Source organism: Mesorhizobium sp. B2-5-13, from assembly GCF_006440535.1.
Taxonomy (GTDB): Bacteria; Pseudomonadota; Alphaproteobacteria; order Rhizobiales; family Rhizobiaceae; genus Mesorhizobium; species Mesorhizobium salmacidum.
In genome coordinates this window covers 54,355-275,565 of the sequence record NZ_VFUI01000007.1, presented here as the reverse complement: position 1 = coordinate 275,565, position 221,211 = coordinate 54,355, and the positions used below count along the sequence as shown (strand labels likewise).

Annotated in this window: 221 protein-coding genes, 2 tRNA genes, 1 pseudogene and 1 riboswitch (1 of these 225 only partly in view); of the genes and pseudogenes, 105 read left to right on the top strand and 119 right to left on the bottom strand. The window is 63.3% G+C overall.

Annotated features, from left to right (window positions below; genetic code table 11):
* Window positions 1-140: 140 nt before the first annotated feature.
* The 4 genes from prmC to FJ434_RS15100 form a co-directional block, all read right to left on the bottom strand.
* Complete coding sequence (gene prmC / locus FJ434_RS15115) at window positions 141-1,019, bottom strand: peptide chain release factor N(5)-glutamine methyltransferase (RefSeq protein WP_140747790.1); 879 nt, start codon at window positions 1,017-1,019, stop codon at window positions 141-143.
* Window positions 1,012-2,091, bottom strand: coding sequence for a peptide chain release factor 1 (gene prfA / locus FJ434_RS15110; protein ID WP_140747793.1), 1,080 nt, complete (start codon window positions 2,089-2,091; stop codon window positions 1,012-1,014). The genes prmC and prfA overlap by 8 nt, the downstream gene beginning before the upstream one ends.
* A 10-nt stretch (window positions 2,092-2,101) precedes the next feature.
* Window positions 2,102-4,372, bottom strand: coding sequence for a phosphoenolpyruvate--protein phosphotransferase (gene ptsP, locus FJ434_RS15105; RefSeq protein ID WP_140503185.1), 2,271 nt, complete (start codon window positions 4,370-4,372; stop codon window positions 2,102-2,104).
* An 81-nt stretch (window positions 4,373-4,453) separates the two neighbouring features.
* Entirely contained in the window at window positions 4,454-5,707 is a 1,254-nt protein-coding gene (locus FJ434_RS15100) for an aspartate kinase (RefSeq protein WP_015315600.1), read from the bottom strand.
* A 242-nt stretch (window positions 5,708-5,949) separates the two neighbouring features.
* Here FJ434_RS15100 and FJ434_RS15095 point away from each other — a divergent pair, with 242 nt between their 5' ends.
* Window positions 5,950-7,788, top strand: coding sequence for a CHASE3 domain-containing protein (locus tag FJ434_RS15095; protein ID WP_140748128.1), 1,839 nt, complete (start codon window positions 5,950-5,952; stop codon window positions 7,786-7,788).
* An 18-nt stretch (window positions 7,789-7,806) separates the two neighbouring features.
* Here the strand turns inward: FJ434_RS15095 and FJ434_RS15090 are convergent, their stop codons facing one another.
* On the bottom strand, window positions 7,807-8,376 hold the full coding sequence (locus FJ434_RS15090; protein WP_140747796.1) for a putative glycolipid-binding domain-containing protein: 570 nt from the start codon (window positions 8,374-8,376) through the stop codon (window positions 7,807-7,809).
* A gap of 181 nt (window positions 8,377-8,557) precedes the next feature.
* On the opposite strand from FJ434_RS15090, the gene ubiG reads away from it, so the two are divergent.
* Window positions 8,558-9,307, top strand: coding sequence for a bifunctional 2-polyprenyl-6-hydroxyphenol methylase/3-demethylubiquinol 3-O-methyltransferase UbiG (ubiG, locus tag FJ434_RS15085; protein WP_140747799.1), 750 nt, complete (start codon window positions 8,558-8,560; stop codon window positions 9,305-9,307).
* Between the two features lie 82 nt (window positions 9,308-9,389).
* Here the strand turns inward: ubiG and FJ434_RS15080 are convergent, their stop codons facing one another.
* Window positions 9,390-10,280 carry a DMT family transporter gene (locus FJ434_RS15080; protein WP_140747802.1) on the bottom strand — a complete coding sequence of 297 codons (891 nt, stop codon included), beginning with the start codon at window positions 10,278-10,280 and terminating at the stop codon, window positions 9,390-9,392.
* 97 nt (window positions 10,281-10,377) lie between these two features.
* On the opposite strand from FJ434_RS15080, the gene FJ434_RS15075 reads away from it, so the two are divergent.
* Window positions 10,378-10,863, top strand: a complete 486-nt coding sequence (locus FJ434_RS15075; protein WP_140503193.1) for a MarR family transcriptional regulator — start codon at window positions 10,378-10,380, stop codon at window positions 10,861-10,863.
* Between the two features lie 7 nt (window positions 10,864-10,870).
* On the opposite strand, the gene FJ434_RS15070 is transcribed toward FJ434_RS15075, so the two are convergent.
* The 4 genes from FJ434_RS15070 to FJ434_RS15055 are packed head-to-tail and all read right to left on the bottom strand — an operon-like array spanning window position 10,871 to window position 13,271.
* Entirely contained in the window at window positions 10,871-11,296 is a 426-nt protein-coding gene (locus tag FJ434_RS15070; RefSeq protein WP_140503195.1) for a DUF1178 family protein, read from the bottom strand.
* A complete protein-coding gene (locus tag FJ434_RS15065; protein WP_140747805.1) occupies window positions 11,293-12,153 on the bottom strand; it encodes a carbon-nitrogen hydrolase family protein in 861 nt (286 codons plus the stop codon). Before FJ434_RS15065 ends, FJ434_RS15070 begins: the two co-directional genes overlap by 4 nt.
* 10 nt (window positions 12,154-12,163) lie before the next feature.
* Window positions 12,164-12,433, bottom strand: coding sequence for a glutaredoxin 3 (gene grxC, locus FJ434_RS15060; protein WP_140747808.1), 270 nt, complete (start codon window positions 12,431-12,433; stop codon window positions 12,164-12,166).
* Window positions 12,434-12,458: 25 nt separating this feature from the next.
* Window positions 12,459-13,271, bottom strand: a complete 813-nt coding sequence (locus FJ434_RS15055; RefSeq protein ID WP_140747811.1) for a ComF family protein — start codon at window positions 13,269-13,271, stop codon at window positions 12,459-12,461.
* 65 nt (window positions 13,272-13,336) lie between these two features.
* Here FJ434_RS15055 and FJ434_RS15050 point away from each other — a divergent pair, with 65 nt between their 5' ends.
* The gene (locus FJ434_RS15050; RefSeq protein ID WP_140747814.1) at window positions 13,337-14,209 is read left to right on the top strand and encodes a methyltransferase domain-containing protein; all 873 of its coding nucleotides are present in this window, start codon (window positions 13,337-13,339) and stop codon (window positions 14,207-14,209) included.
* 143 nt (window positions 14,210-14,352) lie between these two features.
* Here FJ434_RS15050 and FJ434_RS15045 read toward each other — a convergent pair whose 3' ends face one another.
* From FJ434_RS15045 to argJ, 5 genes are all read right to left on the bottom strand, one after another.
* Window positions 14,353-14,532, bottom strand: a complete 180-nt coding sequence (locus tag FJ434_RS15045; RefSeq protein ID WP_140503203.1) for a Flp family type IVb pilin — start codon at window positions 14,530-14,532, stop codon at window positions 14,353-14,355.
* 109 nt (window positions 14,533-14,641) lie between these two features.
* A complete protein-coding gene (locus tag FJ434_RS15040) occupies window positions 14,642-14,956 on the bottom strand; it encodes a hypothetical protein (RefSeq protein ID WP_027143435.1) in 315 nt (104 codons plus the stop codon).
* A gap of 117 nt (window positions 14,957-15,073) precedes the next feature.
* Window positions 15,074-15,496, bottom strand: a complete 423-nt coding sequence (locus FJ434_RS15035) for a (deoxy)nucleoside triphosphate pyrophosphohydrolase (RefSeq protein WP_027143436.1) — start codon at window positions 15,494-15,496, stop codon at window positions 15,074-15,076.
* Window positions 15,489-16,241: a GNAT family N-acetyltransferase gene (locus tag FJ434_RS15030; protein WP_140748131.1), complete on the bottom strand. Its 753-nt coding sequence runs from the start codon at window positions 16,239-16,241 to the stop codon at window positions 15,489-15,491. The genes FJ434_RS15035 and FJ434_RS15030 overlap by 8 nt, the downstream gene beginning before the upstream one ends.
* Window positions 16,242-16,270: 29 nt before the next feature.
* On the bottom strand, window positions 16,271-17,512 hold the full coding sequence (gene argJ / locus FJ434_RS15025; RefSeq protein ID WP_140747817.1) for a bifunctional glutamate N-acetyltransferase/amino-acid acetyltransferase ArgJ: 1,242 nt from the start codon (window positions 17,510-17,512) through the stop codon (window positions 16,271-16,273).
* A gap of 112 nt (window positions 17,513-17,624) precedes the next feature.
* Between argJ and FJ434_RS15020 the strand changes: the two genes are divergently transcribed.
* Together FJ434_RS15020 and FJ434_RS15015 are read left to right on the top strand one after the other, a co-directional pair.
* On the top strand, window positions 17,625-17,978 hold the full coding sequence (locus FJ434_RS15020; RefSeq protein WP_246675952.1) for a caspase family protein: 354 nt from the start codon (window positions 17,625-17,627) through the stop codon (window positions 17,976-17,978).
* 105 nt (window positions 17,979-18,083) lie between these two features.
* Window positions 18,084-18,683: a TetR/AcrR family transcriptional regulator gene (locus FJ434_RS15015; RefSeq protein WP_140747820.1), complete on the top strand. Its 600-nt coding sequence runs from the start codon at window positions 18,084-18,086 to the stop codon at window positions 18,681-18,683.
* Window positions 18,684-18,764: 81 nt separating this feature from the next.
* On the opposite strand, the gene FJ434_RS15010 is transcribed toward FJ434_RS15015, so the two are convergent.
* The gene (locus FJ434_RS15010) at window positions 18,765-19,691 is read right to left on the bottom strand and encodes a peptidylprolyl isomerase (RefSeq protein ID WP_140747823.1); all 927 of its coding nucleotides are present in this window, start codon (window positions 19,689-19,691) and stop codon (window positions 18,765-18,767) included.
* Window positions 19,692-19,951: 260 nt separating this feature from the next.
* Between FJ434_RS15010 and secA the strand changes: the two genes are divergently transcribed.
* The 8 genes and pseudogenes from secA to FJ434_RS14970 all read left to right on the top strand — a co-directional run bounded on the left by secA (window position 19,952) and on the right by FJ434_RS14970 (window position 28,730).
* Window positions 19,952-22,684, top strand: coding sequence for a preprotein translocase subunit SecA (secA, locus tag FJ434_RS15005; RefSeq protein WP_140747826.1), 2,733 nt, complete (start codon window positions 19,952-19,954; stop codon window positions 22,682-22,684).
* A 435-nt stretch (window positions 22,685-23,119) separates the two neighbouring features.
* Window positions 23,120-23,380 (top strand): annotated as a pseudogene (locus tag FJ434_RS15000) (polysaccharide biosynthesis C-terminal domain-containing protein); the annotation flags it as partial.
* The gene (locus FJ434_RS14995) at window positions 23,380-24,660 is read left to right on the top strand and encodes a GNAT family N-acetyltransferase (protein ID WP_140747829.1); all 1,281 of its coding nucleotides are present in this window, start codon (window positions 23,380-23,382) and stop codon (window positions 24,658-24,660) included. The pseudogene FJ434_RS15000 and the gene FJ434_RS14995, both read left to right, overlap by 1 nt.
* Before the next feature lie 193 nt (window positions 24,661-24,853).
* On the top strand, window positions 24,854-25,960 hold the full coding sequence (locus FJ434_RS14990) for a DegT/DnrJ/EryC1/StrS family aminotransferase (RefSeq protein WP_181165919.1): 1,107 nt from the start codon (window positions 24,854-24,856) through the stop codon (window positions 25,958-25,960).
* Entirely contained in the window at window positions 25,957-26,895 is a 939-nt protein-coding gene (locus FJ434_RS14985) for a glycosyltransferase family 2 protein (protein WP_210242176.1), read from the top strand. Before FJ434_RS14990 ends, FJ434_RS14985 begins: the two co-directional genes overlap by 4 nt.
* The gene (locus FJ434_RS14980) at window positions 26,892-27,842 is read left to right on the top strand and encodes a WxcM-like domain-containing protein (RefSeq protein ID WP_140747837.1); all 951 of its coding nucleotides are present in this window, start codon (window positions 26,892-26,894) and stop codon (window positions 27,840-27,842) included. Before FJ434_RS14985 ends, FJ434_RS14980 begins: the two co-directional genes overlap by 4 nt.
* 4 nt (window positions 27,843-27,846) lie before the next feature.
* Window positions 27,847-28,215, top strand: coding sequence for a hypothetical protein (locus FJ434_RS14975; protein ID WP_140747840.1), 369 nt, complete (start codon window positions 27,847-27,849; stop codon window positions 28,213-28,215).
* A 311-nt stretch (window positions 28,216-28,526) separates the two neighbouring features.
* Complete coding sequence (locus FJ434_RS14970) at window positions 28,527-28,730, top strand: CsbD family protein (RefSeq protein ID WP_027143449.1); 204 nt, start codon at window positions 28,527-28,529, stop codon at window positions 28,728-28,730.
* A gap of 1,314 nt (window positions 28,731-30,044) precedes the next feature.
* Here FJ434_RS14970 and FJ434_RS14960 read toward each other — a convergent pair.
* Window positions 30,045-30,587, bottom strand: a complete 543-nt coding sequence (locus tag FJ434_RS14960) for a phosphatase PAP2 family protein (protein ID WP_140712226.1) — start codon at window positions 30,585-30,587, stop codon at window positions 30,045-30,047.
* 40 nt (window positions 30,588-30,627) lie between these two features.
* On the opposite strand from FJ434_RS14960, the gene FJ434_RS14955 reads away from it, so the two are divergent.
* Window positions 30,628-31,122, top strand: a complete 495-nt coding sequence (locus tag FJ434_RS14955; RefSeq protein WP_140503227.1) for a DUF2127 domain-containing protein — start codon at window positions 30,628-30,630, stop codon at window positions 31,120-31,122.
* Here the strand turns inward: FJ434_RS14955 and FJ434_RS14950 are convergent.
* On the bottom strand, window positions 31,119-31,826 hold the full coding sequence (locus tag FJ434_RS14950) for a phosphatase PAP2 family protein (protein ID WP_181165920.1): 708 nt from the start codon (window positions 31,824-31,826) through the stop codon (window positions 31,119-31,121). The two genes, FJ434_RS14955 and FJ434_RS14950, sit on opposite strands and share 4 nt — an antisense overlap.
* Before the next feature lie 191 nt (window positions 31,827-32,017).
* Window positions 32,018-32,102 (bottom strand) — tRNA-Leu (locus FJ434_RS14945).
* Window positions 32,103-32,380: 278 nt separating this feature from the next.
* On the opposite strand from FJ434_RS14945, the gene FJ434_RS14940 reads away from it, so the two are divergent.
* Both FJ434_RS14940 and FJ434_RS14935 read left to right on the top strand, forming a co-directional pair.
* The gene (locus FJ434_RS14940; protein WP_027143451.1) at window positions 32,381-32,974 is read left to right on the top strand and encodes a YqaA family protein; all 594 of its coding nucleotides are present in this window, start codon (window positions 32,381-32,383) and stop codon (window positions 32,972-32,974) included.
* 83 nt (window positions 32,975-33,057) lie between these two features.
* Window positions 33,058-33,576: a disulfide bond formation protein B gene (locus FJ434_RS14935; protein ID WP_027143452.1), complete on the top strand. Its 519-nt coding sequence runs from the start codon at window positions 33,058-33,060 to the stop codon at window positions 33,574-33,576.
* 327 nt (window positions 33,577-33,903) lie between these two features.
* Here the strand turns inward: FJ434_RS14935 and FJ434_RS14930 are convergent, their stop codons facing one another.
* Both FJ434_RS14930 and FJ434_RS14925 read right to left on the bottom strand, forming a co-directional pair.
* On the bottom strand, window positions 33,904-34,461 hold the full coding sequence (locus tag FJ434_RS14930) for an HNH endonuclease (protein WP_027143453.1): 558 nt from the start codon (window positions 34,459-34,461) through the stop codon (window positions 33,904-33,906).
* Window positions 34,462-34,649: 188 nt separating this feature from the next.
* On the bottom strand, window positions 34,650-35,291 hold the full coding sequence (locus FJ434_RS14925) for a DNA-3-methyladenine glycosylase (RefSeq protein ID WP_140747843.1): 642 nt from the start codon (window positions 35,289-35,291) through the stop codon (window positions 34,650-34,652).
* A gap of 75 nt (window positions 35,292-35,366) precedes the next feature.
* Between FJ434_RS14925 and gluQRS the strand changes: the two genes are divergently transcribed.
* Both gluQRS and FJ434_RS14915 read left to right on the top strand, forming a co-directional pair.
* Window positions 35,367-36,242: a tRNA glutamyl-Q(34) synthetase GluQRS gene (gluQRS, locus tag FJ434_RS14920; RefSeq protein WP_140747846.1), complete on the top strand. Its 876-nt coding sequence runs from the start codon at window positions 35,367-35,369 to the stop codon at window positions 36,240-36,242.
* 151 nt (window positions 36,243-36,393) lie between these two features.
* Window positions 36,394-37,296: an EamA family transporter gene (locus FJ434_RS14915; RefSeq protein ID WP_140747849.1), complete on the top strand. Its 903-nt coding sequence runs from the start codon at window positions 36,394-36,396 to the stop codon at window positions 37,294-37,296.
* Here FJ434_RS14915 and FJ434_RS14910 read toward each other — a convergent pair.
* The gene (locus FJ434_RS14910) at window positions 37,266-38,117 is read right to left on the bottom strand and encodes a YihY/virulence factor BrkB family protein (protein ID WP_027143458.1); all 852 of its coding nucleotides are present in this window, start codon (window positions 38,115-38,117) and stop codon (window positions 37,266-37,268) included. The genes FJ434_RS14915 and FJ434_RS14910 overlap by 31 nt on opposite strands.
* Window positions 38,118-38,175: 58 nt before the next feature.
* On the opposite strand from FJ434_RS14910, the gene FJ434_RS14905 reads away from it, so the two are divergent.
* The 7 genes from FJ434_RS14905 (at window position 38,176) to FJ434_RS14875 (ending at window position 43,716) form a co-directional block, all read left to right on the top strand.
* Entirely contained in the window at window positions 38,176-39,042 is an 867-nt protein-coding gene (locus FJ434_RS14905; protein WP_140747852.1) for an SDR family oxidoreductase, read from the top strand.
* 25 nt (window positions 39,043-39,067) lie between these two features.
* The gene (locus FJ434_RS14900; protein WP_015315567.1) at window positions 39,068-39,259 is read left to right on the top strand and encodes a twin transmembrane helix small protein; all 192 of its coding nucleotides are present in this window, start codon (window positions 39,068-39,070) and stop codon (window positions 39,257-39,259) included.
* 18 nt (window positions 39,260-39,277) lie between these two features.
* Window positions 39,278-39,859, top strand: coding sequence for a cob(I)yrinic acid a,c-diamide adenosyltransferase (locus tag FJ434_RS14895; protein ID WP_140503241.1), 582 nt, complete (start codon window positions 39,278-39,280; stop codon window positions 39,857-39,859).
* Between the two features lie 33 nt (window positions 39,860-39,892).
* Window positions 39,893-40,693 (top strand): rhomboid family intramembrane serine protease, encoded by an 801-nt coding sequence (locus FJ434_RS14890; RefSeq protein ID WP_140503243.1) that lies wholly within the window; start codon window positions 39,893-39,895, stop codon window positions 40,691-40,693.
* A gap of 235 nt (window positions 40,694-40,928) precedes the next feature.
* The gene (locus FJ434_RS14885; protein ID WP_027143462.1) at window positions 40,929-41,678 is read left to right on the top strand and encodes an electron transfer flavoprotein subunit beta/FixA family protein; all 750 of its coding nucleotides are present in this window, start codon (window positions 40,929-40,931) and stop codon (window positions 41,676-41,678) included.
* A gap of 20 nt (window positions 41,679-41,698) precedes the next feature.
* On the top strand, window positions 41,699-42,628 hold the full coding sequence (locus FJ434_RS14880) for an electron transfer flavoprotein subunit alpha/FixB family protein (RefSeq protein ID WP_140712238.1): 930 nt from the start codon (window positions 41,699-41,701) through the stop codon (window positions 42,626-42,628).
* A 209-nt stretch (window positions 42,629-42,837) separates the two neighbouring features.
* Window positions 42,838-43,716: a 3-hydroxybutyryl-CoA dehydrogenase gene (locus tag FJ434_RS14875; RefSeq protein ID WP_140503248.1), complete on the top strand. Its 879-nt coding sequence runs from the start codon at window positions 42,838-42,840 to the stop codon at window positions 43,714-43,716.
* Window positions 43,717-43,725: 9 nt separating this feature from the next.
* Here the strand turns inward: FJ434_RS14875 and FJ434_RS14870 are convergent, their stop codons facing one another.
* Genes FJ434_RS14870 through FJ434_RS14860 form a run of 3 tightly spaced genes read right to left on the bottom strand, consistent with a single transcriptional unit; the run spans window position 43,726 to window position 46,220 of the window.
* Window positions 43,726-44,970: a diguanylate cyclase gene (locus FJ434_RS14870; RefSeq protein ID WP_246678285.1), complete on the bottom strand. Its 1,245-nt coding sequence runs from the start codon at window positions 44,968-44,970 to the stop codon at window positions 43,726-43,728.
* Window positions 44,971-45,013: 43 nt separating this feature from the next.
* A complete protein-coding gene (locus tag FJ434_RS14865) occupies window positions 45,014-45,652 on the bottom strand; it encodes an NrsF family protein (RefSeq protein WP_140503252.1) in 639 nt (212 codons plus the stop codon).
* 1 nt (window position 45,653) lies between these two features.
* Complete coding sequence (locus tag FJ434_RS14860; protein WP_140747855.1) at window positions 45,654-46,220, bottom strand: sigma-70 family RNA polymerase sigma factor; 567 nt, start codon at window positions 46,218-46,220, stop codon at window positions 45,654-45,656.
* A gap of 229 nt (window positions 46,221-46,449) precedes the next feature.
* Between FJ434_RS14860 and FJ434_RS29785 the strand changes: the two genes are divergently transcribed.
* From FJ434_RS29785 to FJ434_RS14835, 6 genes are all read left to right on the top strand, one after another.
* A complete protein-coding gene (locus FJ434_RS29785; RefSeq protein ID WP_181165921.1) occupies window positions 46,450-46,587 on the top strand; it encodes a hypothetical protein in 138 nt (45 codons plus the stop codon).
* A 72-nt stretch (window positions 46,588-46,659) separates the two neighbouring features.
* Window positions 46,660-47,709 carry a hypothetical protein gene (locus FJ434_RS14855; RefSeq protein ID WP_140503256.1) on the top strand — a complete coding sequence of 350 codons (1,050 nt, stop codon included), beginning with the start codon at window positions 46,660-46,662 and terminating at the stop codon, window positions 47,707-47,709.
* A 9-nt stretch (window positions 47,710-47,718) separates the two neighbouring features.
* Window positions 47,719-49,071, top strand: a complete 1,353-nt coding sequence (locus tag FJ434_RS14850) for a hypothetical protein (protein WP_140747858.1) — start codon at window positions 47,719-47,721, stop codon at window positions 49,069-49,071.
* A gap of 120 nt (window positions 49,072-49,191) precedes the next feature.
* Window positions 49,192-50,199, top strand: coding sequence for an iron ABC transporter substrate-binding protein (locus FJ434_RS14845; RefSeq protein WP_140503260.1), 1,008 nt, complete (start codon window positions 49,192-49,194; stop codon window positions 50,197-50,199).
* Between the two features lie 171 nt (window positions 50,200-50,370).
* Window positions 50,371-51,951, top strand: coding sequence for an iron ABC transporter permease (locus tag FJ434_RS14840; RefSeq protein ID WP_181165930.1), 1,581 nt, complete (start codon window positions 50,371-50,373; stop codon window positions 51,949-51,951).
* Window positions 51,948-53,030, top strand: coding sequence for an ABC transporter ATP-binding protein (locus FJ434_RS14835; RefSeq protein ID WP_140747864.1), 1,083 nt, complete (start codon window positions 51,948-51,950; stop codon window positions 53,028-53,030). Before FJ434_RS14840 ends, FJ434_RS14835 begins: the two co-directional genes overlap by 4 nt.
* Window positions 53,031-53,066: 36 nt before the next feature.
* Here the strand turns inward: FJ434_RS14835 and FJ434_RS14830 are convergent, their stop codons facing one another.
* The 6 genes from FJ434_RS14830 to FJ434_RS14805 form a co-directional block, all read right to left on the bottom strand.
* Complete coding sequence (locus FJ434_RS14830; protein ID WP_140747867.1) at window positions 53,067-53,876, bottom strand: phosphodiesterase; 810 nt, start codon at window positions 53,874-53,876, stop codon at window positions 53,067-53,069.
* Between the two features lie 30 nt (window positions 53,877-53,906).
* Window positions 53,907-55,007, bottom strand: coding sequence for a sn-glycerol-3-phosphate import ATP-binding protein UgpC (locus FJ434_RS14825; protein WP_140747870.1), 1,101 nt, complete (start codon window positions 55,005-55,007; stop codon window positions 53,907-53,909).
* 13 nt (window positions 55,008-55,020) lie between these two features.
* Entirely contained in the window at window positions 55,021-55,935 is a 915-nt protein-coding gene (locus FJ434_RS14820; RefSeq protein WP_140747873.1) for an ABC transporter permease subunit, read from the bottom strand.
* Between the two features lie 6 nt (window positions 55,936-55,941).
* Complete coding sequence (locus tag FJ434_RS14815; protein ID WP_140503269.1) at window positions 55,942-56,826, bottom strand: ABC transporter permease subunit; 885 nt, start codon at window positions 56,824-56,826, stop codon at window positions 55,942-55,944.
* Between the two features lie 103 nt (window positions 56,827-56,929).
* Entirely contained in the window at window positions 56,930-58,282 is a 1,353-nt protein-coding gene (locus tag FJ434_RS14810; protein ID WP_140747876.1) for an extracellular solute-binding protein, read from the bottom strand.
* A gap of 357 nt (window positions 58,283-58,639) precedes the next feature.
* Entirely contained in the window at window positions 58,640-59,320 is a 681-nt protein-coding gene (locus FJ434_RS14805) for a TlpA disulfide reductase family protein (RefSeq protein WP_140712254.1), read from the bottom strand.
* A gap of 35 nt (window positions 59,321-59,355) precedes the next feature.
* Between FJ434_RS14805 and argH the strand changes: the two genes are divergently transcribed.
* From argH to lysA, 3 genes are all read left to right on the top strand, one after another.
* A complete protein-coding gene (gene argH / locus FJ434_RS14800; RefSeq protein ID WP_140747879.1) occupies window positions 59,356-60,756 on the top strand; it encodes an argininosuccinate lyase in 1,401 nt (466 codons plus the stop codon).
* A gap of 116 nt (window positions 60,757-60,872) precedes the next feature.
* Window positions 60,873-61,079 carry a lipoprotein gene (locus tag FJ434_RS14795; RefSeq protein ID WP_023770782.1) on the top strand — a complete coding sequence of 69 codons (207 nt, stop codon included), beginning with the start codon at window positions 60,873-60,875 and terminating at the stop codon, window positions 61,077-61,079.
* Window positions 61,080-61,148: 69 nt separating this feature from the next.
* The gene (gene lysA, locus FJ434_RS14790; RefSeq protein ID WP_140747882.1) at window positions 61,149-62,417 is read left to right on the top strand and encodes a diaminopimelate decarboxylase; all 1,269 of its coding nucleotides are present in this window, start codon (window positions 61,149-61,151) and stop codon (window positions 62,415-62,417) included.
* Window positions 62,418-62,436: 19 nt separating this feature from the next.
* Here lysA and FJ434_RS14785 read toward each other — a convergent pair whose 3' ends face one another.
* The gene (locus FJ434_RS14785) at window positions 62,437-62,739 is read right to left on the bottom strand and encodes a metalloregulator ArsR/SmtB family transcription factor (protein ID WP_140747885.1); all 303 of its coding nucleotides are present in this window, start codon (window positions 62,737-62,739) and stop codon (window positions 62,437-62,439) included.
* 50 nt (window positions 62,740-62,789) lie between these two features.
* Between FJ434_RS14785 and FJ434_RS14780 the strand changes: the two genes are divergently transcribed.
* The 3 genes from FJ434_RS14780 to FJ434_RS14770 all read left to right on the top strand — a co-directional run bounded on the left by FJ434_RS14780 (window position 62,790) and on the right by FJ434_RS14770 (window position 66,961).
* Window positions 62,790-63,731: a threonine/serine dehydratase gene (locus tag FJ434_RS14780; RefSeq protein WP_140747888.1), complete on the top strand. Its 942-nt coding sequence runs from the start codon at window positions 62,790-62,792 to the stop codon at window positions 63,729-63,731.
* Window positions 63,732-63,935: 204 nt separating this feature from the next.
* Entirely contained in the window at window positions 63,936-66,533 is a 2,598-nt protein-coding gene (locus FJ434_RS14775; RefSeq protein ID WP_140747891.1) for a TIGR02302 family protein, read from the top strand.
* A 56-nt stretch (window positions 66,534-66,589) separates the two neighbouring features.
* Window positions 66,590-66,961, top strand: coding sequence for a glyoxalase superfamily protein (locus FJ434_RS14770; protein ID WP_140747895.1), 372 nt, complete (start codon window positions 66,590-66,592; stop codon window positions 66,959-66,961).
* Here the strand turns inward: FJ434_RS14770 and FJ434_RS14765 are convergent.
* Complete coding sequence (locus tag FJ434_RS14765) at window positions 66,940-67,821, bottom strand: LysR substrate-binding domain-containing protein (RefSeq protein ID WP_140747899.1); 882 nt, start codon at window positions 67,819-67,821, stop codon at window positions 66,940-66,942. The two genes, FJ434_RS14770 and FJ434_RS14765, sit on opposite strands and share 22 nt — an antisense overlap.
* A 222-nt stretch (window positions 67,822-68,043) precedes the next feature.
* On the opposite strand from FJ434_RS14765, the gene FJ434_RS14760 reads away from it, so the two are divergent.
* The gene (locus tag FJ434_RS14760) at window positions 68,044-68,991 is read left to right on the top strand and encodes a DMT family transporter (RefSeq protein WP_140712264.1); all 948 of its coding nucleotides are present in this window, start codon (window positions 68,044-68,046) and stop codon (window positions 68,989-68,991) included.
* Here the strand turns inward: FJ434_RS14760 and FJ434_RS14755 are convergent, their stop codons facing one another.
* The 3 genes from FJ434_RS14755 to FJ434_RS14745 all read right to left on the bottom strand — a co-directional run bounded on the left by FJ434_RS14755 (window position 68,992) and on the right by FJ434_RS14745 (window position 70,650).
* Entirely contained in the window at window positions 68,992-69,363 is a 372-nt protein-coding gene (locus tag FJ434_RS14755; protein ID WP_181165922.1) for a response regulator, read from the bottom strand.
* Window positions 69,364-69,439: 76 nt separating this feature from the next.
* Window positions 69,440-69,982: a hypoxanthine phosphoribosyltransferase gene (hpt, locus tag FJ434_RS14750; protein WP_140747905.1), complete on the bottom strand. Its 543-nt coding sequence runs from the start codon at window positions 69,980-69,982 to the stop codon at window positions 69,440-69,442.
* Window positions 69,983-70,005: 23 nt separating this feature from the next.
* Entirely contained in the window at window positions 70,006-70,650 is a 645-nt protein-coding gene (locus FJ434_RS14745) for a hypothetical protein (RefSeq protein WP_140748137.1), read from the bottom strand.
* 187 nt (window positions 70,651-70,837) lie between these two features.
* On the opposite strand from FJ434_RS14745, the gene ftsE reads away from it, so the two are divergent.
* The 3 genes from ftsE (at window position 70,838) to FJ434_RS14730 (ending at window position 73,311) form a co-directional block, all read left to right on the top strand.
* Window positions 70,838-71,497 (top strand): cell division ATP-binding protein FtsE, encoded by a 660-nt coding sequence (ftsE, locus tag FJ434_RS14740; protein WP_010911739.1) that lies wholly within the window; start codon window positions 70,838-70,840, stop codon window positions 71,495-71,497.
* Window positions 71,490-72,476 carry an ABC transporter permease gene (locus FJ434_RS14735; RefSeq protein ID WP_140747908.1) on the top strand — a complete coding sequence of 329 codons (987 nt, stop codon included), beginning with the start codon at window positions 71,490-71,492 and terminating at the stop codon, window positions 72,474-72,476. The genes ftsE and FJ434_RS14735 overlap by 8 nt, the downstream gene beginning before the upstream one ends.
* Before the next feature lie 109 nt (window positions 72,477-72,585).
* Window positions 72,586-73,311: a YdcF family protein gene (locus FJ434_RS14730; protein WP_140747911.1), complete on the top strand. Its 726-nt coding sequence runs from the start codon at window positions 72,586-72,588 to the stop codon at window positions 73,309-73,311.
* Between the two features lie 7 nt (window positions 73,312-73,318).
* Here FJ434_RS14730 and FJ434_RS14725 read toward each other — a convergent pair whose 3' ends face one another.
* From FJ434_RS14725 to FJ434_RS14715, 3 genes are all read right to left on the bottom strand, one after another.
* The gene (locus FJ434_RS14725; protein ID WP_140747914.1) at window positions 73,319-73,951 is read right to left on the bottom strand and encodes a pyridoxamine 5'-phosphate oxidase family protein; all 633 of its coding nucleotides are present in this window, start codon (window positions 73,949-73,951) and stop codon (window positions 73,319-73,321) included.
* 24 nt (window positions 73,952-73,975) lie between these two features.
* Window positions 73,976-74,446 (bottom strand): DUF1348 family protein, encoded by a 471-nt coding sequence (locus FJ434_RS14720; RefSeq protein WP_140747917.1) that lies wholly within the window; start codon window positions 74,444-74,446, stop codon window positions 73,976-73,978.
* A gap of 62 nt (window positions 74,447-74,508) precedes the next feature.
* A complete protein-coding gene (locus FJ434_RS14715) occupies window positions 74,509-75,060 on the bottom strand; it encodes a peroxidase-related enzyme (protein WP_140747920.1) in 552 nt (183 codons plus the stop codon).
* A gap of 101 nt (window positions 75,061-75,161) precedes the next feature.
* Between FJ434_RS14715 and FJ434_RS14710 the strand changes: the two genes are divergently transcribed.
* Window positions 75,162-76,067, top strand: coding sequence for a LysR family transcriptional regulator (locus FJ434_RS14710; RefSeq protein ID WP_140712278.1), 906 nt, complete (start codon window positions 75,162-75,164; stop codon window positions 76,065-76,067).
* A 77-nt stretch (window positions 76,068-76,144) separates the two neighbouring features.
* A complete protein-coding gene (locus tag FJ434_RS14705) occupies window positions 76,145-76,933 on the top strand; it encodes a 1-acyl-sn-glycerol-3-phosphate acyltransferase (RefSeq protein WP_140503306.1) in 789 nt (262 codons plus the stop codon).
* Window positions 76,934-76,952: 19 nt separating this feature from the next.
* On the opposite strand, the gene FJ434_RS14700 is transcribed toward FJ434_RS14705, so the two are convergent.
* From FJ434_RS14700 to FJ434_RS14690, 3 genes are all read right to left on the bottom strand, one after another.
* Complete coding sequence (locus FJ434_RS14700; RefSeq protein ID WP_140747923.1) at window positions 76,953-77,579, bottom strand: LysE family translocator; 627 nt, start codon at window positions 77,577-77,579, stop codon at window positions 76,953-76,955.
* A 92-nt stretch (window positions 77,580-77,671) separates the two neighbouring features.
* Window positions 77,672-78,619: an aldo/keto reductase gene (locus FJ434_RS14695; protein ID WP_140747926.1), complete on the bottom strand. Its 948-nt coding sequence runs from the start codon at window positions 78,617-78,619 to the stop codon at window positions 77,672-77,674.
* A 122-nt stretch (window positions 78,620-78,741) separates the two neighbouring features.
* Window positions 78,742-79,263: a gamma-glutamylcyclotransferase gene (locus FJ434_RS14690; RefSeq protein ID WP_140747929.1), complete on the bottom strand. Its 522-nt coding sequence runs from the start codon at window positions 79,261-79,263 to the stop codon at window positions 78,742-78,744.
* Between the two features lie 153 nt (window positions 79,264-79,416).
* Here FJ434_RS14690 and FJ434_RS14685 point away from each other — a divergent pair, with 153 nt between their 5' ends.
* Window positions 79,417-80,415, top strand: coding sequence for a DUF2125 domain-containing protein (locus FJ434_RS14685; RefSeq protein WP_140747932.1), 999 nt, complete (start codon window positions 79,417-79,419; stop codon window positions 80,413-80,415).
* Between the two features lie 7 nt (window positions 80,416-80,422).
* Window positions 80,423-81,352 (top strand): sugar kinase, encoded by a 930-nt coding sequence (locus tag FJ434_RS14680; protein ID WP_140747935.1) that lies wholly within the window; start codon window positions 80,423-80,425, stop codon window positions 81,350-81,352.
* Here the strand turns inward: FJ434_RS14680 and FJ434_RS14675 are convergent.
* Window positions 81,349-82,284, bottom strand: coding sequence for a prephenate/arogenate dehydrogenase family protein (locus FJ434_RS14675; RefSeq protein WP_181165923.1), 936 nt, complete (start codon window positions 82,282-82,284; stop codon window positions 81,349-81,351). The genes FJ434_RS14680 and FJ434_RS14675 overlap by 4 nt on opposite strands.
* A 5-nt stretch (window positions 82,285-82,289) precedes the next feature.
* Window positions 82,290-83,399 carry a histidinol-phosphate transaminase gene (gene hisC, locus FJ434_RS14670; protein WP_140747941.1) on the bottom strand — a complete coding sequence of 370 codons (1,110 nt, stop codon included), beginning with the start codon at window positions 83,397-83,399 and terminating at the stop codon, window positions 82,290-82,292.
* A gap of 136 nt (window positions 83,400-83,535) precedes the next feature.
* Window positions 83,536-83,613: riboswitch (SAM riboswitch) on the top strand.
* A gap of 119 nt (window positions 83,614-83,732) precedes the next feature.
* Here hisC and FJ434_RS14665 point away from each other — a divergent pair.
* The 5 genes from FJ434_RS14665 to FJ434_RS14645 all read left to right on the top strand — a co-directional run bounded on the left by FJ434_RS14665 (window position 83,733) and on the right by FJ434_RS14645 (window position 88,757).
* Window positions 83,733-84,902, top strand: a complete 1,170-nt coding sequence (locus tag FJ434_RS14665; protein ID WP_140747944.1) for a homoserine O-acetyltransferase — start codon at window positions 83,733-83,735, stop codon at window positions 84,900-84,902.
* A gap of 121 nt (window positions 84,903-85,023) precedes the next feature.
* Window positions 85,024-85,638 (top strand): methionine biosynthesis protein MetW, encoded by a 615-nt coding sequence (gene metW, locus FJ434_RS14660; protein WP_140503320.1) that lies wholly within the window; start codon window positions 85,024-85,026, stop codon window positions 85,636-85,638.
* A complete protein-coding gene (locus FJ434_RS14655) occupies window positions 85,584-86,432 on the top strand; it encodes a Stf0 family sulfotransferase (protein WP_140712292.1) in 849 nt (282 codons plus the stop codon). The genes metW and FJ434_RS14655 overlap by 55 nt, the downstream gene beginning before the upstream one ends.
* A 77-nt stretch (window positions 86,433-86,509) precedes the next feature.
* Window positions 86,510-87,532, top strand: a complete 1,023-nt coding sequence (locus FJ434_RS14650; protein ID WP_246678286.1) for a glycosyltransferase — start codon at window positions 86,510-86,512, stop codon at window positions 87,530-87,532.
* 289 nt (window positions 87,533-87,821) lie between these two features.
* The gene (locus FJ434_RS14645; RefSeq protein ID WP_140747947.1) at window positions 87,822-88,757 is read left to right on the top strand and encodes a glycosyltransferase family A protein; all 936 of its coding nucleotides are present in this window, start codon (window positions 87,822-87,824) and stop codon (window positions 88,755-88,757) included.
* 13 nt (window positions 88,758-88,770) lie between these two features.
* On the opposite strand, the gene FJ434_RS14640 is transcribed toward FJ434_RS14645, so the two are convergent.
* The 3 genes from FJ434_RS14640 to FJ434_RS14630 all read right to left on the bottom strand — a co-directional run bounded on the left by FJ434_RS14640 (window position 88,771) and on the right by FJ434_RS14630 (window position 92,423).
* A complete protein-coding gene (locus FJ434_RS14640; protein ID WP_181165924.1) occupies window positions 88,771-89,574 on the bottom strand; it encodes a DUF1194 domain-containing protein in 804 nt (267 codons plus the stop codon).
* Between the two features lie 100 nt (window positions 89,575-89,674).
* Window positions 89,675-91,492, bottom strand: a complete 1,818-nt coding sequence (locus tag FJ434_RS14635) for an ABC transporter ATP-binding protein/permease (RefSeq protein WP_140503326.1) — start codon at window positions 91,490-91,492, stop codon at window positions 89,675-89,677.
* Window positions 91,493-91,634: 142 nt separating this feature from the next.
* Window positions 91,635-92,423: a methyltransferase domain-containing protein gene (locus FJ434_RS14630; RefSeq protein ID WP_140747950.1), complete on the bottom strand. Its 789-nt coding sequence runs from the start codon at window positions 92,421-92,423 to the stop codon at window positions 91,635-91,637.
* Window positions 92,424-92,596: 173 nt separating this feature from the next.
* Between FJ434_RS14630 and gloB the strand changes: the two genes are divergently transcribed.
* Both gloB and FJ434_RS14620 read left to right on the top strand, forming a co-directional pair.
* The gene (gene gloB / locus FJ434_RS14625; RefSeq protein WP_140747953.1) at window positions 92,597-93,364 is read left to right on the top strand and encodes a hydroxyacylglutathione hydrolase; all 768 of its coding nucleotides are present in this window, start codon (window positions 92,597-92,599) and stop codon (window positions 93,362-93,364) included.
* A gap of 22 nt (window positions 93,365-93,386) precedes the next feature.
* Window positions 93,387-93,806, top strand: a complete 420-nt coding sequence (locus FJ434_RS14620; RefSeq protein ID WP_140747956.1) for a cupin domain-containing protein — start codon at window positions 93,387-93,389, stop codon at window positions 93,804-93,806.
* Here FJ434_RS14620 and FJ434_RS14615 read toward each other — a convergent pair.
* The 3 genes from FJ434_RS14615 to FJ434_RS14605 are packed head-to-tail and all read right to left on the bottom strand — an operon-like array spanning window position 93,803 to window position 96,305.
* The gene (locus FJ434_RS14615) at window positions 93,803-94,477 is read right to left on the bottom strand and encodes a lysoplasmalogenase family protein (protein WP_140747959.1); all 675 of its coding nucleotides are present in this window, start codon (window positions 94,475-94,477) and stop codon (window positions 93,803-93,805) included. The two genes, FJ434_RS14620 and FJ434_RS14615, sit on opposite strands and share 4 nt — an antisense overlap.
* Window positions 94,474-95,472 (bottom strand): DMT family transporter, encoded by a 999-nt coding sequence (locus FJ434_RS14610; protein ID WP_140747962.1) that lies wholly within the window; start codon window positions 95,470-95,472, stop codon window positions 94,474-94,476. The genes FJ434_RS14615 and FJ434_RS14610 overlap by 4 nt, the downstream gene beginning before the upstream one ends.
* Window positions 95,473-95,516: 44 nt before the next feature.
* Window positions 95,517-96,305 carry a DUF3108 domain-containing protein gene (locus tag FJ434_RS14605; protein ID WP_140503335.1) on the bottom strand — a complete coding sequence of 263 codons (789 nt, stop codon included), beginning with the start codon at window positions 96,303-96,305 and terminating at the stop codon, window positions 95,517-95,519.
* Window positions 96,306-96,562: 257 nt separating this feature from the next.
* Between FJ434_RS14605 and rpmB the strand changes: the two genes are divergently transcribed.
* The 3 genes from rpmB (at window position 96,563) to FJ434_RS14590 (ending at window position 98,384) form a co-directional block, all read left to right on the top strand.
* Entirely contained in the window at window positions 96,563-96,859 is a 297-nt protein-coding gene (gene rpmB, locus FJ434_RS14600; RefSeq protein WP_027143515.1) for a 50S ribosomal protein L28, read from the top strand.
* A gap of 163 nt (window positions 96,860-97,022) precedes the next feature.
* Window positions 97,023-97,706, top strand: coding sequence for a queuosine precursor transporter (locus tag FJ434_RS14595; RefSeq protein WP_140747965.1), 684 nt, complete (start codon window positions 97,023-97,025; stop codon window positions 97,704-97,706).
* Between the two features lie 3 nt (window positions 97,707-97,709).
* The gene (locus tag FJ434_RS14590) at window positions 97,710-98,384 is read left to right on the top strand and encodes a hypothetical protein (RefSeq protein ID WP_140747968.1); all 675 of its coding nucleotides are present in this window, start codon (window positions 97,710-97,712) and stop codon (window positions 98,382-98,384) included.
* A gap of 155 nt (window positions 98,385-98,539) precedes the next feature.
* Here FJ434_RS14590 and FJ434_RS14585 read toward each other — a convergent pair whose 3' ends face one another.
* From FJ434_RS14585 to FJ434_RS14570, 4 genes are all read right to left on the bottom strand, one after another.
* Window positions 98,540-99,571: an esterase-like activity of phytase family protein gene (locus FJ434_RS14585; protein ID WP_140747970.1), complete on the bottom strand. Its 1,032-nt coding sequence runs from the start codon at window positions 99,569-99,571 to the stop codon at window positions 98,540-98,542.
* Window positions 99,568-101,466, bottom strand: a complete 1,899-nt coding sequence (gene cobT, locus FJ434_RS14580) for a cobaltochelatase subunit CobT (RefSeq protein ID WP_140503340.1) — start codon at window positions 101,464-101,466, stop codon at window positions 99,568-99,570. The genes FJ434_RS14585 and cobT overlap by 4 nt, the downstream gene beginning before the upstream one ends.
* Window positions 101,467-101,477: 11 nt before the next feature.
* Window positions 101,478-102,464: a cobaltochelatase subunit CobS gene (gene cobS, locus FJ434_RS14575; protein ID WP_127276014.1), complete on the bottom strand. Its 987-nt coding sequence runs from the start codon at window positions 102,462-102,464 to the stop codon at window positions 101,478-101,480.
* A 123-nt stretch (window positions 102,465-102,587) separates the two neighbouring features.
* Window positions 102,588-103,217, bottom strand: coding sequence for a J domain-containing protein (locus tag FJ434_RS14570; RefSeq protein WP_032922426.1), 630 nt, complete (start codon window positions 103,215-103,217; stop codon window positions 102,588-102,590).
* A gap of 179 nt (window positions 103,218-103,396) precedes the next feature.
* Between FJ434_RS14570 and FJ434_RS14565 the strand changes: the two genes are divergently transcribed.
* Entirely contained in the window at window positions 103,397-103,699 is a 303-nt protein-coding gene (locus FJ434_RS14565; RefSeq protein WP_140712310.1) for a BolA family protein, read from the top strand.
* A gap of 39 nt (window positions 103,700-103,738) precedes the next feature.
* Here FJ434_RS14565 and FJ434_RS14560 read toward each other — a convergent pair whose 3' ends face one another.
* Entirely contained in the window at window positions 103,739-105,292 is a 1,554-nt protein-coding gene (locus tag FJ434_RS14560; RefSeq protein ID WP_140747972.1) for an acetolactate synthase large subunit, read from the bottom strand.
* A gap of 318 nt (window positions 105,293-105,610) precedes the next feature.
* On the opposite strand from FJ434_RS14560, the gene FJ434_RS14555 reads away from it, so the two are divergent.
* Genes FJ434_RS14555 through FJ434_RS14545 form a run of 3 tightly spaced genes read left to right on the top strand, consistent with a single transcriptional unit; the run spans window position 105,611 to window position 110,447 of the window.
* On the top strand, window positions 105,611-107,560 hold the full coding sequence (locus FJ434_RS14555; RefSeq protein WP_140503346.1) for a PrkA family serine protein kinase: 1,950 nt from the start codon (window positions 105,611-105,613) through the stop codon (window positions 107,558-107,560).
* Window positions 107,561-107,579: 19 nt separating this feature from the next.
* Window positions 107,580-108,893 carry a YeaH/YhbH family protein gene (locus FJ434_RS14550; protein ID WP_140503348.1) on the top strand — a complete coding sequence of 438 codons (1,314 nt, stop codon included), beginning with the start codon at window positions 107,580-107,582 and terminating at the stop codon, window positions 108,891-108,893.
* A 9-nt stretch (window positions 108,894-108,902) separates the two neighbouring features.
* Window positions 108,903-110,447, top strand: coding sequence for a SpoVR family protein (locus tag FJ434_RS14545; protein WP_140747974.1), 1,545 nt, complete (start codon window positions 108,903-108,905; stop codon window positions 110,445-110,447).
* Between the two features lie 75 nt (window positions 110,448-110,522).
* Here the strand turns inward: FJ434_RS14545 and FJ434_RS14540 are convergent, their stop codons facing one another.
* The 4 genes from FJ434_RS14540 to FJ434_RS14525 form a co-directional block, all read right to left on the bottom strand.
* Complete coding sequence (locus FJ434_RS14540) at window positions 110,523-111,290, bottom strand: alpha/beta hydrolase (protein ID WP_140748143.1); 768 nt, start codon at window positions 111,288-111,290, stop codon at window positions 110,523-110,525.
* A gap of 164 nt (window positions 111,291-111,454) precedes the next feature.
* Window positions 111,455-112,345 carry an HlyC/CorC family transporter gene (locus tag FJ434_RS14535; protein WP_140503354.1) on the bottom strand — a complete coding sequence of 297 codons (891 nt, stop codon included), beginning with the start codon at window positions 112,343-112,345 and terminating at the stop codon, window positions 111,455-111,457.
* 1 nt (window position 112,346) lies between these two features.
* Window positions 112,347-113,483, bottom strand: a complete 1,137-nt coding sequence (gene aroB, locus FJ434_RS14530) for a 3-dehydroquinate synthase (RefSeq protein ID WP_140747976.1) — start codon at window positions 113,481-113,483, stop codon at window positions 112,347-112,349.
* The gene (locus tag FJ434_RS14525; RefSeq protein WP_027143532.1) at window positions 113,480-114,091 is read right to left on the bottom strand and encodes a shikimate kinase; all 612 of its coding nucleotides are present in this window, start codon (window positions 114,089-114,091) and stop codon (window positions 113,480-113,482) included. The genes aroB and FJ434_RS14525 overlap by 4 nt, the downstream gene beginning before the upstream one ends.
* A 210-nt stretch (window positions 114,092-114,301) precedes the next feature.
* On the opposite strand from FJ434_RS14525, the gene FJ434_RS14520 reads away from it, so the two are divergent.
* The 5 genes from FJ434_RS14520 (at window position 114,302) to FJ434_RS14500 (ending at window position 118,316) form a co-directional block, all read left to right on the top strand.
* A complete protein-coding gene (locus FJ434_RS14520) occupies window positions 114,302-114,454 on the top strand; it encodes a hypothetical protein (protein WP_027143533.1) in 153 nt (50 codons plus the stop codon).
* 35 nt (window positions 114,455-114,489) lie between these two features.
* Window positions 114,490-115,407, top strand: coding sequence for a site-specific tyrosine recombinase XerD (locus FJ434_RS14515; protein ID WP_140747978.1), 918 nt, complete (start codon window positions 114,490-114,492; stop codon window positions 115,405-115,407).
* A 97-nt stretch (window positions 115,408-115,504) separates the two neighbouring features.
* Window positions 115,505-116,455 carry an acetyl-CoA carboxylase carboxyltransferase subunit alpha gene (locus tag FJ434_RS14510; RefSeq protein ID WP_140503360.1) on the top strand — a complete coding sequence of 317 codons (951 nt, stop codon included), beginning with the start codon at window positions 115,505-115,507 and terminating at the stop codon, window positions 116,453-116,455.
* Window positions 116,456-116,696: 241 nt separating this feature from the next.
* The gene (locus FJ434_RS14505; protein WP_027143536.1) at window positions 116,697-118,016 is read left to right on the top strand and encodes a murein L,D-transpeptidase family protein; all 1,320 of its coding nucleotides are present in this window, start codon (window positions 116,697-116,699) and stop codon (window positions 118,014-118,016) included.
* A gap of 51 nt (window positions 118,017-118,067) precedes the next feature.
* A complete protein-coding gene (locus tag FJ434_RS14500; RefSeq protein WP_140747980.1) occupies window positions 118,068-118,316 on the top strand; it encodes a sulfurtransferase TusA family protein in 249 nt (82 codons plus the stop codon).
* Between the two features lie 3 nt (window positions 118,317-118,319).
* Here the strand turns inward: FJ434_RS14500 and FJ434_RS14495 are convergent, their stop codons facing one another.
* Together FJ434_RS14495 and FJ434_RS14490 are read right to left on the bottom strand one after the other, a co-directional pair.
* Window positions 118,320-119,417 (bottom strand): GTP-binding protein, encoded by a 1,098-nt coding sequence (locus tag FJ434_RS14495; protein ID WP_140747982.1) that lies wholly within the window; start codon window positions 119,415-119,417, stop codon window positions 118,320-118,322.
* A gap of 62 nt (window positions 119,418-119,479) precedes the next feature.
* Window positions 119,480-120,646, bottom strand: a complete 1,167-nt coding sequence (locus FJ434_RS14490) for a D-alanyl-D-alanine carboxypeptidase family protein (RefSeq protein WP_140747984.1) — start codon at window positions 120,644-120,646, stop codon at window positions 119,480-119,482.
* Window positions 120,647-120,940: 294 nt separating this feature from the next.
* Between FJ434_RS14490 and FJ434_RS14485 the strand changes: the two genes are divergently transcribed.
* Both FJ434_RS14485 and FJ434_RS14480 read left to right on the top strand, forming a co-directional pair.
* Window positions 120,941-122,104, top strand: coding sequence for a M20 aminoacylase family protein (locus FJ434_RS14485; RefSeq protein ID WP_140503370.1), 1,164 nt, complete (start codon window positions 120,941-120,943; stop codon window positions 122,102-122,104).
* Between the two features lie 86 nt (window positions 122,105-122,190).
* Window positions 122,191-122,267 (top strand) — tRNA-Arg (locus FJ434_RS14480).
* A 43-nt stretch (window positions 122,268-122,310) separates the two neighbouring features.
* Here FJ434_RS14480 and FJ434_RS14475 read toward each other — a convergent pair.
* The 9 genes from FJ434_RS14475 to FJ434_RS14435 all read right to left on the bottom strand — a co-directional run bounded on the left by FJ434_RS14475 (window position 122,311) and on the right by FJ434_RS14435 (window position 131,351).
* On the bottom strand, window positions 122,311-123,198 hold the full coding sequence (locus FJ434_RS14475; protein WP_140747986.1) for an MBL fold metallo-hydrolase: 888 nt from the start codon (window positions 123,196-123,198) through the stop codon (window positions 122,311-122,313).
* 236 nt (window positions 123,199-123,434) lie between these two features.
* Complete coding sequence (locus FJ434_RS14470; protein WP_140747988.1) at window positions 123,435-123,899, bottom strand: DUF2231 domain-containing protein; 465 nt, start codon at window positions 123,897-123,899, stop codon at window positions 123,435-123,437.
* A 282-nt stretch (window positions 123,900-124,181) separates the two neighbouring features.
* A complete protein-coding gene (locus FJ434_RS14465; protein ID WP_027143543.1) occupies window positions 124,182-124,535 on the bottom strand; it encodes a cupin domain-containing protein in 354 nt (117 codons plus the stop codon).
* A gap of 135 nt (window positions 124,536-124,670) precedes the next feature.
* Window positions 124,671-125,564 carry a sugar phosphate isomerase/epimerase gene (locus FJ434_RS14460; protein ID WP_140747990.1) on the bottom strand — a complete coding sequence of 298 codons (894 nt, stop codon included), beginning with the start codon at window positions 125,562-125,564 and terminating at the stop codon, window positions 124,671-124,673.
* 75 nt (window positions 125,565-125,639) lie between these two features.
* Window positions 125,640-126,578, bottom strand: a complete 939-nt coding sequence (locus FJ434_RS14455; RefSeq protein ID WP_140747992.1) for an ABC transporter substrate-binding protein — start codon at window positions 126,576-126,578, stop codon at window positions 125,640-125,642.
* A gap of 78 nt (window positions 126,579-126,656) precedes the next feature.
* A complete protein-coding gene (locus FJ434_RS14450) occupies window positions 126,657-127,655 on the bottom strand; it encodes a ribose ABC transporter permease (protein WP_140503380.1) in 999 nt (332 codons plus the stop codon).
* A complete protein-coding gene (locus FJ434_RS14445; RefSeq protein WP_140747994.1) occupies window positions 127,652-129,196 on the bottom strand; it encodes a sugar ABC transporter ATP-binding protein in 1,545 nt (514 codons plus the stop codon). The genes FJ434_RS14450 and FJ434_RS14445 overlap by 4 nt, the downstream gene beginning before the upstream one ends.
* Window positions 129,193-130,572, bottom strand: coding sequence for a carbohydrate kinase (locus tag FJ434_RS14440; RefSeq protein WP_140747996.1), 1,380 nt, complete (start codon window positions 130,570-130,572; stop codon window positions 129,193-129,195). Before FJ434_RS14440 ends, FJ434_RS14445 begins: the two co-directional genes overlap by 4 nt.
* Complete coding sequence (locus tag FJ434_RS14435; RefSeq protein WP_140747999.1) at window positions 130,569-131,351, bottom strand: DeoR/GlpR family DNA-binding transcription regulator; 783 nt, start codon at window positions 131,349-131,351, stop codon at window positions 130,569-130,571. The genes FJ434_RS14440 and FJ434_RS14435 overlap by 4 nt, the downstream gene beginning before the upstream one ends.
* A gap of 178 nt (window positions 131,352-131,529) precedes the next feature.
* Here FJ434_RS14435 and FJ434_RS14430 point away from each other — a divergent pair, with 178 nt between their 5' ends.
* The 3 genes from FJ434_RS14430 to FJ434_RS14420 are packed head-to-tail and all read left to right on the top strand — an operon-like array spanning window position 131,530 to window position 134,708.
* Entirely contained in the window at window positions 131,530-132,570 is a 1,041-nt protein-coding gene (locus tag FJ434_RS14430; RefSeq protein WP_140748001.1) for a class II aldolase/adducin family protein, read from the top strand.
* A 15-nt stretch (window positions 132,571-132,585) separates the two neighbouring features.
* Window positions 132,586-133,860, top strand: coding sequence for an FGGY-family carbohydrate kinase (locus FJ434_RS14425; RefSeq protein ID WP_140748003.1), 1,275 nt, complete (start codon window positions 132,586-132,588; stop codon window positions 133,858-133,860).
* On the top strand, window positions 133,857-134,708 hold the full coding sequence (locus FJ434_RS14420; RefSeq protein ID WP_140748005.1) for a TIGR01459 family HAD-type hydrolase: 852 nt from the start codon (window positions 133,857-133,859) through the stop codon (window positions 134,706-134,708). The genes FJ434_RS14425 and FJ434_RS14420 overlap by 4 nt, the downstream gene beginning before the upstream one ends.
* Here FJ434_RS14420 and FJ434_RS14415 read toward each other — a convergent pair.
* Window positions 134,695-135,600 carry a sugar-binding transcriptional regulator gene (locus tag FJ434_RS14415; protein ID WP_348640970.1) on the bottom strand — a complete coding sequence of 302 codons (906 nt, stop codon included), beginning with the start codon at window positions 135,598-135,600 and terminating at the stop codon, window positions 134,695-134,697. The two genes, FJ434_RS14420 and FJ434_RS14415, sit on opposite strands and share 14 nt — an antisense overlap.
* Window positions 135,601-135,862: 262 nt before the next feature.
* Here FJ434_RS14415 and FJ434_RS14410 point away from each other — a divergent pair, with 262 nt between their 5' ends.
* On the top strand, window positions 135,863-136,663 hold the full coding sequence (locus FJ434_RS14410) for a hypothetical protein (protein ID WP_140748009.1): 801 nt from the start codon (window positions 135,863-135,865) through the stop codon (window positions 136,661-136,663).
* Window positions 136,664-136,704: 41 nt separating this feature from the next.
* Here the strand turns inward: FJ434_RS14410 and ptsP (FJ434_RS14405) are convergent, their stop codons facing one another.
* The 5 genes from ptsP (FJ434_RS14405) to FJ434_RS14385 form a co-directional block, all read right to left on the bottom strand.
* Entirely contained in the window at window positions 136,705-138,681 is a 1,977-nt protein-coding gene (ptsP, locus tag FJ434_RS14405; protein ID WP_140748011.1) for a phosphoenolpyruvate--protein phosphotransferase, read from the bottom strand.
* 57 nt (window positions 138,682-138,738) lie between these two features.
* Window positions 138,739-139,119 (bottom strand): PTS glucitol/sorbitol transporter subunit IIA, encoded by a 381-nt coding sequence (locus FJ434_RS14400; RefSeq protein ID WP_140503398.1) that lies wholly within the window; start codon window positions 139,117-139,119, stop codon window positions 138,739-138,741.
* 26 nt (window positions 139,120-139,145) lie between these two features.
* Window positions 139,146-140,144 (bottom strand): PTS glucitol/sorbitol transporter subunit IIB, encoded by a 999-nt coding sequence (locus tag FJ434_RS14395; RefSeq protein ID WP_140503400.1) that lies wholly within the window; start codon window positions 140,142-140,144, stop codon window positions 139,146-139,148.
* A 16-nt stretch (window positions 140,145-140,160) separates the two neighbouring features.
* Complete coding sequence (locus FJ434_RS14390; RefSeq protein ID WP_027143558.1) at window positions 140,161-140,928, bottom strand: PTS glucitol/sorbitol transporter subunit IIC; 768 nt, start codon at window positions 140,926-140,928, stop codon at window positions 140,161-140,163.
* 117 nt (window positions 140,929-141,045) lie between these two features.
* A complete protein-coding gene (locus FJ434_RS14385; protein WP_015315467.1) occupies window positions 141,046-141,483 on the bottom strand; it encodes a transcriptional regulator GutM in 438 nt (145 codons plus the stop codon).
* Between the two features lie 192 nt (window positions 141,484-141,675).
* Here FJ434_RS14385 and FJ434_RS14380 point away from each other — a divergent pair, with 192 nt between their 5' ends.
* Window positions 141,676-142,317 carry a hypothetical protein gene (locus tag FJ434_RS14380; protein ID WP_140748013.1) on the top strand — a complete coding sequence of 214 codons (642 nt, stop codon included), beginning with the start codon at window positions 141,676-141,678 and terminating at the stop codon, window positions 142,315-142,317.
* A gap of 108 nt (window positions 142,318-142,425) precedes the next feature.
* Window positions 142,426-143,100, top strand: a complete 675-nt coding sequence (locus FJ434_RS14375; RefSeq protein WP_140748015.1) for an HAD family phosphatase — start codon at window positions 142,426-142,428, stop codon at window positions 143,098-143,100.
* Here FJ434_RS14375 and FJ434_RS14370 read toward each other — a convergent pair.
* From FJ434_RS14370 to FJ434_RS14325, 10 genes are all read right to left on the bottom strand, one after another.
* A complete protein-coding gene (locus FJ434_RS14370; RefSeq protein WP_140748146.1) occupies window positions 143,097-144,263 on the bottom strand; it encodes a DUF930 domain-containing protein in 1,167 nt (388 codons plus the stop codon). The genes FJ434_RS14375 and FJ434_RS14370 overlap by 4 nt on opposite strands.
* Window positions 144,264-144,477: 214 nt before the next feature.
* On the bottom strand, window positions 144,478-145,557 hold the full coding sequence (locus FJ434_RS14365; protein WP_140748017.1) for an ABC transporter ATP-binding protein: 1,080 nt from the start codon (window positions 145,555-145,557) through the stop codon (window positions 144,478-144,480).
* Window positions 145,545-147,248, bottom strand: coding sequence for an iron ABC transporter permease (locus FJ434_RS14360; protein ID WP_140748019.1), 1,704 nt, complete (start codon window positions 147,246-147,248; stop codon window positions 145,545-145,547). The genes FJ434_RS14365 and FJ434_RS14360 overlap by 13 nt, the downstream gene beginning before the upstream one ends.
* A 143-nt stretch (window positions 147,249-147,391) precedes the next feature.
* A complete protein-coding gene (locus FJ434_RS14355; RefSeq protein ID WP_140748021.1) occupies window positions 147,392-148,378 on the bottom strand; it encodes an ABC transporter substrate-binding protein in 987 nt (328 codons plus the stop codon).
* A gap of 241 nt (window positions 148,379-148,619) precedes the next feature.
* A complete protein-coding gene (locus FJ434_RS14350) occupies window positions 148,620-149,969 on the bottom strand; it encodes a pyruvate dehydrogenase complex dihydrolipoamide acetyltransferase (RefSeq protein ID WP_140748023.1) in 1,350 nt (449 codons plus the stop codon).
* 3 nt (window positions 149,970-149,972) lie between these two features.
* Window positions 149,973-150,971 (bottom strand): alpha-ketoacid dehydrogenase subunit beta, encoded by a 999-nt coding sequence (locus FJ434_RS14345; protein WP_140503416.1) that lies wholly within the window; start codon window positions 150,969-150,971, stop codon window positions 149,973-149,975.
* The gene (locus tag FJ434_RS14340) at window positions 150,971-151,999 is read right to left on the bottom strand and encodes a thiamine pyrophosphate-dependent dehydrogenase E1 component subunit alpha (protein ID WP_140712862.1); all 1,029 of its coding nucleotides are present in this window, start codon (window positions 151,997-151,999) and stop codon (window positions 150,971-150,973) included. The genes FJ434_RS14345 and FJ434_RS14340 overlap by 1 nt, the downstream gene beginning before the upstream one ends.
* 2 nt (window positions 152,000-152,001) lie before the next feature.
* Window positions 152,002-153,330 (bottom strand): NAD(P)H-dependent oxidoreductase, encoded by a 1,329-nt coding sequence (locus tag FJ434_RS14335; protein WP_140748024.1) that lies wholly within the window; start codon window positions 153,328-153,330, stop codon window positions 152,002-152,004.
* A 183-nt stretch (window positions 153,331-153,513) separates the two neighbouring features.
* On the bottom strand, window positions 153,514-154,311 hold the full coding sequence (locus tag FJ434_RS14330; protein ID WP_140748025.1) for a phosphodiesterase: 798 nt from the start codon (window positions 154,309-154,311) through the stop codon (window positions 153,514-153,516).
* A 67-nt stretch (window positions 154,312-154,378) separates the two neighbouring features.
* Complete coding sequence (locus FJ434_RS14325; protein ID WP_140748026.1) at window positions 154,379-155,167, bottom strand: 3-hydroxybutyrate dehydrogenase; 789 nt, start codon at window positions 155,165-155,167, stop codon at window positions 154,379-154,381.
* 221 nt (window positions 155,168-155,388) lie between these two features.
* Here FJ434_RS14325 and FJ434_RS14320 point away from each other — a divergent pair, with 221 nt between their 5' ends.
* Together FJ434_RS14320 and FJ434_RS14315 are read left to right on the top strand one after the other, a co-directional pair.
* Entirely contained in the window at window positions 155,389-156,177 is a 789-nt protein-coding gene (locus tag FJ434_RS14320) for an acetoacetate decarboxylase (RefSeq protein ID WP_140503424.1), read from the top strand.
* Window positions 156,170-157,330, top strand: a complete 1,161-nt coding sequence (locus FJ434_RS14315) for a patatin-like phospholipase family protein (protein WP_140503426.1) — start codon at window positions 156,170-156,172, stop codon at window positions 157,328-157,330. Before FJ434_RS14320 ends, FJ434_RS14315 begins: the two co-directional genes overlap by 8 nt.
* 43 nt (window positions 157,331-157,373) lie before the next feature.
* Here FJ434_RS14315 and FJ434_RS14310 read toward each other — a convergent pair whose 3' ends face one another.
* From FJ434_RS14310 to FJ434_RS14300, 3 genes are all read right to left on the bottom strand, one after another.
* Window positions 157,374-158,399: a transporter gene (locus FJ434_RS14310; protein WP_181165925.1), complete on the bottom strand. Its 1,026-nt coding sequence runs from the start codon at window positions 158,397-158,399 to the stop codon at window positions 157,374-157,376.
* Window positions 158,400-158,488: 89 nt separating this feature from the next.
* Window positions 158,489-160,099, bottom strand: coding sequence for an inorganic phosphate transporter (locus FJ434_RS14305; RefSeq protein WP_140748028.1), 1,611 nt, complete (start codon window positions 160,097-160,099; stop codon window positions 158,489-158,491).
* A 104-nt stretch (window positions 160,100-160,203) separates the two neighbouring features.
* Window positions 160,204-161,418, bottom strand: coding sequence for an ROK family transcriptional regulator (locus FJ434_RS14300; protein WP_140748029.1), 1,215 nt, complete (start codon window positions 161,416-161,418; stop codon window positions 160,204-160,206).
* A 219-nt stretch (window positions 161,419-161,637) separates the two neighbouring features.
* On the opposite strand from FJ434_RS14300, the gene FJ434_RS14295 reads away from it, so the two are divergent.
* From FJ434_RS14295 to ugpC, 6 genes are all read left to right on the top strand, one after another.
* Window positions 161,638-162,876, top strand: a complete 1,239-nt coding sequence (locus FJ434_RS14295; protein ID WP_140503433.1) for an extracellular solute-binding protein — start codon at window positions 161,638-161,640, stop codon at window positions 162,874-162,876.
* Between the two features lie 76 nt (window positions 162,877-162,952).
* Entirely contained in the window at window positions 162,953-163,837 is an 885-nt protein-coding gene (locus FJ434_RS14290; protein WP_140748030.1) for a sugar ABC transporter permease, read from the top strand.
* Window positions 163,837-164,682 carry a carbohydrate ABC transporter permease gene (locus FJ434_RS14285; RefSeq protein ID WP_140748031.1) on the top strand — a complete coding sequence of 282 codons (846 nt, stop codon included), beginning with the start codon at window positions 163,837-163,839 and terminating at the stop codon, window positions 164,680-164,682. Before FJ434_RS14290 ends, FJ434_RS14285 begins: the two co-directional genes overlap by 1 nt.
* Complete coding sequence (locus FJ434_RS14280) at window positions 164,679-165,701, top strand: SIS domain-containing protein (protein ID WP_140748032.1); 1,023 nt, start codon at window positions 164,679-164,681, stop codon at window positions 165,699-165,701. The genes FJ434_RS14285 and FJ434_RS14280 overlap by 4 nt, the downstream gene beginning before the upstream one ends.
* A complete protein-coding gene (locus FJ434_RS14275; protein WP_140503440.1) occupies window positions 165,701-166,639 on the top strand; it encodes a PfkB family carbohydrate kinase in 939 nt (312 codons plus the stop codon). Before FJ434_RS14280 ends, FJ434_RS14275 begins: the two co-directional genes overlap by 1 nt.
* Complete coding sequence (gene ugpC / locus FJ434_RS14270; protein ID WP_140748033.1) at window positions 166,626-167,711, top strand: sn-glycerol-3-phosphate ABC transporter ATP-binding protein UgpC; 1,086 nt, start codon at window positions 166,626-166,628, stop codon at window positions 167,709-167,711. The genes FJ434_RS14275 and ugpC overlap by 14 nt, the downstream gene beginning before the upstream one ends.
* Window positions 167,712-167,746: 35 nt before the next feature.
* Here ugpC and FJ434_RS14265 read toward each other — a convergent pair whose 3' ends face one another.
* On the bottom strand, window positions 167,747-168,280 hold the full coding sequence (locus tag FJ434_RS14265) for a TetR/AcrR family transcriptional regulator (protein WP_140509808.1): 534 nt from the start codon (window positions 168,278-168,280) through the stop codon (window positions 167,747-167,749).
* 146 nt (window positions 168,281-168,426) lie between these two features.
* Between FJ434_RS14265 and FJ434_RS14260 the strand changes: the two genes are divergently transcribed.
* The gene (locus FJ434_RS14260; protein WP_140748034.1) at window positions 168,427-169,770 is read left to right on the top strand and encodes an efflux RND transporter periplasmic adaptor subunit; all 1,344 of its coding nucleotides are present in this window, start codon (window positions 168,427-168,429) and stop codon (window positions 169,768-169,770) included.
* A complete protein-coding gene (locus FJ434_RS14255) occupies window positions 169,767-172,850 on the top strand; it encodes an efflux RND transporter permease subunit (protein WP_140748035.1) in 3,084 nt (1,027 codons plus the stop codon). Before FJ434_RS14260 ends, FJ434_RS14255 begins: the two co-directional genes overlap by 4 nt.
* A gap of 107 nt (window positions 172,851-172,957) precedes the next feature.
* Here the strand turns inward: FJ434_RS14255 and FJ434_RS14250 are convergent, their stop codons facing one another.
* Complete coding sequence (locus FJ434_RS14250) at window positions 172,958-173,413, bottom strand: L,D-transpeptidase (protein ID WP_140748036.1); 456 nt, start codon at window positions 173,411-173,413, stop codon at window positions 172,958-172,960.
* Window positions 173,414-173,753: 340 nt separating this feature from the next.
* On the opposite strand from FJ434_RS14250, the gene FJ434_RS14245 reads away from it, so the two are divergent.
* Both FJ434_RS14245 and FJ434_RS14240 read left to right on the top strand, forming a co-directional pair.
* The gene (locus FJ434_RS14245; RefSeq protein WP_140748037.1) at window positions 173,754-174,086 is read left to right on the top strand and encodes a hypothetical protein; all 333 of its coding nucleotides are present in this window, start codon (window positions 173,754-173,756) and stop codon (window positions 174,084-174,086) included.
* 40 nt (window positions 174,087-174,126) lie between these two features.
* Window positions 174,127-174,294 carry a hypothetical protein gene (locus tag FJ434_RS14240; protein ID WP_140509800.1) on the top strand — a complete coding sequence of 56 codons (168 nt, stop codon included), beginning with the start codon at window positions 174,127-174,129 and terminating at the stop codon, window positions 174,292-174,294.
* A gap of 71 nt (window positions 174,295-174,365) precedes the next feature.
* Here FJ434_RS14240 and FJ434_RS14235 read toward each other — a convergent pair whose 3' ends face one another.
* Window positions 174,366-175,067 (bottom strand): response regulator transcription factor, encoded by a 702-nt coding sequence (locus FJ434_RS14235; protein ID WP_140748038.1) that lies wholly within the window; start codon window positions 175,065-175,067, stop codon window positions 174,366-174,368.
* 45 nt (window positions 175,068-175,112) lie between these two features.
* Here FJ434_RS14235 and FJ434_RS14230 point away from each other — a divergent pair, with 45 nt between their 5' ends.
* Window positions 175,113-175,886, top strand: coding sequence for a response regulator transcription factor (locus FJ434_RS14230; protein WP_181165926.1), 774 nt, complete (start codon window positions 175,113-175,115; stop codon window positions 175,884-175,886).
* A gap of 79 nt (window positions 175,887-175,965) precedes the next feature.
* Window positions 175,966-178,053, top strand: a complete 2,088-nt coding sequence (locus FJ434_RS14225) for a PAS domain S-box protein (RefSeq protein ID WP_181165927.1) — start codon at window positions 175,966-175,968, stop codon at window positions 178,051-178,053.
* A 131-nt stretch (window positions 178,054-178,184) separates the two neighbouring features.
* Here FJ434_RS14225 and FJ434_RS14220 read toward each other — a convergent pair whose 3' ends face one another.
* Window positions 178,185-178,592 carry a hypothetical protein gene (locus FJ434_RS14220; RefSeq protein ID WP_140509795.1) on the bottom strand — a complete coding sequence of 136 codons (408 nt, stop codon included), beginning with the start codon at window positions 178,590-178,592 and terminating at the stop codon, window positions 178,185-178,187.
* 457 nt (window positions 178,593-179,049) lie between these two features.
* Between FJ434_RS14220 and FJ434_RS14215 the strand changes: the two genes are divergently transcribed.
* Window positions 179,050-180,252 (top strand): aromatic ring-hydroxylating dioxygenase subunit alpha, encoded by a 1,203-nt coding sequence (locus tag FJ434_RS14215; RefSeq protein WP_140748039.1) that lies wholly within the window; start codon window positions 179,050-179,052, stop codon window positions 180,250-180,252.
* Between the two features lie 45 nt (window positions 180,253-180,297).
* Here FJ434_RS14215 and FJ434_RS14210 read toward each other — a convergent pair whose 3' ends face one another.
* Window positions 180,298-181,716 (bottom strand): aminotransferase, encoded by a 1,419-nt coding sequence (locus FJ434_RS14210; RefSeq protein ID WP_140748040.1) that lies wholly within the window; start codon window positions 181,714-181,716, stop codon window positions 180,298-180,300.
* 266 nt (window positions 181,717-181,982) lie between these two features.
* On the opposite strand from FJ434_RS14210, the gene FJ434_RS14205 reads away from it, so the two are divergent.
* The 3 genes from FJ434_RS14205 to FJ434_RS14195 are packed head-to-tail and all read left to right on the top strand — an operon-like array spanning window position 181,983 to window position 184,844.
* Window positions 181,983-182,900, top strand: a complete 918-nt coding sequence (locus FJ434_RS14205) for an ABC transporter permease (protein WP_140748041.1) — start codon at window positions 181,983-181,985, stop codon at window positions 182,898-182,900.
* Window positions 182,897-183,718 carry an ABC transporter permease gene (locus FJ434_RS14200; protein WP_140748042.1) on the top strand — a complete coding sequence of 274 codons (822 nt, stop codon included), beginning with the start codon at window positions 182,897-182,899 and terminating at the stop codon, window positions 183,716-183,718. The genes FJ434_RS14205 and FJ434_RS14200 overlap by 4 nt, the downstream gene beginning before the upstream one ends.
* 52 nt (window positions 183,719-183,770) lie before the next feature.
* The gene (locus FJ434_RS14195; protein ID WP_140509786.1) at window positions 183,771-184,844 is read left to right on the top strand and encodes an ABC transporter ATP-binding protein; all 1,074 of its coding nucleotides are present in this window, start codon (window positions 183,771-183,773) and stop codon (window positions 184,842-184,844) included.
* Here the strand turns inward: FJ434_RS14195 and FJ434_RS14190 are convergent.
* The 4 genes from FJ434_RS14190 to betI form a co-directional block, all read right to left on the bottom strand.
* The gene (locus FJ434_RS14190) at window positions 184,808-186,118 is read right to left on the bottom strand and encodes a flavin monoamine oxidase family protein (protein WP_140796812.1); all 1,311 of its coding nucleotides are present in this window, start codon (window positions 186,116-186,118) and stop codon (window positions 184,808-184,810) included. The genes FJ434_RS14195 and FJ434_RS14190 overlap by 37 nt on opposite strands.
* On the bottom strand, window positions 186,115-187,191 hold the full coding sequence (locus FJ434_RS14185) for an extracellular solute-binding protein (RefSeq protein ID WP_140748043.1): 1,077 nt from the start codon (window positions 187,189-187,191) through the stop codon (window positions 186,115-186,117). Before FJ434_RS14185 ends, FJ434_RS14190 begins: the two co-directional genes overlap by 4 nt.
* Before the next feature lie 119 nt (window positions 187,192-187,310).
* Window positions 187,311-188,393: an ABC transporter substrate-binding protein gene (locus FJ434_RS14180; protein ID WP_140748044.1), complete on the bottom strand. Its 1,083-nt coding sequence runs from the start codon at window positions 188,391-188,393 to the stop codon at window positions 187,311-187,313.
* 25 nt (window positions 188,394-188,418) lie between these two features.
* Window positions 188,419-189,132 (bottom strand): transcriptional regulator BetI, encoded by a 714-nt coding sequence (gene betI, locus FJ434_RS14175; protein WP_140748045.1) that lies wholly within the window; start codon window positions 189,130-189,132, stop codon window positions 188,419-188,421.
* A 424-nt stretch (window positions 189,133-189,556) separates the two neighbouring features.
* On the opposite strand from betI, the gene FJ434_RS14165 reads away from it, so the two are divergent.
* From FJ434_RS14165 to FJ434_RS14150, 4 genes are read left to right on the top strand one after another with little or no spacing between them, the layout of a single operon-like run.
* Complete coding sequence (locus FJ434_RS14165; RefSeq protein ID WP_140748046.1) at window positions 189,557-191,176, top strand: NAD(P)/FAD-dependent oxidoreductase; 1,620 nt, start codon at window positions 189,557-189,559, stop codon at window positions 191,174-191,176.
* The gene (locus FJ434_RS14160; RefSeq protein WP_140748047.1) at window positions 191,163-192,743 is read left to right on the top strand and encodes an NAD(P)/FAD-dependent oxidoreductase; all 1,581 of its coding nucleotides are present in this window, start codon (window positions 191,163-191,165) and stop codon (window positions 192,741-192,743) included. The genes FJ434_RS14165 and FJ434_RS14160 overlap by 14 nt, the downstream gene beginning before the upstream one ends.
* A 51-nt stretch (window positions 192,744-192,794) precedes the next feature.
* Window positions 192,795-194,021 carry an aminomethyltransferase family protein gene (locus FJ434_RS14155; protein ID WP_140748048.1) on the top strand — a complete coding sequence of 409 codons (1,227 nt, stop codon included), beginning with the start codon at window positions 192,795-192,797 and terminating at the stop codon, window positions 194,019-194,021.
* Between the two features lie 2 nt (window positions 194,022-194,023).
* Window positions 194,024-194,284 (top strand): hypothetical protein, encoded by a 261-nt coding sequence (locus tag FJ434_RS14150; RefSeq protein WP_027141923.1) that lies wholly within the window; start codon window positions 194,024-194,026, stop codon window positions 194,282-194,284.
* A 6-nt stretch (window positions 194,285-194,290) separates the two neighbouring features.
* On the opposite strand, the gene FJ434_RS14145 is transcribed toward FJ434_RS14150, so the two are convergent.
* The 4 genes from FJ434_RS14145 to FJ434_RS14130 all read right to left on the bottom strand — a co-directional run bounded on the left by FJ434_RS14145 (window position 194,291) and on the right by FJ434_RS14130 (window position 197,305).
* Entirely contained in the window at window positions 194,291-195,349 is a 1,059-nt protein-coding gene (locus FJ434_RS14145; RefSeq protein ID WP_140509769.1) for a dipeptidase, read from the bottom strand.
* Window positions 195,350-195,445: 96 nt separating this feature from the next.
* Entirely contained in the window at window positions 195,446-195,745 is a 300-nt protein-coding gene (locus FJ434_RS14140; protein WP_140748049.1) for a GNAT family N-acetyltransferase, read from the bottom strand.
* A 2-nt stretch (window positions 195,746-195,747) separates the two neighbouring features.
* A complete protein-coding gene (locus FJ434_RS14135) occupies window positions 195,748-196,368 on the bottom strand; it encodes an alpha/beta hydrolase (protein WP_140748050.1) in 621 nt (206 codons plus the stop codon).
* Between the two features lie 4 nt (window positions 196,369-196,372).
* Window positions 196,373-197,305, bottom strand: a complete 933-nt coding sequence (locus FJ434_RS14130; RefSeq protein ID WP_140748051.1) for a VOC family protein — start codon at window positions 197,303-197,305, stop codon at window positions 196,373-196,375.
* 226 nt (window positions 197,306-197,531) lie between these two features.
* Between FJ434_RS14130 and FJ434_RS14125 the strand changes: the two genes are divergently transcribed.
* The gene (locus FJ434_RS14125) at window positions 197,532-199,076 is read left to right on the top strand and encodes an alkaline phosphatase family protein (RefSeq protein ID WP_140748052.1); all 1,545 of its coding nucleotides are present in this window, start codon (window positions 197,532-197,534) and stop codon (window positions 199,074-199,076) included.
* 44 nt (window positions 199,077-199,120) lie between these two features.
* Here FJ434_RS14125 and FJ434_RS14120 read toward each other — a convergent pair whose 3' ends face one another.
* Window positions 199,121-200,422 (bottom strand): PRC-barrel domain-containing protein, encoded by a 1,302-nt coding sequence (locus FJ434_RS14120; RefSeq protein WP_140748149.1) that lies wholly within the window; start codon window positions 200,420-200,422, stop codon window positions 199,121-199,123.
* 304 nt (window positions 200,423-200,726) lie between these two features.
* Here FJ434_RS14120 and FJ434_RS14115 point away from each other — a divergent pair, with 304 nt between their 5' ends.
* Window positions 200,727-201,647, top strand: coding sequence for a diacylglycerol kinase family protein (locus FJ434_RS14115; protein ID WP_140748053.1), 921 nt, complete (start codon window positions 200,727-200,729; stop codon window positions 201,645-201,647).
* Window positions 201,648-201,676: 29 nt separating this feature from the next.
* On the opposite strand, the gene FJ434_RS14110 is transcribed toward FJ434_RS14115, so the two are convergent.
* The 3 genes from FJ434_RS14110 to FJ434_RS14100 form a co-directional block, all read right to left on the bottom strand.
* Window positions 201,677-201,877, bottom strand: coding sequence for a hypothetical protein (locus tag FJ434_RS14110; protein WP_140748054.1), 201 nt, complete (start codon window positions 201,875-201,877; stop codon window positions 201,677-201,679).
* Between the two features lie 245 nt (window positions 201,878-202,122).
* Window positions 202,123-202,620 carry a hypothetical protein gene (locus tag FJ434_RS14105; RefSeq protein WP_140748055.1) on the bottom strand — a complete coding sequence of 166 codons (498 nt, stop codon included), beginning with the start codon at window positions 202,618-202,620 and terminating at the stop codon, window positions 202,123-202,125.
* A 10-nt stretch (window positions 202,621-202,630) separates the two neighbouring features.
* The gene (locus FJ434_RS14100; RefSeq protein WP_140509753.1) at window positions 202,631-202,957 is read right to left on the bottom strand and encodes a DUF883 family protein; all 327 of its coding nucleotides are present in this window, start codon (window positions 202,955-202,957) and stop codon (window positions 202,631-202,633) included.
* A 352-nt stretch (window positions 202,958-203,309) separates the two neighbouring features.
* Here FJ434_RS14100 and FJ434_RS14095 point away from each other — a divergent pair, with 352 nt between their 5' ends.
* Window positions 203,310-203,690 (top strand): response regulator, encoded by a 381-nt coding sequence (locus FJ434_RS14095; RefSeq protein ID WP_246678287.1) that lies wholly within the window; start codon window positions 203,310-203,312, stop codon window positions 203,688-203,690.
* A gap of 36 nt (window positions 203,691-203,726) precedes the next feature.
* On the opposite strand, the gene FJ434_RS14090 is transcribed toward FJ434_RS14095, so the two are convergent.
* Window positions 203,727-204,278: an RNA polymerase sigma factor gene (locus FJ434_RS14090; RefSeq protein WP_010911883.1), complete on the bottom strand. Its 552-nt coding sequence runs from the start codon at window positions 204,276-204,278 to the stop codon at window positions 203,727-203,729.
* 3 nt (window positions 204,279-204,281) lie between these two features.
* The gene (locus tag FJ434_RS14085; RefSeq protein ID WP_032934943.1) at window positions 204,282-204,485 is read right to left on the bottom strand and encodes a NepR family anti-sigma factor; all 204 of its coding nucleotides are present in this window, start codon (window positions 204,483-204,485) and stop codon (window positions 204,282-204,284) included.
* 215 nt (window positions 204,486-204,700) lie between these two features.
* Here FJ434_RS14085 and FJ434_RS14080 point away from each other — a divergent pair, with 215 nt between their 5' ends.
* The 6 genes from FJ434_RS14080 (at window position 204,701) to FJ434_RS14060 (ending at window position 208,120) form a co-directional block, all read left to right on the top strand.
* Window positions 204,701-205,495 carry a response regulator gene (locus FJ434_RS14080; protein WP_140748056.1) on the top strand — a complete coding sequence of 265 codons (795 nt, stop codon included), beginning with the start codon at window positions 204,701-204,703 and terminating at the stop codon, window positions 205,493-205,495.
* Between the two features lie 204 nt (window positions 205,496-205,699).
* The gene (locus FJ434_RS14075; RefSeq protein ID WP_006203859.1) at window positions 205,700-205,864 is read left to right on the top strand and encodes a DUF1328 domain-containing protein; all 165 of its coding nucleotides are present in this window, start codon (window positions 205,700-205,702) and stop codon (window positions 205,862-205,864) included.
* Between the two features lie 162 nt (window positions 205,865-206,026).
* Entirely contained in the window at window positions 206,027-207,061 is a 1,035-nt protein-coding gene (locus FJ434_RS14070; protein WP_140748058.1) for a sensor histidine kinase, read from the top strand.
* Between the two features lie 133 nt (window positions 207,062-207,194).
* Complete coding sequence (locus tag FJ434_RS29780; RefSeq protein ID WP_181165928.1) at window positions 207,195-207,371, top strand: hypothetical protein; 177 nt, start codon at window positions 207,195-207,197, stop codon at window positions 207,369-207,371.
* Between the two features lie 145 nt (window positions 207,372-207,516).
* The gene (locus tag FJ434_RS14065; protein ID WP_246678288.1) at window positions 207,517-207,792 is read left to right on the top strand and encodes a hypothetical protein; all 276 of its coding nucleotides are present in this window, start codon (window positions 207,517-207,519) and stop codon (window positions 207,790-207,792) included.
* 82 nt (window positions 207,793-207,874) lie between these two features.
* Entirely contained in the window at window positions 207,875-208,120 is a 246-nt protein-coding gene (locus tag FJ434_RS14060; RefSeq protein WP_027141909.1) for a YMGG-like glycine zipper-containing protein, read from the top strand.
* Window positions 208,121-208,249: 129 nt separating this feature from the next.
* Here FJ434_RS14060 and FJ434_RS14055 read toward each other — a convergent pair whose 3' ends face one another.
* From FJ434_RS14055 to xylF, 4 genes are all read right to left on the bottom strand, one after another.
* Window positions 208,250-209,890: a CHASE domain-containing protein gene (locus tag FJ434_RS14055; RefSeq protein WP_140748062.1), complete on the bottom strand. Its 1,641-nt coding sequence runs from the start codon at window positions 209,888-209,890 to the stop codon at window positions 208,250-208,252.
* Between the two features lie 137 nt (window positions 209,891-210,027).
* Window positions 210,028-210,786: an ATP-binding cassette domain-containing protein gene (locus FJ434_RS14050; protein WP_246678289.1), complete on the bottom strand. Its 759-nt coding sequence runs from the start codon at window positions 210,784-210,786 to the stop codon at window positions 210,028-210,030.
* A 54-nt stretch (window positions 210,787-210,840) separates the two neighbouring features.
* Window positions 210,841-212,193, bottom strand: a complete 1,353-nt coding sequence (locus FJ434_RS14045) for a sugar ABC transporter permease (protein ID WP_140748066.1) — start codon at window positions 212,191-212,193, stop codon at window positions 210,841-210,843.
* Window positions 212,194-212,335: 142 nt separating this feature from the next.
* Window positions 212,336-213,376: a D-xylose ABC transporter substrate-binding protein gene (gene xylF / locus FJ434_RS14040; RefSeq protein ID WP_027141905.1), complete on the bottom strand. Its 1,041-nt coding sequence runs from the start codon at window positions 213,374-213,376 to the stop codon at window positions 212,336-212,338.
* Between the two features lie 271 nt (window positions 213,377-213,647).
* Here xylF and FJ434_RS14035 point away from each other — a divergent pair, with 271 nt between their 5' ends.
* A complete protein-coding gene (locus tag FJ434_RS14035) occupies window positions 213,648-214,895 on the top strand; it encodes an ROK family protein (RefSeq protein ID WP_140748068.1) in 1,248 nt (415 codons plus the stop codon).
* Window positions 214,896-214,897: 2 nt separating this feature from the next.
* Here FJ434_RS14035 and phoB read toward each other — a convergent pair whose 3' ends face one another.
* The 7 genes from phoB to FJ434_RS14000 all read right to left on the bottom strand — a co-directional run.
* Complete coding sequence (gene phoB, locus FJ434_RS14030) at window positions 214,898-215,587, bottom strand: phosphate regulon transcriptional regulator PhoB (RefSeq protein ID WP_010911896.1); 690 nt, start codon at window positions 215,585-215,587, stop codon at window positions 214,898-214,900.
* Window positions 215,588-215,606: 19 nt separating this feature from the next.
* A complete protein-coding gene (phoU, locus tag FJ434_RS14025) occupies window positions 215,607-216,314 on the bottom strand; it encodes a phosphate signaling complex protein PhoU (RefSeq protein WP_140509735.1) in 708 nt (235 codons plus the stop codon).
* A gap of 25 nt (window positions 216,315-216,339) precedes the next feature.
* A complete protein-coding gene (pstB, locus tag FJ434_RS14020; protein ID WP_140509733.1) occupies window positions 216,340-217,143 on the bottom strand; it encodes a phosphate ABC transporter ATP-binding protein PstB in 804 nt (267 codons plus the stop codon).
* Window positions 217,140-217,991, bottom strand: coding sequence for a phosphate ABC transporter permease PstA (gene pstA / locus FJ434_RS14015; protein ID WP_015315385.1), 852 nt, complete (start codon window positions 217,989-217,991; stop codon window positions 217,140-217,142). Before pstA ends, pstB begins: the two co-directional genes overlap by 4 nt.
* A gap of 3 nt (window positions 217,992-217,994) precedes the next feature.
* Entirely contained in the window at window positions 217,995-218,978 is a 984-nt protein-coding gene (pstC, locus tag FJ434_RS14010) for a phosphate ABC transporter permease subunit PstC (protein ID WP_140748070.1), read from the bottom strand.
* A 66-nt stretch (window positions 218,979-219,044) separates the two neighbouring features.
* Window positions 219,045-220,100, bottom strand: coding sequence for a phosphate ABC transporter substrate-binding protein PstS (gene pstS, locus FJ434_RS14005; protein WP_140748072.1), 1,056 nt, complete (start codon window positions 220,098-220,100; stop codon window positions 219,045-219,047).
* Between the two features lie 533 nt (window positions 220,101-220,633).
* Window positions 220,634-221,211, bottom strand: the 3' end of a protein-coding gene (locus FJ434_RS14000) for a PAS domain-containing protein (protein ID WP_181165929.1). It continues 3,973 nt past the right edge of the window; 578 of the gene's 4,551 nt are visible here — the last part of the coding sequence; its start codon lies off the right edge, out of view — the gene reads right to left on this strand; it ends in the stop codon at window positions 220,634-220,636.

Below are 221,211 nucleotides of genomic sequence, written 5' to 3'. Positions count from 1 at the left end.
AAGCTTGGGCGTCGTTTGCGCAAGAAGGCAGCTATTTCCAAGGAAACCGAATCGCTAAGAGCACTGCCTGCTTCGTCTCATCCGGTAAGGCGACCCTAGCCGCATTCCCCGGTATTGCCAAGCGCTTTTTTTGCACTGCGTCAAGACGTTGCCCGTTGAAAAACAAGAACCCTGTCGTTTCCGCCGAGATCGCCAAACACCTCGCCGCCCGTGTAGCCGGCCGCGCGAAATATATCGTTGACGTCGTTGCTTTGTGTGTGGCCGATCTCGACCGCAATCCTGCCTTCGGCTTCCAGAAACCTTGCCGCCTCGGCGGCGATGATCCTGTAGGGGTTCAGCCCATCCACGCCGCCATCCAAGGCAATACGCGGGTCGAAATCGCGGACTTCGTCCTGCAGATTTCCAATCTCTTGAGTTGGTATATAGGGAGGGTTTGCGGCAATTACATGGTACCGGCCGGAAACTTTTTCGAACCAGTCCGATTGAACCGTCGTGAACCGGCCGCCGAGCCCGAATTGCCCGGCATTGCGGGCTGCCATTGCCAGCGCGCCGGCGGAAATGTCGACACCGGTGGCGGTCGCGGCCGGCACGACGCTCAGCAGCGCCAGGGCGATCGCGCCGGTCCCGGTGCCGAGATCGAGGATGCGGCATGCCCCCTTCCGCGCGACCATTGCCTTGACGAAAGGCAGCACCGCCTCGACCAGCGTTTCGGTGTCCGGCCGCGGCTCCAGCGTCTCCGACGACAGCGACAGGCGCAAACCGTAGAATTCGCGATAGCCGAGGATGCGATGCACCGGTTCGCCACCGGCTCGCCGTCTCAGGGCGCCGTCGATCGCGGCGATGGCGTCGCCGTCGATCTCGCGCCCGGGGTCGGCAATGGCCTGGGTGCGCGTCGTGCCGGAATAGTGCTCGACGATCAGCCGCGCATCGAGCGCGGGATCATCGATACCGGCTGCGGCAAGCCGGGTCCGCGCTTCCCGCAGCAGTGGCCCCAGCGCCTCGGGCAGATGGTCAGCCATCGAGGCCGATATCGGCCATCAGCTTCGACTGGTGATCGGCGATCAGCGCGTCGACGATCTCGTCGAGTTCACCCATCATCACCCGGTCGAGCTTGTAGAGCGTCAGGTTGATGCGATGGTCGGTGACGCGGCCTTGCGGAAAATTGTAGGTGCGGATGCGCTCCGAGCGGTCGCCCGAACCGACCTGCGACTTGCGCGATTCGGAACGCTCCTCGTCCGCCTTGCTGCGCTCCATGTCGTAGAGCCGGGCACGCAGGATCTGCATGGCCTTGGCCCGGTTCTGGTGCTGCGACTTCTCCGCCTGAACCACCATGATGCCGGTCGGCAAATGGGTGATGCGGACCGCGGAATCGGTGGTGTTGACGTGCTGGCCGCCGGAGCCGGAGGCGCGCATGGTGTCGATGCGGATGTCCTCGGCCCTGATGTCGATGTCGACCTCTTCCGCTTCCGGCAGCACGGCGACGGTGGCGGCGGACGTGTGGATGCGCCCGCTGGCCTCGGTTGCCGGCACACGCTGGACGCGATGCACCCCGGACTCGAATTTCAGATGGGCGAATACACCCTTGCCTGAAATCGTGGCGATGATTTCCTTGAAGCCGCCTGCATCGCCGTCGCTCGCCGATACCGTTTCGAACCGCCAGCCGCGTTCGGCGGCGTAGCGCTCATACATGCGAAACAGGTCGCCGGCGAAGAGTGCTGCCTCATCGCCACCGGTGCCGGCGCGAATTTCGAGGATGGCGTTCTTGTCGTCGGCGGCATCCCTGGGCAGGAGCAGAATCTGGATGTCCTTCTGCAGCGCCTCGATACGCTCCTCGACGCCGGGCAGATCGGCTTCGGCGAGCGCCCGCATCTCGACGTCGGTGCCCTTGTCGGCGAGCATCGCTTCGAGATCGGCCTGCTCATGCTCGGCCGAGCGCAATTCCCTGACCTTGGCCACCATCTCCTGCAACTCGGCATATTCGGATGCCATCTTCACATAGGCATCCGGCGCCGGTCCGGCCGACATCTGCGCTTCGAGCATCTCGAAACGCTTGACGACTTGATCCATACGATCGCGGGGCAAATTGACCATGATGAGGGTGCTACAACGGGATCGAGCGGTCGTCGGCGAAGGCCTGCAGCAGCGCCCGCATCGGCAGCCCTTGCGCCGGCGCCATCAGATTGTCGTCGAAGAAAGCCTCCAACTCCTCCAGCGGCAGCTCCGTCAGCATCGCCTTGACCGGACCGATCGAGGCTGGCGACATCGAGATCGAGCGGAAACCAAGCCCGATCAGCGCCATCGCCGAAATCGGCTTGCCGGCGAGTTCACCGCACAGGGTGACGGGCGTATGATTGCGAACGCCGGCGTCGGCAATCTGCTTGAGCACGCGCAGGAACGGCGCCGACAACGTATCGAAGCGGTTGGCCAGTTGCGTGTTGCCGCGGTCGACCGCCATGACGAACTGGAACAGATCGTTCGACCCGACCGAGACGAAGTCGACCGCCTTCATCAATTCGTCGAGCTGGAACAGAAGCGACGGCACTTCCAGCATGGCGCCCAGTTTGAGACTGGTCGGCAGATGATGGGCGAAGCGTGAGAGGTGCCGCACCTCGCGGTCGATGATTTCGCGCGCCTGGGCGATTTCGCCAAGCTCGGTCACCATCGGCAGCATCAGCTTGAGCTCGCGCCCGCCGCTGGCCTTGAGCAAGGCGCGGATCTGGGTGCGCAGCAAGCCCGGCCGGTCGAGCGTCAGGCGGATCGCCCGCCAGCCGAGCGCCGGATTCTCTTCCTGGATCGCGCCCTTGAAGTAGGGCAGCACCTTGTCGCCACCAATGTCGATGGTGCGGAAGGTGACCGGCTTGCCGCGTGCGGCCTCGAGCACGTCGCGATAGAGCTTTTCCTGGGCTTCGGCGCGTGGAAAGGTCGAGGCGACCATGAACTGCAGTTCCGTGCGAAACAGGCCAATGCCGGCAGCGCCCGCCTCCGCCAACTGCGGCAGGTCGACGGCTAGCCCGGCATTCATCAGCAGGTCGACCTGGACACCGTCCCTGGTCGTCGATGGCTTCTTGCGCAGCTCGCGGTAGACCTCCTGCCGGCGCGCCCGGAACCGCACTTTTTCGGCATAGGCGGCTTCGAGATCGGATTGCGGCCGCAGATGGATCGCGCCTTCCTCGCCGTCGACGATGATGGCATCGCCGTTTTCCGCCATGGAAACGGCGCCCTTCATCTGGCCGGCGACGGGAATGCCCATGGCGCGCGCGACGATGACGACATGACTGGTCGCCGCGCCATCCTCGAGCACCAGGCCACGCAGCTTGTCGCGGGGATAGTCCAGCAGTTCAGCGGCGCCCATCGAGCGGGCGACGATGATGGCGTCCTTCGGCAGCGAGGCCGCGACATCCTCGGGTCCGCGTCCCATCAGCTGGCGCAACAGCCGGTTGGCGAGATCGTCGAAATCGCTCATCCGCTCACGCAGGTAGGGATCGGTCATGTGCAGCATGCGGGCGCGCATGTCGCTCTGCACCTTTTCCACCGCCGCTTCCGCTGTCAGGCCGTTGCGGACCGCCTCTTCCAGCCGCCGGACCCAGCCGCGGTCGTTGGCGAACATGCGGTAGGCTTCCAGCACCTGGCGATGCTCGCCCTCGAAGGCGACATCGCGGCGCTCCAGCATGTCGTCGATCGAGAGCCTGAGCGAACCAAGCGAGGCTTCGAGCCGCCGCACCTCTTCCTCGCTGTCCTCGTTGAACAAATTGGTGACGACGATGCGCGGCTCGTGCAGCACGACATGGCCAAGCCCGACGCCGTCGTTGAACGACAGGCCGGTGAAGCTGACAGGCCGGCGCAGGTCGAGTTCGAGACCAGGCCGGGTCAGCCGCGCCAGATCGCCGGTGGCGATCATCTCGGCGATGACCATGGCCGTGGTTTCCAGCGCCTCGACCTCGTCGTCGCGGTAGTGGCGCATGGTCTTGTTCTGCACAACCAGGACGCCCAGCGTGCGCCCTGCCCTGAGCACCGGCACGCCGAGGAAGGAATTGTAGATCTCCTCCCCGGTCTCCGGCAGGTAGGCGAAGGCCGGGTGTTCCTGTGCGTTGGACAGGTTGAGCGGCCTGGCACTCGCCGCGATCGTGCCGACCAGGCCTTGCCCCAGCCGCAACTGCGCCAGGTGGACGGCGTTCGGGTTCAGACCTTCGGTGGCGTAGAGTTCGAGCACCGAATCGGCGCGCAGCACATAGAGCGAGCAGACTTCGGCGACCATGTTGGAGGCGATGTCGCGCACGATCCGGTCAAGCCGCTCCTGCGGCTCCAGCGGCTCCTGCATGAGCTCGCGGAGCCGTTTCAGCAAAACGCGCGGGCCGCTGGCCTGGTCACGCATCGCGGCTTCTTCTCCAATGAAACACTTGCCGGCGCAGTTTCCGCCGCGGCCGGCATGCACGCAACAACTGATTCAGTCTTGCTACTGCTTATCCAGACCGTAGACGGAATGCAAAGTGCGAACCGCAAGTTCCGTATACGGACCGTCGATCAGTATCGAAATCTTGATCTCGGAGGTGGTGATGGCGCGGATGTTGATTGCCTTGTCGGCCAGAGCCTTGAAGGCGGTGGCGGCAACACCCGCATGGCTCCTCATGCCGATGCCGATGACCGAAACCTTCGACATGCCGGCTTCCGACTGCACGACATCATAGCCGATCTCGGCTTTCAGCCGGTCGAGCACGGCCAGCGCCTTGTCGACATCGCCCGACGGCACGGTGAAGGTCATGTCGGTCAGCTTGCCGTCCTCGGAGATGTTCTGGACGATCATGTCGACATTGATGTTGGCTTCGGCCAGGGGACCGAAGATGCCGGCGGCGACGCCTGGCCGGTCGCCGACACGGCGCAGCGAAATCTGCGCTTCGTCCTTGGCGTAGGCAATTCCGGTGACGACCTGCTGTTCCACGATCTCTTCCTCGTCGCAAATGAGCGTTCCCGGAGGATTGAGCAAATCCCCCATTCCGGGCGCATCGGGATCGTCGAAGGACGATCGCACGAAGGTACGCACCCTGTGCACCATGGCAAGCTCGACCGAACGCACCTGCAGAACCTTGGCGCCGAGCGAGGCCATTTCAAGCATTTCCTCGAACGATATCTTGGCCAGCCGCCGCGCCTTGGGCTCGATGCGCGGATCGGTGGTGTAGACCCCGTCGACGTCGGTGTAGATGTCGCAGCGGTCAGCCTTGACGGCGGCGGCGATCGCCACGGCGCTGGTGTCGGAGCCGCCGCGGCCAAGCGTTGCGATGCGGTTGTCCGGCCCGATGCCCTGGAAACCGGCGATGACAGCCACCTGCCCCTCGCCGAAGCGCTTGACCAGGAAGGCACCGTCTATGTCGAGAATGCGCGCCGCGCCATGCGCGTTGTCGGTCTTGATTGGGATCTGCCAGCCTTGCCAGGAGCGCGCATGCACGCCCATGTTCTGCAAGGTGATGGCGAGCAGGCCAGCCGTGACCTGTTCGCCGGAAGCGACGACCGCGTCATATTCGCGTGCGTCGTGCATCGGCGAGGCTTCGCGCGTCCAACCGACCAGTTCATTGGTCTTGCCGGCCATCGCTGAAACCACCACCGCCACCTCGTGGCCGGCGTCGACTTCGCGTTTGACGTGACGCGCCACATTGCGGATGCGGGCGATGTCGGCGACGGAGGTTCCGCCGAATTTCATCACGATACGCGCCATGGAAGCGAAATGCCTTTGACTGGAGCCGGCCCGAGGCCGAAAACGGAAGAAAAGCGCCCGGCTGGCGCCGGCCGCTCAATGCGCGGCCTCCTTAACCAAATGAGCAAGGTTTCGCAAGGCTGACGGCGGATTGCGTAACAACACGACATATTGCCTTCCACGCCGGTGCCGCTTACCAAATGCTGCCCGCGGGAATTCCTCTTGGTTCGGCATAACAGATGATTGCTCGTCTTCGGCGCGCCATGCGACTGCAACCGCTCCCGATTATCGCCGGCTTCGCCGCGCTGGCGCTGATCGTCGGCGCCCGTGCCGTGCTCGTCGAGAGCCAGAGGGCCAATCGTGCCGCCGCGCGCGAGACAATCGAATACCAGGAGCAGCTTTCCGGGCTGCTTTCACTGGCGCAAGACGCCGAGAGTGGTCAGCGCGGCTACCTGCTGACAGGTGAAAAATCCTATCTGGAGCCTTATCGGAAGGCCATCGAGGCAATTCCTGGACAACTGGCGCGGATCGAGAGCGCGGCCGCTCCCGATGATCAGATCATCCAGCAGATCAGCCACATCAAGGCAGCGCTTTCGCAACAGCAGGCCGAACTGGCCGAGACCATAGCTCTCTACGATCGAGGCGACGCGGCAAAGGCCCTGCAACTGGTCCGCGGCGGCCAGGGCAAGTCAGCCATGGACGAAATCCGCGCCAGCATGGATACGATCCGGCGTATCGGCGCCGCTGCGGTGGCCGCGCGCGACGAGCATACCGATCGGGTCGAGGCCTGGTTGCGCATCGGCTCGCTGGCTGCGTTGTTGGGGATTTTCCTGCTTGGTGTCTACACTATCCGTCAATCCCGCCGCCGCTTCCGCGAGGTGCTCGTCGCCCAGGAAGAGCTGATGCGCAAGAACATCGAGCTCGGCAATGAGATCCAGACGCGTGAAAATGCCGAATCCCAGATACGCCAGATGCAGAAGATGGAAGCCGTCGGGCAGTTGACCGGTGGGATCGCCCACGACTTCAACAACATGCTGGCGGTCATCCTCAGCGCCATGAACCTTGCCCAGCGCAAGCTGAAGCGGGGCGAACATGACATTGAAAAGCTCGTCGAGGCCGCGACGGACGCGGCCAGCCGTGCGGCCAATCTGACCTCCCGCCTGCTTGCCTTCTCCCGTCTGCAGCCTCTGGCGCCGCAGGTTGTCGACACCAACCGGCTGTTGACCGGCATGTCCGATCTTCTGCGCCGTGCCCTGGGTGAAGGCATTCGCATCGAAACCGTGCTGGCGGGCGGCCTGTGGAAAATCCACGCCGATCCCAACCAGCTCGAGAACGCGATTCTCAATCTGGCCGTCAATGCCCGTGATGCCATGGACAATGACGGCAAGCTGACCATCGAGACCGTCAACAGCCACCTCGACGAGGCCTATGCATCGACGCACGCTGACGTCGCGCCTGGCCAATACGTGATGATCGCGGTTACCGACACCGGTGCGGGTATGTCGCCTGAGATCATCACCAGGGCCTTCGAGCCCTTCTTCACGACCAAGCCGGCCGATAAGGGCACGGGGCTTGGGCTGAGCCAGGTGTTCGGCTTCGTCAAACAGTCGGGCGGCCACGTCAAGATCTACTCCGAGCCCGGCGAAGGCACGACGATCAAGATCTATCTGCCCCGACTTTTCGGACCTGAGGAGCCGGCGGTTCCAGCCGGGCGCGACAAGGGCGCCGCCACGGTCACCGAGACGATCCTCGTCGTCGAGGACGACGCCCGCGTGCGGGCTTCCACGACGGACGTCATGCGCGAACTCGGCTACACCGTCATCCACGCGGCAGGCGGACAGGAGGCCCTTCAGAAGCTCGCCGCGACACCCGGCATCGCCCTGCTTTTCACCGACATCGTCATGCCGGTGATGAACGGCCGCAAGCTCGCCGAGGAAGCGCTCGCGCGCCAGCCCGGGCTGAAAGTCGTCTTCACCACCGGCTTCACAAGGAACGCCGTGGTCCACAACGGCGTGCTCGACCATGACGTGCACTTCCTGGCCAAGCCGTTCACCATCGATCAACTGGCAGCGAAGCTGCGTGACGTGCTGGACACGAAATAGGCGGCGCCGGAACTCGCATCATCCTGACGCAGTCACGCTTGTCCATAGGCCGGGGTAGTCGACAACAAAGCCGTGCGGCGAGACGCCGAGGATTTCGTCATAGCCGAATAAGGGCGCGGCGTAGGCGTAGCGCGTCTCATCAAGACGCCGATAGGTCTGTTCGAGACGCACCAGTTCCAGTCTGGGAAAGGTCAGGTAAGCAGCCGGAGCGGGCGTCGTTGCGCCGATGCCAAGATCGAACCGGCGGATCGCAAGCAGATTCGACGCGGGCGTGAAACCGAGGTCGACGTCGATAAGACCGGTCACATCATGCTGCGGTTCGCCGTTCAGCATCCACCGGCCGTCGGAATCCCGTTCGATCGCGTGGTGCAGCCTGTTTCCGCCCAGAAAGCCGTTGACGCGCGCCGACTGAGTACGCCAACCGGTATCGCAGTCTACCCGATAGGCAAGGCAGCATGGCTTGTCGTCCTGGATGAAGATGGCCTGCCCCTCGAGGCTGTGACGGCTATCGGTCCGCGAAAGCAGGCATCCGTCATGCCCTTCGAGGTCAAGCCTCCGCCAAAGGATCGAAACCGGCGTCGCTGTCATCGCTCACTCGTCTGGTTCAAAACGATGCTTCTCATTCGTCCGCGAGGCCGATCGTGTTTCATGGCGATGCTCGGCAGCTGACATGGCCTGACATGGAGCGCCGCGATGTCAGCAGGGGAAAATGTTGCCTTGACATTCGATGCCTCACGCCCGACTTCCTAGCGTCCGAGGAGACCAACCGATGCCTGAGCCCCGACGATCGACGATCGATGCCGGAGAAGTGGAACGCTTTTCCGCCCTTGCCGCCGAATGGTGGAACCCGAGCGGCAAGTTTCGTCCGCTGCACAAATTCAACCCAATCCGGCTTTCCTATATCCGCGACCAGATCGCGGCGCGCTTCGGCCGCGACCCGCGCGCGGCGCGGCCGTTCGAGGGCCTGCGTATCCTCGACATCGGCTGCGGCGGCGGTCTTTTGTGCGAGCCGATGGCGCGGCTCGGTGCCGAGGTGGTCGGAGCGGACGCCTCCGAAACAAACATAGAAGTGGCGAAACTGCATGCCGCCGAAGGCAATGTGAGCATCGACTATCGCGCCACGACGGCAGAAGATCTCGCCGAGGCCGGCGAGAAATTCGATGTCGTCCTCAACATGGAAGTGGTCGAACATGTCGCCGACATCGACCTGTTCGTCGCCAAATGCGGCGAGATGGTCAAGCCCGGCGGCATCATGTTCGTGGCCACCATCAACCGCACGCTGAAGGCGCTCGGCCTGGCCATCATCGGCGCCGAATATGTGTTGCGCTGGCTGCCGCGCGGTACCCATCAGTTCGGCAAGCTGGTGCGCCCGGAAGAGCTGGAAAAGGCGCTGGGCGGCGCCGGCCTGACCATCATCGACCGCACCGGCGTCACCTACAATCCGCTTGCCGACCGCTGGTCGCGTTCGAAGGACATGGACGTCAACTACATGGTGCTGGCGGAAAAGGGATTGGTCTGAACAGCCAATCCTCAGCCTCAGCCGCCGCCGATACCCACAGCCCGAGCCCGGCGGCGACGCCGGCGAAATAAGCCCGAACCCCTCAGGCTTTCTGGCTCTGCGCCTTTGTGGTGATGAACACGCCGGCGGTGATGATGACGGCGCCGATCCAGGTCAGCAGCTGATAGTGTTCGCCAAGGAAGATCGTACCGGCAAACAGCCCGACGGCCGCCGCGACATAGCCGATCTGGCTGAGATAGACCGGACCGCCCACCGCCTGCAGCCGGAAAAAGAAAGCAAACATCGCCGATGCCGAGGCCATCTGCGCCACCACGGTGAGCTGCACGGTGCCGAGCTGGATGAAGGTCTTGTCGCCAAGCAAGATCAGGATGCCGACGAGCAGCATCGTCGCGGACGCCAGATGGCTGCCGACCGCGAGTTCGATAGGACCGGTTCCTTCCGGCCAGTCGATAGTGCGGTAGATGTTGCCGGCAGCGAGACTGACAGGAATGAGCAGGCCCAGGACGACCCAGAAGATTTCGGCCGGCTGGCCGGCCTCGCCGCGCGTCACCGCCACCATGATCGCGCCGACGAAGCCCACGGCGATGCCGATGATGCCCAGCATGTTGGGGCGCCGCACACCGAGCAGGATTGAAAACACCAGCGTGACGACCGGCGACAGCGTGAACATGATGCCGGTGTAGCCGGCGCCCAGATGCGGAATGGCCGAAAACATCAGGAGATTGGGGACGGCATAAGACACCGCGGCGGTGACGAAGAAATAGCGCAGTTTGTGCCCGGTGAGCCGGATGCGCTGGCCGCGCAGCAGCAATACGACGAGAAGCACACCGCCGGCGCCAAGCGATATGACGAAGGCCCAGACCATGGCCGGCACGCCGGCCGCCGTGGCGACCTTGCCGAAAGGCAGCGTCAGGCCAAGCAGGCCGCCGGTGACGACCAGCAGGCCGAGCGCCGAATCCCAGAGAAGCTTCATCGTCGAGTCCTGTCGCGTGCGGCCCTTGGCCGGCATTACATCTTCGGGTAAGATATCGGAAAGATTCTTAGCGTCAAGATACATTACGGTGAGATAGATGGACCGTGCAGGGAAAGCCATCGAGCAATGGCAGCGGGAACGACCGGACCTAGACGTGTCGCCGATGGCGGTGATCGGGCGCTTGAATGAGGTCTCCGCGCTGATCGCGCGCGAGCGCCTTGCGCCGCTCTTTGCCCGCTTCGGACTGCAGGCGGGAGAGTTCGATGTGCTAGCAACGCTGCGCCGCTCCGGCTCACCTTACGCGCTGAACCCGACAGCGCTTTACGAGGCGACGATGGTGACCTCCGGGGCCATGACCAACAGGCTGGATCGGCTCGAAACATCCGGATTGATCCAGCGCGGGCCACACCCCAACGACCGGCGCGGCATCGTCGTGCGGTTGACCGAAAAGGGGCTCGCCTTGATCGACGAAGCTGTTGCCGCCCACGTGGCCAATGAGCACCAGATCCTGTCCGGCCTGACACAGACCGAACGAGAAACACTTTCGCGTCTGCTGGAAAAACTGATCGGCAGCGTAAGCTAATTGCTAGCTAGTTCCGGTCGTCCGGAAACACCGGGATCGGCATGAAATCGACGCCGTCCTCGGCTAGGCCCTTGGCCTCTTCCAGCGTCGCCTCGCCATAGATGCCGCGGGCATCGGTTTCGCCGAAATGGATCTTGCGCGCTTCCTCGGCGAACTTGTCGCCGACATAGTCCGCATTCTCGCGCACCTTCTCGGCCATCGCCTTCAGTTGTGCCATGGCCTGCTTCTGCGCCTCGCCCATGGCAAGTGCTATGGTTTCCTGCTTGCGGGCCGTGGAAACGGCGGGCGCCATCAGGGCCTTCTCGACCTTGTGCGAGCCACAGCTGGGGCAATCGACAAAGCCGCGCTTCTTCTGCGTGTCGAAATCGTCATTGCTGCGAAACCAGCCCTCGAACTCGTGCTCGTTTTCGCAGATGAGGGAAAAGCGGATCAAGAGGCGGCACCCCTGAGACGCGGCGCCTCGCCGGCGTTGATGGTGAAATCCCGCGCATTTTTCAAATTGGGGATCTTCTTGCGCGCGGCAATCGACTGCGCCGGGTCGATCTCGGCAACGATCACGCCAGGTTCGTCATGCGCGGCTTCCGCGATGATGCGGCCCCACGGATCGACGATCAGCGAATGCCCATAGGTCTCGCGGCCGTCCTCGTGCAGACCGCCTTGCGCGGCGGCTACGACAAAGGCGCCGTTCTCGATGGCGCGTGCTCTGAGTAGCACATGCCAGTGCGCCTCGCCGGTCTGGCGGGTGAAGGCGGCCGGCACGGAAAGCAGGTCGGCGCCGGCCATCGCCTCGGCGCGGAACAGTTGCGGAAAACGCAGATCGTAGCAGACGGCAAAGCCGAGCTTGGCACCCCCGATCCCGGTGACGACGGCCTCTGTGCCGGGCTCGTAGGCGGCCGATTCACGCCAGCTCTCGCCATTGTCGAGATCGACGTCGAACATGTGGACCTTGTCGTAGGTGGCGAGCGTCGCGCCATCGGGTCCGAACAGGAGCGCGCGGTTGGCAAGCTTGCCGTCGGCGCGCAGGATGGCGGTCGAGCCGATATGCAGGTACAGGCCGAGTTCGCGCGCCAGCCTGCGCGCCGTCGAGACGATGATGTCCTTGTCCTCGGAGGTGAAGGAGGCGGCACGCGCCTGCTTGTCGCGGATCAGCGCGCCGGTCATCTCCGGCGTCTGGATATAGGTCGCGCCCTGGACTGCCGCCTCGCGCACCATCCGCTCCATATCGGCCGCATTGCGCTCGGGGCTCTCGCCTGAACGCATCTGCACTGCCGCTGCCTTGAAGACACCCATTGTCACCCCCTCAAATCGACGCGCCGTTGGCGAGCAGTTTGTCCAGCCGGCCTTCCGCCTCCAGTTCATGGAGGTCGTCGCAGCCGCCGACATGCGTGTCGCCGATGAAAATCTGCGGAAAGGTCGTGCGCCCGTGAGCCCGCAACATCATCTCCTGGCGCAGTTCCGGTGAGAAGGACGCGTCGTGCTCGGTATAGGCGACGCCTTTGCGCTCCAGCAGCCGCTTGGCTGCCGTGCAGTAGCCGCACATCATGCGCGTATAGATCGTGACATCGACCATGACGAATTCCGCTTCCGTTGCCGACTTATATAGTCGCGGACTCGTCGGCCCGGAAGTCCCCCGGCAACACGCGGGCAAAGGTCAGCACGTCGACGGCGGCAGCGCCTCCCTTTTTCAGCGCCTTGGTGGCGGCACGCGCGGTTGCGCCCGTGGTGTAGACATCGTCGATCAGAAGCACCCTGCGGCCGGCAATCTCGATCTCGGCCTCGGCGGGCACGCGAAAGGCGGCGCGCACGTTCTCCTCGCGCTCGTGCCGCTCCAGCCCGACCTGCTGGCGGGTGAGTTTCACGCGATGCATGGCGGAAGGCGCGAAAGATAGCCCGCTCAGCTCGCAAACCGCGCGCGCCAGTTCCGCCGATTGGTTGAACCGCCGCCTGAAAAAACGGCGCCAATGCAGCGGCACAGGCACCACCACATCCGCGTCGGCGATGAGGTCGGCGCCCACGCGGACCATCCAGCGCGCCATCCAGGGAGCGAGATCGGTGCGATCCTGGTATTTCAGCCCTTGCACCATCTGGCGGGCGACGCCGGAATAGGCGACCGCTGCCCGCGCCCGCTCGAAGGGTGGCGGATCGGCGATCGCCTCCGCCGACAGGAAACCCTCGCCCATGTGATGGGTGAACGGCGTGCCCATTACCGGGCACCAGGGCCGCTCCAAGAGCCGCAGCTTCGGCCAGCAGGCGCCGCACAGCACGCCGGGCTGCGAGACCTGCCGGCGGCAACCGGCGCAGACCGGCGGAAACAGGATACGCGCCGGCCAGCCAAGAGCCGACCGGGCTGCCGACCCGGCCAGCTTCCTGATCTCGTCGGACTTGATCTTGGGCATCGGATCGGCCACGTGGTTGGTTTCTCGTCGCCACCATACGAACCATATCAGGGCGCGGATATACAAGGACCCATCCCTTGCAACCTATAATGGATACCTCCCTGTGGCTGGCGCACAAGCGGCGTGCGCTCATCCATCCGGTTGACGGTGCCGACTTCCTCATGCATCGCGCCGCCGAGGACCTTGCCGACCGGCTGGGCGCCGTCGAGCGCAGGTTCGCCAAGGCGGCGGTGCTGTTTTGCCAGACCTCGGCCGCGGCCGACGTCCTTGCGAGGAGCGGCAAGGTAGCCGGCATCGTCCGTGTCGAGGCGGATGCGGCTTTCCTGAATGGCGCCGCCGGCCTGATTGCGCCGCTGGAGACCGTGCCGTTCGAGCCGCAAGGTCTCGATCTGGTGGTGTCGCTTTTGTCGCTGCAGACGATGAACGACATTCCGGGCATGCTGATCCAGATCCGCCGCGCCCTGCGGCCGGACGGACTTTTCCTTGGCGCCTTCGCAGGCGCCGGCACGCTTGCGGAACTGCGCGAAAGCCTGCTTGCCGCGGAGACCGAACTCTACGGTGGCGCCAGCCCGCGCGTCATCCCGTTCACCGATGTGCGCGATGCCGGCGCACTGCTGCAGCGCGCCGGTTTCGCACTGCCGGTCGCCGACGTCGAGACGGTGACCGTGCGCTATACCGACCTGTTTGCGCTGATGGCCGATCTGCGTGCCATGGGCGAAACCACCGCGCTTACCGACCGCAGCCGGCGGCCGGGGTCACGAAGGCTGTTTGCCCGCGCCTCGGAAATCTACGCCGAACGCTTTTCCGACTCCGATGGTCGCATCAGGGCAAGCTTCTCCATTGTCTGGATGTCCGGCTGGGCGCCCGACGCGTCGCAGCAAAAGCCGCTGAAGCCCGGTTCCGCCAAGGTTTCGCTAAAGACGATATTAGAGAAGCCTGAAGGACACTGACCCGTTCGCGGGCATCAGCCCCAGAGCAATCCAGGGAAACTGCGTAGCGGTTTTCCCCGGGGAAACGCGTAGCGGTTTCCCTTGCGGAATTGCGTGAAACAGGAGTTAGAGCGGTTCAGCGGTTCTATCAAACAATGACCGCCCTACTGGGCGAAGGCGTTGGCAAGTCTACTGGAATTGTCGCTGAACAACCAAGTGATCGCGTTGAAGACCTGACTGATGCCGCCGACGATCGTCAGCGACAGCACGGCAATGATCAGACCATATTCGATGGCCGTGGCCCCGTTTTCGTCCTTCAGAAAGCGTAGCAGCACTGTTTTCATCACGTTCATCCCTCTTGCCGCAACCCTACCGCCGACCTGTTAAGAAAGGTTAACGGCACAGGCTTAACAGGCGATGAAATCGCCGCCTTTCGGAAATGTCTTAACCTTGTCAGCAGTCGCCACTGCTTTTGCCATCGGAGCGGATAATGCAGACCCCGCCGGGCTCGGCCTGTAGCACACTGCGGCGCACTGTATAGGTGCTGCGATGGCTGATCGAACCCGTAGCCGTCATGTCGAGGCCGGGGAAATCTTCGCGGGCCGATTGCGAGCGCGTCTGACTGTCGAGGAAGGGGGTCGCGATCAGCGCCAGCGCCACCGCGGCCGATCCGAACAGCAACGTGATCCGCAGGACGCCCATGCCGGCATCGGCGGCACGAAAACCGCGGTCGGGCCGGATCGTATCCCAATCCCTGTCCAGGCTCATTCTATCGCTCCCCAGCGCATGGCGGCGGCCGTACCAGAACGGCCATCCATCAATTTTTCATGATGAGATAAATCTTCCATTAATGCTGGCTGACATGGACCGTGGTCCAATCAGCTCTCAGAGGAGATCGATCAGGAACGGGATCAATGGCGCGTCGGCCGGCGGCATCGGATAGTCGCGCATCTGTTTCGGCCGCACCCATTTCAGCGCCTGGCCTTCCCTCGGCTGGGCGATGCCGCGGAAGCGGCGGCAGACAAACAGCGGCATCAGCAGATGGAAGTCGTCATAGGAGTGGCTGGCGAAGGTCAGCGGCGCCAGGCATGGGATCTCGGTTTCGATGCCGATCTCCTCATGCAGTTCACGGATGAGGCATTGTTCCGGCGTCTCTCCGGCTTCGACCTTGCCGCCGGGAAACTCCCAGAGGCCGGCAAGTTGCTTGCCTTGCGGCCGCTGCGCCAGCAGCACGCGACCGTCGGCATCGACCAGCGCGCAAGCGGCGACCAGGAGCAGGCGCTTGCCGCTGGATATCACATCATTCATGTCCGGGCGGCCGGCGGTAATGATAGCGATAGACTTCCTCGAAGCCGAGCGTGCGGTAGAGCGCCAGCGCCGGCGCGTTACCCGCCTCGACCTGCAGCCAGGCTTCCCGCGCGCCGCGCAGCCTCGCCCATTTCAGCGCCGACAGGATCAGGTTGCGGCCGTGGCCCTTGTTGCGCGCCGCCTTGTCGGTGGCGACCTCGAACAGGCCGGCTAGATCGCCGTCATGCACGCAGATCAGCGTCGCCAGCGGCTCCGCCCCATCCTCGAGCGCAAACAGCCCGGCCTCGGGCTGGATAGCGCCGATGATCTCCGACAGGCCCGGCCGCAGCGATACGTCAGAGCCGCTGACCTTGAGCAATGCGCCGATGAAGCGGCTAATGTCCTTGAGCGGTATCTGGTCCATGGCCGCGTCGAGATGCGCGTCGGCCAACGGCAGCCGCATGACGAGCGATTCGTCGAACCGGCTCCAGCCCTCCTTGTCGAGATGGCTGGCAAGATCGGGCCCGGAGAGTGGCGACATGCGGAACGTCAACGGCCGGCCATAGGCATCGAAACGGCGGCTCGCCCGACCGATGCGGTCGGCGATGTGCTGGATGTCGCCGGGATCGAGCGGATTGACCGAGTTCAGCCGCTTGGCCGGATGGCCGGCGGTCAGGCGCACCACCCATGTGCCGTCATAATGGACGGCGGCCGCGGGCCAGGCGCGAAAGCCGGCCGCCTCGTAGCGGCGCACTGTCGCGAGCATGCTTGCAGGATGACGCGAAGCCAAGGCGATCAGCTCCGGTAGTCGCCGTTGATGGCGACATATTCCTTGGTGAGATCGCAGGTCCAAACCGTCGCCTTGCCACGGCCGATGCCGATATCGGCGCGGATGCGGATGTCGTCGCGTTTCATGTAGGCCGAGGTCGCTTCTTCCGAATAGCCGGGGTCGCGCTCGCCCTCATGCGCCAGCCGGTTGTCGCCGAACCAGATCGACAACCGGTCGCGATCCGCGGGCTCGCCGGCCTTGCCGACGGCCATGACGACGCGGCCCCAATTGGCGTCCTCGCCGGCGACCGCCGTCTTCACCAGCGGCGAATTGGCGATCGACAGCGCGATGCGCTTGGCCGAGCGGGCCGATTTGGCCCCGGTGACGGTGACCTCGACCTGCTTGCGGGCGCCCTCGCCGTCGCGCACCACCTGCAGCGCCAGCGACTTCAGCACCTTGCCGAGCGCCCGGCGGAACTGGCCAAGGCGGGCATCTCTGGGATCGGTGATTTCAGGCGCGCCGCGCTTTGCCGCCTTGCCGGTGGCGAACAACAGCAGCGTGTCGCTGGTCGAGGTGTCGCTGTCGACGGTCACCGCGTTGAACGTCTTGGCCGTGCCGCGCGACAACAGGTCCTGCAGGACCGGTGCCGCGATCGGCGCGTCGGTGGCGATGAAGGACAGCATCGTCGCCATGTCGGGCGCGATCATACCGGCGCCCTTCGAAATGCCGTTGATGGTGACATCGGCGTCGCCGAGCTTGACCGTCTGCGTCGCCACCTTCGGATAGGTATCGGTGGTCATGATGGCCCTTGCCGCCTCGGTCCACAGGTCCGGCTTGCCGTCGCTGACCAGCCCGGCGAGCAGATGGCTGAACTTGGTTGTGTCGAGCGGCTCGCCGATGACACCGGTCGAGGCGAGGAAAACCTCAGCTGCCGTGCAGCCGGCCGCCTTGGCCGCAGCTTCGCCCGTCATCGCGGTCGATTCGCGGCCTTTCTTGCCGGTGAAGGCGTTGGCGTTGCCCGAATTGACGACCAGCACCCGGGCCTTGCCGGTGCCAAGGTTCTGCCGGCAGAAATCGACCGGCGCCGAGGGACATTTCGACTTGGTGAACACGCCGGCGACCGCGGTACCGGCGTCGAACACCATGGCCAGGAGATCCGTACGGTTCTTGTACTTTATTCCCGCTTCGGCGGTGGCGATGCGCACCCCTTCGATTTCCGGCATTTTGGGGTATTTCTTTGGCGCGAGCGGCGAAATCGTCGTGGGCATGGGACCTCGGGCGGGAAAATCGCAAGGGGAAGGCCGGTTTGCCCGATACGGCGCGCCGGTGCAAGCGCCGTTTTCGTCGCTCCCGCCAGGGCAAACACGTTCAGGATTAAGCTTGCGTTTCAAATCTGTTGGCGTCGCCAGGGTCCATGGCACTATGATCCTCCCTATGGGCAGGCTTGCGATCCTCGCTTGGGCATTTCTGGGACTTTTGCTGCTACGCGCCGACGCCGAGCCGGCACGGCGCGTGGCGCTCGTCGTCGGCAACGGCACCTATGCCGAGGCCGGCACGCTGGCCAATCCCGTCAACGACGCGCTAGACATCGCCGACAAGCTGCGTTCCATCGAGGTCATCGAAGGCAACGATCTCGGCAAGCGCGCGCTTGAACGCAGCATTGGCGAGTTCTCAGATGCGCTCGAAGGTGCCGGCGTCGGGCTTTTCTACTATGCCGGCCACGGCCTGATGTGAGACACCGCTTGATGACCGCGGCGCCCCTGCGTCACAAAACGGGTCGTTTCGTTTCATCGCCGGATCGCTTATCATTGCCAGAGAATTGAAACGAGGACGACAGGAATGGCCGAGGAGGCTGATACGGCGCGCAAATCGATCGGTGCGCGGCGCAATCTCGACAGTGCGGATGCCATACTGGAGGCCGCCGAGGCAGTCCTTGTCGAGGCCGGTTATGCCGGTTTCTCGATCGAAGCGGTGGCGCGGCGCGCACGCGCCGGCAAGCCGACCATCTACCGCTGGTGGCCAAGCAAGGCGGCACTGCTGCTCGAGGTCTATCAGCGCCAGAAGCGCGTCGACGTTCCCGATACCGGAGGACTGGAGGAGGATCTCGTCGGCTTTTTGATGAACCTGTTCTCGCACTGGCGCGAGACATCGTCGGGCAGCGTGTTCAGGTCCCTGATCGCCGAGGCGCAGTCGGATGAAACCGCCGCCGAAGCCCTTGCCGATTATGCTGGCGGACGCCGGGCCCACACCCGCCAGATCATCGAACGCGCCAACGCAAGGGGCGAGATCGCCAGCGACATCGATCCGGCCGTGGTCGCCGATCTCGTAGCTTCCTACGCCTGGCGGCATCTCCTGACCAACCGGCTCGGCGAACCCGAAGCGACGATCCGCAAGGTGGTTCGATATCTCCTGCAAGGCATAGCAGCGCCCGGCAGGTAGGCACCGCTGGCAAGTGCCAACGAAAAAGGGCGCAGGCGCGGCGCCTTTCGGCTGCCGCGCCCTTTTTCGGGCTGTTCGGGCTTACTTGGCGCTTTCCAGCGTATCGACGGCCTTCTTCAGCTTGGCGTCGGGGATCTCGACCTTGGCACCAGCGCGCAGCGACTTGACCAGCGCGAAATACTTGTCCCTGATGACAGCCTGCTTGGCCTGGTCCTTGACCTCGTCGAAGGCCGGCGGCTGCTTGGCGCGCTTGTCCTCGAGCTTGATGACGTGCCAGCCGAATTGGGACTGGACCGGCTGCTCGGTGTACTTGCCGACATCGAGCGCGAACGCCGCCTTGTCGAACTCCGGCACCATCTGGCCAGGTCCGAACCAGCCGAGGTCGCCGCCATTGGACTTGCCCGAGGGATCGCTGGTGTGTTCGTTGGCGAGCTTCTGGAAGTCGGCGCCGCCGTCGAGCTGCTTGATGATCGCCTCGGCCTCTTCCTTCGTCTTCACGAGGATGTGACGGGCATGCACCTCGTTGACCGGCGGCGTGTTGGCGATTTCCTGGTCGTAGCGGGCGTGAACCTCGGCGTCGGTGACCTTGTCGACGACGCCCTTCTCGACCATTTCGCCATGCAGCGCGCGCTGCTGCAGGAAGGCCATGCGGCGCTGGAAGTCGGGATCCTTGTCGAGGCCTGTGGTGACCGCCTGGGCGGCCATGACGCGGATTTCGATGGCCGCCGAAAGTGCCGCGGCGCGGCGCTGCTCGGGTGGCAACTGCGCGAACTGCTGCGACAGTTCGCCCTCGGCAAGCACCAGATCGGCTTCGGTCAAGGGCTGGCCATTGACGGTGGCGATCACGGTATTCGGGTCGACCGGCGCCGCGGCCGGTGTGGCCGCATCCGCCGGGGCAGCCGGTGCGGGAGCGGCCTCCTGCGCCATCGATGGCGACAGGCAAAGAGCCGACAGGCCGAGGGCAAGGCCAAGGCTGGCAAGCGACGCACGGCTGAACAACAAGGACATAAGGATGACTCCGGTGAAGATTGTAAGGAGGGCGGCTTCCAGATCAGCCAGATTGTGGCGGAATTTGGCGCGACCGGCAGGGCCAGCGCGGCGTTGACATCAGTTGAGCCCCCTCTTATCTGTCCATCGACTTGGCGTCCAGAACCGTTTTCCGGGCGCCTTTTGTGTTTGCCCGCATTCAGGCGGTGCGTTCACGTGGATGTGATGGGGCCGGCCGGCGCCTGTCTCAAGATTGAGAATTCTATCGAAAGGACCATTGGATGGTCAGTCTCGGCGGTCTCGCCCGTAAGGTTTTCGGTTCCTCCAACGACCGTCGGGTCAAATCGACCCGCCCCCGCGTCGAGGCGATCAACGCCATGGAAAACGAGATGCGGGCACTCTCCGACGCCGAGCTTGCCGGCCGCACGGAAAAGTTCCGCCAGGACATCGCCAACGGCGCCAGCCTTGACGACCTGTTGGTCCCTGCCTTCGCGACCGCCCGCGAGGCGGCGCGCCGCGTGCTCGGCATGCGCCCCTTCGACGTCCAGCTGGTTGGCGGCATGGTGCTGCACAATGGCGGCATCGCCGAGATGCGCACCGGCGAGGGCAAGACCCTGGTCGCGACGCTGCCGGTCTATCTCAACGCGCTTGCCGGCAATGGCGTCCATGTCGTCACTGTCAACGACTATCTCGCCACCCGCGACTCCGAATGGATGGGCCGCGTCTACAAATTCCTCGGCCTTTCGGTCGGCGTCATCGTCCACGGCCTGTCCGACGAGGAGCGCCGCGTCGCCTACGCCTCCGACGTCACTTACGCCACCAACAACGAGCTCGGCTTCGACTATCTGCGCGACAACATGAAGTATGAGCGCGCCCAGATGGTGCAGCGCGGTCACAACTACGCGATCGTCGACGAGGTCGATTCCATCCTAGTCGACGAAGCACGCACGCCGCTGATCATTTCAGGTCCGCTCGAGGACCGTTCGGAAATGTACAACACCATCGACACCTTCATCATCCAGCTGCAGCCGCAGGATTATGAAATCGACGAGAAGCAGAAGACCTCGATCTTCACCGAGGAAGGCACCGAGAAGCTGGAGAATATGCTGCGCGATGCCGACCTGCTCAAGGGCGAGTCGCTCTACGACGTCGAGAACGTCGCCATCGTCCATCACGTCAACAACGCGCTGAAGGCGCACCGGCTGTTCCAGCGCGACAAGGACTACATCGTGCGCAACGGCGAGATCGTCATCATCGACGAGTTCACCGGCCGCATGATGCCGGGCCGCCGCTATTCGGAAGGCCTGCACCAGGCGCTCGAAGCCAAGGAGCATGTGGCGATCCAGCCGGAGAACCAGACGCTCGCCTCCGTCACCTTCCAGAACTATTTCCGCCTCTACAAGAAGCTTTCCGGCATGACCGGCACAGCGCTGACCGAGGCCGAGGAATTCGGCAACATCTACGGTCTCGAAGTCACCGAGATCCCGACCAACCTGCCCGTTATCCGCAAGGACGAGGACGACGAGGTCTACCGGACGGTCGAAGAGAAGTACAAGGCGATCGTCAGGGAGATCCGCGAAGCCAGCGCCAAGGGCCAGCCGACGCTGGTGGGTACGACGTCGATCGAAAAGTCCGAGCAGTTGGCCGAGCGCCTGCGCAAGGAAGGCTTCACGGATTTCGAGGTGCTGAACGCCCGCCACCACGAGCGCGAGGCGGCGATCGTCGCCCAGGCCGGCAAGCCCGGCGCCATCACCATCGCCACCAACATGGCCGGCCGCGGTACCGATATCAAGCTTGGCGGCAATGCCGAGATGCGCATCGCCGACGAGCTGGGCGACATGCCGGAGGGTCCCGAGCGCGAGGCGCGTGAAAAGGAGATTTATGCCGACGTCGAGCGCCTGAAGGAAAAGGCGCTGGCCGCCGGCGGCCTTTACGTGCTCGCCACCGAGCGCCACGAGTCGCGCCGCATCGACAATCAGCTCAGAGGTCGTTCGGGCCGCCAGGGCGACCCCGGCCGCTCGAAATTCTTCCTGTCGCTGCAGGATGACCTGATGCGCATCTTCGGCTCCGAGCGCATGGACGGTATGCTGCAGAAGCTCGGCCTCAAGGAAGATGAGGCGATCATCCACCCGTGGATCAACAAGGCGCTGGAAAAGGCGCAGAAGAAGGTCGAGGCGCGCAACTTCGACATCCGCAAGAACCTGTTGAAATATGACGACGTCTCCAACGACCAGCGCAAGGTGGTGTTCGAACAGCGCATCGAGCTGATGGACGGCGAGGGCCTCTCGGAAACCATCCGCGAGATGCGCGAAGGCGTCATCGACGAGATCGTCGCCAAGGCGATACCCGAAAACGCTTACGCCGAGCAGTGGGACGTCGCGGGCCTGAAGGCCGAGGTCGCCGAATTCCTCAATCTCGACCTGCCGGTCGAGGACTGGGTGAAGGAAGAAGGCATCGCCGAGGACGACATCCGCGAGCGCATCTCTGCCGCCGCCGCCGACGCCGCCAAGGAGCGCGCCGACCGTTTCGGCCCCGAGGTGATGACCTATGTCGAGCGCTCGGTGGTGCTGCAGACGCTCGACCATCTGTGGCGCGAGCACATCGTCAATCTCGACCATCTGCGTTCGGTGGTCGGCTTCCGCGGTTACGCCCAGCGCGATCCGCTGCAGGAATACAAGAGCGAGGCGTTCGAGCTGTTCCAGGCGATGCTCGGCAATCTGCGCCAGGCCGTCACCGCGCAGCTGATGCGCGTCGAACTGGTCCGGCAGGCCGCCGAAGCCCCACCGCCGGAAGCGCCCGACATGTTCGGCACGCATATCGACGGCACCACCGGCGAGAACGATTTCGATGGTGGTGAGACCGCCGTCCTAGTGCGCCAGGAGCAGAGCGCCGTCGTCGCCCCCGAGGATCGCGATCCGAACAACCAGGCCACCTGGGGCAAGGTCGGCCGTAACGAAGCCTGCCCCTGCGGCTCCGGCAAGAAATACAAGCACTGCCACGGCGCGTTCGCCTAACGACGCAGCTCTTTCCTCCTCCCTGTCGCTACCGTCGCTACGGGGAGAAGGTAGCCCGAAGGGGCCGCGATGAGGGCGGCGCCGAGGCTTGCGATTTGGTCTGATGTCTCCACCTTGGAGATGACTTCGCAACCGCGGCTCGCCTGTAGGAGGATTCCTCCAACCTTCCCGACGTAAATCTCCAAATCCTGCGCCGCCCCTCATCCGCCTGCCGGCACCTTCTCCCCATATAGTGACGGGGAGAAAGAGGCTCCCCACCCACGCTTTCTTAAGGTGTCTTCGCTACACCAAAGCCTGAAAAGAGGCGGAAAACGGAGAGAAATCGGGGTGCGCTTTTCCGCGGCCACGACTGTCGGGCGGTTCTTGCCGCAGCGTTTGGCGCTGGGGCCGCTGCTTGACCGCATCGACGCCGTGCTGTTCACCGCCGACGAGCGCGTCGCGGCGCGCGCCGCCGTCGGTCCTTGCGAAAGCCTGCTCGCCATGAGCGGCAATCAGAATGTCCGCGCAGCCGTCCATGCCATGACACTGGCCTTCAACGTCGCGCTCAACGTGGTGCTGATCCCGTTTTTCGGCCTGCGGGGCGCCCTGGCCACCGCCTTCGCCACGATCTTCGAGGCCGGCGCGCTGTCCTTCACGGTCTGGCGCAGGCTCGGCATCGTCATGGCGATCTTCGTGCCACCCGAAGGAGCCGCCTGATGGCCGCCATCCCCTTGCTCGAGGAAACCAGCGGCGGTTCCGCCGGCGCCATGGTGTCCGGCCTTGCCGGACTGGCGCGCGACGCCGATCCGGCCCATATCGAGATCCTCGCCAACAACCGGCCCGAGCGCAAACTCGCCATCTACCCGGCATCGGCCGGCTTCGACCTGGTCGAGGAACTGGACTATCTCTGCGCCCGCACGATCGAGCCGAACGTCTTCTTCAACCCGCGCTTTCTGGCGCCGGCCATGCCCCGGCTGGAAGACCGCGAGGTACGCCTTGCAGTGATCCGCGACGGTGACGAATACCGCAACCGGCTGCGCCTGCTGGTGCCGATCTCGGTGGAGCGGCCGATGGTGCCGCTGGGCGTGCCGGTCATGCGCACATGGTCGAGCCCGTTCGGTCCGCTCGGCACGCCGCTGATCGACCGCGACGATCCGGTCGGCGTGGTCGAGGATTTCTTCTCGATGTTGTCGCGCCCGCATTTGAAGTTGCCGAAAGTCCTGGTCCTGCCCGACATCAGGCTGGACGGTCCGGTGGCGAGCCTGATCGGCACCGTGGCCGAGACGCGCGGGCTGATGCTGGTCACCACGGGTCAGACCTCACGCCCGGTGCTGGAGAGCGAACTCGACGGCGACGACTATCTGAAGGCTTCGCTGCGCGCGCACCATTATCGCGAGTTTCGCCGCCTGAAGCGGCGCCTGGGCGATCTCGGCAAGCTCGAACATGTCGTGGCACGCGGCCCCGAGGAAATCCGCCACGCAATCGAGCACTTCCTGACGCTGGAAGCGTCCGGCTGGAAAGGCCGCGAGCGCACCGCCATGGCGATCGACCGCTTCCGCGCCGCCTTCGCCCGCGAGGCTGTGCACCGGCTCGCCGAACAGGACATGTGCCGCATTCATTCGCTGACGCTCGACGGCCGCACCATCGCTTGCCTGATCGTCTTCGTCGAAGCTGGCGTCGCCTACACCTGGAAGACAGCGTACGACGAGACGCTGGCCGTCTATTCGCCCGGCACGCTGCTGATGATCGAGGTCACCAGGCAGCATCTCGAAGATCCCAACATCATGATGACCGATTCCTGCGCGGTGCCCGATCACCCGGTGATGAGCCGGTTATGGAGCGAGCGCAAGCCGGTCGGCACGCTGGTGATCGGGTTGACTCGCGACGCCGACCGCCTCGCCCGCCAGGCCGCCTCCCAGTTGCACCTGTACCGCGAGACCCGCAACATGGCGCGACTGCTGCGCAACCGGATGAAGAGTTTGCTGAAAAGGCGGTAAGGGGTCCGTCGAGACGAGCCTGGCCGCGGTCAATCAGCCTGTCGCGCAGCCGGCGTATCGCGTTCAATGGAGGTCGGGGTTTTTTGACGACAGCATTAATTCAGCTTGCCAAGAGTTGTGTCCAGCGACCACTCTCGAAGTGAAAACAGATTCCGCCATTGAGTCGCCGATGACGAAACAAGATTCCGTCCCGATGAACGACCTCAAGCGACTGTATCAACGATACCAGGTCGAAATTGAACGTGAAGTAACAAGCACACTGCGCTCTGGATGGTGGCTCAATGGCGCGATGGGCAAGAAATTTGCCGCCAACTTTGCAGAGTTCATCGGCGTCTCGGATTGCGTTCTTGTGGCCAACGGAACGGACGCTCTCGAACTGGCCTTAGCTGCGGTTGTCTCACGCAATGGCGCTCGGGGACGCGAAGTCATCATGGCTGCCAATGCCGGCGGCTACGCAAGTTGCGCCTGCTGGCACAACGACCTTGTCCCCCACTATGTCGACATCGAGGCAGCCAGCCAGTTGATCAGCGTTTCATCGGTGCTGGCCGCGGCCGGCATCGATACCGCTGCCATCGTGGTCACGCATCTTTATGGTGGCGTCGTCGATGTCGGTGCCATCAAGAGCGCGCTCGCCGAGACCGGGCTCTCACATATTCCTATCGTGGAGGATTGTGCGCAGGCGCATGGCGCACGTATCGGCGGGCGCGTGGCGGGTTCGCTCGCGGACGTGTCGACTTTCAGCTTCTACCCGACCAAGAATCTCGGCGCGGCGGGTGACGGAGGCGCCATTCTGACGTCGGAGCCGGCGATCGCCGAACATGTACGGCGGCTGCAGCAATATGGCTGGATTTCAAAATACCATGTCGGCGTACCCTATGGCCGGAATTCCCGCATGGATGAGGTCCAGGCGGCCGTTCTTGATGTCTTTCTGCGTGATCTGGGCGATAGAAACGAACAGCGCCGTGCTATTCTGGGCCGCTACAAGTCGGCCGCCGGGCGGCGGCTGCAGTTCGTGGAAGGCGGTGACGGCGCGATCGCGCACCTTGCCGTCGCCCTATGCGACGAGCGCGATGCGTTCAGGATTTTCATGAAGGAGCGTGGCGTCGATACCGATATCCACTACCCCGTCCTTGACTGCGATCAGGTTGGCTGGGCAGGACTGCCGATGAAAGGAACCGAAAATCTGGTGGTCTCAAGGGCCAGCGTCAACCGTCTCTGCACCGTGCCATGCTATCCCGACATGACGAATGACGAGGTCGGCCAAGTCTGTCTGGCGCTCGCCCAATGGGAGGCAATGTGACGACACGCTCGATCGTTTTTCCGATCTACCGCAATCAGGCGAATGTCCCCTCCCTGATGCAGGCGGTCGCCAATTTTCATGCCAGATATGGGGGCGATATCGAATTCGTCTTCGTCATCGACGGGTCGCCGGATGAATCGGGGCCCCTGCTTCTCAATGCGCTGAAGACCTCCGCCTTCGACTACAAGATCATCTTTCACAGCCGGAATTTCGGCTCTTTCACCGCCATTCGAACCGGTCTCGAGCATGCTTCTGGCGATCATGTCGCCGCCATGGCCGCCGACCTCCAGGAGCCGCCGGAACTGATCGTGGAGTTCTTCTCGATCCTGGATAAGGATGGCGCAGACGTCGTATTTGGACGCAGGACCGGCCGCAATGATCCGCCGATCACACGGTTTTTGTCGAAAGCGTTCTGGGCGGCCTACCGCAGGCTCGTCCTGCCCAGCATGCCAAGCGGCGGGGTCGATATTTTTGCCTGCAACCGCCAGGTGCTGGAAGCGATCCTGTCCATCGAGGAGCCCAACTCCTCGCTTGTCGTGCAATTGTTCTGGGTTGGCTTCAGGCGGGAATTCGTGCCCTATCGCCGGCGCGAACGAGAGCACGGAACGAGTGCCTGGAGCATGGCCCGTCGGTTCAGATACATGATGGACAGCATCTTTTCGTTCTCCGACTTCCCGATAATTCTGACCCTTTGGGTGGGCTTTGCGGGCTGCCTGCTCAGCCTGATGTTTGCGGCCGTTACCGTCGCGGCGCGGTTGCTCGGCAACATTGACGCGGCGGGCTACACAACGCTGGTGCTGCTGATCGTGGGCTTCGGATCGGCCAGTCTGATGGTCCAGGGCATTCTCGGCTGCTATCTCTGGCGGGCGGTTGAAAACACCAAGTCACGGCCCCTCCGGGTGATCAGCCGCGTCGTCGAGGGGACATCGAAATGACCGGCAAGGCATTTTTTGTTCATGAGCAGGGCATCTGCGAAAGTCCGCATATCGGCCAGGGAACACGCATCTGGGCGTTTGCCCACGTTCTGCCGGGCGCCGCTATCGGTGCTGGCTGCAACATTTGTGATCATGTTTTCATCGAGAACGACGTGGTGATCGGTGATGACGTGACTATAAAAAGTGGCGTTCAATTGTGGGACGGCCTCCGCCTTGGGAACCGCGTGTTCGTTGGTCCAAACGCGACATTCACCAACGATCGTTTCCCGCGCTCGAAAGAGTATCCCGAGGCATTTCTTCTGACGACGGTGGAGGACGGGGCATCAATAGGCGCTAATGCGACCATCCTGCCAGGCATAGTCATCGGACGTCAGGCGATGATCGGCGCCGGCGCGGTGGTGACCAAAAACGTTCCCCCCAATGCCGTGGTGGTCGGAAATCCAGCCATCATCATCGGCTACCAGACCGGTCCGCAAATCCAGCCGACAGTGACGCAGACATTCCCCGATACGCCCGGCGAAAGAATGCCGCTTGGCATCGGCGGCGGCGAACTCTGGCGGCTGCCGCATTTTGGCGACCTGCGCGGCGAGATCGCACCGCTGGAGTTCGGTTCGAACCTGCCCTTCAAACCGGCACGCTCCTTTCTGGTCTACGGCGTGCCTTCCGACAAGGTCCGGGGCGAGCACGCGCATCGCGAATGCCATCAATTCCTTATCGCCGCCCACGGCCGGCTTTCGGTTGTCCTCGACAACGGCCATGACAGAAAAGAGGTTTCACTGGCCGAACCGTCGATCGGGCTCTACATGCCGCCAGGCATCTGGGGAATCCAGTACAAATTCCAGCCAGACACGGTCCTGCTGGTCATGGCTTCGCATCACTATGACGCCAGTGACTACATCAGGGATTATACGGATTTCCTCAGCATAGTCAGACAGGACGGCCGCTGACCGAATGCGCGCAGACGCTGTCCGCTTCCTCGTCGCCGGTGGTCTCAACACAGCTTTGACCAGCCTCATCTATTTTGCCGGCCTCGTTGTCCTGCCTTCAGGTCTTTCCTATACCATTGCCTGGCTGGCCGGTCTGTTGTTCGTCATGATGTTCTATCCCGAGCGTGTCTTTCCCGGAGGACGCACCGGTTTTGCCGATCGCCTGGCGATGGGGGGCTCGATCATTGTCGTCTTCCTGATCGGATTGGCGAGTCTTCACTTTCTGCGAAGCATCCAGCAGAAGACCGCGATCGCGTTCTTCCTGACCCTTGCCGTCACGACGATCCTCAACTTCCTGATTTCCCGATGGATACTTCGCCGACCATGCAGATAGGCAAACGCGCGACCAAGCCGGCGATCAACCTGTTCGCCACCTTTATTGATATGTATTTTTCGGAACTGACTTCCTTTCGCTGACCGGATTGGCGGGGGCGCGGGATGCCGCAACGGACCTGCCAAGTGCGACCTGGACGGGTTGGTCAAAACGCCTGATCTTGCATCGCTGCCCACCTCCCGAAGCGCTCAATGCGACACCCGTAGCTGAATATAGGCGAGCTATTCCGGAACATTTTTGCAGAGCTGGATGTTGGATGTCATGACGGGGCGTGCTCGCCCTGCTTTCGACAGACCATCGAGGAGAGAACCATGGATTGGAACCGCATCGAAGGAAACTGGAAGCAATTCAAGGGCAAGGTGAAGGAACAGTGGGGCGATCTCACCGACGACGATCTTGACCAGATAGCCGGGAGGCGCGACCAGCTGGAGGGCAAGATTCAGGAACGCTACGGCATCGCGAAGGATCGCGTTCGCCAGGAGGTCGACGACTGGTATCGCCGCCAGAGTTGGTAGTTCGTTCAAACGTCCATTTCGTTGAGAGGCGCCGGCATGGGCCGGCGTCCTTTCTCCGTCCTGGGCAGATGGCTGCGGTGTCCTCAGCTTTGCCTTGCTGATCGAGAACTGGCTGACGTGGCAAAACTCCGGCACACGGAGGCCTCCCGCTTTGAAAGCCTTCCGCGCGCAACCCCCGTGAATGCTTCCTGAACTTCAAACGGCGTGTTGGTCGCGATGGTCAAAACAAACGGCCATGGTCCGACCAGTTGCTAATTTGACCACGGCCTCCACCAGGGCGTCATCGCTGCACGGCCAGTCCGGCGCCAGGCGTCGAACCTCCGCGATCACTTCCCGGGTGGAGACTATCGCAAATGCCTCCCACCCCGATAGCGTCATGGAAACAAGCTCTTCGCTTGTCAGGCGGGGTAATATCCGATGCCGCGTCATGTTCACCGCGTTTCCTCCCAACGATGAACGTTAAAGATAGAGCCTAGCGCGAAGCCCTGAGGTCAGCGAGCTAAAATGTGGTCTGACCAAAATGGCTCACGCCCACGGTCTTGGGGTTGGATTTGTTGACTTCAAAGCGATCAAATGGTGCCCCTAGCCGGGGTATTTCCACCAAATCGAACTCGGTGGAAAAACGCTGAAAAGTCTAATCGAGACAGCCTCTTAGGCTCTGCCGCCCTCACGAGATGATGAATAACTCATGTACCTCGACGACTACCCGATCTTGTACGATACCGGCATCGCTGAACCCCCTGTGCTGCAAGGGTTTGCGTCCAACGTCGCCGCAACCATTGTCTCCCCGAAATCACGAACTCAGCGTAGGCTGGGGATTTCCCCACTTAAAAGTCGTCGGCGGTAGTCGGCAACCGCTTCAGGATTTCCTTCTCGACGCCCGTAAGCTCCGACCGCATTGGCCACGTAGGTGTCATTCGGGTTTGCCTCCAGCCATGCCAGAGCGGCGACCCGGTAGGGGTTGACCTCTCGCGCCCCGTAGGACGGTTTGTAGGGGCTCCCGTGGCGGGCGTAGTGATCCGCATGGGAGCGGCAGAAGCGCGTGTCTAAGCCGTCTCCTGTGCCCGCACCGGCCGGCCTGCTACACCCGACCACTCGGCACCGGGTGAACATCGCGCTGGGCTCCTGAGCGCGTTCCTTGACCTCGTCCTTGCGGTGTCGTCTCGCAGTCCAATTCGTCGTCACGTCTTCTCCAACATCGCCACCCCGCTCTAACGCGAAGGCGGGCGTCTATCAGGAAGAGCGCGCAGGCTCAAACAACAAATGATGGCCATCACAGCTGGAGGAAGCATCAACAGGCTCGGACCCTGACTCTTACAGGATTTTGATCGCCAGATTGTTCAGCCGAGAGTTCTCACGGTAGGTCAAACGCACCACAACGGCTCCCACGATGCCAGTGATGGCACCGCCGAGCACGTCAGTGAGGTAGTGGGTGCCGATGAAAATTCTGGACCAGCAAACCAGACATGCCAAAACGCCAAGAGCAAGCGTTCGGCGCGGCAGGGCTTGCATCGCGAACGCCGCAACGATGGCCACGGTCGCGGTCGCGTGATCTGAGGGGAAGGACCAGTCCGCGCTAGGCGCGATCAACAAATGCGTCACGCCGGCATCATAGGGCCGTATCCGATGCACGAACAACAGGATGAACTGGTTGATCGCCAGACCGAGCAAGAACGCCAGACCCGCTGACAGGGCCGCGTGTCGAACGTGGTAGCGGTCGGCCTTGACCCACCATTGCAGGACCACGGCCATCACCATGAACGGAACGCCGATCTGGGAGACCCCGATCATTACCATGTCAAGCACGGGGTGAAGCCCGGCGGCCCCGTTGATCCAGTGAGTAAGAGTTGCATCCATTCGGTCTTGCTTCCGTTATTGAGGATCGCGAGATGAATTTATGAGAGCAGTCGACGAACGACGCATCCATCAGATTTTTGAAGTCAGCGTCTGGCTCAAGGGCGCTCACGCCGTGATCGAGTGTCTCGGTGGTGTCCTGCTCTATTTCGTCACCACAGGCGCAATTGCGTCGTGGGTCAATGCCTTCACCCAAGACGAGTTGATCGAAGACCCGCACGATTTCATAGCGGGCCATCTGTCGCAGATGGCGAGCCATTTCTCGGTCGCCAGCAAGGAGTTCTACGCCTTCTACCTGCTCAGCCACGGCCTAATCAAGCTGCTCTTGGTCATCGGCCTACTGCGAGGCAAGCTGTGGTCGTATCCCGCTTCGCTCGTGGCGCTTGGAGCGTTTATGGTTTATCAAGTCTATCGCTGGTCCTACACGCACTCTGCCGGCCTCTTGGTTTTGACCGTCTTCGATGCCGTGGTGATGGTGCTGATCTGGCACGAATGGCGCGTGATGCGGCGGCACAGCCCAGCACAGTCACCGAGCTAACGACTTCGCCTTTGCTCAATCCACCTGATGGCAGACCAGCACAGAATTGCCCAGGCGGAACCGACACACCAGCCCGCGAGAACATCGGTGGGGTAGTGTACGCCGAGATACACGCGGCTCAATCCGACCATGACCGTCAAGAACAAGGCGAGCGAGACAAAGTAGGCTTTGGCACGGTGATCGGGGCTGGCTTTGGCGAGCAGGGCTCCGAGCGTGAGGAACGTGACCGCCGAAAGCATAGCGTGTCCGCTTGGAAAGCTCGCAGTGAAGACCCTTGCAGAATGAATAACATCTGGCCTTGGCCGGTCGAACGCGATCTTGAGTAAGGTGCTGATTACCTCCCCGCCGACCACGGCTAGGGCTACCAACGCCGCGTACCATCGTTCCCGTGTGATCAGCAGATACCCCACTGCAGCTACCGACACGAAGGCCAGGAACGCGAAGCTGCCGAGGGAGGTGACATCACGTCCCATTTCTTCCAGCCAAGGAGGGCCAATCGGATTGCTCGGATCACCGGCGCTGCGGAACGCCAGAAGCACTGTCCGATCAAAACCCTTTGTGTCGCCCTCAATGACTTCCTCCGCGAGAAGGCCGAAGCCCAGGATGAGGCCGCCTGCCACAAACAAGGAGAGGATCAGCCACATGCCGTCGCTTTGGAAGCCCCGCAGAACACCGGTGGATGAGGAAGGAGCCTTGATGTCCATGCAACTCGGCCTGTTAGGAGGGCCACACTCGGCAGCCGACACACGTCAATTCTCGTTCATTCATCTGGTTCCATGGGGCATCCTCGTCGCCTGCGTGCTGGCTTCCATACCGTGTTCGCCCCTGACCGTTAGCGCCCGGAGAACGGCAAACCCTTGAACCTGTTTGATTTATTGACTTCCAAGCGCCCAAATGGTGCCCCTAGCCGGGATCGAACCAGCACTCCTTGCGGAACTCGATTTTGAGTCGAGCGCGTCTACCAATTCCGCCATAGGGGCTCAGGCCGGGCGGCCTGGATGGGCGCGGACTATACGGTCGGAGGCCTGTTCGTCAACTGGCCAATTCTCGGTATCGCATTGGATGCGACCAATCTTCGCCTTTCGATTTCGCGGCGGTGCTGCCATTGTGCAGCGCGGAAAATCTTTCTAGACAGGCGGCGCACCGAAGCGCGCCGTGTCTGGAGACATGCTGCGGCGCGCTTTGCGTCCTTGTTTTCATCCATGCCCTTGTCCCAGGGCGGCCGTGCGGTTTTGGGTCACTTGCGCTAGGAGAGCCGATGCTTCGCGGACTGTACGACTGGACCCTGTCGCTGGCGGCCCGCAAATCGGCCGAATGGTGGCTGGCCTTCATCGCTTTCGTCGAAAGCTCGGTATTCCTGGTGCCGGCCGACGTGCTCTATCTGCCGATGGCATTGTCGCGGCCGGATCGCGCCTATCGCTATGCCTTCATCGCCACCGTCGCCTCGGTGCTGGGCGGCATTGCCGGCTGGTTCATCGGCCACTACGCCTATGACGCGGTGGCGCGGCCCATCCTCGAATTCTACGGCAAGTATGACGAGTTCGAGCAGTTGCGCTCCTCTGCCGGCGTGAGCATCGAATTCATCGCCCTGATGCTGGTCACTTCGGGTGCCGCGCATCTGCCGCCCATCAAGGTCGTGACGATCCTGTCCGGCGCCCTTGGCGTCAATCTGGCGCTGTTCATCGTGCTGGCCATCATCGCGCGCGGCGGCCGCTTCGTGCTCCTGGCGTGGCTTTTGCGCCGCTATGGCGAGCCAATCCGCGAATTCATCGAAAAACGCCTGGGCCTGATCGCCGGCGCCGCCGCGGTTGCCCTGATTTTGCTCTATATCCTGATCAAATACGCTCTCTGACGTTTGTCGCTCAAACCGCGCAACGGTTTTGAGTGCGTGGCAAGCAGATCTGGCAGACGGCGAACACGATGGACGAGAGACCGATGACAGCGACCATGAATGCCGATACCGGACGCCAGCGGACACGCGCTGCCTTGTTTCTCGCGGTGGCGATGGCCGCGACCGTTGGTTCGGCGCTCGGTTTCCAGCACATCGGCGGCTACATACCCTGCCATCTCTGTCTGGAACAGCGCACCCCATATTACATCGGCGTGCCTTTGATGGTGCTGGCGGTGATCGCATCGATGCTGCGCGCACCGGCATGGCTGACGCGCGGCCTGCTGGCGATCGGCGGCCTCTTGATGCTCTACGGCCTTTATCTCGGCGTCTATCACTCCGGCGTCGAATGGGGCTGGTGGCAGGGTCCGGCCGATTGCACGGCGGGGGCCGGACCGGTCGACACCGGCGGCAAAGGCGTGCTCGACGCGCTCGACAAATTCGTGCCGCCCTCCTGCGACAAGGCCGCCTTGCGCATTCTCGGCCTGTCCCTGGCCGGCTGGAATGCCATCGCCAGCCTGATCCTCGCCGCTGTCGCCTTCCGCGGCGCTCTGTCTCGTGACTGACACAACAGCGCCGTCGCGAGATCATTCAAGAATTCGGCAGATTGAGTGACCCATTGTGGGTCGCAGGAGTGGGACTTGTGCGCCGGTCTGCTTGTGGGCGGGCAGCATCGTTATCCGGCCGACCGCTCAGGATTAAACGTCCATGACACGATGCGGCGCTCGGTCGATATGTCTTCGCACTACCGGAGTTTAGCGCACGAGGGAGCTCCGGCTGCTGCGCGACCCTCAAGCACCGATGGCGACGATGCGTGAAACCCTTTGTTGCCCCGTTGCCGCTCAGACCCAAAAAACGCTTCAGGCGCCCAGCCTGCCGAATTCTCGACGGACTCAAGGCTCCAGTTCGACATCCCAGTAGAGATAATCCATCCAGCTTTCATGCAGATGGTTGGGCGGAAACAGCCGGCCGTTATTGTGCAGATCGTGCACGGTTGGCTGATACGGCTTCTGCAGAGGCCACATCTTTGCCTGCGACGGCATCATCCCGCCCTTCCTCAAATTGCAGGGCGAACAGGCGGCGACGACGTTCTCCCATGTCGTGGCACCGCCGCGATGGCGAGGGATGACATGGTCGAAGGTCAGGTCGTCGGGCGTGCTGCAATACTGGCACTGGAAACGATCGCGCAAGAAGACGTTGAAGCGGGTGAAGGCCGGATGCCTGGACGGCTTCACATAGGCCTTCAGGCTGACCACGCTCGGCAACTTCATCGAGAAGGTCGGTGAGGATACCGCATGCTCGTATTCGGCGACGATGTTCACCCGGTCGAGGAACACCGCCTTGATGGCATCCTGCCAGGACCAGAGCGACAAGGGGTAATAGCTGAGCGGACGGTAATCCGCATTCAGCACCAGCGCTGGAAGCCCATCCGGAGATACGGCAACCGTCACCTTGTTGACCTCCTTGGTTCGCACATGATCCCGAAAATCGAATTCGACTTTCGGAAAGGATCATGCGCTGCTTCAAAAGCCCGACCGTTCGGCGCGGATACTGTAAGCCCGACATGACAGGGATGTGAAGCGGATTGTCGCTCGCGCGCCGTGCCAAAAACGTATGATTTTTATGCTTTTTTGCTTATTCAGGCCGGCGGTGCGGCGTCCCGGCCCCTGGTTTCGCGATAATAGGACCAGAAAAGCCGCGATGCGACACCTCGCCACGGGCTCCATGATTCGGCCAATGCGATGAGTGTTTTCTCCGCTGGACGCGGGTCGATGCCCAGCGCGTGGCCGACAGCGCTCTGCAGGGCGACATCGCGCGCCGGGAAAATATCGGGATGCCCGGCGGCAAACAACAGATACACTTCCGCCGTCCAGGGACCGATACCGGGCACAGCCGTCATCCTGGCGATTGCCTCCCTAGCGTCGAGCGAACAAAGGTGATGCAGGTCGAGCCCGTCGGCTACGGCCTGGGCGACCGCGACAAGGCCACGCTGCTTGGGCCGCGACAGGCCGGCCTCGCGAAACATGTCCTCGCCGGCGGCCAGGATCGCTTGCGGCGTCAGCGGATCGACCAGTTTCGTCAGCCGGCCGAAGATGGCATCGGCGCTGGCCCGCGACACCTGCTGCGAGACGATGATCGAGGCCAGGCTCCTGAAGCCGGGCTCCGAAAGCCTGAGCGGCACCTCGCCGGCCATGCCGCGCACTTTTTCCAGGCGCGGGTCGAGCGCGCAAAGTGCATCGAGCCCCCGCTCAACGTCGTCCACTGTCGCGATGCGCTGCATGATATCCTTGTCCGAAAATGTGCCGCAAAGTAGCAACGGCCAAAACCGCAGCACAACCCGATTGCCGCCTGAGACATGACGCTCCTGACATTCCGCTTCGCGCCCAGCCCCAACGGCGAACTGCATCTGGGCCACGCCTATTCGGCGCTGCTCAATCAGAAGCTGGCGATGCATATGGGCGGCCGCCTGCTGCTTCGTGTCGAAGACATCGACACCACGCGCTGCACGCCGGAGTTCGAGGCGGGCATGTTTGCCGACCTGAAATGGTTGGGCCTAGGCTGGGAAGAGCCGGTGCGCCGGCAATCCGAGCATTTCGCCGACTACGAAGCGGTGCTGGAACGGCTGATCCGCGAGGAACTGGTCTATCCCGCCTTCATGAGCCGTGGCGAGATCAGGGCTTTCATCGCCGGCAGCGAAAGGTGCGGACGCGAATGGCCGCGCGATCCCGACGGTGTGCCGCTCTATCCGCCGGCCGACAAGGCATTGCCGATGAAGGAACGCAAACGGCGCATCGCCGAGAATGCGCCTTTCGCCTGGCGGCTGGACGTCGGCGCCGCCATGGCGCGTGCCGGCAAGGACCTCACATGGGCCGAATTCACCGATGAGACGCTATCGGCGACGCGCCCGGTCGAAGCCCGTCCGCAGGACTGGGGCGACGTGATCGTGGCGCGCCGGGACATCCCGACCAGCTACCACCTCGCCGTCGTCATCGACGACGCGCTGCAAGGCGTCAGCCATGTCGTGCGCGGCCAGGACCTGTTTTCCGCGACCGGGGTGCAGCGTCTGCTCCAGGAGAGTCTGGGGTTACCACGGCCGGCCTATTTCCATCATCCGCTGATCCTCGGGCCGGACGGGCGAAAACTGTCGAAGAGCCTCAGGGATACCAGTCTGGCCGCCTTGCGCGAAGCCGGCGCTTCGCCGGACGATGTCAAAAGGATGGTCGGGCTTTGACCAGTACACCGTCAGGAGAAATGCTCTCCAGACGCGTGACCCGTTGAATTGCCGTGACGCATGGATCAATGGTTTCGTTTTGCGCGCCGGGTTGAACAGGACTAGAGCATCGTCACGGTTAATTCTCACCCAGCGCGGCGGTCCCCGGAAAATGTCCAGCCTCAAGCGGTTCATCCCCGCCACCTTCGTCCTCCTTTGGGCGACCGGCTTCATCGGCGCGCGTTACGCCATGCCTTGGGCGGAGCCATTCACCTTCCTCGCGGCGCGTTTCGTGCTGGCCGCCATCCTGCTGGCTGTCCTGATGCTGGTGCTTGGCTCGAAACCAGCCACCCGCACCGAGGCGCTGCATGCCACCGGCGCCGGCGTGCTGATGCATGGCGTCTACCTCGGCGCCGTCTTCTGGGCCATTCATAGGGGCATGCCGGCCGGTTTTTCGGCCCTGATCGTCGGCCTGCAGCCGCTGATCACCGCGATGCTCGCTGGCAAGTTCCTGGGCGAGGCCATCCTGCCGCGCCACTGGCTTGGCCTTGCTATCGGCCTTGTCGGCATCGTCGTCGTGCTGTGGCCAAAACTCGGCGCGCTCGGCGGCGGCGTGACGGCGGCCACGCTGATCGCCTCCCTGGTCTCCGTGCTCGGCATGAGTGCCGGCACCATCTGGCAGAAGCGTTTTGCTTCCGGCGGCGACCTCGTGGCGGCCACCATGTGGCAATATGTCGGCGGCGCTTCGCTGATGATCCTGGCTTCGCTTGCCTTCGAAACACAAACCGTCGTCATCAATGGCGAATTGATCTTCGCCATGGCCTGGCTGCTGCTGGTGCTGTCGCTCGGCGCCATCTTCCTTCTGATGGTGATGATCCGCGACGGCGAGATGTCGAAAGTGGCGTCGTTGTTCTACCTCGTGCCGGCGGTGACGGCCATCATCGCCTGGGCCCTGTTCAACGAACAGCTCAACGCACTTCAGATCGCCGGCATGGCGATCACCACGTTCGGCGTTGGGCTGGCGACCGCCCGATCGGGCAAACTTCAACCGACCCGGGCGCGCGCCTCCAGATAGCGGCTGATCGCGGCGTTGAGCTCGCCGCCGAGGATGAAGATCGCCGAGACGATGTAGAGGAAAACCACCGCGATCATGATCGAGGCGAGACCGGCATAGGTCGTCACATAGGACGAGAAATGATCGAGATAGGTGGCAAACATCGTCGAGCCGATAAGCCATGCGGCCAGTGTGAAGATGATGCCGGGTATCAGCGATACGAAACGGCGCTTGCCGGCCGGCAGCCAGTAGTGGACGGCAAAAAGTCCGCCGATGATGACCGTTGAGGCAATGACGTAACGCCACAGCGTGCTCGTGCCCGTATAGGGTTTGATCCACTCGAAATGGGCTTCCGCCAGCCGCGCCAGCAGGGGCGCGAACACCAGGAGCACGCTGATAGCCAGGAACCCGGCGGTCGCGATCAGCACGAAGAAGATGCTCTGCACCCGGCGATAGATGATGCCGCGCGTCTCGGTGACCCGATAGGCGCGGTTGAGCGACGTGCGCAGCGCCTCGATGCCGTTGGAGGCAAAATAGGCGGCAAGCAGCACGCCATAAGTCAACAGGTCGGTGCGCCTGACAGTCAGCACGTTCAGCACCTCGCGCGCGATCGGCTTGGCAATCTGCTCGGGCCATGTGTCGAAGACCAGATGCACGGCTGTGTCGGCAAAGGCCTGGGCGCCGAGGAAGCTGGCCAGCGTCGTGGCGAAGATCAGGAACGGAAACAGCGCCATCAGCGAGGTGATCGCCAGATGGCTGGCCATCGCCCAGCCGTCATCGGTGTTGAAATGGCCGAGCGCGTCGTAGAGCACGCGGCGCAGGGCGACAATATTCCGCAGCAAGAAAGCGCGCTCCCTTCGATTGTCTCGACGCCGCGAATATGGGAAGGGAATGCGACAAATGGCAACCCTTCGTCAAACCTCGAATTCTCCAGCGGCAGAGTTGCGCACCATCATCGTCACCGGTGCGTCTTCCGGCATAGGCGCCTATTGCGCCCGTGCGTTGAAGGCCGAGGGCTGGCGGGTGTTCGCGACGGCGCGCAAGCCGCAAGACATCGCCGCGCTCGAAGCGGACGGCATCGAGGCCTTCTATCTCGATTACACTGAACCGGCATCGATCGCCGCCCTGGTGGCGGCAGTGCTCGACCGCACCAGCGGCAGGCTCGACGCGCTGTTCAACAACGGCGCCTACGCGCAGGCAGGCGCCGTCGAGGATCTGCCCGTTGCGGCGCTCAAGGAGCAGTTCGAGGCCAATTTCTTCGGCTGGCACGACCTGACCCGCCGTCTGGTTCCGGTGATGCGCCGCCAGGGCCACGGCCGCCTCGTCCATTGCTCGTCGATCCTGGGTCTCGTGCCTGTGCGCTTCCGCGGCGCCTATTCGGCGTCCAAACATGCCTTGGAAGCCTTGATGCTCTGCCAGCGCCAGGAACTGGCCGGCAGCGGCATCCATGTCTCGCTGATCGAGCCGGGGCCGGTGAAATCCAAGATCGCCAGCAATGGCCTGCCCTGGTTCCTCAGGAATATCGATCACGAGAATTCCGTGCATCGCGCCGACTATGCCGCGCAGCTGGAACGCATGCGCGCCGGCGGCAGCCAATCGGCACTGAAGCCCGGGCCGGAAGTGGTCCACAAGGTGCTTTGCCATGCACTTCTGTCGCGACGCCCGCGCCCGCACTATGTGGTAACAATATCGGCCAAGATCGGGGCCATGCTCAAACGCATCCTGCCTGCCTCGATGCTCCACCGCCTGCTCGCCAAGCGCGCCTGAACAAGCAAAGAACTGGAAACACAAAATGGCTACTGCCTTCAACATCCTTGCCATTCTGGTCATGGCCGCCGTGGTGGTCGTGCTGATCAGGGGCCTCATCAACATGATGCGCGGCGGCTCCGGTGTGACCTCCAACAAGTTGATGCAGGCGCGCGTTCTGCTGCAGGCCGTGGCGCTGGCGCTGATCCTGCTGGCCGTGTATTTCACCCGCAAGTGAGGGCCTTCGGGAGGCGATGTGGTCAAGCTCAACAAGATCTACACCCGCACCGGCGATGACGGCACCACCGGGCTCGGCACTGGTGAGCGGCGGCTGAAATCCGATCTCAGGGTGGATGCGTATGGTACGGTCGACGAAGCCAATGCCTGCATCGGCATGGCTCGCGTGCATACCGCACAGAGCTATCAGGCGATCGACGCCATGCTTGCCCGCATTCAGAACGACCTTTTTGACCTCGGCGCCGATCTCGCCGTGCCTGATGACGGCAAGCCGCTTGGCTACGAGCCGCTGCGCATCGTTGCCGCCCAGACCAGCCGTGTCGAGCGCGACATTGACCTCCTCAACAAAGACCTTCGGCCGCTGAAATCCTTCGTGCTGAACGGCGGCACGCCGGCGGCGGCCGCCCTCCATCTTGCCCGCACCGTGGCCAGGCGAGCCGAGCGGCTGATGGTCGCCCTGGCTCAGGACCCGGCCGAACACGTCAACCGCGACGGGCTGAAATACATCAACCGCGTCTCGGATTTCCTGTTTGTCGCCGCCCGGGCGGTCAATGACAATGGAAATGCCGACGTGCTATGGGTTCCCGGCAGGAACCGCTGAACGGACTGAAAGGCGGGACGAGGCCAACGACAAATGTTCATCCCGCTTTACGACACCAACAGGCTGCGCCACATCAGGCTGCAATATGTGACGATCGGGCTGATCGTCGCCAATGCCGTGGTCTATTGCGCCACGGCGCTCGGCGGCGAGAACTTCACCAATGCCGCCGTGCTTGGCCTCGGCTTCATCCCCTCCGTCGTTCACGACACGGCCGAGCTTGACCCTCGCTTTATCATCATCCCCGAGAGCCTGAGCTACCTCACCTACTCCTTCCTGCATGCCGACATTTTCCACCTCGGCGGCAACATGCTGTTCCTTTGGGTGTTCGGCGACAATGTCGAGGACGCGCTCGGCCACATCCGCTACCTGATCTTCTATCTCCTCTGCGCCATCGCCGGAGCCGCTTTCCAGGGGCTCATCGCCTGGGATTCGCAAGTGCCGCTGATCGGCGCCTCGGGCGCCATTGCCGGCGTGGTCGTCGCCTACCTGATCCTCTATCCCAGGGTGAAGGTGTGGGTGCTTGCCTTTGCCCGCATCCCCTTGCGTATTCCAGCCTTCATTCCGCTCATCCTGTGGGTGCTGTTCCAGGTCGTCATGTTCGCGGCCGGTGGAGAGGATCAGATCTCCTGGGCCTGCCACATCGGCGGCATCATTGCCGGCGCGGTCCTTGTGCTGGTCCTGCGCAGTCGCGGCGTGCCGCTGTTTGCCCCCGCTGACGAGGACGCCGTGGTTCCGACCCCCGAACAGCCGCCGGCCGTTGGCGAACCAGCGACACCCCAAACGTCCGTCACTGCGGCGCGCTGGGGCCGCGGAAACCCTTCTGGCCCGAACTGAACCGATTTGAGCAGCTTCCAGCGTATTGACGACAAGGGTTGCCACAATTACGGAAACGTCTCCGTCGCAGCCCAAGGCGGTTAAGGAGCAGCCGCAAGGCGGGCAAAGACCAGAATTTCCATCCGGCCAGAATTCCGTCTGGCCGGAATTCAGTCCGGAATGTCGGCTTTCGACAACTCAGAAAGGGCGCAGGCTGCTATAGCGCGCCCAACTAGCGTGAAGAGGTGACAGGCAAATGAAGATCCTTGTGCCCGTGAAGCGGGTTGTGGACGCGAATGTGAAGGTTCGCGTGAAGGCCGACGGTTCGGCGGTGGAACTCGCTAACGTCAAGATGGCGATGAACCCGTTCGACGAGATCGCGGTCGAGGAAGCGATCCGGATCAAGGAAGCCGGCAAGGCCGAAGAGATCATCGTCGTGTCGATCGGCCCGCAGCAGGCGCAGGAAACACTGCGCACCGCGCTCGCCATGGGCGCCGACCGCGCCATCCTGGTCAAGACCGACGAACAGACCGAGCCGCTCGGCGTCGCCAAGGTGCTGAAGGGCGTGGTCGAGGCGGAGAAGCCAGGCCTTGTCATTCTCGGCAAGCAGGCGATCGACGATGATTCCAACCAGACCGGCCAGATGCTGGCCGCCCTGCTTGGCTGGGCGCAGGGCACCTTCGCATCCAAGGTCGTGCTCGAGGGCGACCATGCCAAGGTGACGCGCGAAGTCGACGGCGGCTTGCAGACGGTGGAGTTGAAGATGCCGGTGATCGTCACCGCCGACCTTCGCCTCAACCAGCCGCGCTATGCCTCGCTGCCCAACATCATGAAGGCCAAGAAGAAGCCGCTCGACGAGAAGTCGCCCGCCGACTACGGCGCCGACGTCACGCCGCGCCTCAAGGTCATCAAGACCGAGGAGCCGGGCGGCCGCAAGGCGGGCGTCAAGGTCAAGAGCGTCGCCGAACTGGTCGACAAGCTCAAGAACGAAGCCGGCGTGCTGTAAGGCTGGGAAGGGATAAAAAGATGGCAATTCTCCTCATCGCAGAACACGACAACGCAACGCTTTCCGACCAGACCGCCAAGGCACTTTCGGCTGCGCTGCAGATCGGCTCGGACGTTCATGTGCTGGTGGCCGGCAAAGGCGCCAAGGCTGCTGCCGACGCAGCCGCGAAACTGAAGGGCGTGAGCAAGGTGCTGCTCGCCGAAGCCGACGAGCTCGCCGAGCGCCTGGCTGAGCCGACGGCGGCACTGGTCGTCTCGCTGGCTGGCGCCTACGACACGATCATCGCGCCGGCGACGTCCGCGGGCAAGAACGTCGCGCCGCGCGTCGCGGCCCTGCTCGATGTCGCGCAGGTCTCCGAGATCATCGAAGTGGTCTCGCCGGATACCTTCAAGCGGCCGATCTATGCCGGCAACGCAATCCAGACGGTGCAGTCGAGCGACGCCAAGAAGGTGATCACCGTGCGCACCGCCTCCTTCCAGGCAGCACCCGAGGGTGGCTCGGCTTCGGTCGAGACGGTTCATGCGGCTGCCAACCCCAGCCTGTCCACCTTCGTCGAGAACAAGCTGTCGGAGACCGACCGTCCGGAGCTGACCTCGGCCAAGATCATCATCTCGGGCGGCCGTGCGCTCGGTTCCTCGGAAAAATTCCAGGAAGTCATCCTGCCGGTCGCCGACAAGCTCGGCGCCGCCGTCGGTGCTTCCCGCGCCGCCGTCGACGCCGGCTATGCGCCGAACGACTGGCAGGTCGGCCAGACCGGCAAGGTCGTCGCCCCCGATCTCTACATTGCGGTCGGCATCTCCGGCGCCATCCAGCACCTCGCCGGCATGAAGGACAGCAAGGTCATCGTCGCCATCAACAAGGACGAGGAAGCGCCGATCTTCCAGGTTGCCGACTACGGCCTCGTCGGCGACCTCTTCGTCATCCTGCCGGAGTTGCAGAAGGCACTTTGACGCTTCCGCGCAACCGTATTAAATTGCCAGGGGTGGGGTAGACGAAGTCGCCCCACCCTTTTAGTTTGCACCGCACAATAAGCAGGCCACAAAGGCTGAGAGCAATTCCAGCGGCAGTGCGCAGGTTTTTTGCGCCGGGAATTGCGGGAAAACAAAGAGATGGGGCGGTTCGCGATTCTGGCGAGAAACGCTCCGGACGGGATCGGGTAATGAGCAAGATCGAGACGATCGGCATCATTGGTGCGGGCCAGATGGGCGGCGGCATAGCGCACGTCTCCGCGCTTTCGGGTTACAAGGTTCTGATCTACGATATATCGCCCGACCGTATCGAGAAGGGCATCGCCACCATCAGCGGCAACATGGCCCGTCAGGTGGGGTCCGGCAAGCTCGACGAGAAGCTCCGTAATGAGGCCATGGCACGCATCGCGTCGGCGCCGACGATGGCCGATCTTGCCGGCGCCGACCTGGTGATCGAGGCGGCGACCGAGGACGAAACCGTCAAGCGCAAGATCTATGCGCAGCTCTGCCCGCAGCTTAATCCCGAAGCGATTCTGGCGACCAACACCTCGTCGATCTCGATCACGCGGCTAGCAGCGCAGACCGACCGGCCGGAGCGGTTCATCGGCATACACTTCATGAACCCTGTTCCGCTGATGAAGCTGGTCGAACTGGTGCGCGGCATCGCCACCGAGGACCAGACCTTCGAGGCGGCGAAGACCTATGTGAAGCAGCTCGACAAGACGATCACGGTCTCGGAGGATTTCCCGGCCTTCATCGTCAATCGCATCCTTCTGCCGATGATCAACGAGGCGATCTACACCCTCTATGAGGGCGTCGGCTCGGTCGATGCCATCGACACCGCCATGAGGCTCGGCGCCAACCATCCGATGGGACCGCTGCAGCTTGCCGATTTCATCGGCCTCGATACCTGCCTGTCGATCATGCAGGTGCTGCATGACGGCCTGTCGGATTCGAAGTACCGTCCCTGCCCGCTGCTGGTCAAATATGTCGAGGCCGGCTGGCTCGGCCGCAAGACCGGACGCGGCTTCTACGACTATCGCGGCGAGCACCCCGTTCCGACGCGCTGACGCGTCCGGTCACGAGGCCGCGGCGAGCGGCTTGGGTGGTTCTGACCTGTCGTCGGCGGTTTTGCCGTCGGGTGCCACGCAAACGCATCCGCGCCCGGCCGCCTTGGCCGCATAGCAGGCGGTATCGGCCCTCGCGATGATCTCGTCGACTTCGCCGCAATTGGCGCAGATCGCCGTCAGCCCGATGCTGGCGCCGATCGCGTGCGGCCGGCCTTCCCAGGTGAAGTTGAGGCCGGCTATCGCATCGATGATGGAACGCGCCGCGAGCCGCGCGTCAGCGGCAGAACCGGACTTCAGGATAACAGCGAATTCGTCGCCACCCAGACGCGCGACGATGTCTTCAGAACCAAGCACGCCGCGCACTGCCTCCGCGACCCGCTTCAGCAGGGCGTCTCCGGCAGCGTGACCGCCCGTGTCGTTGACCAGCTTGAAATGGTCAAGGTCGATGAACATGAACTGATGGCGGTCCCCGGCCATCGTGCCGTCCTTGCGCGCCTGATCGACCAATCCCTCCATGGCGCGGATGAAGCTCGAGCGGTTGGCGAGCCCGGTGAGCGCATCGTGCGCGGCGGCATGGGCAAGCTGGCGCTGCAGGGCGCGCGCATCGGTGAAGTCCTGGAAGACGATCACCAGCCCGCCGAATTCGTTGCGCTCGTTGATGATCGGCGACACGACCTGGCGGATGCTGCAGCGTGTGTCGTCGCGCCGGATGAGGACCGCGCGGCTGTTCTGGTCGGAGCGCGCCTCTTCGCCTGTCACGGGCCGCGTCATGCCGATCCTGTGGCCGGTCTCCTCGTCGACTGCCCAATAGACATGGCTCAGCGTCTTGCCGAGTGCCTCGTCGCCGGAAACGCCGGTCAGCTTTTCGGCCACCGGGTTCATGAAGGTGACGCGGTTCGCGGCATCGGTGCAGATGACCGCATCGCCGATCGATTGCAGCGTCACCCTCAGCCGCTCCTTCTCGTCGGCCAGCATCGCCGCCGAGACGATGAGCCGTTCTTCGGCCTGCTTGCGCCGGGTGATGTCGGTCAAGCTGCCGATCGCTCTGATCAGCTGTCCGTCCGCATCGCGCTCGATGGCCTGGCCGCGGTCGAGAATCCAAACCCAGCGGCCATCCTTGTGGCGCATCCTGAACTCGGCCTCGAAAAATTCCGTCTGGCCATCGAGATGGGCGCGATCAGCCTCCGCGACCGCGGCGCGGTCGTCGGGATGGATCATCGTCAGCCAGCGATCGGGGCAAACAATTGCCGGCATGATTAAGGACCGGTATTGACGGGGTGTGGGCGCGGGTATCCTGTTACCATCGCACGAAAAACCGCCCGCCGAGCGCGCCGAGCAAAGCGAGGGCCGCGATGGCGATCGTGTACCAGGTGGCAACGAAAAGCGGCGAATCGTCGAAGCAGTGCGCCGCATAGAAGGTCGCCGCCAGCCCGCCGGCAAGCAGCCCCGCGACGGTGCCGGCAAGCACCGGCCGGGTAGGCGCACCATAGCGCAGCATCCACAGGAAGATGGCCAGCGGGCCGATGCCGATCAGCGGGATGAAGCTCATGCAGATCATCATGTTCGATCCGATCATGCGCGTGCCCCATAGCGCCTGCGGCACCATGAAGAGTTCCAGCACCACGGCCACCGCGACCAGCAGCGGCGCGGCGATCATCGCCGCCATTGCCCGGCCTGTCGCCGCACCCGGCGTCGACAGGGCACGGATCAGGGCGAAGGCGCTGATGGCGAGCACGACGGTGAAAACAAACTTGGACAGGAAGCGGATCGTATGCGCGGCAACCATGAAGTCGGGGCGCGGCCCGATTGTCATCATGAAAACAGCGGCCGCGGCGACGACGGCCGCACCGGCCGCCAGCCACCAGGCCGAACGCAATGGCATCGCCTTGCTGCGAGCATCGGCGTCGAGCGCCTTGATGAGATCGTCGGTCTTCATGTCATTCCCGTCCGAACCGCCCCTGTCCGAATCGCTCCTGGCCGAATCGCTTGGCTATGGCGGTAAGTCCCCGGTGCAGCGACACACGCACCGCCGTCTCGCTGATGCCGAACTTCGCCGCTGTCTCACCGATGGAACGGCCCTCCACGGACACGGCCGAAACCACGGACCGCTGAGCCGGCGGCAGCCCGTCGAGCGCCCGGTTGATGTCGCGCTCGCTGACCGTCTCGGTTTCCGGCTCGGCGAAAGTCTCGGCGATGTCGTCGACATCGATTTCGATGCGCCGCCCGCGTCGCCGGAATGCATCGATCAGCTTGAAACGGGCAATCGCATAGACCCATGGCAGCACCGGCGCGTCCTGGCGCCAGGTGTGTCGTTTGACATGAATGGCCAGCAAGGTTTCCTGCACGACATCCTCGGGATCGACCCCGCCCTGCACGATCTTGCGCCTGACAAAGCCGCGGATCAGCGCGGCAATCCGGTGGAGAAAGTCGGCATAGGCCTTTTCATCTCCCGCGATCGCGGCCCGCATCAGCCGGGAAAGTTCGGCCTCGTCCTTGCCGCTCACAAGAGTTCACTCCCCGATCTTCGCGCCTCGGCACTGATTTGTTACGTGGCCGGCGAAATAATGTCCAAGCCAAACTACGGGCAAATCACGAAAGTTTGCGGGAGGGCCCCGCGAAATTCCCTGACGGTTTCCCTGGTTCCCGGCCCGTGCGTTGGGAACGGCGCGGACCAAGCCTTGATTGACGTAAGGTAAACCCTTCTGTAGCGTCAAGGATCGGAGGGAGGCCGAGATGGATTTCATTGAACGCATTTTTGGATTTTCTCCCGACAATGGCTCGGGAACTTTCGAGGGCAGCCTTGTCATTGCGGCCATAGTCTTTGTCGCTGCCATCTACTTCTACAGAAGACGGGGATCACTGAAGAAATAGCCGGGAGAACCGGCGGGGATACGTCGCCAGGAAAACACTACCGTTGCGTCCTCTCAGCGTGGGAAACACGACATGGCAGGATCTCTGGTCAACCACGTCAGAACCGCGGCACTGCTGTTGTTCGCCGCCGAATTCTGGAAGCGTCTTGCCGTCGGGCTGAAGGTGCTGTTTGCGACGATTCGCATGCTGCTGTGCCGGTTGGCCAAGCGCCAGCGGCTGCCGAGCCCTGCGCAGAACGATTGCTGTATCCAGCTGCCGCCCGACATCTACAAGCGCGCCGATCCTCTTCTCTATGCCCAGTACTATCTGATGGCGCAGGGTCTCGCGGTCACTTGGGACAATCCCGACATCGACATTTTCGACGGCGCCGCGCCAGTCACCGGTGCGCTGCAGCCCTCTCGCACCTATCGCGTTCGCGTGCGTGTCTGGAACGGGTCCTATGATGCGCCGGCCGTCGGCGTCGGGGTGGCGCTGTCCTACCTGTCCTTCGGCGCACAGACCGTTTCCCGACCGATCGCCAATGTCGCCGTCAATCTCGGGGCCAAGGGCACGATCGATTGCCCTGCCTATGCCGAATTCAGTTGGACCACGCCCGCCACCGGCGGCCATTACTGCCTGCAAGCACAGCTTTCCTGGGGCGATGACGCCAACCCCGGCAACAACCTCGGCCAGAAGAACGTCAACATTGCCGAGATGCGCTCACCGGCAAAGTTCTCCTTCAGCGTCCGCAACGAGGCCTCGGTCGTCCGGCGTTTCCAGATCGAGGCGGACTGCTACGGCCTGCCGAAGCTGCAACCATGTACCCCGCCACGCGGCCAAGGTCGAGACGAACGCACGGACACCCCGCAGCCGAGGCTCGCGGAGAGCAAGGCGCGCTGGGCCAAGGCGCTGGAGGAACAGGCCTATGGCCGGTTTCCCGTTCCCGATGACTGGTCGGTCAGGATCGTTCCAAGAACGCTTTCACTGCAGCCGCGCCAGATAACCGAGATCACCGTCGAGATCGAACCGAGGGACGCCGCCTTCCGTGGCTCAAAGGCCTTCAACGTCCATGTCTTCACGATCGGCGAAAGCGGATCACGCACCTTGACCGGCGGCGTGACGCTCATCGCCACGAAAGGCTGAGGCGCTCCGATGGCCTACAAGCACTATACGAGCTGCTTTCTCTATCCGGCCGGTGGCAAGCCCTACAATGAGGCCGACCGGCTGGCTTTCCTCGCCGGCCAGGCGCTGCAGATCATCGTCATCACCGGGCTGGCGGCCGCCTTCGGCTTGCTGCTGGGGCCGGTCGGCGCAGCACTTGCCGCGGCAATCGCGTTTCTGGCGTCCGCCACCGCGACGATCGACAAGGCCGCCGGGGAATGGCTCAACCATCGCCTGGTCTGTCTCGACAAGGACAATCCGAAATGCGCCGTCGGCATCGTCTCCTACAATCCGTTCCGCAGCGATCTCGGCGCCTTCGACAACGACCAGTATTTCGACATCATACTGATGCCGCATCCGACGACTGAAATTCTCAACGCCGAAACCAATGAGGCGGCTTTGGCCGCCGCTAATCGCTACAATGGCGACGGCACCGTCGTCGCGGAATTCGCCGCCAACATCACGGCCCATCCGGCGAACGACATTCTCAATGATGGCTTTCAGGGTCATGAACTGCTGTTGCCGCGCGATGACCTGAAGGCGGATCTGGGCTACGCACCCGCCGACGATCATGCCCGCTGGGCCCTGCACTGCGAGGCCGAGGGTGACTTCTGGATCAAGATGCGCCAGTGGGCGCCGGCCATCATCATCCTGCTGACGGCGGCTCTGGTCGTCACGGCGGCCGCGGCGGCCGCCGGCGCCAGTGTTGGGGCGGCTGTCGGCTGCGCCATAGGGTCGTTCTTCCTGGGTGCGCTGGGCTGCGCCATCGGCTCGTTCCTGGGAGGATTGCTCGGAGCGGCCATTGGCGGCGCCATCGGCGGAGCGGCGTCCTATTTCGGCGGGGTCAAGCCGGTCCTGCAGGGACTGTTCAACTGGAATCCCGGCAATGTCGAGGACGCCAATGTCGGCGACAAGGCGCTCGGCCCCATCAGGATGGGCGATCATGTCGCCGTCCTCGGCGAACATGTCTATGACGGCTATCACAAGGGCTGGCACGAATTTCATCCGCTGATGGCGGTGGTCAAATTCGATGCGGCGGCCGGTGTCGACGCAAGACACTATCTTCAGTGGAATCCGGATTTTCCCGACACGGGGGAGGTCCCGCCCAAACCGCCAGGCGAGGCCATCGACCTCACCGCGCAGGATATGCGTGACGGGCTTGGCAGCGCCGCGTTTAGGACACGCTGCGAGAATCTGCGCAGAACGTGGTGCGCCATGCTGAACGAAGCGTTCGATCCGGAGACCAAACGAGCACAGCAGGGCCTGGACCAGCGCTGGACCATTCATCCGATGGTCGATGGTTGCATTCTGCAGGAGCAGCCACCAGCACCGCATGTCGGATGATCCATCAGCGTCCGATACGCGAAACCGTGATGGCGCCGATTGCCTTTTAATCTTGACTAACCCATTCATGAATTGATACTCGGACGCACCCGCAGTGCGGACAACCCCGAGGAGTACCTTATGAAATCCCCCCTTCTTGCCCTGGCCAGCGTAGCGGCGCTTGCAATCAGCCTGGCCGCCGGTCCGGCGACGGCCGAAGATGCCGGCATCATCGTCTATAACGCCCAGCATGAAAGCCTGGCCAAGGATTGGGCCGAAGGGTTCACCAAGGAAACCGGCATCAAGGTTACCTTGCGCAATGGCGGCGACAGCGACTTCTCCAACCAGATCGTCGCCGAAGGCGCCTCCTCGCCCGCCGACGTGTTTCTGACGGAAAATTCGCCGGCCATGGTGCTGGTCGAGAATGCCGGCCTGTTCGCGCCGGTCGACGCCGACACGCTCGCACAGGTCCCGCAGGACTATCAGGCCGCCAGCGGCAAATGGGTGGGCGTGGCCGCGCGCAGCACCGTCTTTGCCTACAATACGACCAAGCTCAAGGCCGACCAGTTGCCCAAGTCGATGCTCGACCTCGCCGACCCGAGTTGGAAGGGCCGCTGGGCGGCCTCGCCTTCTGGCGCCGATTTCCAGGCTATTGTCAGCGCATTGCTGCAGCTCAAGGGCGAGGCCGCCACGGCCGATTGGCTGAAGGCGATGAAGGCGAACTTCACCGCCTACAAGGGTAACAGCACGGTGATGAAGGCGGTCAATGCCGGCGAGATCGAAGGCGGCGTGATCTACCACTATTACTATTTCGGCGATCAGGCCAAGACCGGCGAAAACTCCAAGAACGTCGCGCTGCACTATTTCAAGAACCAGGATCCGGGCGCTTTCGTATCGGTCTCCGGCGGCGGCGTGCTGGCCTCGAGCAAGCACCCCAAGGAAGCTCAGGCCTTCCTGAAATGGGTGACCGGCAAGGGTGGCCAGGACGTGCTGAAGAACGGAACCTCCTTCGAATACGCGGTCGGCAAGGGTGCGCAGTCCAATCCGAAGCTGGTGCCACTGGTCGACCTGCAGGCGCCGAAGGTCGACGCCGCGACGCTGAACTCCAAGAAGGTCACCGACCTGATGACCGCAGCCGGCTTGCTTTAGTCGTCGTTCTTCCTAATAAGGACGTCAAACCGTGCTCCTGCGGGAATTCACCTTCCGCGGGAGCGTTTTGTTCCGAGATGCATTCGTCCATGACGACACGCTTCGTTCCTGACCGCGACCGTGGTCCCCTGATTGCCGCCGCCGCGCCGCGATGGCATGGCGCCTGAGCTGATGCAGCCCGCGGTCGATCTCGCGCGCCCTGGCCTGCCGCCGAAGATGCGCCGAAGAACGCAGCGGCGTGTGGCGCCCTGGCTTGTCATCGCCGCCATATCAGTCTCCCTGCTGGCATTGGTGCCGCTTGCCTTCATCATATGGGTCGCGGTGCAGACCGGCTGGGACACTGTCGCGGCATTGGTCTTCCGGCCACGTGTCGGCGAACTGCTGGTCAACACCGGCCTGCTGGTGCTGCTGGCCGTACCGATCGCCATCACCTTGTCGGTGACGCTGGCCTGGCTGACCGAACGCAGCGACCTGCCTGGTGCCCGGCTCTGGTCCTGGCTCTGCGTGGCGCCGCTCGCCATCCCCGCTTTCGTACACTCCTATGCCTGGATCACCATGGTGCCGGGACTGCACGGCCTCTGGGCTGGCGTGCTGGTATCCGTCATCGCCTATTTTCCTTTCCTCTATCTGCCGGTGTCGGCGGCGCTGCGCCGCCTCGATCCTGCGCTGGAGGATGCCGCGGCGGCACTTGGTCTCGGACCCTGGCGTGCGTTCTGGCGTGTCGTGTTGCCGCAGCTCAGGCTCGCCATCTGCGGCGGCTCGCTGCTGGTCGGCCTGCATCTGCTGGCCGAATATGGCCTCTACGTCTTCATCCGCTTCGACACCTTCACCACCGCGATCGTCGACCAGTTCCAGTCGACCTTCAACGGTCCGGCCGCCAACATGCTGGCCGGCGTGCTGGTGACCTGCTGCTTCGTGCTGCTCGGCCTCGAAGTGCTGGTGCGCGGCGAGGAGCGTTATGCCCGTGTCGGCTCGGGTGCCGCGCGATATCAGCAGCGGATGAGCCTCGGTCGCGCCACCCTGCCCAGCTTGCTGCTGCTCGTCGTCACCACCCTGCTGGCGCTTGGCGTGCCGTTCATCACCATCGGCCGCTGGCTCATCGCCGGCGGCGCCGATGTCTGGCGTCTCGATGAGATTGGCCTGGCACTCGGCCAGACACTGTTCCTATCGCTCGCCGGCGCGTTGCTTGCCACTGTCGCTGCCATGCCGATGGCCTGGATCTCAATCCGCGCGCCCGGTCCGTTGCAGCGCCTGCTGGAGGGATGCAATTACATTGTCGGCTCGCTGCCGGGTGTCGTCATTGCGCTGGCGCTGGTCACCATCACCGTGCGCATCGCCCTGCCGCTTTACCAGACCCTGTTCACCATCCTGCTCGCCTACTCACTGATGTTCCTGCCGCGTGCCCTGGTCAGCCTGCGCGCGTCGATCGCCCAGGCCCCGGTCGAACTCGAGCGCGCCGCCTCCAGCCTCGGCCGGCGGCCGCTCAACGCGCTGTGGTCGACGACAATCCGCCTGTCGGCGCCGGGTGCCGCGGCCGGCATGGCGCTGGTGGCGCTCGGCATCATGAACGAATTGACCGCGACGCAGATGCTGGCGCCGAACGGCACCCGCACGCTGGCCATGGCGTTCTGGTCCTATAGCGGCGAGATCGACTACGCCTCGGCGGCCCCTTACGCCTTCATCATGGTGGCGATGTCGCTGCCCCTGACTTGGCTGCTCTATGTCCAGTCGAAGCGGATGGCCGGACGATGAGCTTTCTCGAACTCGGCAATCTGCACAAGCGTTACGGCCCGGTCGCGGCACTTGCCGGCGTCGACCTGAACGTCGCCAGCGGCAGTCGCACCGCGATCGTAGGACCTTCCGGCTGCGGCAAGACAACCTTGCTGCGGCTGATCGCCGGTTTCGAGGCGCCCGATCAGGGCCGCATCGTGCTCGACGGGCAGGTGCTGGCCAATGGCGGCGCCGCCGTTCCGGCGCATCGCCGCGGCATTGGCCTGGTGGCGCAGGACGGCGCCCTGTTCCCGCATCTGACCATCTCGGACAATATCGGCTTCGGCATGGCACGGGACGACGACAAGCGCGCCGAGCGCATCATCGAACTTGCCTATATCGTTGGACTGGACAAGGCGATCCTCAAACGCCGTCCGCACGAGCTCTCCGGCGGCCAGCAGCAACGCGTGGCGCTAGCACGCGCCATGGCGATGAAGCCGCGGCTGATGCTGCTCGACGAGCCGTTCTCGGCCCTCGACACCGGCCTGCGCGCCTCGATGCGCAAGGCGGTGGCCGAGCTTCTGGAAGGGGCCGGCATCACCACCATATTGGTGACGCACGACCAAGCCGAGGCGCTGTCCTTCGCCAGCCAGGTGGCGGTCATGCGCGACGGGAAATTTTCCCAGGTCGGCACGCCGCGCGAGCTTTATCTCAAGCCGAAGGACAGGATGGTCGCCGAGTTCCTCGGCGATGCCATCATCCTGCCCGCGAGCATTTCGGGCGGCTTCGCCAGTTCGCCGCTGGGCCGCATCGCGGTCGACACGCCGGACAGCCGCGATGTCGCCCGCATCATGTTGCGGCCGGAGCAGATTGGGCTCAAACGCACCTCGCGCGAGGGCATGTCGGGCACACCAGACATGCCCTTCGGCGAGGTGACGGAATCGGAATTCGCCGGCTCGACATGCACGATCGCGGTGCGGCTCCTGAACAATTCCGATCCGCCGGACGCCGCCGCGATCGGCGGCACCCCGCTGATCCTGCGCAAATCCGGCATGGACGCGCCGGCGGTCGGCGAGATCGTGCGGCTGACCGTATCGGGCAAGGCGCACGTCTTCGCTTGAGGCCTTAAGGCGCTGAACCCACGCGAAGTGGCCGGTTCACGCCGTGACGCGTTCGCCGGTTTCCGCTGAATAGATCGGCCATTGCTCGAGAAAATCGCAACCGTGCACCACCACGCACTCGTTGGCGCTGTCGATGAGGATGACGGCGTAGGACGGCGGCGCCTGTTCGACGACCTCGCTCGATCGGTCGAGGGCAAGCTCGAACCGCACATGCAGGCCGCGCTGCGCCGAGAACGGAATGCCGGCGACGGTTCCCGCGATGTCGCGGTGAACGTGGCCGAAGAAAATATGGCGAACGTTGCCATGATCCCGCAGCAGGCCGAGCAACCGCTCGGGCCGTTCGAGCGCCAGCGGATCGAGCTGCGGCAGGCCGAGCGCGACCGGCGGATGATGCAGGAAAACGTAGGCGGGCCTGCCGCCTGATTGTTCGAGCCGGGCTTCGAGCCAGGCAAGCCGGCTGTCGCACAGTTCGCCCTCGATGCATCCTTCCGCCAGGCAGTCGAGAAACAACAGCACTTCGTCGCCGGTATCATGGACCGACTGCACGAAGCCGTTTTTGTCGACCGGAACTTCGGGAAACGCAGCGATGAGATTGGCCCGCCGGTCATGGTTGCCCGGCAGCAGCCTGAAGGGCATCGATAGCGCGCTCAGGGCAACGCGCAGATCGGCATAGCTCTGCGGCGCACCGGTCTCCGTCAGGTCGCCGGTGAAGACGCAAAGTGCTGCGTCGGCGTGATGCCCATTGATGTGCGCGATGCACTGATCGAGCCGCTGATGCAGGTCCGCCCCATAGCGGCGCTCACCTCGCCGGCCGAGATGCACATCGGTGACCTGGATGATTTTCATGTGCGCCTCTTTGGCCGCGCGTTTCGGAAATCAAAGCGCCGGTTCGGGCACGGAAGCCTTGAAGACATCGAGACGGGTGCCTGTCTCCGACGAGAAGAAGTGCATGTCGTCCGGCGAGATCTTCAGGCCGACGGTGCTGCCGGGCTCGGGGTGAACGGCCTCCGGGGTCATCACCGAGAACGGCGCGCCGTCGAGGTCGACATAGATGACCCGCCCCGCGCCCAGTTCCTCGACCAGATCGACAGTGGCATCGAGCGCGCCGGCCGTGCCTGGTGCCACCAGCCGCACCGCTTCCGGGCGGATGCCCATCGCCACCTTCGTGCCGACCGGCAGGCCGGCGCGAGCCATGGCCAGGCGCCGGCTGCCGCCGGGCAGCGACAGCCCGTCGAGTTCGACCGTGCCTTCAAGGATGTTCATGGCCGGCGCGCCGACGAAAGTGGCGACGAAGCGGCTGGCCGGGCGGGTGTAGATTTCACCTGGCGTGCCGACCTGTTCGACCCGTCCGCCATTCATCACCACCAGCCGGTCGGCCAGCGTCATCGCCTCGACCTGATCGTGGGTGACGAAGACGGAGGTGGCATTCAGCCGGCGATGCAGCTTGCGGATCTCCGAGCGCATCTGGACGCGCAGCTTGGCGTCAAGATTGGACAGCGGCTCGTCGAACAGGAAGACTTTCGGCTCGCGGATCATGGCGCGGCCCATGGCGACGCGCTGCCTCTGGCCACCCGAAAGCGCCATCGGCTTGCGATCGAGCAGCTGCTCGAGCTCCAGCGTGCGCGCAACCGCCTGGATGCGCTGGTTGCGCTCGGCCGAGGGAACACCGGCGACCTTGAGCGAATAGCCGATGTTCTGGGCCACGCTCATATGTGGATAGAGCGCGTAGTTCTGGAACACCATGGCGCAGCCGCGTTCACGCGGCTCGAGCTTGTTGACCACCATGCCGTCGATGGCGATCGTACCGTCGGAAATCTCTTCCAGCCCGGCGATCATCCTAAGCAGCGTGGACTTGCCGCAGCCGGACGGCCCGAGAATGACCACGAATTCGCCAGAGGCGAAGTCGAGATCGACGCCATGCACGACCTGCGTCTTGGCATAGTTCTTCTTGACGCCGCGTATTGCGATGGAGGCCATTTTTGTCTCCTTGTTACTTCTCGGTGGCGATCAGGCCGCGCACGAACCAGCGTTGCATGAGCACCACGACGATCAGCGGCGGCAGCATGACGATAAGCGTTCCGGCCATGGCGATGTTCCATTCCGGAATGCCGCCGACATTGGGGATGAGCTGCTTGAGCTCGGTGACCGCCGTCGCGTGCGACTGGTCGGTGGTGATGAGCAGCGGCCATAGATACTGGTTCCAGGCCCACAGGAACATGATGGTGCCGAGTGCCGCCATGTTGTTGCGCGACAAGGGCAGCAGGATATCGATGAAGAAACGCAGCGCGCCGGCACCGTCCATACGCGCCGCCTCGGTCAGCTCGTCCGGCACGGTCAGGAAGAACTGCCGGTAGAGGAAGGTGCCGGTGGCGGTGGCGATCAACGGCAGGATCAGTCCGGTATAGGAATTGAGCAGCCCTAGGCTGAGCGAAACCTGCACGCCCGAGACCTTCTCGATCAGCCAGCTCAGCCCGGTGATGTCGAGGATGGTCTGGTAGGGCGACAGCACATTGGCGACGACCGCGTAGGTCGGCACGATGCGCACTTCCAGCGGCAGCATCAGCGTGACGAAGATCAGCCAGAAGATGAAGGTGCGGCCGGGATAGCGGAAATAGACGATCGAGAAGGCGGTCAGCGCCGAGATGATCACTTTGCCGGACGCGACGCCGGCAGCCATGATGAAACTGTTGAGCAGCTTGGGGCCAAGGTCGGCCGTCGTCCAGGCCGTCTTGATGTTTGTCCAAAAGTCGCTTCCCGGCAGCAGCGACATCGGCACGTCGTTGACATCCCGAAGATTATGCGACGCGGCCACGGCCACAACCACGAACGGCGCGATGCAAAGTACAAAGCCGACAAACAGGATCAGATGCGTGAAGAAGTTGAGGAACGGAGTGCGCTCGACCATTCAGTCTCACCTGTAGTGCACGCGCCGCTCGATGAAGCGGAACTGGAAAATGGTCAGCACCACGATGAGCAGCATCAAAATGATGCTCTGCGCGGCGGCGCCCGAATAGTCGAGGCCTTTGAAGCCATCGGAATAGATCTTGTAGACCATCAGATTGGTGGCGTTCGCCGGGCCGCCCGACGTCATGATGTCGACGATGCCGAACGAATCCTGGAAGCTCTCCGTGATGTTGATGACCAGCAGGAAGAAGATTGTCGGCGTGATCAGCGGGAACTGTATGTCCCAGAAACGCCTCATGACGCCGGAGCCGTCCATCGCGGCGGCTTCGATGAGGGAGCGCGGGATAGCCTGGAACGCGGCAAGAAAGAAGATGAAGTTGTAGCCGACATATTTCCACGAGAAGGCGATGATGATCGAGGCCATAGCATCAGCGCCGTCGAGCCCGGGATCCCAGAAGCCGGGCCAGACTTGGTTGACCACGGCCATGAAGCCGGCTTCCGGCGCCAGGATGAAACGGAACGCCATCGCCAGAGCCGGTGCGGCGATACCGTAAGGCCAGATCAGCACCACGCGATAGAGACGCGAGCCGGCAAGCTGGCGGTCGGTGAGCGCGGCGAGCACAAGCGCGACGAACATTGCAAGTCCGGTGCTGATGCCGGCAAAGACAAGGCTGGCGGTGATCGAGTTCCAGTAATCGGCGTTGGCCAGGATCGAGCGGAAATTGTCGAGCCCGACCCAGATGTTGCCGCCGCCCCAGGGCTGCTGCAGCGTCAGCGACCAGTATACGGCCTGGCCGGCAGGCCAGTAGAAGAACGTGAAGATCAGGAGGAGCTGCGGCACCGCGAAAAGGATGCCGATTGTCCAACTGCTGAAGGTAACGCGTTTTTCCATCGGTCCGCCGTGGCCGCGGAACGGCCAGCCCAAAGCAAGATAAGATTATATATGAAACGGCCGCCCGTCGAATCTCGGCGGGCGGCCTCGGCAATCTTCGAAATCAGGGCAGGGTCTTGCCCGGATAGGTCTGCTGGAAGCGGTCGAGGATGGCGTCGCCATTCTTGACCAGCGTGTCGAGGCCCTGCTGCACGCTGACCTTGTTGGCGAAGATCGCCTGCATCTGCGCGCCGAACTCGGCGCGGATCTGGGTGAAGTTGCCCAGGCGTATACCACGGGTGATTTCGGTCGGCTCCGACGCGGTCAGGCTGGCGATGGCGACTTCACGGCCCTTGTAGGGCGCCTTGTCGTAGAAGCCGGTGGACTTCATGTAGTCGAAGCCCGACTTGGTCACTGGGATGTAGCCGGTGTTGGTCGACCAGAACAAAGCGGTCTTGGGGTCGTGGATGAAGTTAAGGAACGCGGCCGCGCCCTTGTACTCAGCGTCCGACTTGCCGGAGAGCACCCACAGCGAAGCGCCGCCGACCAGCGAATTCTTGCGCTCGGTACCGGCATAGGCCGGCAGTTCGGCGACATCCCACTTCATGCCTTCCTTCTGCGTCTTGCCGACCGTGCCGTGATCGCCGACCGAGGTCATGATCACCTGGCAGGTGCCTGAGGCGAAGGCCTGGACCATATCCTGGCCGAGATCCTTGGACTTGATCTTGATCAGGCCGGCGTCATACCACTTCTTGAGATCGGTGACGTACTGGACGAACTTGGTCTTGTTGACTTCCAGACGCGCGTCGAGACCGTCATAGCCGTTGTTCTTGGTGGCGATCGGCTGGTTGTGGATGGCCGAGAACTGCTCCATCAGCTGCCAGCTTTCATTGGCCGAGATGTTGATCGCCATCGGGCATTCATAGCCGGCGTCCTTCATCGCCTGCAGGTCGGCGCCGACGTCTTCCCAGGTCTTGGGCGCCTCGGTCTTGCCGATCTTGGCGAAGGCGTCCTTGTTCCAGTACATCAGCGCGGTCGAGGAATTGAACGGGAAGGACAGCATCTCGCCCTTCGAGGTCGCGTAGTAGCGGGCGATGCCTGGGAAATAGTCGGCGTAGTCGATCTTGTAGCCGTTTTCTTCCATCAGCTTGTCGGCGGGCTTGTAGGCGCCCGACAGCATCATCGTGGCGGTGCCGACGTCGTAGACCTGCACGACGGCGGGCTGTTTGCCGGCGCGGAAGGCGGCGATGGTGTTCTGCAGCGTGGCGTCGTAATTGCCCTGGCTGGTGCAGACGACTTCATAATCCTTCTGCGAGGCGTTGAAGTTCTTGCACAGCGTGTCGACGACGCGGGCGAGGTCGCCCGACAGGCCGAACCAGAAGTCGAATTTTACCGGCTCCGCAAAGCCAGGAACCGCCAGCGCGGTGCTGAGCGCGCCTGCGGCAAGGGCAGCGAGGCCCCGCTTGATGATCGTCATGGTTTCTTCCCTCTTGAATGACTGTTGACAAGGGTCTTGCGCAAGTCCTTGCCCGCTCTCTTAGAGAAGGTATGTGACAGTTCTGTTGTGGCCTCCCGGGCCTGTGGACAGCTGGTCTTTCCTCCTCCTCGGCGGTGGCGCCGGCATGAAAACGTCACACCGGCGCTCTAGGTAGCTAGGGCGGCTCTCGAGGACGTAAAGGCCGTTATGGTTATCCGGCTAAAGGGATGATGAAATGCGGGTGGAGCAGCTGACGAGACCTGACCGCCGGTCACGGCAAGCGCACTGCGATGCGCACCGACCGCCAGGATGTCAGGCTCATATTGCTCAAGCCGAGCGTTCACTCGGCCTGATTGCTCACGACCCGAGCGCCGTCTCGACCAACCGCTTGGCGTCGGGCCCCGACCATTCGGCCGGACCGTTCATATGGGCGATCAGGCAGCCTTCGCCATCGATCAGCATGGTGACGGGCAAGCCGAGCGCCAGACCGCGCGCCTTGAGGTCGTTGAACAGCGTCATCGTCGAATCCCGGTAGTAGCCGAGCGTGTGCACACCGGTATCGGCGAGAAACTTCTTCGGCTTCACATCGTCGCCGGCATCGACGTTGACGGCGACGACCTGAAAGGCGTCGCTGCCTTTCTCCTTTTGCAGCGCGTCGAGCGCCGGCATTTCGGCACGGCATGGCGCGCACCATGTGGCCCACAGGTTGAGCAGCACCGTCTTGCCGGCATGGTCGGCGATCGTCATCGGCTTGCCGTCCGGGCCGTTGAAGGCGAGGCTCCTCATCGACTGCGGCGGATCGGCCGGCAAAAGTGCCGCGACCTCGCCGGTGGCCGCGGCCGCGATCTTCTTGGCGCGGTCGCTCTTGGCGGCGCAGGCGACGTCGTCCTTGCTGTCGCCCGCCGCCATTTGGGGCGCGGCGTTGTTGCCAGACCGGCTCTCGCTGACATATACCGCGACCGCGCCGGCCAGCGCTCCCGCCACCAGGGCGGCGAGGATCAGGCGCGGGGCCGGGAAAAATCTGTTTCCGTCTGCCATTTTCTCAAAACTGCTCCGAAACACGGGTTATAGCCATGAGCGACAAGAAGACCAGCAACCAGATGTGGGGCGGACGATTTGCCTCGGGTCCGGCCGCGATCATGGAAGCGATCAACGCGTCGATCTCGTTCGACCGCAAACTCTATGCGCAGGACATAAGAGGCTCGATCGCCCATAGCGAGATGCTGGCGCAAACGGGCATTATTTCGGCGGCCGATCAAGAAAAAATCGCTCACGGGCTGAACACGATCCTGAAAGAGATCGAAGCCGGCAGCTTTGAGTTTTCGACGCGGCTGGAAGATATCCACATGAACGTCGAGGCCCGCCTCGCGGACCTTATCGGGTCGGTGGCCGGCCGGCTGCACACTGCCCGCTCGCGCAACGACCAGGTGGCTGTCGATCTGCGGCTCTGGGTCAAGGACGAATGCTTTCGTGTCGCCGAGGCGTTGAGAGGCTTGATCATGGCCCTCCTGGCGCGAGCCGAGGAACATGCGGCGACCGTCATGCCGGGCTTCACCCATATGCAGGCGGCGCAGCCGGTAACCTTCGGCCATCACTGCATGGCCTATGTCGAGATGTTCGCGCGCGACCTGTCGCGCGTGCGCGACGCCATCGAACGCATGGACGAGAGCCCGCTCGGCGCCGCGGCCCTTGCCGGCACCAGCTTCCCGATCGACCGCCATCAGACCGCCAGGGCGCTCGGTTTCCGCGAGCCGATGCGCAATTCGCTGGACAGCGTCTCCGACCGCGATTTCGCGCTGGAGTTCCTCGCCATGGCCGCGATCTGCGCCACGCACCTGTCGCGGCTCGCGGAGGAGATCATCATCTGGTCGACGCCGCAATTCGGCTTCATCAGGCTGTCGGACAGCTTTTCCACCGGCTCCTCGATCATGCCGCAGAAAAAGAACCCCGACGCCGCCGAACTCGTGCGCGGCAAGACCGGCCGCGTCAACGGCCATCTGGTCGGCCTGCTGACGGTGATGAAGGGCATGCCTTTGACCTATGGCAAGGACATGCAGGAAGATAAGGAATCGGTGTTCGATGCCGCCGAGACGCTCGACCTGATGCTTGCCGCGATGACCGGCATGGTCTCGGACATGACGGTCAATGCCGCCGCGATGAAGAAGGCTGCCGGCTCCGGTTACGCCACCGCCACCGACCTCGCCGACTGGCTGGTGCGCACTTTGGGCTTGCCGTTCCGCGAGGCGCATCATGTCACCGGCCGCGCGGTGGCGCTGGCCGAAGACAAGAAGGTTAGCCTGGAGAAGCTTTCGCTGGAGGATCTGCAATCGATCAACCCAGGCATCACGGCGGACATATTCTCGGTGCTGGCGGTGCAGAACTCGGTCAAGAGCCGCACCAGCTTCGGCGGCACCGCGCCATCGGAAGTGCGGAAGCAGATACGCGCCTGGAAAAAGCGCATCGCCAAGGCGTGATGCCGGATATTGCGATCAGCAATATCCCGATATTGCGATGAGCAATATCCGGGGTGCAATACGCTGAGAACTCGGCTAAAAGCGGCGGCTGGCAAACGTTTCGGACGGATGGATCGATGACCGGAAGCAGGATTTTGGTAACGCTGACGCTGCTTGCGGCGCTTGCCTTCGTGACCGCCTGCGGCCGCAAGGCCGGTCTCGACACGCCCTACGAGGCGGCCGTCCAGGCACGCAAGGATGCCGAGAAGGCCCACCAGCCCGTGCCGCCGGAACCGGAAAAACCGGTCGTGGACAAGAAGTTCATCCTCGACCCGCTGATCTAGCTCCGATGAAGGCGGGATTGGTCTTTCCAAACCCGATCGCATCGTGCCCCAACTTCCGGAACCACTCTCGTGAACCATTTCGACTACCGCGACGGCGTGCTGCATGCCGAGGACGTGGCGATCCCTGATATCGCCGCGCAGGTCGGCACGCCGTTCTACTGTTATTCGACGGCGACCCTGACCAGGCACTACCGTGTCTTCGTCAAGGCCTTTGCCGGGCTCGACACGCTGGTCTGCTACGCCATGAAGGCCAATTCCAACCAGGCGGTGCTGCGGACCCTGGCCAAGCTCGGCGCCGGCGCCGACGTGGTCTCGGAAGGCGAATTGCGCCGGGCACTGGCCGCCGGCGTCCCGCCCAGCAAGATCCTGTTCTCCGGTGTCGGCAAGACGGCGCGTGAAATGGACTTTGCGCTCGAAGCCGGCATTCTCTGCTTCAACGTCGAATCCGAGCCGGAACTCGAACTCCTGTCGGCCCGCGCCTCGGCTCTCGGCAAGATGGCGCCGGTCTCGCTGCGCATCAATCCCGATGTCGACGCCAGGACCCACAAGAAGATCTCAACCGGCAAGGCCGAGAACAAGTTCGGCATTCCGTGGCAGCGGGCGCGCCAGGTCTATGCCCGCGCGGCAACGCTTCCCGGCATCAAGATCACCGGCATCGATACCCATATCGGCAGCCAGATCACAGAACTGCAGCCTTTCGACGACGCCTTCGCCCTGCTGGTCGACCTGGTCGGCGCGCTGCGAGGCGACGGCCACGCCATCGAGCATATCGACCTCGGCGGCGGCCTCGGGATTCCCTACCGCGTCGACAACAACCCGCCCCCCTTGCCCGACGCCTATGCCCAGATCGTCCGCAAGCATGTCACCAAGTTGGGTCTGAAGGTGATGTTCGAGCCAGGCCGATTGATCGTCGGCAATGCCGGCATCCTGGTCTCGGAAGTGATTTTCGTGAAGGAAGGCGACGCCAAGAACTTCCTCGTCGTCGACGCCGCCATGAACGACCTGATCCGGCCGACGCTCTACGACGCCTTCCACGAGATCAAGCCGGTCGTGCAGCCGCCCGCCGACACGCCGCGCATGACGGTCGACGTGGTCGGCCAGGTCTGCGAGACCGGTGACTATCTCGGGCTCGATCGCGACCTGCCCCGGCTGAAGGCGGGCGATCTGGTCGCCGTTTCCACCGCCGGCGCCTATGGCGCGGTCCAGGCCGGCACCTACAACACCCGCCTGCTGGTGCCGGAGGTGCTGGTCGACGGCGACCGTTTCCACGTCGTGCGTCCGCGACTGACCTATGAGGAGCTGATCGGGCTGGATTCGGTGCCAGACTGGCTTGCATAAAAGCCGCCTGGCCGCGACGCTATAGCCGGTTCTGGATGAGCGCCCTTGCGTTGGCGATCCTGTCCTCGTCGCGGCGGTAGAAGGTCCATTGTTTGATGCGCTTGGTTCTGAGCAGGCCGGCCTGGGTAAGCACGCGCATATGCTCGGAAAGCGTTGCCTGCGTGATGCCGAGCTTCTCGGCAATCAGCAGCGCGCAGACGCCGTCCTCGACCAGATCGCCATCCGCCTGTGCCCGGAAATGCGCATGCGGATCCTTGAGCCAGTCGAGAATCTGCAGCCTGCGTCCGTTGGCGATCGCCTTGAAGACATCAACCTCTTGCATTTGGGCATTTTGCCAAGTTACTAATTATTGTCAATCCCGAGGAGATCTTGATGTCGCAGGACAACACCATCACACGCGAACGCATCGCCGCGATGGAACCGCGCATCCGCCCCTATATCAGGCACACGCCGGTGCTGCGCGTCGACATGGCCGACTTCGACCGGCCGCCATTGGCGGTCGACCTCAAGCTCGAATGCCTGCAGCATTCCGGCTCGTTCAAGGCGCGCGGCGCCTTCACCAACCTTTTGGAGCGGCCGGTTCCCGAGGCCGGCGTCGTCGCCGCATCGGGCGGCAATCATGGCGCCGCTGTCGCCTACGCCGCTATGCGGCTTGGCCACAAGGCGACCATCTTCGTTCCCGAAGTGAGCCCGCAGGCCAAGCTCGACCGCATTCGCGGCTATGGCGCCGACCTCGTCGTGGGCGGCGCCCGTTATGCCGAGGCGCTGGCCGCCAGCGAACGTTTCGCCGAGGAAACCGGCGCCCTGCAGATCCATGCCTTCAACCAGGAAGAAACGCTGATCGGCCAGGGCACTCTCGGGCTCGAGATCGAAAACGATCTGCCTGAGGTCGACACGCTGCTGGTCGCCGTCGGCGGTGGCGGCCTGATCGGCGGTGTCGCCGCCTGGTATGCCGGCCGCATCCGCATCGTCGCCGTCGAGCCCGAGGGCGCGCCGACGCTTCATCGCGCTTTCGAGGCCGGCCATCCGGTCGACGCGCCGGCCGAAGGTATCGCCGCCGATTCGCTGGCGCCGAAGCGCGTCGGCGAAATGATGTTCCCGATCGCCGAAGCCTTCGTCGAACGCTCCATCCTGGTCAGCGACGACGACATCATCGCCGCCCAGAAGGCGCTCTGGAACAGCGTGCGCATCATCTCGGAACCAGGTGGTGCGGCCGCCTTCGCCGCGATCCTGTCCGGCCGCTACGCGCCGGCGCCGGGCGAACGGATCGCCGTGCTGGTCTGTGGCGCCAACGCGAATCCCGCCAATTTCTGATTGCAACCATTTCGGCCGGTTTCACGTTTTCTCAAACTGCCTCGCCTTTGCCGTGTTTGCTGGTATTCTTCGAGTCGTGAGGCTGGGCTATCCCGCCCCGCCTCGCTGCATGATCCCGAAGTCCGGTTTTCGGAACAGATCATGCTCAAAGAGATAGAGCCCCATTCCGGTCCTTTCAGGCGGAACAGGCTCTGGGAAGGGCCGATGACGCAACGACCCATCTTCAGCAACGATCGCGGCCTGGCCGGACGCCTTGCCTTGAGCCGGATGGCGACGCGCGTCGCGATGACCGTCGAGCGCGGCTGGCCGCTGCTGCTCCCGCTCATTGTTGTTGCCAGCCTGTTCCTCAGTGTCTCCTGGTTCGGTATTTTCCCCCGGCTGCCGGATGCGGCACGCATCGGCCTTATCGCCGTTTTCGGCCTGGCGGGGCTGGCCGCGCTTTATCCGCTGCGCTTTTTCCGCATGCCTGGTGCTGCCGAGGTCGATCGTCGCATCGAGGCCGCCAACAGATTGCTGCACAGCCCGGTACAGGTGCAGAGCGACCGGCCCAGCGGCCAGGAAAGCAGTTTCTCGCAGGCTCTCTGGCGCGAGCACCAGAAGCGCATGGCGGGAAAGCTCGACAGTCTCGGCGCCGACCTGCCGCGCACGCGCGTGCCGGAGCGCGACCCCTGGGGACTTCGCGCCGTGGCGGCGCTCCTGCTGGTCACCGCCTTCGCCTTCTCCTTCGGGCCGACCGGCGGCAGGATAGCAGACGGTTTCAGCGCACACGGCACACTCGACACCGTGCCGCCGCGCATCGACGCCTGGGTGACGCCGCCGGCCTATACCGGCAAGCCGCCGATCTTCTTGACCGCTGATGCCAACCAGGCGACGCCGACCTTCACCATTCCGGAAGGCAGCGATGTCTCGCTGCGTGTGACCGGTGGATCGGGCGAGGAAACGCTTGCCTATGCCGACAAGGATGGCAACGCGCGCGCTATCGACCCGCAAGCCGTCGCCAAGCCGGCGGCAAGCCCGGCGGTGCCGGCCCCCGCCTCATCCTCGACGATACGCCAGTTCATCGGCAAGCTGACTGGCGACGGCACGCTGACGCTGAAGTCGGGCGACGACCAGCTTGCCCGCTGGGCCTTTGCCGTGCTCCCGGACAAGCCGCCGCAGATCCGCTTCGTCGGCGAGCCCAAGCGCGCCGCCAACGGCGCCTTCGAGCTCAACTACCAGATCGACGACGACTACGGCGCCGCCACCGCCAAGGCGGTGTTCGCGCTGGCCGATCCGCAGGCGCCAGATGCGCATCCGCTCTATGGTCGGCCTGACATGCCGCTGACGCTGCCGCGCCGCGGCGGCAAGGCGAATGCCGCCCGCACCACGAAGGATCTGACCGAGCATGTCTGGGCCGGCGGCAGCATCAAGCTGACGCTGGTCGCCACCGACGATGCCGGACACACCGCGTCCAGCGAAACCAAGACGCTGGTGATGCCCGAGCGGCCGTTCGCCAACCCGCTGGCGCGCGCCGTGATCGAACAGCGCCGCCTGCTCGCACTCGATGCCAATGCCAAGCCGCACGTGCTCGACCTGATGGACGCCATCACACTGCGGCCCGAAGACACGTTCGACAACATGTCCCACTACCTCGCCATCATGAGCGCGATGAGCCGGCTGAAACTGGCCGGCAACGACGATCAGCTGCGCAGCGAGGTCGCTTATCTCTGGGAGATCGCCCTCGGCATCGAGGAGGGCAACCTCTCGGCCGCCGAAAAGCGGCTGCGCCAAGCGCAGCAGGCGCTGCAGGACGCCATCAAGAACGGCGCCAGCGACGCCGAGATCGAGAAGGCGATGAAGGAACTACGCGAGGCTATGAACCAGTTCCTGCAGGAATTCGCCGAACGCGCCAAGCAGAACCCGAACGCGCCGCAAATGCAGCAGAACGGCCAGGAACTGCGCCAGAGCGATATCGACCGTATGATGGACCAGATCGAGAACCTGGCCAAGTCGGGCGATCGCGACAAGGCGCAGCAATTGCTGTCGCAGCTGCAGGACATGATGAACAACCTCCAGGCCGGCCGCCAGCAGCAGGGCGGTGAGCAGGACAGCCAGATGCGCCAGCAGATGGACAAGCTCGGCGAGATCCTGCGGCGCCAGCAGGAGATGATGAACGACACGTTCCGCATGGACCAGATGCAGCGCGGCGAGCGCCAGCGTGGCGAGAACCGCGACGAGCAGCTTGGCCAGGGCGGTGGCGAGGACCAGGACAAGCCAGGCGTTGGGCAGGACCGCGATCCGCTTGCCAGGCCGAAGCCGATGACGCCGCAGGAATTCGCCGATGCGCTGAAGCAGTTGCAGGAAGGCCAAGGCCAGCTGAAGAGCGATCTCGAGCAGCTGAAGAAGGCCCTCGAAGGCATGGGCATGGAGCCCAATGAAGGATTTGGCGAGGCCGGCAAGTCCATGGGCAGCGCCGAGCAGGCGCTTGGCGAGGGCCAGGGCGACGAGGCGGTCGGCCACCAGGGCCGGGCACTCGAGGCGCTGCGCAAGGGCGCCAAGGACATGATGAAGCAGATGCAGGCCATGCAGGGCGACCAGGGCGGCAGCCAGCAAGGCGGTCGTCAGCAGGACGCCGACCGCGACCCGCTCGGCCGGCCGCGCGCCAGCCAGGGTCCTGATTTCGGCGATTCGGTGAAAGTGCCCGACGAGATCGACGTGCAGCGCGCCCGCCAGATTCTGGAAGCGATCCGCAAGCGGCTCGGCAACGCGCTCAGCCCGGACATCGAGCGCAGCTATCTGGAACGGCTGCTGGAGCTGAAATAGGGATTGCTGTCCGACCTCCACCCCACCCGAAAACCCTATCGAACGGCTGCAACACCATGCCAAAACTCGGTGCGACTACCCCCATCCTGCGCATCTTCGACATCGCCAAGGCGCATGAATTCTATCTCGGCTTTCTCGGTTTCGAAGTGCAGTTCGAACACCGCTTCGACGACAACGCGCCGCTCTACACAGGCGTTTCCCGCGACGGCTGCATCTTGCATCTGAGCGAACATCATGGCGACGGCGCGCCGGGCTCTCACATCCGGATCGAGACGGCGGATATCGCGGGGCTGCACCATGAGTTGACCGCCAGGAAGTACCGCTTTGCCAGGCCGGGGCTGGAGCAGACGCCTTGGAAGACGAAGGAGATCACGGTCGCCGACCCGTTCGGCAACCGCCTGACCTTCTATGAGGATGTGAGAGACTGACCTTGCCCGTTGGAGAACGCCTCGCGGATAGCCTCTTGCATGCCGTCGATCGCCTCGCCGGAGGCATTCGGGTTGCGGTGCATCACCACATTCGAGGAATCGATATCGCCAAAGCCGTCCGCGGATGTCAGTTCGCGACAGCCGGCCGGAATGTTGCTGCGTGAGATCGGCGCAATCGCCAGCCCCGAGGTGACGGCGAGCTTGAGGCCGCCGGTGGTGTCGCTGGTATAGGCGACACGATAGGCAAGACCGCGCTGCTCAAGTGATTTGACGGCAAAATCCTTGCACCAGCCGGCCCGGTTGTAGAGCGCGATCGGCACCGGCCGTTTCTCATACATGTGATGCAGGGCCGATGTCACCCACACCGTCGGATCGTGCATCAGCACCTCGCCGCCTGACGGGTCCTGCCATTCGAACACCACGCAGAGATCGAGTTCGCCGGCGGCGAGCGCTGCCATCTGGGCGCCTGAATGCGCATAACGCACGGTGACCTCGACCTGTGTGTGGCGTTTCGAAAAAGCGCCGAGCGCGCGCGACAGGATGGCGTGGCCATATTCCTCCGGAATACCGATGCGCACCGGCCCGCCCAGCGGCGCCGCCGCCATTGACGCCGCCGTCTCGTCGAGCAGCGCGACGATGCGGCGGGCATTGACGATAAGTTCGCCGCCACGCCGCGTCAGGGCGACGCCACGTGAACCGCGCTCGAACAGGCTGTCGCCGACCAGTTCTTCGAGCTTCTTCATCTGCATCGATACGGCCGACTGCGTGCGGCCGGCCTGCTCGGCGGCCCTCGTGAAATTGCCGGCCTCGGCGATGGCGACAAAGGTGCGCAGGAGATCGCTGTCGAGGGTTGGCCGCATCGCATCCGTCATAAGAAAAGTTGATTGCTGGTATCATTCCAATTCGTTTGCAACATGTCAAACACCGGGCGATAGTCGCCTCACCCATTGGATATGCGGCCGCGAAATCGGCAGCGGACCAATCAAAGAGTCCTCACTCGTGCCCGCTGCCCGAAAACGGTGGCGGGTTCTTTTTGATCTGGAGAGGGTCGCCGGATCGGATGCGCGGGAGCCTGAACGCGGATGCAGAATAGGATGGTGCGCGGCATCCTGAGCCTGTGCCTGGGCGTGCTGGTCTTCTCGCTGCAGGACCCGCTCGTCAAAGCCGTGTCGAGCGGCTACCCGGTGAGCGAGGTGATGGCGATCCGCTCGATCATCGCCCTGCCGATCCTGATCCTTCTCGTCCATGCCGATGTCGGGCTCCGTGCTATCCTGTCGCGGCGCTTCGGCATGCTGACCATGCGCGCCTTCATCCAGTTCACGTCCTACACCGTCTATTACCTGGCCATCGCCGCCCTACCGCTGGCCGACGCCGTGGCGCTCTATTTCATGGCGCCGCTCTGCATCATGGCGATGGCCGGCCCCTATCTTGGCGAGCGCGTTTCCTGGCAGACGCTGGCAACCGTGCTGATCGGCATGCTTGGCGTCCTGGTGATGCTGCGCCCCGGCGCCGGACTGTTCGACTGGGCGGCCTTGCTGTCGCTGGGCTCGGCTGTGCTCTACGGATTTTCGCAATTGATGGCCCGCAAGATCGGCGACACCGAATCCTCCACCGTGATGGCCTTCTACCAGAACGGCGCCTATCTGACCGGCGCGGCCGTGGTCGCCGGCACGTTCCACCTCGCCGGCATAAACCACGCCGTCCACCCGAGCCTCGAATTCCTGGTGCGGCCGTGGATCTGGCCGACACTGCCGGATTTCCTCAAGATGGCGGCGTGCGGTTTCGTCGCCTCGGCCGGCATGATCCTGCTCTCGCAGGGGTACCGGCTGGCGCCGGCCAACCGCGTCGCCACCTTCGAATATACCGGCATCCTGTGGTCGCCGCTGTGGGGTTTCCTGTTCTTCGCCGAGGTACCACGCTCGACGACCATGATCGGCGCGGCGCTCATCATCGGCGCCGGCCTGCTGGCGCTCAACACCGACCGGCGGACCAGCCCAGCGCCGGCGCTTGTCGCCAGGGATCCGGCCTGATCAGGCGAAGCAGATCAGCGCCCGTTCGACGCGCGAACGGATCTCGGCCAGCGTGAAGGGCTTTTGCACGACATCGAGGATAATGCCGTTCAATTCGTCGGCGCGCTCGCGCTGGTCGGCATAGCCGGTCATCAGCATGATCTTCATCGCCGGGAAAAGCGCTGCGGCCGCAACCGTCATCTCGATGCCATCCATCTCCGGCATACGGATGTCGGAGACGACGAGATCATAACCGCCATGCGCGGCCTTGATCAACGCCAGACCTTGCGCGCCGTCGGCGGCGATATCGATTGCGTGGCCGGCGCGTTCGAGCGCGCGGGCTGCGAGGGTGCGGACGGACTCATCGTCCTCGACGATCAGAAGCTTTGCCATGGCCGGCATATTTGCCGGGCAAAAGTTGACTTTTCCTGAAAGCGGAACCGGTCGGCAAGTCTTTTTTGGAAGCCGCTCAAACGTCGCCCTTGACGACGCCTACGAACGGCAGTTCGCGGAAAGCATGCGAGACATCCATGCCGTAGCCGACGACGAAATAATCGGGGCAGTCGAAGCCGACATAGTCGGCATTGAGCGCGGTCTGGCGGCGCATGCGCTTGTCGAGCAGCACGGCGATGGAACAGCTTTTCGCGCCACGCAACAGCATCAGGTCGCGGGTGAAGCTCAGCGTCTTGCCCGATTCCAGAATGTCGTCGATCAACAGCACGTCGCGGCCGGCAACCTCGTTGTCGATGTCGCGCAGCACCCTCACCTCGCCGCTGGTGGTGCCGGCGCCATAGCTGGAGATGAAGATAAACTCGACTTCCGGCGACAGGCCGACATCGTGCATGGCCCGGATCAGGTCGGCGGCGAAGATGAACGAGCCCTTCAGCACCGAAATCACCAGCAGATCGTGATAGTCGTGCCCGGCGATCTCCTTGGCGAGTTCGAGATTGCGCCGCGCGATCGCCGATGCCGAAAACAGGACTTCGATGTCCTTGCCGCGTACGATGGGCATAGATGGTCTTCCCCGGTGATCGCCTACTCGGCGAAAGTAACCAAAACGGTTCTTACGCCGTTCTTAGGCACGTCGAGCCGGCTGGCAAAGCCGAATCTTTCGCCGGATGCCAGCAAGCGGCCGGATGTCCCCAACGTATAACGGATTGTGCGCCCGTCTTTGCCCGTCACCCGGATCTCGAGCGGCGGCAGGGTCGCGGGGCCCGTCCCGTCGTTCGCGGCCTCCCCATCGACGAACAGCACCGGGTTCGTGCCGGAGGCGTCGACACGTGACGAGACGCCTGAAATGGTCAGCGCCGACGCTTGCGCGCCGGCGAGGAACGGCGCCTGGCGCACCAGTGCATGGCCGCCGGACACCCAGAAGGCGGCAAGAGCGGCACCGACGCCGGCGACCCAGAAGATCGGCCCTCCACGTGATGCCGGCGGCCGTTTCGCTGGCGCTTCCGGCTTGCGCAGCATGTCCATGCCCTCGATGGGCGGGGTGACGATCGCACGCGGCGGTGGTGAATCGCTTTCCACCGCAGGAGCAAGGGGCGGCATCACTTCATAGTCGGCATCGATGATATCGGCCGCCGGACCGCGCACGATCCGGTCCGCCACGGCAATTGCCGGTGGATCGGTCATGATTTCGCCGGAAACCGGGCGCGCGGTTCGCTGGTCAGCCATCATGGCCCAGTATTGCACCTGTTCGCTTTCGTTTCTTTTGCGTAAACACAAATGGTTAACGCTTCCCCACCGGAGCTGTCGTGACAAGCCGAAAGAACCCAGGAATTAACCGCCGGTTAACCATGCCGGCCGATGGTCTTTTCGCAGAACAGGCCGGCTCGCCGCCGGCAGGAATTTCAGGTCGCCGAAATTGATTCGCTTCGAAAATGTCGGCCTCCGCTATGGCATGGGTCCGGAAATCCTCCGCGACATCTCCCTGCACATACCGGAGCGCTCGTTCCAGTTCCTGAGCGGGCCTTCGGGCGCCGGTAAGACGACGTTGCTGCGCCTTTTGTTCATGTCGCTGAAGCCGACACGTGGACTGATCACCATCTTCGGCAAGGACCGCTCGCGCATCTCACGCACCGAACTGCCGCACCTGCGGCGGCGCATCGGCGTGGTGTTCCAGGATTTTCGCCTGCTCGACCACATGACCACCTATGAGAATGTTGCTTTGCCATTGCGCGTGCGCGGGCGCGAGGAAGCGAGCTACCGCACCGATGTCACCGAACTGTTGAAATGGGTGGGGCTCGGCGAACGCATGCATGTGCTGCCGCCGGTTCTGTCAGGCGGCGAGAAGCAGCGCGCCGCGATCGCGCGCGCCCTGATCGAGCAGCCGGAGATCTTGCTGGCCGACGAGCCGACCGGCAATGTCGATCCGCCGCTGGCGCGGCGGCTGCTGCGGCTGTTCATCGAACTCAATCGCCTCGGCACCGCCGTGGTGATCGCGACCCACGATCTTGGCCTTATGGAACAGGTCGACGCGCGCCGCATGATCCTGGCCGGCGGAAGGCTTGATATCTATGACTGAGCTACCGGCTGACCATTTCGAGGAGCAGGATGCCGAGGCGGTCGAGGCACGACCGCGCGCCCAGCGCAAGATGGCGCCGATCGTGCCCGCGCAGAACATTGCCGGCCGCGCCCTGGTGCTGGTCATCGCTATCATGACCTTCCTGTCCTGCCTGACCTTCGGCGCTGTGACGCTGGTGCGCGACACGGCCTCGGTTTGGGAAAACCAGATCTCGCGCGAGGCGACCATCCAGATCAAGCCGGCGGACGGCCTTGACATGGAGGCAGCGCTTAGCCAGGCCTCACAGATCGCCGGCGAATTCCCCGGCGTGAAGTCGACCCGGATCATCGACCGCGAAGCGACCGCCAGGCTCTTGGAGCCCTGGCTGGGATCGGGCCTCAACATCGACGAACTGCCGGTGCCGCGGCTGATCATCGTCACCATCGACGAGAACAGTCCGCCGGACTTCGCCGCCATGCGCGCCGCGATCACGCCGAAGCTGCCGAGTGCATCGCTTGACGACCACCGCACCTGGGTCGACCGGCTGGTGGCCATGGCCCGCACCACGGTGACCATCGGCGTCGCCGTTCTGGCCCTGATGCTGTCGGCAACGGTGCTGACCGTGGTGTTCGCGACCCGTGGCGCCATGGACGGCAACGGCCACATCATCGAGGTGCTGCATTTCGTCGGCGCCGAAGCGCGCTTCATCGCGCGCGAATTCCGCCGGCATTTTCTGGTCACCGGCATGAAGGGCGCGGCCGCCGGCGGAGCGGCGGCGGTGCTCGTCTTCATCGCATTTTCCTGGTGGTCGTCGCGCAATATGGCAACGCCGCAGGCCGATCAGGCGACCGCTTTGTTCGGCAACTTCGCCATCGGCTCCGCGGGCTACCTAGGTGTCGTCCTGATGGTGCTGGTGATTGGCGCGCTGACGGCGGCAACTTCGCACGCCACCGTCGTCGCCTATCTCAGCGACATCGACGTTCGCCAACCCGACGCATGAAAGGAATTCGTCTTGGCGTGGATGGAAAGAGCGCGATCACGGATGGAGAATTCGCGTAACGCAAAGTGTGTCTTTTACCTATCAAAGGCCGCATTTCGGGATTAACCATATGGCTATGGACGTGCGGGACTCGACCGGGACGGCTGGACAGTTGCCAGTGGTGGTTGCCCGTTGGCGCGGCCATAGCAAGGTTAGCCATTTAAGGACCGCCCTGCGCCTTTCCGCTGTCTCCCTGTTTGTGCTCGCAACAGTGTTCGCTGGCGGCTTCGGCTGGTTTGCCAGCAAGGTCAGCCATTTGACCACGCCCGCCAACCCGGCCAAGGCCGACGCCATCATTGTGCTGACCGGCGGCCAGTCGCGCCTCGACGCGGCGATGGAGCTGCTGGCTTCCGGCAAAGGGGAGCGGCTTTTGATCAGCGGCGTGCATCCCTCCGCCAGCCGTCGCCAACTCCAGGCGGCGACCGGCGGCGACAAGAAGCTGTTTTCCTGCTGCGTCGACATCGACCGCGCCGCGCTCGACACGATCGGCAATGCCGAGGAAAGCGCCAAATGGGTGGAAAACCACGCCTATGGCACTGTGATCCTGGTCACCAACAATTATCACATGCCGCGCAGCCTGCTGGAGATGGGCCGGCTGCTGCATGGCGCCAAGCTCGAACCCTACCCGGTGGTCAATTCCAACCTGGATAATGGCAATTGGCTGACCAAGCCGCGGGCGGTGCGCGTGCTGTTCACCGAATACACCAAATACCTGCTGGCGCTGGCTCGCGGCATTATCCCGGTGAAGCCGACGCCCGACGGCATCGCGCTGGCCGAGACCGCCGCCGGCGGCTGAGCCCGTGTCATTGCTTGGCGGCAGCCCCTGAAACGCCCTTGAGGCGCGCGATCTCTTGCTCAAGGTCCTGGATGCGCCGGTCGCGCTCGCCAAGCGCCGCCGCCACATCAGCCGCCTCGAAGCGCTGCGGTATATGTTGCGGGCAATTGGCATCCCACGCCGAGACGGTGAACAGGATGACCTGTTCGGGACGCGCCTTGTAGTCCGGCGGCATCAGCCGCGCCGTCAACCCGGCGTCGTTTTCGACAACGCGTGCCGTGCCCCAGATCTTGATGCGCTGGCGCATCATGTAATCGATCAGGAACAGGAAGGCCCTCGAATTGTCGGCCAGATTGCCCTGCGTGATGAACTGCTTATTGCCGGAAAAATCCGCGAAGCCGATCGTCTTCTCGTCGAGCACCTTGAGAAAGCCGGCAGGGCCGCCGCGGTGCTGGATGTAGGGCTGACCGTCGCCATTGGCCGTCGACAGGAAGACGCTGGTCTGCATTTCGATGAAGGCGGCGAGGTCCGGTGTGATCGCCGACTGCCAGCCGCCGCGCTCCTCGACGCGGGCGTAGGACTGACGCGAGCCCTTACGCGCCTGGATCGCCTTGACCGTCGGCGTGAAGGCGACATCGCTCGTAAAAGCGTGTGCGTTCATCGAAACCTCCTTGCATGAAACGCTCTAAAGGCCGAGCTCCGACAACGTCGGATGGTCGTCCGGCCGCCGGCCGAGAGGCCAGCGATATTTGCGCTCGGCCTCGGCGATCGGCAGGTCGTTGATGCTGGCGATGCGCAGCCGCATCAGCCCGTGCTCGTCGAATTCCCAGTTCTCATTGCCGTAGCTGCGGAACCATGAGCCGCTGTCGTCGTGCCATTCATAGGCGAAGCGCACGGCGATGCGGTTGCCGTCGAAGGCCCAGACCTCCTTGATCAGCCGGTAGTCGAGTTCGCGTATCCATTTGCGCGTCAGGAACGCCTGGATCGCATCGCGGCCTTGCAGGAACTCGGCCCGGTTGCGCCAACGGCTGTCCGCCGTATAGGCGAGCGCCACCCGCGCAGGATCGCGCGAGTTCCAGGCATCCTCGGCCATGCGCGCTTTCTGTGCTGACGTCTCGGCGGTGAAGGGCGGAAGCGGCGGGCGGCTCTCAGACATAGGATTTCCTCTGCGGCATGACGGGTTGGGGCCGGCGGGCACCGTTCGCCCCTTTTCCGGATTCAGGCAGCATCGCGGGCGGAAACAACCGGAAAATCGATCTCCGTCTGGGCAACCTCGTTGATATAGTTGGTCCAGACGTTCAGGGCGACATGCTGGACGCTCTCGATGATCTCCCCGTCGTCATAGCCCGCGAGCCTGACAGCGGCGAGATCCTCCTGGCCGACATCCCCGCGGCTTTGCGCTACTCTGGCGGCAAAACGCACCGCCGCGGCTGCCTTGGGATCCGTGGAGCAGCCATGGCGGTTGGCGATCATCTCGGCGGCGTCGAGCCTTGCGAGTGTCTTGCCGAGATAGGTGTGGGCGGACAGACAGTAGTTGCAGCCATTGATCTCGGCGATCGCCAGTGCGATGCGCTCGCGCGTCTGCGCCGGCAGCCGGCCCTTGGCCAAGGCTCCCATCATGCCGAGATAGCTTTCCAGCGCGGCCGGACTGTTGGCGACCATCCGAAACAGGTTCGGGACGACACCAAGCTGTTTTTCCACCGCCTGCAGCATGGGCAACGCGGCGGCGGGAGCGTTTGCGATGGACGAAGGCGTGGTAATGCGGGGCATGGAGATTGCCTTGTTGAGGTACCCCGCCTATATGCAGCCTTCCATCTTGTGGATGTAGATGCCATATTTGCAATCAACCCTTCCATTTTCTGGAAGAAATGATGGATCGTCTCGAAGCCATGTCCCTTTTCGTCGCGGCAGCGGAAGGCGGCAGCCTTTCCGCCGCCGCTCGCAGTTCGGACGTTCCGCTGGCAACGGTCAGCCGCAAGGTCTCCGATCTGGAGCGCCTCCTGAAGACACGCCTGTTGAACCGCTCGACGCGGCGGCTGACACTGACCGATGCGGGCCATGCCTATCTCGCTGCCTGCCGCCGCATTCTCGACGAGGTCGGAGACGCCGAACGCACCGCCGGCGGCGAATACAGCGCCCCGACAGGGGAACTGATTATCACCGCGCCGATCGTCTTCGGCCGCCTTCACGTGTTGCCGGTTGTCACCGAGTTCCTCGCCGCCTATCCGCTGGTGGATATCCGCCTCACGCTCGGCGACAGGATAAGCCAGTTGGCCGAAGACCATATCGACCTCGCCGTCCGCATCGGCAGGCTGCCGGATTCGCGGATGGTCGCCATCAGGGTCGGCTTGATCGGTCATGTTGTCTGCGCAAGCCCGGCCTATCTGGCCGGACACGGCATTCCTGGGACGCCGGGAGAGCTCGATACGCACAGCTGCATCACCTTCGAGGGCCTTGGCTCACTTGCCACCTGGACTTTCACCGTGGACAAGGCTGATTTTGTCGTACCGGTCCGCTCAAGGCTTCGGGTCAACACCGCTGAGGCGGCGACTGATGCGGCGATCGCCGGGGTCGGGTTGACCCGGGTGCTTTCCTACCAGATCGTCGCCGCCGTACGATCAGGAACACTGCGTCCCGTGCTCAGGGATTTCGAACCCGAGCCTTGGCCGGTAAACCTGGTGCATGCGGGCCAGGGTCGGCTGCCGGTAAAATTGCGCGCCTTCCTCGACTTCGCCGCCCCACGCCTGAGGGAACGGCTGGCGCAGGCGACCTGGTAGCACGGGCAGTATCGCACCGTTTCCTTTTTCCCCGCGCTTGGTGTAACCAACGCACACTTCCTCACCGGACCTCCCCCATGCTTTATGTCAGATCGCTGGCGTTCAATTTCGTCTTCTACGTCAATCTGATCGTTCAGATGATCCTCTGGACCCCGTACTATTTCCTGTCGCCCCGCCACCGCGCCTGGTTCGTGCCGAAATTCTGGTCGCGCACCTCGATGTGGCTCTATGACAAGATCGCCGGAACGACAAACGACATCACCGGGCAGGAAAACCTGCCCGAGGGCTCCTTCATCCTGGCGCCCAAGCACCAATCGTTCTGGGACGCTATCGCCTTCTTTCCTTACCTCCAGGACCCGCTTTATATCCTGAAGCGCGAGCTGACCTGGATCCCGTTCTTCGGCTGGTATATCTTGAAGATGCGCATGATCCCGGTTGACCGCGGCAGCCGCTCCAAGGCGCTGAAGGCCGTGGTCGCAGCGACCAAGGAAGAGATGGCGCGCAACCCGCGCCAGTTGATCATCTATCCCGAGGGCACGCGCCGGGCGCCGGGCGACGAGCCGGCCTACAAATACGGCATCGTTGAAATCTACACCCAGCTTGGCGTTCCGGTGGTGCCGGTCGCCCATGTCGCCGGCCTCTATTGGCCGCGCCGCAAGTTCCTGCGCTATCCCGGGACCGTCAAGGCGCGTTTCCTGCCGCCCATACCGCCTGGTCTGGGCAAGGACGAGTTCATGGCGCGGCTGATCGGCGAGACCGAGGCTGCCTGTGACCAGCTTCTCGTCGAGGCATCGCGCGCCCCCAATCCGCCGGCCCTGCCGCCAACGGCGGTGAAGCGGCTTCGGGAGCTGGGCACGAAGGCCTGAAGGCTCTCCGGCCAGGCCGTCAACCGTGCGCCGCCAGCGCCGTGGTCAGCAGCAGCGTCGCGGCAAAAGCCAGATTGATGATCCGCGAGGCGACAGGCCGGCGCAGGAAGCGCGAGAACGCCGCACCGGCAAGAAGCCACACGGCGTGGATGACAACGATCATCACCGCGAGAACAGTCAGTTTCGTCCACAGCCGGAGCTCGGCATCGCCCGCGCTCGACGAAGCACCCGCGAACACGGCGGCGATCGCCACATACGCTTTCGGGTTGGCCACCGCGAGGAGAAAACCGGCCAGCCATGTCGGGCGCGACGCGTCGGCGGCGCGTACAGCCAATGGCGGGGCGGTGGCGATCTTGAAGGCGAGATAGAGGATGTAGGCCGCGGACGCGCCAACCAGCAACGGCGCCAGCTTCGGCATCGACCCAAGCACCGCCATGACACTGGTCGCCACGACCAGCAGCACGGCGATCGTGCCCAGGACGATGCCGCCGGTGTAGCGCAGCGAATCGCGCAGGCCGAAGGCGGCGCCAACGGCGGTGACGCTTATCGTCGCCGGCCCCGGGCTACCCATGACCACGGTGGCGGCCAGCAACAGCGCAAGCAATTGGCGCCAAAGCTCCGGCTGCGAAACAAGCGATCCGGCCATCTGATCCTCCGCCCTGCACCCCGTGCGAAGGACGGTATTGCAAGGCATGAGGATCGTCTTGGACGTTTGTGCGCCCCGCGCTGCCGGCCGCCTCAGGCGCTGGCTTTGTCGAGTTCGGCCATGTCGTCCGCGCTCAATTTCAACGACACCGCCTTGATCAGGCTGTCCATCTGGCTCGGCTTGGTGGCGCTGGCGATCGGCGCGGTGACGCCTGGCCGCGCGATGGCCCAGGCAAGCGCCACTTCCGCCTGCTTGGCCGAATGCCTGGCGGATACGGCGTCGAGCGCCGCCAGAATGCGCATGCCGCGTGGATTGAGATAGCGGCCGACATCCTCCCCGCGCTCGCTCTGGCCGAGATCGGCTTCCGTGCGGTACTTGCCGCTGAGAAAACCCTTGGCCAGACTGAAATAGGTGATGACGCCGATATCCTCGGCCACGCAGAGGTCGCGTAGCGGGCCATCGAAGGAGGAACGGTCGTAGAGATTGTATTCCGGCTGCAGCACCTCATAGCGTGGCAAGCCGCGCAGGCTTGCCACGTCAAGTGCCGCGCGCAACTGACCGGCATCGAGGTTAGAACAGCCGGCATAGCGGATCTTGCCCTTGGCGAGCAGTCTCTCATAGGCGCCGAGGGTTTCCTCATAGGGCGTGGTCGGATCCGGCCAGTGCGATAGATAAAGGTCGATGAATTCTGTCCGCAGCCGCTTCAGCGATGCGTCGACGGCCTTTTCGATATAGGCGGCCGACAGGTCCTTGTGGCCCTGCCCCATGTCCGAGCCGACCTTGGTGACCACCACGACCTTGTCGCGATTGCCACGATCCTTCATCCATTTGCCGATGATGGTTTCCGATTCGCCGCCCTTGTTGCCGGGAACCCAACGCGAATACGCGTCGGCCGTATCGATGGCATTGAGGCCCGCGCCGACGAAGCGGTCGAGCAGGTCGAAGGAGGTTTTCTCGTCAGCGGTCCAGCCGAAGACATTGCCGCCCAGAACCAGCGGCGCGATGGAAAGGTCGGTGCGACCGAGACGGCGTTTCTGCAAGACGGATCTCCGTGATGATTGGGACCGGGCGATGCCGCCCGCTGGCTGGGTTCGGAGCCTAACCTAGGTCCTGCCGCATCGAGGTCAAAGGCCTGGCCGCCTTTTTCCGCAGAGCCAGCGCTTCACGAAGTCGCTATCCGGCGCGCCACATTCTCCAGCCAGTGGTCGCGGATATCGAGCGCTTCCAGATGCTTCAGCGTGCTCAGCACATAATCCTCATTGTTGCCGGATCGGCCGACTGCGCCGCGCACCAGGGCCGCCGCATCCGCCGCATCCAGCGCCCCGGCATATTGCTCATGCCTGCGGTCGACGATGTAGGCCACGGCTTCAACCGCGGCGCCGCCGTCGAGGCGCACCTTGAGGGTGCGTTCGAGATAGACGCTTGTGACGAGCTCGCGCTCGCGTAGATACGCAATGACCTCGTCGCGCAATTCGCCAGGCACGCGGAAAGCAAGGCCGACGCAGGAGCCGCCATGGTCGAGGCCAAGCACCAGTCCGGGCCGCTGACGCGTGCCGCGGTGCACGAAGGAATAGACGCAGAGCGAGCGGCGATAGCCATGCAGGTGGGCGCGTCGTGTCTCGACATGCGCGAAACCCGGCCGCCAGATCAGCGAACCGTAGCCGAACACCCAAAAATCGCCCATAACAACGCGCCTGATTGCAAAAAGAATGGCAACACCGCACCGGAAACCGGTGTTTTTTCCGCCCGTGTCCGTTTACCTATTCGTCTCTGTCCGCTGGTGTTGTCGGAATCGAGAATCCGTCCACACCATCCATGCGTTAACGAGAGCCAAAGCATGACGTCAAGTGACGAACGCCAACCGCGTAGCCGTCGCCGCCTGTGGTGGCTTGCCGCGTTCATCCTGGTGCTGTTCGCCATTTACAGCGCCGGCTGGTTCTATATGGCCGACAGGGTGAGGTCCGAGGCCGACAAGGCTGTTGCCACGCTCAACAAAAGCGGCATCCAGGCCGGCTGCGCCAATCTCCAGGTCGGTGGCTATCCCCTGAGCTTTGCCGTCTCTTGCGACAACCTCGCTTACGAGGACGATGCCAAGAACATCGCCGCCTCGGCCGGCAGTTTCAATGCCACAGCCCAGATCGTCCAACCCTTGTCGCCGGTTGCCAGTCTGCGCGGTCCGCTCCGGACCTCCGTCCCGGGCATGATGCCGCTCTGGATCGACTGGGACAATCTGCAGGCCAAAGTCAAACTGTGGTACCCGCTGCCGCGGCGTATATCGCTGCAGGCCGAGGGCCTGTCGGGCCAAACCGACCCGGCGGACGACACAGATCCGGTCGAACTATTCAGTGCCGGCAAGGCATCAGGCCAGTTGCAGCCGAATGGCGGGAATCTCGACTATGTCGGCAGCTTTGGCGATCTCGAGATCGATCCCGACGCGATCGGCGGGCGCGTGCTGCCGGCGCTCGATGCCAGCGGCGACGTGACACTGAAGAACGGCGTCGCGGTGATCGGCACGCAGGTGAAAAGCCTGCGCGGCCAGAGGATCGAAATCCGCACCCTCGATCTGTCGTCGGGAACGGCGCGTGTCACCGTTTCCGGGCCGCTTTCGGTCGATGCCGAGGGCCTGGTCGATGCCGATCTGATGATCAGGATCAAGGATCCCAAGGCCGTGGCATCCATTCTTGCCGGGGCCATACCCGAGCAGAAGAATGCGATCGAGCAGGGTTTTGGCGCCCTGGCGCTGCTTGGTAGCGAACCGTCGATGCCGCTGAAAGTGGTCAAGGGCAAGGCCTCACTCGGCTTCATCCCGCTGGGCAAGATCAAGCCGGTGCAATAGTCCCGCCATGGCAAGACCCGTGAAGCTCCTGAGTGTCGGGGCGCTGACGCTGGATACGATCCTGCGTGTCGATACATTGCCCCATCATCAGGGAAAGTTCATCGCCTCCGACGGCATCCAGATCGCCTCGGGCATGGCCACGAGCGCGGCCTGCGCCGCGCATCGTCTCGGCGCTGAGGTATCGCTATGGGCGAGCGCCGGCGACGATCCGGTCGGCGATCAGCTGATTGCGGGAATAGAGGCCGAGGGCGTCGATTGCAGCCATGTGCGCCGCGTCAGTGGTGCGCGCTCGGCACTGGCCTCGATCCTGGTCGATGCGCATGGCGAGCGGATCATCGTGCCTTTCTACGACACACGCGCTCAGGCTGATCCCGACGCCTTGCCGTTCACCGACGTCACGGCATTCGATGCCGTTCTGGCCGACGTGCGCTGGCCGGGTGCCGCTGCCCTGGCCCTGAAGGCGGCGCGCGCCGCTGGCCGGCCGGCTATCCTCGATGCCGATACCGCGCCGCTTGCGGTGCTGGAACAATTATTGCCGCTGGCCTCGCACATCGTCGCCTCCGAACCGGCAGTCCGCATCATATGTGGCCACGCGCTGGATCTGGAGACCGCCTGCACCGACCTTGCCTCCCGCACCGATGCCTTCGTCGCGGTCACCGGCGGTGCGGCGGGAACCTGGTGGCTTGATCGAAGCGCTGGATCAGCCCGCCATGTCGAGGCACCGAGGATCAAGGCGGTCGACACGCTGGCCGCCGGCGATGTCTTTCATGGCGCCTTTGCCGTCGGGCTGGCGGAAGCCATGCCGGTCGAACAGGCCTTGCGTCTCGCAAGTGCGGCCGCCGCGCTCAAATGTCTGCGCTTCGGCGGCAGGCTGGGCGCGCCGGATCGGGCGGAGACGCTCGCCATGATGGAAGCGACATGGCCTGAAACAGCTTAGCTCTTTGCCGGGTGCTCGACCGCCTGGCGGCCGAAATCGGGCGCGTCGATATCCTGGCCGGCTTCGATGATCGAGCGGCGCACGGCGCGGGTACGGGTGAACAGGTCGAACAGCTTGTCGCCGTCCCCCCAGCGGATCGCGCGCTGCAGGAAGGCCAAATCCTCCGAGAACCGCGCCAGCATTTCCAGGATGGCATCCTTGTTGTGCAGGCACACGTCCCGCCACATGGTCGGATCGGAGGCGGCCAGACGCGTGAAATCGCGAAAACCGGAGGCGGAATATTTGATCACTTCCGTCTTGGTCACCGATTCCAGATCGTCGGCGGTGCCGACGATGTTGTAGGCGATGATGTGCGGCAGATGCGAGACGATGGCCAGCGTCATGTCGTGATGCTGCGGGTCCATCGTGTCGATGTTGGCGCCGCAGCGGCGCCAGAATTCCGAGAGCCTTTCCAACGCTTCCGGATCGGTGCCCGGTACCGGCGTGAAGATGCACCAGCGATTGTCGAACAGGTCGGCGAACCCGGCATCCGGGCCGGATTTTTCGGTGCCCGCCAGCGGGTGGCCGGGAATGAAATGGACGCCATCAGGCACATGCGGTTGCATCTGCGCGATGACCGACGCCTTGGTCGAGCCGACATCGGTGAGGACCGCCCCCTTTTTCAGCGCCGGCGCGATTTCCTGCGCCACCGCGCCGGACGAACCGACCGGCACCGATACGATGATCAGATCGGCATCGTGGACCGCTTCCCTGGCAGCCGTGGTGTAGGAATCGCCGAGGCCCAGTTCTTCGGCTCGCTTGAGCGTTGCCCCGCTGCGGGTCGAGATGGCGACTTGGCGAGCCAAACCCTCACGGCGAATGACGCGGGCGAGCGACGAACCGATCAGGCCAATGCCGACCAGTGCGATTTTTTCAAACATCGGAGATGCCATGGTTTCTAGCTTTTCAGGAATGTCGTGAGCGCGGCGACAACGCCGCGATTGGCCTCTTCAGTGCCGACCGTCATGCGTAGCGCGTTGGGAAAGCCGTAGCCTGAAACGCGCCGCAATATATAGCCGCGCGCGCTCAGATACTCATCAGCAGCCGCCGCCGAATGCTTCTGGTCGTCGGGAAAATGAATGAGCAGGAAATTGCCGACGCTCGGCGTCACCCGCAGTCCGAGCCCGGTCATCTCTTCGCTCAGCCAGGCGAGCCAGGTCTCGTTATGCGCCACGCTGCGCTCGACATGGGCGCGGTCGCGGATCGCGGCGATGCCGGCTTCGATCGCCGTCGCATTGACGTTGAAGGGCCCGCGCACGCGGTTGATGGCGTCGACAATGTGCATTGGACCATACATCCAGCCGATGCGCGCGCCGCCGAGGCCGATCTTGGAGAAGGTGCGCGTCATCACCACGTTCTCAGCGCTGCCGACAAGTTCTATGCCGGCTTCATAGTCGTTGCGGCGGACATATTCGGCATAGGCCGCGTCGAGCACCAGAAGCACGTTTTTCGGCAGTCCGGCATGCAGCTGGCGCACCTCCTGGAACGGCACATAGGTGCCGGTCGGGTTGTTGGGATTGGCCAGAAACACGATTTTCGTGCGCGGTGTGACAGCCGCCAGCATCCCATCGATGTCGGCGCGCTCGTCGGTCTCCTTGACCACCACCGGGGTGGCGCCCGCCGACTGGATATAGATCTTGTAGACCATGAAGGCGTGTTCGGTGAACATGGCCTCGTCGCCGGGCGCGAGATAGGTCTGCGCCAGCAGGCCGAGGATCTCGTCGGAACCATTCGAGCAGATGATGTTCTGCGCGTTGAGGCCATGCACCTCGGCGATCGCCTCGCGCAACCGCCTGGCGGTGCCATCGGGATAGATGTCGAGTTTGCCGGCGACCTCACGCGCGGCCTCGATCGCCTTCGGCGAGGGCCCAAGCGGATTCTCGTTCGACGACAGCTTGTGGACCTTGGCGACACCGGCCGGCGCCGTGCTCTTGCCGGGCACGTAGGCGTCTATGTCCATGATGCCCGCGCGCGGGGTCGGACGTGCCTGATCAGATGTCTGGTTCATTTTTGCAAAATCCGTCGAAAACGCCTCCATCCGGAAGCCGCTGCGGAAATACAAGCCATGGCAGGCAATGTCGAGGGGCGGCAGTGGTGCCGGCCGCCGGCATTGACGGCGAGGCGGGCGGGTTCTAGAAGGACAGGGACAGTTCCGTGGTGATTTGGCCGGTCGGCTTGCAGCCACGTTAAACAATTCGCTAAAGGGCCGTTTGCGTGACGTAACCGGCTTTGCGAAGGCAATGCCGGTTTTTTATTGTCCGCGACCGGCCGGACGAACGCATCCGCGGCGCGGAGATCGGCAGCGATTTCCGCAAAAGCACGGTGCAGCAAGAGAGACGTGATGGCTGTTCTGCGTGCAGGAAAGACCAACAACGAGGCCGACCAACCGTCGAGCCCGGTGTTGCGTTTCGGGCCCGACAAGCCGCTCAAGCTCGACGCCGGCACGCTGCTGTCGCCATTCCAGATCGCCTACCAGACCTATGGCACGCTGAACGACGCCCGTTCCAATGCCATCCTCGTCTGCCATGCGCTGACCGGCGACCAGCATGTCGCCAGCACCAATCCGGTGACCGGCAAGCCAGGCTGGTGGGAAGTGCTGATAGGCCCCGGCAAGATCATCGACACCAGCCGCTTCTTCGTCATCTGCTCCAACGTCATCGGCGGCTGTCTTGGTTCCACCGGGCCGGCCTCGACCAACCCCGCCACGGGAAAGCCATATGGGCTCGACCTTCCGGTCATCACCATCCGTGACATGGTGCGTGCGCAGCAGATGCTGGTCGACCATTTCGGCATCGAGAAGCTGTTCTGCGTGCTGGGCGGTTCGATGGGCGGCATGCAGGTGCTGCAATGGGCGTCGAGCTATCCCGAACGGGTTTTTTCGGCACTGCCGATCGCCACCGGCGCGCGCCATTCTTCACAGAACATCGCTTTCCACGAGGTCGGGCGGCAGGCCGTGATGGCCGATCCGGACTGGCATGGCGGCAAATATTTCGAGCACGGCAAGCGCCCGGAAAAGGGGCTGGCGGTGGCGCGCATGGCCGCCCACATAACCTATCTGTCGGAAGCCGCCCTGCACCGCAAATTCGGCCGTAACCTGCAGGACCGCGAAGCGCTGACCTTCGGCTTCGATGCCGATTTCCAGATCGAGAGCTATCTGCGCCACCAGGGCATGACCTTCGTCGACCGTTTCGACGCCAACTCCTACCTCTACATGACACGGTCGATGGATTATTTCGACCTCGCCGCCGACCATGGCGGCCGGCTGGCGGACGCCTTTGCCGGCACCAAAACCCGCTTCTGCCTGGTGTCCTTCACGTCGGATTGGCTGTTTCCGACCGAAGAGAGCCGCTCCATCGTTCATGCGCTCAACGCCGCCGGCGCCTCGGTATCCTTCGTCGAGATCGAGACCGATCGCGGCCACGACGCCTTCCTGCTCGACGAACCGGAACTGTTTGCCGCCATCAACGGCTTCATCGGCTCGGCCGCGCGCGCCAGGGGGCTCAGCGCATGACCCCGAAAAGTTGCAGACTTTTCGGATCAAGGTCATGCGCCAAACAGAAAGGTGAAGCCATGACCCCGAAGAGTTGCGGACTTTCCGGACCATGGTCGTGCGCCGCTCAGGAGGCGAAACCATGAGCGTCAACGGCAGCCAGCGTGTCGACCTCGAGGTCGTCGCCAACCTCATCCCGCCGCAATCGCGCGTGCTCGACGTCGGCTCCGGCGATGGCTCGCTGCTCGAATTGCTGCAGGAAAGCAAGCAGGTCGACGGCCGCGGGCTCGAGTTGTCGCAGCGCGGCGTCAACGAATGCGTGGCGCGCGGCCTCTCGGTCATCCAGGGCGATGCTGACAAGGATCTCGAATTCTATCCCGACAAGGGCTTTGACTTCGTCGTCCTGTCGCAGACCCTGCAGGCCACCCGCAATCCAAAACTGGTGCTCGACGAACTGCTCAGGATCGGCAATCGGGCGATCGTCTCCTTCCCCAATTTCGGCCATTGGCGGGTGCGCCTGTCGCTGTTCGTCAAGGGCCGAATGCCGGTGACCAAGGATCTGCCCTATTCCTGGTACGACACGCCCAACATCCACTTCTGCACCATCCGTGACTTCGTCAATCTGTGCGAAGAGCTTGGTGCGACGGTGGAAAAGGCGACCGCGCTCGACGCAAACGGCCAGAAGATCGGTCTGTCGATGCCATGGTGGTTCTGGAATTTCTTTGGCCAACAGGCTGTGTTCCTGCTGAAGCGGTAGTGGTTGCCATGCATCTCTTTCGCAGACGGCCTCTTCCGGTTGAAATACCACCTGACATCCTGTCTGGCATAAAAGCTGGAATTCTGGTCTGCACGTCACCGCGCAGCGGCAGCAATCATCTCGCTGGATTGATGGCAGCCGCCGGGCTTGGCAACCCTTTGGAGTGGTTCGGCGGCCGCCGTCTTCTTGAATTGCCGAACTATCCTCGCGATCCCCGCGCTCAAGTCTTGCGGGCATTGAGGGATGGGCGATCCTCTTCCGGAATTTACGCAGTCAAACTGTTTGCCAGCCAATTTTCCCAAGTGGCTAGAACCATCGACCTGCCAGCCACCCTCCCAGAATTGCGCTATGTCCGTTTGACGCGCCGCGATCTCCTTGGCCAGGCAATCTCCTGGGCGCGCGCCCGTCAGACCGGCCGATTCCGTTCTACCGAGACCGCCAACAATGCGCCACGTTACGACGGCGCGGCGATAGCACAGTCGCTTGATAAACTTGTGCTGGAAAATCTGGTTTGGGACCTCTGGTTTGCAAAAAACGGGGTGCCTTTCCTGTCGTTGACATATGAGGATCTTTTGCAGGACCCGCAGACCAGTCTTAAGAAAATCGCTGGTCTCGTTGACGCCAAGCTTGCCCGTGACGTCGGATTTGGCTTTGCGTCCGGCCTCGCAATTCAACGAGACACCGTCAATGTAGAATGGCGGCAGCGTTTCTTGGCGCAATATTCAGACACTTCAAGATTCCCGGTTGACCGCACTCGCGGTTCCCTTTGGTCCCGATTTGGTGGCGGTGGCTGATCGTCAGTATTGTTGGGAAACACCCCGCGTGATCTTGAAAGGGTTGCCTTTAGGCCGACTTGCAGGGACTATCGCCAGTGCGACGCAGCGATATGGTCCATGCGGAAATGGTTGAACCACACCCAACATATTCCCTCGTGGTGGAGATGGAGAACGCCAAGTCCATCGATTGGGACGAAGTCGGCATTGGCCTGAAGGCCTTGGCACGTGAAATCACCACGGTTCCTTCAGCCGGCTTGCACAGACCTAAGGTTGTTATCTCTCACGGCGGCACGGACGCCGACGCTGGATCGCTTCGTATCGACGTCAGGGCGGTAGCGCCACAGCTGGAACAAGTTGCCGATCTGATCTTTACCGCTTTTCCCGGGGGCCGATATTACGATCTAAAAAACAACGGCATATTGGCAACGGACGGGGATATCATCATTTTCACCGATTCCGATGTAGTGGCCGAACCAGGCTGGCTATCAGGTTTGCTTGAGCCCTTTAACGATCCAGAAGTCATGTGTGTGAATGGATATACTTATCTTTCATACGATGATTTCTTTTCGAGGACGTTTGCACTGATCTGGTTTTTCCCAATGGCTCACGGGGACAAGCGGTTTGCCTCGAAACGAGCGATGAACGCCAACAATGTAGGGTTTCGGCGCGACTGGATCGTCGATCATCCTTTTCCAAGACACAATGGCTTCAAGGTCTCGTGCACATTGCTGATGCGCGAACTGCAACGCGAAGGCCGCACAATTCGTAATGTCAACGCACGCGTCTACCATTACTCACCGCGGGGCTGGCGATTTTTTTTCTGGCGCGCCCTGGTCACGGGCAGAGACGCCGACCGAAAGTTCGTGGAGCTCAAATCGCCTGGCCGCACGCAACGGGTCGTCAAGTCCTTCAGCCGTTGGTTCACCATGTCATGGCGCACCACAAGACGGATTATCGGCCATGCAGGGCGCACCGGGATGCCGCTTTGGCAGACTCCGTTTTCCCTTCTTGTCGGCCTTGCATTCTACAGTTTGGCGTTTTGGGGCCAGTTCAGTCTCGCTACAGGCCTGGTCAGCGACGACATCGAGATCGTGCCCGACTATGTCGGGCACAGCTAGAAGATTTTAGCGGTGGATTCGATCGCCCTTGCGAAAGTTGATCGTCAACGCCACTTCGCAAGCCTCGAAGGCAGCGATGGTGTTGCAGTTAAAGCTTCAGGAGCCGGAATTCATCACGCCTTGTCGGTCGAACGACAGCAGAATAGGATGACATAACAGGTTGTTCTTTGTAGCGTCGCGCCGAATCCGATGAGGGCCATCCAGGGGGAAGTCCGATCCGTTCAACCATCCTGAAGATCAAAGGACCTGGCGCGAAGTGTGTTTTTGCGTTCAAGACGGCTGACGCGATATGACCGGGAAGACGGAGCAGGCGCCCCTCATCACGGTCATCACACCGACCCACAACCGGCGCGAAACGGTGCTCCGCGCCGTCGAAAGCGTGCTTTCCCAGAGCATGCCGCGGTTCCAGCATATCGTCGTCGACGATGGCTCGACCGACGGAACCGAGGCGGCGCTCGCCCGCATCAGCGATCCGCGGCTGATCTATGTCGGCGCGAAATGGCGCGGCGCCAACGCCGCCAGGAACGCCGGCATCGAACGTGCGCGGACCCCCGTGGTGACATTTCTCGATTCCGACGACGTCTACCTGCCGCACCGGCTTGAGCGCACGCTGGCCCGGTTCGATGACGATCCGTCGCTCGAAGTATTGCTGAGCTCATACGTCTCGCTGAAGAGCGGCCGCGCCACCAACTGCATCAATCCCGAGGCATTCGTGAGTTCCATGGTACTGGAGCGCACGCTTGTGGCGCAGACGATCTTCATCGCCGGCTCGGCGATATCGGCCCGCCGCGAGGCCCTGCTGGCGGTTGGCGGCTATGACAGCGACATCACCCGGATGCAGGACCGGGAGTTGCTGCTGCGCCTCGCGCAGCGGTTCGGCGCGCAATTGTCGGGAGATATCGACTGGACGAAATACAATTCGGAGAATTCGATTTCGGGCCGCAGGACAGGCTATGTCGAAGCCTATGCCAATCTTATGGGCAAGCACCCGCATATCGCCCGCTGCTACCCGCACATTCCGCCCTACATGATCTCACGGCAGATCATCGCCGATATTCTCAGGGGCCGGATACCGGAGGCGTTCGAGGGCTATATGGCCAATCGGTCGTCGAAGGCGCTCGGCTACTCCTTGCCGGAACTGGTCAACGGTTATGTCCAGGGCCGGCGCTGGCGCCGCGATCTCTTCAACACGTTCCGCAACGAGTTTGGCGCCCGGCCTGCCTGACCCGCGGCCAGGCCTATCGGTCCAGTTCCGGGAAATAGGGATCCGACAGGAACCGCCTGTCCCGTTCCCCCAGAAGGCAGTCGATCGGGGCGTCCATCTCGACAGGCGTGATTTTGGGCTTGTCCTGAATGCCGCTGACTTCCAGAATCAGCTTGCGCCGGATCGCCGTCGAGAATTCGGCGGCCGCATGGATCGGCAGCACGAAGGAACCAGGTCCGCCGGTCACGCACTGCGCATAATACTGATCGAGATGGCTGAAGGTCGGCGATGGCTTGATCAGGATCGGCAGGCCGTTGACGACTATGCCCTTGGCAATGGCCGCATCACGCGTCACGGTGACCGGCGGCCCGATATTGTTGGGGCCGTCGCCAGATATGTCGATGACGCTGCGTTCGCCCGCGAAATTGGTGCCGTCGAAAAGCTCGGTGCCGAAAGCAAGCGCGCTTGAAATCGAGGTGCCGCGGAAACTCCGGAAGGGGCGGGCCGCAAGCTTGTCGGCAAAGCTGTTGGCGCTCTCGGCGCCGTCGATGATCTGCCAGCCGATGACCGCGTCGTCGCGCACCGTGCCGGCCCACTCGAAATAGGCGAGCGCAATGCGGCCCGTATGGCCGGAACGGACCGCCTCGATGAAATCGGCATGCCTCAGCGCCTCGACGTAGCCGGCGCGTTGAAGGGCGAACTCGGTCTCGTCCATCGACAGGGAGATATCGACCGCCAGCACCAGTTCGACGTCGACGGTCAGCGTATCCGGCGCCGAAGGAACCGGAGCGGCCTCGGCGCAAGCCAGGCAGGCAAGCAGGCTCATCGTATCAAGCATGGCCAGCACAAGTGATGTTTCGATCGCAACATCGCTTGCGATCACGGCGAAATAAAGCTTGTGGCAGGCGCGCGCCCGGCCGGTCCGAATGCCGGCTGTTCTATGCCTTGCGCCGTACGGCGACTGGCGGCGGTTCGATCGCACCTGCCCGGACGGGGGCGGGTTTCAGGGCGGGCGCGCCGGTATCCTTCACGATCGTCAGGGACCGCGGGAAGAACTGATTGTTGTGCAGGCCGCGTCCGATATTGATGATCGCGGCGTCCTTCAGATGCTTATCCAGCAGCGACAGCACGCGCCTTAGCGACGGGCCGTCGAATGCATCCATCGCTTCATCGATAACCACCCATTTCGGCTTCCGCAAGGCGAGCCTGGCGAAGGCGAGCGATCGCTGTTCGTCATCGCCCAACTCCCGCTCCCAGCGGGCCGACCGGTCGAGCGAGGATGACAGCCGCCCGAGGCCGACTTCGCCAAGCACCGCCGAGATCTCTGCATCGCTTGCAGGAGCAACACCATAGGGATGGTCAAGAACCTCGCGCAGCGTGCCAGCCGGGAAATACGGGACACGAGGCACGAAGATGGGGGCTTCTCCCGCCGGCATGCCGATCTTTCCGCTCCCCCACGGCCACAGGCCGGCAATGGCGCGGAAGAACAGCGTCTTGCCGGCGCCGGGCTCGCCGGTGATCATCACACGCTCGCCGGCATGGATTTCGACATGCTGGTCGGAGAGCTTCGTACAGCCCTCCGGCGAGGCCACCTGGAGTTTCTCCAACGTCAGGCTGCCATTGGCGTTCTGATCGAAGGAGATACGCTTCTCCTTGTCGTGCAGCACATCGGTTTCATCGAGCGCGATGCGGAAGTCGGCGACACGCATCAGCGTGGCACGCCAGTCGGCGATACTGCCGATGTTGTTGATGAACCAGCGCAACGACGAATGCACCTGGTTGAAGGCGCCGACCGCCATCATCAGGCCGCCAAAGCTGATATCGCCCGAGAAATAGACCGGCGAGGCGACCAGGATCGGCGCCACGACGGTGATCCAGCCATAGGTGTCGGTTACCCAGGACAGGTTGATCTGGGCGGTGTAGATGCGGCGCATGGCACCCAGCACCGTGCCGAGGTCGAGTTCGAGCCGTCTCTTGGCATCATTCTCGCCACGGTACAGCGCGATGGCATCGACATTCTCGTTGACGCGCACCATCGAGGAGCGCAGCTCCGCTTCGCGCGTGTAGCGGTCGCTGTTGAGGCGGATGAGCGGCCGCCCGACCAGCCAACTCAGCCAGGAGGCGGTGCCGGCATAGAGGAACGCCGCCCAGACCATGTAGCCCGGTATCGCCAGCGACCAGCCGCCAATGTGGAACACGAAACCCGAAGACAGCTCCCACAACACGCCGACGAAAGACACCAGCAGGATGAAGGACTGCAGCAGGCCGACACCAAGATCGGTCGACAGGTCCGACAGATGCGCGGCATCCTGCTGCATGCGCTGATCGGGATTGACGCCGATGGCGCCGGCATTGGCCAGCCGGAAAGCACGCGCCGGCCGCATCCACTGGTCGATCAAATCCAGCGTCAGCGCCTCGCGCAACTTCAGCCGGATCATCTGGTTGAGCCAGGTCTGGCCGATGTTGAGCACCAGCAGCCCACTAGCGATCATGGCAAAGACGAGAAGCTGATGCAGGAAGGCGGCCATGTCGCGGCGCGCGAGCGCGTCGTAAAAGGGTTGGTTCCAGCGATTGAGCAGAACCTGGCCAATCGACGTCGCGACGATGACGGCCATGATGCCGGCCGACGTCCACAGCAACCATTTGCGAACCGGCGATTCTATCAGCGCCCGCTTGATCGCCGCCACCTGATCGCGCAGGCTGCTGACCACGGCGACCGGCTGAACGGTGGCCTGATTGTCCAGTTGATCAGCCATAGCCAAAGTCCTTGCGTTAAGTAGCGAAGCTGAAACCGGATGAGATGAAGAGCGCCGACGGCGGCATCCCCTCAACCACTTTGCGAGCCCAGCACGACAGATAGGTCGGAAAGATGCCGCGCGATGCAAGTTTCCATCGCGATCACGACGGTGTCGCTTGCCGAGCCGACGGTGCCGTACCGCTACCCTCGGCCCGCCGGCCGAGCCGTGTCGCGCCATGTGGCGACAGCACCGGCACGAAGACGCGACGAGACGCGCGCTGGGCCACCGGCACGCCTTGATAAAGTCGCTTCTGCGCTTCCACGACAATGACGCCGGAGAAGATCGGCCACAGCCGCCGGCCGGCGCGCTCCAGCACATTGTGGAAGCGCAGCATGAAGCGCCGTCGCGATGGCGGGAAAAACAGCGCATCGGACCAGGCGGCGGGCGTGAAATTCGCCTCGCGCAGCAGCTCGGTGAGCTGCCCGCGTGAGAAAGGCCGCCCGTTGCCGAACGGCGTATGTTCGAAGCGTGCCCAGACGCCGCGCCGGTTGGGCACGACGATGACGACGCGCCCCGCCGGCGACAGCACCCGCCAGATCTCGTTCAGTGTCTCGCGCGGGTTCTCGACATGTTCGAGCGAATGGACGAGCAGCATGCGGTCGATGCAGGAATCGACCAGCGGCAGCTCCTCGTCGAAGACCAGTGCCGTTGCCGTCGGCCCCGTCGCCGGCCAAACCACGGCGCCCTGGGTCGCCGGCATGAAGGCGAAGACCCGCTCGGCGTCGGAGCCGAAGCGCTCCAGCCAGGGCAAGGTATAGCCGAGACCGACCAGCCGCTCATTGGGCACCGCGGCCCATATCGACGATAGCGCCATGGTTATCGAATGCTCGGCGAACCGGCCGAGCGTTGTCGAATAGAAGGAGCGAAGGTCGACGATGTCGGAGTGCATGTCAGGGATGTAGCCGTGATGTCGGGCGGATTCAACAAAAGGTCCACAGCGGGCGGCACGGCGGATGTCAATTTGACATTCCAGGATGACATTCGGATGTCATTCGCTTTGACACCCGGGATGACATTCACGCAGCGGCACCCTATGTCTGCAGCGGTAAATGGAGAGATGCGATGCCGGTCGAAATCGAACAGTTCATGTGCCGCACCGACAATTTCGGTGTGCTGGTGCATGATCCCGAAAGCGGCCAGACCGCAATCGTCGACGCGCCCGAGGAGGCGCCGATCCTCGCCGCGATCAAGCGCACCGGCTGGACGCCGACGATGATCCTGACCACGCATCACCATGTCGACCATGTCGAGGCCAATCTGGCGCTCAAGGAGCGCTTCAAGCTGCGCATTGTCGGCCCGGAGGCGGAAAAGGCCAAGATTCCCGGCATCGACGAAACCGTCGAAGAAGGCTCCATCCTTCATCTCGGCGATGAGCGCATCGAGGTGATCGCCACGCCCGGACATACCGCCGGCCATGTCTCCTACCATCTGCCGGCATCGAAAGTGGCGTTCACCGCGGATACGCTGTTCGCGCTGGGTTGCGGCCGGCTGTTCGAATGCAAGCCGCCGGTGATGTACGAATCGCTGAAGAAGCTCGCGGCCCTTCCGGCCGAGACGACAGTCTATTGCGGCCACGAATATACGCTCGCCAATGCCCGTTTCGCGCTGAGCGTCGACCCCACCAATTCGGCCTTGAAGGAGCGTGCCGCGCGGATCGAGGCGCTGCGGGTCGACAACAAGCCGACGCTGCCGACGACGATCGGCGAGGAACTGTCGACCAATCCCTTCCTGCGCTGGCACGATCCGGCAATCCGCAAGCATCTGGGCATGGAGAAGGCTGGAGATGCCGAGGTCTTCGCCGAGCTCCGCAAGCGCAAGGACAATTTCTGAGCGCCGTGTTGGCTTTCTGCCGATGACCAGTTCCGCGGATATCATAGCAACGCTCGCACTGAAGCCGCATCCGGAAGGAGGCTGGTACGCGGAAACTTTTCGTGACGAAGCCGGCGGCGTGCGGGGTCATTCGACCGCCATCTATTTCCTGCTGGAACGGCACCAGCTTTCGGCCTGGCATCGGGTCAGGGACGCCGCCGAGGTCTGGCATTTTTATGCCGGTGCCCCGCTGGCGCTGTCGATGTGGGAAGAAGGCGGCGCCATTATCGAGCAGGTTCTCGGCATCGACCTCGCGGCGGGCGAACGGCCGCAAATCGTCGTGCCGGCAGGCTGGTGGCAATCCGCGCGCAGCCTGGGCGAGTGGACGCTGGTCGGCTGCACCGTCGCGCCGGGTTTCGATTTCGCCGCCTTCGAACTCGCCGAGCCGGGCTGGCAGCCCTAACCCAGCAGGAAACCCAGGGTAATCGCGAACTGGGCGGCGTAGTACAGCACCCAGACGGCGAGGCGCATCAAGGCACGCTGCGGTGATATGGCGGCGACCAGGAATTTCTCCGTGGCGAGCAGCCCGTCCGATGCCATGAACAGCACCACGCCGCCGATCACCCAGCTACTGTTTGTCGTCAGCGCCGACATGCCCATGGCCAGGATCGCAAGGATATAGGCCGCGATCGGACTACGCAGGCCGGGACCGACACGGCGCCAGAGCGCCGCCAGCATGACAATCGCGAACACCGCCATGGCCAGTGCAATCGCGCCCAGCCAGGATTCGGCGGCAAGCAACTCCAATCCGCCACCGCTACGCAGGAACAGCGCGGCATAGATGATGTGGGCGACGAGAAAGCTCGCCAGCCCGCCGAGAAATGCCTTTTCCCCGTCGCGCGACAGGAAGGCGTCACCAACCGCGCTCAGCGCAAGGGCGGCGACCAGCAGCAGCGGGCCGCCCTGGATTGCGGCGAGTACGGCGAGCATGGCCACGGCGAGCGTCTTTGCCGCCGAGCGGGCCAGCGTCGGCCGCATGCCAAGCGTGAATGCATAGATCACCGCCGCCACCAGCGAAAAGATCAGCGTTGCATTGGCATTGGCGTCGATGCCGCCGGCAAACGGCATCGTCATGCCCTGGCTCCGCCTTCGGATGCCCTGGCTCCGCCTTCGGATGCCCCGGCCCCGCTTTCGGATGCCCCGGCTTCGCTTTCGGATGCCCTGGCTCCGCTTTCGGATGCCTTGGCTCCGCTCCCGGTCGCCGCTGGCTTGCGCAAGAAGAGCGACTTTGCCGCCAGCGCCGCGCCGCCCGTGATGAGCACGCAGGCGGCCAGAATGCGCAACGAAGGCTCGGCGGCACCGGCCGCGATCAGCACCAGCGTCGACAAAAGCGGTGCCGCGTAGCTTGCGGCACCCAGCACCTGGATGTTGCCGCGCTTGACGCCGATGTCCCAGGCATAGAAGGCAGCGCCCACCGGCATCAGGCCTAGCCCGAGCACGGCCAACCACTGGCCGGCGCCGTCAGGCAGCACTGTTTCCTCGAGCGCCAGGTGGCAGGCGAGCGACAGCACGGCGGTTGCCGCGCAGAACCAGGTGACGATGCTGGTCGGCACCGACGGGAAACGTCGCGACAGCAGTGAATAGGACGACCATAGCAGGGCGCAGACGGCGGCCATGGTATAGCCGAAGGCATAGCGCGCGTCGAAGGCCAAGCTGCCGCCCTTGGTGACGATCAGCACGGTGCCGGCAAGGCCGAGCAGCGCGCCGACGACATGATTCCAAGCCAGTTTTTCGCCCGGCATCAGCGCCGAGCCCAGCACGATCAGCAGTGGCCAGAGATAAGCAATCAGGCTCGCCTCCACCGCCGGCGCGTTGCGCAGTGCGGTAAAATAAAAGAAGTGGTAACCGAACAGGCCAGCAATACCGACCACCCAGACCTGGGGAGGGATTTTCTGGCTCCTATCTGTGGCCGGCATGAACAGTCGCGCGACAAGCCCTACGCCTGTGCCGATCGAGAAAGTGATCGCCGACAACAGGAATGGCGGCACCTTGCCGGACGCATCCGTCAGCAACGCAAGCAACGCCCACATGGCGACCGCCGAAAAGCCGATCAGTGTTGCGCGCCCCATTTTGTCTCCAGTGGCGCGTCCCATCCTGTCCCCGGTGGCGTGCCTTATTGTACTGCTTCGAACCGCCTGGCGCTGATGGTCAAGGTACCGATCTGCGTTCCGACCGTGGCGTGGATCGGCGCATATACGCCGGTTTGGCCAAGCGGTGCAAACGTCACCATCATGCGGCTTTTGTTCTTGAGGTAGTTGAGCGCCTTGCGGCCCTTGCGATAGCCCGCCACCGGCTCGAAACCCATCTGGCAGGTAACGGTGTCGCCCTTGTAGCCCGGCACCGAGATCGTTCCTTTCGAGGCGTAGGTCAGTGTCAGGTCCGCGCGCATCTCGCCATCATAGAACTTGACCTTGCGGCCGCAGACCTGGTCCAGGCTGTCGGCATGGATGACGGTGGCGGCCATCGGATCGAGCACCGATGCCAGGTCGCCGGCGCCGATCGGCACCCAGGCCTCGGGGTCGCGCTTGCCGGGGGCGGGGATGACCTGCGTCGAGGTCACGTTACCGTTGGTAAAGCGAATGTCGATCGAGGATGCCTTCTTGCCGGAAGTGTAGTCGGCACGGAATGCCTCCGGCACCATCTTCTGCCCGGAGATCGTACCCTTGGACGAGATCGTGCCCCGCGTGTCGTCGAACAGCTTGGCGAGACCCGCCGCGGAGACACTGCCTTCGATCGCGTAGGCGCCATTCTCATAGTGGCTGGAGAAAGTCGACCTCGCGATCGAGAGACCCAGAAACGACACCGTGTACTCGCCCTTGAACGACTGCGGCGAGGCAGCGGACGCGGCGGACGGCAAGGCGACGGCAAGCGCGGCAACAAGCGCGTGAGACGAACGAGGCATGGCGGGATCGGATCCTTGATTTTCGGCCGGAGGCGGGCGACTCCGGTCTGGCATGTCCCTGTGAGACCGCTTATAGGGTGAAATCCGGCCTTAATATGAAATGCCGGGCGCTTCCGTGGGGAAGCCGGAGCTTGACGCCCCGGTGAAATGCAACTAAGGAACGCCAACTTTTCCATAAGGCCGCCTGACCAGAACCGCGCGCCACCCGCGTGGGCACAAAAGTTTGGCAGGCCACGAGAGAACTGAAGGTTAGAACCATGTCCCGCACCTGCGAACTCACTGCCAAGGCAGTCCAGACCGGCAACAATGTGAGCCACGCGAACAACAAGACCAAGCGTCGTTTCCTGCCGAACCTCGTCAATGTGACGCTGATTTCGGAAGCGCTGAACCAGAATGTGCGCCTGCGCATTTCTGCCAACGCGCTGCGTTCGGTCGAACATCGCGGCGGCCTCGATGCCTTCCTGGCCAAGGCCGACGTCAAGGAGCTGTCGCAGCGCGCGCGTCTCTTGAAGAAGCAGATCGCCAAGAAAACCGCCGAACAGGCTGCCGCTTAATTCGTCTCTCAGGCGGGGGAAAACCGCCCTGGCCAACCTCTTGTTGGCCACTGAGCATCGGATAGATCCGCAAGGTTCGACAACCCGATGCTCGACTACGAAGCGAGCGTGATCCGGTTTTCGGCAAAAACGCTCCGCTGGTTCCATTACCCAGGATAAAAAAATGTCTTCCTTTTCGCGATACCTGCCCTTTGTGGCCGCCATGGCGCTTGTCGTCGTGGCTTCGAACATCCTCGTCCAGTTCCCCATGCGGGGCCAGATCGGCGGCCTGTCGCTCGCCGACGTTTTGACCTGGGGCGCCTTCACCTATCCCTTTTCCTTCCTGGTCACCGACCTTGCCAACCGCCGCTACGGACCTGCCGTGGCGCGCCGGATCGTCTTTGTCGGCTTCATGACGGCGGTGGTGTGCTCGATCCTGGTCCCGCCCTTCCTGTTCCGTCATGGCCTGATCGAGTTCGAGACATCAGCCGACCGGCTGGTGCGCATCGCGGCCGCTTCGGGCGCTGCCTTCCTGACCGCGCAGTTGCTCGATGTCACCGTGTTCAACCGGCTGCGTCGGCAGAGCTGGTGGCGGGCACCGATCATCGGCACGCTGGTCGGATCGGTGTTCGACACCGTCGTGTTCTTCAGTGTGGCTTTTTCGGCCGCCTTTGCCTTTGTCGGTCCAAGCGATAGTTTCGCGCTCGAAAGCGCCCCCTTGATGGGCGTGTTTCATGTCGATGCCATGCGCTGGGTGTCCTGGGCGCTCGGCGACCTCAGCGTGAAGCTGATCATCGCCGTCGTGGCACTGATTCCCTACCGGCTGCTCGCCGCCCGCTGGAGCCAGCCGGCCATTGCCGCGGCCTAAGCGGTGATTCCCTGGATCCAGCTGGAGTCCGCGAAAACGCCCGACGGCCAGCAGGAATTGCGGCTGAAACGGCGCGGTTCCGAATTCTCGATCATGCTCGGCACCAACGAGCTGATGAACAGCCGGCTGAACGGCTCCGAGGAAGCGCTGGCGAAACTGTCCTGCCAAAGGATTGCGGGCCATTGGCAGCCGAAGATCCTGATCGGCGGGCTTGGCATGGGTTTTACGCTGCGCGCTGCTCTCGCCGAACTGGGCGACAATGTCGAGGTCGTTGTCGCGGAACTGGTGCCGGCCGTCGTCGCCTGGGCGCGCGGCCCAATGGCCGAGATTTTCGCCGGGTCGCTCGATGATTCCCGCGTCACCATCCGCGAAACCGATGTCGGCCAGTTGATACGGTCCGGGGCCGGAGCCTGGGACGCCATCCTGCTCGACGTCGACAATGGCCCCGAGGGCATCGTCCACAAAGGCAATGACGCCCTCTACAGCGTGGCTGGCCTCTCCGCCGCGCGTACCGCCCTCAAGCCGGGCGGCGTGCTGGCGGTGTGGTCGCAGGGACCTGATGCCGGCTTCACGCGGCGGCTGAAACAGGCAGCTTTCGCCGTCGAGGAAGTCAACACGCGCGCCAACGGCAAGCGCGGCGCGCGTCATGTCATTTGGATAGCCACCAAAGCCTCATGATCTTGACCAAGATCGTCGGCAGCCGGGGCTAGTTTGACCGCTGAACACGGTCATGGTCGATAAACTCATTCAGATTTAGTGGTCTGTCAGGGAGAACGCTGGGATGGCCAACGCATGGACCAAATCGCCAATAGGCGTCGCGGCGGAGCTGCCACTCAATCCTGGTGCAGAATGAATTCCAGATAGAGATTGCGCTGCAGGATCGACTGGTTGTCGTCGGAGATCAGCGAAACCATCAGCGCGCCGTCATCGCGGGTCCAGACGTCTAGCCCTTCCATATTGTCCATCTGGTAGCCCATGTCGGCTTGCAGCAGCACCGGCCCGTCGGCAACGGCGCCCTTCTCGACGCTCTCTCCATAAATGCGCCGCAGCCGCATCTTGAGGCCGCCGCCCGTCATGGTGAAGCTGCGCTCCAGCAGCAAAAGGTCGCCATCGGGCAGAAAGGCGCCGTCGGTGATGTCGAAATCGCCGCTGCGCTTGACTGTGAAGACGCCCTTGCGCGGCCCTTCGATGATGGCGGCGTAGATGTTGCCGGTCTTGTCGAGGCTCCTTTCCGAGACCACGACAAGGCCGCCCCGATGCTGGCCGTTGGCATTTGAATGGGTGACTGTCTCGAAGCCGCGGTTCTGCCGCAGGTCCCCCGCCGGCACCAGGAAATCCAGCTGCCTGAACGGCGCCTTCATGTTGTCCGGGTCGATCCTGAACTGGACGACGCGGTGGTTGCGCTCGAAACCGACGGTGGCAATGCCGTCCTTGACCGCGAGGCCCTCGGCATCGATTTCCCGTTTTTCGTCGATCGGCTGGCCGCTCTGGTCGACCATTTGCTGCATGCGAAATTTCTGGATGCCGACGGGTCGCCCGTCGGCGTCTCGGGCCACGGAGCCGAAGAACCAGTAACCGGTATCGGCCACACCGATGAAATCGCTGCCGGCTTTCAGAAACCGGAAGGCCGACAGCGCGCCGAAATCGTGTGATGGCGAGGTCATCTCCAGCCCGCCGACGAATTCGAGTTGGCCAAACTGCTTGTCGGTACCGCCAATATGGAATTCGGTGATCGGGCGGGCCGAGATTGCGACAGGCTCAACTGCGGCCGAGCCGGCCGAACCGGCTGGCGCCGAAGCCATGCCGGCAAGCAAGGCGATGGCGGCGAAAGGCGTGTCCCGAAGCCCGCGCCGCGAAAGGATCATCCGGCGCGTCGTGTGCCGCCGCGCCGCGTATCCTTCGCGCTTTCCTCGGCAAACAACGAAGCCAGTTGCTCGGTCATGGCGCCGGCCAGTTCCTCGGCATCGACGATGGTGACGGCGCGCCTGTAATAGCGGGTCACGTCATGGCCGATGCCGATGGCCAGCAGTTCGACCGGCGAACGCGTCTCGATCAGCTCGATGACGGCGCGCAGATGGCGTTCGAGATAATTGCCCGGATTGACCGACAGCGTCGAATCGTCGACGGGCGCGCCGTCCGAGATCATCATCAGGATCTTGCGCTGTTCGGGCCGGGCGATCAGCCGGTTGTGCGCCCACAGCAGCGCCTCGCCGTCGATGTTTTCCTTGAGCAGGCCTTCGCGCATCATCAGGCCGAGATTGCGCCGCGCCCGCCGCCAAGGATGGTCGGCCGACTTGTAGATGATGTGGCGCAGATCGTTGAGCCGGCCGGGGTTCGGCGGCTTGCCGTCCTTCAGCCATTTCTCGCGCGCCTGCCCGCCCTTCCATGCCCGCGTGGTGAAGCCGAGGATCTCGACCGAGACGCCGCAGCGCTCCAGCGTGCGCGCCAGGATATCGGCGCAGGTGGCGGCGACGGTGATCGGCCGGCCGCGCATCGAACCGGAATTGTCGAGCACCAGCGTCACCACCGTGTCGCGGAATTTGGTGTCGCGCTCCTGCTTGAACGACAGCGGCTGCATCGGGTCGATGACCACGCGCACCAGCCGCGCCGGGTCGAGATAGCCCTCTTCCAGGTCGAAATCCCAGGACCGGTTCTGCTGCGCCATCAGGCGGCGCTGCAGCCGGTTGGCGAGCCGACCGACGACGCCCGACAGATTGGCGAGCTGCTTGTCGAGGAAGGCGCGCAGCCGGTCGAGCTCTTCCTCTTCGCAAAGCTCCTCGGCGCCAACCGTCTCGTCGAAAGCTGACGTGTAGATCTTGTAGTCGATTTCCTTCGGCAGATTGGTGAAGGGATTGTCGTTGCGGCGTGCCTCGCCGGGTGTCTCGGCGTCGGCATCGTCATCGTCGGACAGATCGTCGGCCGTTGCGTCGGAGGCTTCGGTCTCCGCCGATTGCTCGTCGTCTGCCGACGCCTCGGCATCCTCGGACTGCGACTGCTCGGAGCCGGAATCGTCTTCGCCGCCCTCCTCGCTCTGTTCCTCGCCTTGCGGCTGGTTGTCGTCATTGTCCTCGGAGTCTTCGGTCTCCTGGTCGTCGCCGAGTTCCTCGGCCATTTCCATGGAGGCGAGCATCTCGCGCACGACGCGGGCGAAGGCCTGCTGATCCTCGAGCTTTTCCGACAGGCCGTCGAGGTCGGCTCTGGCTTTCTCCTCGACCCAGGGCCGCCAGAGTTCGACCAGCCGCTCGCCGCTCTTCGGCACCGGCCGGCCGGTCAGCTTTTCGCGCACCATCAGCGCGAGCGCCTCCTCGATGGGCGCGTCGGCCTTGTCCTTGACGTCGACGAGGTTGGCCTTGGTGTATTTATCCTCAAGCATCGAGCCGATATTGTCGGCGACGCCCTGCATGGCGCGGCTGCCGATCGCCTCGACGCGAGCCTGCTCGACCGCATCGTAGATGGCGCGGGCGGCCTTGCCTTCGGGCGCCAGCTTGCTGTGGATGCGAACATCATGGCAAGCGCGCTTCAACGCCATGGAATCGCCGAGCCCGCGGGTGATCGCGATGTCGGCTTTCGATGCCTTCTTGGGCAGTTCGGGCAGCCGCGCGCGGCTGCCCGCCAGCGCCGGCCTGTCCTTGGCGAAGCCGACTTCCATCTCCTTGTCGCCGGCGATGGCGCGCATGCAGACGGTGACGGCGCGCTTGAAGCTGTCGGCTTCAGACCCCGTCTTCGACTTATTGCGCGTGTTGTCGCCTGGACCCGCCATCGAGGCTCTGCTTAGCCCAGCACCACGTTGGCCGCGCTCTCTGGCAGATCCTGGCCGAAGGCGCGCTGGTAGAACTCGGCGACCACCGAACGTTCCAGCTCGTCGCACTTGTTGAGGAAGGTCAGCCGGAACGCCATGCCGACATCGCCGAATATTTCGGCATTCTCGGCCCAGGTGATGACGGTACGCGGGCTCATCACCGTCGACAAATCGCCATTGATGAAGGCCGAGCGCGTCATGTCGGCGACGCGCACCATCTTGTTGACGATGTCCTTGCCTTTGGTGTCGCGATAATGCTTGGCCTTGGCGAGCACGATGTTCACTTCATTGTCGTGCGGCAGATAATTCAGCGTGGTGACGATCGACCACCGGTCCATCTGCGCCTGATTGATCTGCTGGGTGCCGTGATAAAGGCCGGTAGTGTCGCCCAGCCCGACCGTGTTGGCGGTCGAAAACAGGCGGAACGCCGGATGCGGGCGGATGACCCGGCTCTGGTCGAGCAGCGTCAGGCGGCCGGACGATTCCAGCACGCGCTGGATGACGAACATCACATCCGGACGGCCGGCGTCATACTCATCGAAACACAGCGCGACATTGTGCTGGTAGGCCCAGGGCAGGATGCCGTCGCGGAATTCGGTGATCTGCAGGCCGTCCTTGACGACGATCGCGTCCTTGCCGACAAGATCGATACGACTGACATGGCTGTCGAGGTTGACGCGCACGCACGGCCAGTTGAGGCGGGCGGCGACCTGTTCGATATGGGTCGATTTTCCGGTGCCGTGATAGCCCGAGACCATGACGCGGCGGTTGTAGGCGAAGCCGGCGAGGATCGCCAAGGTCGTCGCCTTGTCGAACAGATAGTCGGGATCGATGTCGGGCACATGCTCTGATGTCACCGAATAGGCCGGCACCACCATCTTGGACTCGAAGCCGAATTTCTCCTTCACCGACACCGTCGTGTCGGGCAGATTGGCGATGTCGCGATCGACCTTGTTCATATCTCTCAACGTCTCCACGGGCGAAACGTCGCGTTGCGCCGGCAATCCATTTTGTTCGGGGGCGGTCTTAGAGCCTTTTCCAACCTTATGAAAGTTGGAAAACGACACAAACCATGGGGTCGCTCAGCACAGGCCTGCCTGTTTGAGCACGCGATAGGCCTGAAGCACATCGCGGAACCGGTCTTCCGAACCTCTGTCGCCGCCATTCGCATCCGGATGGTGACGCTTCACCAGTTCCTTATAGCGCGCCTTGATGTCCTTGCCAGTCGCCTTTGTATCAAGGCCAAGCGTTTCCAGCGCCTTGGCCTCAAGGGGCTTGGCCTTGCGCTCGCGTGCCTCGCGCGGATCCTTCGGCCCCTTGAACAGGTCGAACGGGTCGCGCATGCGGTTGTAGTAGCCGGCGCGGCCGGAGCGCATCTGCGCCATATCGGGCGAGGAGCGTGTCGAGGCGCCGTTGACGCCCATCTTCCAGGTCGGCCGATGGCCGGTCATCGCTTCCTTCTGGAAGCGGGCGACCTCGGTGTCCGGCACGCCGGAGAAGTAGTTGAAGCCCTTGTTGTACTCGCGCACATGGTCGAAGCAGAAGCGGAAATACTCGCCCTCCTTCATGCGCCCGACAGGCGCGCGATGCGTGCCCGCCTCCTTGCAGCCATCCCACTGGCAAATCGGCGCGTGCGCCTTCACCTCCGCGTCCTTGTCTGGACGGACGCGAATCTTCTCGAAATATTTGGGATACGGCTTCATCTCACCCATTTATGGGGCGTTCGCAGATGCGAAACAAGAATTGACATTTTCGCGATCATCGCCCTAACCGCTGAATCGCGGCTTAAAGCGGGCGAATGACCGATTTTGTTGTACGTCGGCGGCCTGGTGAAACCGATTTTCGGTTTTCATGGCGGCGAGCCAGCCATATGTGGTGAAGGGAAAAGACGATGTCCATACAGGCGACCATGGAAGACAAGCTCAACAAGGCATTTTCGCCCGAGCGGCTCGTCATCCTCAACGAAAGCCATCTCCACGCCGGCCATCATCACATGGAATCCGGTCACCACACAGAATTCGACGGCGCCGGCGAGACGCATTTCCGGGTCCGCATCGTCTCTCGGAGTTTTACGGGCATGAGCCGCATCGACCGTCATCGCGCCGTCAACCAGCTTCTGGCCGACGAGTTGAAAGCGGGCGTGCACGCCCTGGCGATCGAGCCCGCGGCGCCCGGCGAACAGACGCGCTGGTAGGCCAAGCTGCGAGCCAGCCCTGCGCCTCTCACGCTGCGTTCAAATGACCGCTTCGATCAGAAACGGCCCCGGTCGAGACAAGGCAGCGTCGAGCAGCGCGTCGAAACGTTCGCAGCTATCCGCACGCGCCGCCTCCACGCCCATGCCTTTGGCCAGCGAAACCCAGTCCAGCGCCGGATGGTCGAGATCGAGCATGCGCCTAGCATTCTCGCCGATCGCGTTCACGCCGACATTACGCATCTCGCCATGCAGGATCGCATAGGTGCGGTTGGAAAAGACGATCGTCACGACGTCGAGATGTTCCCGCGCCTGCGTCCATAGCCCCTGCACCGTGTACATGCCGCTGCCATCTGCCTCGAGATTGATCACCTTGCGGCCGGGACAGGCGATCGCCGCACCTGTCGCCAGCGGAATGCCGCCGCCGATCGACCCGCCCGTGCCCATCATGTAATCATGCGGCGCGGCAAAGGCCGACAGCGCGAAGAAACGTCGCGCCGAGGTGACGGCCTCGTCGCAGACTATCGCGTCGGCCGGCAGCTTTCTCGCGACGGACAGCGCAATGGCATCTTCCGTCAGCCGGCCATTCGGCGTTGCCTCGCCAGGGAAGGCACTGGCAACCGCCGTCAGCTGTGACCGCTTGACGCCCAGTTCGTCGCGAAGCGCTTCGAGCGCCGCATGCAAGTCCTGCCCATGGGCTGCGAGCGTCAGCACCTGGCAGTCATCACGGACAAGCCGTCCCGGTTTTCCCGGATAGGCAAAGAAGGCGACCGGCTCCTTTCCGCCGACCAGCACAAGGACGTCGATATCCCTGAGCATCGCCGTCGCCGCGTCGACCGGATAGGGGATGCGCGTCGGCGCGACACGCCCGCGCCCGCGCTGCATCCGGGCGATCAGGACCTCGCTGAACAGCCTGACATCGCAGGCCGTCGAAATCTGGCCGGCGATTTCAAGAGCATCGGCCCGTGCCGCCCGCCCCCGGACGACCATGCCAACACGGCCCGGAGTCGCGCGGATCGCGGTAGCGATCGTTCGCACGGCCTCCATGCCGACGGCTGGCGGCGATGCGAGTTCCACCTTGCCGGGCGAAACCGCGTTGGCGTCGCCCCATGCGGCATCAGCCGGCAGGATCAGCGTCGTGACGCCGGGCGGCGTCAGCGAGGCGCGAAAGGCCGCCTCCGTGGCCGGCTGGACATCGGCGGGCCCTTCGATGCGTCGAATCCAGTTGGACATCGGCGCCGCGAGGCCTTCGATATCGCTGGTCAGCGGCGCGTCTAGTGGCAAATGGTATGAGGCGTGGTCGCCGACGATGTTGATCATCGGGCTCATGGCGCGCCGGGCGTTGTGCATGTTGGCAAGACCATTGGCCAGCCCCGGCCCGGTATGCAGCAGCGTCGCGGCGGGACAGTCGGTCATGCGCGCATAGCCGTCGGCCGCACCGGTCACCACGCCCTCGAACAGGCCAAGCACACAACGCATCTCGAGCTTACGGTCGAGCGCGGCGACAAAATGCATTTCGGATGTGCCGGGATTGGCGAAGCACACCTTCACATCATTGGCCAGCAGCACGTCGCACAGAACATCGGCGCCATTCATGCAAATTTCTCCCATTCACGAAGAGCAGTTGCACCCGCGGATGTCCGCACGGCAATATCCCGCCGCCGCTTTTGGCATGATCCAGCCACAGGGCGCCGCGGCGGTCAGCATGTCTCCATCCCTGCCGAAATCGCGGTCGATCTCCAGATCGCAAGAGTCTCCGCGGACGCTGCGAGCGCTCAATCAGGACAGGCAGCCATTCGGGCTGGAGCGATGCCAGGATTTTGATGCCAGATGCACGCGCGTCGACGGAACAAACAATGCCTTCCCGCAGTTGAATGTGTGGGCCCCGCCAGAATGGCTCTGAAGGCAATGATCATGCGTGAGAACCCATCCGACGTCTTCCACCTGTTTTCGGAAATTTATGCAAACGCCGCCCAGGAGGAGATAAGTCTCCAGCAATATCTGCTTGCCTGCCGCGAGGACAAGTCGATGTATGCCTCGGCGCCGGAACGAATGGTCGAGGCGATCGGCGAGCCTGACCTGGTCGACACCAGCAAGGACGAGCGGCTCGGCCGCATTTTCTCGAACCGGACCGTCAAGATATATCCCTCCTTTTCCGATTTCTACGGAATGGAGGATACGATCGAGCGCATCGCCGGATATTTCCGCTATGCCTCTCAGGGCCTCGAGGAGCGCAAGCAGATCCTTTACCTCCTAGGCCCGGTCGGCGGCGGTAAGTCCTCCTTGGCCGAACGGTTGAAGAAATTGATGGAGGAGCGCCCGATCTACACGCTGAAGGTCGGCAACCAGATCAGTCCGGTTTTCGAATCGCCGCTTGGCCTGTTCCATCCGGATCGCATGGGCGATCTCCTGGAGGACAAATACGGAATAGCCCGGCGCCGCCTGAACGGGCTTATCTCGCCATGGGCGGCCAAGCGCCTCGACGAATTGTCCGGCGACATTTCCAAATTCAGCGTCGTCAGACTGATGCCGTCGCGGCTGCGCCAGATCGGCATTGCCAAGACAGAGCCTGGCGACGAGAACAATCAGGATGTCTCAGCCCTGGTTGGCAAGGTCGACATCAGGCAATTGGAAAATTTCAGCCAGTCCGACCCCGACGCCTATTCCTACAGCGGTGGACTGAACCGGACGACGCAGGGTCTGCTCGAATTCGTCGAGATGTTCAAGGCGCCGATCAAGGTGCTGCATCCATTGCTGACGGCGACCCAGGAAGGCAGTTACAACGGCACCGAGAATTTCGGTGCCTTTCCCTACCAGGGCATCATCGTTGCCCATTCCAACGAATCCGAGTGGCAACAGTTCAAGAACAACAAGAACAATGAGGCGTTTCTCGATCGCATTCTCGTGGTCAAGGTGCCGTATTGCCTACGCATCACCGAAGAAAGGCAAATCTACGAAAAACTGCTGCGCGAGAGTGAATTGGCCGCCAGCCCCTGCGCGCCCGAGGTGTTGGACATCCTCAGCCGGTTCAGCGTATCGACGCGCCTTGCCGAGCACGACAATTCGCCGCTGCACACCAAAATGCGCGCCTATGACGGTGAGAACCTGAAGGAAGTCGACCCGAAGGCGAAGTCAGTCCAGGAATATCGCGACGCCGCCGGCGTCGACGAAGGCATGACCGGCGTCAGCACGCGCTTTGCCTTCAAGATCCTGTCACAGACGTTCAACTATGACACCGCGGAAGTGGCCGCCGATCCGGTGCATTTGATGTACATACTGGAAGAGGCGATCAAGCGGGAGCAGTTTCCGAAGGAGATGGAAGCGGCCTATCTCGAATTCATCAAGTCGGAACTGGCCGCCCGTTACGCCGAGTTCATCGGCCACGAAATCCAGAAGGCCTATCTGGAGTCCTATAGCGAATATGGCCAGAACCTGTTCGACCGCTACATCGCCTATGCCGATGCCTGGATCGAGGACCAGGACTACAAGGACCCCGATACCGGCCAAATCCTAAACCGCGAGGTGCTGGACAGCGAATTGTCGCAAGTCGAAAAGCCGGCAGGCATCGCCAATCCGAAGGATTTCCGCAACGAGGTGGTGAAGTTCACGCTGCGTGCCCGGGCGCGCAACCACGGTCGCAACCCGTCATGGACGAGCTACGAGAAGCTGCGCGAGGTGATCGAAAAGCGCATGTTCGGCCAGGTCGAGGACCTCCTGCCGGTGATCAGCTTCGGCTCCAAGCAGGACAGCGTCACCGAAAAACGGCACAGTGAATTCGTCCAGCGGATGGTGGAGCGCGGTTATACGGAACGGCAGGTCCGCCGGCTGGTCGATTGGTACATGCGGGTGAACAAGGCGGGCTGAGAGCAGCCCGAATGGTTGCATGCCGATCTTTATCGACCGTCGCCTCAATCCGAAGGACAAAAGCCTTGGCAATCGCCAGCGCTTCCTCAGGCGTGCCCGCGAGGAACTCAAGCGCAGCATTCGCGACCAGATCCGCGCTGGGCGGATCGCCGACGTGGACGCGGACCATGTCGTGCCGATGCCCGAGAGAGGCACCGGCGAGCCGACCTTCAACGACGCCAGGGACACCGGCCGGCGCCGGCACATTCTGCCGGGCAACAGGCAATTCGCCCAGGGTGATCTGATCCCCAAGCCTGGCCAGGGCGGAGGCAAGGGCGGTTCGTCACCGGGAAACACCGCGTCCGAGGACGACTTTCGTTTCGTCCTGTCGCGCGAGGAGGTGCTCGATCTTTTCTTCGAGGATCTCGAACTGCCCGACCTGGTGAAGCTCAATCTCAAGGAGATCCTTGCCTTCAAGCCACGCCGGGCGGGTTTCGCGGCCACCGGTTCGCCGACCAACATCAATGTCGGCCGCACGATGCGCAACAGCCACGGCCGCCGCATTGCGCTCAGGCGCCCCAAGCAAGCGGCGGTAGATGCGATCCTGCAGGACCTCGCCTCGCTGGAGGCCGCACCGCCCAATGCTCAGACACGCGAGCGCGTCGCGGCCCTCAAAGAGGAGATCGAGCGGCTGGAGCGCCGACGCCGGCGGATTGCCTTCGTCGACCCGGTCGACATCCGGTTCAACCGCTTCGACCCGCGCCCGGTGCCGAATGCGAAAGCGGTCATGTTCTGCCTGATGGATGTGTCGGGCTCGATGGGCGAGCGCGAGAAGGACCTTGCCAAGCGCTTCTTCGTGCTGCTGCACCTGTTCCTGAAAAGACGTTATGAGCGCACCGAAATCGTCTTCATCCGCCACACGCACGAAGCGCAGGAGGTGGATGAGGAAACCTTTTTCTACTGCACGCAAAGCGGCGGCACCATCGTTTCCACCGCACTCGAGGAAATGCATCGCGTCATCGAGCAGCGTTATCCCGCGAGCGAGTGGAACATCTACGCCGCCCAGGCCTCGGACGGCGACAATTTCGCCACCGATTCCGAGCGCTGCATCGCCCTGCTGAACGGCAAGCTCATGCGCCTGTGCCAGTATTTCGCCTATGTCGAGATCATCGACGAACGCGAGAGCCACATCTTCGGCGCGACCGAAAACGGGACGTCGCTCTGGCGGGCCTACAGCGCCATTGAGTCAAACTGGCCGAACTTCCAGATGAGCCGAATAGCCACGGCCGCCGATATTTATCCTGTCTTTCGTCAGCTCTTTGCCAAACAGCCCGCGCTCCGGAAGAGTGCCTGAGGGGAAACCATGGCCAGGACAGCCAGCAAACCGGGTTTGCTCTTTTCCGGATCCGACTGGGATTTCCAGAAATTGTCGCAGGCTTATGAGGCGATCGCGGCAATCGCCGTCGAGGAGCTCAAGCTGGACACCTATCCGGTGCAGATGGAAATCATTTCTTCGCAACAGATGCTCGACGCTTATTCATCGGTCGGCATGCCGCTGATGTATCGTCATTGGTCGTTCGGCAAGCATTTCCTGTACCAGGACTTTCTCTACCGCAAGGGCGGCCGGGGGCTGGCCTATGAACTGGTCATCAATTCCAATCCCTGCATCGTCTACCTGATGGAGGAAAACACCATGGCCCTGCAGGCCCTGGTGACGGCGCATGCGGCGCTCGGACACAATCATTTCTTCAAGAACAACCACCTTTTCCAGCAGTGGACCGACGCCGGGGGAATCCTGAGCTACCTGGAGTTCGCCAAGGGCTACATTGCCCGATGCGAGGAGCGGCACGGATTGTCAGCCGTGGAAAGCATTCTCGATAGTGCCCACGCGCTCATGGAGCAAGGCGTGTTCCGATACCACAGGCCGCCAAAGCTGTCGTCCGAGCGGCAGCGTGAAGGGCTGCGCGAGCGCCTGGAATACGAAGAGCGCTCCTACAACGATTTATGGCGCACGCTGCCTCCTTCACATGACGCCAGCAAGACGGAGAAGAAGGATGAGGGCCTGACGGAGCGGAAGAAATCGCTCAACCTGCCCGAGGAAAATCTGCTCTATTTCCTCGAGAAGAACAGCCTTGTCCTGGAGCCGTGGCAGCGCGAGATCATCCGCATCGTGCGTGTCGTTGCGCAGTATTTCTATCCGCAGCGGCAAACGCAGGTGATGAATGAAGGCTGCGCCACCTTCGTGCACTACACCCTCATGAACGCATTGTTCGACCGCGGTCAGATCAGCGAGGGCGCCATGCTCGAGGTCCTGCGCAACCATTCCAATGTGATCTTCCAGCCGGCCTTCGACGACCCCCGGTTCTCCGGTATCAACCCATACGCGCTCGGCCTCGACATGATGCAGGACATCCAGCGCATTTCGATCGAGCCGACGGCGGAGGACCGCGACTGGTTTCCCGACATTGCGGGCCGCGGTGACTGGCGCGACGTGCTGCTGGACGCATGGGCCAATCACCGCGATGAATCCTTCGTCCGCCAGCACCTCAGCCCAGCCCTGATACGGAAATGGCGGATGTTTGTCCTGGCCGACCAAGCCGACGACTCGCATTACGAGGTCGCCTCGATACACAACGAGCGCGGCTACCGAAAGATACGTGCCGCGCTGGCCCAGAGCTACGACATCGGGGCGAACCGGCCAGATATCCAGGTAGTGGACGTCGACCTGCTCGGTAACCGGCATTTGCGGCTCCAGCACAAGGTGAAGGAGGGCGTACTGCTCGACAACGGCAGCCGCGACGCGACCCTGCGCCATATCCGGAGCCTCTGGGGTTACGAAGTCAGCCTGGCTTCGGTCGACGCCGAAACCGGTGCGACACTTAACGAACGCTCCAGCAATGACTGCTGAGTTTCGGCCTCGGGCCGCATCGTAGGCTGTCGAGCGGAACGAGTGGAACATGCTCCGCGGGCAGGCTGGGTGAGCTCAGCCGACCCTCGATTTCAGGAACGCCAGCGCCGCTATGGTCAGCGCATCATCACCCTCGCCGAAGTCGCGGTTGATCGACGTGTGCGTATAGGCGCTACCGTCGAACAGCGTCACATCAGTGCCGCTGGCGCGCAGGCGCTCGGCAAAGGCCGTGGACTGCTCGCCGCGACCATCGGCGCGAGAATAGGCGATGAACGTCGGCGGATGCTTGCGACCATCCACATAGCTCGCCGGCGACAGCACCGCCCATTGCGAAGGATCGGAAAAGACCCGAGAATAGGCCCGCACCATGCCGCCATTTTTGGCGAGGGCGGCAAGATCATAGGCTCTGGTATCGTCCAGAAGCAGCCCGGCAACGCCGGGCAATTCGCCGCGCATGCCGGTCAACGCAATCAGATGGCAGCCGGCCGAATGGCCCATGCCGACGATGCGGTTGGGGTCGCCGCCATGTTGGGCGATGTTGGCCCTGACATAGGCATAGGCTTTCTCGACGTCGCCCGCTTGGGTGGCGACATCCGCCTGCGGCAGCATGCGGTAGTCGATGGAGACGAAACAGAAGCCGTTGGCGAGCAGGAAGGCCGGCTTGGCGTTTACCTGGCTGCGTTTGCCGAACCGCCAGGCGCCGCCATGGACGAAGAAGACCACCGGCAGGTTTCTAGCGCCATCGGGCGCATAGATGTCGAGCTTGGCGGGACCATAGTCGAAGGTTTCGGGCGATGGCTTGTCTTGTGCCGCCAACACGCCGGCAGGCAACAAGGTGGACATCGAAGCCAGGAGCAGGGTTCGCCGATCGATCGTCACCGGCGAAAGAATGCATCCCGGCGGGCGGGAGTTCCAGTGAGGATCGATAAGGCGACGGCTCAAGAGCAACTCCAGGAAAAGTGCGTAGCGGTAGAGCGGCTCGGCGATCCCATCAAGCACTGAGCCGCTCAACTATCGCCGGCCGGCCGGATCCTGACCCTGGCAATCCGGTTCTTGTCGCGTTTCATGACGACGAAGCGCTTGCCGTGGAACGTAAAAGCCTGCTTCTCCTCGGGGATCGATTGCGCCTCGTGGATGACGAGGCCGGCTATGGTGGTCGCCTCTTCGTCAGGCAAGTTCCAGTCGAGCGCCCGGTTGAGGTCGCGGATCGGCACCGTGCCTTCGACCACGACGGAGCCGTCGGCCTCCTGCTTGACGCCCTGGATGTCGACATCGTGCTCGTCGGCGATCTCGCCGACGATCTCCTCGATGATGTCCTCCAGCGTCACCAGCCCCTCGACCTCGCCATATTCGTCGACGACGACGGCGAAATGCGCCTTGCGGCGCAGGAACGCATTGAGCTGTTCCTGCAAGGTCGTGGTGTCGGGCACGAACCAGGGTTTTGACGCGATCTTCATCACATCGATCTGCGAAAAATCGTTGCCAACCTCGTTCAGCGCCCGCAGCAGATCCTTGGCGTGCAGCACGCCGACGATGTTGTCGAGCGAGCCTTTCCAGAGCGGCATGCGGGTATGCGGGCTCTGCAGGATCTCGCGCACCACCGCTTCCGGCGCGTTGTCGGCATTGACCGAGCGCATGTTGGTGCGGTGGACCATGACGTCGGACACTTCAAGCTCCTCGAGATCGAACAGACCGCCGATGCGGTCGCGGTCCTCGCGCACCATCTGCCCGTCGCGGCGGAAATCGTCGACCGCGCCGCGCAATTCGTCCTGGCTCGAGCGCGGCGGCTCGATGCGCGACAGTTCATAGCCGAACATGGCAAGCAGGCGTGTGCGCACGGCAGCGACCAGCACGACGACAATGGTAAGGACGGCGACGACGACCCAGCCAGTGTCCATCTCAGCCGGCTTTCCGGCTGGCTGGGTGGCTTTCCCTGAGGAACGACAGCACTTCCGAGGCCGGCACGTCCTTGGCGATGAAGGCCTGGCCGATGCCGCGCGTCAGAATGAAGGTCAGCGCGCCGCGCGACACCTTCTTGTCCTGCGTGATGAATGAAAGCAGGGCTTCGGCATCTGGCAGTTCGCCCGGGATATCGGCCATCCGCCACGGCAGCCCGACGGCACGCAGATGCGCCTCGACGCGGGCCGCGTCGTCGGGGCTGGCGAGATTGAGCCGCGACGAGAACCGGTGCGCCAGCGCCATGCCGATGGCCACCCCTTCGCCATGGACAAGGCGAGCGCCGTCATACTGCGTGGCGGCTTCCAGCGAATGGCCGAATGTGTGCCCGAGATTGAGCAAAGCGCGGTCACCGGTCTCGAACTCGTCGCGGGCAACGACATCGGCCTTGGCGCGGCAGGCCTCGGCAATGGCCTCGACCCGTTCCGGTCCGCCGGCGAACACCTTTTCCCAGTTCGCTTCCAGCCAGCCGAAGAATTCCGGCCGGTCGATCAGCCCGTATTTGGCAAGCTCGGCATAGCCGGCGCGGAATTCGCGGATCGGCAGCGTGTCGAGCACTTCGGTGTCGGCCAGCACCAGCCTGGGCTGGAGGAAGACCCCGACGAGGTTCTTGCCGCGCGGGCTGTTGATGCCGGTCTTGCCGCCGACCGAGGAATCGACCTGCGCCAGAAGCGAGGTCGGAACCTGCACGAAATTCATGCCACGCCGAACGATGCCGGCTGCAAAACCGGTGAGATCGCCGATGACGCCGCCGCCAAGCGCGATGACGACGTCGCCGCGCTCCAGCCTGGCCGCCAGGACGCCATCGACCACCGCCTCGAGATGGGCAAAGCTCTTGGTCTTCTCGCCGGGCGGCATCGTGATGACGGCCGGCGAGATACCACCCTTCTCGAGCCCGGCCTTCAGCGTATCGAGATGCGCGGCGGCGACGTTCTCGTCGGTCACGACGGCGGCGCGTGTGCCGGGCAGCCGGCGCGAAATCTCGGCGCCGGCGCGCGACAGCAGGCCCGAGCCGATCAAGATGTCGTAGGCCCGGTCACCCAGACCGACTTCGACGGTGACTGGCTGATCCGCGCTCATGTATCGACCTCGCCCGTCGCGGCTATCGCATCGATGCCGAAATGCCGGCACAGCGCCTCAAGCACCTCGGCCGCGATGACCTCCTTGCGATCGTCGCGGGTCGGCACGGTGATGTCAGAGGTGGCATAGACCGGATAGCGTTCCCCCATCAGCCGCTCCAGCACGGCGCGGGGATCCGCGCTTTTCAAAAGCGGCCGGTTCTGCTTCTTGGAAACGCGGTCCATCAGAAGGTCGAGCTCGGCCTTCAGCCACACCGACACGCCGTGCGTGGCGATGGCCTCGCGCGTCTGCGCGTTCATGAAGGCACCGCCGCCGGTCGACAGAACCTGCGGGCCGTTTTCAAGCACGCGCAGGATGACACGCTGTTCCAAAGCCCGGAACTCGGTCTCGCCATAGCGCTCGAACAGTTCCGGAACGGTCATCCGCGACACGCTCTCGATCTCCTGGTCGCTGTCGATGAAAGGCAGCGAAAGCATCGTCGACACCTTGCGGCCGATCGCCGTCTTGCCGGCGCCCATCAGCCCGACAAAGACAATGGACCGGCCGCCCAGCCGGCCAAGCAGCGCGGCATGGGTCTCGCCTGGAGGATTTGCCTGTAACGCGTTCATCAGCTGTTTCTTGGGCCCTCTTTGCCGGCGTATCGACATGAAAAGCCGGTTTGCGTCAAGCGTGCCGAGTGCCTTGGGCTGATATGGACAGGGCGACGCTCGCATCAGAAGTTGCTAACAGGGCCCCGCTTCTTCCTTGAATTGGCCGGATTGGCGTCCCATAAGGGCACAGGGTTTGGAAACGCAGAACAAAAAGACGGGCGAGAATTGATGCCGACACTGTTTCGCTTTGTCGTGACCCTCGCGATTCTGACCGGCATTGCCTATGGTACGATGTTCGCGCTGGTGATGTTCGTCGAGCCGAAAAAAGCGGAAATGAGCGTGCGTATTCCGCCGGAAAAGCTCAATCCTAAGAAAAACTGAATCCCAAAAAACTGACTCGGAACCGCCTCAAGGAAATGAACAGCGCCGCCCGCATCGAGGCCTTCCTGGAAATGATGAGTGCCGAGCGGGGGGCGGCCGAGAATACGCTTTCCTCCTATCGCCGTGATCTGGAGGATGCTTCCGACGGGATCGATGGCGGACTTGCCCGCGCAGGTGCCGCCGATATCAGAGCCTATCTCGACGACATTGCCGCGCGCGGCTTCGCGCCGGCCTCGCAGGCGCGCAAACTGTCGGCGATCCGCCAATTCTTCAAGTTCCTCTATGCCGAAGGTCTGCGCGGCGATGACCCGACCGGCACGCTTGACAGACCGAAAAAGGGCCGCCCGCTGCCCAAGACGATGAGCGAGGCCGAAACCGGCCGGCTGATCGACCGCGCCGCGCACGAAGCAGGCGATGCCGGGCTCGCCCACGCCGACAGGCTGGCGGCGCTGCGCCTGCATGCGCTGGTCGAAGTGCTCTACGCCACGGGTCTGCGCGTTTCCGAGCTGGTCGGCCTGCCGGTGACGGTGGCGCAACGCGACGACCGTTTCTTCATGGTGCGCGGCAAGGGCGACAAGGAACGCATGGTGCCGCTGTCGGCCAAGGCGCGCGCGGCGATGCGGAGCTGGCTTGGCGCTCGGGCCAAGCTGCCCGCCTTCGCCGACAGCCCGTTTCTGTTTCCGGCGGCATCCGACAGCGGCTATCTCTCGCGCCAGGTCTTTGCCCGTGATCTGAAAGGATTGGCGGCGCGCGCCGGCATTGCCTCGGCCAAGATCTCACCGCACGTGCTGCGCCATGCTTTCGCCAGCCACCTCCTGCAGAACGGCGCCGATCTCAGGGCCGTGCAGCAACTGCTCGGCCATGCCGACATATCGACGACACAGATTTACACCCATGTGCTGGAGGAGCGGCTGGTGCGGCTGGTCAACGATCATCATCCGCTTGCCGACTAGGCCTCATATCGCTATGTGAGGACGACATTTCACCGCCCGGAGCCTTGGTTTCAATGGTTCCGCAGTCTTGCCTTCCGACGCATCGGTCCGCTCAAGCATGTACAATTACCTCGATTTCGAAAAGCCGGTGCAGGATCTTGAGCTCAAGATCCTCGAGCTCAAGAAGCTTGCCGAGAACGGCGAGGCGGTCGATGTCGCCGATGAGATCACCAGGCTCGAGAAGCGCTCGCGCGATGCGCTGCGCGAACTCTACAAGGCGCTGACGCCGTGGCAGAAGGTGCAGGTGGCGCGCCACTCCGACCGGCCGCACTGCGTCGACTACATCAAGAGCCTGTTCAGCGACTTCACGCCGCTCGCCGGTGACCGCAATTTCGGCGAGGACCAGGCGATCGTCGGCGGCTTTGCCCGTTTTCGCGGCGAACCCATCGCAATTCTCGGCCAGGAAAAGGGTTCGGACACGGCGAGCCGCCTGAAGCACAATTTCGGCTCGGTACGCCCCGAAGGCTATCGCAAGGCGGTGCGGCTGATGGAGCTTGCCGATCGCTTCAATATCCCGCTGCTGACGCTGGTCGACACGGCCGGCGCCTATCCCGGCGTCGGCGCCGAGGAGCGCGGCCAGGCCGAAGCCATAGCCCGCTCGACCTCGGCCTGCCTTGGCCTGAAAGTGCCGTCGATCTCGGTGATCATCGGCGAAGGCGGTTCGGGCGGCGCCATCGCGATCGCCACCGCCAACCGCGTCTACATGCTGGAACACGCCATCTATTCGGTGATTTCGCCTGAAGGCGCCGCCTCCATCCTGTGGCGCGACACGACCCGCTCCAAGGACGCGGCGACCAACATGAAGATCACCGCCCAGGACCTGCTGGAACTGAAGATCATCGACGCCATCATCCCCGAGCCGATGGGAGGTGCCCAGCGCGCGCCCGAAACGGTGATTGCCGCGACCGGCGATCTCATCGCCAAGACGATGAAGGAATTTGCCGGCGCCAACACCGATTTCCGCGAACAGCGCCGCGAGAAATATCTGGCGATGGGCCGCAGCCTCTGACGCGCCTTGGGCGGCGGAACACGGATGGCGGAAGCTCCGTGTCCTTGGCAATGTGGCGGCGATGAGCAATTTCGCCACAAAAATGCCGCCCCATTCGGTTCAATGAAATCACCGTGAGATTGGCCGAGCCTTGCGGTAAGGAATTTTCAAGGTTAACGGGCTTACGGTTCCGTCGGTGTTCAGCATGCGGGTTTGGCCGTTTCGAAGCCATTGGCCCGAGAAAAAAGACATAGCCTTGCCCATGTTTGCCAAGCTTGCACGTACTGGAGTCCTTGCCGCCTCGATAGCCGTCGCGGGCTGCAATGATTCGTCGATGAAGGACTTTGCCCCGGAAGCCAACAAGCCGCTGCCCGACAAGATCCTTGCCGACATGAGAGCCAAGGGTATGGTCCGCACCTCCTCGGTGATGGCGCGCATCTTCAAGGAAGAAGGCAAGCTCGAGATCTGGAAGGCCAAGACCAACGGCCGCTACGACATGGTAGCGAGCTATGACATCTGCAAATGGTCGGGCAAGCTCGGGCCGAAATACACAGAAGGCGACCGCCAGGCGCCGGAAGGTTTTTACACGGTTCGCCCGTCGCAGATGAATCCGCGCTCGAACTACCATTTGTCGTTCAACATCGGCTTTCCCAACGCCTATGATCGTGCCAATGGCCGCACCGGGCAGAATCTGATGGTTCATGGCGCCTGCTCGTCATCGGGCTGCTATTCGATGACCGACGCACAGATCGAGCAGATCTACGCCTTCGGTCGTGACGCCTTCCAAGGCGGGCAGACCGAGTTCCAGATTCAGGCTTTTCCGTTCCGCATGACCGCGGCCAATATGGCGCGCTACCGCAGCGACCCGAATTACGAATTCTGGAAGATGCTCAAGGTCGGCTACGACAATTTCGAGGTCACCAAGGTGCCGCCGAAGGTCGACGTTTGCGAGAAACGCTACGTCTTCAACCAGGTGGCCGCCGATGGGCAGACCTTCAATCCGACCGGCCCCTGCCCGGCGACCACGCAGCCGGATTCGCTGAAGAGCGCCTACAACGCCTATCAAAGCACCTATGACGCGGCCTTCAACAGCGCGCTCAAGGCCAGCGTGCCGCCACCCAAGCCGACGATTGCCGGCATCAAGGAAGCCAGCATCGTCTCCGACTGGTCGAAGCGCCGGGCTCGTGGCGAGCGCGTGCCGATCGATCCGCCGTCGCTCAACACCGACGGTTCGGTGACCGAGACGGCGCGCATGGGCCGCATCGATTCGCCCGCCGGCCGCAAGATGGCCGCGCTCGACGCCGAGAAGGCAGCCAAGCAGAAGGCCGAGGAGCAGAGGCTGGCTGCCATCGAGGCCGCCAAGCAAGCCAAGGCACAGGCGTTGGCTGAAAAGGAAGCAGCCAAGGCGCAAGCTGTGGCTGCAAAGGAAGCGGCCAAGGCCGCCAAGGAAGCTCCCGTCGCCACCGCGACCATCGCTGCCCCAACCGAAGCCGCACCTGCGGCCGAGACGCAGGCTGCAAGTGCCGATGAGAGCCGCGTGACGAAGCTGAAGAACAAGCTGCTCGGCATGTTCGGCGGCTGAGTTGGCCAATGCATGTCGACCAAAAGTGCGTAGCGGTTTTGAGTCAACGATATGCGTGACTTAGAACAAGCCGCGGTCTATGACCTGAAGGGGCTGAACTGCCCCTTGCCCGCACTGAAGGCGAAAAAACGCCTGGCCGGTATGCAGCCCGGCAGCAGGCTCTGGCTGGAGACCACCGACCCGCTGGCCGTCATCGACATTCCGGCGTTCTGCGCCGACAGCGGTCACCAATTGATCGAGACAGCGGCGATGCCCGATGGCCATCGCTTTCTGGTCGAACGCGGCGAACAGCGCCCGTAAGACTCAATGTCCGGCGATCGCCAGCGGATTGTGTTCCAGCGCCGCGCGGTCGGGCGTGTCGACCGACGGCCGGTTGGTGAAGGCAGCGAACAGCCGGCGCACATAGTCTTCCGGCATGTCGAGCGTAATCAGCACCAGACGCGTGCCGCGCTGGCTGTCCGGCCAGGATGGCAGCCGCACCGGCGGATGCAGGATCTTCTGCACGCCATGCACGACCAGCGGCCGCGATGGGTCCTCCTGCAGTTCGATGACGCCCTTCATCCGCAGCAGGTGCTCGCCATGTGTGGAACGCAGGAGATCGAGGAACATCTCGATGGCTGAAAACGGCACCGGCCCGTCATGCACCAGCGAATGGGTTTTTACGCGCTGGTCGTGGCGATGGGCATGATCATGATGATCATGGTGGCCATCATGGTCGTGATCATGCGCGACCTCTTCGCCGAGCCAGCGCCGCACGTCGGCGGACTTGGTGGCCGGGTTGTAGAGGCCGCAGTCGAACAGCACCGCCACACCGGCTTTCGTCTCCCCGACATCAAGCAGTCGAGCCCCGGGATTGATCTGCCGCAGGCGCGCCCGCAGCGTTTCGAGATCGCCGGGATCGGCGACCAGATCGGCCTTGGAGAGCACGATGCGGTCAGCGACCGCGACCTGCTTGACCGCCTCGACATGCGCATCGAGTGTCGCATCGCCGTTGACCGCATCGACCAGGGTGATGACGCCATCGAGCCGAAAAGCCTGGACCAGGGCCGGATGGCCCATGATCGACTGCAGCACCGGTGCCGGGTCGGCCAGCCCCGTGGTCTCGACGATGACGCGGGCAAGGCGGGCGATGCGGCCGGTCTGCAGCCTATCGACCAAGTCGGCCAGCGTGTCGACAAGTTCGCCGCGCACCGTGCAACACAGGCAGCCGTCGGAAAGCTGGATGATGCCGTCGGAGGCCTGCTCGACCAGCAGATGGTCGATCGCCACCTCGCCATACTCGTTGATGATGACCGCGGTGTCGGCCAGCGCCGGATCCTTCAGGAGCCGGTTGAGCAGCGTGGTCTTGCCGGCGCCGAGGAAGCCGGTCAGCACCGAGACGGGGATCGGGAAACCGTTCATCTGATTCTGCCTTTTGATTTGAGCATGATCTCCAGCGAAAACCGGATTTTTTGGATTATGCTCTAATTCGCGACCTTGGCCGACTGGTCGCCTTGCGCGGCGGCACCCACGACTTTCGGGCCCGTGCCGGCGGGTACCGGCTTGTCGGGCCGCCAGGCCGGGATCGGCACATCGGCATATTCCTGTGCGCCCTCGTCGAGGATTGCTTTCGGCGCCGGACCCGTGGCGCCGCCAAGGCCGACTGCAACCAGTGTCGGCACATGATCGAGCTTCTCCCGATAAGGCGACTTAGGCTGGTCCTTGGCGGCTGCCGGCGGCGGCGCTTCGGACTGCTCCGCCTTCGTCTTCTTCTTGCAGACCTGGTCATGCATGTCGTTGGGCGAGATCAGATCACCGTAAGGCGCGAGCGTGGTGACGGTGGTGGACCCGGCGGCAGGCGCGTCAAAGCCCTGATCGAGCAATTTGGCCGCGGCTTCGGCACGGCTGACCGCCGACTTCTCGCCGAGCACGACCGCCACCAGCGTGCGTCCGTTGCGGGTCGCCGACCCGATCATGTTGAAACCCGACGGGCAGACAAAACCGGTCTTCATGCCGTCGGCGCCGGGATACCGGCCGATCAGCAGATTATAGTTCGGAATGGCCTTCTTGCCGACCGCGAGCCCCTCGATCGAGAACCACGGCGCATATTGCGGAAACTCGCGGCGGATCGCCATCACCAGGATCGAAAGGTCGCGGGCCGTCGTGTACTGGTCGGGCGAGTAAAGGCCGTTCGGGTTGACGAAATGGGTGCCGTTCATGCCGAGCCTGGCCGCCTCGGCATTCATCCTTTCAGCGAAGGCTGCCTGCGAGCCGCCGACATTCTCGCCGACCGCCATGGCGATGTCGTTGGCCGACTTGACCAGCATCATCTTCAGCGCATTGTCGAGCCGCATCACCGAGCCCGGCTTGAAACCCATCTTGCTTGGCGGTTCGCCGGCGGAATGTTTGGTCACCTTGATCGGCGAATCGAGCTGGACTTCTCCGGCCGCGATCGCCCGGAAGGTCACATAGGCGGTCATCAGTTTGCTGAGCGAGGCCGGATACCAGCGCTTGAACGCATCCTGGTGCTGCAGGATCTGGCCGCTCTTCAGGTCGAAGACCACCACCGGATTGGCCAGCGCCGGTCCGGCCAGAACCGACAGCATGATTGCGCCAGCCGGGAATAGTTTGAGGAAATGCCTGTGCCGCATGATCGAATCCGAAATCGCCTCTTGCCCTGATTGCCCCTGGCTCCGTAAGATTTCGTTACGTGACCGCCAGCATAAGGATCCGACCCTCAAAAACCGGACCGCATTATTGCGGTGCTATTTACCCTATGTGACGCCAACATGGCAAAGCGCCTGACAATCACAATTGCAAAGCCCGGGGCACAATTGCAAAGCCCGGGGCACAATTGCAAAGCCTGCGGCACAATTGCAAAGCACCGGCCCATTTGCAAAACCTCAGGCTGAAGCCGGCTGCACCAACAACGAAATGGAACCACCATGCCAATCCTGAACCGCGCCGCCGAAATGCAGGACGAAGTCGCCGGCTGGCGACAGCATCTGCACCAGACGCCAGAGCTGAACTTCGATGTCTTCAAGACCGCGGCCTTCGTCACCGAAAAGCTGAAAGAGTTTGGCTGCGACGATGTGGTGACCGGGCTCGGCAAGACGGGCGTCGTCGGCATCATTCGCGGCCGTCAGGGGGAAGGCCCCACGATCGGTTTGCGCGCCGACATGGATGCACTGCCGCTCAAGGAGATCACCGGCAAGCCCTACGCGTCGACCGTTCCCGGCAAGATGCATGCCTGCGGCCATGACGGCCACACCGCGATGTTGCTCGGCGCGGCGAAATATCTCGCCGAGACGCGCAATTTCACCGGCTCCGTTGCGGTGATCTTCCAGCCGGCGGAGGAAGGCGGCGGCGGCGGCAACGAGATGGTCAAGGACGGCATGATGGAGCGCTTCGCTATCGCGAAAGTGTTCGGCATGCACAACATGCCCGGCCTGCCGGTCGGCCAGTTCGCCATCCGTCCAGGCCCGATCATGGCGGCGACGGCCGAATTCACCATCACCGTGAAAGGCAAAGGCGGCCATGCGGCGATGCCGCACGGCACGATCGACCCGATCGTCATCGCCAGCCAGCTGGTCGGCGCCCTGCAGACGATCGCTTCGCGCAGCACCGATCCGGTCGAGGCCGTGGTGGTGTCGGTGACCAAGTTCCACGCGGGCGACGCTTACAACATTATTCCGGAATCGGCCGAGATCGCCGGCACCGTACGCACGCTGAAGAAGGAAGTGGCCAAGAAATCGGAAGAGCGTATCCGGGCGATCTGCGCGGGGCTGGCTACCGCCTATGGCGCGACGATCGAAGTCGACTACGACGCGAACTACCCCGTGACATTCAACCATGCGGATGAGACGGTCTTCGCCAGCGATGTGGCCGCCGACGTGGCGGGCGATGCCCAGGTGCACCGCGCGATCCAGCCGGTGATGGGCGGCGAGGATTTCTCCTACATGCTGGAAGCCCGGCCCGGCGCCTTCATCTTCATCGGCAATGGCGAGACCGCCGGTCTTCACAACCCGGCCTATGACTTCAACGACGAAGCCATCCCGCACGGCATGAGCTATTGGGTGAAACTGGCGGAGACGGCGCTAGCCGCCTGAGGCCGGTCAGTAAAAACGCCGGCCGAATTGCGTTCGGCCGGCCCTCTTGGCGAAACGATCCGAAGCGGCTATGTGTCGGGCCGCGTGGTCCCGTAGCTCAGTAGGATAGAGCGGCAGATTCCTAATCTGTAGGTCACAGGTTCGATTCCTGTCGGGATCACCACTCAGGTTCAAGCGGCTGGCATCTCCATTGCCTGAAGCAATTCCTACCGAGGCTTGTCGCTTGGCACCCATTTGAAGTGGTCGCCGTCCTTCTCGATCTGTCCGACACCCGGGAACGGGAAGTGTGGTGCGAAGATCATCTCGTGGTCCTCGGCCAGCGTCGTCAGGGTCTTGGCCCTGTTCTGCTCCGCTTCCGGCTTGTCGCTGTCGAAGGCCAAGGCCCAGTCCGGCTTGGCGAGCGAGATGATTGAGCTGTGCACCGTGTCACCAATATCGAACAGCCGTTCTTTTCCGGATTTGATCTGGTAGCCGACATGGCCAGGTGTATGGCCCTTGAGCGCTACCGACGTGATGTCAGGCGCAATTTGGACGCCGGCCTTGAATGCTTTCACATGGTCGGCGATGACACTGACGATATCGGCCGCATCCTTGTTGGACTTGGCAAAATCCCACTCCACGTCCGACATCCTTATCGTGGCATTGGGAAAAGCCGGTTTGCCATCCTTGACCAGGCCGCCGATGTGATCAGGATGAGAATGGGTGATCAATATCTCGTTGACGTCACCGGGTTTGACACCGGCCTTGGCCAAGCTGTCCTGCAGCGCGCCGCCGACACCGGTATCGATCAGCACGACACTGGTCTTCGATTTGACCAGCAGGGCGTCAACGCTCAGCGTGATGGTATCGGTCGGCGCCCCCGCCGCCTTGAGCAGTTCGCCGACTTCCGCGGGGCTGTGATCGAGGCCGAAGGTCTTGCCATCGTTGGGTTTGACGAACTGGGCGTCGTGCAGTGCAACGATGTCGAGCTTGCCAAGCTTGAATGATTTTGCATCCGGCTGCTGCGCCGGCATCTGCGCCATTGCCACGCCTTGATAAAAACCCATCAAGACCGTCATGGCCGTCAGCCTGATCGTGGGATTGAACCTTTTCATATGGGCATCCTCTGGCTGCGGAAGGCACGACCGTAGCGGAACACCACTAGTGGGGCGGATAATTCCGGGGTCGGGCCGATCACAAATTTGCTAGGGGATATAGGCCCTGGGCATGTTCCGGCAATGGGCGACCCGTTGCCTATAGCCGCCCCCTCGTGCGGCTCTATCGACTAGGCCGGACGGCCCCTGTCGTGCTCAAGGGCACCTGCCAGCCCCGAAGGATAGTCCGCGCAGAGTCAGCGCACTTCGTCTGAGCCATCGGCGACACCGACGCGATGACGGTAGACCATTTCCCATCCCTTCCAACCCGTGAACAGAAGGATGAGAACCACGATCAGCGAGAGGACAAGGCCGGTGGGCATCACCGCCGTCTCGCCATGGGCATAGCGCGAATACCAATTGTAGAGTTCGATCAGGACGACGACCACATTGCCGCCAGCGTGGAGCCACGCGTCACGCAGATTGCGGATTTGAACATCGCCCAAGACATCGGTCAGCCCGGCAAGAGCTGCCAAGGCGGCCATTATCAAACCCGCCCCGAGCAACCAAAGACTACCGGTGACCCATCCCGGATTGCCCGTTCGCCAGAAGATCAGGTCGCAAACGAAGGTGGCGACGAAGAAAGCAATCGGGAACGGGATCAGCATGGGATGGATCGGATGGGCGGCTATACTTGCGGTGCTTTGTGGGTTGCGGGCCATGGTAGTGCCTCCAAAGCCAGTCGCTCGCGACTGCATTGCATCTCTGAAAGACAGCGTGAGGTAAGAACGCCGGCGCCGGCTGAATGTTCCACAACCGAAGCGGCAGAGACCTCAGGTGCGGAGATGCATGCGGGGAGCAAACCCGTTCGATGACGGAGCAGGTAGAGCGAAGTGGCGGGGGGGGCGCGTAGCTATGCCGCAATGCGCGCAAAGCTGGCCGTGCTCACCCGCCGTGGCGAACCATGGCGGGATTTTCCATGCTTCGGATGCGATCAGGCCGGCTCAGCCGACCCGGACGACAAAATGCTTGGTCACCGGCTCGATGATCTTCCAGGTGCCCTTGAAATCGGCTTCCACCACGAAGGCGTCGCCGGGGCCAACTTCGACCGGCGTGCCGCCGTCGGGCGTGATGATGATGCGGCCGGCGATCATGTGCACGAACTCATAGTCTGTGTAGGTCGCATGATAGGTGCCGGGCGACGCCCGCCAGGTTCCGGATATCACCTTGCCGTCTTCTGTCGTGTGCTGGACGGCGGTCTGCATGGTCGGCTGGCCCTCGACCACGATCCAGCCAGGCAGATCGCCGGCTTCCGCGTGCTCGACCGCGCCGAATTTGAAGATGGTTTTGTTCGTCATGTCGGGCTCCGTTTGCTTCGTGTGTTCGCGGTCGGATAGCCGATGCACATGACGGGAGCAATGCCGTGCCATGCGAAACAGGCGCGGCCGCGCATCCGGGCATGACCCGCCCGCTGCCCGCGCCGACTTGGAGTGCTATGGCTTGTGCCGTGCCGAGACCAACTCCGCCCTGCGTTGCGCCGTCTCCAGCCCGAGGCCGATGAAGGCGCGCGCGTGCTTGGCGAGGGCCATATTGTCGGTCCACAGATTGCGCCAGATGGCGGTCTTCTTCGACAGGTTTTCATCGACGATCTCCGAGGAGAAGGATTCGAAGCTGAGGTCGTCGGCGTAGCCGATGGCGGTCAGCGCATCGAATATTCCGGCGAAGTCGATGTTGCCGGTGCCGAGGAAGCCGCGATGGCTCTCGCCCATATGGACATAGCCGATCTTGGCCGCCGCGTGGCGGATGGCGAGACCGACATCGGCCTCCTCGATGTTCATGTGGAAAGTGTCGAGATGCAGGAAGATGTTGTCCGACCCGGTGTCCTCGATGAAGGCGAGGCCCTGCGCGGCGGTGTTGAGCAGGTTGCTCTCGAAGCGATTGACGATTTCGAGGTTGAGCGTGACGCCGGCGGCCTTCGCCGTCTCGGCGACCTTTGCCAGCGTTGCCGCGCTGCGGTTCCATTGATCGCGTGTCGGCGCCTCGACCTGCAGCCCATGGCTGGTCGAAAGAATGCCGGCGACCTTGCGGCCGCCAAGATCGCGCGTCAGCGCGATGGTGTCGTTGAGGATCTCGACGCCGCGCGCGGCGATCGCCTTGTCGGCGCTCGAAATATCGCCATCTCCAGGCAATCCAATGCTGATCGCGACGCCGAGATCAAGAGCGGCAATGCGTTTGGCAAGCGCGCCGATATCGACATTGGCGGGGTCGAGATAGGAGAATTCGATCAGGTCGAACCCGGCCTTCTTGGTATTGGCCAGCGTGCGTTCGAGCTCGCCCGGCGCCGAGCTTGCCGACCAGACGAAGGAATGGATTCCGATGCGCGACATGATCGTCTCCGGCATTGAGATGGGATGAGAATGGGTGCGGCCGGGATCACCCCGGCCGCACCAGCCGTGGGAGGCTTAGCGGGCCGCGGTCCAGCCCTTGTAATCCTTCAGGTTCTCGGCCGTGATCAGCTTCGGGTCAAGTAGCACCGTCGGCTCAGCGGGCTTCTTGCCGGCCAGCAGATCGGCCGCCATGGTCAGCGATTGGCCGGCCATCACATAGGGATCCTGCGAGGCCGAGGCCTTGATCATCGATTTGCCGGACGCCAGTTCCTTCTCGATATCGGGTGCGCCATCGACTGCCGTGAAGACGAACTCGGAACGGTTGAGCTGCTTGGCGGCGAGTTCGGCGCCGATCGCCGTCGGATCGTTGATGGCGAATACCGCGTCGATCTTGTCAAAACGAGTGAGCAGCGACTGGAACACTTTCAGGCCGCCGTCACGCGAGCCTTCGGCATTCTGGTCGTCGGACAGGATCTTGATGTCGGGATGCTGGGCAAGCACGTTCTTGCAGCCCTTCACCCGCTCCAGGATCGACGAAGACGCCGGTCCGTTGAGGATGACGTAGTCGCCCTTACCGCCGGTGTGGTTGACCAGGTATTGGCAGGCTTCCTCGCCGGCCTTGACGTTGTTGGTCATCACAGTGACGTCGGCGCCCGGTGCCGAAACGTCGAAGGCGGCGACGACGATGCCGGCGGCCTGCGCCTTCTTCACCGCGGGAGCGATTGCCTTGGCGTCGACCGCGTTGAGCATGATCACGTCGACGCCGGCGGCGATGAAGGAATCGACCTGCGAGACCTGCTTGTTGAGGTCATAGTCGGCCGACACCGACGTCACCTCGACCTTCGGATTGATCTTCCTGGCCGCATCCTCGATGCCCTTGATGGTGGCGACGAAGAAGGGGTTGCCGAGCAGGCCGACCGAGATGCCGACCTTGTTGAGGTCCTTGGCCGATGCCGGCACGATGGCGACGGCCGCGAGGGCGGCGCCGCAGAGCAGTTTGGCGATGGTCTTCATTACGCTTACTTCCTCCTGATGCCCCGCGCCTCTCACGGTGCGTTACAAGCCGGTCTTTGATGCCGGCGACCAGGTCACTCACGTTCTCGCCCCTGCTTGGAGCCGGTAGCGGTCGAGGGCGACCGCCACGATGATGACCAATCCCTTGATGATGTACTGCCAGATATCAGAGACACCGGCCAAGATGAGCCCGTTGGACAGCACCGCGATGATCAGACCGCCGATCAGCGTGCCCCAGATCGACCCGACGCCGCCGACGAAGCTGGTGCCGCCGAGGATGACGGCGGCGATGGCGTCGAGTTCATAGCTCTGCCCGAGTTGTAAGCCGTTGGCGGCGTAGAGCCGGGCCGCCGACATCGCGCCGCCGAGACCAGCGAGCAGGCCGGAAACGCCGTAGACGAAGAGCAGCACCAGCGGCACCTTGATACCGGTCAGTCTGGCTGCCTCGGCATTGCCGCCGACGGCGTAGATCCAGGTGCCGAGCACGGTGCGCTTCAGCACCAGCCAGGACAGCACCACCACCGATAGGGCGATGATGACCAGCCAGGGGATGCCGAGCACCGAACCGTTGCCGATGAAGTCGAACGGCAGGTCGGAGTTGAACACCGTCGTGTCCTGCCCGAGCAGGCGGGCAACGCCGCGCACGGCGGTCAGCGAACCCAACGTGACGATGAACGGCGGCAGCCTGATATAGGCGACCAGCAGCCCGTTGATGAGCCCGAAACCGAAACCGACCAGGATGGCCGCCGGCACGCCGAGCAGGCCCCAGTCCGGCACCAGCGACACCAGCACCGCCACCATCGCCGAGGCGGCGAGAATGGAGCCGACCGACAGGTCGATGCCGCCGGTCAGGATGACGAAGGTCATGCCGGCGGCAAGCACGATGTTGATCGACGATTGTTGCGTGACGATGAGCAGGTTGGTGCCGGTCAGAAAGCGCGGATTGATGAACTGGAAGCCGGCGGCCAGCAGCACCAGCACCGGCAGCATGCCAAGCGCCGCAAGCGCGGTGCGCAGCCGCCGGCTTCTGACCGCCGCCTGATCCACGCTCTTCGTCCCGGTCGTCCTGTCTGTCATCGCTGAGACGCTCCCGTCGCAAGTTCCATGATCGCTTCCTGGCGAAGCGGCTCGCCTTCGGATGCCGTCACCTCGCCAGCGATCGCGCCATCGCGCATCACCAGCACGCGGTCGGCGACGCCGATCACCTCGGGCAATTCGCTGGAGATCATCAGGATGGCGATGCCCTTGTTGGCGAGATTGTCGATCAGCCGGTAGATTTCGGACTTGGCGCCGACATCGACGCCGCGGGTCGGCTCGTCGAGGATGACGACCTTCGGCTCGGTCTCCAAGAGGCGCGCGAGCAGCACCTTCTGCTGGTTGCCGCCCGACAGCGAGCCGGCATTGGCCTGTGCCGAGCCGGTGCGGATGGACAGGTCGGCAATGGCCTTTGCCGCTCTCCTGTCGGCGGCGGTGAAATCGCGAAAGCCGCCGGCTCGCGCATCCCTGGCCAGCACGCCCATGCTGATGTTGTCCGAAATCGCCATGTCGAGGAACAGGCCGAGTTCCTTGCGGTCCTCGGTGAGATAGGCGATGCCGGCGTCGAGCGCCTCGCGCGGCGAGCCGATGGTCACCGGCTTGCCGTCGAGTTCCATCGTGCCGGCGCTGCGCTTGTCGGCGCCAAAGATCAGCCTGGCAAGCTCGGTGCGGCCCGAGCCGACGAGGCCTGCCAGTGCCAGCACCTCACCGTGATGGAGGTCGAACGAACAGTTCTTCAGCAGACGCCCGTCGGACATGCCGCGCACCGAGAGCGCGACGGCGCGTTTCTCGTCCGGCGGGCGATGATCCTTCTTGTAGAAGGCGGAGAGATCGCGGCCGACCATCATCGAGACCAGGCGCGACGCGTTGAGGTCGGCGCGATCGAGCGTGCCGACATAGCCGCTGTCGCGCAGCACACTGACGCGGTCGGCGAGTTGGTAGACCTCCTCCATGCGGTGGCTGATGTAGATGATCGCAATCCCTTGCGCTTTCAGCGTCGCGATCACCTCGAACAGGCGGTCGGTCTCGCGCGAGGTCAGCGACGTGGTCGGCTCGTCCATGACGATGATGCGCGCATTGGTCGACAGCGCCCGGGCGATCTCGACCAGCTGGCGCTCGCCGAGCGACAGGCTGGAAACCAGGGCACGCGCCGAGAAGGAGACACCGAGCCGGCCGACGATCTCGGCGGCGCGCCGGTTGCACTGGTCGCGGTCGACGACGCCGAACCGGCGCGGCTCGTTGCCGAGGAAAATGTTCTGCGCCACCGTCAGGTTCGGCGCCAGTGACAGTTCCTGGTAGATCACCGCGATGCCGGCGGCGCGCGCCTTGATCGGATCGCCGGTCGCGGCGGGCGCGCCATCGATCAGGATCTCACCGCCGGGATCCGGCCGATAGGCGCCGGACAGCACCTTCATCAGCGTCGACTTGCCGGCGCCGTTCTCGCCCATCAGCGCGTGCAGTTCGCCTGCGTGGACGCTGAGCGAGACGTCCTGCAGGGCGCGTATCGCGCCAAAGGTCTTGGAGATGTGGCGCATCTCCAGCACCGGCTGGCGCGCCGCTAGCGTCCGGACTGCCGCGCTCATCGCGCACCCCCTGCCGTCTTGGCGGCGCTATCATGCCCGGCAACGCGATCGCGCCAGGTGTCGCGATAGCCGGCGAGGCCGCCGAATTGTGTCGCCTGCACCGGCTCCGGCGGCTCGGCGGCGAAGCCTCGGCCCACGCTCTCGAAGGCGAGCGCCGCGGCGCCCGTGGCGCTGCCTTCCAGCGAGGCACCTTGCAGGAAGGCCTGACCGGGACGCAGCTGCGCCAGCAGCCCGGCGAGCAGGCCGCCAGTGTTCAGTCCGCCATCGACGATGACGATATTATCGGAATGGCTGAGGTCGAGGCAGAGATCGATCATCAGCGCCACGTAAAGCAGCGCCACCGCCGCGCGTTCACCGGCATCGGGCGTGCGCCCGACCAGCCGGCCAGGGCGATCCGGCATCGGCCCGCCCGGAGCGAAGCTCGGCAGCGCCATGAGGCTGGCATCGATCGCCTGCTGTATCGGGCCATGCGGGATCGCGCCTTGCCAGCCGCCGCTGATGACGGCGAATTCGCGCCCGCCCATGAAACGGGTGGTCGGCACCGGACCGCCGTCGACATCGACATTGACCAGCATGTCGCGGTCGCGGTCGAGCGCTTCGAGCGGACAGTCGGGATTGAGTACGACGACCCAGGTGCCGGTCGACACGACGGTCAGCGGTCCAAGCCCTTGCCGTCGATAGGCGTACAGCGACGCATTGGAGTCGTGGACGCCGTTGTGGATAGCGATCGATCGCCCGGCACTGCCGAAGCGCTGCTCGCCGATGACGGCGCCGGCGCGTTCGAAAGCCGGCATCTGGCCGCGCCAGCCTTCGGCGTCGACCAGCGAGGAAAAATCACGTTCGCGCGGCGCCCACAAATGCGAATGGCAACCGAGATAGGACACTTCGCAGACCGGCAGGCCGCCGAGACGCCAGCTCCAGTACTGGGGATAGCCGAGGAACCATTTCGCCGCCGCGAACGTGTTGGGATCGACTTCCTGCAGCCACAGCATGTGACGGCCATAGTTGAAGCCGAGCGGCAGGCGGGGAGAGAACGTCTCGGCGAAATCCGGGATACGGCGGTCGATCCGCGCCGCGATTTCGGCCGGCGGCTCCTGCTCGTAGTCGAGGATCGGATGGGTCAGCGCCTTGTCGTCGACAAGGGCGAAGGTGCAGCCATGGCCCGACACCATCACTCCTTCCACACCGTGGCTCTCGACCGCGTCGGTGACGGCACCGAACGCCCAGCCATGGAGGGCGGCATCGTCGAGTACGCTGAAACCGCCTTGTCGCGTCCATTTCGGCTGCGTGCGGCGCTCGTCGAGGATGCGTCCGTCCTGGCCGAAGACGAACAGTTTCGAATTGGTCTTGCCGAAGTCGAGCACCGCCACGTTCACGCGAGGGCTCCCGAGGTTGAAGCAATCCGCACCATGACGCCGGCATCCTCCAGCATGCGCGCATCGGCATCGGAGAGCCCGTCATCGGTGATCAGCGTGCCGATGCGCGACAGGGGCAGCGCGACATTGCGGGCGTGGATCGACAGCTTGCGGCTGTCGGCCAGCACCACGATCTGGTCGGCGCAGAGGCTGAGGTCGACGATGGAGCGGACCAGCAACGGATGCGATTCCAGCAGCCCTTCCTGGTTGAGCCCTTGCGTGCCGAGAAAGAATTTCGAGGCATAGAAGGGCGTCACCTGGGTCGGCGAATGGATGATGCCGGGCTCGCGGTGCAGGTCGCCGCCCGCAACCGTCAGGCTGCAATGGCCATGGTCGCTGAGATAGGCCGCGAGCGGCATCGAATTGGTGTAGAGCCGGATGTTGCGGTCGGCGAGCTTGACGCCGAGATGGAAGCAGGTCGAGCCGCCATGGACGATGACGGCATCGCCATCGCGTACCATGGTCGCGGCGACCGCCGCGATCTGCCGCTTGGCCTCGACGGCAAGGTCACGGTTCTCGTCATAGGGTCGGGCATAGGCGACGCCCGCATGCGAAGCGCCGTCGAGTGCCGAGATACCGCCATAGACCTTGCGGGCTTCACCGGCCTCATCGATTCGGTCGATATCGCGCCTGACCGTCGCCGCCGAGACACCGAGCCGCTCCTGCAACTCGCGCACGGAGGCGAACGGGCGGTCCCGCAGCAATTCGACGATCTGACGTTGGCGGCCGACGTCGCTCACCCTTTCCTCCCTGACGCCATTTCCGTGGCAATTGGTGCAACTTACTCAACATTAGTCGGAGTGCAAGCTGATTTGACGATAGTAGATCAGCATTGACGCAGATCACTCACATCTGCGATACCATCGCCAACGCCGGTCCCGACGACGGGATTTTGTGCGAGCGCTGGAGAAAAGGGCCATGGCAACCCAAGCTGATGCACAGGAACTTGCCGCCTTGCGGGCGCTTTCGGCCAGCATCGGGCTGAACCCGCATATGACGCAGGCGGCGGGCGGCAACACCTCGCTCAAGGCCGGCGACACGCTGTGGATCAAGGCCTCGGGAACCTGGCTGAAGGATGCGCTCAGCGACGACATCATGGTGCCGGTGGCGATGGCACCGCTGCTCAAGGCCGTCGAGCAGCGTGATCCAGCCGCCGACAAACCACAGGCCTTCGCCATCGAAGACCTCAATCCGCGTGGCCTGCGCCCGTCGATCGAGACCACGGTGCATGCCTTGATGCCGCAACGCGTGGTTCTGCATGTCCACTGCGTCGACACGACTTCGCTTGCCGTCCAAGCCGATGGCGAGGCCGAGGTCGCCAGGCGGCTGGGCGACATCGAATGGGCCTGGGTGCCCTATTTCCGGCCAGGCCTACCGCTCGCCCGCGGCATTGCCGAGAAATTGCGGCCGGGGGTCAACGTGCTCATCCTTGGCAATCACGGGCTGGCGGTCGCCGCCGAAACCGTCGCCTCGGCGGAAGCCTTGCTGCACCGCGTCCGGTCGCTGCTGGCGCGGCAGCCGCGCACGACCGCAGCACCTGATATCGCCGCCTTGACGGCGCTGGCCGGCGACTACCGATTGCCGGCGGATGTCGAAGCGCACGCGGTCGCGCTCGATGCGGAAAGCCTGGAGATGGCCGAAGCCGGCAGCCTCTATCCGGACCATGTCATCTTCCTCGGCCAGGGCTCGGTCGTTGCGAAACCGGGCGAGGACGTGGCCGGCGTCATCGCGCGGGTCGGCGCGGCACCCGTGGCAATCCTGTTTCCCCGCGCCGGCGTGCTGATGCGCGGCGACGCCAGCGCCGGTGCCGACGCCATGCAGCGTTGCCTCGCCGACGTGACCGCGCGCGTCGATGGCAAGGCGCGGCTGAACTATCTCACCGCCGCCGAGAATGACGAGCTGGTCAACTGGGACGCCGAGCAGTATCGCCAGAAGCTAAACGCCGCCAGCACGGCCTAACAGGGGACGGACGACATGACGCCACTTGTCGTCGGCATCGACATCGGCACCTCCGGCGCCCGCGCCGTCGCCATGCGTCAGGATTTTTCCATCGCCGGTCAATCCGCAGTGCCACTCGACAGATTTGGCCAGAACCCCCGTGATCCCCGGACTTGGTGGCAAGCGGTCCAGGCGGCGCTGGCGGATCTGCTTTCGGGCATCGACCGCGCCGCGATCCGGGCCGTCGCCGTCGACGGGACGTCGGGCACGTTACTGCCGGTCGACATCGATGGGTGGCCGTTGGCCGAGCCACTGATGTACAACGACAAGGTCGATGACCCCGACATCCTGGCCATGGTCGCCCGTGAGGCGCCGGCAGCGAGCGCCGCCCACGGAGCGACTTCCGGCCTCGCCAAAGCCTTGCGGTTCCAGCATCAGCCCGGCATAGCGGCCGTGCTGCACCAGGCCGACTGGATCGCCGGCAACCTGTCCGGACGCTTCGGCGTCAGCGACGAGAACAATTCGCTCAAGACCGGCTATGATGTCGAGGCCCGCCGCTGGCCAGACTGGATCGCGACCACCGGCATGCGCATGGACCTGCTGCCTGATGTCGTCGAACCGGGCGATGTCACCGGCACGCTAACCGCGGCGGCCGCGGAGCTTTTCGGCCTGCCGCGCGATGTGGTCGTGGTTGCCGGCACCACGGACGGCTGTGCCTCGTTCCTGGCGACGGGCGCCACCGCGGCCGGCGACGGCGTCACCGCTTTGGGCTCCTCGCTAACCATCAAGATCCTGTCCGAACGGCCGATCTCGGCGCCGCGCTTCGGCATCTACAGCCATCGGCTCGGCGATGTGTGGCTGGCGGGCGGCGCCTCGAATTCCGGCGGCAAGGTGCTGGCGCAGCATTTTCCGCTCGCGCGGATCATCGAACTCAGCGCGATCATCGACCCCACGACCGAGACCGGCCTCGACTACTATCCGCTTGGTACGGCTGGCGAACGGTTTCCCGTGGCCGATCCGGCCTTGGCGCCGCGTCTCACCCCACGGCCCGCTGACGATGCCGACTACCTCAAGGCGATGTTCGAGGGCATGGCGGCGATTGAGGCGCTTGGTTACAGCAGGCTGGCCGAACTTGGCGCGCCGGCCCTGACCTCCATTCGCAGCGTCGGTGGCGGCGCCGCTAACCCGGTGTGGAGCGCGATACGGCAGCGCAAGCTCGGCGTCGCGTTCCTGCCGGCATTGTCGGACGAGGCCGCCGCGGGTACGGCGCGGCTGGCGCTGAAAGGCGCAAGCGAGGCAGGGCTTCTATGAATACGAAAAAGCTCGAACGTCTCGACGGCATCGGGCCGCTGGCGGAACGCTATCAGGTCTTCCTGCTCGACCAGTTTGGCGTGCTGCATGACGGGCAGGCTCCCTATCCCGGCGCGGTGGCGGCACTGTCCACGCTGAAGCGCGCCGGCAAGACCGTGGTGCTGATCTCCAATTCCGGCAAGCGCGCCCGGCCCAACGAGGCACGCCTGCTGAAGCTTGGCTTCGAGGCCGGCAGTTGGGACCATTTCGTGTCCTCCGGCGAGGTGGCGTGGCGACGTTTCCACGAGATGGCGGCGACCGGAGCCTTGCGGTCCGGCACGAGGTGCCTGCTGATCAGCCGCGACGGCGACCGCAGCGCGATCGAAGGCCTGCCCTTCGGGCTGGCGGAAGCTGGCGAAGACGCCGAACTGGTGCTGATTTCGGCCAGCGAGGGGGACCGCCACGACCTCGACCACTATCGCCGGCTGCTCGCCCCGGCGGCGGCGCGGCAAGTACCGTGCTTCTGCACCAATCCCGACAAGATCATGCTGACGGCGGTCGGACCTCGCTTCGGCGCCGGCGAGATCGCCGATCTCTACGAAACCCTGGGCGGCGGTGTCACCCGCATCGGCAAGCCCTATCCGGCGATCTTCGAGGCGGCACTCGCACTGGCCGGCGAACCAGAGCACGGCAGCGTGATCTGCGTCGGCGACAGTGTCGAACACGATGTTGCAGGCGGCAATGGTGTCGGAATCGCAACGGCGCTGGTGCTGGGTGGAATACTGGCCGGCACGCCTGACCTTGCCGCTGTTTTCGACGTACACAAGGCCTGGCCGGATTACACCACGAATTCGTTCAGCTTTCGCTGACCGCTTCCAGCATCCGCCTTGCGCTTTCCTCGTCGGTGATCAGGATTGTCGGCACAATCAGGTTCATGGCGCCGAGCAGCGCATCGGTCTTTTCCGCGCCGCCGGAGGTCAGAATGCGGATCGGCGCCTTGCGCAGCCGGTCGACGTTCACCGACATCACATGGTTGTTGACGGGATGGTCGACCAGATCGCCATTGCGGTCGTAGAAATGGAACAGGAGGTCGCCGACGGCGCCGCGCGCCAGCAGCGCCTCCCGGTCCGCTTCCCTAAGGAAGCCGCCGCGCGAGAAGGTGGTGGCTGAAGCGATGCCGCCAACACTCAGCAGAACGGCATCGAGCGCGTCGGCCATTTCAAAAACCTCCTGCAGACCGCAACGTTCGACCAGCGCGATCTTGGTCTCGACGCTGTCGACAACGGCCGGCGTCGGCATCAGATAGCCGTCGCCCTGGAAGATTTGGGCGAAGCGCCAGGCGAACTCGGCCGGGTTGGTCCGGCGTGCGATGCCGACGCCGCCAAGCAGCGAAATCACCTTGAAATCGGTCAGCGATTTGGCGCTGATGAACGGCAAGGTGTGGAACAGCGTATTGCCCCAGCCGACGCCGACCTGCATGCCGGACTTCATCGCATCGGACAGGAACATGCCGGTCTTGGCGGCGATTGCCGGGATCGGGTCGGCATTGGCCGCTGTCAGCGGCGCCACCAGCGCCTGCTGCAGGCCGAAGGTCTTTTCGAGCGCGCGTTCCAGCCGCACGATCTCCAGAAGCTCGCTCTCGATGGTGATCTTGACCTCGTTGCGCGACCGCGCCTCCGCCAGCATGCGCACGATGGTGACACGGCCGACCCCAAGCACGTCGGCGATCTCGTTCTGCGTCATCTGCTCGACGAAATACATCCAGGCGGCGCGGATCCTGAGGCGGTCCGTCCGGCTCTCGCTGACGACCTGCTCGGTCGCTTCGGCTCCTGCCCGCCTTTCGTCGGTTTGTCGTCCCCTGGCCAAATGATCCCTCCCCCGCGGCGGCGGACGCGCGCGCCGTCGCCGATTCTGCGTGCTGGTCTAGTATCGCCTATTGATCTACCAATCGATAGGAACAATGTAGAGTCGGTGGGCCGGCCATTGCAGGTGGCCCCGCACGGCACATTCGAGGCGAACCGCGATGCTCCGACAAATCTCCGAAGATGTCCGCGTCAACCTCAAGGACCGGCTGCGGGAAGTCCGTGACATCATCCGCCAGAGCCGCCATGACGGCGCCAGCGAGGCCAGCCTGCTGCACGAAGCGACCAGCCATCTGCCGCCGTTTCCGGGCAAAGGCATCGAAGGCCTGCTCAGCCATGCCGCGAGTGCCGTCGACGAAGCGCTGTCGATCGCCGAATCCTTCGTCCCGCATGAACGTCCGATAAGGGTCGACGGAACGACCGTAAAAGGCCTCGGCACCTATTTCCCGGCAGGGGACGAAGACCAGCAATTGAGCGCCGAGCGCCTGTTCCGGCGCGACATGTATTATCTGACCAAGGCGGTGCTTGCCGGGCTGAAGATCGACCATGCCCGTATCCATGAAGCCGGGTTCGCCGCCGTCCACGCGGCCATGCGCAGGCGCCATGGCGATCTGTTGGCTGCGCTGGCCGCGCCTGGTGCTGGACTGCAGGCGATCGCGGCGACGTGTTCGGCGTTGCTGATCGAGTGCCTCGGCCATCGCCCGATCCGTTTTGATGACACCGCCCCGGAAGCGACGGCAATGAGTGATAGGGCGCTCGACATAAGCTGCCTGGCGCCGGTCGTCCTGGCCTGCGGGCTGGCGACAAACGGCCGCAACGACGCGCCGGAGCCCGACATGCTGGAAATCGCGATCCTGGCCGCCGATATCCGCCGCGACCGCATCATCCAGGCCTGCGCCAAAACGAGCCCGGCCGATGAATTGACACCTGTCTTCGCCACCTTGCTTGCGCATTTGCCATAAGGCCTCCTGGCGCAGTTCCAGAAAACAGAGCGGCCGCAGGGCTACTCCCCGGTCGCCATCGCCGTGATCGTCTTCTTGACGCGCTGAATCGAGGCCGGGCTCATCGACAGTTCGGTGAGACCCATCTCCAGGAAGGCGGGGATGAGATCCGGCCGGCCCGCCGCCTCGCCGCACATGCCCACCATGATACCGGCGGCGACGCCGGCCCTGGCCGTCAGTTCGATCGCAGACATGACGGCTGGATTGGTGACGTCGTTGAGCTTCGCAACGGTCGGGTTGAGCCGGTCGGCGGCCATGATGTACTGGGTCAGGTCGTTGGTGCCTATCGAGAAGAAAGCCACCTCCTTGGCCAGTGCCGGAGCGATCAGCACCGCAGCCGGGGTTTCGATCATCACGCCGAGATCGAACGTCGCGTGCGGCACGCCTTCGGCCTGGAGTTCGGCGGCGCATTCGTCGACAAGAACACGCGTCTGCCGCACCTCGCCAAGATCGGAAACCATCGGCAGCATCACCTTGATGTTGCCGTGTACGGCGGCCCTTAGCAGCGCCCTGAGTTGGCGCTTGAAGATATCGGGCCGGTCGAGGCACATGCGGATGCCGCGCCAGCCGAGGAACGGATTTTCCTCGTCGGGAAACTCGATGCCGGCAATCGGCTTGTCGCCGCCGATGTCGAGCGTGCGCACGATGACCGGATAAGGCGCGAAGGCCTTGGCCAGCGCCGCATAGGTCTCGGCCTGCATGTCTTCCGACGGCAGGTGCATGTGACGCATGAACAGGAGCTCGGTGCGGAACAGGCCGACACCCATTGCGCCGGCTTCCTGCGCCGCCTCGATCTCCTCGAGCGAGCCTATATTGGCCGCGACTTCGATCAGCTTGCCGTCCGCCAGCTTCGGCGTCACCGTCTTGAAGGCGGCCAGGCCGGCACGTTCCTTCGCCGCCGCTTCGACCCGGCTGGCGAAATCGGCGCGTGTCGCCGCATCGGGATCGATGATCACCTGGCCGGTATTGCCGTCGAGCGCTACTTCTTGCGCCGTGCGCAAGGCATTGATCCGGTCGCCAAGGCCCAGTACCGCCGGAATGCCATGCGAGCGAGCGATGATGGCGATGTGCGAAGTGGCGCCGCCATGGCCGCACACCACGCCACCGATGCGTTTCAGCGGCGCACGCGCCAGGTCCCAGGCGCCGATGTCGTCGGCGATCAGGATCGCACCTTGCGAAATATTTTCGAGGCTGACGTCGTCTTGGCCCAGCAGCGCCAGGCAGATCTGCCGTCCGACCGCATGGACATCGTCCGCCCGCGCATTGAGGTAATGATCGTCGACGGCGCTGAAATCGGCGGCGATGGTGGAAGCGGCGGTGATCATGGCCGAGACGGCGTCATTGCCGCCCTTGATCGCCTTCTCGGCCTCGCCGGTCAGGCTGTCGTCGGCCGCGATATCCCTGAGCGCCGCCACGATGCCCCGGTCACCGGCCGACAGACTATCCTGCGCCAGCGCCCGATCCATACGCGCCTGGACAGCGGCGACAGCGGCGCGGAACCTGTCGATTTCGCCGGCGATCTCATCGGCTTGCAACATGCGGCCCCGTCCGGCGATGTCAGGCGGGAAATGCGCGAATGCCGGCCCGACGGCAACGCCCTCGCTTGCGGCGACACCACGCAAACCATTCGCTTCGGCTGATGCCGCCGGCGCGGATTGGGACGCAGGCGCCGCTTCCTTGCCTGCGTCATTCGCCGGGGCGTGGGCTTCGTCGTCGTCGAGACCCGCCTTGGGGTTCTCGAGATAGCCGATCAGCGCCTCGATCGCCTCGATGGCATCGGCGCCGTTCGCCCGCACGGTGACTTCCTGGTTTTCCTTGACCGCCAACAGCATCAGCTTGACCGAGCTCTTGGCGCTGACCGCCTTGCCGTCCTTGACCAGTTCGACGTCGGATTCGAAAGCCTTGGCGAGCTTGACGAAGCGCGTGGCGGGACGGGCGTGCAAACCTTCATGCACTCTGACGATGGTCGAGCGTTCCATGGCAAATACTCTGCTTTTTTGGGCGCCAAAGCCAGACCGGCTGGGGCGCGAATGCTTTCAGGCGGCGATGGTGATGATCGCGTCTGTTTTCAGGGCGGCCACGAGCGCTTGCGTATCAACCTGCGATGCACAGATCTCGCCCGGCCTTTCGGCCTCACTGGCGCCATTGAACGAGATGACGACGTGGCCCATCTCGAGGACCTTGCTCCAGGCGCTGGAGCCGACGGCGGTTATAACGGCCGAAACCGGGCCAAGGGTGATCGACGCGCCCTTTTCAGGCGCGCCGTCGCTGGGTCCGATCTCCGTCTTGTGGAGCACGGAAACCTCGGCAAGCTCCGGTGGCGAGCCATCCGCGAACAGGATGACCACGCCGCCCTCGGCGAGGTCCGCCACTTCGGGTCCTATTGCCGTGACCCGTGTCTTGAGAAGAACCGACATATGGCGAACCTCGTTATTTCTGGTGTCTAGAACACGATCAGGGAGACGATCCAGGCGATCAGCACCGAGACCGGACCCATGATCTGGCGGCTGATGAGCACCGCCGGCACGCCGATTTCGATGGTTTTCGGCTTGGCTTCACCCAGTGCAAGGCCGACAGGAACGAAGTCGCAGCCGACTTGGGTGTTGTAGGCAAACAGCGCCGGCAGCGCCATTGCCGGCGAAATCGTGCCGTTGGCGATCTGCGGGCCGATAATGGCGACGCCGATGACCTGCGCGATGACGGCGCCTGGCCCCAGGATGGGCGACAGGAACGGCAGGCCGCAGATGGCCGAGATGACCAGCAGGCCGACGATGTTGTTGGCCAGCGGTCCCATCGGCTGCGCCAGCACGTCGCCGATGCCGGTGTACAGGATCAGGCCGATAAGCATGGTCACGAAGGCCATGAACGGCAGCACGTTGCGGACGACCTGGTCGATGGTCCGGCGGCCGGCATTGAAGAAAATGCCGACGACACGACCCATGACGCGGCCAATCGTGCTGATGAACCCGATCAAGCCACCCTCGCTGGGCAGCGCCGTCGGCGTCGCAGTGCTGTTGTTTGAGCTCATCGACGCTGCTCCCCCTGCAGTTGTGACCGCCTCGGAACCGTCCGCCATTGTGACATTGGCCGGTTTCACGCCCGAAACATAGATATCCTCGGTGATGAACTGGGCGAGCGGCCCAGCCTGGCCGACCGGCGTCAGGTTGACGGTCGGGATACGCTTGCGCGGATAGACGCCGCATCGCGCGGTGCCACCGCAATCGACGACGACAACCGCCATCTCGCCTTCCACCGGCGGCGCCTTGAAACCGTCTACGGCTGTGGCGCCGGTCATGTCGGCGATGAGCTGGGCCACGGGATGGATCCCGCCACCGGTGACGGAGACGACCTTGTCGCGCTGCGCGGTCGGCTCGATGACGAGCGGGCCGCCCCAGCCGGTGGAACCCCGGGAGACTTTTACGGCTTTGTATGTCTTGGTCATAATGTCCTCCCCGCCCTTACAGTTCAACGCCCTGGCGGCGTGCCATGATGGCTGTGATGCGCTCGGTCAGCATGCCCTTGAGCAGGATCACGACGAGACCAACGATCGCGTACCAGATCGCCACCTTGACGTGGTAACCGGCGACGACAACGCCCCGCTTCTCGAGATCGAGCAAGGCAACGAGCATGCCTCCCCAGACGAAATATTCGCCAGGGTTGATGTGCGGGAAGAGGCCGAGCGGCGGATGCACGTAGGACACGGCCGCGTCGTAGAAGGCGGGCTTGTGCTTCTCTTCCAGGAACGACCCGAAGGTGTAGGCCATCGGGTTGGTGAGGAAAAACACCGCCAGCAGCGGTAGCACGGTATAGCGGGTCAGCGCGATGCGGCCAGCACCACGCGCCAGGCCGTGGACACGCTCTTCGCCGACCAGTTCGGTGACGGCGTAGAAGGCTGTCATCAGCACGACAAGTGTCGGGATGATGCCGGTGACAAAGCCGGCGAAAACCTCGCCGCCCTTCTGGAAGATGCCGATGAAGTACTTGCCGATGGCAGTGAGCCAGCCAAGCTGCTCTTCCTGCTGCACATTTTTCAGCTGTTCCTTCAGCTGCTCGGCGGTAACCGGCGCCCCGTCGGTCTGCGCCTGCGCAAGGATCACGAGATGATCGGAAGCATGCTCGACGGCGAGCCTGCCATGCAATGCAGCGTCCGAAACCATGGCACCCGCGATATGTAGGTTATGCACGGCCATGTCGGCATGCTGCGCCAACAACGAAAATACAGACATTTCTCCTCCTTATGCCGGCCCGCCGGTTGATCCCAGTCGGCGCACGGCCTCCTCTATCCCTTTGATCCAGAGGCGGATTCAGATTTCAGGTCGATTTGACCTGGAAATCATCCGACTCTAGGCCCTTGCTACATTCAAGCCGGCCAGGCCCGGCTTCTTCCCCGGCTCCGATCGTGCTTTGTCGATCTGTTCGATCGCCCGCTTCACGGCCTCGGCCACACCGGGTTCCCCCTCCCCCATGATCGCAGGGTTGGACCGGAGTCGATCGAGGGGGACACCCTCGAATTCTTCATGTCGCTTGAATTTGGTGAACACGGAACGGCCGCTCATCACCATCATGCGGCGCACGATCAGGTCGGGCGTAACCACGACCAGCGCGATTGTTCCCTTGGCAAATCGGCCGCGAAAATTGCCAGCGCCGACGAAGCCATCCTTGTACTGATCGGTGACGCCCCGAAAGACATCCGAATAGTGCCGCATCTGCAGCCAGACGCCGAGCGACTGCAACGCCCACACAATAACCAGCAGGAGCAGTCCCCACTGCCAAATCGCCATTCGGTTCTCCTCCCGAAGCCTTAGTCGAGGCGCACCTTGGACCGGCACGCGACAACAACAAAGTGAGAACATTTGTTTCCGCGAATGTCAATATGTATGATATTGGCCTCAGCCACGGTCATCCACAGGGCCGCCGCGCGATTTCGGCGGGGGCACGACTGTGCTAGCCTGTGAGGAAACGGGATACAGGAAATGGAACTGCCCTTCAGGGATGAACTGGCCCTCATGCCCGATCTGCGCCACCGGCTTCGGCAGTTGCGATGGTTCCGGGCCACCTTCCGCGGCAGCGCCAAGGTGGTTTCGGACACATTCGGCGTACGCTTCGAAATCGACGAGGCGAAGCTGACCCGGGCTTTTCTCGACTGGGTCGAGGTGATGGAAGCGCAGAAGCGCTTCGCCACGATCGACCGCGCCGATTTCATCGTCTTTGCCGCCGGCCTCGTGCTGCGCGAACTGATCAAGCAGGCGCCGGCCAGGGAGATCTCCGGCCTTAGCCACCTCATCGAAACGGATCAGAATGCCGGCACGCTGGACATCATCCGCTTCTGGCCGGAAGGCTTTCTCTACACCAACTACTGCGTCTCGGTGATTTCGGCCATTTACGAGCAGGAGTTCGGTTCAGCGCCTAGCATCGACAAATGCGCCGACGACCTGCGCACCTGGTGGTCCTATCGCGAAAACGTCACCGAAATGCCGGCCTATGCCGTGGCTTTCCTCGACCGCTTCCTGGGCGCGGAACCGAACTGGATCACGCCCGACCGCGCGCAGTCGCGGCAGGCCATGCAACGAGCGCTGGGGTCCTCCCGCGCTAGCGATGCCTTGCGCCAGCTTTGAATTGGCCTCTATTGCCCCCTATTCGAGAGGCCGCGAGTGCCCGCTATTGAACATTTGACTTTTTGTCGATAGCGATGTGCCAATTCTGACAGAGGCCGGGAGAAACGCGTGGCGCCGTCAAGACTGATCATTTTCGATTGCGACGGCGTTCTCGTTGACAGCGAGCCACTGGCCGCCAAGGCCTATGAACGTGTCTACGATAAGCATGGCATGCCGGGCGTTCACGGCGGTATCATCGCCCAGTGCGTCGGCATGAAGCAGGCCGACATCATCGTCAGGATCAAGGAATTGACCGGCCATCAGTTTCCCGCGACGGCCGATGGCGATATCTGGGCCGAGACTAAAGCCCTGTTTTCGCAGGAATTGAAGCCGACACCGGGAATCACCGCATTCCTGGAAACGCTCGAGGGCGGCAGTTGCGTTGCCTCGTCGTCCTCCGTCGAGCGCATCGACCACAGCCTGGCCATCACCGGACTGGCGCGGTTCTTCGGCGATGCGATCTACAGCTCCTCGATGGTCAAGAACGGCAAGCCGGCGCCTGATATTTTCCTGTTCGCCGCTGCGAAGATGGGGGCCAACCCGGCGGACTGCATTGTCATCGAGGATTCACCTTTCGGCATCGAGGGCGCGGTTGCCGCCGGCATGACCGCGATCGGCTATATCGGTGGCGGACATACTTATGCGGAACATGCCGCACGGCTGACGGCCGCCGGTGCCGATTTCATCTGCGCCGACTGGCATGAAGTTAGCCGGCAATTGTCCGGGCTGGATGTATCGGCCTAGCGAGCGGGTAGTCCAAGGCGCGCCCATTCGCCAGGCGGAATCACAGCTCCGACACGGAAGTCGAAGGACAAGACCCTGGTCGCGTCGCTGTCGACCTCGCAGCGGAAGCCCAGATGGAACCACGTGGTTGAGGTACGGAAAGCAACGTCAGGGGCGTCAAGAACATTGCCGGCCTTCAGCGGAACACTTGGAATCAAGATGGGAAAATAGGAGGCGTCCAGCAATTGCTGCTGCAACGCGCTGGCGCAAAGTTTGGCCCCACGTTGACCGCGAGGCACGTCACCCATCGAGGTCGTGGCCAGCGCGTCACCCGTAGCGCCCTGCGAGTAAAGCCTGCGAACGCCCGGAAGGCCTGAATACCTGCGCGATGCGGCGCTGGCTACATCAGTGGAACCTGGGCTTCCGGCGCCCCCATTTCGGGACTTCGCAACCTTTGAAGAACTGGGCTTCGGTGTATTTGTCGGTTTAGGCTCCGGCTTCGCAGCCGACATTGGAAGCTCGACCTCACCGCCCCCGTCTGTGGCCAGCGGCGTTGGTGCCGCGCCTGTCTGCTTGGCGGCGTCCTGCACTCCCGCCTGTTGTTTGGCGTCCTGCTGCTTATCTGCGTCCTGGGTCAGAGTTGCCTGCTTGTCCTGCGCGGGCTGGGTATCCTTCGCGTCGGCTACCGGCTTTTCGCCGGCCTCAGCTAAATCCGCCGGCTTCTCGGTCCCTGCCGGCACGTCGGATTGGGTCTCAGCAGGCTTCTGCACGACCGGCGGCTTCGATTCCTCATCCTTGGTCGGCGACGGCGAACTGTCTTGAGCGCTGGCCCCATCCAAGGATTTCCGGGGCCCCGCATCCTTGTCGCCGAACTGAAAAACAGGCTTCAGCACCTCGATTGGCGGAGGCTTCCGAGGTTGCGGAGCCGGCTTTTCAACTTTCTGCTCAGGCGGTTTTTCAACCCGCGGTTCCGGTGGCTTAGGGGACGGTACAGGGGCCGGTTTCGGTTTTGGCTGCTCGGGCGGGGGCACGAGCGCGACATTGACCGGTTCCTCCTCCTGCGGCTGTTGGCGAGGCGTGGGCAGGCCATAGATCAGGAGCCCCGCGACAAGCGCATGCAGGATCAGCGATGCGGGGATATCCCACAGCAAATTCCGACGCCGCTCTCCTGTCTCGCCCTTCATACTGACCGATGTGGAATGAAATAGCGGCGGCTTCAAGCATAAGCATTGGATTGGCGCAATTTGGCCGCTGACAGGTTGGTGATCTGGATCACCACGGGCAGGGCCGTGTTAGCGAGGCGTCGGCACGACATCGAGCAGGATGCGATCATTGCCGCTGCTCACGGCGAGGGCGGGTGCCACCCTTTTCGCCGAAACCGCCAAGCAGGTTCACTCATCACGAGGCTGCTCCCGCCGCCGGGATCAGCCAGCCGGATTTTATGCGCAGGCGCGCTTGCGCCCCGTTCTCCAGCACAACCGGATCGGGCTGTTCGAAATGCAAGGTGAGGTCGGGACCGGCCTTGGGCGTGAATTCGATGCGCGCCGCTCCGCCTTGGTAGACCGCCCGCTTGACGAGACCGTCGAAGCCCGAGGCATCGGCCGAAATCTCGATGTCGGCGGAGCGGCAGCAGATCCTGGCGCCGGCGCGCGGCCGCTCGCCACGCCGGCAGCGGACCACCAGCTCGCTTCCGAGTACCCGGACCTTGCAATAGCCGCTTTCCTCGCCCGTCAGCACCTCCGCCGGCAGCAGGATGCCTTGCGAAATGAAGGAAGCGACCATTTCATTTGCCGGCTCATGATAGAGGTCGCGCGGCCTCGCAAGCTGCGCCAGGAGTCCACGATCCATCACCGCGATGCGGTCGGCCAGCGCCATCGCCTCGGTCTGGTCATGGGTAATGTAGACGATGGTCGTGCCCGTGCGCTTGTGGAAGGCGGCGAACTCGTCCTCCATCGAGGCCCTGAGATGCACGTCTAGATTGGCGAGCGGCTCGTCGAACAGCACCAGCGAGGGTGCCGCCACCAGGCAACGCGCCAATGCCACGCGCTGGCGTTGGCCGCCGGAAAGATTGGCGGGCCTGCGCTCACCCAGGCCCTGCAGATTGACCAAGGCAAGCGCGTCTTCCACTTTTTGGCGCGCAACCGCCTTGTCGAGTTTGGCCACCTTCAGCGAATAGCCGATGTTCTCGGCGACACTCATGTGCGGCCACAGGGCGTAATTCTGGAAGACGATGCCGACGCGCCGCTTTTCCGGCGCGATGCTGCCGCCGCTGTTCGAAACGACATCGCCGCCGATGCGGATTTCGCCCGAGGTCACTTTCTCGAAACCGGCGATCAGCCGCAGCAACGTCGTCTTGCCGCAGCCGGAAGGTCCGAGCACCGCCAGAAACTCGCCGTCGCCGACGTCGATCGAGACATCCTTCACGGCATCGAAATCGGCGAAGCTCTTGGTCACGTGGTCCAGGGTCAGTCGCGCCATGGCAGAACTCCGCTCGGAAGATGAGGGGCAAGCAGGTTGGTCACCAGCATCAGCACGAAGCTAACCGCGACCGTGATGACGGACATCGCCGCCGCGTAGTTGGAATCGCCGCCCTGCTCGAAGGAAAACATCACCACGCCGATGGTCTCCGAACCCGAGGACCACAACAATGCCGAGACCGTGAGTTCACTGAGCGCCGTCATGAAGATCAAAAGGCCACCGGCGACCGCAGCCGGCGCGACCAGCGGAAAGAGGATGGTGCGCATGCGCGTGAACAGGCCGGCGCCCGCCACCTGCGCTGCCTCCTCCAGTGCCCGGTCGATCTGGTGATAGCCGCTGATGGTCGGCCGCAGCGCCAGCACCAGGAAGCGGGCGAGATAGGCATAGAGGATGATCCAGACAGTGTTGTAGAGCTGGATGCCGGTCAGCGGGATCGGCCGCAGGAACAAGAGAAGCGAAGCGATCGCCAGCACAACGCCGGGCAAGGCGTAGGGCAGTTCGACCGAGAGATTGAGCAGCCGCACCCAGCGCTGCTTGCCCCAGGCGATGAGATAGCCAACCGGCACGGCAACGATGACGGCGACGAACGCTGCAGCAATCGACAGCCAGAAACTGTTGAAGAAGGCGCGGGTGGCGGCATCATGCTCGAACAGCACGAAACGGTAATTGTCGAGCGTCGCCGTCTTGGCGGTGAGCGCAATGCCGTAGCCCGGCAGCAGCGAGGTCAATACCAGCCCTAAGAGCGGCAGGACCAGCACCAATACGATGAGCAGCCACATGCCGGCCTGGACGACCGGCCGCCAGCGGCCCAGTTCATAAGGTTCGGCCGGCAGCGCTGTCGAAGAGATGCGGTAGTCGCGGCGGCGGCTCATCACCTCCTGGGCGAGGATGCCGGCCATGGCGATGATGCCGATCAGCACGGACAGGAACGCGGTCTCGCCGAGCACCGCCGGACCGCCGCCGGCCAGCTTTTGATAGATGAGCGTCGGCAGCACCAGGTAGTTGGCGGGAATGCCGAGAAAGGCCGGAATGCCGAAATTGCCGACGCAGGAGACGAAGGCAAGTGCTGCCGCCGCCATGATGGAGGGCGTCATCAAGGGCAGCACGATGGTAGCCAGTACGGTGAACCAGTTTGCACCGCCGGCACGTGCGGCTTCGACCAGTTCGCGCGGCAGCTTGCGCAAGCCGGCCCGCACCAGCAGGAAGACCAGCGGCCCGTACTGTACGCCAAGCAGCAGGATGATGCCCGAGGTCGAATAGAGCGGGTTCTTCGTGCCGAGCGGGGGAGCCGCCCCGAAAAGCTTGAGGAACGGGCTCGCCGGACCAAACAGTTGCAGCCAGGCTAGCGCCGTCACCTGCGGCGCGATCATCAGCGGCATGACGTAGCAGAACACCAGGGCGCTTCGGCAGCGTATGTCGGTCAGCGAGACGAGCACGGCCACCAGTGTTCCCGAAAGCACCGCCAGAAGCGTGCCGCCAATGCCGACGACCAGCGTGTGCCACGTCGCGATCCAGGTTGCCGGGCTTCTCAGCCCGGCTTCCACGGCCGCGGTCGACAAGGTACCGCCGGGCGCCACGATCTCCTTGACGAGGCGCAGCATGGGCAACATCGAAAGCAGGACGATGACGACGGTCGCCGCCACCGTCAGGACCATTTCCTGGCCACGGCTTTCCCTGATGCGTGTCGGCATGATTGCGTTTCCTGGGGTCAATGCGACCGGGTGCGGTTCATTTTCGGCGCAATTCCGGACGGAAAACGCTTCGCACTTTTCCTGGAATTGCTCTGGCGAAGCGAGCGGGATGCCGCTGCCGGCACCCCGCCGCGATTGACGGTTCAGCCGCCGAACAGTTCCTGGAATTTCGCCTTGTCGGCGTCGGTCTTGGCGACGATCGCCTTGGTGTCGAACTTCATCACCTTGACCTTGACGCCTTCCGGCAGCCAGTCGGGACGGCCGACCGAGGCGCGTGCCGGCAGGTAGCCCATAGACAGCGCCAGCTTCTGGCCCTCATCGGACAGAATGAAGTCGACGAACTTCTTGGCGCCATCGACGTTCTTGGCGGTCTTCATGATGGCGACCGGCTCGGTCACGGCAGGCACGCCTTCGCTGGGGAACACGAACTCGACCGGCGAGCCCTTCTTCTTGGCGTTCATCGCCATGAAATCGACGAGGATGCCATAGGGCTTCTCGCCCGAAGCCACCGACTTCAGCACCGCGCCATTGCCGCGCACGCTGACGGTATTGTTGGTCTTCAGCTTCTGGAAGAAATCCCAGCCATAGTTGGTATCGCCGGCGAAGCCCGAAAGCAGGTAGGCGGCCGCACCCGAATAGAGCGGGCTTGGCATGACCAGGCCATCGGCATAGGCCGGCTTGGCGAGATCGGCCCAATGCTGCGGCTTTTCGGCGGCGGCGGTGTTGTAGACGATGCCGGTGGTGATCAGCTTGCTGCCGAAATAAGTCTTGTCGGCATCATAGGCATCCGCGTCGACCCCGTCGAGCTTGGCCTTGGGATAGGCCATCAGCCTGTCGTCCTTCTTCAGCAGTTCCATCGAGACCGCGTCGGCGATGAGCAGCACGTCGGGCTGCGGGCTGCCTGCGGCGAACTCGGCCGCCATCTTGGTCAGGATGTCGCTGGTTCCGGAGCGATAGATGGTGACGTCGATGCCGGGCTGCGCCTTCTTGAAGGCATCCACGGTCTTGGCCGCGTCCGCTTCCGGCTGGGATGTGTAGAGCGTCAGTGTTTCGGCATTTGCCACGCAGGCGAACAAAGTTGCCGCGAGCGCCAGTTGGCTGGCCAACAGCTTGATGAATAGCGTCTTCATGAGACCTCCTGTCCTGTCTGTGCATGACCGGTCTGGCCCCTGACCAGCACCCCGTCTCTTCCTCCCTGCACGGCGCATATGACTGGTGGATGACACAGCGCATCAAGGCTTGGATCAAGATGAGATCAGGCCGCCTTCTCGCGCGAGAGGCACGTCGACGCCCAACAGGCGCTTTGTGTAAGGCTCCGCCGGGAGGAATCTGGGCGAGAGGTCATCAGATAAAGCAACCCGGGGATCGGTGCTAGACCAGCATGCCCATCGGATTTTCGATCAGCTTCTTGAAGGCGACCAGCAGTTCGGCCCCCAGGGCTCCGTCGACGGCGCGATGATCGGTCGACAGCGTCACCGACATCACCGTGGCTATTTTGATCTCGCCGTTCTTGACCTCCGCCCGCTCCTCGCCGGCGCCGACCGCCAGGATCGTCGCATGCGGCGGGTTGATCACCGCGGCAAAATCCTTGATGCCGAACATGCCGAGATTGGAGACCGCCGTCGTACCACCCTGATACTCCTCGGGCTTCAGCTTGCGGCTGCGGGCGCGGCTGGCCAAATCCTTCATCTCGTTGGAGATGACGGACAGCGTCTTTTCGTCCGCATGCCGGATGATCGGCGTGATCAGGCCACCGGGGATCGACACGGCAACGCCGACATCGGCATGCTTGTGCTTGACCATGGCGCTCTCGGTCCACGAGGCATTGGCATCCGGCACCGCCTTTAGCGCCATGGCCATCGCCTTGATCACCATGTCGTTGACCGACAGCTTGTAGGCAGGCGCCTCACCCTTGTCGGTCTTCTTCACCGGCGCGGCGGCATTGAGTTGCGTGCGCAGGGCCAGCAGCGCATCGAGTTCGCAGTCGAGCGTCAGGTAGAAATGCGGGATGGTGGTTTTGGCTTCGACCAGGCGCCGCGCGATGGTCTTGCGCATGTTGTCATGCGGAATGAGTTCGTAGGAGCCTTCCTCGAACAGCTTCAGCACCTGGTCGTCCGACATTGGCTTCACCGCCGGCGCGGCGGCTGGTGCGCCAGCCGGAGCCTTGGCGGCGGGCGCTGCCTTGGCACCACCGCCGGCGATCGCGGCATCCACGTCTGCTTTCACCACCCGGCCATACGGGCCGGTGCCGGATATGGCTGAAAGGGTGAGGCCCGCCTCGCGCGCCAGACGGCGAGCCAGCGGTGTCGCGCGTCCGCCCGACGGCGACTGGCCAATCTCCCCGCCTGTGGGGGAGACACCCGGCAGGGCAGAGGGGGGCGTGACGGAATGAGGCGTTGGCGGGACAGCGCCCCCTTCTGTCGGCTCCGCCGACATCTCCCCCGCGAGGGGGAAGATTGGCGCCTTGTCCCCATACGTCTCATTCTCCGCATAGATCCACGCAACCGGCGCGCCGACCGGAATGTCGACACCTTCCTTGCCCGTCACGTCGCGCAACACGCCACTGGCCGGTGCATCGATTTCCATCGCCGCCTTGTCGGTCTCGATCTCGAACAGCACGTCGCCCTTCTTGACGTGCGCGCCTTCCTCGGCGAACCAGCGCGAGATCTGTCCGGTCGCCATGTCCATGTCGACCTTGGGAAGAATGACTTCGGTCGGCATGTCTCAGCGAACCCCTTTCACGAGGTCGCGCGCGGCGGTGATGATGTCGGGAACTTGCGGCACCGTGGCCTTTTCCAGCTCCGGATTGTACGGGATTGGCGTTTCCGCGCCACCCAGCCGCACGATCGGAGCGTCGAGGTAGTCGAACGCCTCGCTCTCGGCGATCATGGCGCTGACCTCGGCGCCGATGCCCAGCGTTTTGACTGCTTCATAGACGCACATCAGCCGCGACGTCTTCTTGACGCTATCGATGACCGTCTGCTTGTCCATCGGCCGGATGGTCCGGAGATCGACGACTTCGACGTCGATGCCTTCGGCCTCCAGCGTGGCGGCGGCGTCGAGCGCCTTCTGCACCATGATCGAGGTGGCGACGATCGTGAGGTCGCGGCCCTCGCGGCGGATGTCGGCCCTGCCGATCGGCACGGTGTAGTAGCCTTCCGGCACCGGCCCCTTCATCTTGTAGAGCAGCTTGTGCTCGAAGATCATCACCGGATCGGGATCGGCGACGGCAGCCAGAAGCATGCCCTTGGCATCATAGGGTGTCGCCGGCTGGATGACCTTCAGACCTGGCACATGGCCGAGCCAGGCTTCCAGGCTCTGGCTGTGCTGCGCCGCCGCACCCGTGCCGGAGCCGGCGGGAAACCGCATCACCACCGGCACTGAAACCTCGCCGCCCAGCATGAAGCGCATCTTCGCGGCCTGGTTGACGATCTGCTCCATGGCGAGCGTGGCGAAATCGGAAAACTGGAATTCGAAGATCGGCCGCATGCCGGTTAGCGCGGCGCCGACAGCAACGCCCGCACCGCCCAGTTCAGAGATCGGTGTGTCCAGCACCCGCTCAGCGCCATAGCGCTCGACCAGGTCGCCGGTCACCTGGAAGGCGCCGCCGTAGACGCCGATATCCTCGCCCATCAGGAAGACGCGGTCGTCCATGTCCATGGCAATCGCCATGGCCTCCTGGATCGCCTGGGCGTAGCTCAGTTCACGCACCATCGCGTCCATCACGCCTGCTCCGTATACACGTAATCTCCGGTCTCGCTGACGTCGGGCGAAGGGCTCGCCTTGGCGAACTCGATGCCGTCGGCGATCTCCCGCACCACCGCCTCGCGGATGGCCTCGATGCCCTTGTCGTCGATGAAACCGAATTCCCGCAGGTCGGTCTCGAAGAGCGTGATCGGATCGCGGTTGGACATCCAGTCCTCGATCTCCTCCTTGGTTCGGTAGCGATTGCGGTCGCTCTTGGAATGGCCGCGATGGCGATAGGTCTTGGATTCGATCAGCGTCGGCCCCTCGCCCGCACGTGCCCGCTCGACCGCCTTGTACGAAGCCTCGGCAACCTCGGAGAAGATGTTGCCGTTGACGATGACGCCCGGCATCGAATACGCGGCGGCGCGGTCGGCGATGTTCTTGACAGCGGTGGAGCGGGCCGTCGACGTCGACATGCCGTAGCCATTGTTCTCGCAGACGAAAATCACCGGCAACTTCCAGACCGCCGCCATGTTGAGCGCCTCGTGGAAGGCGCCTTCATTGTTGGCGCCGTCGCCGAAGAAGGAGACCACGACCTTGCCGGTCTTCATCATCTTGGAGGAGAGCGCGGCACCGACGGCGATCGGAATGCCGCCGCCGACAATGCCGTTGGCGCCGAGATTGCCCTTGGCGACATCGGCAATGTGCATCGAACCGCCACGGCCCTTGCAGTAGCCGGTGGTCTTGCCGAAGAACTCGGCGAACATGCGCTTGACCTCGGCGCCTTTGGCGATGCAATGGCCGTGGCCGCGATGGGTCGAGGTGATCTGGTCATCCTCGCCAAGCGGCATGCATATGCCCATGGCGCTGGCCTCCTGGCCGATCGACAGATGCATGGTGCCGTGGATGAAGCCCCGCGTGTAGCTTTCCTCCGCGCCCTCTTCGAAGCGGCGGATGAGGTACATCTTGTAGAGCACCTGCTTCAGTTGCTCGGCGCTGTATTGGCGATAGACGAAGGGCAGGTTGGCGCGGCTGTCCGCGACGGCTTTGCTGGCTCCGGCCATGATCAGGCCTCCACCGTTCCGTAGACGAGCTTGTCCTGGCGGGCGCGCAATTCGGCGATCTTGGAGCCCGCTGCCGGGGCGGCATTGGCGTAGGTGATGAGTTCGCCCTTCTTGATCGGCGCCGTCACCGAACCGCCCTGCAGCAGGCCGCAGGGAATGGCCCTGGCGGCATGCGCTTCCGGCGCCGTCATGATCCAGGCGCGATAGCAATATTCGCCGATCGCATCGAGCTTTTCGCCCGGCTGCATGTCTTTCTTGGCCACCGCGCAGACTTCGGCCACCGGCTTTGCCAGCGGCACCATGTCGGCCTTGCCGTAGAGCACGACGCGGGCGCAGGTCAGCGGCACTTCGAGCGACGTCAGGTGATAGGGGCGGTGGAAGGTGAAGTACGGACCCTTGCCCATCTTCAAATCTTCCATGCGTTCCGAGATGCGCGGATGCGACATGTCGGCGACGACGAAGACGCCGGGCGCGACACCCTTGCCGATCGAATAGTCGACGACGCCGACCCTGGACAACACGCCGCCGTCCTTCTGCGGCACCAGCACCTTGTTCAATTCGCCGAGCGTCGCGGCCGGGCCATGCATGCCGGCCCTGTCGGGCACCAGGCCGGTGGCGTTGGCGATCGCCGCCATCTCGACCATGGTCTTGGAACCGTCGACGAACTCGACCAGCATGCGCACATTCATGTGCCGGCGCCTGGCCTCTTCCTCATAGGCGGGCGGCGTGGCGTCGATGTTGAGCGGGTTGTTCTTGCCCTTGCCGGCGGCGACGATCGGGTGGCCCATGGCCGAAACGAATTCGATCAGCTCCATGCAGGAGGACGGCTCGTCGCCGGCGCCCAGCGAATAGGTGACGCCGAGCCGGTCGGCCTCGCTCTTGAGATAAGCGCCGATGGTGACGTCGGCCTCGACATTCATCATCACCAGATGCTTGCCATGCTCCATGGCGCGCAAACCGATCTCTGCGCCGACGGCGGGAACACCGGTCGCATCGATGACGACGTCGATAAGATCGTTGTTGATGACCAGGCTGGCGTCGTTGGTCACCGCCACCTTGCCGGCCTCCATGGCAGCCGTCATCGTCGAAGCGTTCGAAACTTCGCGCGCATGGCCGGTTTCCTGGAAGGCGATGTCCACCGCCTTGCTGGCGGCGGGCAGGTTCAGTTCGGAGATGGCACCGATCTCGATGCCCGACATATGGGCGACACGGGTGACGATGTCGGTTCCCATCTCGCCCGACCCGATCAGACCGATGCGGATCGGCTTGCCCGATTTGCCGCGTTCCTCGAGGTCGCGGGCAAGGCCCGTCAACGAAACATTGGAAGCCATACCACTCATTCCTCCCATAATGCAGGCCTGTTCAATTGCCTGACGGGTATTGAACATCTGTATTTCTGTCAAGACTAATGTCCAAATCCGTGTGCTTTTGCGGCACTTTCCCGGGGTCCACCGCAGGGTGGGAAAGAGGTCGGGAAAGCCGGCAAATCGCGGAATTCATTGGCCCACTCGGGCTCACAGTTGAGCGGTCGGCGTCCTGCTCCTGTTGGCGGTGTATCCGGCAACAGGAAAATCGTGAAAATGGACGACCACTCCATCGGCATCGATTAAGATCACGGCATAAGCGGGTGGCTCGTGGCCCAGCCGCCAGCTGTCCGAAAAATCGAGGGCGCTCTGATGGTTGGTGCTGCGCAGCGTGCTGACCGGTATGCCGCGCCAGCTGCCGGCGATCAGCCTGTGGACGTGGCCGGCAAAGATGTGGCCGACATTGCCGTGGCGCAGGAGAACGTCATGGAAGGTATCGGCGTCGGCGAGCTTGACCTCGTCAAGCACCGGCATGTGGATCCGGAACGGCGGATGGTGCATGAAGAGGAAGACCGGCCGGTCGCGGGCTTCCTGCAACTTCTCGTCCAGCCAGTCCAGCCGTGCCGGGCACAGCCTGCCCTCGACATGTCCGCTGTCCAGCGTATCGAGCAGGATCAGGCGGCCATCGCTGCCATCGAAAACGCTCTGGACGAACCCGCGCTCGGCTGGCGTTTGTGGGAACATCTCGACAAAAAGCGCACGGTCGTCGTGGTTGCCGAGCATCAGCCGGCAAGGCGGCACGAACCCCGACAGCGCCTCCCTCAATGCCGCATAGGCGGCGCGCTCGCCATCATTGGTCAGGTCGCCTGATATCACCACCAGATCGGCATCGGCATGGTTCCTGCCGATGTCCGCCAGGCAGGCCTCCAGCCGGTCGAGCGGATCGGAGCCATGGAGACGACCACCCGGCGCCATCAGATGCGGATCGGAGAGCTGGATGATTTTCATGGGCCCGCGCACTGCTTCCTGCCGGCGCCCCTGGCGTCGGCCTGAAGGCGTTATCTCTCGACCAGCTCTACTGTGCCGTCCAGCCGCCGTCCATCGGCAAGGTCGTGCCGGTGATCTGCTTGGCTGCATCCGAGCACAGGAACAGCGTCAGCGCCGCAAGCTCTTCCACGGTGACGAATTCCTTGGTCGGCTGCGCGGCCAAGAGCACGTCGTGCTTGACCTGTTCCTCGGTCATGCCGCGCGCCTTCATCGTGTCGGGGATCTGCTTCTCGACCAGCGGCGTCCAGACATAGCCGGGCGCGATCGCGTTGACGGTGATGCCGTCCTGCGCGACTTCCAGCGCCACCGTCTTGGTCAGGCCCGATATGCCATGCTTGGCCGAGACATAGGCCGACTTGAATGGCGAGGCGACGAGCGCATGCGCCGAGGCCGTGTTGATGATGCGGCCCCATTTGCGGCTCTTCATGCCTGGCACCACCGCCTTGATGGCGTAGAAGGCGGCCAAAAGGTTGATGCGGATGATGGCTTCCCACTTGTCGTCGGGAAACGCCTCGATCGGCGCCACATGCTGGATGCCGGCATTGTTGACCAGGATGTCCAGGCTGCCGAATGCCTCTTCGGCGTCATGGACCATGGCGGTGACGGCGGCGCCGTCCATCATATTGGCATCGGAGTAGCGGCACTTGACGCCGAAATCCTTCTCGATGCCGGCGCGCTCCTGCTCGATGGCGGCGGCGTCGCCCAGGCCATTGATGGTGACGTTGGCGCCCTCGGCGGCAAAGGCGCGGGCGATTGCCAAGCCGATGCCGCTAGTCGAGCCGGTGACAAGCGCATTCTTCGAAGACAGGGAACCCATGGGAGATCTCGCAAGAGGTGGGAGGAACTGATGAGAATAGTTTGTGCGACGCAACACGACAATGCCACGGCCATATGTCGGCTCGATTACAGCCCCGCGACGGCCTTTGCCAGCTCCGTGAGAAGGCGTCTTCGAGGTGACACGGCATTGTCATGGTGCCGTGCAACATATTTGCCAGCGCATTCGCGCGGGGTCATTTTCGAACCGTTGGGGGCACCTGGATGGAAATCGCCGATGTCGTGAAGCGCGCCTATGCGATGCCGCTCACCAATCCCTCCTTCCCGCCGGGTCCTTATCGTTTCTTCGACCGCGAATACATCATCATCACCTACCGCACGACACGCGAGGCGCTCGAAGCCGTCGTGCCGGCGCCGCTGGAAATCGACGAGCCGCTGGTCAAGTACGAATTCATCCGCATGCCGGACTCAACCGGTTTCGGCGACTACACCGAGACCGGCCAGGTCATCCCGGTGCGCTACAAGGGCCAGCATGGCGGCTATGTCCATTCGATGTATCTCGACGACGACGCGCCGATCGCCGGCGGGCGTGAACTGTGGGGTTTCCCGAAAAAGCTTGCCAATCCCAAGATCGTTCATGAAGGCGAGGTGATCGTCGGCACGCTGCACTATGGTAGCGTGCTCTGCGCCACCGGCACGATGGGTTACAAGCACAGTGAGGCTGATCATGACCAGGTGCTCGCTTCGCTCGCCGCCCCCAATTTCCTGATCAAGATTATCCCGCATGTCGACGGCACGCCGCGCATTTGCGAGCTGGTCCGCTACTACCTCACTGATATCACGCTCAAGGAAGCGTGGACGGCGCCGGCCGCGCTCGATCTGCGGCCTCATGTCATGGCCGACGTGGCGAAGCTGCCTGTGCTTGACATCGTGTCGGCGGTTCACTTCAAGGCCGATCTGACGCTCGGCCTGGGCGAAGTCGTGCATGATTACCTCCCTGACCACAGCCGATCCGCTGCCAGCGCAACCGAGCTGGAGAAAGTCGGTGCTTGAGCGCAACCGCAACAAGGCAGCCGCCGCCACCATCGAGGAAATCACGGCGCAGTATGACCGTATCGCGCTGGTCTTTCAGGGCGGCGGCGCGCTCGGCGCCTATCAGGCAGGGGTCTACCAGGCGCTGGCCGACGCAGGCTGCGAGCCGAGCTGGCTATCAGGCGTCTCAATCGGCGCCATCAACGCCGCGATCATCGCCGGCAATGAACCGAGCCGCCGGCTGCAACGGCTGGAACAGTTCTGGCAGACGATTTCCGGCCGCAAGATCTGGTCCTACACGCCCGAAGGTGACATCTACCGCGACATCCGCAACCAGACCTCGTCGTTGATGACGATGACGATGGGCCAGCCCGGCTTCTTCAAGCCGCGCAATCCCAATCCCTGGTTCCAGCTGTCGGGAGCGGAAGGCGCCACCAGCTTCTACGACACCGCCGAGTTGAAGGACACGCTGGAGAGCCTGATCGATTTCGACGTGCTGAACGACGGCAAGAAGCGGCTGAGCGTCGGCGCGGTCAATGTCAGGACCGGTAACTTCGTCTATTTCGACACCGAGAACGTGCGTATCGAGCCGGAGCACATCATGGCGAGCGGCGCGCTGCCGCCGGCCTTCCCCTCGATCCGCATCGAGGGCGAGTATTACTGGGATGGCGGCATCGTCTCCAACACGCCGCTGCAATATCTGCTCGACCAGGAAGAGGACCGTTCCTCGCTGGTCTTCCAGGTCGATCTGTTCAGCGCCCGCGGCGTGCTGCCGCGCGGCATGGCCGACGTGCTGTCGCGCCACAAGGACATCATGTATTCGAGCCGTACGCGGCAGAACACCGACAATTTCGAGCGCATCCATGCGCTGAAGATGAAGCTGCTCGATGCGCTGAAGCGCGTGCCGCCGGAGCAGCTTAGGGACGGCGAGCAGGAGTTGATCGCCGACTATTCCAACGCCGGCGTGGTCAACATCGTCCACCTGATCTACCAGCACAAAGGCTATGAGGGCCACGCCAAGGACTACGAGTTTTCGGGCACCTCGATGCGCGAGCATTGGGAGATGGGCCTCGAGGACACCGAGCGCACGCTGCGTCACAAGAAATGGCTGATGCTGCCGACCAATGCCGACGGCGTCACCATCCACGACCTGCATCGCGAAGATCCGACCTGAAGGTCAGCCCTGAAACGCCTTGGTCCGGAATGCCGGGCCGGGCTCAAAATCTGAGATTGGCGCCGGCTCTCAGCAGGAGCCAGTAGAACAGGCCGGTCGCGCCCGCCGCGATCAACAGCGCCAGCTCGAAGCCGCCCGGTGTTTGCGTGAGCGGCAGCCCGGCGGTGTTCATGCCGAACATGCCGACGATCAGCGAGCCCGGCAAAAGCAGCGCGCTCATCACCGCCAGCGCCTTCAGGCTGCGGTTGGATTCGTCCGCGAGCTCGGCGGCGACCTCCTCCTGCAACAGCCGCGCACGGTCGTTGACCATGACGACTTCGCGGTCGAGCCTTTCGAGCCGCGTGGTAAGCCGGCGCAGGATCTCGTGCGCCCCTCCCGACAGCTTCCAGTCCGACCGGTCCTCGTCCTGGAAAAGTGCCGCCAGCGCCGAGATCGGGCCGTGCAGGGAGACCGCCAGCCGGCGAACATCTTTCAGCCGCCGCCTTTCGTCGGCAAGCCGTTCGGTCACCAGATGATCTTCCACCTCGTCGAGCCGCTTGGTGGCGGCTGCGAGCCGCAGGCTCGTTCCGCCGCAGAACGCCAGCACGATCGCCTCGAACAGTTCGAAGGCGGTGGCGGGCCGCAGCCCCTCGGCCAGCGCCTCATGCACCTCCTCGACCGCTGCCAGCGAATGGCGGCGGCCGGTCACCAGCAGCCGCTCCGAGACCGCGAAGCGCAATCTGCCGATGGTGGTCGACTGACGCGCGATTTCGCTGTGCAGGTCGGCCGAAATGCCATGAACCACACCGCCCTCATGCGCCAGCGCGGGGCTGTCCTCATGGCCTTCGAGGATCGCGTTGGCCGAAGCCGGCAAGTCGCAGGTACGGCTGACCCAGGAATGGGCGCGCTGGTCGACGAGATCGACATGCAGCCACACCCAGCCTTCCGGCATCGCCAGTGCTGTGGCGATGCCGCGCGGAGCAAGCGCCACCGGCGGTTTGCCTGGCAAGCCGTGACAGGCCCAGACCAGGCCAGGCGCCGGATGCTGGTCGTCCACGGCAAGCAGGGCCAGATGCGATGCGTCGTTCATGACTGCCGCCCGAAATCGTCGCGAACCTGTCGCCGGAAAACGAGACGGCGCCAATGTGGCGCCGTCGTTAGTGTCGTCGCTTCGCCCGCTCAGAACACCTGGCGGAAGACGACGAACAGCACAAAGGCCAGCGTGATCGAGCAGGGCAGGGTCAGCACCCAGGCGAGCAGCAGGTTGCGCACCGTCGACCATTGCAGACCCGAGCCGTTGGCAGCCATGGTTCCGGCGACGCCGGACGACAGCACATGGGTCGTCGACACCGGCAGACCCAGGCGGTCGGCCATGCCGATAGTGACCATCGCCACGAGTTCGGCGGCAGCGCCCTGGCCATAGGTCAGGTGGCTTTTGCCGATCTTCTCGCCGACCGTGACGACGATGCGTTTCCAGCCGACCATGGTGCCCAGGCCAAGCGCCAGGGCCACCGCGACCTTCACCCATATCGGGATGAATTTCGTCGCGTTGTCGACGGCTTTGTGATAGTCGGTGACCGCCTTGAGATCGGCGGCCTCCATCGGCAGCAACTTCTTCTTGTCGATCAGCTTAAGCGCCTCGCCGATCAGATAGATGTCGTTGCGGGCGTTGCTGACCAGATCTGTCGGCACGTTGTCGACCGAAGCGTAAGGCTGCAGCTCGGCCGTCGTGTTGTGGATGTAGCTCTGCAGAGCGACCGTCGTCTTGTCGCTCCAGCTCCGGGTGCGCACGGCATCCTGCACGGCAGCCTTGGCATCCTTCGCATCGGCGACGGTGACACCGGGCTTCACATATTTGCCTAGCGCGGTCTCCACGCTGACCGAAGCCGACTTGTAGGCTTCGAGATAGTTGATGTCGGGCGTGCGGTTGAGCGCATAGGCCGTCGGCACCACGCCGATCAGGATCAGCATGATCAGGCCCATGCCCTTTTGTCCGTCATTGGAGCCATGCGCGAAGCTGACGCCGGTGCAGGTGAAGATCAGCAGCGCGCGGATCCACCAGGGTGGCGGGGCATTGCCTTTCGGCGCCTCGTAGAGCGCCGGATTGCGGACGAGAAGCTTCATCGCGTAGAGCAGGATGGCGGCGGCGAAGAAGCCGATGATCGGCGACACCAGCAACGTCACGCCGACATTGGTGGCCTGCGACCAGTCGACGCCGCTGGTGGCGCTGCCGGCAGGTGCCATGAATTGGTTGGCAAGGCCGACGCCGATGATCGAGCCGACCATGGTGTGCGAGCTCGACGCCGGCAGGCCGAGGAACCAGGTGCCGAGGTTCCACAGGATCGCGGCCACCAGCAGTGCGAACACCATGGCAAAGCCGGAGGAGGAGCCTACCTGCAGGATCAGCTCGACCGGCAGCAGCGACAGGATGCCGAAGGCGACCGCGCCGCTGGAGGTGAGAACGCCGAGGAAATTGAAGGCGCCCGACCACATGACGGCGAATTCCGCCGGCAGCGAGCGCGTGTAGATGACGGTCGCCACCGCATTGGCGGTGTCATGGAAACCGTTGACGAATTCGAAGCCGAGCGCGATCAGCAAGGCGATGCCGAGCAGGATCCACGGCACCGTCCTGGCCACCGCCAGATCCTGGCTCAGCGCGTAGCCGACATAGACCACGCCAACCAGCACCAGCACACCGAAGACCGGCAGGAACCACTTCGCGCCGCCCGAACTATCCAGCGGATGATCCGGCCTTGGAATGCCCGCCTCACTGGAAACTATGTCCACCATGTCCCACTCCTATTGCATTGCAGCAAAGAACTGGAAAAGACGCTATGGCCGGACGATGAACCCTGTGTGACGCCGGAGAGGCCTGGCCTTTCGCGCGGTCTCCTTCAGGCGGGACCGGAGCGTGTCTTCAGGATCGCCGAGAACAGCGGATCGAAGGCGCGACTGATCGGCGCCGCGGCGGCTCCCAGCGCGATCGACCAGGGATCGGTTGTGCCGAGCTGCAGGCGCGGCAAGGTCCGGCCTGGCCGGTCGGCGATCGACGGCAGCAGCGGATGCATCGCCTCGACAAGCCGGCGCGCCAGCGCTTCCGGCGCGCCGCTGGTCAGGATGACTGTCTGTGGGTCGAAGATGGTTTCGATGAGATGCACGCTCCAGCGCAGGTCATGGGCCGCCCCGTCGATCCAGGCCATGATCTTCACGTCACCCGCCGCGGCCAGCGCGCCGATCTTTTCGTAGAGGTCCTCGTCGGCGGGATCGAGACCAAGATGCTGGTAGAGCGAGGCCAGCGACGCGCGATGTTCCAGCGGCGTCGAGCCCGGACCAGCCGGCGACAGCAAGGCCATGCCGATTTCGCCTGCATTGCCATGCCCACCGCTGTACAGCTCGCCGTTCAGGATCAGTCCGGCGCCGATGCCATAGCCGACATAGAGACACACCGCGTGATCGACGCCATGCGCGGCACCGACGATGCGTTCGGCCGTCGCGCAGGCGGCCGCATCGTTCTGCAGGCCGACATTCAGTCCCGTGCCCTTGGCCAACATGTCCAGCAGCGGAAACTTCTGCCAGGCCGGCATCATCCATTTGTCATCCGAATTCTTTAGGCCGAACGGGCCTGGCATGGCGACGCCAAGACCGACGAGGCGTTTTTCCGACTGCGAGGAGATGCCGGACAGCTCGCGCCGGACGCCATCGATCAGGTCCAGGATCACCTCGACGCCCCTTGACGGCTCATCGAAAGGCAGGTTCGCCTCGGCGCGCGTCAGCACGCTGCCCATCAGGTCGACCGCGACCGCCCGCGTCAGATGACGGTCGATCTGCAGGCCGATGGCGAAAGCGCCTTCAGGAACCAGCCTGTAGGGGGTCGACGGCTGGCCCCGGCCCTTGCGCACCGCCTTGAGCGCGACGACCAGGCCATCGCTTTCCAGGTCCTCGATGATGTTGGAGACCGCCTGCTTGGTGAGCTGCGTCGCTCGCGCGAGGTCGGCCCGCGACAGCGCGCCATTGAGGCGCAGTGCCTCGATCATGACGCGGCGATTGTGCGCGCTTGTGCCCTCCTGGTTGGTGCCGCTCTTGGCGCGGATCTGGCTGATGTCGTCCATCGGCGTTTCCCCTCTTGACTCCATTAGGATATTGATCGACTAATTAAGTCAAGCGAATTGACTTAATGCAAACCGAGCGCCCAAAAACAAGATGGCCAAGGCCTCCGCCTGTCGCCACTGGTCAGCCGGGTAACCATCAGGTCACGCGACACGGATCCGGGAAGACGATGCCGAATGCCTGGCAGCGCCGGCCCGTCAACGCTGCAATGGGAGAAGAAAATGCTTAGGACGATCACCAAGACACTGGTCGGCGCGGTTTTTGCCGGAGGACTGCTCGTCCCCCATGCCTTCGCCGAGACGACGCTCAATGCGCTCTTCATGGCGCAGGCTGCCTACAGCGAGGCCGACGTGCGCGCCATGACGGATGCCTTCACCAAGGCCAATCCCGACGTCAAGATCAATCTCGAATTCGTTCCCTATGAAGGCCTGCATGACAAGACCGTGCTCGCCCAAGGGTCGGGCGGCGGCTATGACGTTGTGCTGTTCGACGTCATCTGGCCGGCCGAATACGCCACCAACAAGGTGCTGGTCGATGTGTCGTCGAAGATCACAGACGACATGAAGAAGGGCGTGCTGCCCGGCGCCTGGACCACCGTCCAGTATGACGGCAAGTATTACGGCATGCCGTGGATCCTTGACACCAAATACCTGTTCTACAACAAGGGCATCCTGGAAAAGGCCGGCATCAAGGCCCCGCCGAAGACCTGGGAAGAGCTCGGCGCACAGGCCAAGATCATCCAGGACAAGGGTCTGCTGAAGACACCGATCGCCTGGAGCTGGTCACAGGCCGAAGCCGCGATCTGCGACTACACCACGCTGGTCAGCGCCTATGGCGGCGACTTCCTCAAGGACGGCAAGCCGGACTTCCAGAATGGCGGCGGCCTGCTGGCTCTGAAATACATGGTAGACAGCTACAAGTCGGGTCTCACCAATCCCAATTCCAAGGAATTCCTGGAAGAGGACGTTCGCAAGGTCTTCGAAAACGGCGATGCCGCCTTCGCGCTGAACTGGACCTACATGTATAACATGGCCAACGACCCGAAGGACTCGAAGGTAGCCGGCAAGGTCGGCGTCGTGCCGGCGCCGGGCGTTGCCGGCACCAGCGAAGTGTCGGCCGTCAACGGCTCGATGGGTCTCGGCGTCACCGCGGTCTCCAAGCATCAGGACGAGGCCTGGAAGTACATCACCTTCATGACCTCGCAGGCAACGCAGAACCAGTACGCTAAACTCTCGCTGCCGATTTGGGCCTCGTCCTATGACGACCCGGCCGTCACCAAGGGCCAGGAGGAACTGATCGCCGCCGCCAAGCTTGGCCTGGCCGCCATGTATCCGCGCCCGACCACCCCGAAGTACCAGGAGTTGTCGACCGCCCTGCAGCAGGCAATCCAGGAATCGCTGCTCGGCACGGCCTCGCCGGAAGATGCCCTGAAAACCGCCGCGCAGAACAGCGGCCTCTGATTTCCACCCATTGCGGGCGGCCTTGTGCCGCCCGTGCTATTTCTGAAATCGTGTTGAATTGAAAGAGGCTGCTCCGATGTCGAGCACCTGGATGACAACCCGCGCCTGGCTGCTGATGCTGCCGCTGCTCATGGTCATGGTCGCCGTCATCGGCTGGCCGCTGGTCGATACGGTCGGGCTCTCCTTTACCGATGCCAAGCTGGTCGGCACGGCCGGCAATTTCGTCGGCGTCGACAATTACACCAACATGCTGTCGAGCTCGAATTTCTCGCGTACGCTGATCACCACGACATTGTTCGCGGTCATTTCGGTCGCCGCCGAAATGGTGATCGGCGTCCTGGCCGCCCTTCTGCTCAACCAGGAATTTCGCGGCCGTGCCATGCTGCGCGCCCTCATGATCCTGCCGTGGGCGCTGCCGACCGTGGTCAACGCCACGCTGTGGCGGCTGATCTACAATCCCGAATATGGCGCGCTCAACGCCGCGCTGACGCAACTGCATCTTATCGACGCCTATCGGTCCTGGCTCGGCGAGCCGGGCACGGCGCTGGCTGCCCTCATCGTCGCCGATTGCTGGAAGAACTTTCCGCTGGTGGCGCTGATCGCGCTCGCCGCCCTGCAGGCGGTACCACGCGACATCACCGCGGCCTCGCTCGTCGACGGCGCGGGACCGTTCAATCGCTTCCGTTTCGTCATCCTGCCCTATCTCGCAGGCCCGCTGATGGTGGCGCTGGTGCTGCGCACCATCGAGGCTTTCAAGGTCTTCGACATCATCTGGGTGATGACCCGCGGCGGGCCGGCAAACACCACGCGAACACTGTCGATCCTCGTCTACCAGGAAGCGTTCTCCTTCCAGCGTGCCGGCTCGGGCGCGTCGCTGGCGCTGATCGTCACCTTGCTCATCACGCTGCTCGCCGTCGCCTATGCGGCCCTGGTGAGGAAGACCGCAGGGAGTGCCGCCTGATGGAACGCAAGAGCCCCGCTTTCACCATCTTCATCTATGCCTGCGCGCTGCTGCTCGCCGCGATCATCCTTGCGCCCATCGCCTGGCTGTTCATCATGAGCATTTCGCCGGCCGCCGATCTTGCCGCCAAGCCGCTGCGCTGGTGGCCGCAGGCAGCCGATTTCTCCCGCTACCAGCTATTGCTGTCGACGGCTGAAAACAGCGCCGGCGCCGCCTTCACCTCTTCGCTGCGCAACAGTCTCGAGATCGCCGGCATGGCGACGCTGGCGGCACTCGCCTTGGCCATTCCCGCCGGCTGGGCGGTGTCGCGCACGCCCGCGATCGGCTGGTCGCTGTCGATGGTCATCGCCACCTACATGCTGCCGCCGGTGGCGCTGGCCGTGCCGCTCTATATGGGCCTGTCGCATCTCGGCCTGCTCAACAATGTCTTCGGCCTGGCTTTGGTATATCTCACTATCCTGGCGCCCTTCACCACCTGGCTGATGAAATCTGGTTTCGATTCCATCCCGCGTGAGATCGAGGCGGCGGCGATGATCGACGGCGCCGGCCTGTTCCAGACACTGCGCATCATCACATTGCCGCTGGCGGCACCGGTGATGGCGACATCGGCGCTGTTCGCCGTGCTGCTGGCCTGGGACGAATTTTTCTATGCGCTGCTGTTCACCTCGGACCAGCGCGCCAAGACCTTGACCGTCGCCATCGCCGATTTGGCCGGCGGCCGTGTTTCCGACTACGGATTGATCGCCACGGCCGGGGTGCTGGCCGCGCTACCGCCGGTGCTGATCGGCCTTGTCATGCAGCGGGCGCTGATCTCGGGCCTGACCAGCGGCGGTGTGAAAGGATGACCATGACTGCAACAGGAATTCGGCCGGCCGGACTGGTCGCCATTGATCGCGAAATGCAGCGCCAGCATGCGGATGCGCGCGCTTCATTCGAACAAAACACCGCCATGGCGCTAAAGGTCGCCGGCTCGATCAGGAAGACCGGACGCCTGCTCCTGCTTGGCATGGGCGGCTCGCATGCGGTGGGGCGTGCCGTTGAGCCGCTCTATCGCACGCTGGGCATCGATGCGCTGGCGCTGCCGCTGTCCGAACAACTCGGCCAGCCGCTGCCGCTCGAAGACCGCACCGTGATCGTGACCTCGCAATCCGGCGAGAGCGCCGAGGTCGTCAGATGGTTTTCGCAGACCGGCGGCAGCTCGGATATTTTCGGCCTGACGCTCGAAGGCGGTTCATTTCTCGCCCGCACTGCGCCTTGCCTGGTCGGCGCTGGTGGCACTGAGCTGGCTTTCGCCGCGACCCGCAGCTTGACCGTGACCCTGGCCCTGCATCTGGCCATCCTGGCTGCTCTGGGTGAGGACCCGGCCGCCGCGCTTGCTGTGCTCGAAGCTCCGCAGGATTGCGTCATCGTCCCCGCACTTGTCGCGCTTGGCAAGGTGGACACGATCGTCACCTCCGGTCGCCGCCTGCAAGGCGTGGCCGAAGCCCTGGCGCTTGGGCTGACCGAACTGTCGCGGCTCCCCTGCTTTTCGCTGGAAGGCGGCCAGTTGCGGCACGGGCCGATGGAGATGCTCGGCCCCCAGATCGGCGTCGTCCTATTTCGTGGTGACGACCCGACGTCGGACCTTGTCACCGCCATGGCCCTTTCGGTGGTAGAGGCCGGCGCGCCGCTGGTCATCTTCGACGCGTCCGGGCAACCGCCTGTCGTCGGCGCCGTCACGCTCTCGTTCAGATCAGCATCGGGGATGGCCGCTGTCTTCGCCATGCTGCCGGTGGCGCAGCGCCTGATGATCGCCTTCGCCGACAGCCGCGTCGACAATGCCGGCACGCCCGTGCGCACCACCAAGATCACCAGGAGCGAGTGATGCGTCCGCTGGCGGTAATCGGTAACGTCAATGTCGACCTGATTGTCGGCCCGATCGCGCCATGGCCGAAGGCGGGAACCGAGACCGTCGTCGACCATGACGAATTGCGGGTCGGCGGCCAGGCCGGCAACACCGGGCTTGCCTGGCAAGCGCTGGGCATCGATTTCGCGATTGCCGCCAATGTCGGTGACGACCAGTTCGGCCGCTGGCTTCGCGAAGCGTTTGGATTTCGCGCCGAGAAATGGGCGGTCCGTCCCGAAGGTACGACCTTGTCGGTCGGCATGACCCATCCCGATGGCGAACGAACTTTCTTGACCACGCGCGGCCACCTGCCCCGCTTCAGCCTCGGCGATGTCTTGTCCGTTCTCGACGGCGGAGCGCTTTCCGGTGGCTATGCATTGCTCTCCGGCTCCTTCCTGACCGAAGACCTCACGCGCGACTATGAAGCTTTCTTCGACTGGACCGACAGCCACGGCATATCAGTGGCGCTCGACACTGGCTGGCCGATCGATGGCTGGACCGAGGCCAATTGCGCCGCGACAAGGGCGTGGCTCTCGCGCTGCGCGCTGGCGTTGTTCAACGAAGTCGAGACGGTGACCCTGGCGGGATTGCCAGGTCCAGAGGAAGCGGCGCGTGAAATCCGATCCAGCATGAGGCAAGGTGCGACCTTTGTGGTCAAGCGCGGGCCGCGTGGTGCCATCGCCATCGGCCCGGACAATACGCTTGTCGAAGCCGTCGCGCCCGATGTCCGTGTCGTCGACACGATCGGGGCCGGCGACGTCTTCAATGCCGCCTTCCTGGCCGCATTGGCACAGGAACAGCCGCTGTCCGCCTGCCTCCGCGCCGCGACGCATGTCGCCTCGCGCGCCATTTCCACCTTGCCCCGCAACTATGGCGGGCCGATGCAGTTCGAGGGTCCCATGCATGAGCGCGCTTGAAATCCGCGGCATCCGCAAGAGCTATGGCAGTGTCGAAACGCTGAAAGGCATCGACATCGCGCTGCAGAGCGGTGAATTCCTGGTGCTGCTCGGCTCATCCGGCTGCGGAAAATCGACGCTTCTCAACATCATCGCGGGACTGGCCGAAGCCACGAGCGGCGACGTGCTGATCGGCGGCCGCTCGATACTCGGCGTACACCCCAAGAACCGCGACATAGCCATGGTTTTCCAGTCCTATGCGCTCTATCCGAACCTGACCGTGCGCCGCAACATCGGCTTCGGACTGGAGATGCGCGGCGTCGCGGCCGACGAGCGTGACAGGGCGGTGAACGAAGCGGCAAGGCTGCTGCAGATCGAAGCTCTGCTCGACCGCAAGCCGAGCCAGCTGTCCGGCGGCCAACGCCAGCGCGTCGCCATCGGCCGGGCGCTGGTACGCAAGCCGCAGGTCTTCCTCTTCGACGAGCCGTTGTCCAACCTCGACGCCAAGCTGCGCCTGGAAATGCGCACCGAGTTGAAGCGCCTGCACCAGATGCTGCAGACCACCGTCGTCTATGTCACCCACGACCAGATCGAGGCGATGACGCTGGCCAGCCGCATCGCTGTCATGCGCGACGGCAGGATCGAGCAGCTCGGCACCCCGGAAGAAATCTACAACGACCCGGCAACACTCTATGTCGCCGGCTTCGTCGGCGCGCCGTCGATGAATACGCTTCAGGCCACCATTGCCGGCGGCAGGCTGGCCATTGCCGGGTCCGATGTACGGATCCCTTTGCCCGCGCGCTATGCGAATGCGGCTCGTGAGCGCGCACAAATGGTCGTCGGCATCAGGCCGGAAGCGCTTCGTGTGGCGACCGGAGCCGCCACGGACCTGTCATTGCCGGTGGAGATCGAGGTGGTCGAACTGACTGGCCCTGAACTGGTCACCACGGCCCGGATCGGCGCGCAGCGGCTGACGGCTTGCTTGCCGCCGCGAGCCCAGCTCGCCAAGGGCGAAAAGCGCAACCTCACCTTCGACGAGGCCGCGCTTCGCTTGTTCGACCCCTCGACAGGCAAGGCCTTGCCGGCGATTTGAAATCACAGCGTCGCCCTGCACCCGCGCAGGCAGGCCTATTTGGCGATCTCGAGAAGTGACGATACCAAGAGTTGGCGCTCGTCCTTCGACAGCACGTCGGAATCGAACAGGTTCATGCTGCGCAGTCCTTCGATGGCGAGATAGCAGACCAGCAGCGATCTGAGGTCCGGCGCCTCGCCCTTCAGGCGCTCGAAAAGCTGCCGCTTGAATGTCTTTATCGGCGTCATGAAATCGGGATCCTCGGCGATCGCCGAAAAAATCCAGGATGCCGACGGCTGCTTTTCCTCGCAATCCTCGGCTGACAGTCTGATATAGACGGCGAGGGGATTTTTGCCGTTGTCGTTGCTGTTCGCGGTTTCCAGCGCTTGCTCGAAATCGCGCAGATAGTCTTCGACGAGGCCCTGCATCAATTTGGCCTTGGTCGGGAAATTGTAGAGCAGCCCCCCCTTCGACACGCCGGCGCGGCTGGCGACTGCATCGAGCGACAGGCTACCGGGCCCGGATTCCCGGGCAACATCAGCCGCCGCGGCGAGAATCTTCTCGCGCGAGTTCGGTCTTTGGGCTCTCATGGTGCCTCCCATCGCAAGCTTAGGCCCAATTGACAAGACCGTCCAGACGGTACAGTAAGACCGCCACCATTTGAAATCGGGACCCGCGGTCGGTATGTGTCCCGATGTCCGTGCTTCGCGCCGGATTTTCGACTGAGGGGACTTCCTTGTTCAAGCGCATACTCCGTGTCTTTATCATTATTGTGGTTCTTGCCGTGCTCGTCATTGTGGTCGGCGGCATCGTCGGCTTCAACTTCCTGCGCGACAACGGCATCAAGCAGTATTTCGCCACCATGAAGCCGCCGGCGGCGACCGTGTCGACGACCATCGTCAAGCCGTCGAGCTGGACGCCGGGCGTCGAGGCGATCGGTACGGTGCGGGCCGTGCGCGGTGTCGACCTGACCGTCGAGACCGCCGGCATCGTCAAGCAAATCCCTTTCCATGCCAACCAGAAGGTGGCGGCCAATGCGGTGCTGCTGCAACTCGACGACGCCGTCGAGCGCGCCGATCTTGATGCGCAGAAGGCGCAGGCGGCGCTCGATCAGACCACGCTGACCCGCGCCATCGAACTGACAAAGCGTGGTGTCGGCTCCGACTCGACGCTGGACACCGCGCGTGCTGCGGCGTCCGCTTCGGCATCCCAGGTCACCAGGCTGCAGGCCGTGCTCGACCAGAAGCAGCTTACCGCGCCTTTCAACGGCACCGTCGGCATCCCGAAGATCGATCTCGGCCAGTACCTGTCACCTGGCACCTCGGTGGTGACGCTCCAGGATCTCGACACGATGCGGGTCGACTTTTCAGTGCCCGAACAGCAACTCCCGCTGCTCAAGATCGGCCAGACCGTTCGGCTCGGCCTTGGTGGCGACGACAAGCCATTTACCGGCGCCATTCGGGGCATCGACCCCAAGATCGACCCCTCCAGCCGGCTGGTGAACATCCGGGCGGAAGTCGCCAATCCCGAAGGGAAGTTGACCCCAGGCCAGTTCGTGCAGGTGCGCGTCGAACTGCCCGCGGAGCAGAACGTGCTCTCCCTGCCGCAGACGGCGCTGACCACCAGCCTCTATGGCGACTACATATTCGTGGTGCAACCGGCGAAACCCGCCGGGGCGCCCCCGGCGCAGCCGGCCAAGCCGGGCGAAAAGCCAGCCGCTGCGGCCACCGACAAGCAGGCGGACACCAAGCCTGCGGACGCAATGAAGCCGGCGGCCGATGCCACCAAGCCGGCGGACGCCAAGCCCGCGGACAAGGCCGCTTCGAATGCCGCCAAGCCAGCAGCGGCCGATCCGGCCAAGCCGGCGGCCGAAGGTGAGAAGCCCACGCTGGTGCTGTCGCAGGTCTTCGTCAAGCCCGGCCGCCGCAATCAAGGCATGGTCGAGATCGTCGAAGGGCTCAAGGCCGGCGACGAGGTCGTCACCGCGGGTCAGAACCGCCTCTTCAACGGCATGACCGTCAACGTCGACAACACCATCGACCCGACCAAATCGGCAAACAAGCAGGCCGACCAGCAATGAGCTTTTCCGATCTCTTCATCCGCCGGCCGGTCCTTTCGACCGTCCTTGCCTGCATGATCCTGCTGCTCGGTTTCCAGGGCATCTTCAACCTGTCTATCCGGCAGTATCCGAAGGTCGACGAAACCGCGATCACCATCACGACGGCCTATCCGGGCGCCAGCGCCGACCTGATCCAGGGCTTCATTTCAGCCCCGATCGCGCGCGCCGTCGCCTCGACCGAGAACATCGACTACGTCACCTCGTCCAGCCGGCCGTCCTCCAGCACGGTGACGGTGCAGATGAAGCTCGGTTCCAATCCCGACGTGGCGCTGACCGAAGTGCTGTCCAAGGTCCAGGGCGTGCGCGGCACCTTGCCGGACGCCTCCAAGGACCCGGTCATCGTCAAGGGTACGGGTCAGCAGTTCGCGATGATGTACATCTCGATGCAGAATCCGAACATGACCAAGGAGCAGCTGACGGAGTATATCGAGCGCGTCATCAGGCCCCGCATGTCGACGGTCGAAGGCGTCGCCGACGTGCAGATCTTCGGCGCCCAGGAATATTCGATGCGCGTCTGGATCGACCCGGTCAGGCTTGCAGCGCGCGGCGTGACAGCGGCCGAAGTGCTGACGGCGATCAACAATTCCAACTTCCTGTCGGCGCCCGGCAACACCCAGAACGAATATGTCGTCTCATCGATCACCGTGCGCTCGACGCTGCAGACACCGGAAGCCTTCGCCGCGCTGCCATTGCGCTCGGCAGACGGCAACGTCGTGCGCCTGCGCGACGTTGCCCGCGTCGAACTGGCCGCCGCGAACACCGACACCAGGGTTTCCTTCAACGGCAAGCCCGGGACCTTCCTCGCCATCTTCCCGACCCCGGCAGCCAATCCGCTGACCACCGCGGCAGCGCTCACCAAGCTCGTCCCGCAGATCCAGGAGACGCTGCCCAAAGGCATGACGATCGAGGTCGTCTACGACGCGACCGGACAGATCAGCGCCTCGATCGAAGAAGTGTTCAAGACCATCGGCGAGGCGGTCGCCATCGTCGTCGTCGTTATCCTCCTGTTCCTCGGTTCGTTCCGCTCGGTGATGATGCCGATCATCACCATTCCGCTGTCGTTGATCGGCGTCTGCTTCCTTTTGTTCGCGGTGGGCTATTCGATCAACCTTCTGTCGCTGCTGGCCATGGTGCTGGCGATCGGCCTTGTCGTCGACGACGCCATCGTGGTGGTGGAAAACATCCATCGCCACATGGAAGAAGACCACATGCCGCCCATGCAGGCGGCCTTCAGCGGCATGCGTGAGATCGCGTCGGCCATCGTCGCCATGACGATGACGCTGGCCGCCGTGTTCGCGCCGCTGGCCTTCACCGGCGGCCTGACCGGCGCCCTGTTCCGCGAATTCGCGGTGACGCTCGCCGGATCGGTGGTGCTGTCTGGCGTCATTGCCATCACCATCACGCCGATGATGTCGGCGCGTCTCCTGAAGCCCGGCAATGCTGGCCGTTTCCAGCGTATCGTCGACGGCACCTTCTCGCGCGTCGAGCACGTCTATGAGCGCGCCGTCACCGGCTCTTTGAACTATCGCCCGCTGACGCTGCTCATCGTGCTGGCGCTTGTCGGCGTGACCGGCTTCATGTTCACCAAAACCTCGACGGAACTGGCGCCGGAAGAAGACCAGGGCTTCCTGCTCTCGCTGGTGACGGGGCCGCGCTATGCGACCTCCGATTACACCGAGACCTACGTCAACCAGATCCTGGGCCTGGTCAAGGATATTCCCGAAACCCGGGCGCAGTTCTCGGCCGTCGCGTTCGGCGGCACGACCAACAGCGCCTTCGTCGGTTTTGCCTTCAAGGATTGGGCGGAGCGGAAGCGCAATTCGAAGGAGCTGCAGGCCGACATCACGGCTCGTATTGCCAAGGTGGCGGGTGTCCAGGCGTTTGTCTTCGCACCGCCGACGCTGCCGGGCTCCGGCGGCGGCTTGCCGATATCCATGGTGGTGCGCTCGACCGGGGATTCCGCTCAGGTCTACGAGGAAGCCGAGAAGATCAAGAACAAGGCGCAGGCGTCGGGCCGCTTCATCGTCGTGCAGAATTCGATGGCCTATGACGCACCGCAGGTGACGGTGACCATCGACCGCGACCGCGCGGCCGCGCTCAACCTGCCGATCGCCGACATCGGCCGGACGCTGACGCTGCTGGTCGGCGGCGCCGAAGTGGCGCAGTTCGACCGCGACTCCAACAGCTATGACATCATCCCGCAGGTGCCGCAGGAATTCCGCGACAACCCCGAAAAGCTCGGCGAGTACTTCGTGCGCAGTGTGACGGGCGAGATGGTGCCGCTATCAGCCGTGGTGAAGATTTCGAACAATGCGTCGCCAGCGGCAATCGAGCAGTTCAACCAGCTGAATTCATCGACGATCTCGGCGCTGCCGCTGCCCGGCGTTACCACCGGCGATGGTTTGAAAGTCCTCGAGGACATTGCCAGGGAGAGCCTGCCCGACACCTTCTTCATCGACTATTCCGGCCAATCCCGGCAGGAGAAGGAACAGGGCAACACGATCCTGATCGCTTTCGGCGCGGCCGTCATCGTCATCTACCTGGTGCTGGCGGCGCAGTTTGAAAGCTTCCGCGATCCGCTGATCATCATGATGGCGGTGCCATTGTCGATCTTCGGCGCGATCGTGCCGCTCAATCTGGGCCTCGGCACGCTCAACATCTATACGCAGGTCGGCCTGATCACGCTGATCGGCCTGATCACCAAGCACGGCATTCTGCTGGTCGAATTCGCCAACCAGCAGCGCGAACTGCATGGCATGAGGCGGCGTGACGCCATCATCGCCTCGGCCAAGGTGCGCCTGCGGCCGATCCTGATGACGACGGCCGCGATGGCGCTGGGCGTGGTGCCGCTGATCGTTTCCAGCGGCGCCGGCGCCGCGGCCCGCTATTCGATGGGCCTGGTCATCTTCACCGGCATCCTGGTCGGCACCATGTTCACGCTGTTCGTCGTGCCTATGTTCTACACCTTCATCGCCAGCAAGGACCTGCCGCATCTGGCGGAAAAGCCGGATCCAAAGCTGATGCCGGCGCTGCCGAGCTGAGGCACAAGGCGCAAGAACCAAAAAGAGGCCGGGATTTCTCCGGCCTCTTTTTTTTTGGGGGTCGCTCCAGCAACTCCGGCACATGGCCGAATGCGGCAACCTGCCTGCTACTTGGCGATGACGATGCTGGTGTTGGCCGGGCCGAAGGTCTCGACGAGCTGGTAGAAATCGGCGGCATTGTCCGGGTGCAGCCGCACGCAGCCATGCGAGGCCGGCTGGCCGAGGCGCTTGATGGCATAGGTGGCGTGAACCGCATAGCCGCCGCTGAAAAAGACCGAATGCGGCATCGGCGCGTTGTCGTACTTTTTCGAATACCACATCTCATGCATGCGCGTCGGCTTGAACGAGCCGGTCGGCGTGACATGCGCCCTGTCGCCGGTGGAAACCTTCCAGGCGAAAGTCGGCCGGCCGTCGACCGAGACTTCCATGACCTGCTGCGACAGCGAAACGCGCGCCACGATGCTGTTGGCGGCGTGGGCAGCGTTGGCGCCGAATAGAAGCGCGCTGCCCACGAGCGCCGCGAAGGTGATGTTGATGAGCTTTGCGGAAATAGTGGTGTGCATGATGTCCCCTCTCTGCCGGCCCGGCCGGCTCCAATTCGATGAGCGGCTTATCCCTGCGGCATGTTTCGGAGAGATTTCGCGAAATGCTCGTTTGTGTTTCGAAACTGTTTCCTCTGGTTAACAGGCCAAACCCCGCATTCTCGGCACTGCCCGCCCCCAAACGCGGGATCAAGAATGAAGTACATAGGTATTCATCCCGAAACGAAAGTTCGAACCATCCATATGAAAGAGATCAGGTAGATTTCGAAACCAAACTGCAACAAATCGCGGATTTTGGCGGCATGATGCGGATACGGACCGGAGGCAAAAGTTGACGTAACGAAAGCAGACGGCAACGACCATGGGAACGAAAACGAACACGCGGTCCTGGCTCTTCAGGATCAGCATCGCGGCGGCGGCCATCGGCGGCATCGGCACCATTGCCGGCGGCCCCATGGCAAAGCTGGCGACGATGAGTTCGAGTGAGATTTCGACCCTGCACGTCGCCCTGTTTTGCGCCACGGTCTGGATCGTTTCCAGCCTGCGCATCGCCCGGTTGAAGGCCCTCTGGCGGGTTGGCCTTCGGCTGCTGGCATTGCGCGGCCCCTCCGGCAACTTGCTGCCGAGAGGACCGAAGGCCCGCGCCGCGACGGGGGGCTCCGTGGGCGGCGCGGGCACTTCGGGAGTTTCCTGAAGCGACCCGCGATACAGTCATCTTTTTGGGGAATTCCGATATGAAAACAAAATTCGCGGCTTCGGTGCTTTCCGCACTGCTCTATGCGCAGGGCCTGCTCGGCTTTGCCGCTCTCGCCAGTGTGCTCTTCAAGGAGCGCGCTCATGCAAGCGAGTTCGCCGCCGGCGGCGACATGGCCTCGGGCCCGTCATTGCTGGTGGTGCGCTGAACCTCGCGGGCATCGGCGCGGAAATGGAAAGTCCGATGCTCATCCGGGGAGCCAGCTGGAAAAGCCAGCCGTCAGTCGGCGAACTGCCGTGGCGGATCGAACCTGTAGCCGGCGCCGCGTATGGTGGTGATGGTCTCGGTGTCGAGCTTGCGGCGCAGCCGCACGATACGCGAGTCGATCGAGCGATCGAAAGCGTCGGCATTCTCGGCCGGTGCGGCGGCGATAATGTCGTCACGCGTCAGCACCTTGCGCGGGCTCGCCAGGAACAGCCTGAGCAGCGCCACCTGGCCGGGCGAGAGCTGCTCCTGCGTACCGGAGCGATGCATGACGATCGCCGATCTCAGATCGACGGTCGCGTTCTCCAGCACGATCAGTTCCTGGGTGCCCCTGCCGCGCCGCGAAAGCAGGCCGCCGACACGCGCGGCGAGTTCCCTGACATTGAGCGGACTTTCGACGACGTCGGCGGCGCCAAGCTCGAGCGCCAGCACCTTGTCGAGGAGATCGGCCGGCCGGCATATCAGGATGAAATCCGGTCCATGCTCGCCGCCCCCACTTTGGCCGCCATAACGCCTGAGCAGATCTCGCCCTTCCGCCTGGCTAACGCTGTCCCCGACGACGACGACATCGATGCCTCTGCCCGCCAGCAGCGATTCCGCCTCCCAGGGCTGCCGCGCCTCGCGCACGTCGTGGCCGCGCCGCTCAAGATGGTCGGCAAGCTCGGTCGCCACGACGTCGGCAACGGAAACAAGCGCGATGACGGCTCGTGCGGCCATGTTTTCCAACCGTTCCCTGGCAACCGGATATGAGTACTGGACATCATGTTTATACCCAATCTACTTTCCACTGAAAGTGGGAGCGAGAGCATCGTGCGGGCAAGAATTGTCATCGTCGAGGACGAGCCCGACCTGAGGGACGCGGTCGCTGAATATCTCGGCGCCGCCGGCTATGATGTGGCGACCGCGGAAACCGCGGCCGCCGCGCGCAGCCTGATCGAGACGCAGCCCTTCCATCTGGCCATCCTCGACATCGCCATGCCGGGCGAGGATGGCCTGTCGCTCGGCCGCTGGCTGCGCTCGAAAATGCCCATCGGCATCATCTATGCGACCGCCGCCGGCACCGCGCTCGACCGCATCGTCGGGCTGGAACTCGGCGCCGACGACTATATCGTCAAGCCATATGAACTGCGCGAAGTGCTGGCCAGGGTGCGCAGCGTGCTGCGCCGTGTCCCGCAGCCGACGGAGCCGCAGGACAGGAAAGCCAGGACCGACCGCCGTTCCGTGGCTTTCGGCCCCTTCCAGGCGGATCTCGACGGCAGGCTGGTCACCGGCGCCAATGGTACGGTGATCGACATGGCCAAGAGCGAGTTCGACGTGCTGGAGGTTTTCCTGACCCGAGCCAACCGGCTGCTGACCAGGACCGCGATCTCCGAGGCGATCGGCTTCACCGAGGATCCGGAATCATCGCGCGCCGTCGACATCCGCATCATGCGGCTGCGCAAGAAGATCGAGACTGATCCGGCCAACCCGAAATTCCTGCGCACGGTGCGCGGCGAAGGTTATATCTTCTCGCTGCCGACCGGCGACGGCAACTGAGCGTCAGACCCACAGGGTTTCCGCTCCGCAGCCGTTGCCAGCCGATCGAAGTAACGTGACTCTGGAATGACGGCTGACAATGACGGGCGAGACGGCAAGCACGGATATGCAGGGTTTCAGGCAAGGCGCGGCGATGGCGGCCGTGCGTGTCGTGCGCCGGCTGCGCGAGGCCGGCGACTGGCAGCGCGAAATGGACGGCATACTGGAAACGCTGTGCCACGCCATGGAGTGCCAGCGCGGTATCCTGTTCCGCCTGCGCGAATTGCCCGGCCAAGGTTTCGCCCAGTCGGTCGCCGCCTACTGGATCGACCCTGATTTCGGCGGCGAACTGGCTTCGCCGACCGTCATCATGCAGTCGATCGTCAATTCGGATCCGCTGTTGGAGCGGCTGGCCGAGGATGAGCGGCAGGGGAAGGTCTTCGCCGGGCACACGCGCGATCTCGAAGGGTTCCTGAGAGCTGATTTCGAAAAGCAGAACATCAAGTCCTTCCTGTCGGTATCCGTCTTCGCACACGGCCATCTGTGGGGCACGCTCGCCGTCAATGATTGCGTCGAGGAGCGTGAATGGACCGACGAGGAAGAGGCGACGCTGCACATCGTCGCGCTCGCCATCGGCGACGCCATAGAACACTCCCCCTCCGACGCCCATGCCAGCGAAGTGATCCGCCGCACCATGCTGCAGGCCTCGCTCGATGCCATCATCGTCATCGACGAGGCCGGATCGATTATCGAATTCAATCCGGCTGCGGAAAAGATGTTCGGCTTCCAGCGCAGCGATATCCTTGGCAAGGACCTGCTCGATACCGTCGTTCCGGAATACTACCGCAAGGGTTATGCCTCGGGCGCCGACTACATGTCCGGCCGCGGCGCGCCGATGGTCGGCCAGCGGCTCGAGACGGTGACGCAGAATGCCGCCGGCGAGGTCTTCCCGATCGAGCTGACGGCGACCGAGATGCGGGTCGCCGACCGCCGGCTTATCTTCGGCTCCATCCGCGACCTGCGCGAGAGGCTGCGCGCCGAGGAGGAGATCAACCGGCAGCGCGAGAAGCTGCACCAGAACGAGAAGATGGCGGCGATGGGCTCGCTGCTCGCGGGCGTTTCGCACGAGCTCAACAACCCGCTGGCGGTGGTGGTCGCGCAATCGACGCTGCTGCATGAATTCGCCTCGGACCCGCAGACCAAGGTCCGTGCCGAAAAAGTGCGCGCCGCAGCCGAGCGCTGCGGGCGCATCGTCAAGAGCTTCCTGTCGATGGTCCGCCTCCATCCGGCGGCGCAGACCGAGACCGATCTCAACCAGGTGATCCGCGCCGCTCTCGAGGTGACCGCCTACGGGGCGCGCTCGAGCGGCATCATCATCGATACCGATTTCGCGCCGGGTCCCCTGCTGGCCATGGCCGACGCCGACCACGTGACGCAGGTGGCGGCCAATTTCCTCATCAACAGCCAGCATGCTCTGGCTGGCATCGCCGGCGACCGGCTAATCAAGGTACGGAGCTTCCGCAGCGACCGGGGCAATCCGGGCTTCTCGGTCGAGGACAACGGACCCGGCATTCCCGAGGCCATCCGGTCGCGCATTTTCGAATCCTATTTCACCACCAAACCGGTCGGCGTCGGCACCGGTATCGGCCTGTCGATTTCGAAGTCCATCATCGAGCGGCACAATGGCAATGTCTGGTTCGAGGAAGTGCAGCCGAGAGGCGCGCGTTTCGTCGTTCAGTTGCCGGCTATCTCGGCGGGCATCGCTGCCGCTGGCGAAAGCCAGCCACGATCGAGCGGCCTGCGCCACGCCTTGATCATCGATGACGAACCCGACGTCGCCGGTTCCTTGTCCGACATTCTCGAATTGATGGGCATCAAGTCGCGGATCGCGCCGGTCTGGGAATCGGGCGCCGCCACCTTGAGCGGCCACATGCCGCCGGACATCGTCTTTTCGGATCTGCGCATGCCCGGCACATCAGGCATTTCGATCTACCGCGAACTGCTTGCCGAGCGGCCCGACCTGGCGCGGCGCTTCGTGCTGGTCACCGGCGACCTCATAGGCGCAAAGGCGGAAATCGAAGCCTTGCCGGCGCAGCAGCGGCCACAGATCCTCGAAAAACCGTTCAGCACGCTGGATGTGCGCAGCGTGCTTTCGACCATCGCCGAGCAGGCTGTGTCGAAAGCATAAAAAAGAGGCCCCCGGCCGACATCGCGGCGGGAGCCGAAGGGAGCGCTGGAGGACGCTCGGGGAGATCAGGGCATGATCCCCAAACGGGAACCGGTTTTCGGGATCATGCCAGGCAAATCCAGAGACAGAAATCAGAAGATGTTGGGCGTGCTGGTCAGCGGCGCGGCGTTGGCGATCATGCGGATCGCGCGGGCCTTGTGCGTTCCGGACTGCTCGGCAATGGCGCGCAGGCAATCCACGCTCTCGGCGCCCCAAGCCTGCCCCTTGCAGGCGAAATCGATCGCGGGCGTCGGCAGGCGGGCGGTCGTGGTCGTGGTCGGCGCACCTTCGACGATGTTGGCGGGCGGATTCAACGAAGCGAAGGCTGGGCCGACCGTCGGCGTGAACGCCATGCCGGCGAAGGCGCAAGCAGCCAGCGCCATGAACATTGCCATCGGGTGGTCGCTGGCACGCTGGCGAAGCGCCAGCTTCGGGCGGCGGTCAGCGCGCTCCGGAGCCTGAAAGCGGTTGCTGCTGGTGATCTGGACTTTCGCATTCATCATCATCCCCTTCGTTGATTTTCTTTTTGCGATAAAGCGAATTTAATCGCGCCTTGTAACGACGGAAAGGTGACGAGAGCCCGGCAATGTAACCGGATTGAAACGTTAATACGGGCAGAGACGGTCAAAATCGGTCATCGACTATTTTGATCCGGGATAGCGGGTTGCCCAGCGTGCCCCGCTGGTGGCCGACGCGAACGGCAGGGCTTTTTCTTGCTCCCGGAATACCTTGTCGGAGGGCGCGATTTGCAGCGTGACCGGCAACGGGTGGAGGTTATGGAACTCTGGCTAACACCCGGATTTTCCGGGGTTTTCAGAGGTCACGGTGGAGCAGGATTCCGCTGGAACCGGGGCTGACATTTTCGCCCCGAAACCTGAGCATTTCCACAAACCATTGCATTTCAACGCAAAATATGATTATATTGAATGCATATTCAATAAAAAGAAGAGACGTTTCATGAACCCGCACCTCCGTGACGTGGCAATCCCGAACGATTGGGACCGGCGGGGATTGCCGGGCTGGAGTTACCATTCCACCGCCCTTCTCGAACTGGAGAAGGAGCATGTCTTCCGCAATCATTGGCAGATCGCCGGGCATATCTGCGACATACCCAATGCCGGCGACTACCTCACCATGGATGTCATCGGCGAGCGCGCTTTGATCGTGCGCGGCAAGGACGGCGTCGTGCGCGGCTTCAACAACATGTGCCGCCACCGCGGCAGCCGCGTCGTGGCCGACAGCCAGGGCAATTGTAAGAACGCGCTGGTCTGCCCATTCCATGGCTGGGTCTACAATCTTGACGGTACGCTGCGCGGCGCCGCCCGCCCGCGCTCCTTCCCCGATCTCGACAAGACCGAGTTCGGCCTGATGCCGCTCGATCTCGAAATCTGGATGGGCTTCATCTTCATCCGCTTCCGCAATGGCGGGCCACAGGCTTCCGTCGCCGAGCTGTTGAAGCCGATCGAAACCGAATTCGCGCATTACAATGCCGCCGACATGGTGCCCTCCTGGGGCATCTGGACCCAGAAAATACCGGTCAATTGGAAGTCGGTTCGCGACGTCGACAATGAAGGCTATCACGTCGCCATGGCGCATCCGGCCCTGCAGGATCTCTACGGCGCCACCTATTTCGACGAACCTTTCGTCAACGGCGTCTCGCGCTCCTTCGCCACCTACAACCCGCATGCCGGCCGTCGCTGGAGCGTCAGGAACTACGTCAAGATCGCGCCGGAGCCGACGCATCTACCGGACCACCTCAGGAAGGCCTGGGTCTATTACGGCATCTTCCCGAACGCCGTCCTGTCGGTGATGCCGGAATCGGTGCAGTTCTATCAGGAGTTCCCGCTGTCGACGGGTGAGACGCTGCTGCGTGGCGCCATCTATCGCTACCGCGACGAAAGTCGCGAGCAGGCCGCCGCCCGCTATCTCTCCTTCCGTATCGATCGCGACACCATGTCGGAAGACGTGCAGCTTTCGGTCTGGTCGAACGAATCCATGTTGTCCGAGTCCTTCGAGGGTTTTTACTTCTCCGACCTCGAATATGGGGTGCGCACCCACCACGACCATCTGCGCAAGCAGCTTCCGGTGCTCGGCCTGGAAACAGCGCCGGAAGAAAAGGACATGTGGAACCTAAACGATGCGCTGAGATCGCGAGGGTAGCGGCGCAAGCCGCGAAACTCTCCCCCACAAGAGGAAGATCGGCTATCACCCCCGCCAGACACCCTCTTTCCTGAGGTCATCCATGGTGCGCGAAATGCCTTCGCGCAGGATGCCGACCATGTCGTCGATCTGCTCGCGCGTGATGATGAGCGGCGGCGACATCACGCACATGTTGATCAGTGGCCGCACCAGCAGGCCAAGCTCATGGCAGTGGGCGTCGATGCGTTTTCCGACATTCTTGTCGAGTTGCAGCGGATCCTTGCTTTCGCGGTCGGCGACGCATTCGACACAACCCATCAGCCCCAAGCCGCGCACCTCGCCGACCAGCGGCAGCTCTTCCAGCGTCTTCAGCTGCGCCTGGAAATAGGGGGCGACCGCCTGCGCGTGGGCAAGCACGCTTTCTTCCAGCAGGTCGAGGTTCTTCAAGGCCACCGCGCAGCCGACGGGATGGCTGGTGTAGGTCAGCCCGTGGCCGAACATTGCGTCGGGATGGTTCGAGCGGCGCAGCTCCTCCAGCAGCCGTTCCGAGATGATGACGCCGCCGAGCGGGAAATAGCCTGAGGTGACGCCCTTGGCAAAGGTGATCATGTCGGGGTCGATGCCGAAGACGTCGCCGGAGGCAAAGACATGGCCAAGCCGGCCGAAGCCCGTCACCACCTCGTCGGAAACATAGAGAATGTCGTTGTCACGGCAGATCTCGCGGATGCGCTTGAGATAGCTGTCGGGCGGCACGACGACGCCGCCGGACGCCTGCACCGGTTCGCCGACGAACGCGCCTATTCTGTCGGCTCTGACGCGCGCGACCGTGTCGCGGAACTGATCGACGAGGAAATCGGTGAAGGCAGCGATGCTCATGCCTTGCGGACGCCGGAACGGGTCGGGCGAGGAGAGCTTGACCACCATGTCGCCGGCGCCGTCCATCCAGTCGCGATCGCGCGGGCGGCCATTGAGCGAGGCCGAAAGATAAGTCGAGCCATGGTAGGCGCCGGCACGGCTCAGGATCAGCTTCTTTTCCGGCCGGCCACGTACATTGTTGTAGAACTGCATGAAGCGCAACGCCGTCTCGACCGCGGATGAGCCGCCCGTGGTGTAGAAGACATGGCTGAGGTCGCCTGGGGCATGGCCGGCGATACGTTTGGCAAGCTCCGCCGATGGCGCGTTCATCGTGTACCAGGGCGTGTTGTAGGACAGCGCCATCGCCTGGTCGTACATCACCCTGGCGAGTTCCTCGCGACGATGGCCGACATTGACGCACCACATGCCGGCCGGGCCGTCGATGAGCCGCTTGCCGGTGTTGTCGGTGATGTAGATGCCATCGCCCTCGCCGATCAGCGCACGCGCCTCCGAACCGACGGAACCGGCATAAGGCCAGGGCTGGATGAGATGACGCTTGGCCAGCTCGACCGCATCGTCGCCGCCAGGGCCAGCCGTTTCGCCTGCCTTCAGATCTCTCACCGCCGCCATCATCGCCTCCACATCACCGAATTTTCCCGGGCATCAATCCGGTTCGCTATGGCCGAAATCATCGCTCCGCTCACATGATTTTGAATGTCCGTTCAATCAACATTGCAGAAATGGCGCTTGATTTCAATCCGCGGATGCGCGCATGATGAAAGAAAGCCGGCAAGGGGAACAATAGCCGGCGCCAGCCCAATGGGATGCCGTATGGCGGGACAGTCCAGGCCAGCAACCGAGATCACAACCGGAGCCCCGCCCTCTGGTGCCCTGCAATGACGGTGGCTGCGGAAGGGTTGCCTCCGTTGCGCACGACGCGGGCCAGACGAAATGCCCTTCTGCAATCCGAGCCCGTACAGGGCTTTGCCCTGATCAGCCCGACCTTGCTCTACGCGCTCATCCTGCTGGTCCTGCCGATACTGGTGGTCATCGCCCACTCCTTCTGGACGCAGCACTACCTGACCATCGACCGCACCTTCACGCTGGAGAATTACCGCGTCGCGCTGACCGAGCCGATTTACCGCGATCTGTTAGGGCGCTCGCTCTATATCTCGCTGACGGTCAGCCTGTTCACCGTCGTCCTCGCCTACCCGATCGCTTATTTCATTTCCTTTCACGGCGGCCGTCACAAGAGCCTGTGGCTGTTCCTCATCACCATCCCGTTCTGGACCAGCTATCTCTTGCGCGTGATGTCGTGGAAGGTCATCCTGGGCTATAACGGCGTCTTGAATTCCGGCCTGATGGGTCTGGGCATCATCGAGGAACCGTCGACAGCCCTGCTCTACAATTCGAGCGCCGTCATCATCACCCTTACCCATGCCTGGGCGGCCTTCGCCATTCTGCCGATCTTCGTGTCCCTGGAAAAAGTCGACCGCACGCTGGTCGAAGCGGCCACCGATCTTGGCGATGGCCCCTTGCGCTCGTTCCTGCGCGTGACCTTGCCGCTGTCGGCGCCAGGCATCATTTCCGCGGCGCTGATCGTCATGATCCCGACGGTCGGCGACTACGTCACGCCAAAGCTCGTCGGCGGCAAGGACGGCGTCATGATCGCCAACGCCATCCAGGCGCAGTTCGGCAAGGCAGCCAACTGGCCGCTCGGTGCCGCACTTTCCGTCACCACCATGCTGATCGTCTCCCTGATGGCCGGCGCCACGGTGCTGATCATCCGCACTTTGCGAAGGATGGCGCGATGAGGGCGCGGCGCTTCCTGCCGAGCGGCTGGCTGTCCGCCTACGCGTTCTTCTATATCGTCTTCCTCTATCTGCCCGTCATCTTCCTGCCGATCTTCTCGATCAACACGGCGGCGACGCCGAAATTCCCTCTGACCGGCTTCACCCTACAGTGGTACGAAGACTTGCCGCGCACACCGGCGCTGCTCGACGCCGCCTGGAACAGCCTGATCGTCGGCGTCTCGGCGGCCATCCTCTCGACCGTACTCGGCATCCTCGCCGCCCGCTCGATCACCCGCTACCGCTATCCCGGCCGCCCCGCCATCAATGGCCTGATCATGGCGCCGCTTGTGCTGCCTGAAGTGATCGTTGCCATCTCCATGCTGCTGGTGATGCTGCAGCTTGGCTTGAGCCTGTCGCTGGTCACCGTCGTGCTCGGCCACGTGCTGATCTGCATTCCCTATTCGATGACAGTGTTGACCTCCGGCTTCGAAGGTTTCGACCGCAGCCTCGAGGAAGCCTCCGCCGATCTCGGCGAGAGCGCCTTCGGCACTTTCCGGCGCGTGACGTTGCCGATGGTGGCGCCGGCGATCATTTCCAGCCTGCTGGTCTGCTTCACCATCTTTCTGGATGAATTCATCATCGCCTTCTTCCTCACCGGCACCAAGGCGACGCTGCCGATCTACATCTGGGGCCAGTTGCGTTTCGCATCGAAACTGCCCGGCGTTCTGGCGCTGGGCACGCTGCTGCTGGTCGCCTCTTTCCTGCTGATGACGATCGCCGAAATGCTGCGTCGCCGCGCGGCCAGACGCACCCAGAACGAGGGAGGCCTCTATGCCTGAGCGGCCGCGGATCGAGCGCACTCACGCGGACAGGATCCAATCCGAAAGACCGATGATTGAAATCCGCAACGTCACCCGCAGCTACGGAGCCTTCAGGGCGCTGGACGACGCCTCCTTGACCATCAGGGAAGGCGAGTTCTTCTCGCTGCTTGGTCCGTCCGGCTGCGGCAAGACCACGCTTTTGCGCATGATCGCCGGGTTCGACAATCCGACCAGCGGTTCGATCGCGGTTGGCGGCCAGTCCATGGAAGGCATCCCGGCCAACCGCCGGCCGACCAACATGGTGTTCCAGAGCTATGCGATCTTCCCGCACCTCAATGTCGAGCAGAACGTCGCCTACGGACTGAAGCGGCTGAAGCTGCGGGCCGGCGAGGAGAAGCGCCGCGTCGAGGAAGCGCTGGCGCAGGTCTCGCTCACCGGCCTCGGCAGGCGGCTTGCCACGGAGCTTTCCGGCGGCCAGCGCCAGCGCGTCGCGCTCGCCCGTGCCCTGGTGATGCGGCCCAAGGTGCTTTTGCTCGACGAGCCGCTCTCGGCGCTCGACAAGAAGCTGCGCGAGCAGATGCAGGTCGAACTGCGCCGCCTGCAGCAGGCCGTCGGCATCACCTTCGTATTGGTCACCCACGACCAGTATGAGGCGCTCGCCATGTCCGACCGCATCGCCGTGATGTTCGGCGGCAAGATCGCCCAGGTCGCCTCGCCGAAGGAAATCTACCAGCGCCCGGTCAACCGCCAAGTCGCCGACTTCCTTGGCGGCATGAACTTCGTCAAGGCCGAGATCGTCGAGGAGAACGGCGCCTCGCTGATCGTCGACACGCTGGGTTTCGGCCGCATCAAGACCGACAAGCCCAAGGCTTTCGTGCGCAACGGCGGCGGCGCCACGCTCGGCATCAGGCCTGAGCGCCTGCGCGTGCTATGGGACAATGCGACAGCCAAGTTCGAGGTCGCCGGCAAGGTAGTCGAGCGCCACTATTTCGGCGAGATCACCCATCTGATCGTCGAGATCCCCGGGCTGGAAAAGCCGCTATCGGTGACCGAGACCAACGATTTCGGTGCCGATGATATCCCAGTCGGCACCTCCATCCGCCTCGCCTACGATCCCGAAGCCCTGGTCGCGATGGCCGACTGAACGTCGACGATGATCCTGCGCGCCGCGATGCGCCCGGCCACGATCGCGCCTTCGACATAGCCCGGGAATGACGGCGACAGTTCCGACGAAGCGAAATGCACCGGCGGCGCACCGGCAAGAATGGTGCGCTCGGCATCCCTCGCCGTCACATCGACGATCAGGTCGCTATAGGCACCGCCGCTCCAGCCATCATGCGTCCAGTCGCGGCGGTTGAAATCGAGAATATCGGCAGCCTCCGAACCAAGAGCCTCCACAAGCCTCGTCGTCACCTGCGCCCGCAGGTCCGCCTGGCCGAGTTCGTGCCAGCGCAGCGCCAGCGGCCCGCCAATGAAGACGACAAGCGCCGCATGCTCGGAATCCCTGCTGGCGTCGCAGGCAAACAGCCCCGGCAGATCCCGCCACATCACCATCCCGCTCAAATTCCGTTCGCGCCAGAATGGCTTGGGATAGCGCACCAGGATCTTGATCACCGCGCCGCTTTCCCAGGCGCCGAGCGCCGTTTCCAGGGCTGCTGGCAAGGCTGGCGTAAAATCGAGCTTCGCGGCTGTCGCCGGCGGCACGGCGACCAGAACTTCGCGCGCTTCGACCACGCTATTGATCGAGACAACCCGAACCCCTGGCGGACCGTATTCGATGCGGCTCACCGGTTCACCGAGCCTCACACGGCCGCCGAGGTCCTCGGCCAGATCATCGGCCATCGACTGCATGGTCTCGCGCAGGGAATATTGCAGCTCCGGCACCTCGTTGGTGATGCGCTGGTCATTGTCGATGAGATACCACAGTGGCACCTTCTCCAATGCCAGGCACCACAGGCCTTCGATCATCGACCGGAAGGCCGCCTTGGCCTCGCCGGCGTCATCCTGCGTCTCCAGCCACCCGGCAACGGTCAATCCCGCAATGGCCGGATCGTTGGGCTCGATCCTGTTCATGCGCTCGCGGATTGCCATGGAGGCGTCATAGGTCCGCTCGGCCTGGTCGACCGACATTGACGGGTGGGTGATGAAATCACCCTCGACGTAAGTCTCGACGAATGTCTTGCCGCGAGCCCGGGCCAGTTCCATCAACTGCGGCATGTCCTCGCACAGGAATTGGCCGCCGCTGTCGATGCGCTCGCCAAGTCCATTTCGCACGGTCTCGACGCGGCCGCCGACACGATCGCGGGCCTCCACAAGCACGAAGTCGACGCCGGCGCGCTTCAATTCAATCGCGGCCGATAGGCCGGTGAAGCCGGCGCCGACGATAACGACGTCGGTTCTTTCGATCTTGTCGTTCAATAGCCAGCCTTGATCTTCTCGAACTCGTCGATCATGCGCTTCTTCAGCTCCGGCGGTACCGGCTGCTGGAACAGGGTCTTGTCGAGGAACTTGTCGAGATTGTCGAAGCCGCGGTCGGCCAGCACCTTGTGGTCGATTTCAGCCATCCCGGCGCCATTGCCGTGGCCGTAGCCGAAGGTCTTGACCAAATAGTCCGACACGCCGGGCGCGTTGACGGCGCTGAGGAAATCATAGGCCTCGTCGAGCTTGCCTGGCGCATCCTTCATCAGCACATAGCCGCATACCCAGGTCGAAATTCCTTCCTTGGTCTCTCGGTTCATGGCGATCGGCAGGCCCTGTCCCTTCAGCGTCACGAAGGTCTCGTTCCAGCCCCAGACGAGATCGACCTCGTTGCCGATAAAGGCCTGGTTGAGGTCGGTGTCGTCGGTCCAGTAGAAACGGATGTTCTTGTGCACGTCGCGTAGGAAAGCGGACGCCTGCTTGAACTGGTCGTCGGTCATCTTGGTCCAGTCCTTGAGACCGATGACCAAACTCGCCAAGGCATAGGCGTCATCAACATTGTCGCCGATGGTGACGCGGCCCTTGAACCGCGGATCGGCGAAAATATTGAGCGATTGTGCCTGTTCGGCCGTCACCTTGTCGGTGCGGTAGAGCAGCGAGGTGTTGCCCCAGTCGAATGGCATGAACCAGGCCTTGCCATCGGCGGTGACGGCGAGATCCTTCATCGCCATGATACCGGGATTGAGATCCTTCCAGCCTTCTATCCTGGACGTCTCGAGCGGCTGCAGCATGCCGGCTTCGCGCCACTTCACCACGCTTTGCGAGCAGGGATGCGCGATATCGGCCTTGAAACCCGCCCGCATCTTCTCGAACGCCTCGTCCTCGTCGCCGAAGAAAGCGAAGGTCGGCGCGGCGCCGTATTTGGTCGTGTAGGCCGGGTGTACCAGCGGGTCCTCATAGCCCGACCAGTCGAACACGACGAGGTCGCCGCCGCCCTCGGCGAGCGCATAAACCGCGCCGGCACCGAACGTGCAAGCAGCGGCGATGACAAGGCGGCGAAGCACGGAATTCATGGTGCGAAAAACTCCCCCATCGCGAAAGATGCCGAGAGCGAGGTTAGGCAAATTCAAGCGCTTTGGCGAGCCCATCCGCCGCTCCTGCCGACGCACGGACGGGTCCGCCAGTCAAAGGCTCAATAGCCCGCTTTGATCTTCTCGAACTCGGCGATCATCTTGAGCTTGAGATCCGACGGCAGCGGCTGCTGGAACAGCGTCTTGCCGACGAATTTCTGCACGTCGTCATAGCCCTTTTCCTTCAGGACGGCCTGATCGACGCCGGCCATGCCCTTGGCATTGGCCTGGCCGTAGCCCCAATCCTTGACCAGCACCTTGGCGATCTCCGGATCATTGACTGCGTTGAGATAATCATAGGCCTTGTCGGTATTGCCGGGTGAGTCCTTGAACAGCACATAGCCGCAGACCCAGGTCGAGATGCCTTCCGCCGTGTCCTTCTTCGACTTGATCGGCACGCCGGCGGCGACCGACTGCACGGTCGCATCGTTCCAGGCCCAGGCGAGATCGACCTCGCCGCCGCTCAGAAGCTGGACGACGTCGGTGGTGTCGGTCCAGTAGGAGCGCACATTCTTGTGTACCTGGCGCAGGAAGTCGGAGGCCTGCTTGAACTGGTCGTCGGTCATCTTGGTCCAGTCCCTCAGGCCGATGGCGAGGCTCGCCAGCGCATAGGCATCGTCGACATTGTCGCCGATCGAGACCCGGCCCTTGAACTTCGGATCGGCGAACGCTTTCAGCGACTGCACGTCCTTCTCGTCGATCTTGGAGGAATTGTAGGTAAGTTGCGTGTTGCCCCAGTCCCAGGGCATGAACCAGGCTTTTCCGTCATCGGTCGTGGCGAGATTCTTCATCGCCATGATGCCGGGATTGAGGTCCTTCCAGTCCGTGATCCTAGAGGTGTCGAGCGGCTGCAGCAGGCCAGCCTCGCGCCACTTCACCACGCTCTGCGAGCAGGGATGGCCAAGGTCGGCCTTGAAGCCGGAACGGACCTTCTCGAACGCCTCGTCCTCATCGCCGAAGAATGCGAAGGTCGGCGAATCGCCGTTCTTCTCGACGTATTTCGGGTGGAAGCCCGGGGCCTCGTAGCCGGACCAGTCGAACACGATAAGATCCTTGTCGGCGGCGATCGCCAGGGCGGCGGCGGAAGCCGCCAGTGCACCGGCCAGTGCAAGCGTCAGTGTCAGGCGTCTTGTCAGTGTCTTCATTGCTGCTCCATCCTCTGTGATTTTCTTATGATTTCGTTGGGCCGGCCGCCTTCCGTGGGTAGTGTTTCGGGAAAGCCGCCGACAGGAATTCATTGGCCGCCCGCAAGGCCGTCTCGCGGGTCGTGTCCTCGGTGCCCATCATCAACCGCAGCCACAAGCCTTCCAGCATGGCGCTCAGCGCCAGCGCCATGACCTGCGGCTCGTAGGCATAGCCGCCGTTTTGCTTGAGCGCCGTGCAGAGGTCGATGAAAATGTTCTGGTAAACGGCATCCCGCGCACTGCTCAGCGCCTGGTAGGTCGGCCGCGATTTGGCCTCGCCCCAGAAGGCGCACCAGGCGGCAAGCTTGCGCTTGTTGCAGATCGAGCGGTCGAAATCGGCCGCGACCAGCGCCTGGAGCTGGTCGGCAGGATCGTCGCCTGCCTTGTGCAGCGCATTGCGCCAATGCGCCGAGTATTCGTCATACATGTACTGCAAGGTCGCGATGAGCAGCTTTTCCTTGCTCTCGAAATGGAAATTGACGATGCCGCGCGACAGACCGGCGCCATCGGCGACATCGGCCATCGTCGTTTCCGAATAGCCGCGCTTGGCCAGCGAATCGATCGTCGCTTCTATAAGCTGAAGCTGCCTGACCTCCTTCGCGGCCTTGCGCCCGCGCTTTTCGGATTCAGCCTTCCGTACGGGTTCAAGGAGCGCGTCCCTGGCGTCTGCCGTCTTCATGCGTATGATGGTCTCCAGCATCGCCGGCTATCCCTTTGCGTCCGGCTTCCACCCGCGAAGATGAGTGGGACGGTGCTCGCCACTGTCAAGCACCTTCTGCATGGCTTCCCAGGTTCGAATGTCGACACAGGCCGACCGACCACGGCAGCAACGGCCGAATAGCGATCCCTTCAACCCCATAGCGCCTCTAGGAGCGGATGGCGGTGTAGTCATACTCCGGCTCGGCCTCCGCCGTTTCGATCATCAGCCCTCGGTCCCCAATGGACGAACGCCTGTTTCGAACGCCGGCAAAGCGTAATCCATGTCTGGAAAAACGCAACATCATTTGTTGAACATTCATTCAGAATGGCTGGACAGAATGGCTGGCGCCATGCCAAATTCCACGTATTCGGGGAACAGATCACGCGAAAATGAAGAGCGGGTCGCAGATGAGAACTGGGCCAAAATGAAAGCTTGGGACGCGATCATCATCGGCGGCGGACACAACGGCCTGGTCAACGCCTGTTATCTGCAGCGCGCCGGGCTCGACGTGCTGGTGGTGGAGAAGAACGACTGGGTCGGCGGTGCCGCCACCAGCCGCGAGCTGACGCCGGGCTTCCTCTATTCCAACTGCTCTTATGTCTGCTCGCTGTTCCGGCCCGAGATCATGCGTGATCTCGAGCTGCCGCGCTTCGGCCTGCAGGTGATTTCCTATGAAGGCGGCGCGGTCTTCACCCGGGATGGCGATTATCTCGCCAACTACCGCGACCACGACGCGCACCGGCGCGAATTCGCCCGCTTCTCCAAAAGGGATGCCGAGGCCTATGACCGCTACTCCCGCGACGTGACGCGACAGTGCCGCTTCATCCAGCCGCTGCTGATGCGCACGGCGCCAGATCCGACCAGCCTGCGTCCGCGCGATCTCGGCGAACTGCTCTATCTCGGCAAGAAATTCGCCGGTTTCTCCGCCGAGGAAATGGCGCTTACCCTGCGCTTCTGGACCATGTCCATCTCGGACTTCCTCGACGAATATTTCGAGACCGATGTCATCAAGTCGAACTTCGCGCTGTCCGGCATCATTGGCACGGCACTCGGGCCGATGTCGCCCGGCACGGCTTACGTCCTGCTGCACCACTATATGGGCGAGGTCGATGGTTCGGTCGGTGCCTGGGGCTATGCGCGCGGCGGCATGGGCGCGGTCACCAAGGCACTGGCCGCTTCCTTCAAGGCCTCGGGTGGAACCATCCGCACCGGCGCCGAGGTCGACCACGTGCTGGTAAACAGAGGCAAGGCGAAAGGCGTGGTTCTGGCCGGCGGCGAGGAGATTTACGGCAAGCTGGTTGTCTCCAATGCCGACGTGAAGCGCACCTTCCTGAAGCTGGTCGAGGAAAAGGAACTGCCCGACATCTTCCTGCGCCGGGTCAAGAATTTCAAGATCCGGGGCTCCTCAGGCAAGGTCAACATCGCACTCGATTCGCTGCCGGAATTTCCCGCGCTGCCGAAGGACTCGCCAGTCTATCGCGGCGACATGCATTTCACCGATTCGATCGAGCGCATGGAGCGCGCCTATGACGACTGGAAGGCCGGCCGCTGGTCCGCCGATCCCTTCCTCGACATGGTCATCCCGACGACACTCGACCCGACCATGGCGCCGCCTGGCAAGCATTTCATGAGCTGCTTCGTGCAGTACGCGCCGCACAAGATCGCTGGTCGCGAGTGGACGGACGCCGATCGCGACGGTTTTGCCGAAAGCGTGGTCGCGCAGATCGCTGAGTATTCGCCGGGTTTTCGCGACCACATCGTCCATATGGAGGTGCGCACGCCGCGCGAGATCGAAGCCGAGGTCGGCCTCACCGAGGGCAACATCTTTCAGGGCGAACTCACCTTCGACCAGCTGCTGTTCAACCGCCCGGTGCCGGGCTACGCGCAGTATCGTTCACCGCTCAGTGGGCTCTATATGTGCGGTTCCTCGACCCACCCCGGCGGCGGCGTCATGGGTGCGCCCGGACGCAATGCCGCGGCCGAAATCCTGCGCGATCTCGCAAAATCCACCTCGCATATGAGCCCGGCCCATGACGTCATCTGATGCACCAAAATGGGATGTTCTTGTCATTGGCGGCGGCCACAACGGGCTTGTCGCCGCCGCCACGCTGGCGAAGGCAGGCCGCAAGGCGCTGGTGCTGGAAGCCGGAGCCGAACTCGGCGGCGCCGCGCGCATCGAGGAATTCGCGCCCGGCTTTCGCGTCTCGTCGGTCGCGCATGTGCTGAACCGGCTGCATCCCGATGTGGTGAAGACGCTGGGGCTGGAAAAACACGGGCTGCAAATCGCTCGCGCCGACTTCGCCCCGTCGGTCGCCTTGTCGAAGGATGGGCCGCCGCTTGTCCTGCATGGCGCCTATGGCGAGGTGCTGACCGGCGCCAGTCCGTCTGAACAGTCCGCCTGGAGGGAATTGCGCGCGCAACTGCTGCGCTATGCAGGCGTCCTGAAACCCTTCCTGTCGCGCCGGCCGCCCGATCTCGGCGGCATGTCGCTGTTCGAAGGCGCGGCACTTGGCCAGACCGCGCTGGCGCTGAAGAAGCTCGGCAAGGAAGACATGCGCGACTTCCTGCGCGTGCTTTTGATGAACGTCGCCGACCTGCTTGACGAGCAGCTTACCGACGACAGGCTGAAAGGCCTGCTCGCCTTCGATGCCACGCTCGGCAGCCATCTTGGCCCGCGCTCGCCGACCTCGCTGCTCGGCCTCTATTATCGTCTGGCCGGAGAGATCGGCGGTGCGGCCGGAGCGCAGATACTGCCACAGGGCGGCATGGGCGCGGTGGTCGCCACGCTCCGCGCCGCTGCCGAAAAGGCTGGCGTCACGATCCGCACGTCGGTGCCCGTCGCAAGGATCATTGTCGAGAAAGGCCGCGCCGTCGGCGTCGTCCTCGACAATAGCGAGGAGCTTCGCGCCAGGACGATCGTCTCCGCCACCAATCCGGCGACCACCTTCCTCGAGCTTGTCGGGCCGCGCGGGATCGACACCGGCTTCATGCGCAAGGTCAGAAATATCCGCATGAAGGGCAATGCCGCCAAGCTCCATTTGGCGCTCGACCGGCCGCCGCAATTTTCCGGGGTCGATGCTGCCGGCAGCAAGGGGCGGCTGGTCATTGCGCCCTCCCCAGACCATGTCGAGCGTGCCTTCAATCCATCCAAATATGGCGAGTTCTCGCCCGAGCCGGTGATGGAAATCACCTTGCCCAGCCTTGCGGACCCATCGCTGGCGCCAGGCGGCGCCTGCGTGCTGTCGGCCGTGGTGCAATATGCGCCTTATGCACTGAAGGAAGGCTGGGATGCCGGCAAGCCGAAATTCCTTGAGGCTATCATGGCTCAGTTGGAGGCCTACGCGCCTGGCATAGGCAAGACGGTGGTTCAAGCCGAACTGCTCACCCCTGCCGACATCGAGAAGCGCTTCCGCATGCCAGGCGGCCACTGGCACCATGGTGAACTGCAGGCCGATCAGATGCTGATCTCGCGCCCCGTCTCCGGCCGGTCAGGCTACGACACGCCGCTCGACGGGCTGTTCCTGGCCGGTGCGGGTTCGCATCCCGGTGGTGGTGTTTCGGGTGCGCCCGGCTTGAACGCGGCACGGCACATCATCGCGATGAAAGGGTGACGGGATGTCTCAGTTGGCCAACACCGGCTTCCACTGCGAAGGAACGCTGCCATGACCAGCCAGCTCGACAACGCGGCCCGCAGCCTGGCGCAATCCCACTTCCGCACGCTGCGCATTGGCACGCCGTTCCAGCCGCGTATCGACGCGCTAGCCAAGACCCAGGACTGGTACAATTGGGCCGGCTACCGCGCGCCGCATTCGCTTTGGGACGAGGAGCTCGAATATTTCGCCATCCGCAGCCAGGCAGCACTGTTCGACATTTCGCCGATGACCAAATACCGGATCGAGGGACCGGATGCCGAAGCCTTTCTCGACCGCGTCACCTTGCGCGATGTCACGAAGCTCAGGCCCGGCCGTGTTCATTACACCGCGTGGTGTGACGACGAAGGTTTCGTCCTGGACGATGGTACGCTTTTTCGCTTGTCGCCGACACGCTTCCGGCTGTGTTCGCAGGAGCGGCATCTGCCGTGGCTGCTGGACAGTGCCCTTGGCTTCGACGTCATTGTCGAGGAAGAAACCGAGGCTGTCGCAGGGCTCGCCTTGCAGGGCCCAACCGCCTTCGCCGTGCTGCGCGATGCCGGTTTCGCCGGTGTCGAGAAGCTGAAAATATTCGACCTTGCCGAGTTCCCGCATGACAACGGCACGGTCACCATCTCGCGCACCGGCTTTACCGGCGATCTCGGCTACCAGCTGTTCGTGCCGGTCGACAAGGCGCTCAGCCTGTGGGACCGGTTGATGGCCGCGGGCGAACTTCGCGGCATCCGCGCCATCGGCTACACCGCGCTTAATCGGGCTAGGCTCGAAGCCGGGCTGATCGTCGCCAATGCCGATTTCACCACCGCCGAACACGCCATTCGCGCCGACCGCCGGCGCATGCCCGACGAGCTCGGGCTCGGCTTCATGATCGATCTGGAAAAAGGCCATTTCAACGGCCGTCGTGCCATCCTCGAAGCGAGGGCGAAACGCAAGCTGCGCCATGTCCTGGTCGGGCTGGAGATCGAGGGCAACATCCCGGCCGAACGCGCGATCGTCTACCACAAGAAGTCAAAGGACGTCGGCCTGGTCAGCGCCGCCATGTGGTCGCCGACGGCCAAGCGCAACATCGCCATCGCCTCGCTGGCGCGGCCCTATGGTGATACTGTCGTGGAGGACCTCTGGGTCGAGATCTACGCCATGCGCGAGCTGCAGTACCAGAAGCTGATGAAACGGGCCAAGGTCGTGGCGCGGCCTTTCATAAAGCTCGACCGCCGCACCGCCAACCCGCCATCGGATCTCTGACCATGACCGAGGAAGCGGGCAAGCACCAGGAAGAAGGCGAGGCCGCCGAGCAGTGGGAGCTGGTCAACACGCCGCTCGGCGAGAAATGGTCCGGCCGCACGCGCTATGCCGCCGCCATGTTCTTCTACAAGCAGGGCGAGATGAGCGCCGAGACGCTCGAAGTCTACCGCATCTGCGCGCGGTTGGATGCGGAAAACCCCTTGCCGATCATTCGCGATCGTGGTGTCGGCAAGGACTGGCTGAAGCGCATGGGCTTCGAATAAACCACTCTAACCTATCGTTCTTTCCAGCATGCTCAGCCAGTTGCGGTAGGCGATCTTTTCGATCAGCGCGCGGCCGAAACCGCGTGCCGCCAGCGCATCGATGAGTTTCGGCAGGCCAGCGACGTCGCCGATGACGGCCGGGATCATGGCACCGTCGAAATCCGAGCCGAGACCGACGCCGTCCTCGCCCAAAGCCTGCAGCAGGGAATCGATATGGCGCACCATGATGTCGAGGCTGGTGTCGGCATTCATGCGGCCGTCCTCGCGCAGGAAGCCGGTGGCGAAGTTGAGGCCGACCATGCCGCCGGACTCGCGGATCGCTCCGAGCTGCCAGTCCGTCAGATTGCGCGAATGGCCGCAGATCGCGTGCACGTTGGAGTGGGTGGCGACCAGCGGCGCATCGCTAAGTGCTGCAACATCGCGGAAGCCCTTCTCGTTGAGATGCGAGAGGTCGATCATGATCTTCAGTTCATTGCAGGCCTTGACCAGCGCCTTGCCGGCATCGGTCAGGCCAGGTCCGGTGTCGGGCGAGGACGGAAAGCGGAACGGCACGCCATTACCGAACGCATTCGGCCGACTCCAGACTATGCCGAGCGAACGCAGGCCCGCGGCATGCAGAACGTCGAGCATGGTGAGTTCGGGATCGATCGCCTCGACGCCCTCGATGTGGAACACCGCGGCAATCGTGCCTTGTGCCATGGCGTTGCGCACGTCGCCGGCACTGCGGCAGATCGCCAATGCGCCGGCGCGCTCAAGCCGGAACAGGATGGACGCCATGGCGATCGTCGAGTTGAGTGCATCGGCGCGCGGAACCTCGGGCGGCAGCGGCTCGCTGTCGCTCGGCGCCGAAGGCACGGCGCTGCGCCGCGCTTTCTCGACCGGCGGCGGGAAGATGGCGAACATGCCGCCGGCGAATCCGCCGGCCCTCGCACGCGGCAGGTCGATATGGCCGCCCGATTTCCCGTCGATGAACAGCTTTTCGACGTCGCTGTCCTTGGACTGATAGAGCCTCAGCAGCGTGTCGTTATGGCCGTCGAAGACGGGGACGAGGTCGGAGTCTGTCATAGGGGGTCATTCGGTTCGTTCATCGGCGCGGGAGCGATATATCATACCCACTTAGGCACGATGTGCTACCCGCGCAAATGACAAAGCCTGTCCGACCTATTGCTTCAGCACGTCGGCCCATTCCGGATGGCGGCGGAACTGGGCGTTGGCGAACGGGCAGAGCGGGATGATCTTCTTGCCCGCTGCCCGCGCGTCCGCGACGGCGCGGGTGACGAGCCGAAGCCCGGCGCCCTGGCCGCGAAAGGCGTCCGGTACTTCGGTGTGGTCGATGATGAGCTGGTGCTCGCCGATCTTGGTGAAGGTCATCTCGGCCTCGGCGCCGCCGGGGCCGCGCAGGAAGTAGCGACCCTTGGATCCGCGATCTTCAAGTTCGATCTCTGGCAGTTGATCGGGCATCTCTACACTCCTTGGACGACACCGGCAAAAAGCCGCCGCGCCGCCTCGATTTCGTTTGGCCGCACCTCGTGCCCGCCGTCGTGCCACTCCACTGTGACATCGGCGCCATCGGCACGCAAATAGGCTTCCAGCCGCGCCGTCAGGTTCGGCGGGCAGATCGGATCGCGCCTGCCGGCGGTCACCAGGATGTGACGACCGGCAAGGCTACCTTTCACCTCCGGTTCGAACGGGATCAGCGGATGCATCAGCACCGAAGTGTCGAACAGGTCAGGGGCTTCGAACACCAGCGAGGCCAGGATGTTGGCGCCGTTGGAATAGCCGAGGCCCAGCACGGCCGACGGCGTCGCAGCCTCGACATGGGCCTTGACGAATTCAGCCATCTTGCCCGTCGCCCGCGCCAGGTCGTCCATGTCGTAGACGCCCTCGCCGGTGCGGCGGAAGAAACGCGCCGCACCTTGTTCGGAAACATCGCCGCGCGGCGAGATGATGGTGGCCTGGGGCGCGAGATCACGCCCCAGCGAAACAAGCTGGCTCTCGTCGCCGCCCGTGCCATGGAAGACGAAGAGCAGCGAACCGCCCGGCGAACCGGGCAGCACCTTGTGGATGAAAGCGTCCTTGCTCATCGTCTCAGCCCTCCAGCTTCTGTAGATGCTGTTCGAGATAGGGCCGCAGGTGCTGATGCTGGGTGGGCAGCTTCAGTGCCTCGCCGAGATGAGCGGTGTCCTCATCACGGTCGAAGCCCGGCTCGTTCGTGGCGACTTCGAACAGCACGCCGCCAGGGGTGCGGAAATAGATCGCCCAGAAATAGTCGCGGTCGATCACCGGCGTCACGCCATAGCCCGTATCCATCAGCGCTTTGCGCACTTCGAGCTGCTTGGCGCGGTTCTCGACGGAGAAGGCGACATGATGGACGGAGCCCGCGCCGAGATCGGCGAAAGGAGCAGTCGGCAGCGATTCGATGTCGACGACATCGGCGCCGTTGCCGTTCCTGATGGCGAGCCGCCTGACATTGCCTGACTTGTCGACCTCCTCGTAGCCCATGAACTTCAATAGCTCCTCGGTGGCGCCGCCATCCTTCAGCCTGAGCGAAACCGAGTGAAAGCCGCGGATCGCCTCGTCCGCGGCAATGCCGCCTTTCACCCAGGGCGCTCTGCTGTCGGCCTTGTCCTCGACGAGGGCAAAGCCATCGCCGTCCGGGCCGGCAAATCCGAGCCGCTTCTCGCCAAAGCTGTCCTCGCGGGCGACATTGGTTACGCCTTCGTCGGTGAAGCGTTTTTCCCAATAGGCGAGCGTGCCTTCCGGCACGGAGTAGACCGTGGTGCCGACTTCGCCGACGCCATGGCGGCCTTTGCCAATATTGGGAAACGGGAAATAGGTCATCACGGAACCCGGCGTTCCGACCTCGTCGGCATAGTAGAGATGGTAGACGTCGGGCGCATCGAAATTGACCGTCTTCTTGACCCGGCGCAGGCCAAGCTTGTGGGTGAAGAAATCATTGTTCTGCCGTGCATCCCTGGCCATCGAGGTGACGTGATGCAGGCCCTTGATCTGGTCGAGCATGGTCTTTGCTCCTTCCCTTGGTGCTTGTGCGGCCTCGCCGCTGTCCACGCCAATATGAGGACGCGATCGATTGTGGCAAAGGCGGCAAACACAGAATGGACTGTGCTTCAAAAGTGAACAATGAGAAGGCGCTTGTTCACCATCCAGCCAACAGCCTTGGTCTTGCGCGGTTGATGGAAATCGGTTCCATGTGCGCATTCGAATATACTGGGAAGGGGTAGCGCAAGTGACTGGAAAAGGCAGGCGGCCGAATGTCCTCCTCATCACTTGCGACCAGTGGCGCGGTGATTGCCTGTCGGCTGCCGGCCATGCCCAGGTGAAGACACCGAATGCCGATGCGCTGGCCGCCGAAGGTGTGCTGTTCAAGCGCCATTACGGCGGTGCGGCTCCGTGCTCGCCCGCGCGTGCCTGCCTCTACACGGGCCTCTACCAGATGAACAACCGTGTCTGTCGCAACGGCACACCGCTCGATGCCCGCCACGGCAATATTGCGCTTGCCGCGCGCAGCGTCGGTTACGATCCAACCTTGTTCGGCTATACCGATGTGTCGCTCGATCCGCGCCAGCTTGCACCTGCCGATCCGCGGTTGCACAGCTACGAAGGCGTGCTGCCCGGCTTCACTGTGCGCCAATTGCTGCCCGAACATCAGAAGCAGTGGTTGTCCTGGCTGAAGCAGCAGGGCATCGATGCCAGCGCTGGAAGTCCTGATATCCATCGTCCCGTTGGCGAGGCGGACGGCGCGGTGACTGAGGCGCCACCCATCTACTCAAAGGATCAGACGCCAACGGCCTTCCTCGCCGGCGAATTCATCCGCTGGCTGAGCGAGCAACAGGAAACCACGCCATGGTTTGCGCATCTTTCCTTTATCAGCCCGCATCCGCCCTTCATCGTGCCGGAACCGTACAACATCCAATACGATCCGGCGGACGGCCCCGCTTTTCACCGCGCGGAAAATTGGCGTGCCGAATCTCAGGGCCACCCCTACATCGCCTATGATCTTGGCCGGCAAGCTCGCGCGAAGTTCCGCCCTGGCGCCACGGGCAAGGTACACGACTGGAGCGAGGACGATTTCCGCCGTATCCGGGCAATCTATTACGGCATGATCTCGGAGGTCGACGCACAGCTCGGCCGCCTATGGCAAGCGCTGAAGACCGAAGGCGCGTGGGACAACACCATTATCGTGCTCACCTCCGACCACGCCGAAATGATGGGCGACCATTTCATGCTGGGCAAGGGCGGCTATTTCGACGGCAGCTACCATATCCCGCTGATCATCCGCGATCCGCGCCACCGTAAGGCCGCCGCCAGCAAGATCGATCGTTTCACCGAAGCGGTGGACATTTTGCCTACGCTCATCGACCTGCTCGGCGTGGCTCCCGAGCCGCATCTTGACGGGTGCTCGCTGAAACCCTTCTTGAGCGGTGGAACTCCAGCCGTTTGGCGCGACGCCGCGCACTGGGAGTTCGACTTCCGCTCGGTCGCGGACGGTGAAGCCGAACAGCACTTCGGTATTACCTCGCGCCAGTGCAACCTCGCTGTCATCCGCACACAGAAATTCAAATACGTGCATTTTGGCGGCGGCTTGCCGCCCCTGCTTTTCGACATGGAGGCCGACCCTGGCGAACTGAAGAACCTCGCCAGCAGTCCGGCACACCGTTCCACCCGACTGGAATTCGCCGAAAGGCTGCTTGCCTGGCGGGCCGAACATCTCGACCAGTCGCTTGCACTCTGGGAACTGACGGAAAACGGGGTGGCTGGATATGCCAGGTAGCAAGCAGGGCGGTAAGGGATTTCCCCTACCGCCCGCATCCTTGCCTACCGGACGACGAGGCGCTGCTCGTCGCGCTTCTGGGCGTAGGAGCCCTTGTCGTAGGCCGCTTGCTTCTCAAGCTGCTCCTTGGTGAAGGTCGTATAAAGGTACTTCTTGCCGTTCTTGTCGGTCATGAACTTCAAATTATCCATGCCGACCGCGACCTCCTTCGAGCCGATGCCGAGGAAGCCGCCGACATCGACGATCACGGCATCGGTTTTCTTGTCGGGCGTCAGCACGACATCGCCGATCTCGCCGACCTTGGCGTCGTTGGCGCCATAGACCGTCGTACCCTTCAGATCGTCACCCCTGATCTCGCCAATCGGCATCTCCGTCAGCTTGGACTTGTCGATAGCCGCGGTCTTTGTCTGGTCGGGAGCCGTGGCGTCAGCCGGCGCAGCCGCCGTCTTGTCCGCCGGAGCGGCTGCGGGAGCTGTCGCGGCGGAAGGCGCCGTCGCGGGCGCAATTGCCGCCGGCGCGTTCGATGCCGTCGTGGCCGGCGCCGGATCATAGGCCTTGCGGTTAAAGTCCGGCTGCGCCTGCAGCTCTTCCTTGGTGGTCTGCGCCACCAGCCAGCGGTCGCCATTCTTCTGTGCCCACTGCGCCTTGGCGAAATCATAGGCGACGTTCTTTTCGCCTATGCCGAGGAAGCCGCCCACGCCAATAATCAGCGACTGCGCCTTGCCTTCCTTGGTCAGTACGATGTCGTTCACGTCGCCGATCTTCTGGGCGTCATCGCCTGTGCCGTTGTAGACATTTTCGCCGATTATGTTTGTGGCCAGGTTGCCATCAGCCTGTTTCACCGGTTGCGCGTTCGCCTCTGCGGGCTTCTGTGCGGTGTCGGTCGAGGTGGCCGGTGCCTGGGCAGTCGTCGGTGCGGCCGGGGCCGGCGCATAAGCTTTGCTGTCGAACTCCGGATGCGCCTTCAGCTCGTCCTTGGTTGTCTGGGCAACGAGCCAGCGGTCGCCGTTCTTCTCGGCCCATTGCAGCTTGTCATAGTCGAAGGCGACGTTCTTGGTTCCGACGCCAAGGAAACCGCCCACGCCGATGACGACGGATTTCGCCATGCCGTCCTTGTCAAAGACGACGTCAGTGACCTTGCCGATATTCTCGGCATTGTCACCAGTGCCGTTATAGACGGTTTCGCCGATGATATTGGTGACGATGCTGCCTTCCGCCCGGATCACTGGCGCTGCCGGCTCCTGGGCGGCCGGTGGATTCGCGGGGGCTGGGGTTGCGTTTTGCGCGAAGGCACCGGTTGCAACCATTGTTGCAAGGGCGGTGGTCGCTAAAAGGGTGCGGATCATGATAATCTCTCCTCGTGCCTGATTTCGTGCACGCCGCAGCCGGTTGAACCATGGCTGGGAAATCGGTCGCGGCATCTCTACAGGTTCACAACGTCGTGACCATGCTGTTGTTCCGACAAAAAACCGCGGCATCCGAGACCAAAACCACCATGCGGATGGGTAACCGCCAGCCGATGCAACCCCTGGATTCCGACCTTGGATACCGGCCTGGATTTCAGCGAACCGGAACCTTTCCTGGTCCGCTGCGTTTCGGCCTCCGGCTAGGTACGCCTGGGCCAGTTTTGATTGAACAGCGGAGCCCGGCATGAAATTTGCTGCGGTGCTGAACCGGGACGGCGGCACCTTGCGCACCACCGATCTCATGGCCTTTTCCGACCGGATGCGTCAGACGTTGGAATCGGCGGGTCATTCTCTCAGCATCGACATCGTTGCCGGCCGGGATATCGCGGAAACCCTCGACAGCGCCGTCTCGCGCCGCACCGTCGACGTCGTGCTCGCCGGCGGCGGCGACGGAACCATCTCAGCCGCGGCTGCCAGGCTGATGGGCAAGAAAAAGGCGCTCGCCATATTGCCGGCCGGCACGATGAACCTGTTCGCGCGCGGTCTCGGCATTCCGCAGTCGCTCGATGCCGCGCTGGAATCCTTCGCCGACGGCGAAATCATTTCGGTCGACATGGCCACGGCCAATGGCCAGCCATTCGTTCATCAGTTCTCGATCGGCATGCATGCCAAGATGGTGCAACTGCGCCAGAAGATGGAATTCGGGTCGCGCCTGGGTAAGATCGGTGCTTCAGCCAAGGCCGCCTGGGCGACGATCAAGAACCCCCCGGCAATGAACGTTACGCTCCGCATTGGCGACGCCGAGGTGACGGCGCGCATATCGGGCATCGGCGTCACCAACAATCTGTTCGGCGAAGGCCATTTGCCTTATGCCGACAACCCTGCGGGCGGCGTGCTTGGCATCTACGTCACGGTGGCGCAACAGCGCGCTGAACTGGTCAAGTTCTTCTTCAACATGGCGCGCGGCAAATGGCGCGACAACGAGCACGTCGAAATCCATCAGGCCGACCGTGCAGTGCTGAAAATCCACTCCGGCGGCAGAAAATTTCGCGCCGTGATGGATGGCGAACTGGTCAGGCTCGATCGTGAGACGATTATCGAAATCAAACCCGGAGCCCTCAATGTACTGGTGCCGGCCAGCGTGGCCCAGGCGAAGGCAGCCTGATGCGGTGTGACGCCACGGGAGCCGCGATTTTAGCCGGAGGGCGCCGGGCCGGAATCCGGCGGAGCGGGGACGTGATGTTCGCCTGTGTTCGGGGCTTTGATCAACTCGCCGTAGATCTCGGAGACGCCCCAGGCGATGAGCGCAAGCAGCAGTCCGGCGATCAGGATTTGGAACCCGTGCCAACCCCATCGCCCCTGACGCGCTTTGTTTTCGGGAATGTTCTTGGTCATGGCGGTTCCTCGTCCGGTTTCGCGTCGGCTGGCCCGATCGGCAAATCACGATCGGGTAACGGTCCCTCGCAAGGATGGTTCCGGCTGCAAGGTTGTCTCGGGTCGGCGAGGACATCAAGGCAAGCCGTTGGAGACTTCGTTGGATACCGGGTGGAAACGGTGTCCAGCGCGACGGCGTCTTCGCCGAGATATTGATGGCGCTGGAAGATCTGCCGAAGTGACACGAGGCGGGCCGGCCGGCGCTGCTATCCCTCGCCGGCATCCGGACGGTCGGCGTCGGACTTCACGTTCTCGCGGTAGATGGCATAGGCCGCGAGTGCCACGGCCGGACCAAGAATAATCCCGAGCCCACCTTTTCCCTTGAGTCCACCTTTTCCCTTGAGCCCACTTTTTCCCTTGAGCAATGTCGGTAGCACCGCGAGCGCGGCCGTAATGCCGATCGCCTTCATGTCGGCCTTGCGCCGCCTTGCTTCGCGGCGGACCTGGGCGCCCGACACCAGCCGATGGATCAGAACAATAAGGCCCGCGATCACCAGGAAGCCGACACCGAAACCAACCGCGGCAGCCAGCGATCCATAGCGCGCCGATGTCCAGATGTAAGCCGCCCCGACCAGGAAGCCGAGGCCGCAGAATGCCGCCAGCGCTGCAAGCGCATAGACGGTGGCCGCTGTGCGCGCACGGCGCATCACAGCCATGGTCTCACCCGAGGCGAAACCCGAGAGCAGGGAAGCCAGCAGTCCCATCTCGGCGAAACTAGCGACGCGCGAGCAGCGCGAACAGGAAGCCGATGCCAGCGGCGATTGCCAGCGACGTTACCGGCTTTTCGCGTACGCTTGCCACCATCTGCGCCTCGATATCCCTGGCATTGCCGCGCAGGCTGTCGAAGGCGGCCTCCCCTTGGGCGCGCAACTGCTCGACGCCTTCGGCCGCCGCCCGGCGCGCTGTGCCGTAACCGTGTTGACCGGTCTGGGCCAACTGTTTGGTGAGCTTGTCGATATCGGCCTTCAACTGCCTGATGTCGGCTTCAAGATCCGAATTCGTCCGGCCTTCGTTGGCGGTTTTCCCTGCGGCGGTTGCCATTGCTTAACTCCTTGTGATTGCTCGGTTTCAAACGCGCCGTGCGCTTCAAGGTTCCGATGCCGGGGCAAACTAGCCGAAAACCCGGTCATGCGCACCCGATCCCCCGCCTCTGGCAAGAAGCGCTGCGTCAGGTCAGCGGCCGGTAACGGCCATTGCTCGCAAGGATATTGCCGATTTGAAAAACCGCACTCGGTCTTGCTGGGCATTTCGCCCGCTTGCAAATGCCTGCCGCGGCAGGTCCGTTCTACGCGCTTGCCTGAGATTGGCCTTTCATCGGCGCCGTGTATCTTTTTTAAATGACAACACACCGAATTGCGATCATGACTCCCGACGTTTCAAGGAGCAATTGCCTGTGCCTCAATTACTCGACGGATTGCGCATTCTTGTCCTGGAGGATGAATACCTCATAGCCATGGATGTCGAGCAACTCTGCCGCGACCACGGTGCAAGCGAGGTGGTGGTTGCCCGCGACCTGGCCGAGGTCGATGGCCGGAAGGTCGCGACGGATTTCGACGCGGCCATTGTCGATCTAGTGCTGGGCGGTGCCTCGACGCTTGAATTCGCCGCGGGTCTGCGTGAAACCGGCGTCCCGTTCGTTTTCGCGTCCGGCTATTCGGATACGGACGAGATCAAGACGTCATTCCCCGGGGTGAGGCTGGTCACCAAGCCCTATTCAGGCGAAGACCTCGTCGAAGCCGTGGCGCTGGCCTACGGTCGCGGCTCCCCTGACTGACGCGACACGTCCGCATCGCCGTTATTCGGCCCGCGTTCAATGCGCCGCCGTCCCCGTGACCTGAGCCGAGATCGCATCGGGGCCATACTCGTCCTCGCCGGAGATTTTCAGGATTTCCTGCAGGCGCGTGCGGGCCCTGCTGACGCGGCTCTTGATCGTTCCGACCGCGCAACCGCAGATTTCGGCGGCCTCCTCATAGGAGAAGCCCGAAGCGCCGATCAGGATGATGGCTTCGCGCTGGTCCTCCGGCAATTGCTCGAGAGCGCCGCGAAAATCCTTGAGGTCGAGTTGGCCGTGCTGGGCAGGGTGCACTGCAAGCCGGGCCGTCATGATGCCGTCGCTGTCCTGCACCTCGCGGCCGCGCTTGCGCATTTGCGAATAGAATTCATTGCGCAGGATCGTGAAAAGCCACGCCTTGAGGTTGGTGCCGGGCTGAAAGCTCTCATGCTTGTCCCAGGCCTTGACCAGCGTTTCCTGAACGAGATCGTCGGCCTTGTCGGCATTCTGAGTCAGCGACACGGCAAAAGCCCGCAAGCTTGGGATTGCCCCAAGCAAATCGGTCTTGAAGCCTTGGGAGACCGCTGCCATGCCTCAGTCCTTCTTCTGTGCGGGTTCGGCCTGTTCCAGTTGGCTGAGCAACCGGGCGAAGCGATCCGGCACATTGTCGGAGACCAGCTCGTCATAATATTGTTTGAGTTTGCGCCCGATTTCGGAGTTCGGCCCAAGAGGGTCGCCGACGCCGTTCCGGCGCCTGCCCGCGGCGCCAGCCAGAATATCTTTCGTCATATCCTTCATTTCGCCCTTTTATTCCCAGAGCTCAAGCCGCTCATACATAACACGAGACAAGCGCTACCCTCGTCTGGTTTGCCCAACCCGACGTCCAAACGCCATTGCCACTGATTCGTTCCATATCGGCGGAACTTTTTCGGGAAAGCGGCGTTATTTCCACCGGGCTTGCAATCAGTGACCTGCAATGCATCCAACCGCGTCATCTGAGGGAGACGTCCATCATGAGCTTGTCCGCCACCATCGCTCCGCATCTGCCGTTCCTGCGGCGCTTCTCGCGTGCCGTCTCGGGATCGCAGGAGAGCGGCGACGCGCTGGTCGCCGCGATGCTTGAGGCCATCATTGCCGATGTCGACATCTTCCCGGAGGCGTCGAGTGACCGGATCGCCTTGTACAAGGTTTTTGCCAAGCTCTTCACATCCGTTGCCATCCGCGTTCCGCAGGAGCAGTCACAATCGGCTTGGGAGCAGCGCGCGGCCGCCAATCTCAATGCGATCGCGCCGCTTCCCCGCCAGGCCTTCCTGCTGGTTGCCGTCGAAGGTTTCAGCGAGGACGAGGCGGCCGAAATCCTCGACGTCGGCGACCAGCAGTTCTCCGAGCTGCTCGCCCAGGCAAGCAACGAGATTTCCCGTCAGGTGGCGACCGACGTGCTGATCATCGAGGATGAGCCGCTGATCGCCATGGACATAGAGGAGATGGTCGAAAGCCTCGGTCATCGGGTCGTGGGAACGGCGCGCACCCATGCCGAAGCGGTGACGATGTTCGGCAAGACCCGGCCGAAGATGGTCCTGGCCGATATCCAGCTCGCCGACGGCAGTTCAGGCATCGAGGCGGTAAACGAAATGCTCTCTTCGACATCGGTGCCGGTGATCTTCATCACCGCCTTTCCCGAACGTCTCCTGACCGGAGAGCGCCCCGAACCCGCCTTCCTCGTGACCAAGCCGTTCAATCCCGACATGGTCAAGGCGCTGATCAGCCAGGCGTTGTTCTTCGACCGGCAGGCCAAGGCTGCCGCATAGATCGCTGCCTCGGACGCAGGACGGAGACATCAAGGCCGCTGGATGCGATTGTTTCCGGTGGCCTTTTTGACAAGCCGGATCGGCCACCGGCGAATTTCCGGCCCGCGCTGCCGGAACGATTTGCAAGCACCGTCTTTTTCGGTGAATGGTGGAACAAACCGCATCCACCCACGTTTTTACCGCATCATTGGAAGGAGATGAGCCATGCTTTACTGGGCGCTCGTATTTCTGGTCGTGGCGATTATCGCCGGCGCGCTTGGTTTCGGCGGCATTGCCGGCACCTCCGCCGGTATCGCGCAGATATTGTTCTTCATCTTCCTGGCTTTCCTGATCATTTCGCTTCTGGCCGGCCTGTTCAGGCGGGCGTGAGCCTGGCGAGTTATCAGGCGAACACTGGAAGCCGCACCCCTCAAACGGTTTCCAGCCACCGCCGGGCGGCGTCCTTCAATGGATACCGTCCGGCGGACCGCTTTTAGCGGAACCCATTCGACAGTGAGCCGTTCAGCCTGAGTTGGGTGAACAGATTGACCTATGCGCTCCAGGACTTCAGATAACACGGAAGGCGCACGGAGCGATGAAGTCATCGCCATGCACCCCGCTGAAAGCGGCATGCAGCTTGGCCGTGCCCTTCTTCACGCCCTGCACAATGCCGGCATTTCCGTTCTTTACCAGGATCGCGAGATGAAGACCGTATGGGCCCGCAACATGCGCGCGCCCTGGGTCTCCGATGAGGTCGAGGGGAACGGCACCCTGCCGATGGCGCAGGCCGACCGCATCGCCGCCGCCAAGCGCGAGGTGGTCGCGACCGGCGATGCTCAGCGCCTTGAAATCAGTGTCCCGGTCGAGAACGGCGTTCGCTGGTTTCATATCTGGGTCGATGCCGACCGAGGCGATGGTGGCGATGTACAAGGCGTCGTCACCACCATGGTTGAGACGACCGAGCAGAAGCGGCGCGAACAGACATTGACGACGTTGCTGCGTGAAGTCAGCCACCGCTCGAAGAACCTGCTGGCGATCATCCAGAGCATCGCGACCCAGACCGGTCGTTATTCCGACGGCGTCGGCGACTTCCTGACGCGCTTCCGCGGCCGGCTGCAGTCGCTGGCCTCCTCCCAGGATCTGGTGACATCCTCCAACTGGCGAGGGGCAGCCCTTCATGAACTGGTGGCGAGCCAGGTCGGCCGCTACGGAGCGAACCCATCGCACAGCCTTCGCTTCCGTGGCGCCAATCCCTACCTCAATCCCAACGCCGCGCTGCATATTGGCCTGGCGATGCATGAACTTGCCGTCAACTCCGTCAGCTACGGCGCCCTGTCCCGGCCGGACGGTTTCGTCGAGGTCACCGCCGACCTTAACGCCGCCGCCACGGGGGACGTGGCCTTGTCTTTGACATGGGCCGAAACGATAGGGACCGACGACGATGGGGGCGGTCAAAAGCGATTCGGCAGCGTCGCGTTGGAGCGTGTGGTGCCAGCGTCCCTGAACGGAACCGCGAACCTCGATATCGGCGACGGCCACCTCGAATACCGCCTGGTCGTTCCGCACAGCAATTTCGAGACGCAGTGAGAGCCCGGCAAGCAGCGATTCTTAACCGGCTGTTCACCATAAGAGCGAATACTGTTTTTCCCAGATATCGCCGGAACCCACCCCGTTTTCGGACATTGTTGGCAGGCTTGCAGCGCGGTACGGGAGGAACGTCTTGACGGTTGCCGACATGAACAGACTGGAACAAGCCGCCCGGATTTCGATGGGCGAATTTCAGGAATCCGAATCCTCCGCAAGAACACTCCCTGAAGCAGGCAAGGGTTTGATGAAGGGGCTCGTTCTTGCGCTGGCCGCGATAATGTCGTTGGCCGTTCTTTGGCAGTTGAGCTGACTTAGGTCCTGCTCACCTCACCGTGCGCGCTGTTGAAATCGCCGATCGGTTAACGCGGGGGCACCTTCGACCGTGAGAGCCCCGTTGGAATGACAGGAACTTTTTGACGATGTCCGTCGTTATTGCGGCCAGAGGAACATCTGTCATGCAACACATAACCGCGTTGGCCGAATGCCGGGAATTGCAGGTCCCTGTCAGTGTTTTTGCGACTGCTGACGAATGCAACGCTGAGCGCCCCTTCGCGATGGGCGACGTACAGGGGCAGGCGCAGCATGTCGTCACCGAATGCCTCGCGGTCGATCCTGCGTCGGAGGACGAGTACGATCAAATTGTCTGCAAGATGCGGCCAGACGGTAGCCTTAACGCTTCGTTGACCATTTCCGACCTCCGCCCAGGAAAAGACGACGTTAATCAACAATAAATTGCAGCAGCAAAGGCCGTCGTTTCGTGCTAAACGGCGGTTGGAGCTTACTAAAGTGTGGACACAAGTGAGGAGTGACTCTATGCGGAAAATACTTATTGCCATGGTTGCGGTGGTCGCCGTCAGCGGCTGCACCACGACCGAGCAGGACGTCGTCGGCGGCGGCTTGATCGGTGCGGGCGTAGGCGGGTTGGTCGGCGGCGGCAAGGGCGCGCTGATAGGCGCGGCCGTCGGTGCCGGGTCCGGCCTGCTGGTTCGCAACCTGCGCAACGGCTACTGCCAGTATCGCGATCATCGCGGACGTATCTATACGGCCCGCTGCAACTAATTCAGCGATTAGAGCAATCAGGAGCGGCTCGGCGATTTCTATCAAACGCTGAACCGCTCTAATGGAATACAAAACCGGGGGCCATATCCGGCCTCCGGATTTTCGTGGCCGTTGCCGATCGGCAGGATTTCAGCCGACCAGCGGAATTCTGATTTCCACCTTCAGGCCGTCAGCCTGGAAATCCCGCTTGATCGTGCCGCGCAATTCGCGGGTGACGTTGAGGTCGATCAGTTTCGTACCGAATCCGGTCACGGCCGGCGCCTCGATCTTGTTTTTTCCAGCTTCCCGCCAGTTCAGCGCCAGGATCCGCTCGCGTCCACGCCCTTCCAGCGACCAGTCCACTTTCAGCGCCCAATCCCCCTTGGACGAATTCGCGGAATTGCCGGCTTCACCATATTTCAGCGCATTGGTGGCGAGTTCATGAAAGGTCAGGCCAAGCGCCTGCGTTGTGGTTTCATCGAGCAGCACCTCCGGGCCTGACAGGAGCCCCTCCGGCAACTCCTTGCCGAACACCTGGCCGAGCTCGATGCGCAGCAGGTCGGCAAGGTCGGCTTTCTGCCAGCGTGAGCGCGTCAACATGTCCTGCGAGGCGGCCATCGCCTGCAGCCTGGCCGAGAAGGAATTGGAGAACTCATTGACGTCGGTTGCCCGCGACGCCGTCTGCCGGGCGATCGCCAGCACCCTGGTGATCGAGTTCTTGATGCGATGCCTCATCTCCTGCAGCATCAGGTCCTTTTCGAGCAGGCTCTTTTCCGTTGTTTCATGCAAGGCCGACACCGCGTCGTAGGCTCGCTCCTGATAGCGCGCCACCAGCGCGATGGCGCCGGCCAGGAGCAGGCCGAACAGTCCCAGCATCACAGGGATGGCGCGCGACGAGGGTTGCGAGAAGGCACTGGTCGGCCTGAACAACACGGTCCACGGGCGCCCCGCCACGGTCATCTTGCGGGTGACCAGCAGCCGGTCTCCCAAGGATGAAGCCGGTGGCGTCTCCGAGCGGAACAACAGATTGTCGCTGTTTGCCGTTCCGTCATAGATCTCTGTGTTGACCGGCAGCAGCGGCGCGCGGCTCAGCGCGATCTGGAACAGATCCCGGGCGCGGAAGGCGGCATAGAGAAAGCCGGCGGTCGAGGAGCGCGATGCGTTGATGACCTCCGGCGCCGTTTCGACGTTGAGCCGCACGAAGACCAGGAAGCCGGTGAAGGTCTGCGCGGCACCCGTGCCCTGGCCGAGCTGCACCAGCCCACTTGCATGCTGTTGGTCGTCGGCCATCGCCTTTTCGATCGCCGCGCGCCGCACCGGCTCGCTGAACATGTCGTAGCCGATGCTGGCCTGGTTGGACGGATCCAGCGGCTCGAAAAGCGCAATCGGCGTGCGCCAGGGCTGCGTCGTATCGGGATAGACCGGATGGCTGGCGCCGAAATCGTGGAGGATGTCGCGTTCGACCGTTTCCTCGTCGCCCGTCTTGACCAGCCGCAGGAAGCCGATGCCGCGCAGGCCGCCGAAATTGCTGTCGACATCCAGCGCCTTGAAGAAGGCCTTGAACTCGTTCTGGGAAATATCGCCGTTGCGCGCGTCGAACAGGGCCTTCGTCGAGCGCAGCAGCGACAGATGCAGGTCGATGCGGCTCTCGATCCGATTGAGGGCGTCATCGGCCGCCCCTTCGAACTTGATGCGGGCGGCTTCCTGCGTCGCGAAATAAGCGAATCCCGCCATGGTCATGCTGATCAATGCAACGGCAATGAACGCGACGATTGGAAAAAGCTTCTTCAACGGATGATGCGGTCCACGATCAAATAGGACCTTTATGGGCAAGTCGCCGGGCCAACACAATGGTCAGGCCAAGCCATCGTGATCACTGGCATATCATGTGAACGGCAACGGCGCGTGCCCGAGCAGCCTGGCCGGCCTCAGGCGGCGATCTTCAGCGCACCCGGCCCCGGTATGGCACCTGGAGGACATTTACCCAGGATGATCATGCCCAGCACCTCGTCCTGGGTGACATCCGTGGTGCGTGCCGTGCCGACGACCTGACCGTTCTTCATCACGCAGACCCGGTCGGCAAGCTCGAACACGTCGTGGATGTCGTGGCTGATCAGGAAGATGCCGATGCCGTCGGACTTGAGCTGCCTGACCAGTTCGCCGACCTGTGCCGTTTCCTGGGGGCCGAGTGCCGCCGTCGGCTCGTCCATGATCAGGATGCGGGCGTTGAACAGGATGGCGCGTGCGATCGCCACTGACTGGCGCTGTCCGCCCGATAGTTTGATCACCGGTTCCTTGAAACGCTGGAAGCGAGGATTGAGCCGCCCCATCACCTTGCGCGCCTCGGCCTCCATGGCGACGTCGTCGAGCGTGCCCCAGGCGGTCATCAGCTCGCGGCCGAGGAACAGATTGGCGGCGGCATCGACATTGTCTGCCAACGCCAGCGTCTGGTAGATCGTCTCGATGCCGTAATTCTTGGCGTCGCGCGGGTTGGAGATCGCTGCCTCCTCGCCATTGACGAATATCTGGCCGGAGTCGCGCTTGTAGGCGCCGGACAGGATCTTGATCAGCGTCGACTTGCCGGCGCCGTTGTGGCCGAGCAGCGCCACGACCTCGCCGGGGAAAAGATCGATCGAGGCGTCGTCGACGGCACGGATGCCGCCGAATGCGATCGAGATATTACGCATGTCGACCAGCGCGGTGGCTGCAGTAGCAGTCTTGTCAATCACGGTGATGCCTCCCTAAACGCGCTTGCGGTAAACGGTGTCGAGCCACACCGCGATGACCAGCACGGCGCCGACGACGATGCTCTGCAGAGGCGAATCGACGCCGAGCAGCACCATGCCCGACTGCAGCGACTGCATCAGCAACGCGCCGAGCATGGCGCCGATGATCGTTCCCGAGCCGCCGGCAAGCGACGTGCCGCCGATGACGGCCGCGGCAATGACGAGCAGCTCATCCAATGTTCCAAGCACATTGGTGGCCGAGTTCTGCCGGGCCGACGAAATGGCGGCGGCGATCGTGGCCAGCACGCCCATGATCATGAACACCTTCATGGTGATCCAGCGCGTGTTGATGCCGGCGAGGTTGGCCGCTTCCGGATTGCCGCCGATGGCAAAGACATAACGGCCGAAACGGGTGCGTTTTGTGATGAAGGTCATGACCAGACCGACGGCGACGGCCATCAATACCGGTATGGCGATGCCGTGGGCGATGAATAGCCCGCCCTCCGGCACGGTGATGTTGTTGGCGGCCGCGTACCGGTTCACGATGCCGATCGGCCACGGATAGGAGTTGGCCAGCCACACCGCGCCCATGATGACGGCACAGGTGACGACGCCGAGCAGCGTCTCGGCCCAGATCGGCCGCAGCGGGAAGCGGAACCGCTTTCGTTGCACCCGCCCGTTGAACAGCGCAAACACGACGGCCAGGCAGGCGACGATGCCTACGACCCAGCTCCAGGTCGCACCGATCGATCCGGCCGGTCCGCCGCCCATCAGCTGGAAGGTGGCGTCGAGCGGTGCCACCGTCTGGCCGCTGGTGACCCACCAGGCGGCACCGCGCCAGACCAGCAGGCCGCCCAGCGTGACGATGAAGGCCGGCACTTCGAGATAGGCGATGACGAAGCCCTGGAAGGCGCCGATCAAAAGGCCGAGCGCCAGGCCGATGACCAGTGCCAGCACCCAGATCCATGGATTGCCGAGTTCAAGCCCCACGAACCGGACCAGGAAATGCACCTGGGCAAAGCCCATGACCATGCCGATCAGGCCCTCGGCGGAACCGACGGACAGGTCGATGTTGCGCATGACGATGACCAGCACCATGCCGCAGGCCATGATTGCGACCGCGGACGTCTGCACCGACAGATTCCACAGATTGCGCGGCGTCAGAAACGTGCGGCTGTCGAAATCGAACGGATTGACGCCAAGACGCAAGCTCGAAATCACATGCAGCGCGACCCAGATCAGCAGCAGGGCGCCGATCATGCCGAGCATACGGGTGTCGATCTCGGTCGCTTTCAGGAACCGGGCAACCGCGCCGAGTTCCGAGGCGCGCGCGGTATCGGCCTGCAGGTTGGACATCGTGTCGGTCATGATTTCCTCCAACCGGCTGGCCGTCTGACACGGATGCCGAACCCAGCCTAGAAGCTATCCGCGTGATGCGGAAACACAAATCTTTTTGAGAAAACGCCGCGGCTTGGGGGCCGCGGCGCCTTCATTCTTCAAGCGGTCAAACTCAGTTGCAGGCCGCGACGCTGCCGGCGGCGACGCCCGCGCAGACTTCGTCCTTCTTGATCCAGCCGGCGTCGATGACGAGGTTGAGATTGTCCTTGGTGATGGCGACCGGGGTCAGGAACAGCGACTTGACGGTGTTGCCGCCAGGCGTCGTGAAGTCCTTCGCGCCGGCGATGTCGGTCATCTTCTTGCCGTCGGCGAGCTGCGAGGCGATCTCGGCGGCGTTCTTGCCGAGTTCACGCGCATCCTTCCACACCGACACAGTCTGGGTGCCGAGCGCGATGCGGTTGAGCGCGGCGTGGTCGCCGTCCTGGCCAGAGACCGGCACGGTGCCGGCGAGCCCCTGCGCCGTCAGCGCCGCGACGACGCCGCCGGCGGTGCCGTCATTGGCCGCGACCACGGCATCGACCTTATTGTCGTTGGCGGTGAGGAACTGCTCCATGTTCTTCTGGGCGTTGGCGGGCAGCCAGCCGTCCGTATAGGCTTCGCCGACATTCTTGATCTTGCCGCTGTCGATGGCTTCCTTCAGCACTTCCATCGAGCCCGAGAACAGGAAGTCGGCATTCGGGTCGGCACCCGAGCCCTTGATGAAGACGTAATTGCCTTCAGGCTTCACCTTGAACACCTCGCGAGCCTGCATGCGGCCGACTTCCTTGTTGTCGAAGGTCAGGTAGAAGACGTCCTTGTTCTCGATCAGGCGGTCATAGCCGACGACCGGAATGCCCTCGTCGAGCGCCTTCTGCACCGCTGGGCCGATGGCCGAAGCATCCTGCGCCAGGATGATCAGCGAATTGGCGCCCTGGGAAATCAGGCTTTCGACATCGGTCAGCTGCTTGCCGGGATTGGACTGCGCATCGGCGGAAATGTACTTGTCGCCCGCGGCCTCGATCGCTTTCTTCATGGCGGCCTCGTCGGTCTTCCAGCGCTCTTCCTGGAAATTCGACCACGAAACGCCGATGACCTTGTCCTTCGCCTGCGCCACCGACGCCAGCGTCAGCGACATGGCGACACCCGCCAGGATGGCGACTGTGAATCTCTTCATGATATATCCTCCCTGCGCCGCGTATGGCGCGACCAAACTGGCCCGAAGGCCGGCACAAAGGCCCTATTTTTTCGAGCCTCGAAAAAACACTGATCCATCGTCGGAACACTGTCAACATCGATTCTGATGGATTTTGAGGTGCCGGGAACCTTTTTTCGAGTCCCGCAATAAATAAATGACAGCTCCTGCCGCATCTGCCAGTATTCGGCCCATTGCCGGAGAGGTTCGAGGGGGTGTCAAGAACCGCGGCGACGGGGAGGATGTGGGAAGCATGTCGGTAGGAATCCGCCACGACGATCTGCGCCGGCGCAACCGCGCCATGGTGATTGCAGCCGTGCGTCAGGGTGGTCAGCCCTCGCGCACCGAGATCGCCGCCACCACCGGCCTCAGCCACTCGACCATATCGGCGATATCAGCCGACCTGATCGACGAGGGTATCCTGACCGAAGGCAAGCCGAACGAAGCCGGTTCACTGAAACGCGGCCGGCCGCAGGTTGGCCTTGGCCTCAACCCCGAGGCCGCGGCTGTGATGACCGTGGTGCTGTCACTGAATTTCCTGTCCGTCGCCGTCATCGATTATTCCGGCCAGGTGATCGCCGAGGAACAGCGCCGGCTGGACACGCTGACCATGTCGCGCGAGGCGCTGATCGGCGAATGCACGGCAATAGTGCGGCGGCGCCTCGAGGACCCCGATCTCGACGTCCGCAGTATTGCCCGCATCGCGCTGGCGATCCAGGGCATCACCGACAGCGAGGCGCGTGCGATGCTGTGGTCGCCGATCACGCCGCAGACGGACATTCCCTTCGCCGACATACTTGAAGCCGAGTTCGGCATCCCCGCTACCATGGAGAACGACTGCAACATGATGGCGGTGGCGCTGCGCTGGCGCGACCCCGAACGCTACCGCGACGACTTCATCGCCATCCTGCTCTCGCACGGCATCGGCATGGGCCTGGTGCTGAAGGGCGAGCTGTTCACCGGCACGCATTCATCGGGAGGCGAGTTCGGCCACATGATCCATCGCCCGGGAGGCGCGCTCTGCCGCTGCGGACGGCGCGGCTGCGTCGAGGCCTATGCCGGCAACTACGCCATCTGGCGCAACGCCAGGCAGCTTGGCGAGGACGCCGAACCGGTCGCAGATGTCAGCGATGCGCAGATGCGGACACTCGCCGCGACGGCAAGGGAGAAAGACGGACCGGAGCGCGAAGCCTATCGCAAGGCCGGCGAGGCGCTGGGCTATGGGCTGGGCAGCCTGTTCGCGCTGATCGATCCCGCACCCGTCGCCATGGTCGGCGTCAGCGCCGCCGCCTTCGACCTGATCGAGCCGGCCTTGCGCGAGGCCATCGGCCAGACCGCCGGCGGCCAGCATTCGGAATCGATTTCCTTCGACACCGAGCCGAACGAGCTGCCGCTCATCCGCGAAGGTTGCGCTATGCGCGCATTGACCTTCGTGGACCAGGAGATTTTCGCGCCGGGCGTGCTGGCGAGGCCCGGCGTTCCGGGCAAGAATGTAGCCTGATTTCAGTCTTCGCGGATCGCGTAGCCGGCGCCGCGAATGGTGCGGATCACGTCCGGCATACGGCCGTTGTTGACCGCCTTGCGCAGCCGGCCGACATGCACGTCCACGGTGCGTTCATCGATATAGATCGTCTCGCCCCAGACATTGTCGAGCAGCTGGCTGCGCGAGAACACGCGGCCGGGATGACGCATCATGAATTCGAGCAGGCGGAACTCGGTCGGTCCGAGCCGGATCTCGCTCTTCTTGCGATAGACCCGGTGCGATTCCCGGTCGAGCACGATGTCGCCGACCTTGAGCACGCTGGACAGCACTTCCGGCTTGGCGCGGCGCAGCAGCGCCTTGACCCGGGCCATGAATTCCGGTGTCGAGAACGGCTTGACCAGATAGTCGTCGGCACCGGTCGAGAGGCCGCGCACGCGGTCGCTCTCCTCGCCGCGCGCCGTCAACATGATGATCGGCAGCCTCTCGGTCTCGGGCCGCATTCGCAGGCGCCGACAGAGTTCGATGCCGGAAACCGCCGGCACCATCCAGTCGAGCACCAGGAGGTCGGGCACGTTCTCCTGGAGGCGGATCTCGGCTTCGTCGCCGCGTGTCACCACCTCGACCTGGTAGCCTTCCGATTCCAGATTGTAGCGGAGAAGCACGCCGAGCGGCTCCTCGTCCTCCACCACCATGATGCGTGGCGCGATCATCGATTGATCATCCCTGCCGTCAAGCCGCCGGCACCGACATCGCCGTCTCGTCCTGCTTCGGACGGTTGGCGGGCAGTTGCGTGCCGGTCAGCACATAATATGCATTCTCGGCGATGTTGGTCACGTGGTCGCCGATGCGTTCGAGATTCTTGGCGCAGAACAAAAGATGCGTGCAAGCCGTGATGTTGCGGGGATCCTCCATCATGTAGGTCAGGAGTTCGCGGAACACCGAAGTGTATTTGATGTCGATGCGTTCGTCGTCATTCCTGAGCTTGGCGAGGGCGGCGGCATCGCCTGCCGCGTATTCCTCGACTACCCCCTGCACCTGGATCAGCACCAGCTGCGCCATGGAATCGATCGAGTGCGACAGATCGCGCGGGGTGGCGGTAAGGCCGACGGAGCCGACGCGCTTGGCAATGTTCTTGGCAAGGTCGCCGATGCGTTCGAGATCGCCCGCCATGCGGATGGAGCCGACGACATGACGCAGATCGTCGGCCATCGGCTGGCGCTTGGCGATCAGGGTGATGGCGCGATCGTCGAGTTCGCGCTGGCGCGCGTCCATGATGGCGTCGTCGGAGACGACGCGCTGTGCCAGCGCATTGTCGGAATTCAGCAGCGCCTTGGTGGCGCCGCCGACCATCGTGCCGGCAAGATCGCCCATGTCGCTGATCAGCTTGCTGATCTGTCCGAGATCCTCGTCGAAGGCTGCGACTGTGTGTTCGGCCATGATCCTGGTCCTCGTATGCGTGAGATCAGCCGAAGCGGCCGGTGATGTAGTCCTGCGTGCGCTTCTCGCGAGGCGACGTGAAGATCTTCTCGGTCTTGTCGAATTCGACCAGCTCGCCCAGATACATGAAAGCCGTCTGCTTCGAGACGCGCGCGGCCTGCTGCATGTTGTGGGTGACGATGACGATCGTGTAGTCGGCCTGCAACTCGTCGATCAGTTCCTCGATCTTGGCGGTCGACAATGGGTCGAGCGCCGAGGCCGGCTCGTCGAGCAGGATGACCTCCGGCTTCACCGCCACGGTGCGGGCGATGCAAAGCCGCTGCTGCTGGCCGCCCGACAGGCTGAGGCCGCTGGCATTGAGCTTGTCCTTGACCTCGTTCCACAGCGCGGCGCGCTTCAGCGCCTGCTCGACACGGCCGTCCATCTCGGCCTTGCCGATCTTCTCATAGAGCCTGACGCCGAAGGCGATGTTCTCATAGATCGACATCGGGAACGGCGTCGGCTTCTGGAACACCATGCCGATCTTGGTGCGCAACAGGTTGAGATCCTGCGAGCGGTCGAGAACGTTCTGGCCGTCGAGCAGCACCTGACCCTCGGCGGTCTGCTTGGGGTAGAGTTCGTAGATGCGGTTGAAGACGCGCAGCAGCGTCGACTTTCCGCAACCCGACGGTCCAATGAAGGCCGTCACGCTGCGCTCGGGCAGCGACAGCGTGATGTCTTTCAGCGCCTTCGACTGGCCGTAGTAGAAATTGAGGTTCTTGACCTCGATCTTCGCCTTGGCGGCCGCCTCGGTGGCAATCGTCATGTCTGGAGACAACATCTGGCTCATTTGTCCTCTCTGCGTCCGGTCAGGCTGCGCGCGAAGATGCTGAGCGCGAGAACCGTCAATGTGATTATGAGTGCGCCGGTCCAGGCCAGTTGCTGCCATTCCTCGTAGGGGCTGAGAGCGAACTGAAAAATGGTAACCGGCAGGCTGGCCATCGGCGCGTTGAGGTTGCTCGACCAGAACTGGTTGTTCAGCGCCGTGAAAAGAAGCGGCGCCGTCTCGCCGGAAATGCGGGCGATGGCCAGCAATATGCCGGTGACGATGCCGGACATCGCCGCGCGGTAGGCCACCGAACGGATCACCACCCAGCGTGGCGCGCCAATCGCCGTGCCGGCCTCGCGCAAGGCGTTCGGCACAAGGTTGAGCATGTCCTCGGTGGTGCGCACGACCACGGGGATGACCAGGATGGCCAGCGCGACGGCGCCGGCGATGGCCGAGAAATGCCCCATCGGCCGCACCATCAATTCGTAGACGAACAGACCAATGATGATCGATGGCGCCGACAGCAGGATGTCGTTGATAAAGCGTACCACGGTGGTGAGTTTCGAAAAGCGGCCGTATTCGGCCATGTAGGTGCCGGCCAGCACGCCGATCGGCGTGCCGACGACGATCCCGATGATGGTCATCACGATGCTGCCGTAGATGGCGTTGAGCAGGCCACCGGCATCACCGGGCGGCGGGGTCATTTCGGTGAACACCGAGAGCGAAACGCCCGACAGACCCTTATAGAGCAGCGCGCCGAGGATCAGCGCCAGCCAGGCAAGGCCGATGCCGGCGGCGATGACGCAGAGCGTCATCATCACGCCGTTCTTGCGCTTGCGGCTCTGGTGAAGCGATGCGGCTGTCGACATCGGTCAGACTCCGGTACGGGCATCGATGCGCATCAGCATGTACCGGGCGATGGCAAGGATGAGGAAGGTGATGACGAACAGGATCAGGCCGAGCGCCACCAGCGAGGAGGTGTAGAGATCGCCGACGGCTTCGGTGAATTCGTTGGCGATGGTTGCCGAGATCGTCGTTGCCGGCGCGAACAGCGAGGCGCTGATCCGGTGGGCGTTGCCGATGACGAAGGTGACCGCCATGGTTTCACCGAGCGCACGGCCGAGAGCAAGCATGACGCCGCCCATGATGCCGATGCGGGTGTAGGGGACGACGACCCGGCGTGTTACCTCCCAGGTCGTGCAGCCAATGCCGTAGGCGGACTCCTTCAGCACCGGCGGCACCGTGTCGAACACATCCTTGGTGATCGAGGTGATGAAAGGCAGGATCATGATGGCCAGGATCATCGCCGAGGTCAGCAGGCCAATGCCATAAGGGGGCCCGGCGAACAGGCTGTTAAGGCCGGGAATGCCATGGAACACGCTGATGATGAAAGGTTGCACTGTCGTCTGCAGGAACGGTGCCAGCACGAACAGGCCCCAGATGCCGTAGATGATCGAAGGAATGCCGGCCAGCAGTTCCACCGCCATGCCGATCGGGCGCCGAAGCGGACGCGGGCAAAGCTCGGTGAGAAAAATGGCGATGCCGATGCCGAGCGGCACGGCGATCAGGATAGCGATGGCCGAAGTGATGATGGTGCCATAGATCGGCGCCAGGGCGCCGAATTTCTCGGTGACGGGATTCCAGCTCTCGGTGGTCAGAAAGGAGAAGCCGAAGGTCGACAGTGCCTGCCAGGAACCGGCGAACAAGGAGATGGCAACACCGCCGAGCAGCACCAGCACGAGAATGGCGGCGGCGCGGGTCAGCCCATGGAAGATCGAATCGGTCAACGCGAACCGTCTGACGATGGCGTCGCGTGAACCTCGAATGGCTGGCAAGGCTTCCTGGGCAGCGCTCATGTCAAGCTCGGCTCTTTGTGTTGATTGAAAAGGAGCGCCGCGGGGCGGCGCTCCTCCAGAAAGATATTACTCGCCGGCGTAGACGGGCTTGCCGCCGGCCTTGATGTCGGCCTTCCACGAAGCCTTGATCAGGTCGACGACGCTGTCGGGGATCGACACGTAGTCGAGCGCCTTGGCGGTTTCCTTGCCGTCCTTGTAGGCCCAGGCAAAGAACTTCAGCGCTTCGCCGGTGGCAGCGGCATCGTCCGGAGCCTTGTGGATCAGCACCCAGGTCGAGGCGGCGATCGGCCAGGTGGCGTCGCCGGGCTCGTTGGTGATGATGACGTTGAAGTTCTTCGCGCCCTTGAAGTCGGCATTCGAAGCGGCGGCGCCGAAGGATTCGAGCGACGGCTCGACGACCTTGCCGGCTGCATTCACCATCTTGGAGTAGGACAGCTTGTTCTGCTTGGCATAGGCATATTCGACGTAGCCGATGCCGCCGTCGGTCTGCTTGACGGTGTTGGCAACGCCTTCGCTGCCCTTGGCGCCGACGCCGGTTGGCCATTCGACGGCCGTGTCCGAACCAACCTTGTCCTTCCAGTCGGGCGACAGTTTCACCAGGTAGTCGGTGAAGTTGAAGGTCGTGCCCGAACCGTCCGAGCGATGCACGACCGCGATCGCGGTCGACGGCAGGGTGAGCGAGGGGTTCAGCGCCTTGATCGCGGCGTCGTCCCAGGTGGTGATGGCGCCGAGATAGATCTGGGCCAGCGTCTTGCCGTCGAGGACGAGTTCGCCCGGCTTGATGCCCGTAAGGTTGACGATCGGCACGATACCGCCCATCACCATCGGGAACTGCACGAGGCCGTTCTTTTCGAGGTCTGCGTCGGACATCGGCTTGTCGGTGGCGCCGAAGGTCACGGTCTTGGCGATGACCTGCTTGATGCCGCCGCCGGAGCCGATCGACTGGTAGTTGAGGCCGATGCCGGTATCCTTCTTGTAGGTGTCGGCCCATTTGGCGAACACCGGATAGATGAAGGTCGAGCCGGCGCCGGAAAGGTCAGCTGCCATTGCTGCGGAAAGGGTGAGGGTGGACGCCGCAGCCATTGCAATCGCAACGGCCGCCGAGCGGATGAAGTGTCTCATGTGGCCTGCTCCTGTTCGGAAGATGGTCTCTCGGCGCCACTTCTTTCCGGCGCCCGCTGAGGCCAATAGCCTTGGATTATAACAGTCGCATGACAGTTTCATGTCAGCCCGGTAACGCGTCGCCGGCACCGGGAAAAGCACCGGTGTCGGGCGCTTCGCGGCGCGATCCGAGTTTACCGCCGGAATCAGGGGCTTGAGCCGTTCGACGGCTGGAAGCACCCGGAATTCGACGGGGCTTTCCCAAGTGAAGAAAATCCGGACGGGAGCGCGTTGCTCGCAGCCAGAGCGTGTCATGGCCGGGCCATCGCCAAAAACAGGTCCGTTGGGGTAGAGTGACACTGTTTCTTGCAGGCGGTCGCTGCTCCCGCCCGTAACTGAGAAGAGCGGAAATCGATTTTGCTATTGTTCCGGCTGGACACCGTCTTTGATATGGCGCGATCGCACCATAGTCACTGCACGCGGAAGTAGCGGCAAATCCCCAGCTGATTCCCTCGATTTGCCTCACCGGATCGTAAATCCAGGCGACGCGGGCGCTATCCCGCGTTGCGATGGACCTGTCGGCCGGCGCCGACCCAACGCTCGACCTTCTCGAGCAGGGCCTTGGGGCTGATCGGCTTGGGCAGATAGTCGTCCATGCCCGCCTCCAGGCAGCGTTCGCGGTCACCCTTGAGCGCATGCGCGGTGACCCCGACGATCGGCACATGCGTACCGGTTTCCTGCTCCAGCAGGCGGATCGCGGCCGTCGCTTCGAGACCGCTCATCTCCGGCATCGAGACATCCATCAGGATCATGCACGGATTGAGCGTGCCGAAGGCGTCGAGTGCCTTGCGGCCATTGCCGACGATCTCGAAACCGTAGCCGGTCTCGCCGAGGATCTGGGTGAAGACCATCTGGTTCACCTCATTGTCCTCGGCCACGAGGATATCCAGCCTGTGCCCGCCCCCGGTGGCAGGCAGTCTGGGACGAACCGGCGGCGGCTGCAGCTGCGCGCGCTGCTCGGAAAGCGCCAGAGGCGACCGCGGGGTAATCTCGAGCGCCTCGCTCGCTGGCGGCTGAACGGCCTGATCGTTGGTGGCGTGGCGATGGCGCTGGATGGTCGCGACCAAGGTCT

What these genes read in the sequence shown, in the direction of transcription:
- FJ434_RS14345 (WP_140503416.1), bottom strand. Translation starts at nt 150,971, where the DNA reads ATGGACGCGATGGTGCGTGAACTGAGCTACGCCCAGGCGATCCAGGAG.
- FJ434_RS14990 (WP_181165919.1), top strand. Translation starts at nt 24,854, where the DNA reads ATGAACGACCTCAAGCGACTGTATCAACGATACCAGGTCGAAATTGAA.
- phoB (WP_010911896.1), bottom strand. Translation starts at nt 215,587, where the DNA reads ATGATCGCGCCACGCATCATGGTGGTGGAGGACGAGGAGCCGCTCGGC.
- FJ434_RS14415 (WP_348640970.1), bottom strand. Translation starts at nt 135,600, where the DNA reads ATGTATTTCGTCGAGCAGATGACGCAGAACGAGATCGCCGACGTGCTT.
- FJ434_RS14475 (WP_140747986.1), bottom strand. Translation starts at nt 123,198, where the DNA reads ATGAAAAGGTTCAATCCCACGATCAGGCTGACGGCCATGACGGTCTTG.
- FJ434_RS14715 (WP_140747920.1), bottom strand. Translation starts at nt 75,060, where the DNA reads ATGCCCCGCATTACCACGCCTTCGTCCATCGCAAACGCTCCCGCCGCC.
- FJ434_RS14490 (WP_140747984.1), bottom strand. Translation starts at nt 120,646, where the DNA reads ATGCGGCACAGGCATTTCCTCAAACTATTCCCGGCTGGCGCAATCATG.
- FJ434_RS14080 (WP_140748056.1), top strand. Translation starts at nt 204,701, where the DNA reads ATGAGCTTGTCCGCCACCATCGCTCCGCATCTGCCGTTCCTGCGGCGC.
- FJ434_RS14045 (WP_140748066.1), bottom strand. Translation starts at nt 212,193, where the DNA reads ATGACCGACACGATGTCCAACCTGCAGGCCGATACCGCGCGCGCCTCG.
- FJ434_RS14150 (WP_027141923.1), top strand. Translation starts at nt 194,024, where the DNA reads ATGACCGAGGAAGCGGGCAAGCACCAGGAAGAAGGCGAGGCCGCCGAG.
- FJ434_RS14525 (WP_027143532.1), bottom strand. Translation starts at nt 114,091, where the DNA reads ATGAACGCGTTACAGGCAAATCCTCCAGGCGAGACCCATGCCGCGCTG.
- FJ434_RS14155 (WP_140748048.1), top strand. Translation starts at nt 192,795, where the DNA reads ATGACCAGCCAGCTCGACAACGCGGCCCGCAGCCTGGCGCAATCCCAC.
- FJ434_RS14735 (WP_140747908.1), top strand. Translation starts at nt 71,490, where the DNA reads ATGACTGAGCTACCGGCTGACCATTTCGAGGAGCAGGATGCCGAGGCG.
- FJ434_RS14210 (WP_140748040.1), bottom strand. Translation starts at nt 181,716, where the DNA reads ATGGCGGCGGTGAGAGATCTGAAGGCAGGCGAAACGGCTGGCCCTGGC.
- FJ434_RS14980 (WP_140747837.1), top strand. Translation starts at nt 26,892, where the DNA reads ATGACCGGCAAGGCATTTTTTGTTCATGAGCAGGGCATCTGCGAAAGT.
- FJ434_RS14225 (WP_181165927.1), top strand. Translation starts at nt 175,966, where the DNA reads ATGACGGGCGAGACGGCAAGCACGGATATGCAGGGTTTCAGGCAAGGC.
- FJ434_RS14630 (WP_140747950.1), bottom strand. Translation starts at nt 92,423, where the DNA reads ATGCACTCCGACATCGTCGACCTTCGCTCCTTCTATTCGACAACGCTC.
- FJ434_RS14870 (WP_246678285.1), bottom strand. Translation starts at nt 44,970, where the DNA reads ATGCCGGCAATTGTTTGCCCCGATCGCTGGCTGACGATGATCCATCCC.
- FJ434_RS14380 (WP_140748013.1), top strand. Translation starts at nt 141,676, where the DNA reads ATGGAACTGCCCTTCAGGGATGAACTGGCCCTCATGCCCGATCTGCGC.
- FJ434_RS14430 (WP_140748001.1), top strand. Translation starts at nt 131,530, where the DNA reads ATGGCAACCCAAGCTGATGCACAGGAACTTGCCGCCTTGCGGGCGCTT.
- FJ434_RS15100 (WP_015315600.1), bottom strand. Translation starts at nt 5,707, where the DNA reads ATGGCGCGTATCGTGATGAAATTCGGCGGAACCTCCGTCGCCGACATC.
- FJ434_RS15040 (WP_027143435.1), bottom strand. Translation starts at nt 14,956, where the DNA reads ATGAGCCTGGACAGGGATTGGGATACGATCCGGCCCGACCGCGGTTTT.
- FJ434_RS14835 (WP_140747864.1), top strand. Translation starts at nt 51,948, where the DNA reads ATGAGCTTTCTCGAACTCGGCAATCTGCACAAGCGTTACGGCCCGGTC.
- FJ434_RS14880 (WP_140712238.1), top strand. Translation starts at nt 41,699, where the DNA reads ATGGCAATTCTCCTCATCGCAGAACACGACAACGCAACGCTTTCCGAC.
- FJ434_RS14070 (WP_140748058.1), top strand. Translation starts at nt 206,027, where the DNA reads ATGCGCTCCAGGACTTCAGATAACACGGAAGGCGCACGGAGCGATGAA.
- FJ434_RS14935 (WP_027143452.1), top strand. Translation starts at nt 33,058, where the DNA reads ATGACAGCGACCATGAATGCCGATACCGGACGCCAGCGGACACGCGCT.
- secA (WP_140747826.1), top strand. Translation starts at nt 19,952, where the DNA reads ATGGTCAGTCTCGGCGGTCTCGCCCGTAAGGTTTTCGGTTCCTCCAAC.
- FJ434_RS14535 (WP_140503354.1), bottom strand. Translation starts at nt 112,345, where the DNA reads ATGGACACTGGCTGGGTCGTCGTCGCCGTCCTTACCATTGTCGTCGTG.
- FJ434_RS14905 (WP_140747852.1), top strand. Translation starts at nt 38,176, where the DNA reads ATGGCAACCCTTCGTCAAACCTCGAATTCTCCAGCGGCAGAGTTGCGC.
- FJ434_RS14955 (WP_140503227.1), top strand. Translation starts at nt 30,628, where the DNA reads ATGAGAGCAGTCGACGAACGACGCATCCATCAGATTTTTGAAGTCAGC.
- FJ434_RS14505 (WP_027143536.1), top strand. Translation starts at nt 116,697, where the DNA reads ATGTTTGCCAAGCTTGCACGTACTGGAGTCCTTGCCGCCTCGATAGCC.
- FJ434_RS14825 (WP_140747870.1), bottom strand. Translation starts at nt 55,007, where the DNA reads ATGGCCTCCATCGCAATACGCGGCGTCAAGAAGAACTATGCCAAGACG.
- FJ434_RS15075 (WP_140503193.1), top strand. Translation starts at nt 10,378, where the DNA reads ATGGACCGTGCAGGGAAAGCCATCGAGCAATGGCAGCGGGAACGACCG.
- FJ434_RS14690 (WP_140747929.1), bottom strand. Translation starts at nt 79,263, where the DNA reads ATGGGCGATTTTTGGGTGTTCGGCTACGGTTCGCTGATCTGGCGGCCG.
- FJ434_RS14300 (WP_140748029.1), bottom strand. Translation starts at nt 161,418, where the DNA reads ATGGACGACATCAGCCAGATCCGCGCCAAGAGCGGCACCAACCAGGAG.
- FJ434_RS15080 (WP_140747802.1), bottom strand. Translation starts at nt 10,280, where the DNA reads ATGAAGCTTCTCTGGGATTCGGCGCTCGGCCTGCTGGTCGTCACCGGC.
- FJ434_RS14595 (WP_140747965.1), top strand. Translation starts at nt 97,023, where the DNA reads ATGTCTTCCTTTTCGCGATACCTGCCCTTTGTGGCCGCCATGGCGCTT.
- FJ434_RS14865 (WP_140503252.1), bottom strand. Translation starts at nt 45,652, where the DNA reads ATGAAGACCGACGATCTCATCAAGGCGCTCGACGCCGATGCTCGCAGC.
- FJ434_RS14145 (WP_140509769.1), bottom strand. Translation starts at nt 195,349, where the DNA reads ATGACAGACTCCGACCTCGTCCCCGTCTTCGACGGCCATAACGACACG.
- FJ434_RS14545 (WP_140747974.1), top strand. Translation starts at nt 108,903, where the DNA reads ATGGCCAGGACAGCCAGCAAACCGGGTTTGCTCTTTTCCGGATCCGAC.
- FJ434_RS14900 (WP_015315567.1), top strand. Translation starts at nt 39,068, where the DNA reads ATGGCTACTGCCTTCAACATCCTTGCCATTCTGGTCATGGCCGCCGTG.
- FJ434_RS14725 (WP_140747914.1), bottom strand. Translation starts at nt 73,951, where the DNA reads ATGAACGCACACGCTTTTACGAGCGATGTCGCCTTCACGCCGACGGTC.
- FJ434_RS14565 (WP_140712310.1), top strand. Translation starts at nt 103,397, where the DNA reads ATGTCCATACAGGCGACCATGGAAGACAAGCTCAACAAGGCATTTTCG.
- FJ434_RS14410 (WP_140748009.1), top strand. Translation starts at nt 135,863, where the DNA reads ATGCTCCGACAAATCTCCGAAGATGTCCGCGTCAACCTCAAGGACCGG.
- FJ434_RS14805 (WP_140712254.1), bottom strand. Translation starts at nt 59,320, where the DNA reads ATGGCAGACGGAAACAGATTTTTCCCGGCCCCGCGCCTGATCCTCGCC.
- FJ434_RS14685 (WP_140747932.1), top strand. Translation starts at nt 79,417, where the DNA reads ATGACGTCAAGTGACGAACGCCAACCGCGTAGCCGTCGCCGCCTGTGG.
- pstA (WP_015315385.1), bottom strand. Translation starts at nt 217,991, where the DNA reads ATGTCGACAGCCGCATCGCTTCACCAGAGCCGCAAGCGCAAGAACGGC.
- FJ434_RS14755 (WP_181165922.1), bottom strand. Translation starts at nt 69,363, where the DNA reads ATGGCAAAGCTTCTGATCGTCGAGGACGATGAGTCCGTCCGCACCCTC.
- FJ434_RS14115 (WP_140748053.1), top strand. Translation starts at nt 200,727, where the DNA reads ATGAAATTTGCTGCGGTGCTGAACCGGGACGGCGGCACCTTGCGCACC.
- FJ434_RS14810 (WP_140747876.1), bottom strand. Translation starts at nt 58,282, where the DNA reads ATGACGATCATCAAGCGGGGCCTCGCTGCCCTTGCCGCAGGCGCGCTC.
- FJ434_RS14890 (WP_140503243.1), top strand. Translation starts at nt 39,893, where the DNA reads ATGTTCATCCCGCTTTACGACACCAACAGGCTGCGCCACATCAGGCTG.
- FJ434_RS14615 (WP_140747959.1), bottom strand. Translation starts at nt 94,477, where the DNA reads ATGACGATGCCGTTTGCCGGCGGCATCGACGCCAATGCCAATGCAACG.
- rpmB (WP_027143515.1), top strand. Translation starts at nt 96,563, where the DNA reads ATGTCCCGCACCTGCGAACTCACTGCCAAGGCAGTCCAGACCGGCAAC.
- FJ434_RS14510 (WP_140503360.1), top strand. Translation starts at nt 115,505, where the DNA reads ATGTACAATTACCTCGATTTCGAAAAGCCGGTGCAGGATCTTGAGCTC.
- FJ434_RS14360 (WP_140748019.1), bottom strand. Translation starts at nt 147,248, where the DNA reads ATGCCGACACGCATCAGGGAAAGCCGTGGCCAGGAAATGGTCCTGACG.
- FJ434_RS14330 (WP_140748025.1), bottom strand. Translation starts at nt 154,311, where the DNA reads ATGAAAATCATCCAGCTCTCCGATCCGCATCTGATGGCGCCGGGTGGT.
- hisC (WP_140747941.1), bottom strand. Translation starts at nt 83,399, where the DNA reads ATGAACCAGACATCTGATCAGGCACGTCCGACCCCGCGCGCGGGCATC.
- FJ434_RS14620 (WP_140747956.1), top strand. Translation starts at nt 93,387, where the DNA reads ATGACCAGTTCCGCGGATATCATAGCAACGCTCGCACTGAAGCCGCAT.
- FJ434_RS14925 (WP_140747843.1), bottom strand. Translation starts at nt 35,291, where the DNA reads ATGCAGCGCATCGCGACAGTGGACGACGTTGAGCGGGGGCTCGATGCA.
- FJ434_RS14050 (WP_246678289.1), bottom strand. Translation starts at nt 210,786, where the DNA reads ATGCGTAATATCTCGATCGCATTCGGCGGCATCCGTGCCGTCGACGAC.
- FJ434_RS14335 (WP_140748024.1), bottom strand. Translation starts at nt 153,330, where the DNA reads ATGGCTTCCAATGTTTCGTTGACGGGCCTTGCCCGCGACCTCGAGGAA.
- FJ434_RS14820 (WP_140747873.1), bottom strand. Translation starts at nt 55,935, where the DNA reads ATGGTCGAGCGCACTCCGTTCCTCAACTTCTTCACGCATCTGATCCTG.
- FJ434_RS14705 (WP_140503306.1), top strand. Translation starts at nt 76,145, where the DNA reads ATGCTTTATGTCAGATCGCTGGCGTTCAATTTCGTCTTCTACGTCAAT.
- FJ434_RS14745 (WP_140748137.1), bottom strand. Translation starts at nt 70,650, where the DNA reads ATGATGGCTGACCAGCGAACCGCGCGCCCGGTTTCCGGCGAAATCATG.
- FJ434_RS15030 (WP_140748131.1), bottom strand. Translation starts at nt 16,241, where the DNA reads ATGCTCGCGACAGTGCGCCGCTACGAGGCGGCCGGCTTTCGCGCCTGG.
- FJ434_RS14090 (WP_010911883.1), bottom strand. Translation starts at nt 204,278, where the DNA reads ATGGCAGCGGTCTCCCAAGGCTTCAAGACCGATTTGCTTGGGGCAATC.
- FJ434_RS14185 (WP_140748043.1), bottom strand. Translation starts at nt 187,191, where the DNA reads ATGAATTCCGTGCTTCGCCGCCTTGTCATCGCCGCTGCTTGCACGTTC.
- phoU (WP_140509735.1), bottom strand. Translation starts at nt 216,314, where the DNA reads ATGGCCGAACACACAGTCGCAGCCTTCGACGAGGATCTCGGACAGATC.
- FJ434_RS14085 (WP_032934943.1), bottom strand. Translation starts at nt 204,485, where the DNA reads ATGAAGGATATGACGAAAGATATTCTGGCTGGCGCCGCGGGCAGGCGC.
- FJ434_RS14325 (WP_140748026.1), bottom strand. Translation starts at nt 155,167, where the DNA reads ATGGGTTCCCTGTCTTCGAAGAATGCGCTTGTCACCGGCTCGACTAGC.
- FJ434_RS14950 (WP_181165920.1), bottom strand. Translation starts at nt 31,826, where the DNA reads ATGGACATCAAGGCTCCTTCCTCATCCACCGGTGTTCTGCGGGGCTTC.
- FJ434_RS14265 (WP_140509808.1), bottom strand. Translation starts at nt 168,280, where the DNA reads ATGAGAGCCCAAAGACCGAACTCGCGCGAGAAGATTCTCGCCGCGGCG.
- xylF (WP_027141905.1), bottom strand. Translation starts at nt 213,376, where the DNA reads ATGAAGAGATTCACAGTCGCCATCCTGGCGGGTGTCGCCATGTCGCTG.
- FJ434_RS14770 (WP_140747895.1), top strand. Translation starts at nt 66,590, where the DNA reads ATGCCAAAACTCGGTGCGACTACCCCCATCCTGCGCATCTTCGACATC.
- FJ434_RS14850 (WP_140747858.1), top strand. Translation starts at nt 47,719, where the DNA reads ATGGCCTACAAGCACTATACGAGCTGCTTTCTCTATCCGGCCGGTGGC.
- FJ434_RS14680 (WP_140747935.1), top strand. Translation starts at nt 80,423, where the DNA reads ATGGCAAGACCCGTGAAGCTCCTGAGTGTCGGGGCGCTGACGCTGGAT.
- FJ434_RS14220 (WP_140509795.1), bottom strand. Translation starts at nt 178,592, where the DNA reads ATGAATGCGAAAGTCCAGATCACCAGCAGCAACCGCTTTCAGGCTCCG.
- FJ434_RS14390 (WP_027143558.1), bottom strand. Translation starts at nt 140,928, where the DNA reads ATGTCTGTATTTTCGTTGTTGGCGCAGCATGCCGACATGGCCGTGCAT.
- FJ434_RS15035 (WP_027143436.1), bottom strand. Translation starts at nt 15,496, where the DNA reads ATGAATGATGTGATATCCAGCGGCAAGCGCCTGCTCCTGGTCGCCGCT.
- FJ434_RS14585 (WP_140747970.1), bottom strand. Translation starts at nt 99,571, where the DNA reads ATGATCCTTTCGCGGCGCGGGCTTCGGGACACGCCTTTCGCCGCCATC.
- FJ434_RS15090 (WP_140747796.1), bottom strand. Translation starts at nt 8,376, where the DNA reads ATGACAGCGACGCCGGTTTCGATCCTTTGGCGGAGGCTTGACCTCGAA.
- FJ434_RS14730 (WP_140747911.1), top strand. Translation starts at nt 72,586, where the DNA reads ATGGCTATGGACGTGCGGGACTCGACCGGGACGGCTGGACAGTTGCCA.
- FJ434_RS14675 (WP_181165923.1), bottom strand. Translation starts at nt 82,284, where the DNA reads ATGGCATCTCCGATGTTTGAAAAAATCGCACTGGTCGGCATTGGCCTG.
- cobT (WP_140503340.1), bottom strand. Translation starts at nt 101,466, where the DNA reads ATGGCGGGTCCAGGCGACAACACGCGCAATAAGTCGAAGACGGGGTCT.
- FJ434_RS14250 (WP_140748036.1), bottom strand. Translation starts at nt 173,413, where the DNA reads ATGCACACCACTATTTCCGCAAAGCTCATCAACATCACCTTCGCGGCG.
- FJ434_RS14940 (WP_027143451.1), top strand. Translation starts at nt 32,381, where the DNA reads ATGCTTCGCGGACTGTACGACTGGACCCTGTCGCTGGCGGCCCGCAAA.
- FJ434_RS14875 (WP_140503248.1), top strand. Translation starts at nt 42,838, where the DNA reads ATGAGCAAGATCGAGACGATCGGCATCATTGGTGCGGGCCAGATGGGC.
- FJ434_RS15095 (WP_140748128.1), top strand. Translation starts at nt 5,950, where the DNA reads ATGCGACTGCAACCGCTCCCGATTATCGCCGGCTTCGCCGCGCTGGCG.
- FJ434_RS14135 (WP_140748050.1), bottom strand. Translation starts at nt 196,368, where the DNA reads ATGAGCAAGGACGCTTTCATCCACAAGGTGCTGCCCGGTTCGCCGGGC.
- FJ434_RS14425 (WP_140748003.1), top strand. Translation starts at nt 132,586, where the DNA reads ATGACGCCACTTGTCGTCGGCATCGACATCGGCACCTCCGGCGCCCGC.
- FJ434_RS14540 (WP_140748143.1), bottom strand. Translation starts at nt 111,290, where the DNA reads ATGTCCACCTTGTTGCCTGCCGGCGTGTTGGCGGCACAAGACAAGCCA.
- FJ434_RS14550 (WP_140503348.1), top strand. Translation starts at nt 107,580, where the DNA reads ATGCCGATCTTTATCGACCGTCGCCTCAATCCGAAGGACAAAAGCCTT.
- FJ434_RS14655 (WP_140712292.1), top strand. Translation starts at nt 85,584, where the DNA reads ATGGTGGTTCTGGAATTTCTTTGGCCAACAGGCTGTGTTCCTGCTGAA.
- FJ434_RS15065 (WP_140747805.1), bottom strand. Translation starts at nt 12,153, where the DNA reads ATGGGTGTCTTCAAGGCAGCGGCAGTGCAGATGCGTTCAGGCGAGAGC.
- FJ434_RS14470 (WP_140747988.1), bottom strand. Translation starts at nt 123,899, where the DNA reads ATGGCCCGCAACCCACAAAGCACCGCAAGTATAGCCGCCCATCCGATC.
- FJ434_RS14100 (WP_140509753.1), bottom strand. Translation starts at nt 202,957, where the DNA reads ATGGCAACCGCCGCAGGGAAAACCGCCAACGAAGGCCGGACGAATTCG.
- argH (WP_140747879.1), top strand. Translation starts at nt 59,356, where the DNA reads ATGAGCGACAAGAAGACCAGCAACCAGATGTGGGGCGGACGATTTGCC.
- FJ434_RS14180 (WP_140748044.1), bottom strand. Translation starts at nt 188,393, where the DNA reads ATGAAGACACTGACAAGACGCCTGACACTGACGCTTGCACTGGCCGGT.
- FJ434_RS14960 (WP_140712226.1), bottom strand. Translation starts at nt 30,587, where the DNA reads ATGGATGCAACTCTTACTCACTGGATCAACGGGGCCGCCGGGCTTCAC.
- FJ434_RS14340 (WP_140712862.1), bottom strand. Translation starts at nt 151,999, where the DNA reads ATGGCCGGAGCCAGCAAAGCCGTCGCGGACAGCCGCGCCAACCTGCCC.
- FJ434_RS14105 (WP_140748055.1), bottom strand. Translation starts at nt 202,620, where the DNA reads ATGGGACTGCTGGCTTCCCTGCTCTCGGGTTTCGCCTCGGGTGAGACC.
- FJ434_RS14765 (WP_140747899.1), bottom strand. Translation starts at nt 67,821, where the DNA reads ATGCGGCCAACCCTCGACAGCGATCTCCTGCGCACCTTTGTCGCCATC.
- FJ434_RS14215 (WP_140748039.1), top strand. Translation starts at nt 179,050, where the DNA reads ATGAACCCGCACCTCCGTGACGTGGCAATCCCGAACGATTGGGACCGG.
- FJ434_RS14350 (WP_140748023.1), bottom strand. Translation starts at nt 149,969, where the DNA reads ATGCCGACCGAAGTCATTCTTCCCAAGGTCGACATGGACATGGCGACC.
- FJ434_RS14385 (WP_015315467.1), bottom strand. Translation starts at nt 141,483, where the DNA reads ATGGCGATTTGGCAGTGGGGACTGCTCCTGCTGGTTATTGTGTGGGCG.
- FJ434_RS14235 (WP_140748038.1), bottom strand. Translation starts at nt 175,067, where the DNA reads ATGGCCGCACGAGCCGTCATCGCGCTTGTTTCCGTTGCCGACGTCGTG.
- FJ434_RS14710 (WP_140712278.1), top strand. Translation starts at nt 75,162, where the DNA reads ATGGATCGTCTCGAAGCCATGTCCCTTTTCGTCGCGGCAGCGGAAGGC.
- FJ434_RS14520 (WP_027143533.1), top strand. Translation starts at nt 114,302, where the DNA reads ATGCCGACACTGTTTCGCTTTGTCGTGACCCTCGCGATTCTGACCGGC.
- pstB (WP_140509733.1), bottom strand. Translation starts at nt 217,143, where the DNA reads ATGAGCCAGATGTTGTCTCCAGACATGACGATTGCCACCGAGGCGGCC.
- FJ434_RS14285 (WP_140748031.1), top strand. Translation starts at nt 163,837, where the DNA reads ATGGAACGCAAGAGCCCCGCTTTCACCATCTTCATCTATGCCTGCGCG.
- FJ434_RS14120 (WP_140748149.1), bottom strand. Translation starts at nt 200,422, where the DNA reads ATGATCCGCACCCTTTTAGCGACCACCGCCCTTGCAACAATGGTTGCA.
- FJ434_RS14355 (WP_140748021.1), bottom strand. Translation starts at nt 148,378, where the DNA reads ATGAAGACGCTATTCATCAAGCTGTTGGCCAGCCAACTGGCGCTCGCG.
- hpt (WP_140747905.1), bottom strand. Translation starts at nt 69,982, where the DNA reads ATGCCCATCGTACGCGGCAAGGACATCGAAGTCCTGTTTTCGGCATCG.
- FJ434_RS14420 (WP_140748005.1), top strand. Translation starts at nt 133,857, where the DNA reads ATGAATACGAAAAAGCTCGAACGTCTCGACGGCATCGGGCCGCTGGCG.
- FJ434_RS14400 (WP_140503398.1), bottom strand. Translation starts at nt 139,119, where the DNA reads ATGTCGGTTCTTCTCAAGACACGGGTCACGGCAATAGGACCCGAAGTG.
- FJ434_RS14320 (WP_140503424.1), top strand. Translation starts at nt 155,389, where the DNA reads ATGGAAATCGCCGATGTCGTGAAGCGCGCCTATGCGATGCCGCTCACC.
- FJ434_RS14555 (WP_140503346.1), top strand. Translation starts at nt 105,611, where the DNA reads ATGCGTGAGAACCCATCCGACGTCTTCCACCTGTTTTCGGAAATTTAT.
- FJ434_RS14035 (WP_140748068.1), top strand. Translation starts at nt 213,648, where the DNA reads ATGTCGGTAGGAATCCGCCACGACGATCTGCGCCGGCGCAACCGCGCC.
- FJ434_RS15045 (WP_140503203.1), bottom strand. Translation starts at nt 14,532, where the DNA reads ATGAAAACAGTGCTGCTACGCTTTCTGAAGGACGAAAACGGGGCCACG.
- FJ434_RS15010 (WP_140747823.1), bottom strand. Translation starts at nt 19,691, where the DNA reads ATGTCCTTGTTGTTCAGCCGTGCGTCGCTTGCCAGCCTTGGCCTTGCC.
- FJ434_RS14495 (WP_140747982.1), bottom strand. Translation starts at nt 119,417, where the DNA reads ATGAACGGTTTCCCGATCCCCGTCTCGGTGCTGACCGGCTTCCTCGGC.
- FJ434_RS14060 (WP_027141909.1), top strand. Translation starts at nt 207,875, where the DNA reads ATGCGGAAAATACTTATTGCCATGGTTGCGGTGGTCGCCGTCAGCGGC.
- FJ434_RS14610 (WP_140747962.1), bottom strand. Translation starts at nt 95,472, where the DNA reads ATGGGGCGCGCAACACTGATCGGCTTTTCGGCGGTCGCCATGTGGGCG.
- FJ434_RS14845 (WP_140503260.1), top strand. Translation starts at nt 49,192, where the DNA reads ATGAAATCCCCCCTTCTTGCCCTGGCCAGCGTAGCGGCGCTTGCAATC.
- FJ434_RS14245 (WP_140748037.1), top strand. Translation starts at nt 173,754, where the DNA reads ATGGGAACGAAAACGAACACGCGGTCCTGGCTCTTCAGGATCAGCATC.
- FJ434_RS29785 (WP_181165921.1), top strand. Translation starts at nt 46,450, where the DNA reads ATGGATTTCATTGAACGCATTTTTGGATTTTCTCCCGACAATGGCTCG.
- FJ434_RS15015 (WP_140747820.1), top strand. Translation starts at nt 18,084, where the DNA reads ATGGCCGAGGAGGCTGATACGGCGCGCAAATCGATCGGTGCGCGGCGC.
- pstC (WP_140748070.1), bottom strand. Translation starts at nt 218,978, where the DNA reads ATGAGCGCTGCCCAGGAAGCCTTGCCAGCCATTCGAGGTTCACGCGAC.
- FJ434_RS14640 (WP_181165924.1), bottom strand. Translation starts at nt 89,574, where the DNA reads ATGCTTGATACGATGAGCCTGCTTGCCTGCCTGGCTTGCGCCGAGGCC.
- FJ434_RS14665 (WP_140747944.1), top strand. Translation starts at nt 83,733, where the DNA reads ATGGCTGTTCTGCGTGCAGGAAAGACCAACAACGAGGCCGACCAACCG.
- FJ434_RS14515 (WP_140747978.1), top strand. Translation starts at nt 114,490, where the DNA reads ATGAACAGCGCCGCCCGCATCGAGGCCTTCCTGGAAATGATGAGTGCC.
- metW (WP_140503320.1), top strand. Translation starts at nt 85,024, where the DNA reads ATGAGCGTCAACGGCAGCCAGCGTGTCGACCTCGAGGTCGTCGCCAAC.
- FJ434_RS14975 (WP_140747840.1), top strand. Translation starts at nt 27,847, where the DNA reads ATGCGCGCAGACGCTGTCCGCTTCCTCGTCGCCGGTGGTCTCAACACA.
- FJ434_RS14445 (WP_140747994.1), bottom strand. Translation starts at nt 129,196, where the DNA reads ATGAGCGCGGCAGTCCGGACGCTAGCGGCGCGCCAGCCGGTGCTGGAG.
- betI (WP_140748045.1), bottom strand. Translation starts at nt 189,132, where the DNA reads ATGCTGGAGACCATCATACGCATGAAGACGGCAGACGCCAGGGACGCG.
- FJ434_RS14395 (WP_140503400.1), bottom strand. Translation starts at nt 140,144, where the DNA reads ATGACCAAGACATACAAAGCCGTAAAAGTCTCCCGGGGTTCCACCGGC.
- FJ434_RS14915 (WP_140747849.1), top strand. Translation starts at nt 36,394, where the DNA reads ATGTCCAGCCTCAAGCGGTTCATCCCCGCCACCTTCGTCCTCCTTTGG.
- FJ434_RS14605 (WP_140503335.1), bottom strand. Translation starts at nt 96,305, where the DNA reads ATGCCTCGTTCGTCTCACGCGCTTGTTGCCGCGCTTGCCGTCGCCTTG.
- FJ434_RS14290 (WP_140748030.1), top strand. Translation starts at nt 162,953, where the DNA reads ATGTCGAGCACCTGGATGACAACCCGCGCCTGGCTGCTGATGCTGCCG.
- FJ434_RS14635 (WP_140503326.1), bottom strand. Translation starts at nt 91,492, where the DNA reads ATGGCTGATCAACTGGACAATCAGGCCACCGTTCAGCCGGTCGCCGTG.
- FJ434_RS14310 (WP_181165925.1), bottom strand. Translation starts at nt 158,399, where the DNA reads ATGAACGACGCATCGCATCTGGCCCTGCTTGCCGTGGACGACCAGCAT.
- FJ434_RS14130 (WP_140748051.1), bottom strand. Translation starts at nt 197,305, where the DNA reads ATGCTCGACCAGATCAAGGGCCTGCATCACGTCACCTCGATGGCCAGG.
- pstS (WP_140748072.1), bottom strand. Translation starts at nt 220,100, where the DNA reads ATGAGACACTTCATCCGCTCGGCGGCCGTTGCGATTGCAATGGCTGCG.
- FJ434_RS14780 (WP_140747888.1), top strand. Translation starts at nt 62,790, where the DNA reads ATGTCGCAGGACAACACCATCACACGCGAACGCATCGCCGCGATGGAA.
- FJ434_RS14455 (WP_140747992.1), bottom strand. Translation starts at nt 126,578, where the DNA reads ATGAAGACCATCGCCAAACTGCTCTGCGGCGCCGCCCTCGCGGCCGTC.
- FJ434_RS14200 (WP_140748042.1), top strand. Translation starts at nt 182,897, where the DNA reads ATGAGGGCGCGGCGCTTCCTGCCGAGCGGCTGGCTGTCCGCCTACGCG.
- FJ434_RS14205 (WP_140748041.1), top strand. Translation starts at nt 181,983, where the DNA reads ATGACGGTGGCTGCGGAAGGGTTGCCTCCGTTGCGCACGACGCGGGCC.
- FJ434_RS14720 (WP_140747917.1), bottom strand. Translation starts at nt 74,446, where the DNA reads ATGTCTGAGAGCCGCCCGCCGCTTCCGCCCTTCACCGCCGAGACGTCA.
- FJ434_RS14280 (WP_140748032.1), top strand. Translation starts at nt 164,679, where the DNA reads ATGACCATGACTGCAACAGGAATTCGGCCGGCCGGACTGGTCGCCATT.
- FJ434_RS14795 (WP_023770782.1), top strand. Translation starts at nt 60,873, where the DNA reads ATGACCGGAAGCAGGATTTTGGTAACGCTGACGCTGCTTGCGGCGCTT.
- argJ (WP_140747817.1), bottom strand. Translation starts at nt 17,512, where the DNA reads ATGCCCACGACGATTTCGCCGCTCGCGCCAAAGAAATACCCCAAAATG.
- gluQRS (WP_140747846.1), top strand. Translation starts at nt 35,367, where the DNA reads ATGACGCTCCTGACATTCCGCTTCGCGCCCAGCCCCAACGGCGAACTG.
- FJ434_RS14840 (WP_181165930.1), top strand. Translation starts at nt 50,371, where the DNA reads ATGCAGCCCGCGGTCGATCTCGCGCGCCCTGGCCTGCCGCCGAAGATG.
- FJ434_RS14140 (WP_140748049.1), bottom strand. Translation starts at nt 195,745, where the DNA reads ATGCCCGATCAACTGCCAGAGATCGAACTTGAAGATCGCGGATCCAAG.
- FJ434_RS14465 (WP_027143543.1), bottom strand. Translation starts at nt 124,535, where the DNA reads ATGACGAACAAAACCATCTTCAAATTCGGCGCGGTCGAGCACGCGGAA.
- FJ434_RS14855 (WP_140503256.1), top strand. Translation starts at nt 46,660, where the DNA reads ATGGCAGGATCTCTGGTCAACCACGTCAGAACCGCGGCACTGCTGTTG.
- prmC (WP_140747790.1), bottom strand. Translation starts at nt 1,019, where the DNA reads ATGGCTGACCATCTGCCCGAGGCGCTGGGGCCACTGCTGCGGGAAGCG.
- FJ434_RS14785 (WP_140747885.1), bottom strand. Translation starts at nt 62,739, where the DNA reads ATGCAAGAGGTTGATGTCTTCAAGGCGATCGCCAACGGACGCAGGCTG.
- FJ434_RS14065 (WP_246678288.1), top strand. Translation starts at nt 207,517, where the DNA reads ATGCAACACATAACCGCGTTGGCCGAATGCCGGGAATTGCAGGTCCCT.
- FJ434_RS14365 (WP_140748017.1), bottom strand. Translation starts at nt 145,557, where the DNA reads ATGGCGCGACTGACCCTGGACCACGTGACCAAGAGCTTCGCCGATTTC.
- FJ434_RS14970 (WP_027143449.1), top strand. Translation starts at nt 28,527, where the DNA reads ATGGATTGGAACCGCATCGAAGGAAACTGGAAGCAATTCAAGGGCAAG.
- grxC (WP_140747808.1), bottom strand. Translation starts at nt 12,433, where the DNA reads ATGGTCGATGTCACGATCTATACGCGCATGATGTGCGGCTACTGCACG.
- FJ434_RS14560 (WP_140747972.1), bottom strand. Translation starts at nt 105,292, where the DNA reads ATGAATGGCGCCGATGTTCTGTGCGACGTGCTGCTGGCCAATGATGTG.
- FJ434_RS14165 (WP_140748046.1), top strand. Translation starts at nt 189,557, where the DNA reads ATGAAAGCTTGGGACGCGATCATCATCGGCGGCGGACACAACGGCCTG.
- prfA (WP_140747793.1), bottom strand. Translation starts at nt 2,091, where the DNA reads ATGGTCAATTTGCCCCGCGATCGTATGGATCAAGTCGTCAAGCGTTTC.
- FJ434_RS14450 (WP_140503380.1), bottom strand. Translation starts at nt 127,655, where the DNA reads ATGACAGACAGGACGACCGGGACGAAGAGCGTGGATCAGGCGGCGGTC.
- FJ434_RS14160 (WP_140748047.1), top strand. Translation starts at nt 191,163, where the DNA reads ATGACGTCATCTGATGCACCAAAATGGGATGTTCTTGTCATTGGCGGC.
- FJ434_RS14230 (WP_181165926.1), top strand. Translation starts at nt 175,113, where the DNA reads ATGTTTATACCCAATCTACTTTCCACTGAAAGTGGGAGCGAGAGCATC.
- FJ434_RS14305 (WP_140748028.1), bottom strand. Translation starts at nt 160,099, where the DNA reads ATGGTGGACATAGTTTCCAGTGAGGCGGGCATTCCAAGGCCGGATCAT.
- gloB (WP_140747953.1), top strand. Translation starts at nt 92,597, where the DNA reads ATGCCGGTCGAAATCGAACAGTTCATGTGCCGCACCGACAATTTCGGT.
- ubiG (WP_140747799.1), top strand. Translation starts at nt 8,558, where the DNA reads ATGCCTGAGCCCCGACGATCGACGATCGATGCCGGAGAAGTGGAACGC.
- FJ434_RS14255 (WP_140748035.1), top strand. Translation starts at nt 169,767, where the DNA reads ATGAGCTTTTCCGATCTCTTCATCCGCCGGCCGGTCCTTTCGACCGTC.
- FJ434_RS14570 (WP_032922426.1), bottom strand. Translation starts at nt 103,217, where the DNA reads ATGGGTGAGATGAAGCCGTATCCCAAATATTTCGAGAAGATTCGCGTC.
- FJ434_RS14240 (WP_140509800.1), top strand. Translation starts at nt 174,127, where the DNA reads ATGAAAACAAAATTCGCGGCTTCGGTGCTTTCCGCACTGCTCTATGCG.
- FJ434_RS14830 (WP_140747867.1), bottom strand. Translation starts at nt 53,876, where the DNA reads ATGAAAATCATCCAGGTCACCGATGTGCATCTCGGCCGGCGAGGTGAG.
- FJ434_RS14815 (WP_140503269.1), bottom strand. Translation starts at nt 56,826, where the DNA reads ATGGAAAAACGCGTTACCTTCAGCAGTTGGACAATCGGCATCCTTTTC.
- FJ434_RS14075 (WP_006203859.1), top strand. Translation starts at nt 205,700, where the DNA reads ATGCTTTACTGGGCGCTCGTATTTCTGGTCGTGGCGATTATCGCCGGC.
- FJ434_RS14275 (WP_140503440.1), top strand. Translation starts at nt 165,701, where the DNA reads ATGCGTCCGCTGGCGGTAATCGGTAACGTCAATGTCGACCTGATTGTC.
- FJ434_RS14760 (WP_140712264.1), top strand. Translation starts at nt 68,044, where the DNA reads ATGCAGAATAGGATGGTGCGCGGCATCCTGAGCCTGTGCCTGGGCGTG.
- ptsP (WP_140748011.1), bottom strand. Translation starts at nt 138,681, where the DNA reads ATGGAACGCTCGACCATCGTCAGAGTGCATGAAGGTTTGCACGCCCGT.
- ugpC (WP_140748033.1), top strand. Translation starts at nt 166,626, where the DNA reads ATGAGCGCGCTTGAAATCCGCGGCATCCGCAAGAGCTATGGCAGTGTC.
- ptsP (WP_140503185.1), bottom strand. Translation starts at nt 4,372, where the DNA reads ATGCGTGACCAGGCCAGCGGCCCGCGCGTTTTGCTGAAACGGCTCCGC.
- FJ434_RS14775 (WP_140747891.1), top strand. Translation starts at nt 63,936, where the DNA reads ATGACGCAACGACCCATCTTCAGCAACGATCGCGGCCTGGCCGGACGC.
- FJ434_RS14995 (WP_140747829.1), top strand. Translation starts at nt 23,380, where the DNA reads ATGGCCGCCATCCCCTTGCTCGAGGAAACCAGCGGCGGTTCCGCCGGC.
- FJ434_RS14460 (WP_140747990.1), bottom strand. Translation starts at nt 125,564, where the DNA reads ATGTCGCGCATCGGAATCCATTCCTTCGTCTGGTCGGCAAGCTCGGCG.
- FJ434_RS14370 (WP_140748146.1), bottom strand. Translation starts at nt 144,263, where the DNA reads ATGAAGGGCGAGACAGGAGAGCGGCGTCGGAATTTGCTGTGGGATATC.
- FJ434_RS14110 (WP_140748054.1), bottom strand. Translation starts at nt 201,877, where the DNA reads ATGACCAAGAACATTCCCGAAAACAAAGCGCGTCAGGGGCGATGGGGT.
- FJ434_RS14885 (WP_027143462.1), top strand. Translation starts at nt 40,929, where the DNA reads ATGAAGATCCTTGTGCCCGTGAAGCGGGTTGTGGACGCGAATGTGAAG.
- FJ434_RS14645 (WP_140747947.1), top strand. Translation starts at nt 87,822, where the DNA reads ATGACCGGGAAGACGGAGCAGGCGCCCCTCATCACGGTCATCACACCG.
- cobS (WP_127276014.1), bottom strand. Translation starts at nt 102,464, where the DNA reads ATGAACAAGGTCGATCGCGACATCGCCAATCTGCCCGACACGACGGTG.
- aroB (WP_140747976.1), bottom strand. Translation starts at nt 113,483, where the DNA reads ATGAGCGCGGATCAGCCAGTCACCGTCGAAGTCGGTCTGGGTGACCGG.
- FJ434_RS14195 (WP_140509786.1), top strand. Translation starts at nt 183,771, where the DNA reads ATGATTGAAATCCGCAACGTCACCCGCAGCTACGGAGCCTTCAGGGCG.
- FJ434_RS14500 (WP_140747980.1), top strand. Translation starts at nt 118,068, where the DNA reads ATGCGTGACTTAGAACAAGCCGCGGTCTATGACCTGAAGGGGCTGAAC.
- FJ434_RS14700 (WP_140747923.1), bottom strand. Translation starts at nt 77,579, where the DNA reads ATGGCCGGATCGCTTGTTTCGCAGCCGGAGCTTTGGCGCCAATTGCTT.
- FJ434_RS14485 (WP_140503370.1), top strand. Translation starts at nt 120,941, where the DNA reads ATGCCAATCCTGAACCGCGCCGCCGAAATGCAGGACGAAGTCGCCGGC.
- FJ434_RS14295 (WP_140503433.1), top strand. Translation starts at nt 161,638, where the DNA reads ATGCTTAGGACGATCACCAAGACACTGGTCGGCGCGGTTTTTGCCGGA.